Raw genomic sequence first — 230686 nt, forward strand, 5'->3', positions numbered from 1 at the left:
AATCCGCTGAGCAAAACCGATTTCATTGTGGAACTGCAGGCTCCGCTGCCAGTAGGAATTGCTGCCGGTGCAGCCCTCGAAAATCTGACATGTACCCCCGATGTGGAGATTCGTAACAGCTTCTTCGGCAGCTGCCGAGCTCGTGGATTGCTGGTTTCAACTCCGGGTAAGGTGGTGATTGAAAACAATACCTTCGAATCGAGCGGTTCGGCCATCCTGATTGCGGGCGATGCCAACCAGTGGTACGAATCGGGTGCGGTGAAAGATGTGCTGATTCGTAACAACATCTTCCGCTATCCCTGCATGTCGTCCATGTACCAGTTCTGCGAAGCGGTTATCAGCATCTATCCTGAAATACCTAAACCAGATCCTAAATATCCGTTCCACCGGAATATCCGGATTGAGAATAACACCTTCAACCTGTTCGATTACCCTATTCTCTATGCAAAGTCGGTAGATGGACTCAGCTTTACAGATAACAAGCTGGTTCGCAATACTACCTACCAGCCTTTCCATTACCGCAAAGACGGCATCACGCTGGATGCTTGCAAGAATGTGCTGATTTCCGGGAATAAGGCCGAAGGCGATGTGTTGGGAAAAACCATTCGTCTGGAGAATATGAAGCCGGGAGAGGTGAAACTGCGTAAGGATTCCTTCTTCAAGTTGAAGAAATAGTTCCGCGAAAAAGAGTGAGTGAAAGGTGGTCATCCGACCACCGTCACTAACGAGTTTGTAAAGGGCTCTACTTTCAGCGAAAAGGAATGAAAAGTTGTTGTCCGACCCTCGAAGTGCTTCTTTCCATGTTTATTACGAAAAGTAATATTTCTGCGAACCTCCGTAGTGGTGCTTCTGTGTTTTGCACAGAAAGGTTGGATAACAACTTTGCTCTTGTTTGACGAGCACTTAAAATCGTTTTGTTTTTTATAAGTGTTGTCTCAAATGTAGAATCGGGACTTTTCGCCTCATTTCTAAGATTATTCTTAAATTAATTGTCTGATTCAACATTTTAAATAAATCATCTACTTTTGCACAATGCATCTGGATAAATGGATACAGATAATTAGTTAACACATTTATTTTCGAAAACTACAATGAAAACTCAAGGAAAACACTTTCTAGTTTTATTATTACTAACAGCAAGTTCCTTATTGCATGCACAGTACAAGTGGGAAAATCCATTAAAGCAAAATTTCCCCGTTGTTCGTGGACAAGCCTGGCAAGATGAGTTGAAAGATTCGTATGCAAGACTTCCGCAGCGGGCACAGGATAAGGTTCGGAAACCAGTCTGGGACTTATCCAGAAATAGTGCCGGACTATCTGTTGCATTTTATTCTAATTCGCCGGAAATTAAAGTGCGGTATGTTGTGAAAGGGGCATTTTCAATACCTCATATGCCTACTACCGGAGTTTCGGGTGTTGATCTATATGCTACAGATCAAAATGGGAGAACCCGTTGGTGCGCTGCTAAATATGCTTTTAGAGATACAGTTACCTATACTTATGGGGGTTTATCTTACGAAACAGATCCGGTAAAAGGATACGAATATAAATTGTATTTGCCTTTGTATAACACAGTTTCTTGGATGGAAATAGGAGTACCATCAAATGCCTCATTAAGTTTTATACCAGTTTCGGAAGAAAAACCACTTGTGATTTATGGAACTTCTATTGCTCAGGGTGCTTGTGCCTCCCGGCCCGGAATGGCGTGGGGAAATATCATAGAACGTAATTTGGCGCATCCGGTTATTAACCTGGGTTTCTCCGGAAACGGGAAATTAGAAAGTGAGCTGTTTGATCTGCTTGCTGAAATCGATGCAAAATTATACATCATTGATTGTATGCCAAACCTGGCTGGAAAAGAGGCTTCGGTGGTTGTTTACGACCGCACTTTGCAGGGCGTAAAAAAACTGAGAGAAAAAAACAGTGCTCCAATTCTATTGGTTGAGCATAGTGGATATACAAATGAGTATTCATCCAAAACAACTGAAGCATCATACAGATACCCAAATGCAGAATTGCGCAGGGCTTATGAGGCTTTAGTAAAAGAAGGCATCCCTGAGATTTATTATTTATCCAAGGAAGAAATCGGACTGTCCATGGATGCAATGGTTGAAGGTGTTCATCCCAATGACCTGGGTATGCAACAATATGCCGATAGCTATATAAAGAAGATAAAAGAGATTCTGCACGAAGAGACCGGAGAAATTCAAACCTGCATCCCCTGTAAGCAACAAAGAGATAGTTACGATTGGAATGATCGTCACAACCAGGTACTGAAACTAAATAGCCAAACAGCTCCTGATGTTGTGATGATAGGAAATTCCATCACTCATTATTGGGCAGGTGAACCTGTTTCAAATAATCAATTCGGCAAGAAATCGTGGGATGACTTATTCAAAGGAAAGAAGGTTCGCAATTTAGGCTTTGGCTGGGATAAAATAGAGAATGTACTTTGGCGGGTTTATCATGGTGAGCTGGACGGCTTTCAAGCCAAAAGAGTGTTCTTGTTAATTGGCACAAATAACCTGAAGTTTAATACAGATGAGGAGATTGTTGCTGGACTGAAATTCCTGACTAAAGCGATCAAACAGAAACAACCGATGGCAAAACTATGTGTCATGGGTATTTTGCCGAGAAAAGATCAGGAGATGCGGATTCGTAAAATAAACGAGATGCTACAAGAACAACTATCTAAGGACATTACCTATATTGATTTGGCTCCTCAACTTACTCAGAGTGATGGAACGATTAATTCATCATTATTCAGAGATGGACTTCATCCCAACGAGAAAGGTTATGAATGCATTGCAAAGAGATTGAAAGAGTATTTAAAATTTTAGTGAATAGATTGCAGGTAAAGAGATAATAATTCTTCCTCTTTTGGTATTCGACGCATTTTGAGAGGATACTTACAAATACAATAAAGCCAACTAATCGATAGAAAATTAGTTGGCTTTATTGTTTTCTTATGTGGATATATCTTCGATACGCCTATCACATAATCTCATTGCGCATTGAAGGCTACAATATCTGCTTTGATTACCGATTCTTCCAGAAACGCGGAGTGAAAATAAGGAACAAGGCAAAGAGTTCCATACGGCCTGCCAGCATCAGGAAAGAGAGCAGCCACTTACCACCATCGGGGAGGGTGCTCCATGAAAACGAAGGGCCATACGAGCCTAGTCCCGGACCAACGCTTCCCAAACAGGAAGCCACTGTTCCGAAAGATTCTACAAGCCCTGTACCCATTGCCATCATAATAAGCGAGCCTACAACAAACGTAGTGATGTAGAGTGAGGCAAAGAGCAGAATGCATGATTGGGTTGACGGAGTTACAGCCACCTTGTTTACTTTCAGGGGCAACACGGCGCTGGGATGAATCATCCGTTTAAACTCATTGCGTCTCATCTTGCTCAGAATCATCAGGCGGATGCTGCGCATACCTCCCGAGGCAGACCCGCTACTGGCTCCCAGAAACATCATAACTCCCAGGGTTGCCCACAGGAAGGGTGTCCAGGTGGCGTAATCGGCCGAGGTGAATCCGGTGGTAGTGTGAATGGAAACTACCTGGAACAGAGCTTTACGGAAAGACTCTCCGGCTCCCATAGGACTAGTGTAGTAGAGTGCCACACTAAATATGGTAGTAAAAACAGCCAGAGAGGATAGATACCATCTCAGTTCATCATCAAACAGTATTTTTTTGGTCTTTCCCTTAACCAGATAGAAAAGGAGGGTGAAATTGATACCTGCAAAAATCATGAAGAAGGTGGTTACATATTCTAGATAAGGAGAGTTGTAGTAAGCCAGGTTAGCCTGTTTGGTTGAGAACCCTCCGGTAGATACTGTAGAGAAAGAGTGACAGATAGAGTCAAAGAATCCCATTCCTCCCATCAGCAGAAAGAGTATCTGAGCCACTGTCAGGGAGAGATAGACAAACCAAATCCATCGGGCTGTTACGCTGATGCGCGGTGCCAGTTTCTGATGAGATGGAGCGATGGCTTCGGCAGAAAAAAGCTGCATGTTTCCCATTCCGAAAATAGGAAGCGCGGCGATAATCAGAACAATGAATCCCAGACCGCCGGTCCATTGAGTCAGGCTGCGCCAAAATAGCAATCCGTGCGGAAGCGATTCGATATTGCTCAGAATCGTAGCACCAGTGGTGGTAAAGCCCGACATGGTTTCAAAGAAAGCATCCACCACCCGGGGAATATATCCGCTGATGAGGAAAGGCAACATGCCGATAATCGTAAAAATCAACCATGTGGATGCCACAATAAGGTATCCATCCCGGCGTGTAAGTTGTCGCTGAGCATTTCTTCCCAACAACACAAGCACACCTCCCAATAGTGCCGAACCGGCAACTACCTGCAGAAAGGCGTCAATGTCGTTCTCCTGATAAATCAGGGAAACCCCGGCACATGCCAGCAGCAAAACTGTTTCAATGAGCACCAGAATGCCCATTATCTTAAAAAACATTTTCAGATTAATCATATCTATTTTCTACCTGATAGTCTTTAACTGTTAATTGAAGTATTTTTCAATCTTCTTAATCATCATACTCATGCAGAACACAACCACGTGGTCGCCCGGTTCAATCTGAGTATCACCTGTTACCACGATACCTTCGCTGTTGCGTAGCAAACCACCGATAGTCATCCCCTTAGGCAGTCCCAGGTCTTTTACTTTGCGGCGGGTAATGGCAGTTCCCTCTTTCACGGTAAATTCCGCTACGTCGGCGCTGGCAAAGGTCAGACACTTCACATTGGTAACATCCGCGTTCAGCATCATCTGATAAATGTGGCTGGCGGCAATCAGCTTCTTGTTGATTACAGTACCGATGTCCAGACTTTCGGCCATGCCTATGTAATCTATATTTTCCACTTCGGCCACAGTTTTGCGTACTCCGTTCCTTTTGGCTGCCAAACAGGCCAGAATATTTGTTTCCGAGTTGTCGGTCAGTGCCACAAATGCCTCTGTGTTCTTCAATCCCTCTTCTACCAACAGGTCTACGTCGCGTCCGTCACCATTAATAATCATGGTCTTGTCGTTCACCAGTTCGGTAAGTCTTGTGCAGCGGGTCGGATCTTTTTCGATAATCTTCATTCGCATATAGTCGGGTGCAAACTGTGTAGTTCTTACGGCTATTCGGCTTCCTCCCATCACCATTACGTTCTTCACGTCAGAGTATTCTTCTTTTCCTGCCACCTTGCGTATGATTGGAATATTCTTTGGAGTTGTGGTAAAGTAAACTATGTCTAATAGCTTAATCATGTCGTCGCCCCGGGGGATGATTGTTTCGTTGCCCCGCTTAATGGCCACGATGTGGTAAGGTGCCTCCTGTTTGCCCAGTTCGCTGAGCGGAATATCAAGTATTCGGGCTCCCTCGCGCATTTTTACTCCTATAAGTACCAGAGCTCCTCCACAGAACTCCCACCATTGGCGTATCCAGCTCATCTTGATGGACGATACAATTTCCTTGGCAGCAAGCATTTCTGGATAGATAAGCGAATCGACTCCCAGTTTCTTGAAGAACTCCTGATGATGTGGCTCCAGGTATTCGTAGTTATCAATGCGCGCTACTGTTTTCTTGGCTCCCAGGCTTGATGCCAGCATGCAGGCGGTCATGTTCCTGCTTTCGTCTGGAGTAACAGCAATGAACAGGTCGGCTTTTGCAACACCGGCATCCTTCAGTCCGTTGATAGAAGTGGCCGACCGGCACACTGTCATCAGGTCGAAGTTACTGTCCATGGTCAGCAATTTATCTTCGTCATCATCCATCAGGACAATGTCTTGTTTTTCTTGTGAAAGCAGCTTGGCCAGGTGCGTACCTACCGCTCCGGCTCCGGCGATAATAATTTTCATAACTGCGATTTTAAAGTTTGATATATACTTTCCTCATCCATGTGACAAAGCTTAAAGAGCTCTTTTACGCTTCCGTGTTCCACGAATATATTTGGAATTCCTATTCGTGTAATTTGTGGAGAATAGTGGTGATCCATCATAAATTCCAGGATGGCGCTTCCCATTCCTCCTTCAGTTACCCCGTCTTCTATGGTTACTATTTTGGAGAATCGTTTTCCTACCTCGTGAAGCAACTCTTCGTCCAGCGGCTTCAGGAACCGTAGGTCGTAGTGTGCAATGGTAACTCCTTCTTCCTCTGCGCGGGCAATGGCTTTCTTTGCCAGAGTCCCGATGGGTCCGAGGGTAATTACTGCCAGGTCGTTTCCATCTTTCAGCTTTCGTCCCTTACCAATCTGAATTTCTTCGAACTCGCATTTCCAATCCACCAGTGTTCCGCGTCCTCTGGGGTAGCGAATTACGAACGGTCCCATATCGGGCAGCTGTGCGGTGTACATCAGTTTGCGCAGTTCGTGTTCGTTGTAGGGCGATGCAATGGTGAGGTTGGGTATGCAGCGCATGTAAGCCAAATCGAACGCTCCGTGATGCGTTGGCCCGTCTTCGCCCACCAGTCCGGCGCGATCCAGACAGAACACTACGTTCAGTTTTTGAATCGCCACATCGTGAATCACATTGTCGTAAGCCCGTTGCATGAAAGAGGAGTAGATGTTGCAGAACGGCAATAGTCCGTCTTGCGCCATACCTCCCGAAAAGGTTACGGCATGTCCTTCGGCAATACCTACATCGAAGGCCCGGTCGGGCATCTCCTTCATCATGATGTTCAGTGAGCATCCTGATGGCATGGCAGGTGTAACCCCGATAATTTTCTTATTGTTTTTTGCCAGTTCCAGAACCGTATGTCCGAATACCTCTTGAAAGAGGGGAGGCATTCCCTTTGTGCTGGTCACAATCCGTTCGCCCGTCTCCTTGTCAAACAGTCCCGGAGCGTGCCATTCGGTAGCTGCTTTTTCTGCCGGCTCAAAACCTTTTCCTTTCACAGTATGCAGATGCAGCAGTTTGGGACCTTCCATGTCCTTGATGTCATTCAGCACCCGTGCCACGTTCTTCACATCGTTCCCATCAAAAGGACCGAAGTAGCGTATGTTCATTCCCTCGAAAATATTCTGTTGCTGTGAGAGCAGTGATTTCAGGCTGTTGTTGAACCGTATAAGGCTTTTGCGGCGCGTGTCGTTAAGTATGCCCCAATGGAAGAGCTGACGGGCAATCCGTTGCCGGATGCGGTTATACCGGTTGGTAGTGGTAAGGTTCAGCAGATACTCCTTCATTCCCCCCACAGTGCGGTCAATAGCCATGTTGTTGTCGTTCAGTACAATCAGCACATTGTTCGGGATGGCTGCCACATTGTTCAGCCCTTCGAACGCCAGTCCGCCGGTCATCGATCCGTCGCCTATTACCGCTACAACATGCCGATCTTTCTCGCCTTTATGTCTTGCAGCCACGCACATTCCCAGTGCTGCCGATATGGAGTTTGAGGCATGTCCGCAGGTAAAGGTATCGTATTCGCTCTCCTCAGGCGAGGGAAACGGCTTTATTCCTTTCAGTTTGCGATTTGTTGAGAAGGCTTTTCTTCTACCGGTAAGTATCTTATGCGCATAGGCCTGATGCCCTACGTCCCACACAATTCTGTCGTAAGGGGTATTGAAAACGTAATGCAGGGCTACGGTTAAATCTACCGCTCCCAGACTTGCAGCAAAGTGCCCCGGGTTGCAGGAAAGCTCATCAATGATGTCCTGTCTCAATTCCCTGCATACTTCAGGAAGCGCATCCACGTTTAGTTTGCGAAGATCTCCCGGACAATTGATGCCATTCAGCAAACGATATGTTTGGTTATTCTTCATTCTCAGATAATATTTAAGGCAAAATTAGTACAAAATAGTAATAAGATGCTTACTTTTGCAAAGATATTTTTGTCCGGACTCAATAATTGCATATATACGATATGGAATTCAGAACATTAGTGGAGCTTCCTCAAAAAGAGCTGACCATTACCCATGCTGATCAAATCCTTCTGCTTGGCTCTTGTTTCGCTGAGAACATCGGCAATCTGCTGATAAATAATAAATTCAGGTGCGAAGTCAACCCCTTCGGAGTCCTTTACAACCCGCTCTCTATAGCTCGCGGATTGCGCTGTCTGGCCGATAAGAGAACGTTTTCCCCGACCGATTTGTTTGCTTCCCGCGGACTATGGCATAGTTTTATGCATCATGGCTCGTTCTCGGCTTCCACCCCCGAACAGACGCTTCAGAACATAAACCAGCGTCTGCAACCGGCAGCCGATCAGTTTGCCTCGCTCAACTATCTGCTTATCACCTTCGGAACCGCGTGGGTGTTCGAGGAGAAGGAGAGTGGCACAGTAGTGGCCAACTGCCACAAGCTACCCGATAGAGCTTTTAATCGTCGAATGCTCAGCGTGAGTGAAATTACCGATGCTTACATTCCTTTGATTGAGGAACTTATTACAAGCAACCCGAAGTTGAAACTTATTTTTTCAGTCAGCCCCATTCGTCATGTCAAAGATGGCATGCACGGCAACCAACTCAGTAAGGCGGTATTGCTGCTTGCCATCGAGGAGCTTCGCTGCCATTTCCCGGAAAATGTATACTACTTCCCTTCGTACGAATTACTGCTCGATGAGCTGCGCGATTACCGGTTTTACGCCGACGATATGCTTCATCCGTCGGATGTTGCCATCAGCTATTTGTGGGAGTCGTTTATCAAATCTTACTTCCCGAAAGAGACACAGAAAATCCTTAAGGAATGGGCCGAAATTGTTAAAGCGCTTCAGCATAAACCGTTCCATCCGGATTCGGCTCAATATAAGCATTTTTTAAGTCAAATTCTGTTAAAGATTATCCAACTTAAGGAAAAATGCCCTTTCTTAGATGTCGCTAAAGAAATAGAGTTATGTCATATTCAATAGAAACTATTACGCAACTAATAGGCGCACAGCGCATTGGCCTCCGTGAGGCACGAATCGACTGGTTGCTAACCGACAGCCGTTCTCTCTGTTTCCCCGAGGAAACACTATTTTTTGCCCTTCAAAGCAAACGTAACGACGGGCACAAATATATTCCGGATTTATATGCCCGTGGTGTAAGAAACTTTGTGGTCAACGAACTTCCGGCCGGAGATTCATATTCCGATGCCAACTTCCTGAAAGTGGCACACCCCTTGAAAGCTCTTCAGAAACTAGCCGAACTACACCGTGCCAAGTTCCAGATTCCGGTTATCGGTGTTACCGGTAGTAATGGCAAAACTGTGGTTAAGGAGTGGCTTCACCAGTTGCTCAGTCCCGACAGAATCGTGACCCGTTCGCCGCGTAGCTACAACTCACAGATTGGTGTTCCGCTTTCAGTATGGCAGCTTAACGAGCAGACTGAACTGGCGGTTATCGAAGCCGGCATTTCCGAGATGAACGAGATGCGGGCATTGCAGACCATTATTCGTCCTACCATCGGCATCCTGACCAATATTGGCGGAGCACACCAAGAGAATTTTTTCTCCCTGCAAGAAAAATGTATGGAGAAACTAACCCTGTTCAAGGATTGCGATGTGGTGATCTACAACGGTGATAACGACCTTATATCCGACTGTGTATCCAAATCGTTGATGAGCTCCAGAGAGATTGCCTGGTCGCGTACTGACAAGGAGAAACCGCTCTACATCAACTCTATCACCAAGGGAACCGACAGCACAAAGATATGCTACCGATACTTGGGAATGGACAATTGCTACACCATTCCGTTCATTGACGACGCCTCCATCGAGAACTCGCTCAACTGCTTGGCAGCATGCCTTTACCTCATGGTGCCCAACGAAGAGATCAACACTCGTATGTCAAAGCTCGAACCTGTGGCCATGCGGCTCGAGGTGAAAGAGGGGAAAAACGGATGTGTGCTGATTAATGATACATACAACTCGGACATCGCATCGCTCGATATCGCGCTCGACTTCCTTTACCGTCGTTCCGAGGCAAAGGGAATGAAGCGCACGCTGATACTTTCGGATATGCTCGAAACAGGACAAACCACTTCCGTGCTCTATCGTAAGGTGGCACAATTGGTTCACAGCCGGGGTATTCAGAAGATTATCGGAGTAGGAGCCGAGATATCTTCCTGTGCCAAGAAGTTCGAGATAGAAAAATATTTCTTCCCCAATACGGAAACCTTCCTCAAATCGGATGTTTTTACATCGCTACGCAATGAAGTGATTCTGGTTAAAGGATCACGCGATTTCGCTTTCGAACGCATATCCGAAGCACTTGAACTGAAGGTGCACGAAACCATACTCGAGATTAACCTCAACGCATTGGTGAGCAACCTCAACTATTTCCGTTCAAAATTAAAACCGGAAACCAAGATGGTGTGCATGGTAAAGGCATTTGCCTACGGCGCCGGGTCGTACGAGGTGGCCAAAACATTGCAGGATCATCGTGTGGATTACTTAGCTGTGGCTGTGGCCGATGAAGGTTCCGACCTTCGCAAGGCGGGCATCACCGGCTCCATCATCATCATGAACCCCGAAATGTCTGCGTTCAAAACCATGTTCGACTATAAGCTCGAACCCGAAGTATACAGTTTCCATCTGCTCGAAGCCTTGATACGTGAGGCGGAGAAGGAGGGAATCACCCATTTCCCCATTCATATCAAGCTTGATACTGGAATGCATCGTCTGGGATTTGCCCCCGAAGATGTGCCTGCTCTCATCAAACGACTCAAGTCGCAGAGTGCCGTACTGCCCCGCTCGGTATTTTCACATCTGGTGGGCAGCGACAATAGCAAGTTCGACGAATTTACCCGTCATCAGATAGCGGTGTTCGATAAGGCATCGCAGGAGATTACTTCCGCTTTCCAGCATAAAATACTGCGTCACATCTGTAATTCGGCAGGCATTGAACGCTTCTCCGATGCGCAATATGATATGGTTCGCCTTGGCATTGGGCTCTACGGAGTGAGCGCGGTGGACAATTCCATCATCAACAACGTAAGCACCCTGAAGACAACCATTCTTCAGATACGTGATGTGCCGGCCGAAGATACGGTGGGTTACAGCCGCCGTGGAGCGCTTACCCGTAACTCGCGCATTGCTGCTATTCCTATTGGCTATGCCGACGGACTGAACCGGCACTTGGGCAATGGCAAGGCGTACTGCCTGGTGAATGGCAAGAAGGCACCCTATGTAGGAAACATCTGCATGGATGTCTGTATGATCGATGTTACCGATATAGAGTGCAAAGAGGGCGATAAAGCCATCATCTTTGGTGACGACCTGCCTATGACAGTGCTATCGGACATTCTGGGAACCATCCCTTATGAGGTGCTTACCAGTGTCTCCTCACGAGTGAAGCGGGTCTATTTTCAGGATTAACAACCAAACCTTAACCAGATCAGGAGGCCGACAGGAGTCAGGTACCCTCACAGGATGCCACTAAGCAGCCTTTTGATTATAAATTCAGAGTCGTTTTCAACCTAAAATGTGGATTGGAAACGGCTCTTTTTATTTAACCCCTGGTTACTGGCTTACTTCCTGAGCCTTTTCCTCATGCTTTGTTCAGAGTTACTCCACACCGTTTTGTTACCCCACGCCGCTTTGTTCCTCCGCATCGCTTTTGTGATGCAACATTACCCCGTATCGCTTTTTATAGTTCAGAGTTATTTAGTATCACTTCATGTGATTCAACAAAGCCCTCGCATAGTTTTCTTTTTTTCAACGTTCCTCCGCATCGCTTTCTGTAGTTCATAATTCTTCCCCACATCGCTTTTTCAGATTGAAGTCCATCAGTCCGCCTTTCATTCTCGTTCAATTTGGCCTGGAATCCTGTAACAAAGCGTGTGTCTATCAGAAATTAACAGCCGAAAAATTTGTCGGTTAATATCTTTTGTTTAGCTTTGCCGCCGTAATTAAAACGAAGTTAATCGTTAAAAACAATACATATGTTCAATTCCTTGTTATTTTTAAACCTTGGTGCCGGCGAAATTATTATTATCGCTCTGGTTGTGCTTCTTTTATTTGGTGGAAAGAAAATCCCTGAACTGATGAAAGGGCTTGGCAAAGGCGTGAAGAGCTTCAAAGATGGTATGAAAGAGGCCGAAAACGAGATCAAAGACGTAAAGGACGATATCACCAAGACTTCCGACGACGAAAAAAAATAAGCGCGCATGGCCGAAATGACGTTCTGGGATCACTTGGACGAACTCCGTCGTGTGCTGCTGCGCATCTGCGCGGTGTGGATGGTGCTGTTGGGTGGCTTCTTTATAGCTATGCCCTATCTGTTTGACCACGTCATTCTTGCACCTTGCCATGACAATTTTGCGTTCTATGCGCTGTTGAAGGAAATCGGTCAGCTACTGAACCTTACCGACGATTTCTTTACCCAGCATTTTGAGGTGAAGCTCATTAACATCAACCTTGCGGCTCCGTTTTTTATCCATATATCCACAGCTTTCTGGATGTCGGTAGTGGTATCCGTACCCTATCTGCTTTTCGAGGTGTGGGGCTTTGTAAAGCCCGCTCTGTACAAGAACGAGAGAGACAATGTGCGTATCGCCCTCGGGTTTGGTACGGTCATGTTTTTTCTTGGTGTACTCCTGGGCTATTTCATGGTCTTTCCGCTTACACTGCGGTTCCTCTCTACCTACGACCTCAGCGCCCAGATAGAGAACCGCATCTCGCTCAATTCATACATTGATAACTTTATGATGCTGGTCCTGATGATGGGGCTGGTATTTGAACTTCCGCTTCTTACCTGGATGCTTTCGAAGATTGGACTGGTGAGCCGCAGCTTCCTGCGTAAATACCGTAAACATGCGGTGGTTGCCATCTTTATAATCGCGGCCGTAATCACACCTACAGGCGACCCATTCACATTATCCGTGGTGGCAATTCCTTTGTGGATGCTCTACGAACTCAGTATTCTGATGATCAACAGAGAAAAGAAGGCTGCAGTAGAAGTTGAAGAGGAGGACATATAGTACTATTATTTCTAAATAATATCCCGTATTTCTCCTGGTTTCATCATATATTCCTTTATTTCATCAGATCCTGGAAGTTGTATTTTTAGATTGCCTCCTTTTTCTGAAATGACTGAAACTTTATTTAATTTTCCATTTTTAATTTCTGCTGAAATAAGGAATGCTCCTATTGTACGAAGCTTGTTAAAAGATACATTCTTCCAATCAGAAGGGATAGCAGGGAATATTCTCACTACGCCATCAAAACTTTGAAGTAACATTTCCTGAATGCCTGCTGCAAATGCAAAGTTACCTTCGAGTGTAAAGGGACGATATTGAAAATTGGATTTTCCGCTTTTAGTCTGATCACCGTTTACATGAAATGTATTAGGCAAGCAAAAGCATTCAGCAAACAAGCGAAGATACTTTGCAGCGCCGTTGCCATCTTTCATGCGTGCTTTCATGTTTCCAAACCAACTATATGAATAGCCGCACCACCATTCGGGACCAATTTTTTCCATCCTATCGAGCGTGGATTTTATAATTTTTTGCGACTTTTCTCCATTGTTCCAGTTGATAAGTCCAAGAGGATGAATAGCCATTGCATGAGAGAAATGTCGGTGAGATTCATTATACGGGAAACCATTCGCAAAAGTGAGTGAACCATCTGTATCTAGATCCAACTCAGGCATCTGGTTTTGAAGTTCTTTCCAATGTGCCGACTCTTCAGGCAAATTCATCTCAGAAGCTAGTTCAGAAGCAGCTTTGAAAGCAAAGGTTATTAGTGACAAATCATAGTTGGTGATTGTTTTAAACCATGCTTGTAAAGAGTTGTCGAATATTTCCGGACTTGAACTAATCTCGAGTGTACGTTTTCCATTCTTCATTATGGTGATTTGTTCCAGGAAAGTTGCTACGTTCTTCACAAAAGGATAAGCTTTTTCCTGAAGAAATTGAGAATCCATAGAATATTTGTAGTGCAAATAGAAATGTTGTGCTAGCCAAGCACTAACAGTAGGAGACAGAGAGTATTGAATCCATCCAGCCATCGGTTCGCCGGTCAATGTACAAACTCCTGGTATTGCCAAGCCTCCTTTTTCAAAATATTGCTCAGTATAAGCTCTATAAATATTCTGCTGATTCCAGAGTGTATTAATATAGCCCAAACCTTCCGCCAAATGATTTCCGGTATAAGTGGGCCAATAGCTTAATTGTGTGTTTAGATCATGATGATAATCACCTTTCCATGGAGGCAACTTGCCGTTATCTGCGGTCCATACGGCCTGAAGAGAAATTGGCGAAGAGGTTTCACGTGTTGCAGATCCGAATTTATACATTTCATTGTCGTATTGACGCTGTAAAACGGAATCTGGAATAGAGATGGATGATTGTGCCCAATAATTTTTCCAAAAGCGCATATGGTCATTGTAATCTTTCTCAAATCCACGTGAAAGGGCCTCTTTTGCTTCATCTATGGCATTGTTGTTTTCCATGCTCGACGTCACGCTCCATGTACCAGAAAGCCTGTTCCCTTCCTTTTTCCAGGTTACGGCAACATTATAATAAAAATCTCCATCTCCTTTCTGGTGATAAACGATACTATGTTCGTCTGCATTGACAGTTCCTTGTTCATAACCAAGTCGGCGCAAGTCTTGTCCGGTAACAGGGTCAGTGGATGAAACGTTTTCTCCTTTATAACGAGGAATAACCATCATTGGATGAATCCCTGTAGGAAGGTTCTCGAAAACGAACCATCCTACAGGCTTGGTAGCATGAACAAAAGTCTTAAGAATAGTTCCGTTTGGCCACGAAACCTTGCAAAGTGCATTGTTCAGATAAAGTCTCACAGCAGCCGAATCGCCTAGTGAGGCTACTGGAAATTCCAAAGCTGCTCCCGGAATCTTAGAGGGGGCAGGCAACTGGTCGTAAGGCCAATCAAACTTCTTTTGAACTGGAAGATAGTCCTTTTTTGCTACCTGACTTTGAACCCAGGTGTATTTATAATTAGGGCCACTTAAACTGTCTATAGAACGTAAATCCCATAAATCTGTACGGTCCAAGGAAAGTCGTAACATACTGTCTCGTTGCCAAACCAGAGCTCCAACGGTTCCATTCCCAAGTGGTATTCCTTCATCCCAGCTTAAAGCCAAACGACTGAACTTTAAATCACTTTTAGATTCAGTTGTCAGCAAATTTGTTTTAGTCTGACATCCTGTTAATAACATGATGCCTATAAATAATGAAATGCTTTTCTTCATACTGGAAAAATTGAACAATTGTGAATTTATATATAATCCTACCAGGACAATTTGATAAACTTGTTTTCCCATGGGTGAAATTCAAGGGAAGAGTTCTTTTGTGTCGGTGTACCTGTTACATCGCAAACAATAGGTCTCTTAAATCTGATCTTCTCTGAGCTAACCGCAAATGCTGCATTTTTTCCACCAATTTCACGTAGTTGAAGCATAACTGCATTTTCTCCCGGAACAGGTTTCATGTTTACCAGAAGAAGATTCTCGGGCAATATTCTGAAAACAGATGCTGCCGATTCTCCTTTTATTGTCTTGTTTGCTGCAGGAAGCACACGGGTACGAAGAGGTATTCTGTTTTCCCATGAAAACTTTGTTGCGTGTTCAATGCTGTTGTCTGCCGAAGAATTGATAAAATAGCTCCATTTCATTTCTCCCATTTGGTCGGCATTGAAATTAGTTGTCCAATAGTTATTCATTGGCCAGGAAAACATATTCGTTGATTGTGGTAAAGCACCGGCTTTATATCTTCCTGTATTGATTGCTCCGAACTGCATCAAAGGAATTTCCTGACTACCCATTACTACCTGGTACTCATTATTTCTTGCCGTTGCAAAGTTTTGAACAGTGTACCAATCGTTCGAAGATCCTGGAATCTGGTCAACACCTGCTTCAATAACTCCTCCCGGAACGTCCAGATTAATTTTCCCATTTGCTACATCGTATGGAAAAGAAACATATATAGCTTCTGGATCGGTTATTGCCTTTTTACGTAGTTTATAGACTATCTCAATCTTCTTTTCCAAATTGAATACCCTATACTCCACCATCAGGTTGTTTGGCTCACGTCCGGCAACAGTCTCTCCCCGAAAACGATAAGTATTCCAAATTGGTCCCTCTTCAAACTGTTCGAACCAGATCTTTTCAGGACGGCGACGAATGAACTGAGGAGCCTTATATTGTTCCATAGGACGACGGCTGTCAATAATTTCATAGATAAATTCTCCCATCTCCCATTCAGGTTTTTCGGCAAGTAGCTGCTTCTTCAGATCTTTGTCGTATAGACGGTTGATGGTTCCTTTCCAAGGATTAAAATCGATTGTATACCACGAGTTTTCAACACGAGTCTCTTTCAAAGAAGAGGACCTTTTTATATCTTCACGAGGAGAGTCTTTAACCTTGATGAAGTATTGGGCATAGCCAAGTGCCGGGATATCTTTTACATAGAGATTCCAATATGTTCCATCTGAACGACTCTCTGCAGCTTGCGCAGGCACAACATTTCCTTTTGAATCTATAATCTCAAAAGCTTTTTCGCGAGGGAGAATCTGATGATCGATGTATGCTTTTGCTATTCCACTATAACTCCAGTTGAGAGTGTTGTAAACCATGATAGACGGGATCTCGGATTTAGAAGCAAACTGCTGAAGCAAGCCCATGGTAACCTCACCCAAAAGTCCGGCGTGGCGGTAAGCTTCCCAAGCGTACGACTGCTTCAAGGAACGCTGTTCCCACGTTTCAAGTCCATAAGGATCACGTACACTTTCGCTATATCCAAATGTGTGTTCATCATAGAAAAGAAGCGAATTATTAATGTCGTCAATTTTAGTATTAACTGTTTTAGGTAAACTTGCACCAAGCATCTTCGCAAACGAAAGAGTTCCCTGATTTGCTATCACGTCAGAGTGGGTAATACGCGAAACAGCAGCTTCACGTGCTCCGGAAGCAAAACCATCTGTCCACCAATCCGGCCAGGCACCACGAATAGTTTCAATCTTGTCGGGATATTTAGTTTCAACAGTCTTGAAAAATTCACTTGCAACTGCCGTACGAAGCTTTGGCCATTCGTATTTCTCATTCCATTTCTTCAGCATTTCGCAGCTTTTTGTTGATGGAGGTGAGTTATCAGTAAAGTAGCCCGAATGTTGTGCTACAAGAATATCATATGGATAGTTCTTTGCTTGCATTTCGTCGAGATAATTCAATACACGTTCTTCAAATTGCTCGAAATTGTCGGTGTGGATGCCAAAGAAGTTGCCATAGTTATAATGCTCTGCACGGTAAGTAAGGATTTTCTTTCCCGATGGAGATTGCCACCAGAAAACGGTTGGTTTGTCAAAACAGATAAGTGCACGGTGTCCGTGAGTTCCCATATTTACATACTTTACTCCTGCATCGGGGAAAAATTCGCTGAAACACCAGCCTATGCCATTCACGTCATTCTGCATCGCAACTTCGGCACGAAGTCCATTCTCACGAAATTGTCTGATTGGAGCTAAAGATGCGGCCAGTGTTTGCTCATCCGGCAGTTCATCGAAGTTAAGATACATTGTTGCTATCTCGATTCTGCCCTCTTTGACCCTCTTTTTCAAGCGGTCAATTTGTTCTTTGGGGCGACACTTTAAATATTCACTCACGGCCCATGAGATTTCGCAAGTCCATTTAAACTTTGCAAAGTCCGGATAGTTGTCTGTAGCATCGCAATAATCGAGTGCATAGTCTATATAACGCAGATGTTCGGCAAGGATCTCCATCTGCGAACGGGTGTAGCCAATATCAGTGTGGGTATGCTGAACCATATTCATCTCCCAATGTCGTACTGGTGAGATATTAACAGTTGTTTGTTTCGTCTCACCATTAGTCGAAACAACCAGGGCAACTTGTTCCGCAGTGGAGGCCTGAGGGATTTCGAAGTAGAATTTGTTTGTTCCTTTTTGAAGCTTCACCTCTTGTTTGGCTTTTCCAAATTGAATTGTAGCCACTGATGGATTGTCTTCCTGCTGAATTGTGACTTCAACTTTCTGCATCAATCCCTGATTGGTTTTATAAAGTGCCGGAAGCTGTTTCCCAGTTACTTCAGTGAGCTTTGCTGATGCTGTGCCAATGCTGAGACTGACTAAAGCCATTACTGCTAATACTATTTTTTTTCTCATCTTTATTTAGAATTTAATGCTACAAAACCAATATAAAACATGCATACCAATAATAGCAGCAATGATGCCATTAACCCAAAACTATCGTTAAGAACTCCCATTAGAGGAGGAATGAGAGCACCTCCTGAAACGCCCATAATCATTAAAGCAGAGATTTCATTTGATTGTGACGGTTTATACTCCAATGCCAATGAAAAGATAATGGAGAATATATTCGAGAGAGAAAGACCAACTAATACAATCATCGAACACATCAACCACATTCCGTTAAACAACATTAGTCCCGTAAAACTAATAATGGCCAAAACCATACTTATTTTAAAGAACGAACGTGATGCAATCTTTGCAAGAAGAATTGCCCCGACGAATGTTCCAATGGTACGAGCCGCAAAATAAAGGCTTGTGCCAAGTCCGGCTTCTTGAAGAGGAAGTTCAAGACGTTCCATTAATAACTTTGGAATGGTAGTGTTCAACCCCACATCTATGCCAACAAGGCAAAGTATTCCTAGAAACAACATGAAAATCTTTTTGTTTTTCATCAGTTTTAGAGTCGATACAAACGAGGCCTCTTCTCCCATTCCTTGTTTGCTTCCTTTAACAGCCAGCAAAAGCCAAATGATTGAGATTATCGAAATGATTGAATAGGCTATGAAAATCAGTTTCCAATCGCCAAACCATGAAGCTGCAATTCCAGCGATTATCGGACCCAGGAAAGATGATATTGCCTTGATAAATTGTCCCAAGGTGAGCACGCTCGTTACTTTGCTTTGAACAACAGTCTGAGCAACCATCGGGTTGAGCGATACCTGTAAAATGGTGTTTCCTATGCCAAGAAGTGCAAATGCAATGAGAATCATCACAAAGTCATAGAAAAACATCGGTATAAGCATTGCAATAGCCGTAATTAAAATCGAAACAACGACAACGTTTTTCCGGCCATGGCGCCCCATACAAATACCTGTAGGTATGGAGAAAAGAGCGAACCAAAGAAAAACCATCATGGGTAAAAGATTAGCCAATGAGTCTGATAGGGCAAAGTCCTTCTTTACATAATTGGTGGCAATTCCAACTACATCGACAAAGCCCATTACAAAGAATCCAAAAAGAATGGGCAATATTGTCCTTTTCGTACTTGTGATATTATTTGTGTTCTCCATTATTTAGAATATTTATCTTTAGGCTGATCGTTGAGATTAATCTCTAGTTTTCCACCCCTGACTATATCGGCAAAGGGGATATGTGTATCTGACAGTTCTTTGCCATTGAGCTTCATCGACCTGATATACTGATTTGTCTTACTATTGTTGATTGTTTTAATCACAAATTCTTTGCCCGGGTAATATCTATCGTTAAGCTGAATCGTAATTTTGTCGAATAGGGGAGAAGCTATCTCAAAAGAGGGATTCTGGTCAGTCAATCCTTTAACGTCGAAAAGTCCCATTGAAGAGATAACATACCATGCCCCAAGTTGCCCCTGGTCTTCGTCCTGTCCGTAGCCATAGCCATGAATGCCATCTGTTCCATAGAACTTATTCAAGATGGAACGTACCCACTTCTGGGTGAGAGACGGTTTGCCAGCCTCGTTGAATAGCCATGAAATATGCAGGCAAGGTTGGTTGCCATGGTTATATAGAGTTTGCAATCCTGCAAACGCATCAATTTGGGTTCCTCCACCAAAGATCATGCCTTCAGAAACAGTAAAGATACTATCGAGACGTTGGTTGAAAGCTTCTGCTCCAACTTTAGAAATCAAGCCCTTCACATCGTGAGGAACATAGAATGTGTATTGCCAGGCATTTCCTTCCTGAAAACCTCTCCACACTTGCATCGGGTTGAAGTTTTGAATAAAGGTTCCGTCTTTCTTTTTCGGACGAACAAAGTTTGTAGAAGGATCATAAAGTCTTTCCCACCCTTTGGAAAGATACATCAAAGAGTCATAATCCTTCATCTTTCCCTCTTTCTTAGACCATTGAGCTAATGCCCATGCACTATAAGAGTATTCAAGCGTATGTGAAGCTGAAAACATAAAGGATTCAAGTGGACCGTCGGAACTCTCTTCGAAAGGTACATATCCATATTCAGTAAAATACTTCGTATCTATTTTACCTGCGCCAAGAGGACGATCTTTTCCATCCAATTCGTTCTTAAGACATGCCTCATAAGCGAGTTTTAAATCAAAATCACGGATACCGCATTGGTATGCACCTGCAATTATTGTGGATAAAAGATTGGTTCCTACACCCGACACAAACCGGCTATTGGCCGTGCCATCCGAAAGCCATCCGGCATCTTTATACACCAAAAGATGACTACTGATATAATCGGAATAATATTCCGGATATGCTAATGCCCAAAGCTGCGACAAATTCCATTGCGCACCCCATGCGGCATCGGTATTGTAAAGGTTATGAATGGGTTTACCATTCTTTAAAGGGATTTGACCTGTGCTTCCGTCGTGGCGCGGATAAAATCCATTCGCATCGCTTGCAAGGCCTCTTCCTAGCAGAGCATGATAAAGACCTGTGTAGAACTTAACCTTATCGGCTTTGTCGGCGGTTTCCACTTTGATTCTTCCAAGATACTTTTCCCATGTCTGGTGCGAAATTCTCCTTGCCTCGTCAAAGTTGAGTTTGGATGCCTCGGTATCAAGATTAAACTTGGCGTTGGCAACCGATGTATAAGACAATCCGATTTTAGCTGTTATACTCTCATCCCGGGTTGTTTTGTAGTTTAGATAAAGTCCTGCTCCGATACCCGATGCTTCCTTCACATCTTTTTTGATGTTAGCACCATTAAAGGCTCCAACAGAAACAGGCGTTTTGTCTACTTTTGCATAGAAATAAAGGCGGACTGTTGCTCCGGGTTGATACTTCTTCACATATTCCGGCTCCGTTATTACCCAGCCTTCAATATCGCCTTGGGCGTTCATTTTCACGAATGCATCTTTCACTGCTCCACTTTCTCCCTGGCGATTGCCTATATCGAACAATATCCGGCTTGAATTGCTTGCAGGAAATGTAAACCTCTCGAAAGCAACGCGCGGTGTTGCGGTGAGCTCTGCTTTTATTCCATAATCTTTTAGTAAAACCGAGTAATAACCAGCTGTGGCTATTTCATCTTTTCTGTCGAATGTTGAGCGATAACCAATTCTTGTGGAATCGTTAACCGGTCCGGGAACCGTTCTCAACGCTCCGTTTGCCGGCATAAGCACAATGCCGCCCACCTGAAATTCATGAAGAACCGGGAATCCCTCAATAGAGTTGTCTCTATAATCGTATCCGGTAGCTTCCCATCCCCACTTATTTCCTAAATGAGCATTGGTGGCTGGTGCCGGTTTTGCCATTCCGAAAGGCATGGCTCCCGGGGTAAAATGAAACCATCGGCAATGCGCCGTACCTATTCGGGGCTCAACATACTGAGTCAATGATTGTGCCTTAAGAGTCTCTTTCCCGGGAATACAACCTATTATAAACAGTGATAGAACGAAAACGGGTAAAGATGTTATGTGTTTTAATTTCATAGTATTATGAGTTGTATATTTATTAAACATTGAGATGGTTTAATGCATAAACATATGCCCCCATCGAAATTGAATGACTTGTTCCGTATGGGCTAATCATAACGCCCACACGCTTCATTGGATCATAATCTATTTCTTTGTTTGTATCCGGAATTTTAATTTTTACACCTTCTCCTTTTGCAAAGAGTGCAAACTCCGAGTCATCGTCAAGATTAAAGGCTTTCATCTGCATTCGCGGAAGAACCGTTCCGTCCATCATCTCTATGTCTCCATTCAGTACCTTTATCACCGACGGAATAATATATTTGGCCGCGCCTGTAAGACCTCCGCCAATCACTACCAATCCGTCAATTACGGTCAGTGCGGTTGCTATCGCATCGCCGGCTGCTTCCCCCAGCTTGCTGAAAGATTTCACAGCTGCTTCACGATCACCTTGTCGTTCTCCCTCGGCAATTTCGAATATCTCTTTTGGCGTTTTTTCTGATTCATCTCCCGAAAGTTCGCGATATACTCTTTTCACAGCGCGGATGCTTACACTCTCTTCAATAATGTATTTCGGATATTCCGGATTGCGGAAACACCATACATCTCCACCGGCGCCATTGTCACCCAGAAGTAGCTTTCCGTCAATCACTACACCGGCACCAAATCCTGTGCCCAGGGTGATGCCCAGAATATTTTCATATCTCTTCTTACTTCCCGAAATTTCCAGTTTTGAATTGATCAAAGGTAATGCTCCGGTCAGGGCTTCTCCGTAAGCAAACAGATTTCCGTCATTATTGATAAATACCGGAATGCCGAATTTATCTTCCAGAAAAGGACCTAATGCGATTCCACCCCTGAATGAAGGGAGATTTGGAAGATCGCCAATGATGCCTTCTTTATAATTGGCAGGGCCAGGGAAAGCGAAACTTATCGCGATAGGTGCGTGGCTCAATTGTGATTTAACTTCAGTGAATCCTGTCACCAAACTTTGCAGGCATTTATCCAGATTATCCGCATTAGAGGGAAGAATGATTGGATTGATTATTTCCATTCCTCCACAAATAGCCGAGAAAACAAAATTTGTTCCACCGGCGTCCAGTGTCATAACCACGCGTTTGTCATCTTTATACATTCTTCAATTCTCCTATTCTTTAAATCGTATATAGGCCTTCAAAGTGCCACAATAATTCCCTTTTGATTGTCCGTGAGGACGAATGCTGTATTTGCCCACACAGGCCGGAACAATAAATGTTTCTGCATAATGAACAATGAAAGGTTCAAACTGGTTGTCAGGGCTTTCAACAATCAGTTCGTCTCCTTTTATAACATTTATCACATTAACCCCGTTATGCGTATCGTGCTCTACTTTTTCAGTAAACCAATGGCGCCTTGTTTCTATGAATTCATTCTCATGAAGTCCGGTTCTCTCTTCACTCCATCCTTCGCCGGTTGCAATTTGAGTCACAATATTTATAAGGTTTTCTTTCACAAACTCTGTCTGTCTTTCCCATTGAATGACTTGCGAACCATGTGTAATGTTTATGGGACGAGGAATTCCGTCGAGTCCTAAGCGTCCCCAATCCCACAGTTTAAAGGTAAAGATACTTGGTGTTGCGCTTATTTCCAACACCATTGCCCCAGCTCCCGAACAATGAATTGTTCCGGCAGGAATCAAATAATGATCATGGGCTTTAGCCTCCCATTTGTTTACGTATCTTTCAACATCAAAATCTTTTCCGGTCTCTTGTGCTTCATTGAGCGCTGTTATCATCTCTTCAGGATCGACCCCGGTTTTTAGTCCTAGATAAACAGTTGCCCCTTCATCGGCATCTAATAGATAGTAGCTTTCATCCTGGGTATATTCCATTCCAAAAGTGTCACGAATATATTGAGTGGTAGGATGCACCTGAAGGCTTAAATTCCCTCCTCCCATTGTATCTAGAAAGTCGAAACGTATAGGAAAATCCTGTCCGAATCTGGCTTCCACGGGGGCACCAAGTAAATTCCGTGTTTGATAAAAGACCAGGTTGTTGGAAGGCGTCTCGAATAGTTCACCATTCACCTTCAGATATAAACTGTTTTCTTCGGGTACGCAATCAAAGCACCATCCATAGTTTGCCTGATTCTTATCAAGACCGCAAACCTCTTTCATCCACTGCCCACCCCAAGGAGCGGGGTCGAAGAAGGGAACCACTCTAAATGGTTTATGAGCTGTCTTTTGCAAACCATTCTTCATGGTTTCGGCATCAATCATTTTTGGTTCGTCAGCCTTGTTGGTGTCAAGCCAGTAATCAATACGCCCGAATAGTTGCTTTTTTAGTTTATCGCAAATGTTCCAATCAATAAAATATCCACGTTTGTAGTGAGAGGATGGTTCTTCTTCCCTGTTATTAACACCCAATCCATCAATCTCTTTCCTTCGTGAGCGCATTTGTATTTCCCAGCGTGCCATATCGGCATAAATCAATATGTCCGCATCTTTTGCCACTTCAATGGCTCCATGACCATATACTATGATTATACCTTTTTGATCTTTCAGGTATGTTTGGATCACTTCTACTTTATTACTGTCTAAATAATCGTCATACGACAGGAAGTCTGTCTTATAGCCAAACAAACGGTCGTCTGTCAGAAAACGATGTGTCAATTGTTTGATTTGATCCTCCGATTTAAATAAGTCTCTGGTATCAACAAAAAGAGCCGCCCCCAAAGTCAGCAGAGCACTGGTGAGTTCGTGATGTAAAACACCTTGATAGCATTCCACCACGATAAGAGATCTCTCATCGGTAATCTTTGCATTTGCTTTATTCTTAATTTCCTTAAGAATTTCATCCCATCCTTTCCATATATTACCATGAATGGAAGTGGATGGAAATTTATCATAATTTGCTTTTCTCACTATAATTGTTTTATCTATTATTTAGTTTTATTACCCCTTGTTTCCACCTATATCTTCCCACAATCTGGATAAGCCATGTTTCTTTTATGAAGAAGATTGCATCAGGAAACCAAACACAGGAAACGAATTCTTTTTGTACTATTTGTATTTTCAGACAAAAATATTTCATTTCAGTTGTATATACCATTACTTTTGCAGTGATTTACTTATACTATCTTACGATTTACTGATATGACAAAAATGAAAGAAGGTTTTAAAGGAGAAAGATTGGTTTCGTTGCCAGAAGAGATACTTAATAACTACAAGAAGATTCCATTGATAAGCAATCTCTATATTCGTAAAATAGGATTCTTTCCTCATGTGAAATATCATCATATTCAAAAAGATAGAGGGTGCGATTATGCAATGCTTATATATTGCACAAAAGGCAAAGGATGGTATAAAATTCTAGGAAAAGAGTATATAGTAAATCAGAATCAATACATAATAATTCCTCCCGGAATACCTTATTCCTTTGGAGCCGACGAGATGGATCCATGGACTATTTATTGGTTGCATTTTCAAGGCAAACTGCAAGATCAGTTTTTTCCATCTTCGCCACATCCGGTTACAATAGTTGCCAACGAGCATTCCAGATTGCAAGAAAGACTGAGCTTGTTTGAAGAATTATACAGCAGCTTCTCGATGGGATATATTAAGGAATATATGATTTATTCTTCGATGTGCCTTTATCAGTTTCTGGCATCGTTTGTTTATATCGAACAATACAGACATATTGCTACCCCATCACAGAAAACAGATTCTTTCTCTGCCCAGGTTATCCATTATATGAATGAATATATTCATCAAAAACTGACTCTTAAACAACTTGCCGGTTATTTTAAATATTCTACCTCTCACTTTTCAATGCTTTTCCAGAAAGAAACAGGGGTTTCTCCTATGGAGTATTTTATTCACCTGAAAATACAAAAAGCATGTGAGTGTATAGAGTTGACCCCTTTAAAGCTTAATGAGATTTCTGTTAAGTTGGGTTTTGAAGAACCTGCCTATTTCTCGCGTATATTCACTAAAATAATGGGAATGTCTCCAACGGAATATAGGAAAAGGAACCGATGATATAAGGTTGTCCTGTTCTGAATAGAGTATATTAAGGATGGTTTGTTATTAAAAATGATATTATTTATGCAATAATATTAAGATTTCAGACTCAACAATGCATCCGCTTTAGCTTATAAAATCCGATTTTTTTGTGATCTATTATTGATACATAATTTTTAATGTATAAACCCTGAACATCTGGATGTTAATTTTTCATTTACTATAAATAAACCTGATGTATCTTTTGGAAGTATAAGAAAAACAATTACCTTTGCATGCAGAGTTGTTGAAAAAATATGTAAATATTATAGAATATGTACATTCTATAATATAACTTAATGATAATATATTGCTACAAACGATTGTACTTGATAGTTTGTTGTCAATAACTTAATTTTATTTGTACCTTCTTGCTACAAATCTAAAACTATAGACAAGTAAAGATTAATAAGCCACTTGAATTAACTTGGCTTAACCGATAAGATAAGACCAAAACGAGTAATACATTTGAATAAATTGCTAGCCAGGAATGAACATTCTGGTGTTACTTCGTATATAGCCGCTCAAAATAAATCGACTGAATTATTTTATATATATATCTATATCTCATGAACAAGCACAATAATATAGAATCCTTTATCTCCGGAAATATGGGCGCCTTTGAATCGCTTTATAATACGTATGTAGGAAAGATATTCAATTATATAAATTCTTTTATTTATGATCCGGACATAGCGAAAGATATCACCCAAAATACTTTTCTTCAATTATGGGATTCGAGATCAAATCTAGATCCAAACGGTAATATTGAAGGTTATATATACTCTATTTCTCGAAATTTATTGTTTCGAGAAATTCGTCGTTTAAATATTCACATGAATTACGCTATCCATGTTCAAGAAGAAATGAAAGAAGAAGAAGAGTCGGGAATTGAAGAAAAAATTTCGCGCGACATGATTGAAGAACAGATTCTTTCATTGCTAGCTGAACTTCCGGAGTCACGGCGCAGAATATTTATGATGAGATGGAGTAATGGGCTTTCAAACAAGGAAATAGCTGAAAAATTATCCATTTCCGAGAAAACTGTTTCTACCCAAATTCATCGTACCGTTATCTTCTTAAAATCCAAAATCGGTTCAGCACTTATGACCGTTATTTCAATATCTTCTATAAATCTCTAAAATATTTCATTTTATTGTAATCCTTTTCTGGGGGTTGTGGATATATACTATAAACAATTCCTAAAAATATGGCAATAAAACGTATAAAACATTTAATTGTAAATTTGCTTAGAGGTTCATCTTCTGTTGCAGAACGTGCCGAAATGGCAAAATGGATGAGTTCCGAAGAAGCCGAACGCGATAGTAAGGAGGCATGGGAAAGTGCCTCTGAGGAAATTGACAGTTCTCTTAAAAATAAGATATGGGATGATATACGATTGAAGATAAATGATGCACATTCCAGACCAACTTCAACTAGGCATATAGGCAGACACAGAATTTATTCTATTACAAAAGTTGCTGCTTTTATTGCAGTTATCCTATGTTCAACCTTTGCTGCTCGCTACTTGTATGACAATATATTAGGATATGATGCCAACGCAGCTGACAATCGCTATACCTTTGAGGTTGAGTCGGGACAAAAAGGAAGTATTCAATTGGCCGATGGTACTGTGGTTTATCTCAATGCTGCATCCAAAATATCATATGCGGGCAACTATAATTCTAAAAATCGAGTTGTAAAACTCGATGGGGAAGCTTATTTTAAGGTTGCAAAAAATCCAGATAAAAAATTCATTGTTACATGTAACGGAGTAGATATTGAAGCTTTAGGTACCGAATTCAACGTAAAGGCATATTCTACTGACAGTCTTATTACAACCACTCTTGCCAAAGGAAAAGTTAAAGTTTCAAACAAAGAACACAGTGTGACACTTCTCCCTCTAGGTGTTGCTACCTATAATATGAAACAGCAAACGATCATAAAATCTACTATTGATAATATTGCAATTGCCGATTTTTGGAGATCAGGACAACTCGTATTCGAATCTGTTCCCTTGTCTTCTATCGCTCAAACCATCGAAAGGATGTACAACGTAAAGGTTTATATTAAAGATGTAAAATTGAAAAATATGAAATTTACCGGTACCATTCGGAATAACTCACTGAATAATGTTCTGGAAGTTATAAGCCAGAGTTATCCGATTATGTATACTACAAATGATTCTGTAATAACTATTTCAGCTCAAAAGAACAACATAAATATTAATAAAACAAAAATGTAAACTGCAAATAATTAAGCCTATGAAAAAGAATAGTTTAAAAGTACTTAAGCTATTATGCCTATCAGTACTATTACTTATAACCTACCCGGTCAACGCCCAACATTCAGTAAGTATTCAGGATAAAACGATTGTCCAGGCAATTAAAATAATTGAAAGGAATACTGGTTATAAGTTCTTTTACGCAGATAATTTACCCGATTTTACTAAGAAAGTTAACTTTAAAGTGGATGATAAGCCCATTGAAACAATACTTTATCATCTCTTCAAGAATACAGGGATTACCTATGTTATCAAAAGTCAAAAACAAATTATCTTATCGGAAAAAACCTCCCAGACTTCAATGGATAAACCATTATCCGGTCAATCAAACCAAAGTTTTACAATCAGGGGGAAAGTTAAGGGAAATGACGGAGAAGAATTGATAGGAGTTCCCATAATGTCCGATGACGGCACTGTAGGAACTACTACTGACATTAATGGTAATTATGAATTGCATTTAACAAGCCCAACCACATTAACCTGTAAATATATAGGTTATACCTCGGTGAAAATTAAAGTGAATAAATCAGAAGTAAGGAATATTACTTTGAAGAGTTCTGATGTTCTTCTTAATGACGTAGTAGTTGTAGGATACGGAACACAAAAAAAAATAAACCTTACTGGGTCAGTGCAGAGTATAAATAGTGAGGATATTCTCAGACGTAGTGTTGCCACCGGTTCAGCCGCATTACAAGGTGTTGTTCCCGGACTTACTGCTATTCAAGCATCCGGACAGCCTGGAGCAGACAACGCTTCTATCAAAATTAGAGGGTTGGGATCACTTAATTCAGCAACTTCTCCGCTGGTCTTAATAGATGGAGTAGAAGGTGATATGGATCGTATCGATTTGAATTCAGTTGAGTCGATCACTGTACTGAAAGATGCGGCTTCAGCCTCTATATATGGTTCACGGGCGTCAAACGGGGTGATACTAGTAACCACAAAAAGAGGTTTAGAAGGAAAAGTAAAAATGTCATTTAATAGCTATATGGGATATAACAAACCTACCACATTGCCTACGCCCACAAGTGCTATTGAATACATGCAGGCTGTGGATGTGGCACGTGCCAATGCGAATCAGGATCCATTATATACCCAGACAATCGAGACATATAAAAATGGGGGAGTCGATAATATCAACTATTACGATACGGACTGGCGAAAAGAAGTGATTAAGAAACAGGCATTAATAGAGAATTATTCGCTTAGTATTAGTGGCGGTAATGATATAACAAAGCTTTTTGCTTCAGCAGGATATTATGCACAAGATGGATTGATTGATAATAACAAGTTTACGAGAACTTCTATGCGTGTAAACACAGATACTAAGGTTAACAAATGGATGAAGCTTGGAGTGGATGTGGGAATACGACAATCCACAGCAAAATCTCCTGTAATGGATACGCCTGCCAATATTATAGGTAAGGCGTTGACTATGACGCCTATCATGTCGGGCATCAATGCCGATGGCACATGGGGGTATGGTATTAACGGAACAAATCCTATTGCTATGGTACAAAGTGGATGCGTAAGTAATAGTACAGCTCCCGAATATTCGGCAAGAACAACTTTGTCAATTGATCCTTTCGACGGCTTCAATATCTTTGGAGCATATACATGGAAACGTTCAGACAGTGAAACAAATGCATTTGTAAAACCTTATCAAGTTTTTGAAAATGGTGTATCAAAAGGAGAATTTCCAACAACAGGATCATCGAAATCAGAACAAAGGTCAAAGGCAGTCAATAAACAATATAACTTACAAGGTACTTATGAAAAGACTTTTCGTAAAAATTACTTAAAAGCTTTACTTGGTTTTCAAAGTGAAGAATTGGATTACAATTATCTGATTGCTGGACGTAAGAATTTTTACTATGATGGATACGAAGAGCTGGTAAACGGTGATATCAGTACTGCCACAAATTCAAGTTCAAAGTATGGATGGTCAATGTTATCCTATTTTTTTCGGGTAAACTACGCATTTGCCGACAAGTATCTATTTGAGGTTAACGGTCGTTACGATGGCACTTCAAGATTCAAGAAACCGCATCGTTGGGGCTTCTTTCCTTCGGTATCCGCCGGATGGAGAATTTCGGAAGAGAAATTTTTTGAAGAGGCAAAAAAGGTGGTGAGTAATCTAAAACTTAGGGCATCTTATGGAGAATTAGGTAATCAGGCCATTAACGGTTATTATCCTTATGCGTCGTCCATAGGAAGCTCTACGAGCTATGGATATTGGTTTGATAAAAGTTTGGCATCAGGTGTTGCACAGATTCAATTGGCAAACAAAGCGATTACATGGGAAAAATCAAAGCAAATTAATGTAGGTATTGATCTTGGCTTATTCGGAAATAATCTGAATGCGACTTTCGATTATTACAGAAAAGACATAACTAACATGCTTCAGCAATTCCCCGTTCCATTATTTGTCGGGATAACCGCTCCCTGGGAAAATGCGGGTTCAATGAGAAATAATGGTTGGGAACTTTCGCTATCATGGCAGGATCATATCGGAAATATGAACTACTATATCAAAGGAAATCTTTCTGATGTAAAGAATAAAGTGATTGATTTATATGGAAAAGAGTACGTAGGATCTACAACGGTAACAAGGGAAGGCGAACAATATAATTCATGGTACGGGTATATTGCTGACGGCTATTTTCAAACTCGGGAGGAAATAAATAGTTCTCCTGTATATGGGGGTAATCCCAACAATGTAAAACCGGGATACATTAAATATAAAGATATAAGTGGTCCGGATGGAGTACCCGATGGGAATATAAACAATTACGACCGCACAATACTAGGTAATTCTACTCCACGATATGAATTCGGACTAACATTAGGTGGTGATTGGAAAGGTTTGGACTTCTCACTGTTTTTTCAAGGAGTGGGTAAAAAAGATGTCTATTATTCCGGTGCTGGCGCCCGTGCCTTATCAGGTAATTACACGATTTATCGCTATCAGTTGGATTACTGGACAGAAGACAATCCTAATGGAAAATTTCCGATATTACTTGAAGATCCCAACGGAACAAACCCAAACAATATGATATCGAGCTTTTGGGTGAAAAATGGAGCTTACTGTCGCTTGAAAAATATTGTGATTGGATATACATTACCACAAAGCTGGACTCGGAAGGCTACATTATCCAAGGTTAGATTTTATACAAGTGCACAAAATCTGCTGACGATAAAGAACGATTTCTATAAAGGCTTCGATCCGGAAAACAGCATTGGCTCAGGTGCTAGTTGCTATCCCTTAAATAAGACATTTATATTTGGACTTAATGTAGAATTTTAACACATTAGAAAGATGAAGAAGACATTGATAATATATAATTTGACAGCAGTGCTTTTTACAATCCTGGGATTTACCTCATGTGAGGACTTCCTGGATCAGAAAAATCCGGCATATGATTCCGAAGGGTTTTATACCACAGAAGAAGGTTTAAAAGAAGGTGTTACAGGTGCTTATTCTCTTTTATACTTCGATATGAACTGGTCGGTTCCTGCATGTATTGTTCTCGACCATTATACGGCATACGGGCTTGAACAGGACGAGAATAATTCGATCGGTGCAGGAGGGGCTTTAAATCCCGATAATGGAAAAATACAGACATTCTGGAGTGCGGAGTATGAAATAGCTGCTCGTGCTAATACTGTGATTTATGGTGCAGAAAAAGCCATTTCCCAAATGAGTGAAGAAGCCAAACAGTATTATGCTGAGGCCCGTGTAATACGAGCTTATGCCTATTATAACCTTGTTTCAGCATTTGGTGATGTACCCTTCTTTACCGCTCCTGTAGAAATTGATCAATACAAGGTAGGACGTACTCCTAAAGGGGAAATAATAGATTTCCTCATAAAGGATCTTAACGATGCTGCCGTATATCTTCCGTGGACTTCAGCCCAACGAGGACGTGTGGATAAAGCTGTTGCATACGGTTTGATAGCTCGTATTGGCTTATTTGGCGGGAGTTTCAATGTAAACAATAAAGCCGGCGAATATTTCAGAATAGCTGCCGATGCAGCAAATAAGGTAATCGGCAAACGCAAATTAGCACAAAACTTTTCTGACTTATTTAATTTAACCGGCCAGGCGAAAAGTGATGTTCGGAACGAATTGCTATGGGAATTAATGTATTCTACAAGCGGAACAAAAAAATTACATGTCGTAGGTTATGGACATTCATCTCGCAACTATGCCTCATCGGTACGTTTCCCGAGTTCCTTGATAGTTGACACTTACGAATGTGCGGATGGAAAACGTATTGATGAATCTCCCCTTTACGATCCAAAGCACCCTACATTGCACAGAGATCCTCGTTTTAAATACACTTTGGCAGGACATGGTGACACTGTTAGTTACACTAACACCGACGGCAATAATCCGTTGAAACTTATTCTTAATATTTATGATGATAAGACTCGTTTTTATCCGCGTAAAAATGCATGGTACACAGCCCAAAATGTTGATGTTACCACAACTAGTCCGTCACTCGTAAACAATGGGGTTGGATACTTATGGCGTAAATATTCTGATGAGAATACCGAACAACTTATGAGCTCTTCAAGCAATATAATTCTGATGCGTTATGCTGAAATACTTCTGTCGTATGCCGAAGCTAAGATAGAACTTAATGAATTGGATGAATCAGTATATTCGGCTATTAACGAGGTTCGCAAGCGTGCCGGAATGCCATCGGTTTCAGCTGATAGAAAGGGTGATCAAAATAAAATGCGCCAGTTGGTGCGACGTGAGCGTAAGGTTGAATTAGTACTTGAGGGCTTACTGTTTGTCGATGTCCGTCGCTGGGGTATTGGAGATATGTTAAATGAGCACCCTTCTTACGGACAGCCTAAACCCGACATCAGATATGAGGGATTGGGACTTACTGATATACCTAACTTTAAGACTGACGAACGGCATGATCTCAACGATATCCCTTCATACGAATCTTATAAAGATAAACTCAGGGTTCGTGATAGAAACAGATATTGGAATCCGAAATTCACATGGTGGCCTATCCCACGTCTCGAGACCAACCGTGACCCTAATTTGACGAATCCCGATTATTAATTATTACCATATAATGCTCGTAACCATCATCCAATGAAAAAAAAGTATTTAATATTCATTCTTGTCTATCTCGTAAGCTTAAATGCTTTGTGGGGTCAAGCCAAAGGAACTCAAGTAACCGAAACCGACTCGACCGTAATACTTCAGAATAGCAAAGTGAGAATTGAATTTCCTAAGAGTAAAACTTTCGACATCTCGAAACTGACACTTAGTGGAAAGAAATTAATATCGAACAAAGGATATAACACCATTCCCTGGACGCTTACTTATAAGGGCCCTCAGGGAGAAAATCCTGTACTTTCCCCTTCTCACGGTGAATATGCAGGATGGTTGAAAGCAACCCAAAATGGTAATAAGGCAATTGCTTTCAAATGGAATATAAGACTTACTTACAAGGATGTGGTTCCGGTAATAATGACTGTTTGCATTCCTGATGATTCGGAGCTAGTTTATTGGGATATTCAGGCTGGCACTCCTGAGGGATGGTTGGTCAGTAACACTCAATTTCCGTGTGTAACGGTAACTCGTCCCGATGATGCAAAATTGATCACTTCAGCGGGATGGGGGGCCGAATACGAATTGGGGTATCCTCAGGAATATACTTCAAGTTATCCTTCGGTAACCGGTTCCATGCAACTTTTGCTTCTTCATAATTCTGATGGGGCAATCTATTATTCTACTCAGGATAGAGAAGCTTGTGGCAAGGATTTTAAAGCTGTCGTAGATGATAAGAATGTTACTCTCTTAACGGATATAGTAACCTCTGAGGGATGGTCAAACCATACCAATAAAACATTTGCTCTTCCGTGGGCAACTGTGCTTGGATTCTCCAATTCCGGATGGCAGGATGCTGCAACAAAATGGTATCGCCCTTTCACCTTTACGACAGAATGGGGAAGCAAAACGCTGGCATCCCGCAATATTCCACAATGGCTTCTGGATACCGATGTCTGGATCAGGGCAAAAGGAGTAAATGACACCGTGAGAGTTGCCGTAAACAAGGCCATTGACTTGTATGGCAAGAACACCTTTGTTCATTGGTATTTCTGGCATCATTATCCCTACGATACTCACTATCCCGATTACTTCCCTGCAAAAGCCGATTTTGCCAATATGATAGCTGAGGTTCGAAAAAGAGGATGCCATACCGTTCCTTATATTAATGGCCGTCTATGGGATCCTGCAAGCGACAGCTACGCAGCTTTGAAGGGATATTCGGCTTCCTGCAGGAAACCAGATGGAATGCTTTATACCGAGATTTATCCCACATCGAAAGTGTTGAATACTGTTACCTGTCCCTCATCGAAACTTTGGCAAGGTATCATTACCGATCTTGTGGTGAAAATTCAAAAGGAGCTAAAAACAAATGGAGTATATATTGACCAGATAGCCGCAGCTGCTCCCCAACCTTGTTGGGCTACTAACCATGGACATGCCTGTGGAGGTGGTGATTACTGGCATAAATCTTATCGGAATTTAATGGACTCACTACGTACCTATCATTTGGAACCGGGAAATATACTAATAAGCGAGGAAAATGCAGAATGCTACATCGACATGTTCGACCTGTTACTTACTGTCAATTCCCCACATGACGGATGCAGAATAGTACCTTTATTCCCGATGATATATTCAGATAGGCTTATCACATCAGCCTATACTTATTCTCCTACTGATAGGGTGAATCGTGGCGATTTCCTTTATCAAACCATGCAATGCTTCCTTTACGGATCTCAACTAGGATGGGTAGACCCTACTTTACTAATGAAAGATGAAGCCAAAAGAGAAGCACGTTTCTTAAAAACACTTTCCACATTACGTAAAGAGCAACATGATGTTTTCGTCGGAGGAAGATATATGAAAGAAATTATTCCGGAAGGGGACAATCCTACGATCGATGTTCCCGGATTTGGGAAAATGAATGTCGTAGCAGGTTCTGAATGGATTTCTTCAAAAGGTCAGAAGGTAAGATATTATGTGAACATGGATAGTGTAGATCACGAGATTGTGCTACCTAATTATAAAAAGATAGTCGTAAAAGCTCTGCAAGGCATAAAAATTAATTTATAGAAAAATGATAAACAGATGTTCTTTCATATTGCTTTTATTAAGTTGCATCTCATCCAACTCTTTTTCTTCTGTAATCTGGAAATTGCAAAATGTTGAATATAAGGTGGATACGCTGTCGCATGTAGTGATAGGCCCTGGTACCACCCAAACGACTTTGGCATTGGAAGGACCTGTGAAATTACGTGTATTCTATACGACTACCGATATGACTGTTCCGAATGTGAACCTGAAATTAATAATGGGAAAGGATAATCTGACAAGTAATGTTACAGTACCGAATATGCCGGCATCTCATATAGATAGCAAGAATATATATTTCGCTGGTGTGAATGCCGACTTTATAGGAGGTATGGGACCTGTAGGCACTACAATCGTAAATGGAGAATTTTATAAAAGTTATAAAGGAACAGGTTGGTATGCAGTAGGTATTAGTCAGGATAAAAAGCTCTGTTCGGGAGCTCCTTATACCACTTTTAAATTAGTCTCTCCAAATGCAGGACAGATGTCAATTAAAGCTATCAATGGAGTACGTAGCGACAATGAGTTAATACTGTATACTTCTCGGAAAGGGAGTTCTACCGGAACAAACGGAACGGGAGTAGAAGTAGGGGCGGTGTCTGTAGACGGCCCGTTGAAATCGGAGGGAACTACAAGAATGCGCGTTACTATTGCACCGGTGAAAAATATCGGCAATATGTCGATCCCTGCTCAAGGATTTGTTTTGTCCGGAACTGGGTTCACGGCCGATATGATAGGAAAAATGCAGCTAGGTGAGGAGTTTGAAGTTACTCCTACCATTTATTTCGATAATATAGTTAAAACTGACATAACGGAAATGTGTGGTGGATGTCCGATGTTGTTGCAGAGCGGTAAAATCCTTGAAACGCAAGGTTTACTGGATCATTTACCCAATCGTGAACCTCGCACGGCAATAGGTTATAATTCGGACGGGACAAAAGCTATACTATTGGTTGTTGATGGTCGTCAGGCTGGAATTTCGGTTGGTGTACCTTCGAAAGATCTGGCTGCAATAATGCTCAATTTAGGATGTACAGAAGCTTTAAATTTCGATGGAGGCGGTTCTTCTACTTTGTATGTCAAGGAATTGGGTGTGATTAATACTCCCAGTGAAGGGAGCTTAAGAGCTGTGAAAAATGGATTATTTATTACAACCCCATTCACTGAGGATAAAGAAATAGTAAAAATCCGATTTGCCGACTATGCAAAAAAAGTGGAATATAACACTCTCTATTCGCCGGTGATATACGGTTACAACGCACAAGGAGTTCTAATCAATACGAAAGTGGAGGGCATAAAACTTTCTTGTGATGCGGAACTAGGAGAGGTTCAGGAAGATAGTACAACGGTATTGTGCAACGGTGTGGGTCCCCACACTCTAACCGCCTCTTTAGGCGAATTAACATCGGTAATACAAGTCACCGTACAAAAAAATCCAGGATCGGGGATACTTTCAACAACCAACCGCAATAGTGTGAACGTATATCCTAACCCCATCAGGGCAGGAGAACTGGCATACGTTCATCTAAACGAAAGAGCAGAAATAAGCATTTATAACTCTGCCGGAAAGTTAATAAACAACTTTAAATGCGAAAATATCGGAAGTGCATCAATAACATTGCCCACAGAATCCTTGATACCAGGCTTTTATTTAATTTCAATATTGGATGATAGATCAAATAGGATTGCGAAGATGATAATAAAATGATTGATAATATAATCTAAATAGTTTGTATAGTTTAACTTAAATTTCAAAAATGATGAAAAAACAATTACTTACAGTAGCGCTTATGCTAATCGGCATTTTCGCTATGGCTCCTTCAGTAGATGCAAAGTCTACGATGGATTCAAATCTCACTTTGTTATGGATGAATACAGACGTTGCTCCATTAGAACTGAACGCGCGTCAAGGTTTTGGTAAAAATGGCAAATTTTATCTTCAGAACAAGGATACCAAAAAAATCGAAATCTGGGATGGAACCGGAAAAATAAGTGAGATCGCCTCTGGAGAAGGAACTAACATGACATTCGATGATGCAGGAAACATCATTGTGCGCATTGGTACATTTAATACTCCGTATGTTGCTACAAGAAATGAATTGAGAATTATTCCGGCTGATGGCTCAAATGTAATAGATATTCCATTGAGTGGTATAACACCGGGGCGTCTTGATTTTTGGGGACATGTCAGAGGCAATGTGCTCGACAAGGTAACCGGTGGTATCTTATATATGGGCACTGCGTGGTATCCTTCGCTTATTGAAATTCCAATTATAGATGGTAAACAAGATGTAGCTAATACATATACTTACAGTTATACAAGCCCATTCGGGGTTTCAGGAAATTTTGCCACCACTATGCTTGCATCAAGTTGGGAAGGGGGTGAAGATTTAGCAATCCTAAGTCCATTATTTAATAAGACGAACTGCAATTCCATCCAGAAGATGTCATTGGATGAAGATGGCAACTGGGTACATAACTCATATTATGTAACTCCTCGCCACAGTGGATGTGCAGGATTCTATATTTTCAAACTCGGAGAACAGAAGTATATCGTATATCCATCAGGAGCAAATAATGCAGACGGGTTTACTGTATCTAAATTGACAACTAAAGCGATATCCGATGTTGAAGCTAGCGACGAATCTGTAAGAGTAGCAACTAAATATTCTGAGCAAAAGGATGATGGTAATACTATGTACATTAATAATGCTTTCTACGGGAACCATTTGAGTGTAGAAGTAGTCAGTGATAATGAGGCATATATTTACCAATATTACCCTAAGGGATATATAGCAAAATACTCATTTAAACTTACCAGCACCGGTATTGCAGGTGTTGAAACCAGTAAAGCAACAGTTATAGGTGGTATCGGAGAAATAAAGATTTCCGGTGAAGCATCTTCAATTGAGGTTTATACTATCGGTGGTGCTCTGATAAGCAAGAACCAAACGGTCGTAAAATGTGCTCCTGGAACATATATAGTTAAAGCAGATAAAAATACAACTAAGGTAATGGTCAAATAAGTTAACCATTGATTAGAGTGTTGAAGTTTCGCAAGTTTATTGTCTGTATTGCTTTGGCTAGTCAACGTTATACAGAGGGCTTGCGAAACTTAAATTAGAGTATTATTTCACAAAAAGGCGGTACCATAGAGTTTTGGAAAATTTGCCTCATTTAAGTTCATTACAAGAAACCTTCCCATCATGAAAAAGACCCTGATTCCGATAGTATCTCTTATCTTATCTTTTAGCAACGTCCTTGCTAATAATAAACCCGAGTATAATGATAAAAATATAAACAATATTATAAACCATCTTACTTTAGAACAGAAAGCCAGACTTTTAGTAGGGTGTTTGGGAAGTGATAATGGATTAAGTCATACAGTTGCTGGGGCCGCAGGCTATACCTTTCCTATTGATTCTTTGGGCATTCCTTCTATCAATTTAGCAGATGGTCCGGTAGGCGTACGCATTACTCCTGTCTCATCGAAAAAATACACGTCATATAGTACTTGTTTTCCTTCAACTACGGCGTTAGCAGCTACCTGGAGTGAAGAGATGGCGCAGTTAGAAGGCAACGCCATAGGTGACGAGGCCAAAGCTTATGGTGTTGACATAATACTCACGCCGGGTATTAATATCATGCGAAACCCACTTTGCGGACGCAATTTTGAATATTTTTCCGAGGATCCATATCTGGCAGGTATAATGGGATCAGGCATGATCAACGGAATTCAAGATAAAGGCATTGGAGCAAGTTTGAAGCATTTTGTAGCCAATAATCAGCAAACCGGGAAACTTTATAATGATGCGCGTATTTCCTTACGGGCGTTGCGAGAAATTTATCTCAGAGGTTTTGAAATCTGTATTAAAAACTCCAACCCCTGGACTGTGATGGGGTCTTATAATAAAATAGGAGGAAAATATACCCAGGCTAATCCGGAATTGCTCAAAACCATTCTTCGCGATGAGTGGAAATATACCGGACTGGTAATGACCGACTGGTACAAGAAACGGGATACCCCCGATCAACTCAATGGAGGAACTGACCTGATGATGCCGGGAGAACAATCTCAAATAGACGAAATTGCGACTGGAGTCAAGAATGGCAGGATTAGCGAAGCTATTTTAAACGAAAGTGTTAAACATATGTTGAAGCTCATTTTCAAATCGATTTCTTATAAAGGCTGGCAATATAATGAAGCGCCCGATCTTGCCGGAAATGCAGAATTAGCACATAAGATAGCCACAGAAGGAATGGTCTTGTTAAAAAATGAAGGTTCCTTTCTTCCCATCCCTGAAAAGGCAAAGATAGCATTGTTCGGGGTTACCGCGTACAAATCTATAGCAGGAGGCACAGGATCATCGAACGTAAATAAACCTTATATTATTGACATATCTACCGGACTTGAGAAGTCTGGTTATAAACTAAATGAAAGATTAAAAGGAATCTATACAAAGTTTGTTGAATTCCAAAATGACCTTCTTAACAAACATCCAGAAAGCACTGATTGGGAAAAACTATCCTATAACAGAACGGTAATTCCCGAAATGGACTTGTCTAAGGCAGAAAGCATTATAGAATGTGAAGCTAAAAAAAACGATATGGCATTGATAGTTATCGGTAGAGGCTCTGGTGAAGAATCCGACAGGAGATTAGAAGGAGATTTTTACCTAACACCCGAAGAAAAGTTGATGATCGAAAAGGTATCTTCCCAATACCACTCTTTGGGAAAGAAAGTAGCTGTAATAATGAATGTATGCGGTGTAATGGAAATGAATTCCTGGAAAGATAAGCCGGATGCCATATTGATGGCTTGGTTTCCGGGGCAAGAATGCGGAGCTGCCATAGCGGATGTGATTAGCGGAAAAGTAAATCCATCAGGCAAGCTTCCTATGACTTTCCCGGCGGACTATTTTGATATCCCCTCGTCCCGAAATTTTCCGATGGTGGGTGAAACCAAGGAGGGTAAGAATTTTGATTATACAAATTACGAAGAAGATATATGGATTGGATATCGTTACTTTAATACGGTGAATCTGCCTATTGCCTATCCTTTCGGATATGGACTATCTTATACCAGTTTTTCTTTCGCTGAGCCGAGGCTTGAAAGGAAAAAAGGCAAATGGGTTGCATCCATTCGGATAAAGAATATAGGTGAAGTATCTGGCAAGGAAGTTGTGCAGCTATATGTTTCTGCTCCTCAAACTTCAATTCGAAAGCCTGATACCGAGTTAAAAGCTTTCGGAAAGACGCGGAATTTGAAACCCGGAGAAAGCGAAATAATAGAACTTCAATTTACAGATTATGACATAGCATCATTCGATGCAAATAACTCGCGGTGGCTTACACAAAAAGGGAAGTATAAGCTTTCCTTTGGTTCTTCAAGCAGAGATTTCAAAGCTACTGTTTCATTCAATATCAACAAAGATAAGAGCTGGAAAGTGAATGATGTGCTAAAGCCGGTTGAGAAAGTAAATGTTATGGAATTTCCGCATAAAATAGGTGAAGAAATTAAGGATAATAAATAAGCCGTAAACAAACTCTTCTCATTCTTCAAAAATAGTTATAATTAATGAAAGTAATGCTTACCACAATCATTGATAGAATATCTGTGACATTTGCTGTCATTGTAAGTTGTTTTGTCGGAGCTAATACTGCAGCTGCAGCTTATCAGACTGATGTCGTGTCAGATCTGGCTCTTATTTATCAGGGAGGGACTCACCGCCCTGATTGGACGGAAGATGAACTGCGCCCTTATGTAGTACACACTTTTGCAGATGGACATACAGACTGGTTTTTCGACTCCTTTCTTTTCTATGAATTTACCGATAATTGGCAAATTGCATTCGGTTATAAATATGGGGCGCGAAATGCTAGAAGGGGCGACTGGGAATGGTTACTCAGCAGGATATTTGAGAAAGGGAAATCTCTTGATGCATTAAATTCGTGCATTGAACATTATAAAACGATCATCGGAGAACCTCAATTTAAGCATAAAATAGTACTTGGCGTGGTATCGCCTATTACTGGCCAAACTGATTGGGGAAGTCTCAATGGAGAAGTATTAAACTTTTCATACAGGAACGATCAGATAAAGGCTGCCAGGTGGTATATTGATCAGCTCATGAAATTGTTTGCCGAAGGATCGTATGATAATCTTGAATTAGTCGGTTTTTATTGGATTGAAGAGAGTACTGCTAAATGTGGTGATTTGCCTAAATATATAAGTGAATATATCCATCAATTGAATAAACGGTTTTATTGGATTCCATATTGGTATGCACCTGGCTTCGACCAATGGAAAGAGCTGGGGTTCGATACCGCCTTTTTACAGCCGAATCATTTTTTTGACAAATCTGTAATAGACGCTCGTCTACGTGATGCGTGCAAACTGGCAAAAGCAAAAGGAATGGGCGTGGAAATGGAGTTCGATAGCAAAGTCTTGTATGAAAATGAAGATTCATATTACAGTAGATTGGAGACTTATATCAATGCCTTTGAAAATTACGGTGTCTTTGAGCAATCAACAATAGCTTATTATTCTGGCACAAAGGCTATACTTGATATGTATCGATCAAATTCGATAGAGAATACTATCATTCTTGACAGGATAGCAAATAATATATTGATGAGACGAAGCCGAAGTGTAGGTATTGAAACAACGAATGATACGAAGACTGATGTTATTGCCGTTGGCGGTATCGGAGAATTATATGTATTGGGAACAGGTAAATCGATAAAAATATATACAGCATATGGAATGCTTGTTAGCGAAAACGTCAAAAAGTTGCAATGTTTGCCAGGTATTTATATTGTAAAGGTTGATGGGAAAACAAAAAAAGTGGTTGTACGATAATAATTTGTGATTAATGAATATGAACTTAGTAACATTTAATATAGAAAAATTAAACATGAAAAAAATCCTATCTTTTTTAGTGATATTAATCATTATAGCTCCTATACAATCGGTAGAAGCTCAGAGAAACAAGGAAAATAAATATAAAACCAATGAGATTAAAGATCTTGCACTAATATATCAGGGAGGTAAACAGAGAATTGACTGGACCCCCGACCAGTTTGTTCCATACGTTACACATCAATTCGCCGATGGTACTAAAGATTGGTTATTCGATGGCTTTTTATTTCTCGAATTTACCGATGGGGAAGGATACAATTATGCTCATGGGTATGCCAAAAAGCAAGCTCGTAAAATAGAATGGGAATGGCTACTTGATAGAGTTTTTGAAAAAGGGAAAGCGTTGGATGCACTTGACCAATGTATTGAACGTGAGAAAAAAAACATCGGGAAAGCGCCATTCAAGCATAGAATCATCTTAGGAGTTGCGATTCCATTGCCCAAACAAAAAGATTGGGGAGTTATAGACGGAGATTCTCTTGATTTTAATATCCAATCCGATCAGGTTAAAGCGGCTGAATGGTATATAGATCAACTGATGGCTCGTTTTAAGAAAGCTAAATACAAAAACTTGGAACTCGACGGTTTCTATTGGGTGGATGAGGATATTGCAACTTGTAAGGACCTTCCAAAATATGTGAGTCAATACATCCATTCGAAGAAAAAGAAATTTGTTTGGATTCCATATTGGAAAGCCAAAGGATATGATCAATGGAAAGAGTTGGGATTTGATATCGCTTACCAACAACCGAACCATTTCTTTACACCCACTATCCCCGATTCCCGCCTCGATGAGGCCTGTCAACTTGCTTTGGATAACGGAATGGCCATGGAGTTTGAATGCGACAGTAAAGCACTTTATGGTAGCACTAATTCTTCGTATGACAGGATGCTTGCCTACATCAAAGCATTCGAAAAGCACAATGTATTCCAAACTTCGGCCATCGCATATTATACAGGTAGTAAGGGAATTTTAGATATGTATCATTCCACTTCTCCGGAGGATAAGAAAATAATGGATCGTCTTGCGCGGCATATCGTTTCCCGTAGAAGCATTAAAGCATTAACCAAATAGTTTGAAGCAATGAATCGGATTATAATATTTTTTTTTTGCTTCTTCCTTTATTAGCTCATTCTCAGAACAAATTAAACACGATAAAGAAGGTCGGGGAAAATGTATACATATCTTCCAGAATTGACAAAACTCTTAAAATTAATTTCTGGTTCAAGAAATGTATGGCTAATGATTTGTTTACATTCTACCGTGTTTCCATCGTCAGTGCTTCTGGCGATACCATGATAGTCAATGAGGCTCTTAGCGATAATATAGGACCATTTGACATCCAGAATGGTGGTTGGTGTGGTGGTAATCACCTATTCTCGGATGGAAAAACAAAAACAGCTGAAACCCTTTCCGTAAAGCTATATGCTGATGGACGGTGTATCTCTTCTGATACTACGCTCAAGGCTCATACTGTTAAAATAGAAGTAAAAAATAATATTTTTAATCCTTTAAGTGCAAGAAGAAAAGAAACTGAAGTTCATTTCACGGATACGCTATGTATTGAAAAGGTTCTTTACACAATAAATGATAATAGTATCCAAGTGGATTTGTTTCATGAGTATATAAACACAATTCCTGTTACAATACTAAAATATTACGGGATGCAATCTATGTTTAAAGATGAGAAGCAACTTCTTACGCCCTTGGGCGAATATGTACGCTGGACTGCCATAGATAAGACGGATAGGTTCAAAAAGAAAGATTTTCGCCGGTTTAACCGATATATTGAAAAAGGCGATTCTTGCTTTCAGTCTTCGTATCTCTTCAATCGCGGTTTAGGAACACATAGCGAACTTCTTGATGATGATGTGATATTCATAGGTAACTCATGGTCTAAATGCTATCATAAACTTATAGGAAATGCACCGCGGATTGCCGGTAATTCCGATTCGTGGAGCGGGGTTTACTCTTGGGTGGTTACACCACTTCTTGATACCGGGTCTGCATTTGCTTACAATGGATTCATGGATGGAAAGGAAGTCATTTTTTTTAGTAACAACACGAAAGGCAATTTCGTTATCCCTCTTCCTAAACAATTGGAAAGTAAGAAAATAAAGATCATGGAAAATTCTTCCGACATTAAAATCAAGAAAAACAACCGCAGTATCAGTTTTTCTTGTAATTGGGCGGGAAGTGCAATTCTCTTATTCGAATAATAATTTTAAAAATTAGAATACATGAAAAGAATATTAGTCTTAATTTGTTTAATGAAATTTCTAACAATTTCTATTGCAAATGCCCAGCCCAAAGTAGTAGCTCATCGAGGATATTGGGATATTGAAGGCTCGGCTCAAAATTCTATCCGGGCATTGATAAAAGCCGATTCTATTAAATGTGATGCGTGTGAATTTGACGTATGGATGACAGTTGATAAAAAACTAGTGGTAAATCATGATAATAAAATTAATGGTTATGAGATAGAAACCACTTCATCCGATACGATCCTTAATCAAAAATTAAAAAATGGGGAATTTTTGCCTTCGTTGAATCAATTCCTCGACGTTGCAAAGCATCTCAAGATAGATTTAGTATTGGAGGTAAAACCTCATAAGGATAAAATACACGAAACAGAAGCAGTGAAAATGATACTTGATATGGTGAAAGAAAAAGGTTTGAAGAAGAGAACCTCTTACATCACATTTTCCAGAAATGCTTTTGATGAACTTGTAAAACAGACAAAAAGACCGATTCTTTATCTAAACGGAGTGGCTCCGGATGTATTGAAAAGCATTGGAGGCACAGGAGCCGACTATCATATTGATGTTTTCAAGAAGAATCCCGAATGGATAAAACAGCTTCATGATTCAGGCCTTGAAGTTAATGTTTGGACGGTAAGTGATCCTGAGGGAATTCAATGGTGTATCGATAATGAAGCCGATTACATTACCACCAATAATCCTGAATTAGTACAGAAAATGATTAAATCAAGACCGCAAAACAATATAAAATAACATAGTAAATAATGATATCTCTCATTCCCTAAGTCCCTTTCGTAATACACTTTTAATTGATAATAAAAAATATCGATAAAAAGTGTATTACTTCTTTACCAGTTGGGGCTCTTCCATATTTAGTGCAGCGTAGTGCTGAAATGTGGCAGCTTTTTGCATGCAGAATCAAATCCGCATAGTAGGCGAGGGGCTTTTATTTCTTCTCGACGTTTTTTTATTTCTTCTCGATAGATTTTATTTTCTAGGCGTAAGATTTTTATTTCCAGGCGTAAGATTTTCATGCCCTATTTTTATTCCTGAAATGTGTTGTCAGTCTCAACTTTATCAGTCTGTTTTTTAGTATTGATTGTTCCTGCCATCATAACCAATGCCGTGATAATAATAACCTGGGTAATCAGTGACTGGTTTACCATAGATAAGGTGCTGCTGGCAGGTATTGACAGAAACAGCAAGATGGTAATCAGCCCTCGGGGTGCAATAAAGAGCAGCGGTTTCAGCGGAAGTTTCATCAGCCAAAGATATAGGATTCTTGTCACAAAGATTCCGGCTGAAATAGCAACTGCCCAGATGGCCGTCTCCTTGTTTAGGAGATTCTGCGTGTCAATCATAAAGCCAAACAGCAGGAAGAAAAGCACCCTGATTAGGAAGGTCATCTCCTTGGTAAGCTCCTTAAACCGGCTTACTTCGATTTTAAGGTTTTCCATATATCTCCACTCCCGAAGGCTCTTTATGTTAAGTTCATCGATGTTGCGGATAAAGAGGCCGAAGAGCAAGATGAAAAGCAATGCCGGAAGGTGGTAAAGCTTAGAAATGGAATATATTAAAAGAATCAGGATGATAATCGGTATGAATTTCACAGAGTGCTTTACCCGATAGAGCAGAAATGCCAGCAACAAGGTGGCGGCGAATGAGATGATCAGAATAAGGAGCAGCTGAAAAAATAGGTTTGTTACCGAGTGTATGCCGGGATTGTTCTCTGTCAGTACAAAATTGAAGATAAGAACCCCGAATATATCCGAAAGACTGCTCTCATAGATAATAAACTCCCTGCTCACTGAGGACAGCGATTCAGCGCTTGGTATGGCAATGGCACTGCTGATAATGGCCAGTGGAATGGCATTCATCAGGCAGGTTTGGTAATCTGTTCCGGTGATGTGCCTGAACGCACCTGCAAGGGCGAAGCTGATGACCAGGATGGAAATTAATGCAGTGCCCGTTGATTTGCCAATTAGAGGAAGTTTTTGTCTGTTAAACTCCAACTCAAGTGCACCGTCCAGCACAATCAGCACTAGTCCCATAGTACCCAGAACCGGAAGTATGGCAGACAGGTCGGGGATCATAACCCCCGACATATCCGAAACTTGCTTTGCCACCCATCCCAGAAACAGCAGCAGTATTATCGACGGAATCCTTGTTTTCTGAGATGTGATATCAAACAGATAAGCCAATAGCACCAGTACGGTAAGAGTAATGATTATAGTGTCTGTCATACGAATTTGAGTTTGTTGTATTTTGGATTAGTTATAGAAATAGGGCAGCAGCAGGCTTTCGAAGTTGTACAATCCCTTCTCCTTTCCAGCCAAATTCTGTGCAACAAAAATCACTCCGTTACCGAAAGCCTCCCTCGAGATTGATTCGTGAATGAGTCGCACTGTTTGGTAGGGAAATCCGAAGATCACCTCGTGGCGCCCTTCAATTCCGCCGGCTCGCACTGAGTTTATATCCGACTCCTCCAGATCGAGGACTTTGGCAATCTTGATTGCCGTTCCCGATACACCGGCTTTTTCGCGGAAGTGCTCTTCCACAATTTGAATATCAACCCAAGGTGCAATTTTCTTCAGGAATTTCGAAGCTATAAGCAGGTAGTTCACCCCCAGGGTGATGTTTGGACTCCAGAATACAACGGTCTGTTTTGCCAGTTCTTTCAGGAATTCCCGTTCCTGTTCCCCATAGTGTGAAACTGCCGAAATGATGGTAATGCCTCGCTTTGCTGCAATTTCGCCATAGGTGTATATGCCTTGGTCCGATGAAAAGTCGATAATCGCATCAACCGGATGTTTGTCAAGCAGCTCCTCCATGCTGGTTGTTAAGCTCGAATAGATCAGTCCCGGTTCATCCGATTGGATTCCCAGGAATTCGGGTACGCTTCTGTGCTCCAGTAAAGTACGTTTCCGCAATACCCATTCCAAGCATAGTTCGTTATTATCCAGGATGGCTGTAGCTACAGCTTTCCCCGTTTTTCCAAAACCAATTAATCCTACTTTCATATTTTGTTTTTTTTAATGAATATCAGTAAATATCTGTCTGAAAGACTTTTGAGGTTGTGTAATCGATTGACAATGATTGGCGTATAGCCCTTTTGGAGTAACCTCCGAATGTGTGTTCTCTACCAAAAATAGGATTTTTACGCATAAATTCCAAGAATGGGTTTTACTTTTTATGAATTTATATCAATTCCACGCTTCGGTTTTAAGAAAGAAAAGTCGTAATTTTATCCGCAGTAAAAATGAAAACAAGGAAAAGAGGATTGAGAAGATGAATCAGGAAGAGATGAAAGAACAGGATGATAGTGGGAAGAACGGTTTGAGTGATACGGATAAATATTCTGAAGCAACCGGCAACCAGGTTAAGGGTGATACGCCTACCGGTTGTACATTCGGTTTGCCCAACCAGACGGATTGTTCTGCAACGGATAAAACTTCTGTTGAGGGAAGGAACTCTCAGCAAGAGAAGATTGTTTTTTCTGAGGCTCTCATTAGTGGGAAAGAAATTAACCCCAATAACGGTTTCAAAACTTCCGCTGTTTCTGCAACGGGCAAGGCTTCTGTTGAGGATAGTGACCCTCAGCGTGATGCTACACCGGTGAATGGCAGCCCGGATAAGGAGGCTGAGCTTCCATCCATCGATGCTGCCGAACTGTATGATTACTTGCTGAGTCTGGCACAAGATGAGGCTACACCGCTGACGCGCCGCTACCTTCAGTTGCGCGACCTGCTCGAACGTCTTTGCAGGGCTTCGGTGCAGGATAAACAGTTGCAGCTTACCGACCTTGCTGCACGCATCAGCTACCTGGCTGCTACATACGGACTTTCGCGCGTGGCACAGAACCGTCTGCATACCTTCAGGCTTACCTCAAATGCAGTGATGAATCTGCGCGAAGAGCCTACACGTGAAAATCTTATGAGGGACATTCGCACTCTGACACTCACGATAAAAACCATTACGCACAGCGATATTCCGCAGCCGCTGTACGCTCTTCTTCCCCGAAGTGAAGAACCTTCGCATGCGCCTGCACCTCTTCTGCAGGGAGAGCGTATCCGCCGGATGCGGGTCTGCTTTCAGTATGCCGACCAGGAGTTTCTCTATGTCAATCCCGTGGAGCGTACAGTGGACGAACCTATCCGGGTGCGCTACAATGTTGAAGGGCTAAACAGCGAGTTTGCCGAAACCGTTGATAAACTCTGGCCGCATGCACAGCTCAATCTGCTCGATGTCATGGTCAGCGCCGAAGGAATTCATTCGCCCGCTTTGATTGTTCTCGAACCCGATTACCTTCTTGATATCAGCTCCCTGGCCGAGTGTTTCAAGGAGTATGGCGCCCATCCGGCCAACTACCTGCTGGGCAAGCTCCGTCCGCCGGTCAACAGTCGCCACATCCTGCTGGGAAACATCGCCAACCTCTTCCTCGACGAGTGGATACACGCCAAAGGGGAGGTGGATTATCTGGAGTGCATGGCCAAGGTGTTTCGCAACTATCCGCTGGAGCTGGCTACCTGCGACGACCTGCTTGACGCCAAGAAGGCGAAAGAGTTCTCGAGCGACTGCCGGAGGCATTTCGAAAACATTCGTCAGACCGTGCTGCAAACCTTCCACAACCCGGGTTACAAGCTCAACCGGGAAGATGCGGTGCTGGAACCCTCGTACATCTGCGAGGCGCTCGGTCTGCAAGGACGTCTAGACTATATGCAGCGAGATATGAGTAGCTTCATCGAGATGAAATCGGGTAAGGGAGACGAGTACTTCATCCCCGGAAAGGTGGTGCCAAAGGAGAATCACAAGGTGCAGATGCTGCTTTATCAGGCAGTGCTGCAGTTCAGCATGGGGAAGGATCATCGCCACACGCGCGCTTTCCTGCTCTATACACGCTATCCGCTGCTCTATCCCGCCAAGGAGGAGTGGGCGCAGGTGCGCCGTGCCATCAACCTGCGCAACCTGATTGTGGCGAATGAATATGCCGTGCAGCTGCACAACAATCCGGCTTTTACCGCCTCCATCATAAACGATATCACCCCTGAGGCACTGAACCTCAAGGGCCTTCGCGGACGTTACTGGGAGTGCTATCTGGCCCCCTCCATTGCCGCGCCGGGTGCTGCCCTCGCCCGGCTTACTCCGCTGGAACGGGAGTATTTCCTTACCCTCTACAACTTCATTGTGAAGGAGCATTATACCTCCAAATCGGGCGATATGGATTACGACGGACGAGCCGGTGCTGCTGCCCTCTGGCTGGCATCGCTCACCGAAAAGCGCGAGGCAGGAGAGATACTCTACGACCTCACCATCAGCGAGAACCGTGCTACCAATGCGCAGCGTGCCACGGTGGCGTTCGATATCCCCCTTTACGAGGAGGAGGAATTTCTGCCCAACTTCCGCGTGGGAGATGTGGTGCAGTTCTATGAGCGCAACCGAGCGGAAGACAATGCCACCAATAAGATGGTTTTCAAAGGCTCTATTGCCGAAATATCCGCCACGCGCATTGTTATCCGCATACGGGCTACCCAGCGCAACCCCTCTGTGTTGCCTGCCGGCAGCACTTATGCCGTGGAGCACGATACCATGGATACCGGCTACAAAAGCATGTACCAGGCGCTCACCCTCTTTGCTTCGGCCAATGAAGAGCGGCGCCGGCTGTTGCTGGGACAACGTTTGCCACGTTTCGATAAAACGTTCGATGCAGCCATTGCCGCTGCTCCCGATGACTTTGCCCGTGTGGCACTCAAGGCGCGTGCCGCCAGAGACTTTTTCCTGCTGGTGGGCCCTCCCGGTACCGGAAAAACATCGCGTGCTCTTCGCCGCATGGTGGAGAGTTTCCACGACGAGACTCCCGGTTCCATCCTGCTGTTGGCCTACACCAACCGTGCGGTGGACGAAATATGCAAGTCCATCTCCGAAAAGATTGATGCCGAGCATCCCGAGAACAACCGCAAAGGGTTCGATTACATCCGTGTGGGCAGTGAGCTATCCTGCGAGGAACGTTTCCGCAGTCACCTGCTCGAGAATGTTCTGGAGCAGTGTACACGCCGTTCCGATGTGGTGCAACGACTCACCGCCTGCCGCATCTTTGTGGGTACTGTGGCGTCGCTCTCCACCAAGACCGACCTCTTCCAGCTGAAGCATTTCGATGTGGCAATTATCGATGAGGCTACCCAGATACTCGAGCCGCAGCTGCTGGGCATCCTTTCCGCCCGCGACTGGGAAGGGAGAGATGCTGTGGACCGTTTCATCATGATTGGCGACCACAAGCAGCTTCCGGCCGTGGTGCTGCAAGGGGAGGAGCAGTCGCGTGTTGCCTCCGAAGCGCTTCGTTCGGTGGGCATCACCAACCTCAAGGATTCACTCTTCGAACGGCTTTATCGTTTTTATGTAGGGGATGCTCAATCTGGTTCGATAGAAGATTCCGTGAGAACCGTATCAGATGGAATTTTTTCGGAGAACAAAACCGAAATGGGTTCTGAAAGCGATGTGAAAAGTGCTGAGACTTTTAAATCGGGAAATAATATCCCGGAAGATGAGGGTGCTGAGGCTTGTTTGTCCGCAGGTGTTCTTTCCCTGAAAGACCGTGCAGTCGATATGCTTTGCCGGCAGGGGCGGATGAATCCTGCTGTGGCGGCATTCCCCAACCAGGCTTTCTATGGCGGACGACTTCAGTCGGTGGGATTACCTCATCAGCAGGACGAATCCTGTCCCTACGGTCCCCGTGTTCAGTTCATCCCATCCGAACCGCAGCTTACCGGACTTTCGGGCAAGAGTAATCAGTGCGAGGCACGCATCGCCGCACGCATCGCCACCGAAGTGTATTATCGTAACCCCGCAGCTTTCGATACACTCCACACGTTGGGCATCATCACCCCGTATCGCAGTCAGATAGCCCTTATCCGCAAGGAACTAGAAGAGACTGGCATTCCGGCCCTGCAAGAGATTATGGTCGACACCGTGGAGCGGTTCCAGGGAAGTGAGCGCGATGTCATCATCTACTCCTTCAGCGTGAACTACGCCTGGCAGATTCCGTTCCTTAGCAACATCATCCGCGAAGACGGGGCGCTGATAGACCGCAAGCTTAACGTGGCGCTTACCCGGGCCAGGCAGCAGATGTATATCATCGGTGTGCCCCAATTGCTTAAGAAAGATAAAATATATGAAGCTTTGATTAATTTAACATCTACTATGCTTCATTAGCATACCTGTCTCAAAAAAAACTATATCTTTGCACTACGTTTTTTTCATAGAGATTTAGATTTAAGGTTAGAAGAAATGTGGAAGTCGTGAGACTTCCCTTTTTTTTTAGTTTAAGTCGTGCGAATCCATCGTGAATGGAAGGGCATTAAGGGAGAGGCTGTCTTTTAAAGGCAGCCTCTCTTCTTTTAGTTCTTTTTTGAGGAGCTTATTGCTGATTCGAATTGCTTGTACTTTTGGATCAAGCCAAAAGTACCAAAAGCTCAAGGCTGCACGCTCTCCGCTACTCCGTGAGCCGGTTCCGCTAAAGGAGCTCAAACTCGCTTGCGCTCAGACAGTCGCTCCTTCTTTACGCTTCACCAACTCCCTCCGCTTAACGCTTCGATCATGAGGCCGGTCCTTTACTGGTTTTGCAGCTGTGTTTTGAAAAAACAGTTTATAATAAACTAAGGAGCTTTATCCTTTTGGGTTTGTTCCAAATGGCTTGAAAGATCATTTTCTGGTTTTCTTCTTTTGCTGATTCGAATTGCCTGTACTTTTGGCTTGACCCAAAAGTACCAAAAGCTCAAGGCTGCACGCTCTCCGCTACTCCGTGAGCTGGTTCCGCTAAAGGAGCTCAAACTCGCTTGCGCTCAGACAGTCGCTCCTTTTTTACGCTCCACCAACTCCCTCCGCTTAACGCTACGATCATGAGGCCGGTCCTTCTGCGTTTCCCTATTGACTGCAATTGCGAGAACGGTTTAACATTACTCGCTTTGCTCGCTCCTTTTGATGTGATTTAGACTTAGCTTCACTCAGTTTCTTTTTGCATAGCGCTACCGCTTTGTTCATTGCTTTTGTTGGTTCCGGCTTCGTATCTGTTTTTTTCTTTCGTTCTTTTTTCCAGATTCTTCTTCGTTTGGCGTACACAACGTCATCGTTGCTGGTATCTCTGTAGAATCCGATACATTTGACCTTGGCCGGAGCACCTAATATAACCGATTTGGGTTCGGTAAACAAGCCACTCAATACAGTCCCGCCCCCAATGGTGCAATATTCAGCCGTTTCGGTTCCTTTAAATGTGATGCATTTCAGTCCGAACCAGTTATTTCTGCCAATAATTATGGGAGCTGAAGCAACTTTTCGCTCGCCCGTCTCATCATTGATCAGAGAATGAAAGTTGGTATCGAGAAACATATTTTCCCATCCTATACGGGCATTGTCTTTAAATTCGATTTGGTTGTACGACACTATTTTCAACGCTGCTGATGCAGAAAACAAATCGCCGATAGTCAAATTGCCGTTTGGCCCTATTGATATTGCAGATGAATTACCAATAACGCAACGTCCTTTAAATACGCAGGTGCCACCGTGCTGTTCCCACATTATTCCGTCTTTACGATATAAGGATACAATGTTAAACCCCATCCTGATCATGCCAAAATGGATATTATCATTGTCTATTATGACCCTTCCTTTCATCTTGAGCAGTCTCGGCCTGTGCAGTAGAATTGGAAGCTTAATGGCTTGACCAAAAGGGAGATAATGGAAATTGAAATAAATACTATACAAGATAGATCTTAGTGCTTCCGCTATTAATTTACGCCTTTCCATGTCTGTCACTCTTTTGTTGATGATAAATATCTGCTAAAAATCATTATAAATATTAAAACAAAAATCAGAAAAAATAGTTTGCCACAAATAATCCGGGAAAATAATTTTCTTGAAAGCCTGCTTACTTAATTTATAAACCTCTCTGTGAGGCATTTCTCGCGTTTAATAACCATTTCAGCTTCTTCGTGTCGGGATGCATAACCGCATCTAAGTAGATGGAAACTTTCCCCCCGCTGAATTGTTTTATATAGACGTTATAAACTCTACCGTCATGACTCCGCCAGATTGTGCACGATGGCTACTGTGTCCAAAGGGATAGTGGCCGTTCTTTACGCGCAATGATTTGCAAACTTACATTCTCCCCTGAACCCCACTAAAAGGCTGTCGCCCGATGGTTTTCAGGGAAAAAGACTTATTATTCCCGGATTATAAACTAAACTAACTTGTACTTATGAAATTTATCCGCGGATTATTTACCGTGTTCTGCACGGTGCTCTTCTTTGCATGTCAGCAGGACGATCTGATTACAGAAAACATTCAGGAAGGAATGCCAGACACAAAATCGATGAGCATAAATGGCGGGGTGAAAATTGCCATCCTGTCGGACACACATGTAATGGACCCGTCTCTACTGGTAAGTGACGGACCGGCTTTCCAGGGCTATCTGGCGCAGGATCCCAAACTTATTCAGTACAGCTCGGCCATATTGGAGGCTACAGTAAATAGCCTTATAAACATGAAACCGAACCTTAGACCGGACCTGGTGCTGATTGCAGGCGACCTCACAAAGGACGGGGAGCTGGTGAGCCATCAGAATGTAATACGTCAGCTCAACAAGCTGAGGGCAAAGAACATCAAGGTACTGGTAACTATCGGCAACCACGATGTGAACAACCCCGAAGCGGTGCAGTTTGACGGAGCTGTAACCGCACCTGTGGCTACCGTGCAGGCATCGGATATACCAACTTTGTACGCACGCTTCGGATGGGGTGATGCCATAGCACGTGATCCTAACTCGCTGAGCTATGTTAGTGAACCGATGAACGGACTATGGGTGATTACCATTGATGCCAACCGCTACTACCTGAATAACACTAAGAGCATTGGGTCGGGCGAGATAAGACTGGCAACAATGAGCTGGGTGAAAGAGCAACTGGCAAAGGCTGCCATTCAGAAGAAAACGGTGATTGGAATGATGCACCACGGACTGGTGGAACACTTTAATATGGAGCAGATATTGGACTACGGATACGTGCTGGACAACTGGCAGACTGCAGCCGATGAATTGATGGATGCCGGGCTGAAGCTGATTCTGACGGGACACTACCATGCCAATGATATAACCAAGCGGACACACAATGGAAACTTTGTGTTCGATGTAGAAACGGGAGCAACTACAAACTACCCGTGCTACTACCGCATGCTGACGGCAAAAAAGGATATCTTCACCTTTGAACCGCGTACCATTACCAACCTCATGGGAAATGGATTTGAAGCGTTTGCCAAAGGGTTCCAGATCGATCGTCTGAAAGCCTATTTTTCTGTTCTGCTAACGATGCCGCCGTTCAATCTCGACTCCGGAACCAGTGCATATCTGGCTCCATTCTTTACTGATGCCGCCATGGCACACTTCGCCGGAGATGAATCGCCAACAGAGGAGGTGATGGGAGAGATTAGCTACATAAACTCTCTGGACCCTACCGGACAGCTGGGAGGTGCATTGGGCACGCTGTGGACCGATATCAACACACCGGATAAGTACGTTACCATTAACCTGAATACCGGTATGGCGAACTGACGGAAAGGCCGGATACCTAAAAAAGAAAGGGGTTGCCACACAGCCGCGTAGTAACCCCGCCTTTCTACTTAACAAGACACCCGGCCCGGATTACTTATGCAGACAGAAAGCCGGAAAAACTGATCCCAAGAAGAAGAACATCGACTTCTGCCGTGCGTAAATAGGTTGAAATGAACTTAATTTCTAAAAGATTTTGCACATGAAAGCATTACTGTTATTAATTATGTTTTTGATTTCGACGACTGTGTTTTCTCAGCAGACCGATGGCCGTGAAGATGGAACACCTGCAGTGAAAGGGAGTCCGGTCGTTGTATTAAGTGACAGCCTTATACCTCCTCAGTCAAGCGTCATTGACCATGAAGCCCTGGCCAAAAGCTACAAGGATAAATCGAGGAAGTATGGAATTGCAGCCCTTGTTTTGGGAGTGGCAGGCATTGGAATGGCCTGGTACGGGGCAGCTACCTATGAATTAGATTTCGATTTCAGTGGTATGACGTGGGAGAAGATGAATACAAATGGCAGACCATATACCCGAAGCACAGGGGTGATTTCGGATGACTCGCCGGACAATACTTTATCCGATGCAATGATGGTTGTTGGTACCGCTTGTGTTGTATCGGCTGTTGTTTGTTGTATTAAATCCATAACGTATCACAGAAAGGCCGGAGCCGAACTTAAACTCTCGGTGAAAGGTACAACGGCCAGCATTGCTCTTACCTTCTGACAGTTTGGCCTCTTGTAAGCCTGACTATCAAACCTCTCTTATTCAGGTTGTAAAAGAGGCTTTGTATCTTTTAAACTTTCCGTCACGCTGATTTGTTTTATCTTTAGTTAAAACGTTGCCGTTGCAACTTCGCTGGATTGTGCCGCAAACTAAAACAGACTTTTATGAAAACAGATCGTGATATGTTACGGATGATGCTTGCAATGCTATTCGCATTTGTCCTGCTGCCGGCGGGTGCACAGTACAAGAAAAGCGATGTTTCCATTGTGGGAAACAAAAACATAATAAGCATAGACCATGGTCTGGACATAGCCATGGCAGGTACCGAAAGACCATCGCTCAGGGTAATCAGCACACGAATGCAGTACACACGCATGCTGACCGACTACTGGGGTGTACGCACAGGTATAGGTGTAACCGAACGGGTGGAGGGCAGAAGAGTCTATTTCTTCCCGCTCAAGGCATGCTTGTGCTGGAATGCTGCTCCCGATAGAGGCTTTCTTAATTCTCTTCCGCTGAACTTTGAACTGAACGCCGGAATCAATATGGGGTGGGTAGGAAAGATAAGAGACAATGAAATACCCGTTCATCTCCCAACGGAGGAGTACTATTTTCTGAATCGTGATTTTTATACTTCACTGGAAGCTGGAACGCGGGTGAGCTATAACCTGATGGAGCATATCCTTGTTCTCCTCGATTTATCGATAGGCTATAATAATACCCGGAATTACAGCTGGCACAGCACCAATCCGTACAGTGTGAACTACAACTTCAGGCCCGCATGGTTCGGATATATGTCGGGAGGGGTTGCTGTATGTTTCTAAAAAAAAAGCCCTCCCCGATAATCCGGGGAGAGCCTTCCATGTACAACATTTTATCAAACTTTTCGTAGTATCCCGCTGTTTTTCTTTCTCAACGGAATATACTATTATAAATCAGTGATGATTTTATATTTCGGAACCAGAATCTTCATAATGCTCCATGCAATAAGGTAAGCCATTGCTGCCAGGGTAAACATAATACCATATGCAACAGTTGGGGTAGCTGCGTAGAGGTCGGTTACGAAACCGGCCAGCAACTGTACCAGTACACCACCAATACCACCTGCCAGACCACCGATACCGGTTACTGAAGCAATCGCTTTCTTGGGGAACATGTCAGACACAGTAGTGAAGATATTTGCACTCCATGCCTGGTGTGCCGCACCTGCCAAACAGATAATTCCGGTAGCCAGATACATGGCTGCGTTACCGAACACGGATACATTACCAAAGAATTGAGTCAGCAGCAATGCAAGCGGACAAAGGGCAATCATAAACATGGCTGTCATTCTTGCTTTGTAGGCATTCATACCTTTATTCATAAAGAACATCGGAATGCTTCCTCCAAATACACTACCGATGATGGCAATACCAAATACAATAAAGGTTGGCCACATCACTTCCTGAGTTGTCATACCGAACTGCTTTTTCAAATAATCGGGCAGCCAAAACAACAGGAACCACCAAATACCGTCGGTCATGAATTTACCGAAGAAGAAAGACCAGGTTTGTCTGTATCTCAACAACTTGCTCCATGAAATCTTTTCTTTCACACCGTTCTTCTCGTTTTCTATCTGTTCGGGTGTAAGCTCTGCATCGTCGCTGTGGATAAAGTCGTATTCGCTCTGGTTAATCTTTCCTTTTTCAAGCATTTTCTTCGGACTGTTGTACAGCCAGAACCAGAAGAACAACCACACAAAGCCGATACCACCGGTCAGGATGAATGCCATTTTCCAGCCTAGCTCGTTGCCGAAGTAAATCAAGCACCAAGGCACAAACAGTGCCGAAATCATAGCACCGATGTTCGAACCACTGTTAAAGATACCTGTGGCCAGTGAACGTTCACGCTTAGGGAACCACTCAGTCACCGTCTTAATTGATGCCGGAAAGTTACCAGCTTCACCCAGTCCAAACAAGCTACGAATAGCTACGTGCAGGCCCACGGTCTTGCCCACAAAAGCATTTCCCATTCCGCATAGAGACCATACAATTAGTGAAATGGCAAGTCCCATCTTCGAACCAATCTTATCGATGATGATTCCCGAAAATACGGTCAACCCGGCATAAGCAGCAGTGAAACAAGCTGTAACATACGAAAAGTCGGAGTTGCTCCAACCAAATCCTCCATCTGCTACCGGCGAGCAGAAGAACTCTTTTAAAAACGCAATTACGTTACGATCCATGTAGTTAATGGTCGTCCCGAAGAACAGTAACGAGCAGATTACCCATCTGTATTTGGTCATCCTTTCGTTCATCTCTTGAAATTTACTCATGATTGTTGATTTATAGATTAATGGTTTTTAAATTATTTATCTAGAAATTTAATTCCCAAAGGTACTTCTTTAATGGGCAATCCAACTGTCTTTTTTGTTCAGATAAACCGATACAATTGTACAATTTTCACCTATTCCCGGCAAAAGTAGCATTAATTTCTTATATTTGCGTATAAAACAAAGGCTAACTAACCCAATATTTTACTTATGGAGACTGATGTTAAACTGTGTCGCAATTGGTATGCGGTGTATACCGCTCCCCGGGCAGAAAAAAAGGTGCGCGAACGCTTCCAGCAGAATGCCATCGAACATTATCTGCCGGTACAGATGGTGACACGTAAATGGCACGATCGTCTTAAAAAGATTGAACAGCCTGTTATCAATGGATATATCTTTGTTTATATTACACCGGATGAGATGAAGAAGGTACTGATGACCTACGGAGCTATCGCCTTTGTGCGCGACCAGGGACACCCTGCCATCATTCCGGAAAAACAGATCAACGAGTTGCGGAGAATGGTAGATTGGGCTTCCGAAGAGGTGGAGTTCTCTGCTACGGAAATGGTGCCTGGCCAACCAGTGCGTATTGTACGTGGCGAACTGGCTGGTCTTACCGCCGAGCTGGTCGAGGTAAAAGGAAAGTTCAAAGTAATGGTGCGGCTCCAGGGGCTGGGGTGTGCCTTGACAACTGTTGCCACTAGTTGTTTGGAAAAGCTTTAAGGACTTTCTTTATTCTTTTGTCTGGATACAAAAGAACCAAAAAATCACGGCTGCATGCTCTCCGCTACTGCGTGAGCCGGTTCCGCTAAAGAAAAAGAACTCGCTTGCGCTCAAACAGCTTTTTCTTTTTAACGCTACACCAACTCACTCCGCTTTACGCTGCGATCATGAGGCCGGTCCTTCTGCGGGATGACGCTTGCTTTGTTCGCTTTCTTTAGAACCACATCCTGCTAAGCTTTTCGTTGAAGTCATCATGCCGATCCATTTTCGTTTTCGGGTATATTAAAAGAAAAGGCTGCCATGGGACAGCCTTTCTTTTTCCTTATACTATAGTTCTCATTAACATTCTGTTGTACCATTCTGTAGTGTATGTACGCTAACAATCACCATGATACATCTCGTTCTGTTTGTATAAGGTTTTCTGGTTAGGGAATATCTTTATTTACTTGTAAAAATACTCACGCGGTTCCATGCATTCTCGCTTGGGAACGGTTGTTCCTTGTCACCGTTGTTCACTACGGTAATGCGGCTCTTGTCAATTCCGTACTTATTTGTAAGCACCTTCACTACGGCTGCAGAACGTTTTTCACTCAGCTTCTGGTTGTATTCCGGAGTACCAGTCTTCTTATCGGCAGTGCTGGTAATGGTAATCTTTGCATCCGGATTTTCCTTCATGAACTGAGCCACTGTATAGATGGCAGCTTCCTGGTTCTTATCAATCACAGCCTTGTTTATGCGGAACAGTACCATTTCATAAACGGTTGGCTTAGCCGGAACTTCCTTAATAATGGTCTTAGGTTCTGTAATCACAGGTTGCTGTTTCTTTTCACAGCAGGCTTTGTATTCTTCCACTTGTCCTCTCAAACTGTTAATCTGATCGTTCAGGCTCTGAATGTAAGCCGGGTCGTGAATTTCTGCAGGAGGGAATCCTCTTTCTTTGAACCTATAGGTGAATCCAGCCAGCAGGTTTGTTGTTACATCGTGACTCTTTCCGTATACCTGTCCGTTGAACTTGTCAATCATAAAGTTGGCATTGGCTTCCAGATTGAAGCTCCATGCGTCGTTTATTCTAAAGTCTGTTTGCAAGCCCAGTCTGGGTGCCCATCCGTCGGTCTTAGACATGGCATAAAGTCCAGTTCCCGGTCCCAGAGGCACTCTTACGTCTTTGTCACCAAATGTATGTACATACCCCACTCCCACGATTCCGTAGAAGTTGAATGTTCTACCTTCCTTGTAAGAGCAGAAAATGTTGGTCAGGTTAAATAGTGCATCGAGGTTGATGTTGTAGTACTTCACATCATAGTCTGTCATGAAATAGTTACCCGATGTCCATCCGCCCAACTGTAATCTGGCTCCTGCTTCGGGCGATACAAACTTACCGATTCCAAGCGCGGCTGTCGGACTGATCTTGTCGCCAAACGAAGCATCTTTGTTGTATTCACTGAAGGTGTATTGTCCACCAATCTGCCCCTGGATAAACCAGTTATCCCAGAAACCATACTTCTTTGCTCCATCCTGAGCCTGTGCAAGACCTATTGATGCAAAGAAAACCGATACTATGAGAAAAAATTTTTTCATACTGATTCTTTTTAGGTTAATAATCGTATATCTGTTTTCAACACTAATTAAACAACATATAATAAGCATATTTGTTAAATGTAGCTATATATATTTAACCTTTTTTAATATAAATCCTCACTTTGTTCCACACGTTGGTTTCGTTAAATGGTTGTGAATCACACTCTACATTCTCCATCTCAAATCTGTTTGCCGGGATATTGTATCGTTCTGTCATCAGCTTCACTATCGATGATGTCCTGCTTTCGCCCAGCATCCTGTTTCTGTTTGCCGTACTGGTGCTTCTATCTGTATAGCTCACTACGTGCACTTGCCTGTCTCTGTACTTCATCATGTACTGAGCCACGTTGTACAGCACAATCTCCTGATCGGCTTCAATAATATCCTTATTAAGGCGGAATACCACTATGCCTATCAGTATCGTATCCGACGCCGCATTTATCTCCTTATTCTTTTCCGGCTTACCGGCTGTTGCCTTATTCGGGATATTTCCTGTTGCCACCGCAGGCACTTCTTCCGCATTCACAACATTCTTTCCTTTTTGTCCTGCTTCCGTAGATGTTATTCCTTTATTCAGACCTTTCATTGGGTTCATTTCCGTAGCAGCTCCAGTCGTTTTTTCAGTGCCATATACCATTTCACGCAACACCCTGTTCCGTTCGGCCATCTCTTTCACCTGTTCCCTCAGGGCATTGTTCTGTTCGTTCAGAGTTTCAATTTCACTTGCTCCCATCAGCTGTGCAGTTGCTGTTCCTTTGCCGCCAAAGCGGTAGCTTACACCCGCCAGCAAATTCATCATGATATCATTGTTGAAGTTATATTTCTCCTGTCCGTTAAAGTCGTCACGCAGCAAATTTGCATTCAGTTCCAGGTTAACGTACCAGTTCGGGGTTAATTTCCACTCCGTCTGCAGCCCCAGTCTCACGCTTCCGCTGTTCGATGCCCGCAGTGCATGCAGTCCCTTGTCATACTCACTCCCCACCATTACATTTGTGTCCCCAAATCCGTGCACATACCCGGCGCCCAGTATTGCATAAAGGTTCATTCCCCGTTCACGGCCGGCATTGCTTCCCAGTTGCATCAGGTTCAGCATTATGTCCACATTGAAGTTCAAATAAGACACGCTGTAATCAGTGTACCCCATCTTGTTTTTCGAGGTCCATCCTCCCAGTTGCAGGCGTGCACCCAGTTGCGGCGAGTAAAAGTGTCCTATGGTAAGTGCGGCATTCGGGCTCACTTTTCCCCAGATTGTAGAGTAGGCGTGGCTTTCCGCAAAAGTATATTGCGCACCTCCCTGCAGTTGCACAAAACTGTAAGTTTGCGTTCCCGGGGCCGACTCCTTTTCTGGCTGCTGTGCCCGAGCGGTTGCATTCATAAGCAGAAGCACTGCTATAATCCATTGTATCTTTACCATCTTTCCATATTATTAATGGTTAACGGGTTTCAATGAAGAGTTTCATTAAAGACAAAACATTTTGCAACACTAATTGTTAAGTTTTATAGCATCTTTAACATTTTTTATTACGATGTTTCTTTCTTTATTTTTCTGATATATATAAAGTTGAGATTTATTAAATATGGGATATTTTAGTCATGATTTTATTAATGATGGGTAAAATTATTTTTTAAATTAATATATTTGCACTTTATTAGCTATTTAGATTACAAAATTCACATGGAGACAAAACGGTTCTTTCCGCTTATTTAACTAACTAAACTATGCGCCTTACTTTGTTATTCTTAAAATTTGATCACGAATACATTCTCCAACATCCTTTTTTGGCTAATCTGACTGTCTTTGTGTTACTTGTTTACATTTTCTTCATCTTTGCCCGTCTCTTTTATCTCCGCCGGCAACGACAAAAAAGTGTTGAGGCTCGCGCACACCTCCATGCTGTGCTCGATAACCTGCCTCATGCGCTCTATGTGTTTCGGGCCGATGATCATGGTGAAAAACGTTTTGTATTCTGCAACCGTCAGTTTGAAGATTTTTTTGATCTTAGGCGCGATCAGCTCATTGGTAAAACCAAGGAGGAGATTCATAACGAAACAGGGTATCGATTGCCAGGATCTGATTTACTTGATCAGCTTTCCGAAGATAGTATGCCTTTTTACGAAGAAGAACTTTTTTCCCCTCATAAAGGTATAATGACCGTTCGTGTAGGCCATCGGATTGTCCGTCGGAATAACCGTCCTCCCGATCTTATCACTACTTTGGGCGATATCAGTGAGCTGAAACAGGTTCTCAGTGATCTCGAGGATAACAACCAGAAGCTTACCCTCGCGCTCGATGCGGGCTCCATGGTACCTTGGACCTGGAACATCTCTAAAGATATCATTCATATAGATTACGATACTTATAAACACTCCGTCAGTAGTCCCGACAAACAGGATCTCTCTTTCTCACTCTCGGATGCATTGTTGCGCATTCATCCTGACGACCGTTCAAACATAGAGCTTAGTGTCTCAGCTATGCTTTCGGGTAAAATAAAAAAAGCAGAGTTAGACCTTCGTATACGTCAGTTTGGGAGTGATAAGTACAACTGGTACCAGCTTCGTGGAGAGCTTACTCGCATCTCATCCACTGGCAGTCCCGAAGTATTTACGGGAGTATTTACCGATATCAACAGTCGCAAGCAGGACGAGTGCGAACTGTTCCTGGCTAAGGAACGGGCAGAAGAGGCCAACCGCCTTAAGAGTGCATTTATTGCCAATATCAATCATGAAATCCGTACTCCGCTCAATGCCATTGTGGGTTTTTCGGGATTGCTTCCCATTACTACCGACGAGCAGGAGCGAAACGAATACATCTCACTTATTCAGAAGAACAACGAATTGTTGCTGCAAGTAATCAACAACACCATCGATCTCTCTGCTATAGAATCGGGCGTCATTGAGTTTACTACCGACGAAGTCGACTTTAAGGATCTGATGGCCGAATCGCTAACTACACTCCGCAGTCAGGTACTTCCCGATGTGCAGATCGTATTGTCCGAGCAGCTTCCACACTGTCTGTTGTCTACTGATTTTCAACACCTGAAGCAAGTGGTAGATCACCTGTTGAGCAACGCTGCCAAATTCACATCTCAAGGCACTATCGAAATTGGATACACCATTTCAGATAACTTCCTCTTTTTCTATGTAACCGATACCGGATGCGGCATCCCCGAAGAGAAACTTAAAACCGTTTTCAACCATTTCGTCAAGCTTAATGATTTTACGCAGGGCACCGGGGTAGGACTTACCCTTTGTTCGCGCATTGTGAAAAGGCTCAAGGGAAGGATTGGCGTCACCTCTAAAATTGGTCGTGGCTCCACCTTCTGGTTCGAGATTCCCGTTAATTCAGAACTATTATAAGGTAACCAATCCGATCAAACTGAATGAGGGTATGCCAAAAGTTGAAATCCAGCAATCTGAATTTTAAATAGTAACGTTCAACAACGTCTTCAATCATAAAAAGAGCCATTTCTATCTGTTCTAGGGAAATGGCTCTCTTCTTTTATTGTATGTTGCAAACCGGTACTTACTCAGATTTCAAATTGATTCTCGTTGCATCTTCTTTTAATAAAATTTTTAATTAAATTTGTTGCAAACTAATAACACAACAAACCCATGAAATCGAGATTATTTATCACATCAGCGCTTTTGCTTGCAACATTCGCTATCAGCCTCCCCCAAGGGGCATCAGCCGCCAAACCTAAGAAACGAGTTATCTTCGAAGAGAATTTCAATCAACGCGGACCGCTGCCCGATACCACCCGTTGGTCGCTCTGTCCCAATCAATCAGCCGCATGGTCGCGCCATCTTTCCGAAAGCTTTGACCAGGCTTATGTAAAAGATGGCAAGCTTATCGTCAAGGCCGAAAAGGTGGATGGTGTATATAAAGTAGGAGGTATCCAGTCGAAAGGAAAGTTTGCCTTTACCTACGGAAAGATTGAGGTTAGCGCCCGTTTCCATACCGCGCAAGGAGGGTGGCCCGCCATCTGGCTAATGCCCGAGGATCGTTCCGGCAACTGGCCTGTATGCGGCGAGATAGATATCATGGAACAGCTCAATCACGATAGCATTGTGTACCAAACCGTGCACAACAACTACAAAAACATACTGAAGCACGAAATTCCGAAGCCCTTCATCACCTGTCCCTACAAAGTGGGTAAGTTCAACACCTACGGCATAGAGTGGACGCCCGATAAGATAACCTTTACCGTCAACGGCAAGGCCACCTTCAGCTATCCCAACCTACATCTGGCCGACGAAGCCACCGTGCAGCAGTTTCCTTATAACAAACCTTTCTACATCATCCTGAACTATGCACTTGGCGGACCCGATACCTGGCCCGGTGAGATTGACGACAGTCAGTTGCCCGGCTGGATGGAGGTGGACTGGGTACGGGTTACACAAACCAGGTAATAGTAAGGTATTTTCCTTCCTTGCAATAACTTATCCTGATGTTCTGCAGGCATCAGGTTTGTTATTTATACTTAGACAAAATAGGTATTGACCCTCTCCCGGTATTTTTTAATTCGTAAATTTTAGTGTTTCAATTTAAACATTTAGCTTTGCACCCATAAACTGTTATAAGTTGATGACTACTAAATAATAACGATGGAAAAAGAGAAGAAAAGAGTGGCACTGCTCTCTGTATTTGCAGCTATTTTTTTAACCGGATTCAAAATCATTGTCGGCCTGTTTACAGGTAGTCTCGGTATACTTTCCGAGGCATTGCATTCAGCCCTCGACCTTGTTGCGGCGGTAATTACCTATTTCTCCGTGAGTGTATCCGATAAGCCTGCCGACCGCGAGCACAACTTCGGGCACGGAAAGGTGGAAAACCTCTCTGCGCTCATCGAAACCCTGCTGCTTCTCATCACTTGCGTGTGGATTGTTTACGAAGCGCTCAACCGTCTCATCTCCGGAAACACCCAAATCGAAATCACTTACTGGAGTTACATCGTGGTTATCAGCTCAATCATAATCGATATCACCCGTTCGCGGGCGTTGTACAAAACGGCAAAGAAACACAATAGCCAGGCGTTAGAGGCCGATGCACTCCATTTCTCCACCGATATCTGGAGTTCGGCTGTGGTGTTGCTGGGACTTATTTGCGCCCATTTCGGATTCTTCTTTGCCGATTCAATTGCAGCGCTGGCAGTAGCGGTCATAGTTCTAACCGTTTCCCTCAAACTGGGCAAAAGAGCAGTCGATGTTTTGCTCGACAAAGCTCCTGCCGATGTTGTTAAGACAGTCGAAGATTTTCTGCTGTCAACCCCCGAAGTGAAAGATTTCCATAGCCTCAAGGTTCGTGCCTCAGGTGCCGATACCTTTATCAAGGTGAACATACACCTCGATTCCGATCTGGAACTCATCCGGGTACACGAAATATGCGACAACATTGAGAAGGACCTGAAAAGCCGCATCAGCCGTAGCGAAGTCTACATCCATGCCGAGCCGCAGGAAAGCAGCCACATCGATTCCGAAAAAGACCTTCATCGGTTTTAGAAGTGATGGCGAAGCCGAAGGTGATCCTACTCAAAATGAGCGAGCAATGTTAAGTGGAATTGCTTAGCAAGCGAGTGACCCGGAGTAGAATCAGACGCAATGCGAAAGCGAAGCCGAAGGCAAGCCAACCCCAAAGCGAGCGAGTAATGTTAAACCACCCCGTAACTGAAGCCCCTCTGGTCCCCCCGAAGACCGGCCTCACTTTTTTGAGTTAAAAATCGGCCGGAATGGAGCATTAAAAACGAGCGACTGTCAGGTTTTCTATGAGCGTATAGTATAAGTACGAGAATCTATTTCCATCAAAATATTAAGCCCATTAGTACACTATGTCGCTTTCATAAACGCGATAGTGTACTAATGGTGCTACCTATCTTACCGGAATAAAACGAAATTCTGCATTATTGGGGGCATTATAATCTGTATGCGTCCATAGAATAATATGGGTTCCGTCACTACTTTTTTCCCCGGAGGCATTGACTACCATTCTGGTGTCCGTCGATGGGCGCAAACTATAAATGTCCGCGTTATTTTCAGAATAAATAGTCCAAAGGTAAGGGCTGTTGATTGCTTTTACCCGTGCACCATCTTTTATCGAACTATCAATCCCCAGATATTTCCCGTTAGCCATCTTTAGTGTTACCTGTTTATCTCCCTTTCTTTCTACATAAAACTTCGTATTTACCGATTTTTTACGCAGCTCTCCATATCCTGTAGCATCAAAGTTTAGGTAATTATACATGGCTCTAAGGTTGTACCATCCGTTTGCCGGGGCCTTTGCTACGCTAGTTGTTGTTGAAGCCGACGAAGGCTGGGTGGTAGGTTGCTTGCCCTCAACCACGTTTATCGTATATTTGCCAATAGTTACAGATTTATAACGCACTTCAATCACTTTTCTTCCAGGTATCGAAAACTTATAACCACCGCCACACTGATATCCGGTACCTACTAACGTGTTCGATACTGATGTAAAGAAAGTGATGTCTTTAGATTCAACCGGCAATTTTCTTCCGTTGGCATCATGGCATTCCACCTTTATACCATCAATGTAAAATCTATCACCAACTTTATATTCGGTCTGTTTAGGGTATGCCACCACTGTTGCAACTGGCTTCTTTGCTTCAACGGCCGGAAGTATTTCAACATGGTATGCTGTTTTAAAACCATTGGATTCTATGGTCATTATAAATTTACCTGCCTTCGTAAATACTTCACCGGGTTTAATTTTCACTCCGTCCAGCGTCCATTTTCTATTTTTCTCGTGTATTTGTGCTGGTTTTCCAGGTCGCATTACTTCAACCTGCCCTATACCATCAAAAGGATCGCCCACATGAAAGCTTGTCGTTGTGCCAAAAGCCCAGTTTCCATTATACTTTTCAAGCGGACATTTTCTACGTTGCCCTAAAGCCGATGTTGTAATTACAAGGAGGCAGAAGGCAAGCATTAACACTTTCCTCAAATCAAATTTGTTTTTCATCATATAGTTTTAAAATTTGGTATTTACAATTCTTATTTGTCTCCGAATTCCGCTTACTACACCTTCCATTGGGGCAATGCATCAAGCATTTGGTATCTTCACCAATATTTCATGCATTGCATTTATTCAACACATACATATAGGCATTTATTTACAAAGATAATAGATTTTTTCATATCTCTTTTATTTGTGATATGATCCTTTCACGGTGTATTATCCCCCAATCTATTATAGCCCTCGCCATTTTCTCCAGCGAATCACTGTAACTTGTCAGTTTGTACACAATAACAACCTATTTAAATACGGTCTAGAATATATAACAACCATGCTTTTTTGTCATGCATTTTTGCGTCAAGTCAGAACATAAGAGAAGAACCCTTTAATTCCCTAAATCTTAAAAGATCTAATCAGCATACAAATTCCCCGGCTACAAGTTTGCATTTCTGCATTAAAAATGTATATTTGGAATATTATTCTTCCCATGCCCGACTTTTCTTAAGTAGAAACATAGCCAGTTCAAATTATTAACTTTAAAATAATATGAGTATGTTTTGCAATCAATGTCAGGAAACAGCTAAAAACACCGGCTGCACCATTAAAGGAGTTTGCGGAAAGACCGAAGAAACGTCCAACATCCAGGATTTATTAATGTTTGTTTGTCAAGGACTCTCGTATTTAACCATTGCAGCCCGTAAACAGGGCATCGATACAAATGCCGAGAGTAAGCACATCACCAACTGCTTGTTTACAACCATCACAAATGCAAATTTTGATGAGAAGTCAATCATTCAGGTGGTTAAGGATACAATCAGCTACCGCGATCAATTAAAATCAAAAATCAGCGTCTCAGATACCCATCCATCCATCAGCTGGAGTGCAAAATCCGATGCAGAGTATTATGAGAAAGCAAAAGAAGTTGGAACATTAACTTACGATGCCGATGAAGACATCCGCGGATTGAAGCAATACGTCCTGTTTGGTGTAAAAGGTATGGCGGCTTATGCAGAACATGCTTTTAATCTGGGCTTTGAAGACCCCGAAATTTACAATTTCATGGAAGAAAGTCTGGTGATGATTACCAAACCAATCTCTTTAAATGATGCGTTTAACTGGGTTGTTCGCACCGGAGAACATGGCGTAAAGGTCATGGCTTTACTAGACAAGGCAAACACCTCCACATTTGGAAATCCTGAAATCTCCAAAGTAAAAATCGGAGTGGGCACCAACCCCGGAATCCTAATCAGCGGTCACGACCTCAAGGATCTGGAGCAACTATTAATCCAGACCGAGGGCAAAGGAATTGATGTGTATACACATTCCGAAATGCTGCCCGCAAATGCATATCCCAATCTGAAAAAATACAAGCACCTGGTGGGCAACTATGGAAATGCCTGGCATCGCCAGTTAGATGAGTTCGAAACATTCAACGGACCAATCTTATTTACCACCAACTGCTTAGTTCCGCCACGTAAAACAACCACCTACAACGATCGGGTATTTACAACCGGAGCAACAGGTATGCCCGAGTGGAAACGGATTGAAAAGAGATTGCCCAATGGCCAGAAAGACTTCTCCGAAATCATCGAATTGGCCAAGACATGTCCTCCACCCACAGAAATTGAAACAGGCGAAATAACAATCGGATTTGCACACAATCAGGTACTTGCTTTGGCCGGCCAGATTCTCGATGCAGTTAACTCGGGCGCAATTAAGAAATTAGTGGTGATGTCGGGTTGTGATGCACGACAAAAAACAAGGGAATATTTCACCGAATTTGCAAAACAACTGCCCAAAGATACAGTCATCCTTACTTCGGGATGTGCCAAATACCGCTACAACAAATTACAATTAGGCGATATAAACGGCATTCCGCGGGTCTTAGACGCCGGACAGTGCAATGATAGTTATTCATGGGCTTTCGTGGCGCTCAAACTTAAAGAAGTATTGAATCTGGACGATATCAACAAGCTTCCTATAGTTTTCAACATTGCCTGGTACGAACAAAAAGCAATTATCGTTCACCTCGCACTGCTGTCACTTGGAATTAAGAATACCCATATTGGGCCTACCTTGCCGGGATTCCTAACCCCGAATCTGCTAAGCGCAGTGCAACAACAATTCGGTGTTCAAACCATTAAAACGGTCGAGGAAGATATGAAGATTTTTAAACTTGCTTAAACTATAAAACAATGGCAGAAGATATTTTAATATGCAATTGCAACGAGATTTATAAAAGTGAAATTGTAAAAGCCATAAAAGAAAAGGGCTTAAAAACAGTTGAAGAAGTTGGTGAAGTGACCACAGCCGGAACGGTATGCGGAGAGTGTCAGGAAGACATTCAGGAAATACTCGACGAGATAAACGGCAGGTAGTCATCGAGCCTTATAAGCGGTAGTACGTCGTGCGGGTTTCAGGGCAGATTGCAAGCTCTGTTCCCGCATGTGGTACACGTATTGGTGCCAACAACGCGGTTCCAGACCCTCTGTTGTGCATAACTGCATTTTAGTTCCAGAAAACTAAAAAGAATGACCTATGAAAATAATTAATGTAGCCAAAATCCAAACCAACCAAAATCCTCACGGTGTGGATGCCCGCAAAATATTTGAAACCGAACATGTTCAGGTGGTTCATATCTTATTAAAACCGGGTGAACATCTAAAGAAACATTCAACGGCCGTCGATGTGGTTTTTTACATACTCGAAGGAGAAGGCATTGTTGAAATCGGAGACGAAAAGCAAAAAGTCTCGAAAGATATGCTGATTGACAGTCCCAAAGATATTCCTCATTGCCTTTTCAATGAAAGTACAGATATCTTCAGGGTATTGGTGGTTAAAACACCCAAACCAACCGATATGCAAAACAAGAGAGCTATATCAAGCATGCTCAACACTGAATAAGGTTCCCCGGCAGAGGTTTTAGTGCTTAAATCAGGACCCCATTTAACTCTATTTCCAAGATGAACGAAATAAAGCTCAAAAGAATTTACGATGCGCCCGATAGTGACGATGGCGTTAGAATACTCGTAGATAGGCTTTGGCCAAGAGGATTGTCCAAAGAATCAGCAAACCTGGACCTCTGGCTAAAAGATCTTGCCCCGTCTAACGAACTACGGAAATGGTACAACCACGATCCGGAAAAATGGCCTCAGTTCAGGGATGACTATTTTAATGAATTAAACCAAAAGCAAGAGCTCATCCGTTCACTTCTGGCAAAAATAGAAGAAAGTAATGTCACGTTTCTGTTCTCAAACAAGCACAGAGAGAACAACAATGCAGTTGCGTTGAAGCTATATTTGGAACAGTATATTCAATAATGGTACTTTTGGTTTGATTCAAAAGTTAATTTGAAGTTTTTTCAATCTTTGTTGGTTTCAATTGCTTGTACTTTTGGCTTGACCCAAAAGTACCAAAAGCTCAAGGCTGCCTTTTTTTTGCTAAAATCAGTCTGCATTCCGCTAAAGGAGCTCAAACTCGCTTCGCTCAAACAGTCGCTCCTTTTTAACGCTCCATTCCGGCTGATTTCTTCACGCAAAAAAAAGGAGGCCGGTCCTTTGGGTTTATGTAGCCGCTGCAATTCCGGGGCGGTTCAACATTGTTCGCTCCGCTCACTCGTTTTGGGGTGGGCTTGGCTTTGCCTTCGCTTTTAGTTTTTTGTGCCCTCATTGCTTTTGTACTTTTCCTTTTGTTCCCGTTCCAGTTTTTTCTCTCGTTTGGTGTTTGCTCGGCTTCGCCTTCACTTTTCGTTTTCGTTCTCGGTTGGGGTGGAATAAATCAGCTTATATATAAGGTATAGAAAATGAGCAATGAAACTGTATTTACGCGTAAAGAGGAGTGTGGATTTGGACCAAGCGAGCAAAGCAAAGCGCAATCCCACGAAGGACCGGCCTCATGATCGCAGCGTAAAGCGGAGTGAGTTGGTGAAGCTTTAAAAAGAAAAAGCTGTTTGAGCGCAGCGAGTTCTTTTTCTTTAGCGTAACCTGCTCACGTAGTAGCGTAGAGCGTGCAGCCGTGATTTTTTGGTTCTTTTGTATCCAGACAAAAGAACAGGCATTCAAACCAGCAAAAGCTTAATAACCAAAACTGAGCTTTTGATTCCTTTTTATATAGACCAAAAATAAATCTCTTATTGTAAAACAGACTGATTTTGCAAAACATAGTTGCAAAACCCGCAAAAGGACCGGCCTCATGATCGCAGCGTAAAGCGGAGTGAGTTGGTGTAGCGTTAAAAAGAAAAAGCTGTTTGAGCGTAGCGAGTTCTTTTTCTTTAGCGTAACCAGCTTGCGTAGTAGCGGAGAGCGTGCAGCCTTGAACTTTTGGTTCTTTTGGTTCAAGCCAAAAGAACAGGCATTACAAACCAATCCGTTTCCCGTTACCCTCAATAATTGTCTTATAATTTTCCCTCATCTCTTGCGGTAGAAAAGAGTTATCAACAAGCTCCATCCAATGAGGTATAGCTTTTCCGAATTTTGAAAAGATATTTTCGATTACCTTTTCCTCGAGTCCTGAGCTTCCGAAAGCCGTTTCAAAATCGCTTCTTTTCAGCCTCCTTTTCTTCCCGTTCAGTGCCAGTGCCAGCTCTTCCGTATCTTCCGGCATTACTAGTGCAGTCGACAGCAGATCATAGGCAGGTGTTAAAATATATCTTCCCCGTGAGGTGCTATACAACGAAAAATTCTTCAGATGCATGTCCGCGTTGCCGGTGAGCCACGAAAACAGCACCTGTTCCCAGAAGTTAACCACATCCAGCATTGGCGAACTCGAGTAGGAGAGTATCAGTTTCGCAATTTGCTCGTACGACCCCTTGTATTTATATTCCGTAAGCCGTTCCGATAGCTGGCACATGTCTTCCATCGGAAACTTATTCCCTTTCTTGTCCCGGTCAATCCTGCGGGTGATGTAACATAGCTCACCATCGGCAAATCTGATCAGCGAATGAGGCACGACAGCCATTTTAGCTGTTTCGGCCAGGTGCATAGTCAGGTCCTCCAACTCCGGAAGGTGAGGGTAAAGTTCGGTCTGAGGCTTCAGGATAAACCGTCCCCATAGCCCCACGATGGTAAACCTTTGAGGAACTGTTTTGTCCTTTTCTTTTCTCATGTCTACCGACAGTTTAGGCTGAACCCCGGTCAGAACGGTCCTGCTGCGTATCACCTCTTCGCCCAGTTCCGGAAGAAGCTGACGGGTATACGGCAGCACAGGAGGAATGCTGGTTCCAAATATCTTCCTGGAGCAGGCCGGATGAAAGTCTATCTGACCATCTTTCAGCTCTTTATAGCAATACAAACATTTATTCATTTCCTTTTTCTGTTGAAGTTGGGACAATGCTCACTGCACCAATGCAATCCTTGCAGCAAGCCAATAGTAACGACATCCGGTCGCGACTGTCAATTTTCCAGTTGCGTTCGGCGATGTTCAGCAGCCATCCCTCGGGTATCAGGCCATCGAAGAATGGGAATAGCACCATGCTTTTGTATGGTTTTCCCGATATCGGCAGAGTAAGGCTCACCGCTTCGGACGCATCACTTTGCAGGTAATCCTCGTCATATTCGAAAGTGAATCCGCTTTCATCTTCCGTCAGCCTACCAGCCAACTTGTCGTGTAAAAATACATCCGCCTGTTTCATAATCCCCATTTAGATTTGTCCATCGGTACCGGTCCCAGCTCAGTGCCAAACAAGTTCAATACACTATTCACTTTATCTATCCGCATGGTCTGCTTCCCCTGTTCCAGTTCGCGGATAAACCGAAGTCCCACCCCCGCCTTTTCCGACAGGTCGGTTTGCGTAAGATGATGCAGCTTTCGCATCTGCTTCACATAGTCCGATAGTGATATATATTCCATATTATACCCTTTTGGGTGTAAATATATTAATTTATTTGGTATTTATACCCAATAAGGTATAAAATTATAGTTTTCAGTATAAATTATACCCGAACGGTTATAATTGTCTGTACTTTTGGCTTGACTCAAAAGTACCAAAAAGTTAATTTGCAGGTTTTTCATCTTTTTGATGATTTTAATTGCTTGTAATTTAGGCTGTTACAGTAGTGTCAAAAGTTGATTTGCAGGTTTTTCAATCTTTGTTGGTTTCAATTGCTTGTACTTTTGGCTTGACCCAAAAGTACCAAAAGCTCAAGGCTGCCTTTTTTTTGCTAAAATCAGTCTGCATTCCGCTAAAGGAGCTCAAACTCGCTTCGCTCAGACAGTCGCTCCTTTTTAACGCTCCATTCCGGCTGATTTCTTCACGCAAAAAAAAGGAGGCCAGTCCTTTGGGTTTCTGTAGCCGCTGCAATTTCTGGAGACTCAGCATTGCTCGGCTTTGCCTCGCTCGCTATGGGGTGGGCTCGGCTTTGCCTTCGCTTTTTGTTTTCGTCCGTTTTGGTGTGAAATAAATCAGCCTATATATAAGGTATAGCAAACCAGCGAAGCAACGCTGAAACCCGCAGAAGAATTGACCCTGTGATTTCAGCGTAAAGTGGAGTTGGTGGGATTTGGACCAAGCGAGCAAAGCAAAGCGCAATCCCACGAAGGATCGGCCTCATGATCGCAGCGTAAAGCGAAGTGAGTTGGTGAAGCGTTAAAAAGAAAAAGCTGTTTGAGCGCAGCGAGTTCTTTTTCTTTAGCGTAACCTGCTCACGTAGTAGCGTAGATCGTGCAGCCGTGATTTTTTGGTTCTTTTGTATCCAGACAAAAGAACAGGCATTCAAACCAGCAAAAGCTTAATAACCAAAACTGAGCTTTTGATTCCTTTTGAGATAGACCAAAAATAAATCTCTTATCGTAAAACAGACTGATTTTGCAAAACATAGCTGCAAAACCAGAATAAGGACCGGCCTCATGATCGCAGCGTAAAGCGGAGTGAGTTGGTGAAGCGTTAAAAAGAAAAAGCTGTTTGAGCGTAGCGAGTTCTTTTTCTTTAGCGTAACCAGCTCACGTAGTAGCGTAGAGCGTGCAGCCTTGAACTTTTGGTTCTTTTGGGTCAAGCCAAAAGAACAAGCATTCAAACCAGCTAAGGATTGAAAAACAAAAATTGAGCTTTTGATTCCTTTTGGGTCAAGCTAAAAGTGCCTGCATTTGTATCCAGACAAAAGAACAGGCATTCAAACCAGCTAAGGATTGAAAAACAAAAATTGAGCTTTTGAATCCTTTTAGGTCAATCCAAAAAAAACAAAATTGGATTTTGGATTCCTTCCCGGTTAATCAAAATAATGCTTTAAAAATAAAAGGTAGATTTTTCTAAGTAGAAAAACGTGGTAAAAAATACGTATAAAGCAAACATTGGGGAAATTGTACTTTTTATATTGAAAAATAAAATAAAGCAACATCGTATATTTCTCGAATTACTACATATTAACATATAAAAACACAACATTCTTTAAAAAATAGATCATTTTAAACCACTCAAAATAAAGGATATTAACAATAAGGTTCATTTTACCACCTCAAAAACATGAGAATTAATGTATATTATTACGTTATATTTATGCATTTTGGAGATTATTTCCTCGCGCTAACCCAAAACAAAGGCGGGAGCCGCCCTCCCCAGAGCCGCCCCCCGCCTTTCATTCTTCATCTTACTACGGGCATGCTCAGAGCCACCAGCTCCTTCCACTAACCACCGCAATAGGAGAGAATCCTTTCCCAATCCCGATTCCATCCCTCGCTCGCTGCAACCTTCTGAACGCCACTACAAACAAAAGGCGGAAACAGCCTTCCAAAAGCCATTCCCGCCTTCCGCATACCCTCTCAATAGGGGAGTGGTCATTCCCTAGGAGCATCCCCGCCTTCCCCAAACCCCAGCAAAACGAACAACCTTTTCCCGGCTTAGCTCCACAGTTCATCCCTTACCTCAAAGCAGGGGCATTCCTTGGTGCGTTCCCAGGGGTCTACAATTCCGTTGTAGTTCTTGTCCGGACTCAGGTCCCGATGCCCCAGTACTTCCGCCTCCGGGTGCTCCGTCAGCAGTCTGCTCACCAGGGCGTGCATGGCAATGCGTTGCGGCAGCGTGCGCGTATCGGCTGCCCGTCCGTTCACGTCAAGTCCACCTTCGTAGCAGATGCCAATGGAGCGCGCGTTGTACCCCCGGGCATGCGCACCCGCCTCGTCCAGCGGTCGCATGGGTTCCACCTTTCCGTTTTTGCGGATGTAGAAGTGGTATCCCCACGAACTGAATCCCCTCACTTTGTGCGCCGCGTTTATGTCCTGCGCCGTCACGTCCCTGTCCACCCGTGTGGCGGAGCAGTGAATCACTATCAAATCTATTTCTCTCATAATCAACTGTTTTACGCCGTTCCTTCTCTGGCTTTTAATTTTCCCTTCCAATTCTCAGGAGAAGATTCCCTCTTTCGCTCCCGAAACCGTTTCTTTTGCCCAGACCGATGACTTGTCTTCCGATTGAAGCTTCCCTTCGATTCCCGGAGATAACCCCTCTCTCGCTCCCAAAATCATCTTCCTGTACTAAGGCTGATAAACCTAATCTCCCAACCAGACTTCTTCTGATGGAAGATAAGTCCGATAGCCCCTGCTTCCCGATGATTCAACCACAGAAAGCCCCCCTTTCCATAAAGGGGAGCCTTCCATCACTAGCACTATTGCCTCTCTTTGCAGCCCGGCACCTGGCACTGGTTCTTCAGCGCCTCGTTCAGCTGCTCGTGAAGCTTGTTTATCTCCATATACATCCTTCGCACCTTCTCGGATAGCTCAAAGTAGTCGCACTCAAAGCGACCCAGCTGCTCCATCAGGTAGTCGTACTGGCTCTTCACCAGTTCGGTGAATTCCTGCAAATGCTGTGCATCGCGCTTCTTCAAGAACGGAAGCACTATCTGCAGAATTCTGATTATTCCATCGATTGGTTTCATAGACCTTCTTCCGGAATTTCAGGCTCTTTCGCTGCCTGCTTCGGCAACACAGGTACCTGGCTGTACGACAAGGTTTTCATCATATCCACCAGCATTTCGCCCGGGCGGAACACAATCTTACTGCCGCGAATCATCGAAGCGTTATACTCCTTCTCGGTTTCGGCCCCGTCGCCGGTCAGCGAAATCTGGAAGCTGCCGAAGTTGCCCAGACGCACAATCTTGCCGTCTTCCAGGGCATAAATCATCGACTCCACAATCGCTTCAATCACACCCGCCATATCCGCACGGGTCACGGTACACCGGCTCTTCACGTCCTTGCACAGCCTGTTGAAATTCAACTCGCCATTGGCTTGCGCCAGTGCGTAATACTTCCCCACGTCGTCAATCTTCCCCGGGTTCTTTCTCAATACTACAGAATAATTTACACTCATCTCTTTACTTTTTTAAAGGTTCATACTGCAGGAAAGCGCTTTCCTTTTCTTGTTAACACCCTAAAGATACCCATTCTTCCGCCCATCCATACAACAGAGTGCATTGCAGTGCATCGTGCTGCATTACAGGCTTCTTAATAGGTTTTTAGTGCACCAAAAGCTTGCGTATGTGCCAATTATTTAGTAAATTCATGCAACATAAACCACAAAATACAACTACTATGGAACAAGAATTCAGAATCCGGAGTTACTCCAAGTTAGAGCTCGCCATCCTGTACAACCCCTCCATGAGCATCCCCTCGGCACTGCGCACCCTTTCGCGCTGGATCGCGGCCAACCACCGGCTGTGCGAAGAGCTGGCCATGCTCAACTACAACCCGCGCAACCGCATCTTCACGCCCCGCCAGGTGCAGGCCATCGTTACTTACCTGGGCGAACCGTGATTTCTGATTTTCATTCCAATAGATTGATCCTCAGTATGATGCACGAAGAGGTAAGGGGATGGAGGTTAGATTTAGGCCCGATGCCGTTTAATGTAAGCCGAAGGGAGTAATAAAACTGCTTCAAAAGATTGATTCTCAGTATTATGAAAGATGGGGTGGGGAGGATGAGAGGTGAATTCAGGTTGATGCAGATTGCAGTAAACCCCGCAAAGCCGGTGCAGAAACCGGGGCATAGTGCGGAGAAAAGGCAGAAACCAAGATTAACTGTTAAATAGTTTCCAGTTATGATATTTTGTGTATATATTTGCCGAAAATAGAAAACGAGCGTTCTTTTTATATACCCGCTTATGAGCACTAAAAACATTCAATTACTATTACTGGTTGCCGTGGCAGTAATCTTTACCGCCTGCAAGTCCACAAAACATATCGCCTATCTGCAAGGCGCAGAGTCACTTTCGGTTGCACAGCTGGCTCAGGGAAAACAACAACCCGTTTCCACCATTAAGCCCAACGATGTGCTTCGCATAGTAGTAAGCGGATCCGAAGATGCCGATACCTACATCCCGTTCAACCTGATGGTGGCACTCCCCTCGGGCGAAAGCTCCACCTACTCAAGCCCCACGCTGCAGAGTTACCTGGTAAACAGCAAGGGCGAGATCGATTTCCCCGTGCTGGGCAAGCTTCAGGTGTTGAATCAAACCACCACCCAGGTGGCCGATATGATAACCGCGAAACTGCGCGACTACCTCAAGGGCGACGTCGTGGTGACCGTACGTTTCATCAACTATAAAATATCCGTGTTGGGCGAGGTGAACAGACCCGGAGCCTACACCATCCGGAACGAAAAAGTGAGCCTGCTCGAAGCCCTCTCCCTGGCGGGCGACCTCACCATTTATGGTCGCAGAGATGTGGTGAAAATCCTCCGCGAAGGACCCGGTGGTCAGAAAAAGATCATCACCCTCAACCTCAACGACAAGAACCTGCTCCTCTCACCCTACTTCTACCTTCAGCAAGGCGATGTAGTGTACGTAGAGCCCAATAAAGCCAAAGCCAAAGGTTCCGACGTAGGAGCCGCCACCAGCCTCTGGCTCTCAGTAACCTCCATCGTAATCGGAGTAGCCTCCCTAATGGTTACCCTGCTAAAGAAATAATGTAGATAGAGCGAGGTAGCGAAGCGAACAAAGCGTAAAGCGAAGCCGAAGGCAAGCCCACCCCATAGCGAGCGAGGCAAAGCCGAGCAAAGCTGAGAGCGAAGCGTAAGCGAGCCCACCTCAAAACGAGTGAGCGAAGCGAACAATGTTAAGCGTCCCGAAATTGCAGCCCCAACGGAAACCCAGAAGGACTGGCCTCATGATCGCAGCAAAGCATCAAAAACGGAAGAAGACCGGCCTCACTTTTTTTTGCGTGAAGAAATCAACCGTAATGGAGCGTTAAAAAGGAGCGACTGTCTGAGCGAAGCGAGTTTGAGCTCCTTTAGCGAAATGCAGGTTGATTTTAGCAAAAAAAATGCAGCCTTGACCTTTTGGTTCTTTTGGGTCAAGCCAAAAGAACAGAAGAACGAGCTTAAAATCAAAAATTAAACAAAACTGATTTTTACCCTCTTTTAGATAAAAAAAAAGAAGAACTCATTTACGAGTCCTTCTTTTCTTTCAACCGTTCAAACCATTCCCTAGGAGGAACATAGTCCTCTATGCAAGTCATAGTAGGATTATGCCCAAAATAAACCGTACCCGTCTCACCATTCCGGTGCTTCGCCACAATCGCCATACCCAGGCCCTCGGTAGGAAATCCGCTCTCCTTGTCGGTTGTGATGCCGTACATCGCCGGACGGTATAGCAATATCACCATGTCCGCATCCTGCTCAATGGCGCCACTCTCGCGCAGGTCCGATAGCTGCGGACGTTTCGTCACCCTCTGCTCCGCCTCCCGGTTTAGCTGACTCAGCATTATCACCGGGCAGTCCAGCTCCTTCGCCATCAGTTTCGCCTTCCGTGCCGCTATCGCCACCTCCTGTTCCCTGTTCCGTTGCCATTTCTCGTGGTCCCTCATGTCGCTCAGCTGGAGGTAGTCAATAAATACGATGTCCAATTTCCCCTTCGCCTTCAGCGTTCTCGCCTCCGCGCGTATGTAGTCAATGCTCATCGATGGGTTATCGTCAATCATCATCGGCAGTTGCTTCAGCCTGCTTGCCGTGCGCTGACCCTCCATCCATTCCGGCGTTGTCACCGTACCTTTTCTCCAGGCTTTCGGGTCAATATCGCTACGCAGCAATATGCTTCTGTCTCCCAGCTGCTCCCCCGGCATCTCTATGCTGCAAAACAGCACGTTGTATCCCGCTTCCGCCGCTGTTAGTGCGCTGTGCATCGCCACCATCGTCTTCCCCGATCCCGGCCTTCCCGCCCATACCGTCAGGTCGCCCTTCTGCCATCCGGCGGTAATGTGGTTCAGTTGCTTAATTCCCGTGGGAATTCCCGTTATCCCGTCTTTCGACAGCTCCCTTCTCTCGGCGGCAAGACGTATGGTGGCCTCCATTACGTGCTCCATGCCTCGCAGCGTGTTCGTCCAATCCGCATCCTTACCTATGCTGTCCAGCATCTCCTGCACGCAGCACACCACGTCCATCAGGTCCCTTGTCATGTCCGTGGCCATTGCCAGCAATTGGCTCAGCCCCTTTATCAGCTCCCGGCGCATGAAGTACTCCTTCATTATCAGCACGTGCTCCTCCAGGTGTGCCGAGCTTGCCATGTCGGCCGATAGCATTGCTATGTAGTACGGTCCGCCCACCTTCTCCAGTTTTCCGGTTCGGTTCAGCTCCTCCGTCACGGTGATAATATCTATCGCCCTTCCATCCGTAAACATCCCCCTTAAGGCGCCGAATATCAGTTGGTGACGCTCCTCGTGAAACATCTCCGTGCGCAGCAGGTTGCTTACCCTCGGCATCGCCTTCGTTTCCAGGAGCAGTGCCCCCAGCACCGCTTTTTCCAGCTCGGGGGCTATGGGTAAATTAAAATTCTGGCTCATAGTGGTTGGTTCCTTTAAAGTAAAAATTCATTTCCACACCCTCCTCGTTCAGGTACGATCCGTCCCTTAGGTAGGAGTGAGCCTTTCGGTAGTACCGCTTGTCTTCCGTGTTTGCATAGTTTTCTATCCCCACTATTGCCATCCTCCTTTCCTCCGCCGTCAGGATTTTCCATTCCTTCAGAGCCGCCTTTCTCTCCTGCTTTGGCTTCTCCGTCATTTCGTGGTATAGCTCCCAGAAAAGTTCGAACTCCTCTTCGGCCGACTTCAGCAGATTTTCCCGTTCGTTTTTGCCGCGGCACGTCAGTTCGTCGTAATCTATTACCCTGATTCGGTTCAGCCCCTTGCCGGTGGGAGTCACCTCTATCAGCTCCAACCGTTCCATTCTATCAAAGAACCGGCGAGTGCGACCAATGGTCCAGTTAAACATCTTCGCCCAGTTTTTCAGGCTGATCACCGATTCACCCCGTTTGCACAGAATTTCTTCGCCCTTGTAATCAAACACCCGGTTGGTGTGGTTCACTTTCATCAGCAAGATGACGAATGCCGACAGATCGTTGCACTCCTTGCTTTGCCGGTTTACCTTCATCTGCATCTCCACCACGTCTCGTGGCAGTAAGATATACCCGTTTTCGTGCATGCAAAAAAGCGAATTTTCTTTTGTGATTTTCATTTCGTAAAAATTTAAGGTTAATAACTGGTTATTCGTATCACACCGGCAAAGCTAGCCCCTGTTTTCGTTGCCGCCAAATAATTGTGGCAATCTGCAGATTTTGTCTAAAAAGGCATGTTTTGTGTAAATCCGTGCAAAACGAGCGTTTTCGTATGTTATGCCGATAAACCCATTTCCATGGATGACAGTTTGTTACGCCCTATTTTGATAAAATATATATACAACGAGTGCGCACCCCAGTGCGCACTCTCTTAACTTTTAAAAAACATTGATACATAAAGAGTTAGCGTGTTAAGTTGTTTCCAGTGCGCAGCGCACTGCGCACCAAACAATTAATTAGTTTAAGAATAATGTTTATAAATAAACATAAAATGGTCAAAAACGCCTTAAAAACCACCTCAAAACGCAAAACTCAATTTCTAAATCACAACAAGAGATCCCTACCTTTGTTCAGCATCCGCTTCGTACGTTCCAGTTCCTTCAGGGCTTTTTTCGGTTTCCCCAAGTGCATCATCACCAGTTGCTGCTGCCTGGCTGTGAACCTTCGGCTTCGGTCGGTGTACCCCAGTTTCAGCAGTTCGTCATAGATGAGCGAATCCTTCAGCAACTTCCTGAACTTCCGTAAGTTCACTTCCTTGAGTTCACTCTCAATGATGTAGATATTTGCAATTGTGCTTACTGATTCGCAGTCTGATACGTTGAATAGAATCATCCATTCTGTGATTTCTTCTTTAGTGGCCTCACTCATAATAATTTAGTTTTTTAAGGTTATAAAAAAAATATATCGCTGCAAACATAGCCCTTAAAGTTGATATAAAAAATCTTTGTATGACAAATAAATTATAATAACAAATATTAAGTAATATTACCAAATATTATATACATACTTTGATTACTACGTAGTAGTAATCAACTCCAAAAACCCAATATATAAGGTGTAAAATTAAAACATCAAAACAACAAACAGCCCCCCAATCAGTCAAAATCTTACGCCTAAGAAAAAAAATCATAGGCGTAGAAATAAAAATCCCAGGCGTAAGAAAAAAAATCCCAGGCGTAAGAATGTAAGCGAGCGTAGCAAAGCGCAAAACCCAAAAGAAGGATCGGCCTCATGATCGTAGCGTTAAGCGGAGTGAGTTGGTGTAGCGTTAAAAAGAAAAAGCTGTTTGAACGAAGTGAGTTCTTTTTCTTTAGCGGAAACAGCTCACGTAGTAGCGTAGAGCGTGCAGCCTTGATTTTTTGGTTCTTTTGGATCAAGCCAAAAGAACAAGCATTTGTATCAAGACAAAAGAACAGATAATATAAACAATTAATAAATCAGCATAGGTTATTTTAACTTAAAACAATCATTTAATAATCAACTTGTTAAAAGATTGAATATTCCCCGCATAGTTATAAAATTGTAAAATTCATATAAATTTAATATCTTTAAATAGTTAAATAGTTTCCATTTGCAAAATATTGTCTCTATCTTTGCCGAATAGACAAAAAACGTTCGTTACCGGCATTAAAATGTTAGTGACGAACCTTGTCATATCCGGAGATCACCTCCACAACACAAATATCAGCTTCTTTTTATTGAAGCAAATTGACACGACTTATTTGATAATGACATTTTGATTACATACTAATCCCTGATATCTGTAGTAAAATTATTACAGGTGTTGGGGCTTTTTTTATTCCTATGACAGCCAACAAAACCATAAATAACTCAACAAATAATTCCGAAAATAACAAGAGAATTGCCAAAAATACCGCGATGCTGTATATTCGTATGCTGTTTACCATGGCAGTATCCTTGTATACGTCAAGAGTTGTTCTAAATACCTTAGGTGTATCAGATTTTGGTGTCTATAATGTTGTAGGAGGCGTTGTTTTAATGTTCTCTTTTTTGAATAGTGCTATGACTTCCGGTACCCAAAGATTTCTTTCTTTTGAGTTAGGCAGGCAAGATTTTGAGCAACAGCGTAGAGTCTTTAGCATGAGTATAAATATCCATGCAATAATTGCATTGGTTGTACTTTTTTTGGCAGAAACTATCGGGCTTTGGTTTCTGAATACCCAATTAATCATTCCTGTGGAGAGGGTGAATGCAGCCAACTGGGTTTATCAGTTTTCCATTCTGTCATTTATGGTTACCATTTTAAATGTACCCTATAATGCTTCCATCATTGCTCACGAAAAAATGAATATATACGCATATGTGAGTATTGTTGAAGTTACTCTTAAACTTTTAATTGTTTTCATGCTTCAATGGCTAGGCTTTGATAAGTTAAAATTATATGCAGCACTGGTTTTTGGAGTGTCATTGTTGATACCAACAATTAATATTGTTTACTGCATCCGTAAATTTAAGGAATGTATTTACTATTACTTCTGGGATAAATCACTTTTTAAAACTCTAATGAGTTATGCAGGTTGGAACCTTTGGGGAAATATTGCATCTGTAACCATGAATCAAGGAATAAATATTCTACTGAATATATTTTTCGGTCCTGTAATTAATGCTGCTCGTGGAGTTGCATATTCGGTTAATGCAGCTGTAAATGGCTTTGTTGGTAATTTTCAGATGGCTATGAATCCTCAAATTGTAAAATCATATGCTTCGGGTGATCGGAAATATATGTTTCAATTGATATTTCAAGGATCAAAATATTCATTCTTTCTGCTTTTTACATTGAGTCTACCTATTCTTATCGAAACCGATACAATTCTTTTATGGTGGCTTAAAACAGTTCCTAATTACACTGCATTATTTTGTAGATTGGTCTTAATAAATACGCTGATTGATTGTATATCAGGTCCTTTAATGACTGCTGCGCAAGCATCTGGAAAGATAAAAGTTTATCAGACTGTAGTTGGAGGATTATTATTATTTATTCTCCCACTATCTTATCTGTTTTTGAAATTGGGTTTTCCGCCTCAAACAACACTATATGTTAGTATCTCAATTTCGATAATAGCTCTTTTTTCACGTCTTCTGATAATAAATAAACTAATAAATATTTCTTTGATCGCTTTTCTTAAACAGGTATTGTCTCCCATATTAATGGTTTCTGTTGTGGCAGTTGTTAGTCCACTGATGGTGAAGATTTACATAAATCATGAAATAATACGTTTTTTTACTGTATGTTTTATTTCTTTATTATCAGTAGTTTTAGCTGTTTATTATATAGGCTTAAAGAACGAAGAACGTCTGTTTGTAAATAGTAAACTTCGTATGATAGCTATTAAAGTTAAAAAATAGTCTCTATGATCGAATTAGTTGATAAAAAAGATTGTTGCGGTTGTAATGCCTGTGTTTCCAAATGTCCCAAACAATGCATCAAAATGGAAGAAGATTATGAAGGATTTCTTTATCCGGTTATTGATAAAGGTGTTTGCATTGATTGTGGATTGTGTGAGAAGGTGTGTCCTGTAATAAATCAAAATAATCCAGGCAAACCATTAAAAGTATATGCTGCCAAAAATCAAGATGAAAAAATTCGTATGGAGAGTTCTTCAGGCGGTATTTTTACTTTGCTTGCAGAGTATGTTTTATCTGAAGGTGGCGTAGTGTTTGGTGCAAAATTTAATAAAGATTGGGAAGTTATTCACGATTATACTGAAACTTCTGAAGGTTTAGCTGTCTTTAGAGGTTCCAAATATGTTCAAAGCCAAATCGGGGAGACCTATAGACAAGCAGAAGAGTTTCTTAAGCAAGGCAGAAAAGTACTGTTTAGTGGGACACCTTGTCAAATTGCAGGTTTGAAATTGTTTCTGCGGAGAGAATACGTAAATCTTCTGGCTGTCGATTTTGTTTGTCATGGTGTACCATCACCAAAGGTGTTTAGAATGTATCTCAACGAAACAATAGCACGTCAGGGCGTTGATGGGGAAAAAACAGTTTTGTCTTACCCTATAGATAAAAGAAGCTTAATAAACGATATTAAATTTCGTGATAAAAGACTTGGCTGGAAAAAATATAGTTTTGCTCTTACCTTGTCTGTTCCTTTGGAAAAAGAAGAGAAATCAATTTTATTCTCAGAACCATTAACTGAAAATGTTTTTATGAAAGGCTTTCTGAAAGACCTCTATTTACGTCCGTCTTGCTATCAATGTCCCAGTAAATCGTTTAAAAGTGGCAGCGATTTGTCTATTGCTGATTATTGGGGAATACAAAATGTATTGCAAGATTTTGATGATGATATGGGGGTCAGTTTAGTATTGGTAAATACGGAAAAAGGAGAGACTATTTATAAAAACATAAATGTTATTTCTGTAGAAACTTCTTATCAAAAAGCTTTCCAGTATAATCCATGTCTTGAAATAAATGTAAAATTACCTAAGTCTCGAAAAATATTTTATAACAGTTTTGAGTGCATATCATTGTACGAGCTTGTATACAAATCGACTTATATCCCTTTATATATTAGATTGAAATTTAAAATTATACAATCGATATATTTGTTATTTTCAATGATTTCAAAAAGAATGAAATTATAAACTAGTCAAAAAAATGAAAATAGGTATACTTACTCAACCATTACAAACAAATTATGGAGGATTATTACAAGCTTATGCTTTGCAGACTGTTTTAAAACGGATGGGATATAAAGCTTGGACTATAAATAGACCATACAAGAAGGTTTCTTTATTGAGAAGAATCTTTTCATATTTAAAACGAATGATTTTTTCTGCTTTCAAGACTAAATCATATATTATCAGAGTCTGGCCAACAGATAAAGAGTCAAAATTAATAGCTCAAAACACAAATCGTTTTATAAAAGAAAATATACAAGTTACAGAGCCAATCTATTCATTAAATAATTTTTCATCTCTGAAAAAATATGAATTTGATGCTTATATTGTGGGTAGTGATCAAGTCTGGCGCCCATCTTACTCACCCAACATATCTAATTATTTCTTAGATTTTCTTACTGAAAAAGATAAAGTAAAACGTATTGCCTATGCTGCATCCTTTGGTGTAGATAATTGGGAATTCAATGATATTCAGACGTCCCTATGTGCTGCCTTAGCTAAAAAATTTGATGCTATTTCTGTTCGTGAAGACTCTGCAAAGGATCTTTGTAAAGATTATTTTGGGGTTAAGGCTGAACTAGTATTGGATCCTACAATGTTATGTACTAAAGATGATTATATAGAATTAATTAAGAAAGATAGTACGCCTGCAAGTAAGGGTACTTTAATGACTTATATATTAGATAGATCTCATGAGAAAGAAGAGATAATTTCTAAAGTAGCAAAAGAATTTGACCTTTTACCGTTTTCAACATTACCTCAAAGTAAATATGCAGAAGTAGGTGCGAAAAACATAAAACATTGTATATTTCCACCAGTTACAGAATGGCTTAGAGGTTTTTTAGATGCAAGTTATGTAGTAACAGATTCTTTTCATGGTACTGTGTTTTCTATAATTTTCAATAAACCATTTATTACTATAGGTAACAGTGAGCGCGGAATAACTCGTTTTACATCTTTATTGAATATGTTTGGTTTAGAAGATCGTTTGATCTCATTTCCTTCAGAATTGACTAAAGAATTAATGCATAAAAATATCGATTATATTAGAATTGAAGAATTGTTAAAAAACAAAAGAACAAGTTCTCTTAATTTTCTCTCTAAAGTCTTAAAAAACAATTATGAATGATTCGAATCCTATAATAAGCGTTATAGTTCCTGTTTATAATGTTGAAAATTACTTAGCAAAATGCATCGATAGTATTTTAAATCAAAGTTTTAAAAATTTTGAGTTGTTACTAATAGATGATGGTTCACTTGATAATTCTGGGATGATTTGTGATGAATATTCACTTATTGATAAAAGAATTAAAGTATTTCATATTCAAAATGGTGGTGTTAGCAAGGCTCGTAATCTGGGTATATATAAATCAATTGGATTTTATATTTCTTTTGTAGATTCAGATGACATTTTATTATCTGATTATTTCGAAAGGATGTATGAAGTTTCTAGGTTAGCTAACAACTGTAATGCCGATGTAGTATCATCGGGATTTACTTTATTAAGCACATATACAGGTAAAAAAACAGTGTATATAGCTCCTCCATGCAAATTATATACTAAAAAAGACTTTAGATCTCATATATCCGATTTAGAAGGATCAAAAATATTTAATGGACCATGTAATAAACTGTTTCGTAAAGATATACTTATCCTTCATGATATTAAATTTCCTGAGTCATTATCATTTGGTGAAGATCTAATCTTTAGTTATGATTATCTCTCGAAATGCAAGACTCTTGTTAATATAGACTACTCTGGATATGTGTATTTACAGACAGGCAAAGGATTATCTGGTAAACATTACTCTTTTGATGTGTATGATAAATTGATAGAAAAACAATACGAAGCTAAATGTAAGTTTATAGAAAATAATATTGAAGGTGAAGCAATTTGGACATATGTTGATGATACTATCATCTGGAGATATACTTCTTTTTGGCAGTCATTGATATTGTCGACTGGTATTGGAGAATCTTTAAAGAATCTGCGTAAATATTTAGATAAATATTTAAGTGAAAAAAATTATTTAACATATAAGTTGTCTATCGTAAAGGAAATTAAACCTTCAATTGTTTCCAAGATTATATTGATTGATGACTCAAAATTAATTTTGTTTTTTATTTATTGCTATTCAAAAAGTTATTTTGTATATAAAAAAATTAAGTTTTTTTTAAAAAGTAAATGTGAATTCAAAGTCTAATATGAACTTGAGTGTAATTATTATATGTTTAAACATAATCAATGATAAAATTTAATTATATCATTTTATATAAAAAGTGGTCCGCAAAAAAATGAAAAAACTACTATTCCTATTACTATATTTATTAATACTTCTAACTGCTTTTGTAGATTTAAGATTGGTAGGATGGTCTTTTATATATTTACGTGGTGATTTGGCTAAAGGATATCCACGATTAATTGAAATTGTGTCATTCTTAGTTATATTTATCGGTCTTCTTGTATCAATTTTTGATAAGAGAAAAGTTTTAAAAAATAAGCTATATATTGATTTTCTAACTATATCTTTAAGTTTCGTTTTATATATGTTTGTGTTCACTTTGTTTAAAGATTATTATTCTGCTTATTTTAGATCTGTGATTTTTGTTCCTATTTTATTAATTACGGTGTTTTCTCAATTAAAATTGTCTGAGCAAGAAGTTTCAAAGTGTTTATTTTTTCTTTACATTGTTATTACGCTAAGTTCTTTACTTGTTAATTTGAATCCCTTTGTAGATTTTAATCTACCAGTTTATAATATTGATGAGTATAATTCTTCAATACAACGATATGGAGGTTTTGGACAAAGCTTACCTTATCAAGCATTTTATACTCTCATTGGGTGCTGCTTTTTCTTTTTGTGTACCCAAAAGTCATCTCCGATTAAAATTAAACCAATTTTAAATTTAGCATTCTTTTTTTGCAATATTGTCGCTTTACTTTTACTTGGGTCTAGAACAGCTTATATCATATTTTTATTTTTAATAATTGCAAATTATAAATGTATTTTAAAAACATTTTTTAATCTTAAAACGTTGCTTTTTATTATTGTGTTAATTTTTATATTTCGGCATTCTTTAATAAATGTACTAGAAACTACTTTTTTTGCACGGGCTGATTTTAATACCCTTGCTGATAGAGATGTTGTATGGTATATATCTTTGCTTTTAATAATTAAATCCCCAATATTGGGGATTCAAAATTATTTCGAGGAAGGAAAGTTACTCGGATATAATGTTTTGGCTCACAGTCAGAATGCTTATTTTGAAATTATTTTCTGGGGTGGTGTAGGTGCATTGTTTATCTATGTATTTATGTTCAAAAAGATCTATAGAATAGTAAAATTATCCGCACCTGAATATTTAAGATTTTTTGGTCAAGTGCTTATAGTCTTTGCTATTTTTGGTGTCACTGAAATAATATTTTATTCAGTTCAAGTCTCTATCACTTTATCAATTATTTCCGGGCTGTTAATTTCAAAGAAGTTTGTTAAATGAAGAAAATGAAACTGATTTTTTCAGGTGGCCTTGGTAATCAAATGTTTCAATATGCCTTTTATCTTTCATTAAAAGAAAAAGGACTAAACGTTGATATTGATTTGTCATTGTACTCTTTTATAGATATGCATAATGGATATGAACTACCCTCAATTTTTTGTATTCCAAATGGTACTAATGACAAATCTCTAAATATCAAATTACGTATTATTTATTTACGTATCCTGTTAAAGTTTAAACCAAAAAAAATTATCTATATTGATCCATTCTATTTTACAAATATTCCTTTCAATAAAAATAATTATAAGTTTCTATTTGGTTATTGGCAAAGTGAAAAATACTTTGAAAATATAAGAGAGATTATATTAAGAAAGTTTATTTTTAGATCTATTGATTCTCAGAATATAAAATTATCTGATCAAATTAAATCAGAAAACTCTGTTTCTCTACATATACGTAGAGGTGATTATTTAAATAATTCTCTTTACAGTGATATATGTACAGATGAGTACTATTGTTCTGCGATTAATTTTATGTTAAATAAATTGGACAATCCAGTTTTTTATGTATTCTCTAATGATATCAAATGGACAAAAAATTATCTTAAACGTTTCTCAATAAAACATAAAATAGTAACTTTAAATCATGGTAAAAAAAGCTATCAAGATATGTTCTTAATGACAAACTGTAAACATAATATTATTGCTAATAGCTCATTCAGTTGGTGGGGGGCATGGCTTAATGATAATAAGGATAAGATTGTTGTAGCTCCAAAAAAATGGATGAATACTGAATTTGAAAAATATAAAAATATAGTTCCAGATTCCTGGATTAAATTGTGAAAATTATGCCAGTTTATATATCAGTAGTTCTTTGTACTTATAATGATGAAAAGTACATTGCTGAGTCTATCCAAAGTATTTTAGATCAAACATATCCTTATTTCGAATTTATTATTATTGATGATGGTTCAACAGATGAAACAAATAAGATAATTAAGAGTTTTGTTGATTCACGTATTATTTTAATAGAAAAAGCAAATACCGGATTGATTGATTCTCTTAATATAGGATTTGCTCGTGCAAAATATGATTGGGTTGCAAGAATGGATGGCGATGATATTTCACTACCAGAAAGGCTTGAGACGCAAGTAAAATATATAAAAAATAGTGTTGCTGTTATAGGATCGCAATGTGCATTAATCAATGAAAACGGTGATACAATAGGGCATACATGGTTTAAATCTAAACATAGAGATATAATTCATTTTATGAAGATAGGCTTGCCTGTTTTAGCTCATCCATCAGTTCTTATAAATAAAAAAATGTTTGATTTGAGTAATGGCTATGATAAACTAATGTATGTTGCTGAAGATTTTGATTTATGGTGTAAATTATCTCACTATGGAGAGCTGATGAATATAAATAAAGAGCTACTATGCTTACGCAAACATTCTAGTAATATTTCTTCTCTTAAACAGGATAGTCAATTCCTAAATACTAAAATTGCACTTTTTAAACTTAAACATCGTTTGATAGGAATATCTCAAAGTGAATATAACTGCATAAAAAATAATGTTGAATCCTCTTTTATATATAAAAGAGTTTATAATTATCGAAATATTAATGATGTAAGGAATATTCCTTTAAGAAAAATGTTACGGATTGTTAGTTTTGTATATAATATTATATATTATTTTTTTTTATAAACGCCTTTTACTTAATTAAGCACAAATCATGCTCTTAATTTATTCTCTCTATAATAAATTCTCCAACCTTGAATTTTTAAGATATTTGGTTGGTGTTTTGGAAGATAGGACGTGCGATGTATTCTGCTTATATGATGATAGGTGTTTGTAAATATAATGTAAATTGTAATGATTTTAATTATTAATTCAAGTAATTTAGTTGAAGGTGGTTCGATACAAGTTTCATTATCGCTCTTAAATGAATTGATTGCTTTCACAGATAATACTTATCACATTTTTTTATGTAAGGCTTTGTCAGCCCAGCTTGAAAGAGATAAATTCCCAAGCAATTTTATTTTTTATGAAACATTTGTTACACCTGCTCGTCTTATAACACATAAAAAAACGGTTAAATATCTTTCTTATTTAGAAAATCAAATCAAACCAGATTGTGTATTAACTGTTTTTGGACCTGCTTATTGGAAGCCTAAGTGTGCTCATGTCGTTGGTTTTGCTTTAGGCCAATTTATTTATTTTGAATCTCCTTATTTTAAACAAATATCTTTTTGGGATCGGTGTAAGTTTAAAATTGAAGGATTGATAAAATTTCAGTGTTTTAATAAAGAAGCCGATGCAATTATTGTTGAAACTGATGATGTTAATAGGAGGTTGTCACGTTTTTTTAAAAAAGATATTTATACTGTATCGAATACATGTAATTCTGTCTATTCTTCTTTTTCGACATATCCGAGTAAGTTACCTATAAAAGACAATCATGAGATTCGTTTACTAACAATCGCTGCATTTTATCCTCATAAAAATATATCAATAATAAAGAATGTTTTAGATATTTTAGAATTAAAGAAAATCACAAATATTAAGTTTGTAATTACAATTCCAGATGAAGTGTATAAATCTATTTTTCCGTTAAAATATAGAACCAAAGTTTTGAATGTTGGTAGAACTCCTGTTGTAGAATGCCCATCATTATATCAGGAATGTGATATAGCTTTCATTCCAACAATGTTAGAATGCTTTACTGCAGCATATCCTGAAGCTATGGCAATGAAGAAACCTATTTTGACATCTGATTTAGGTTTTGCTCATTCTATATGTCTAAATGCTGCTGTATATTTTGATCCTTTAAATGCTGAAGATATTGCAAATAAAATAAGTTTATTAGTAAACAATGATAAACTTCAGAATGAGCTTATCATAAATGGAGAGAATAGACTACCGCAATTTCTTACAGGAAAAGAAAGAGCTATTGAGTATTTAAATATCTGTCAGAAATTAATAAATAATAAAAATGTCAATCTTTAAAGATAAAGTATTGTTAATTACCGGAGGAACAGGTTCTTTTGGTAATGCTGTTTTAAAAAGATTTCTGAATTCTGATATCAAAGAAATCAGAATTTTTAGTAGAGATGAAAAGAAGCAAGATGATATGCGTCATCAACTTCAAAATCCCAAAGTGAAGTTTTATATTGGTGATGTTCGTGATAAGCGCTCTGTTGATGGAGCAATGGGAGGTGTTGATTATGTTTTTGCAGCTGCTGCACTGAAGCAAGTTCCATCTTGTGAATTCTTTCCCATGCAAGCTGTGCGTACTAATGTTATAGGAACAGAGAATGTTCTTGATTCTGCTATTCAGCATGGAGTTAAGAATGTAGTTGTTCTTTCTACAGATAAGGCCTGTTATCCCATTAACGCTATGGGTATCAGTAAGGCTATGATGGAAAAGGTAGCGATTGCAAAAGGTCGCCAATTAGGTGAGAATGGTGCTACTACCATTTGCTGCACTCGTTACGGAAATGTAATGGCAAGCCGTGGATCGGTTATTCCTTTGTGGGTTGATCAGATGAAAGCTGGAAAGGATATTACACTCACAGATCCTAATATGACACGGTTTATGATGACGCTGGATGATGCTGTGGATTTGGTTATCTATGCATTTCAACATGGGCAAAACGGCGATTTGTTTGTTCAAAAAGCGCCGGCTGCTACTTTGGATACTTTAGCAACAGCATTAAAAGAGTTGTATAAAATGGATGCCACTGTGCGTGTAATTGGAACACGTCATGGAGAAAAATTATATGAATCATTGGTAACTCGTGAAGAGATGGCTAAAGCTGTAGATATGGGACAATATTATTGCATTCCATGTGATGATCGTGATTTGAATTATGATAAATACTTTGTAGAAGGTCAGGAGAAAGTTTCCAGATCAGAAGATTATCATTCTCACAATACACATCGTTTAACTGTAGACGAGATGAAACAATTGCTTTTAAAACTTGATATGGTGAAGGAGGATTTGAATGCTTAAAGTAATGACAATTGTTGGAACCCGCCCGGAAATTATTAAACTGAGCAGGGTTATGGCTGAACTTGATAAATACACAGAACATATTATTGTACACACTGGTCAGAATTACGATTATGAGTTGAATGAAATCTTCTTCCAGGAGCTTCACATTCGCAAACCGGACTATTTTTTGGATGCTGCAGGTAGCAATGCAGCCGCTACCATTGCAAATGTTATTCTGAAATCAGATGAATTGATGGATCAGGTAAAACCAGATGCTATTCTTTTATACGGGGATACAAACAGTTGTATCTCGGTAATTTCAGCCAAGCGCAAGAAAATTCCTATTTTCCACATGGAAGCCGGTAACAGATGTTTTGATCAGCGAGTGCCGGAAGAAATCAATCGTAAGATTGTAGATCATCTAAGTGATATAAATATGCCATTGTCTGAACATGCTCGTACCTATTTGCTTAATGAAGGATTGAAACCTGAAACTGTTATTAAAACTGGTTCTCCAATGAAAGAGGTTTTGATGTTTCACAAAGAGGAAATAGAGAAAAACAATGTGCTCGAAAAAGAGAACCTGAAGAAAGGTGAATATTTCATTGTCAGCACACATAGGGAAGAGAATGTTGATTCAGAGAAAAACTTCGCTGATCTGCTTGATTCTTTGAATGCTATTGTTGATAAATACCACAAAAAGGTTATTGTATCTACTCATCCTCGCACAAGAAAGAAACTTGAAGCTATAGGATTCGTTAATTCTAATCTAATGATAGAGTTTATGAAACCGTTTGGATTTCTGGAATATATCAAACTTCAACAAAATGCTTTCTGTGTAATATCTGATAGTGGTACAATTACAGAAGAATCTTCTATTTTACATTTCCCTGCAATCACTATTCGCCAGGCGCACGAACGTCCTGAAGGAATGGATGAAGGCACATTGATTATGACTGGATTAAGCAGCGAACGTATTCTTGATTCAATTGATATTGTAACTTCTCAATTTGCAGAAAGAAGCAATGTTATTAGAACTATTCCTGATTATGAAACGGATAATGTTTCAAAGAAAGTGGTTCGCATTATCCTGTCTTATACTGATTATATTAATCGTACTGTTTGGCATAAAGAGATCTAAATAATGAAGAAGAAAGTTCTATTGTTTGGTGCTACAGGCATGGCAGGTCATATAGCTTATTATTATTTGAATAGTACCGGTAAATATGATATTACAAATGTTGTTTATCGCAATAAGTTAACTGAAAATAGCATAATAGTAGACGTTACTGATAAAGATGCTGTTGCTGAAGTAGTGCGGAATACAAAACCTGAACTCATTCTTAACTGTATTGGGGTCTTAATCAGAGGCTCGAAAGAGCATCCGGATAACGCAATTTATATTAATGCATATTTTCCTCATTTATTAAAGAAATTGTCAGATGAGGTAAATGCCAAACTGATTCATATAAGTACAGATTGTGTTTTCTCCGGAAAGAAAGGTAATTATACAGAAGAGGATTTCAGAGATGCTGATGATGTCTATGGACGGAGTAAGGCTTTAGGTGAAATAATTAATGATAAGGATCTTACTATCCGGACATCTATTATTGGCCCAGAGTTGAAGAAGAATGGGGAAGGGCTTTTCCATTGGTTTATGAACCAATCAGGTGTAATAAACGGGTATAAAACTGCTATCTGGGGTGGGGTTACTACACTAGAATTAGCGAAAGCAATTGATACCGCAATTGATGAAGATAAAAGAGGGTTAGTACAATTAAGTAACGGTATTGGTATAAGTAAATATGACCTTTTGAATCTCTTCAAAGAAATCTGGAATAAGGATAACATAACAATTCTGCCATATGATGGTAATGGTGTCGATAAATCGATTGCAGAATCAAAGCGGTTTGACTATAAAGTTCCTGGATATAAGGAAATGCTTCTTGAACAATATGAATGGATGATTAAATATAAAAGTCTTTATAAGGATTTATATTAAATGAAAAAAGAAGGTAAAACACTTATTTTATGTGAGGTCTTCTATCCTGAAGATTTCATCATCAATGATTTAGCACGACAATGGCAAAAAGAAAAAAAGGATTTTGAGGTTTTAACAAGAACCCCTTCATATCCTTTTGGTAAAGTATTTGATGGTTATAAGAATAGGGTATATCATACCACGGAGCTAGGTTCTGTAAAAGTTCATAGAGTTCCGGTACTGCAAGGCTATCAAAAAAGTATGACTATCAAGATTCTGAACTATTTTATGTTTGTTTTTTGGAGTACTCTTGTGGCTTTGTTCATTGGGCGCAAGTTCAATAAAGTTTTTATCTATCAGACTGGTCCTTTGACCTTGGCAACTGCAGGTATAATTTTGAAGAAGATATATAAAGCAGATGTTACTATCTGGACACAAGATTTATGGCCTGAAACAGTCTTTGCATGTGGGGTGAAGAAAACCAAACTGATTAGTGTACCTCTTGATAATTTTGTAAAGTGGGTATATAAGAACTGTGATAATATCCTTATTTCTTGTGAGGGTTTTGCCGAGCGTATTCATAAATTTGTTCCAGAAAAGAATTTAACGTTTGTACCTAACTGGTCTTTGATGAAGTACGAACCTAAAAAAGAAGTTGAATTACCAGGAGAACATAATTTTACTTTCGCCGGTAATATTGGTAAAGTTCAGAATCTTGATAATATTGTAAGAGGATTTAATTATTTTGTGAAGGAAAATCCATCATCTTATTTGAATATAATTGGTGATGGGTCATATCTGAATGAACTTAAAGAAATTGTTGAGCAGGAAAAAATACCTAATGTGAATTTTACTGGTAGAATTCCTCTTAAAGATATGTCTGATTATTATAAAGCAAGTGATGTGCTTATAATTTCTTTAGTCGATGTTCCTTTATATGAGAGAATGATACCTTCGAAATTTCAGGCATATTTAACCACTGCAAAGCCAATCTATTCCATTTTTAAAGGTGAAGTTAGTCATATTGTTGATAAATATGAGATAGGTTATACTGCACATCCATCAGATGTTGAAGATATTGCACAAGGTTTTAGCAAATTTAAGGAACTATCTGAAGAAGAGTTGAGTATTATTTCAGAACGTTCTCAATATTTATCAGATTCTGTGTTTAATAGAGAAAGAATTATTTCAAACATAAATAACAATGTTTGGACGAATTAATAAAAGATGAATAAAGTCGTTAATACAATAGAAGGCGGTATCTATAAGGATGTCCGCGGCCAGATTCGTTATGTGAACGATTTTGACTTTAAAGGAGTGAAACGCTTCTATGTGATTGAACACCCTGATACCTCGGTAGTGAGGGCATGGCAAGGACATCAGTTTGAGCGTAAATGGTTTTACGTAACCAAAGGTTCGTTCTGTGTGGCCTGGGTAAAAATTGATGATTGGGAAAACCCATCAAAAGATTTGAAACCGGAATATGTGGTACTGAAAGACACGGAAAGCAAGATAGTATGCGTGCCAACCGGATACGCCAACGGACTGAAAGCCCTGGAACCCGGTTCCAAAATAATTGTTTACTCGGATATGGACGTAGAAGAATCGATCAAAGAAAAGATTCGCTACGATAAAGATATGTGGATGGATTGGGAAAGAGTTATACCATAATGAATTTCGGAATTTAGTAGAAATTCGTACTATATGTACTTAGCAAGGTGTTGCATAACCTTGTGCAACGGCTGCCCGTTTTCCCTATAATTAAACCTTATCTCAAGGTTTAGGGAGTGTGGTGGTCGTTTTTTTGTTATACTTTAAACTTTTGTGTAAAGAGATAAAAGTTTTATGTATACTTAAAACTTTTATCTATATTTGCTGTTGTTTTAAGTATACTTTAAACTTTTGAAGATGAAAACTCCTAAGACTATTAAAAAGAGAGACGGCTATATAGCACGTATTGTTCCGTTTATGAGAAAACCGCTGATTAAAGTATTGACGGGTCAACGGCGTGTGGGGAAAAGCTATCTGTTGTTTCAGTTGATGGAGCTAGTGCAGAACGAGGAACCTGATGCTCATATTATTTATATCAACCGGGAAGATATGGAGTTTGACTTTATGCGAACGGCTGTGGATTTGAATGAGTATGTTCTTGCTAACCGGAAAGAAGGGGTGCGAAACTATATCTTTATTGATGAGATTCAAGATGTAGTGGAGTTTGAAAAGGCTCTGCGCTCTTTGTTGCTGGACGAAAACAATGATATTTATATAACGGGAAGCAACGCCAGGTTGCTCTCGGGCGAACTGGCTACCTACTTAAGTGGCAGGTATGTGGAGTTTAAAGTGTACAGTTTGGCATACACGGAGTTTCTGCAGTTTCATGAGTTGGAAAATAATGCCGCCAGCTACGATTTATATACCCGATATGGAGGATTACCTTATCTGATTAATCTCGAACTGAATGATGATGTGGTCAATGAATATCTGAAGAGTATCTATTCAACCATCGTGTTCCGGGATGTGGTGAGTCGTTACAATCTTCGGAATACTGCTTTCCTGGAAAAACTGATTCAATTCCTTTCGGAAAATATTGGTTCGCTGTTTTCGGCAAAGAATATCAGTGATTATCTTAAATCACAACATACCCAGATTTCTGTCAATCAAATTCAGAACTATGTGGAATACCTGGCGAATGCATTCCTGATTCACCGGGTTGGACGATATGACTTGGTTGGTAAACGTTTCTTTGAGATTGGTGAAAAGTATTATTTCGAGAATATGGGTATCCGGAATGTGATTATTGGTTACCGCTTGCAAGACAGAGCGAAGATTCTGGAAAACATTGTTTATAATCATCTTTTGTATCGGGGGTATAACTTGAAAGTGGGAATGTCTGCTTCCTCGAAAATTGATTTTGTTTGTGAGAAGGGGGCTGAGAAGCTTTATGTGCAAGTGACTTTGAAACTGGAAAGCGAAGCGACGATTGAACGGGAATTTGGCAATCTGCTTAAAGTGCAGGATAACTATCCAAAAATTGTAGTTAGTGAAGATGATTTTCGCGGAAATAGCTATCAAGGAATTAAACATGTGTTTATCAGGGATTTTTTGGTAAACTATTGAGATTGAGTTTACTGCCGGGTAGATGCGCACCAGGGCACATAAGCTGAGCTGCGGCAGTTCTATCCTACCATCCTTTCATCTATGAACAGCCAGGCTTCCTGGTTTGAATATACCGACAGAAGCGGAGGGCTGAAGTACAACTTAACCGGCTACTTCCCCAGCTGGAAAGTAATGAACGACTGGTTCGGCATCTTCAAGGAGTGGTTTGGCTATGGTTGGTATAAATTAAAGGGGTGGAGGTTTAATATTAAATGGGGCTGGGAGAAATAATGCGGTATTTAAAAATTGATCGATTTTATTAGGTATTTATAAAAGACGGTAAATAATTCATTCATAATTTAATAAATTTAGTATTATATTTGCGCTCATTTTAATAACTGAAGATCGAAATGGATAAAAATACGACTAGTTTTTCTGAAAGAAATGGATATGTAACACCCCCCAAAATATATATTAGAGAAGAATTGACGCCTGAATTAATCATTGCAATCTGTAATTCTCTGGAATTTTTAAAAAGAAAAGATTGTTTGTTCTTTTACAAACTGGAAAGATACATGTGGTGCAAAGTTTTTAATAGAAGAATTAATGATTTTGGCACTCCGGCAAAAGGATACGTATCTGTTTCTTTTGATTATATTGAAAATCCTAAAAAGCTGTGGTACGAGAAGTTAGATTATCTTGAAGTAATTATTGCCTATGCAAAAAAGAATAGCGAAGAATGCTATTCATTCCTCGTTGAACATTTAAATTTCTACTTCCAAAGCTTAAATTTTGCTTACAGAATTGTGGACAGTCAAATTAAAGAAATATTGCCTGGCGAGGAAATAGATGTATTGACCACCAGCGAGCCGCAAATTGAGGAACGCAAAAGCCTGAAATCGCATTTAAAGTCTTTGTCGCTTCTTTCTGTTTTTAGCTGGTAATTAATGGATTTGATGCTTATCTATTTTCTACATTCTTTTTCTTCAGATTGGAGCTTGCATTTTCGTTACCCTGAACGAGTCTGCGGATATTGGGAATGTGCATGATGATGATAAGCAACGCTGCGGCTAGTAAATAGTAAAAACAGTAGGAGAGGGGAAAGAAGAGTGAGGTGAGCGGTAATGATATACCCAAACAGATGGAGCCTACGGAGACGTATTTTGTGAGTCTTTTTACAAGATAAAAGAGGGCTACCGAAACCAGAACCTGTATGGGGGCAAGCAATATGGAGGCTCCCAGGGTGGTATTGACTCCTTTTCCTCCTTTCAGTTTTAGAAAGAGTGAGAAATTATGCCCCAGTATTGCTGCGAATGCAATGAGATAGATAAAATAGGGCTGAATGGTTACGAGCCCTTCTCTTTGTAGCAGGATGGCAGAGCCAACGGGCAAGAGGCCTTTGAGCATGTCGCAGACTTGGGTGAGCAGGGCAATCTTTTTGCCTGCTACCCGCTCTACATTGGTGGATCCGATACTCATGCTTCCCAGTTGGAGGATATTCTGACCGGTGGCATATTTGGTGAAGAGATATCCAAATGGTACCGATCCCAGCAAATAGGCTGCCAGGATGAATAAAACTTCGAACACCATATTATTCCAGATCTTTAATGATTCTCAACGCCTCTTCTACATGCTGCCCGGCATTGATTTGGGAATTGAACATAAACACCACTTTTCCCTCTTTATTGACAACGTAGGTAACGCGACCGGGGAGTAGACCCATCAGATTGGATGGCACGCCAAACTGTTTGCGCACTTTATTGCCTTCGTCACTGAGCAGCGTGTAATTTAACCTGTGCTTTTGTGCAAATTGCAGATGGCTCTTTACGGATTGTGCACTGATGCCGATAATCATGGTGTCGTTATTGTTAAAGACTTCGTACTGATCGCGAAAGGAACATGCCTCGCGGGTGCAACCGGGACTATCGTCTTTGGGATAGAAATAAATAATAAGATTCTTCTTTCCAATAACAGAACTGAGCTGGAATGTATTGCCAAACTGATCTTTCAGTGAAAATAGGGGAACGGTGCTCCCGATGCTTATTTTTTCCATATATTTATTTTTAGTTCTTATTTCTTGGGAAACCAGGGTATAAACGGGCTTGTTTTACGGATATATTCATCGTACTCGGGTTTTCTGTTCTTGAGTGTTTTTTCGAGTAAGGCCACTCCCGAGACTTTGATAATAAGCAGGGTCATGAGTAACGACCCGATAACCAACAGATAGCTGCCGGTCGACAGGCAGAGCAGACCGTATCCCCACCAAACAGCCGAATCGCCAAAATAGTTGGGATGGCGGGTGTAACGCCATAAACCGGTGTTAAGTACTTTGCCCTTATTGTTTATATTACTTTTAAACCTGGCAAGCTGAAGATCTCCCCCTGCTTCGAAGAAGAGCCCGGTAAGCCATACGATTATGCCGATATAGTCGAGGAAGGTGGGCCCGTGAGCGCTGGCATAGATGTTTACTCCCAGCAGCGTGCTGGAGATAATCCACATAAGCACTCCCTGGAGTAAAAATGTTTGGAAGAAACTAATGAACCGGTAGTTTTTAGCGCCATACTTTCTCCGGAACTCCTGGTAACGGAAATCTTCTTCTTTACCGATATTTCGCCAGGCAAGATATCCCGAGAGCCTGACTCCCCAGATGAATACCATTACAAAAAGGATTGTGGGTACGGGGTAGAAGGTTCCGGCCGCAAAGTAATAGTATGCATTTGTAATCACAAACCCTAGCCCCCAGAAGATATCTACAATGCTTACGTTCTTGATCAATAGGCTGACGATCCATAAGACAGTCATCAGGCTGATGATTAGAATAAGTGAGTTTAAATAGATTTGAATCATTTTATTACGGATTAATGTTAATGAACTATTCGAGCAATAAGGAGACTGCGATGGAACCGACGCCGGCATTCATGCCGATGACCGGGGATATATCGACTACCGAAACCGGCTGCTTGCCTGTAAGCGCAATCATTTTATCGGTGTATACATCCGCCCCCATCTTATTATGGGCATGCAGAACGATATAATTCCATACTTGCTGCTGCCTGGTTAGTGTGCAGATATGATTCATCACTTTATTTATATTGGCTGCCTGTCCGAATGTTTTTCCAAATAGGATGGCCTTGCCTTCGTTGTCCATGGATACCACGGGATTTATACCCAACAAAGTGGCTAGAAAGCCTTTCTTCTTTGAAACTCTTCCTCCCCTGATCATGTACTTAAGGTCTTTTACGCTGACAAATATCCGGGCGTTTTTAATCCAATCTTCGGCTGCATTAACAATATCGAGTATCGGCATGCCTGATTCGATGGACTGTGCAACCCTGAGCACCAGCAACCCCAAGGCACCTGAGAGGTTTTTTGAATCGATAACATATACGGGCTTCTGAAACTCACCTGATATTCGCTCGGCAGCTTTCACACTATTCAGATAGGTTCCGCTGAAATGTTGTGTGAGATGCACCGCTATAATGGCATCATAATGCGAGGCGAGTTTAGAGTAAAGGTTGATGAATGTGCGTTCGTTAATCTGTGATGTTTTGGGAAGCTCATCGCTGTTGTCCAGTAAATCATACAGCTGATTGGGCTGCATGGTTACTTTGTCGAGGTAATAATTGCCTTTCCAGTTTATATTGAGCGGAACCACATTTATCTGGTAGTAATCAATAAGTTCTTCGGATAAATCGCAGGCAGAGTCTGTAACCAATGCTATATTCCACTTTCTATGCGTTGCATACTCATTCTGGCGAACCATATCATCCACTTTTTGATAGGAAATTGTTCCGAAATCTTTGAGTGTATGAAACAGGTCTGCCGGATGATTGGTATGCACATGTATGCGGCAAAGTGAATCGGACCCCGCGACAACCACGGAATCTCCATTTTCAATAAGCAGCTTCTGCAGATTGGGTTTACTGATGGATATATCTCTTAACAATGCCTCTGTACAATAACGGTAATTAATATCGCCATTCTCCGCATCGTCTGAATGGATAAGGGTAATGGTTTTATTTAATTGTGGAACAATTTTGCGGATATTATAGTTCTTAATGAAATCGATAATACCTTCCATAAAATAGACAAACCCTTTTGCTCCGGCATCGACTAATTTGTTTTTCTCCAGGATAAGAAGCCTGGAGGTGGTTTCAATAAGCGATTGATGAAGCACTTCTAACGAACTGACAAGAATCTTTTTGAAATCCTGAATAACAGATTGCTTGCTGAATATATAGTCCGACCACTCCTTGATAACGGTAAGCATGGTTCCTTCAACCGGATTTGCAATGGCATCATACATATACGGTATGGATCTCTTAATGCTGGCGGCAAATTCGGGAACGGTGATACTGTTTTTATGGTTGGTTTCTTTGCTTACTCCAAACAGAAACTGGGCAAAGATAACTCCTGAATTGCCGCGCGCACCGATCAGTGCGGCTTCGGCAATATTATCAAGCGTGTTTTTATATGATTTATCGGGTTTGATACTGTCTATAACAGACCGGACGGTAGATGCCAGGTTTGTTCCGGTATCATTGTCTTTAACCGGAAATACATTGATCCTGTTTATTTCGGCCTGATTTTCGAGTATCCTGTATCCTCCTGCAAGGAAGGCGTAATACAAAGAACGTCCATCTATTTCAAGAATAAGAGAGTTTTTCATTTCGTCAGGTATAAATGAATGTTACTTATTAATGGATTAATTCTTTATGAACTTCCGGGATGTTATGATTCCGTTTGATTTTATTACAGCGATGTAAACACCCGGTGCATAAGCTGAAACATCAAACGACCGTTCATAGGCATTGATTGCTGCGCTCTCGACAAGCTTTCCGCTTGAATTAAAGATCTGAATCATCTCTATATTATCCTGCGACTTTATGGTTAGATAGTAGGTGCATGGATTGGGAGAAAGGATTAATGAAGCGGATTCGGGCTTTGTCCATTCAATATCCGACAGGTTCTGGTCTACGGTGAGGTATATCGTGTTTGGATTGGACAATGTATATCCGTCGTAAACACAATATTTTAATGAATCGATTCCCGTAAAACCACGATTGGGGAGATAATCGAAAGAGCCGTCGTTCTTGAGATAAATTTGTCCGTTGACTGGATTTTCGGTAATGAGGCTAACCATTGCGTTGCCGTCAAGATCAAAATCGTTTTTGAGTACCCCATCAGAAACATTGACCGAAACAGGGAAGGAAGGGCCGGCAAAAACAAAACTGTCTCGTACGGCTATTGCAGAGGTGTTGAATTTTGTCAGATTCTCCTTCATTACGTAATAACTTGTTTTTAGTTTCTCGGACGATGAATAATCGGGGAAATTAACCCATGGCTGCCATTTATAACGGGTTGAGGGGGTGTACCATTTGTTTTTGTATCTCACTGATGGAACAAAACCGTCGGAAATGGTATCTTCTTTTGCTTCGGTGCTTCTATTGTCGTTAAAGACTTTCATTTGGTCCGGAGCCACAACATTTATATACGACCACGGAATTCGCACCGTAATCTTGTCATCCGAAATAGTGACTGCATCTTTTGACGATTCGGGCTGGAAATCATAATTAACCTGAAGATTGCCGATATATTGCACATCCGAATGCGAGGAGTTATTGCGTATTCTTACAATATTCCACGGAGCGCCATCGGTGGCAATGGAATGATAAAGCTGTGAAGGGGCGGATGACTTATGCCATATACCAAAAATATCGTAAGCCTGGGTTACAAATAACTTGGCAGAATAATTGGATATCTGAAGCGCAAACTCCGAACGGGAGGGGATGGTATCGCCTGTGGGAAGAACAGACTCGCCCAGCTTATTGGAATATGTGTCGAGAGAAACCCACATTTGATCGGGGATGTCAAGAGGGTTTTTTAAACCGATTTCCAGATCGAAAGAGGCATATCCGGGCTTGGCATTGAGGTAGGTAATAGCTTCGGCTGAATTGTATTTGATCAGGGTGTCTTGCTGAATCTCTTTATCAAAAGAGACTAATCCAAAATTTTGCTCGGCGGAAGCTAAGTTATGCCATAAGATTCTGCTATCGGCAATGTAGTCTACTGGATCGGTAATCCATGTTCTCTTGAACCATTCGTCAATCCACGAAAACTGTATACCGCCTCCACAAGCTGTGCTCTTTATTGTGTTGAGAAGCCGGATGTTTGTAAGGCCCTGATTGTACTCATCGAACCCGCCATGATTCATGCCGGACGATGTGTAATGGGCTATTGCCCAACTGGATGGAACGCCATACTCTGCAATGATAAGCGGGAACCGGGTATAGTGAGATTTTAATTCGGTTAAATATCCTTTGTAACTGTTGGGGCCGTAATCATCCGAGAATGTTTGATAGGAGGATTGGCGACCGATAAAATCGGGGTAATATGGATAGGCGTGATAACTGATAAATAAACCGGCTTTTGATGATTGAGTGAGCTGGATTTTTGAAAGATCAACATTTTCGCTGTCTTCTTCTCTGTTAGGATCTTCTTTGTGTGAAATAGGATCTAAAGTGGGCCAGCTGGAAGCGCTGACCGGCCGCTGGGTTTTATAACCCGATTGCTCGTAGCTTACTGTATAATCAAGCATGCTTGTTAACCAGGCTTCAGATGCCGAGCTGTTGTTTACCGTGAAATAGCTCCCTTCATATTTATCTATTGGCAAATTTAACGCGTTGGTTGTGTTTACCTCTATTGGGTGAATTTCTCTCCCTATAATATAACCTAAACACCACTTGGATACATCTGTAGTGTACGAACCGAATGCTTTGCCTGTACGAGACTGAATAGTTCTGTTGCCATGAACGCAGTCTATATTTTCCTCGATCTCTTGTTTGAAAGCGTCTGACAGATAGTATAAGTTGTTGGCATATCCCGGCAATTCCTCTTCGAGCCATACTCCTTGCAAAAATAAAAGAGGATTTTGAGGATTGGCTTTGTTATAGCTGTCCAGGGCTTCAAAAAAACGGGGGAAATGAAGGGTATATACACGGATGCAGTTAAAACCGGCTTCCTTTATTTCCTTAAACCATCTGGAATAATCACTTGATGTGGCTGCCATTTCGCCTGGAAATGTACCGGGAACCGCAACTCCCAGGTTTATTCCTTTAATGAAAAAGGGAACATATCCGGAACCATTCCAAATGGTGAGGCTTGTGTTGTTTGTAGAAAATGGATATTGAACCGGATGTTGGGAAAATAAAGGAATGCTGGTTCCTGAAATAAGAAAAACAAAAATGATTGCAAGCAGTGATAAATTCTTTTTCATAGTCCGATTTTTTTTAATAGCCAACTAATATATAACTGAAAATATCTCTATTAAAGATTTATATAAATCGAAAAAAAGAAATAGACATTTGGAAAAATGCCGAAGAAAAACGAATATAATATAAAGAATCTACAATTTTATATTTTTTTGAGAAAAAATAATGCTCTCTTCTGATGAAAAAAAGAATAGCGCTTTCATTCTCAAAAAAATAACGAACTACTTGCTTTTTAAAAATAGTTAATTATATTTGTGAAAATAATAGCCCGTGCTATTAAAAAAACCTTTGTTATCAGTAATAGAATTGATTTAATATGATGAAAAAAACAGTCGTAATTATTTCAAGTGATGCATTATTTCCTCAGTTGTTTGAGACATTACTTTTTAGAAAAGTAAAAGACCTGGAAATAATAATTTGCAGATCTGTGCAGGAAATCAACCTGAAGTTAGACCAGTCTGCAGTGGATTTAACCCTTATGGACTCAATATTAAACAATACTCCTAGCTTTGAAATAATGCGATACGTTAGGATGGAAAAACAAGTTGCATCTCCCATCTTCTTCTTCCCGGAGATAAATACTGAAAGATATACTTATAAATCGTATGCTATGGGGGCTAACAGAATAATAAATAAACCATTCGATCCCTATAAAATAACTGATGATATTGCAGAATTCTTAAATTGTAATAATGATTGAAAGTTATGACTATGAGAAAAATATTAATTCCTTTGCTTTATATGTTTATTCCTATATGCCTGTGTGATGTGCATTCGCAGACAAATAGACCTGCAACAGAAAAAAATGTTGAGAGATCTGAAAGATATAAACAATATCAACAAACAATTGAAGAGGCAAAAAAGAAGCTGAGCTCGGATCCTGAAAATGGAGATTTGATGATTCTTATTGCAAATAATTATGCCTGGCAGGAAAAAAACGATTCGGCATTGATCTATATTGATAAGGCTCAGCAAATTAAATATTATAATAATGATCTGTTTGATTCATGGCTCAATGTATTATTGTGGTCGCATCAGTATGAAAAGCTGATTGAAACAATTAAAATAGCCCGGCAATATAACTACACGAATAATGAAAATATTCTTCGAAAACAGTTAATTGCTTATACAGAGCTAAAGGAATATAACGAAGGGGTAAAGCTGGCTGAATCTCCCGAAAATAAAGAACTTATCAATATTGAGGATATATCTTATCTTTATAACAATCTCTTATTGAAAAGAAATACGAATGCAATAACAGCTTTGTATTCGTTGGATTTCTTCGACTCGTACGCACCACAGCATTTAGCCTCTATCGGATATTCATTGCCGGTTAGTAAACACACGCTTGCAGTTCGTTTGAATTACGCTAAACGATTTGGAAATGATGATGTGCAAATTGAGTCTGATTTCTATTATCAGTTGAAAAACAAGTCGTATATGTATTTTAATTACGGATATGCATTCAATGCTTCGCTTTTCCCGGAACATCGTTTGGGGTATGAATACTATCTTCCGTTAAAACATAAAATGGAAACGTCTCTGGGAGCAAGGTACCTATCGTATACAAACTCAAAAGTCTTTATTCTTACAGGACACATAGAAAAATATATGGGTAGAAGCTGGTTGGCTTTACGACCTTTTTATGCTATCCAGAAAAATTTCACGGCACTGACACTGATTGGAAACTATAGGCTCTATGGAAAAAATCCGTTCAATTATTGGGGTATTGAACTTGGATACGGAAACTCACCGGATGATAGCTATGCTAATATTCTGAATGCTACTTATAATGATTTGAAGGCTTACAGGGTGAAACTTGAAAAAAACATTGCAATCAACAGGATTTCAGATTTAAGGATTGGAATTGGATATTCGAGAGAAGAGTTCAAATCAGGTGATTATAGAAACAGATATTTAATTGAACTGGGATATAAATTTAGATTTAAATGAAAGTAATAAAATTTTATTTGCAATATTGGCTGGTCCGATTGCTATATTTAATATTTATAATGCTTGTTCTTTGCGGAAGTTACTGCTATACAGTGCAGAGTTTCTCGGTAGGAAACCATGTGTTTACAAATCCATTTTTCCACTTGCATGATAATCTGCCCTTCTGGGTAAATTACATTGAGTATTTTATATTGGTGTTTGTAATTTCTACAGTGCTGATAATATTGCTTACTCAATACTACTCTTTCAGAAAGAGAAGGAAAGAGAGGATGCGTGATAAATTTGTAAAACGCTACTATAAAAACATCGTTACGGAATTGTTCAGGGAGAATGAAGAGGATGCCTCGGAAGAGAAAGAGTGGAAATACAAAAATGAAATCATGGCAAAAAATGATTTCTACAAAGAACTTGTTATAAAAACGTTTGTTCAGGTGCATAATCAAACGATTGGAAGAATAAGGCAAAAAACTGAATCCATGATGAAGGAACTTGCTTTTGAGAAACTAATCGGAAGCTACTTGTACTCTCCTTTTTATAAGCATAAAAAAATAGCCCTGGATACAATTTCTGAGTTTAAAATAAAAGGGCATGAGAAGTATCTGCTGAAACTGATTAAACAGAAAAGGAATAAACTGCTACACACTGACGCATTGATGACGCTAATCAGACTGAACGTGCATGAGAACTTAAATGTGCTTGCTGAAACGGATGTGGATATTTCAATGTGGGATATAAATATGATTGTCAGAAATATTGAGAAAGACAATGAGGCAAGAATCCCTTACGATGAACTGATCAATTCTGCCAACGAAGGTATGCAGCTGTTAGGGATTATACTAATACGAATTCATGACAGGACAGAATTTAAACAGAATGTTAGAGGGAAAACAGAGAGCAAAAACCCTGAAATAAGGGACGAAGCTATTCTGACATTCTCCACTTTTGCTGAAAATAAAGATGATTTTGATTTATTATTAAATAAATATCCGGAGTGCTCGGATAGTACCAAGAAATACATTGTTGAAAGAATGAGTGATAACCCGTATGAAGAACAAGTTACAAATTTCTTTGAATGGGTGGTACTGAACGAACCGATTCCTAATAAATTAATTGCAATTATGAATCTACTGACACTGGATATATCAAAAGTAGCCGAACTTAAGAAGTCTGAAGACGAGGCAATAAGAATGGCATGTGAACAGGTTCTGGATTTTAATAATTAATTGGTGTAAAAAATGGAAGAATACTTGATTGACATAATAAACTTTTTTTTCCTGGCATTTTCTATAACGCTGTTTGGCATGTATCTGTTTACTGCCTTGCTTTCGATCATGGAAATTAATAGGTACAAAAATAAAAACTATAATTTTTATTACAGGTCAATGTTGGCGTTTCCAAAACTTCCTTCTGTTTCTATTATTGCACCGGCATATAATGAGGAAAAAACAATTGTGGAAAACATAAAATGCTTACTATCCGTGCAATATGTGGAATATGATATTATTATTGTAAATGATGGGAGTAAAGATAATACATTGGCAAGAATTATTGAGCACTTTGAATTGATAAAAGTAAATAAAGCCTACACAAAACATATAGAATGTGCCGAAATAAGAGGTATTTATCAATCTAAAAATAAGGCATACAGTAATTTGATTGTTGTTGATAAGGAAAACGGTGGAAAATCGGATGCTTTAAATGCCGGTATTAATATTTCTCAAAAAGACTTGTTCCTGGCAATAGATGTGGATTGCATTATTGAGCCGGATGCAATATTAAAGATGGTGAAACCCTTTGTAGACGATTCCAAACATATTGTAATTGCTTCGGGGGGAGTAATACGTATTGCTAACTCTTGTGAAGTAACCGACGGAAGGATAACAAAGGTGAACTATCCGGATAATTTCTGGGCTAAATTTCAGGTGTTGGAATATTGCCGCGCATTTACTTTAGGACGTATGGCGTGGAGCAAGCTAAATGGACTGCTAATTATTTCGGGAGCTTTTGGACTCTTTGATCGGAGAAGGGTTCTTAAAGTTGGTGGATACGACACCTCATCCGTAGGAGAAGATCTTGAACTTGTTGTCAGGTTAAGAAAATACATGCACGAGGTGGAGAAGAAAAAATACAAAGTAGCCTTTATTCCGGATCCACTATGTTGGACTGAGGTGCCAGAAACATACAAGGTACTTTCGAAGCAGAGAAATAGATGGACACGTGGGGCAATTGATACAATTAAGAAACATAGAAACATGTTTTTTAATAAAAAATATGGGATAATAGGAATAGCAAGCTACCCATACTGGGTATTCTATGAATGGCTTACTCCGATAATAGAGTTCTTTGGCATTATTTTCCTGTTATTCTTTATAATCTGGGGAGCAATTAGCTGGCAAATTGCAATGATTGTACTGCTTTTTGTGATGACATTCTCTACCTTATTTTCATCAATCGCACTATTCATTGAAGCATATACATATCAAAAATATAAAGGGTTCAGTTATTTATTGCAATCTTTCTTATTTATTTTTCTGGAAATGTTTATCTATCAACCGGTAAATATGCTATTCTCATTATCGGGTAATTTTGATTATTTTTTCCGAAAGAATAGTAAGGGATGGGGAAATATGACACGCAAAGGATTTTTGGTTAAAGAAGAAGAAACTATTAATTAATGAAGAAATAAACTATGGACTTTTCAGCTACAAAAAGAAATCGGATTGCTTATAAGTTATTTGATATTCCGGTTATTGACAATCAACATAAACACTTTTTTGAGATATTTGATAATCTGATTCTGATAAACCAGAAGGAAAATGAAGATGAGAGAGAATCTGACATCTTAGCCGAATTGAATGAGCTGCAAAGATATGCAATATACCACTTCAATACCGAAGAACAGTTGATGCAGGAAGCTAACTGGAAATATGTAGAACAGCATATTATGCAGCATATGGTATTTAAAAATAAGTGTCTGGAATTTCAGGTTGCATACAATTACAGGAATAAAGTGCTTTTGGAACAAATGGTTCTTTTCCTGAGAAAATGGTTTATCATGCATATCAGTGAAGTAGATGCGGCGTATGCAGATACTGTAAAGAAATACTTTTTAGAGAAAAAAGAATAGCATAGCTGGATATATCGCAATAAATGTAAGAGTGCCCGGCACTTGAAATATAACCAAATAAATAATGCAGCCACATCTGTGTAAGAGCAGATGTGGCTGCATTTTTTTTGTCCGGAGGTGGAAGGTTTAAAAATTCTAATTAATACAAAAAAGTGAAAACCATAATCGGTTTACAAGTGTTAAAAGACAAAAGCGTATAAGTGATATTGAATTCACATTTAACTGTTAATGGGTAAGGATATTTATATAACACTTGACTATGAGCTGTTTCTGGGACTGAAAACAGGATCGGTGGAGAACAGCCTGATAATGCCGATGGATGAACTGGCACGGACTTTTGACAGGCATGGGGTTAAGGCGACTTTGTTTGTGGATTCGTCATTTCTATACGCGCTGAATAAATACAGGGATAGATACAGCTCGCTTGATAAGGACTACAGCCGGGTGGCAGGGCAGATAAAGAGGCTTGCCCGGAATGGACACAGCATTCAGCTGCACATTCATCCGCAATGGTATTTCTCTGAATATAACGGAAATGAATGGAAGCTGAATATGGAATTCTATAAGCTGAGTGATGTGGAGCATGACCTGGCTGTGCATTATTTCAAGGAATCGAAAAATCTGCTTGAATCGGTCATTGAAAAGGATATTATAGGATTCAGGGCGGGAGGGTATTCTATCCAAACCTTTAAGGGTTACTATGATTTAATGGTTACGAACAATATCAGGGTGGACTCGTCGGTGCTGACGGGTGCGGTTAGTCATTCGAGGTTTCAATGGTATGACTACCGGACCGTTCCCATGGATAGCCCTTACTGCTTTGAACAGGATATTGCGAGGCCAAGTGATAAGGGGGAGGTGATGGAATTGCCGATAACGACTTGCAGGTTCAATCCGGTTCATTATGCCTTGCTGAGGAAGAAATCGGATGAGGGTTCGTTTAAAGCATTCTCCGATGGAAGCAGTGTTGCTTCTGCACTGAGCCGGCCAAGGCGCATGTATGATTTCTACAGGCAGATGTTCAGAACCAAGATTGTACCGGCGTCGATAGATAGTTTAAGCTCGTACCTGCTGCCGTTGGTCTATAAAAAAGCATGCGAGGAGAGCGGTGCAAGGTCGTTCGTTATTATTGGTCATCCTAAATCTGCTTCGCCGAAATCGATCAGGCTTACTGATGATTTTATAAGCAATACGGTATTGAATAATGAGTATAAAGTAATTGAGGATTTGCTGAAATGAAGAAGATCGTGTTCATAATGAATACATGTCAGAACCCACGGTGCCTGAAACGGATAAATGAATTCATGGACAACGGCTATGAGGTGGAAGTGTATGGGTTTAGCAGGAAAAATGCCGGTGCAGTGCTGAGAAGCGACAGGTTTACACTGAACGTGATAGGAGAATATTCCAATGAGTTGGGTTATTTGAAACGAATTCCAATCATAGTGGGGGCATTGAAGAGGGTTTTTGGCAGAATCAAGGAGCCGGTCATATTCTACTATTTTGGATACGACATCGCATTTTTGTCTTTAACCATCAACAGAAGGGCATATATCTACGAGGAGTCTGACTTGATGCACACGTACATCAGAAATGCAATAGTGAGGAATTTACTGGAGTATATAGACCGGAAGATTATAAATAACTCTTTTGAAACGATATTTACATCGGAAGGATTTTTAAAGTATCACTACGGGAATAAGGTGCCCCGGAATGTGTCGGTGATACCCAACCGGTTGAACAAGGCTATCTTATCCAAACAGCCTGTTGGGAAGAAGACGGAATATCCGGTGAAGCTTAAGGTGGGCTTTGTTGGGGTGATAAGGTTTAAAACCGTGTATGAGTTTGTGCAGACTTTCTTAAAGAATTTTCCGGAGCATGAATTTCACTTCTACGGTACGGACACATCGCTGGATGCGAAGTTTGAATCGCTGAAAAGTTTTGGGAATGTCTTTTTTCATGGTTCATTCAGAAATCCGGATGACTTACCTGAAATCTATTCGAACATAGACCTGGTGCTGGCAACTTACGACGTGAGTGTGCTGAATGTGAGATATGCGGAGCCAAACAAGATATACGAGGCGGTGTATTTCAATACTCCGATCATTGTTTCGAAAGGTACTTTCCTGGCAGAGGAGGTGGAACAGCTGGGGGTGGGCTATTGGGTAAACCCATCGGATGCCGGGGATGTGGTATCGCTCGTTGATTCAATTCTGGAGAAGGGATTTAATGATAAAACGGAGGCATGCAAGAGTCTGCCGCCTGAATTCTCCCTGAACAACAACGAGGGCTTCTTTGTGAAATTAAATAGTAAGATGAATAATAAAACGGGTTAGGATATGAAGGCTGTTTTCATGGGTTTGGGATATATAGGTTTGCCTACTGCGGCTGTTGCGGCAAGTAAAGGCATACGGGTGGTGGGAGTCGATGTGAATCCTGCTGTTGTGGAGACGATAAATCAAGGTAAAATACATATTATGGAGCCCGACCTGGATAAGGTGGTGAAGGAGGTGGTGGAGAAAGGCAATCTCAGGGCTTCGTCGAAACCGGAGGAAGCGGATGCTTTCTTCATCGTGGTTCCGACTCCTTTTAAACAGAATCACAGAGCGGATATATCGTATGTGGAATCGGCCACACGCATGGTGATACCTTATCTGAGGGAAGGCAATCTTTTTGTGATAGAATCGACCTCGCCGGTAATGACAACTGAAAAGATGGTTGATGTGATATTCAAAACCAGACCCGAACTGAAAGGAAAAATATATGTGGCCTACTGTCCGGAGAGAGTGCTGCCGGGAAATGTGTTGTATGAACTGGAGCACAACGACAGGGTGATAGGGGGCATTAATCCGGAATCGGCGGAGAGGGCTTCTGATTTCTACGCTAAATTCGTGAAGGGGCAACTGCATAAGACGAATGTACGGACAGCCGAAATGTGCAAACTGACGGAAAACTCATCAAGAGATGTGCAGATTGCTTTTGCCAATGAGCTTTCGATGATTTGCGACAGGGCGGACATCAATGTCTATAACTTGATAGAGCTGGCGAATAAGCATCCGCGTGTGAATATACTTCAGCCGGGATGCGGGGTAGGTGGGCACTGCATTGCGGTGGACCCCTGGTTTATTGTATCTGATTTCCCGGAACAGGCGCAGATTATTAAAAGGGCCAGGGAGACAAATGACTATAAGGCCGACTGGTGCGCAAACAGGGTGTTGAAAACTTGTCAGGAATTCACGGCCAGAACGGACCGGGAACCGGTAGTAGCTTGTATGGGACTCGCTTTTAAACCGGATATTGACGACCTGAGGGAGTCTCCGGCCATATACATCGTTTCGCGCATAATATCGGAAGCAAGGGCGGAGGTATTGGTGGTTGAACCGAATATATCAGACCACCGGACTTTTAACCTGATGGACTATAAAGAGGCATACGAAAAGGCTGATATTGTGGTATGGCTGGTAAGGCACAGGGAATTTGTGGAGATGCCGGTGGATACCGGTAAAATTGAACTTGATTTTTGCGGTGTAAGAAAATAAATATATGAAAAAGGTGATGTTGGTATTCGGGACTCGTCCTGAGGCTATAAAGATGGCTCCGTTGGTAAAAGAGTTGCAGAAACACAGCAATCGGGTGGAAACGATTGTATGTGTCACCGGGCAGCATCGTGAAATGCTGGATCAGGTGCTGAACCTTTTTGATATAAAACCCCACTTCGACCTGAATATTATGAAGCAAGGGCAGGACCTGTTCGATGTGACAACCAGGGTGCTGCTTGGAATGAGGGATGTATTGAGGGAGGTTTCTCCTGATGTGGTGCTGGTGCATGGCGATACCACTACATCGACATCTGCGGCTCTTGCTGCTTATTATCAGCAGATATCAGTGGGGCATGTGGAAGCCGGGCTGCGTACCCACAACATCTACAGTCCATGGCCGGAAGAGATGAACCGCCAGATAACAGGGAGGATAGCTGCATACAACTTCTCGCCAACAACGTTGAGCAAACAGAATTTGTTGAACGAGGGAATTCCCGAGGAAAGGATATGGGTGACCGGGAATACGGTAATCGATGCTCTGTATATGGTTGTTGATAAGATAAACAGCGACCGGGATATGAACAGGAAGCTGCAATGTGGATTGAAGGAGTCGGGGTATGACACGGAACGACTGAACGGCAACCGCAGACTGGTGCTGATTACCGGACACAGAAGGGAGAACTTTGGAGAGGGGTTTATTAATATCTGTGCAGCGATAAAGGAGCTGACGAGAAAATATCCGGAGGTGGATTTTGTATATCCGATGCACCTTAACCCGAATGTGAGAAAACCGATAAGAGATACTTTCGGAGTGGAAAATCGCATTAGTAACGTATTCTTTATTGAACCTTTGGAGTATCTGCAGTTTGTGTTCCTGATGGAGAAATGTGATGTTGTGCTGACCGATAGCGGAGGTATTCAGGAAGAGGCTCCCGGGCTTGGAAAGCCTGTATTGGTAATGCGCGATACAACCGAACGCCCGGAAGCGCTGGAGGCAGGAACGGTAAAACTGGTAGGAACCGACTACGACAAGATTGTAAACGAAGTGTCCATGCTGTTGGATGACAAGCAGTACTATGACATAATGAGCAAGGCACAGAATCCTTACGGAGACGGTATGGCTTGCGGAAGAATTGTTGAGTGTTTGTTATAATCGTACAGAAAACCAACTTTGCAGCAAAGAGGTTTAACGGCAGGAATGCCGGTCTTTAGATGGAAATGAAAAACATTTTATGTTCAGAATATTTGAAAAATTCAGTAATAATAGTTGTTATTCCTTAAATATTGGAAATATTTTTTGAGAAATATGGATAATGGGATAAATACCCTTATCTTCGGGAGTAACAAGCTTCGTCATCATGTGAGTGAGTATCGTGGCATCTAGTTTTTATTATTTAGTATTAAGCCCCGCCATCGTTTATGCGACAGCGGGGCTTTTATGTTTTCTATGGCCAATGTCAATGGAAGGTGAACAGATATGACCAAACTTTGAACGAATATAGACCTTAATTATAAATGTTTTCTTTAAATTTGGCCATTAATTCTTATTTGAATGTTAACTAAAGTTTGATAAGTTAAAATGAAAATCCCCCGTATATTGCTTTTGAATCTTTTTTTGTTTCTTCTCATTTCTTTCAATGCTCAATCCGAAGAGAATAATCCAATCAGCTTTTCTCAGATATCGCTGAACGAAGGACTCTCGCAAAGTACCATCTTCTCCATTGCGCAGGACAAAACCGGTAACATGTGGTTTGCCACGTACGATGGACTGAATAAGTTCGACGGATATTCGTTCACCGTATACCGTCACGACTATTCGGATGCAAACAGTATTGCAAGCGATATAGCGAAGGTGCTGAAGATTGACAGCAAGGGGGTGCTGTGGATTGGAACACGTGAAGGGCTGTCGTGCTACGACGAGAAGAGGGATAACTTCAAGAACTATTTCTATAAAAGCAATATGCAGGTAAACGCTATTGGCGAGGTGAAGGAGGATATGCTGATACTGGGAACATCGAAGGGAGTGCTCTTCTTTGACTGCAAACAGCAGAAGTTTATTAGGCCGGCAAACCAGAAGCTGGCGGCACTCACGGCTAACTACATAACAAAGTACAACGAAAAAATATACATCGGGACGGACAATGGCGTGATGGTCTGCTCGCCCGAAGGTAATAACCTGCAAATGCTTTCGCCGGCACTGGCTGGAAAAAAGGTGCAGTGCATGCTGAGGCAGTCGGACTACAAACTGTGGATTGCCACCGAAGGGGCGGGGCTCTATATGCTGAACCTGAGAACAAGGCAGATGAAGAACTACCGTAGGGAGGCGAGCAACGGCAAGAGCCTGAGCTCGGACTACATACGCTCGCTGGCACTGGATGCGCAGAACCGGCTATGGATTGGAACATTCAATGAACTGAATCTGTATAACGACCAGACCGACTCGTTCCAAGCCTTCAGGAGTAATCCGGTGGAGGAGGGAAGCTTGTCGCAGAACTCGGTGCGCTCCATCTTCCAGGATGCGCAGGGGGGAATGTGGTTCGGAACCTATTTCGGTGGATTGAATTACTATCATCCGCTGAAGAACAGGTTTGGGCACATCAAGCGTATTCCTTTCCAGAACTCGCTGAACGATAACGTGACAAGCTGTATCGTTGAAGATAGAAACGGGAATCTCTGGATTGGGGCAAACGACGGGGGACTGAACTTCTACAACGCGAAAACGAAACAGTATTCAAACTATTCGCTGAAAGGCGGAGAAGGACCCGGCTCGGGATCGAACAATGTGAAGGCGGTGTGGCTCGACGAAAAGAATGGGCTGGTTTACATCGGTACGCATGCCGGAGGGCTCAGCGTGCTGCACTACGGCTCGAAACAGATTGACCATTACAACATGCGCAACTCAGGCTTGCAGGATGAGAATGTGTATGCCATAATTCCTGCACAGAACGGTGAACTGTGGCTGGGCACGCTGAAAGGGCTTGCCCGATTCAATCCGGCAAAGAGAACCATTACGCCGGTGAATAGCGCCTACGGTGGAAAGAGCATTGCCAACGGAAGTGTGACGGTGCTGTGCAGGGATTCGAAAAACAGACTCTGGGTAGGTGGTGAACGGGGATTGAACGTGTACAAAACAGACAGGCTGATTGACTTCAGCTACATCATATCGGGCGACAAGCAGTTGCGCGAGGCTTTTGTGAACTCCATCATGCAAGACAAGGAGGGAAGGGTCTGGATTTCTACAAGAAACGGACTCTTTGTCTACAACGATAAGACAGGAAAGATAAAGCATTACACCACGAAGAACGGACTGCCCAATAATGTGATATACGGAGTGCTGGAAGATAGCTACGGAAGGATGTGGATAAGCTCCAATAAGGGGCTGAGCTGCCTTACTCCGGATAATGATACTTTTAGAAACTATACGCAATCGGACGGCATACAGAGCAACCAGTTCAACAACTACTCTTTCTGTCGCACCCGAAGCGGGGAGATGTATTTTGGGGGAATAAACGGAATCACAGTATTTAGACCGGAGTTGCTGATTGACAACCCCTATGCACCGAAAGTGTTGATTAACGACCTGAAGGTGTTTGGCAGAAGCGTGCATCCGGGAGATGATACGGGTATTCTGGATGAGAATATCTGCATGGCGGAAGGCATAAAGCTGAAAGCTTCGCAGTCGTCGTTCTCGCTCGACCTGGTGGTGTTTAACTACATTTCGGGCAAACACAACACCTTTGCCTACAAGCTGGAGGGGTATGATAAGGATTGGAATTACCTGACCGACGGACGGACAGTGTTTTACTCCAACTTGCCATCGGGAAACTATGTATTAAAGGTAAAGGCGGCAAATAGTGACGGAAAGTGGAACGAAGCGCCTACCGAGCTGAAAATAAGGATTATGCCGGTGTGGTATAAATCGTGGTGGGCGATAATTCTTTTCATGGCTATTGCCGCGGGAATTACAATGCTGGTGTTCCGCTACCTGCTGATGCGCAAGAATATGGAGGCTCAGCTGCACCTGGAACGTATGGAGAACGACAAGCAGCAGGAACTGAGCCAGATGAAGCTGAGGTTCTTCATCAACATGTCTCACGAACTGCGCACTCCGCTGACGCTGATTCAGGCACCGCTGCAGGAGTTGCTGAGCCGGATTAACGATAAATGGGCGCGCAAGCAGCTGGAGCATATTGAACGGAATGCAAACCGACTGCTACACATGGTGAACCAGCTGATGGACTACCGCAGGGCGGAACTGGGGGTGTTGCAGTTGAAGGCTGCCGAAAGGGATCTCAACGAAACGCTTCAGCCTATTATTCTGCTGTTTGACAAGATTGCCCGGAGAAAAAAGATAGAGTACATCTTCCAGTCGGAAATAGAGAAGAAAAAGATGCTGTTTGACCCCAACTATCTGGAGATCATTGTGAATAACCTGCTTTCGAATGCGTTTAAGTTTACACCCGAAGGAGGGACAATTTCCGTTAAGACCGAGATTGAGGACAACAACCTGCTGATATCGGTGAGTGATACGGGTATTGGTATTCCGGAGGAGAAGCAGAAACTGATTTTTGAACGATTCTATCAGGCGGATTGCGAGCAGTTTGGAACGGGTATCGGATTGTCGCTGGTGAAGTGTCTAGTGGAGTTGCACCATGGTACCATTACGCTGGTGAGCAAAAAGGATTGCGGCAGTACCTTTATTATATCTATTCCTCAGAACCGGGATCTATACCATCCGGCAGAACTGACCCGCAACGAGGGCGAAGAGGCTGGTTATCACTCCATTAATCAAACCGAATCGTTCTTCACCGATATTGAGGTGAGCAAGGCAGAGGTGGATGAAGCCGAAACGGAAGAAGGAAAAAAGAGAACCGTGATGGTGGTGGAAGATAACAGTGAAATTCAGGACTTCCTCAATGAAGGGCTTTCGCGCCATTTCAACGTACTGAGGGCTTCGAACGGCCAGGAAGCGCTGGAAGTGATGAAGAATGCGGATGTGGATCTGATTATTACCGATGTGATGATGCCGGTAATGGATGGTATAAAGCTGTGCAGACAGGTGAAACGCAACCTGCAGACCTGCCATATACCGGTGATTATCCTGTCGGCCAAGGGTAATGTGGAAGACCAGATGGAAGGACTGCAGGTAGGTGCCGACGACTACATACCGAAACCATTCTCGCTGAGCGTGATGATTGCTAAGATAAACAACATGCTGCATACGCGCTACATGGCCATTGAACACTATTCTAACTCAATGGAGATTGCTCCGGAAGAGGTTACATTCAATGTAATGGACGAGGAATTGCTGAAAAAGGCCATCACCGTGGTGCAGAACAACATGGATAATATAGAATTTACCACTGATGAGTTTGCACGGCAGATGAACATGAGCCGCACCAACCTGCACCTCAAGATGAAAGCCATTACCGGTGAGCCTACCAACGAGTTTATACGTAAAATGAGGTTCAACGAGGCTGCCCGGTTGCTGAAGGAGGGACGCTATAATGTGTCCGAAATAAGCATGATGGTGGGCTTTAACACGCCGTCTTATTTTGCAACCTCGTTCAAGAAGTATTTTGGCTGTTTGCCCTCTGAATACGTGAAAAAGGGGCGTTGATAACAAAACTAATAGTAAATTCAACAAAATTAAAAGTCGTTGCACCTGTATTTAATTCGTTTCAACACATCTGATTGCCTTGTTGTTATTGCCTGATTAAATTTGTAACGTTGAATAGTACAATTTAAAAAGGATATAATAATTTGATTCAGATGAAAAAAAGATCATTAGTTATTGCATCGCTATCGGCTGTTCTGTTAAGTTCGTGCATGAAGCCCGCTTCTGACAAGTACGACTGGATTAAAAACGGCATCGACGTTGCATCTTACCAGCTAAAGTTAACAAGTGAGGAAATTGCCGATTCGGCTAAGCTGCCTCGCTCGGTTTGGAACAGTACGAACGTGGACTTCCTCAGCAGTCAGCTTGGAAGAGGCAAGGAAACATTCCAGGATTCGTTGAGAAAGATAGCGCCCCAAAAGATAGGGAAGCGGAAACTGGTAAGTCCGTACGACTGGACCAGCGGTTTCTTTCCCGGAAGTCTGTGGTATGTGTATGAGCTGACAGGCGACAATTACTACAAGAATGAGGCTTCGCGCTTTACCAACCTGCTGAACCCGGTGAAGGAGTACAACGGTACGCACGACCTGGGATTCATGATGTATTGCAGTTATGGCAACGCGGAAAGACTCTCTCCAAACGACACAATTCCTCAGGTATTGCTTCAGACAGGAAACAACCTCATCTCACGCTTCAACCCCGAAATAGGATGTATCCGCTCGTGGGATTTTGGCAAGTGGAACTTCCCGGTCATTATCGATAACATGATGAACCTGGACCTGCTCTTCTACCTCAGCAAATATACCGGCAACAACAAGTACATGGATGTGGCTATCAAACATGCCAATACAACCATGAAAAATCACTTCCGCAAGGACTATACCTCATATCACGTAGTGAGCTACAATAATGACGGAAGCGTGCAATGCAAACAAACGCATCAGGGAAAAAATGATAGCAGTGCATGGTCGCGCGGACAGGCTTGGGCGGTTTACGGATACACTGCTTGCTACCGCGAAACAAAGAACAAGGTGTACCTCGATTTCGCACGCAAGATTGCCGATATGATTATGGCACGGGTGAAGACTGACGACCTGGTTCCGCTTTGGGACTACGATGCTCCGGAAACGGCAAAGACTCCGCGCGATGCTTCGGCTGCTTCGGTAACTGCTTCTGCCTTTGTTGAACTGAGCACAATGACCCCCGACGGAGGTAAATACCTGGACTATGCCGAGAAGGTTCTGAAATCTCTCTCAAGCGATAAGTACCTGGCTAAGAAAGGATCCAACGACGGATTTATACTGATGCACTCCACTGGCTCGCTGCCTCACGGATCGGAAGTGGATGTTCCGCTCAACTATGCCGATTACTACTACCTCGAGGCATTGAAAAGATACATGGACCTGAAAAATATTAAATACAAAGACCTCTTATAAACAATAATACTATGAAAAAGAGAATTAATTATATTTGCTTGATTGTATTGCTGCTATTGCCTAAACTAATGTGGGCACAACAACTAAGAACGGAAGTGTTTGATCTGCTCGACCTGAATCGCCCGGGACTGGAAGAGGTGAAGAAGCTGCACAACAAGGGACAGGACGAAAAGGCTGCGGAAGCGCTGCTGAAATACTACAAGAACAGAACATCGGTGAAACATCCGGATGTGAATCTTGCGAAGGTGAAGATAAGCAAGGAGGAACAGAAATGGGCAGACGATGCGCTGAACCATACCTTCTTTGTACATAAGGGATATCAACCTTCCTTGAACTATGGCAAGGACATCAACTGGCAATACTGGCCTGTAAAGGACAACGAACTGCGCTGGCAGCTACACCGCCACAAATGGTTCACACCAATGGGAAAGGCATACCGCCTCAGTGGAGACGAGAAGTATGCCAAGGAGTGGGCATTGCAGTACATGGACTGGATTAAGAAGAATCCGCTGATTCCTTTGAAGAAGAATGAGTACGAGATGCAAACCAAACCATTCAGCGACAGCATCAAGGAGAATGTACGCTTTGCATGGCGTCCGCTGGAGGTGAGCAACCGCCTGCAGGACCAAACGGCTCAGTTCCTTTACTTCATCTCATCGCCCAGCTTTACTCCCGATTTCCTAACGGAATTCCTGATGAACTATCACAAACATGCCGTACACATCATGGGCAACTATTCGGACCAGGGAAACCACCTGCTGTTCGAAGCGCAACGCATGATTTACGCCGGAACATTCTTCCCCGAATTTAAGGAAGCCGAAACCTGGAGAAGAAGCGGTATCGATATATTAAATAAGGAGATCAATGTGCAGGTATATAAAGACGGCGGACAGTTTGAGCTGGACCCTCACTACCATCTGGCTGCCATTAATATTTTCTACAAGGCAATTCAGATTGCGGATGTGAACAATTTCAGAAATGAATTTCCACAGAGCTACCTCGATACAGTAGAAAAGATGATTATGATTTACATTAACTACTGTTTCCCCGACTATACCAACCCATGCTTCAGCGATGCCAAGATTACCGATAAGAAAGAGATTATTGATAATCTGAAGACATGGAGCAAGGTGTTCCCTCAGAATAAACAGATTCAGTATTTTGCAACTGAAGGCAAGAAAGGTGAACTGCCCGATTATTTGTCGAACGCATTTAAAACATCCGGATTCTATGTTTTCCGCAGCTCATGGGGAGACGATGCCACCATGATGGTACTGAAGGCCGGACCAAAAGCTTTCTGGCATTGTCAGCCCGATAACGGAACATTCGAACTGTGGATGAATGGAAAGAACCTCTTCCCCGACTCCGGAAGTTATGTATACGAGGGTGAAGGAGAAGTTTCACAACTTAGAAAATGGTTCCGCCAGACAAAGGTGCACAACACACTAACGCTGAACAATGCCAACCTGGATTCTACAGAATCAGTATGCAAACTGTGGAACGGAAAAGGGAATATCCAGAAGCTGGTAGTGGAAAATCCATCGTACAAAGGATTGAAACACAGACGCTCGGTGTTCTTTGTGGATAACAAATTCTTTGTGATTGTAGACGAGGCTGTGGGCAACGCGAAAGGAAATGTGGCAATTCACTATGGACTGTGCGAAGGAAAGACAAACCTGGATAAGGAAAACATGACCGTGGCATCCGACTTTGACGGAAACAGCAACGTGGTGCTGAAATGCTTCGGACCAAAAGGAATGACTATGAATAAGGAAGAGGGATGGAGGTCGAAGACTTACCGCGAAAGAGCGGAACGTACCTCTGTGGCTTTCGAAACTCAGAAAAATACAGATGAGGCTGTACGCTATATCACAGTGATTTATCCTGTAACCGACAAGAACGAACAGCCAGCTATCTCGGCTCAGTTCAACAACAAATCGTACAGCGACAACTCACTCGACATAACTGTAAAAGTAGGCGTAGAAAAAAATAAACTAGGCGTTGAAAATAAAAAAGAAGGCGTAGAAAATAAAAAACTAGGCGTGAAAAACTACAAGCTTAGCTATAAGTATTAACCCCGACCTTGCCTACTATAATACAGGTTATGAAAAACAAATTTATATATCCACTGATACTAACCCTGCTCTTTGGAGCAAAGACTTCACTCTTCGGGGCAGTAATATCCTTTGAGGATAATACTGTGCCTGCAGGATGGAGTGCGGAGAAAGGAAGCCTAGCGGTAAGTACGGTGAAAGCTAAATTGGGAAACTACTCCCTGCGCTGGAACTGGCAGGCGGGCGATGCAATGAACGCGGTGAATGCCGACGGACTGGCTGCTGCGTCTACACTGAAAGGAGGGGGTATCTCTGTATGGGTTTACAACTCGGCTGCTACCAATCAGCCGGCTGTGTTCTCATTCTATAACAGCAGCAACCAGAAGAAGTGCGAAATCTCCTTCAACCTCAATTTCAGGGGATGGAGATGCCTTTGGGCCGATTTCGGAAGAGACATGGGGCACGACCTCACCGCGCTGACTACCATGAAGGTATCGGCGCCGGCTTCGGGAAGCGGAACGCTCTATTTCGATTTCCTGGAGTTCAGAGCCATCTCGTGGGAAAAGATGTCCGACTTTCAGTACAAGGTGAACCTGTACGACGGCATCAACGATTATCTGGCTATCAGGAACACACCGCCGGCAGCTCCCGTAACACCTACGGATGAAGAACGGAATGCCTTCGGCCTGATTAAGGAGCGCATGGACAAATGGTATCTGGGCGATGGTACGAACAGCAGCGACGCTTCGTACGCAAAACGACTGAACGCCGTGAAGAGTTATGTTAAGACGGGAGTAACCAACTTTGGCAGGAATATTACGCTGACACAGGCGGAGGATGGTACGGTAAACGGACCCGGACTCTTCCCGATGGACTATCACGGCACAACGGTGGACGGTGTGGCGCTGACCAGTTTCCGGGGAGTGAACGAAAACTACCTGCTTCAGCTGGCGTACGATTTCCGGATGAATGGCACAACAGCCAGTCGCGACAATCTATTGAAAGCATACGACTGGTATTACGACCAGGGATGGGCAGACGGTAGTGCGCTGGGTACGCTCCGGTTTGAGATGCTCCGCAGCGCGGGATTCTTCCATTCGGCCTTCCTGATGAGGGATCAGCTGACGGATGAGCAGTTTAAAAGAATATTCGATTCGTTCAACTGGTACACACTTTTTGGAACGGTTTACAAAGATACGCAGAATGACGGGGAGTTGGCCGACTATATTCGTACGCTGGCTTATCCAAAGTTGTGCTACGCACTTACGTTGAAGGACGAAGCGCAAAGAACAGCTGCCATGAAGGCTTTCCAGGGATATATGGACCATGCGTTGAAAACGGCTCCGGGATTTCTGGGAACGCTGAAACCGGATGGCTCGGGCTATCACCATCATGCACCTTATTATAGTGCTTACTATCCCGATGTGCTCTATGCCGGATGTCTGCTCTATTATATGCTGCACGATACTCCTTTTGCACTGAGCCAGGAGTCGTACCAAAACCTGAAGAAGGCATTGCTTACCTTCCGTTTTTTCAGCGGAGAGTACAATGTTCCGGTGGCTACCTGCGGACGTTTCCCCAATCAGACAGATGTGCTGCAACAGCTTTTGCCGGCATTTGCCTACCTGATTCTGTCGGAAGATACTCCCGATACCGAATTGTTGGGAGCTTACAAAAGGTTGTGGAACCCCGACCAAGCGTTGGTAAACGCCTATATCTCGAAGGCCAGAACGGATATCTGCTATTCTAACTCACTTGGTGAGATGGATGCGCTGATTGAGGCTTCTAATTTGAATGCCGCTGCTGCAGAGAGCAATCCGGTGGGTACAAAATTCCTGCCTTTCTCCGGACTGCTGGTGGTGCGTCAGAACGACTGGATGGTAACCGTGAAAGGGTTCAGCAAGTATATCTGGGATTTCGAGGCTTCTACCACAGAAAATATCTACGGCCGGTACCTGAGCTATGGACAGACTGAATACAGCGACCTGAAGAATCATTACCGAAGCTATGATGGAAGCAATGCCAACTGGGACTGGCGTCAGCTGCCCGGTACCACAGCCAAGGCGTTGTCTACCACCAGCCTTGATTTCAACAAGGTGGGCAAGCACCGTTGCTTCTCCGATTCCCCCTTCCTGGGCGGGATAGGTTTCGACGACCGTTGCGCGGTGTTCAGCAACAGGCTGCACGATATTACTTTCGATAAGAGCTTCTACGCCGACAAATCGGTCTTTGTATTCGGAAATGCGCTTTACTGCATGGGAAGCGGAATAAACAGCAGCAGTACCACTGTTCAGTTTAATACCACTCTTTTCCAGAACAGACTGGATGTAAACGCATCGCCCTTCTACCTGAACGGGAATGAAATAACCGGCGATGTATCCAGTGTATCGGGCAATCCGGTGATTAAGGATAACTTCGGCAATGCCTTCATTGTGAACGAGGGTCTGACGGATATCAAGAAGAACGCTACCTATTGCATGGCATACATCAACCACGGTAAGATACTCTCAGACGGAAAGTATGCTTATACCTGGCTGATAGGTGCGGATGATAATCTCATAAATAATTATAAAAACAGCTCGCCAATTATTCTGTTGAAGCAGGATAACACAGCTCATGCCGTTTATCATGCCGGCGAAAAGGTGCTGGCGGCTTCCTTGTTCAGGGGATACACCGTTGTGGATGCCCGGGAAATTCATCAGGCAAACAAACCTCTGATTGTGATGATGAAGGAGAAGGAGGGAGGCATGTACGAGGTGGCAATCACCAATCCGGACATGGACCGTGAAATTCCTTTTGCTGCTACTAACGATAATGTGACCGATGCCATGGCGGCCGTGCCGGGAACCGCTTCTACAATTACGCTGGAGCTGAACGGAACTTTCGAAAAGGCGGATGGCAACAGCGGAGTGAGCGTAACCTCTTCCAAAGGGATAACCACGCTGAGCTACGACTCGTCAAAAGATGGCGAAACCTACAGGGTTGTATTGAAATCGCTGACATCGGGTATCAACAATCTGCAGAACTCGCAGGCAATCGTAAGCACGGTTGGCAATAGGGTGGTGGTTAGCTTCCCCGATTCATGCGAGCATTCCGTGGAGCTGATTCAGTCGGACGGAACCCTGCTGGCAAGTAAGCAGGAGGCATCGGCTGTAAGCACGCTCGATATGGCGGATTGCGGCAAGGGTGTTTACATGGTGCGTGTGATGACAGGGGGCAAAACCCTGATGTTTAAAGTGCTGAGATAATGATATGAAGACTATGAATAGCTATAAAAACTATATTTTTCCGGTGATGGCGGTGGCATGTTCCCTGAACTGCACCGCCAAGGAAAAGGTAAAGCGGCCGAATATCATCTTTATGATGACCGACGACCATACAACACAGGCAATATCCTGTTACGGCAGTAAGCTGGCTTCGACCCCTAACCTGGACAGACTGGCCAATGAAGGGGTACGCTTTGACAATTGCTATGCTACGAATGCTCTTTCGGGACCTTCGAGGGCCTGCATCCTGACCGGGAAATTCAGTCACGTAAACGGATTTACCGATAATTCGAGCGTGTTCAACGGCAATCAGCCTACCTTCCCTTCTTTGTTGCGGAAGGCTGGCTACCAGACTGCCATCATTGGTAAATGGCACCTTATATCGGAACCGAAAGGGTTCGATTACTGGTGCATCTTAACCGGACAACATGAGCAAGGGGATTACTACAAGCCCGATTTCTGCGAGAACGGGAAGGATATTCAGGAGCAAGGGTACGTAACGGATGTGATTACCGATAAGACCATTGACTTCCTGGAGCACAGGGACAAGAGCAAACCCTTCTGTGTGATGTATCACCAAAAGGCGCCTCACCGCAACTGGATGCCGGCACAGAGATACTTGGGCATCTTCAACGACCGGGTGTTTCCGGAACCCGAAAACTTGTTTGATGATTACAGCGAACGGGGACGCGCGGCGAAGGAACAGGATATGTCGATTGCAAAAACCATGACCGATGCGTGGGACCTGAAGCTGCTGACACATGATGAGATTATGAAACTGCCTGATGATAACAAATTCAAGAAGGTATATACACGAATGACACCGGCGGAAATGGCAAAATGGGATTCGACCTATGCTGAACGTATAGCACAGTTTCGCAAGGGTGGCATGAACGATAAACAGCTGATAAGCTGGAAGTATCAGCAGTACATGCGCGATTATCTGGCTACTGCCCAGGCGGTGGACGAGAATGTGGGCAGGCTGCTTGAATACCTGGAAAAAACCGGGGAACTGGATAATACGATTATCGTTTATACCTCCGACCAGGGATTCTTCCTGGGCGAACACGGATGGTTCGACAAGCGGTTTATGTACGAGGAATGTCAAAGGATGCCTCTGATGGTGCGCTATCCGAAGGCGATAAAGCCGAAAAGCGTATCGAACGCCATTTGCATGAATGTGGATTTTGCACCTACCTTTCTTGATTTTGCAGGGATTCCTGTCCCGGCCGATATTCAGGGACATTCGCTGAAACCTGTTCTGCAGGGCGAAGGAAAGGCTCCTGCCAACTGGAGGAAGGCTGCCTATTACCACTATTATGAATATCCGGCGGAACACTCTGTGAAACGTCATTACGGCATACGCACAGCGGACTTCAAACTGATTCATTTCTACAACGATGTGAACGAGTGGGAGATGTACGACCTGAAGAAGGACCCGCGCGAAATGCACAATGTGTTTGGAAAACCGGCATACGCAAAGGAGCAGCGCAAGCTGATGAAATTGCTTCTGGAAACACAGAAGCAGTACAAGGACACCGACCCTGAAGAGAAGGTGCATGTACTATTTAATGGGAATAAAGTTAACCAGAATAAATAAACTGACTAATATTATGGATAGAAGAAAGTTTTTAAGAAATGCCGGATGGTCGCTTGTGGGACTGGCAGCATCGGGAAACCTGTTTGCAGCCGACAAGTGGAATGGTAAAGATGTAAAGAAGATACTACCTTCGGCAAGCAATCTGAAAATGTATTGGGGAGATTTACATAATCACTGTAACCTAACATACGGTCACGGAGATATGCGAACCGCTTTTGAAGCGGCGAAAGGACAGCTCGACTTCGTTTCGGTAACCCCTCATGCCATGTGGCCCGATATTCCGGGTGCCAACGACCCTCGCCTGAACTGGGTGATTGATTATCACACCGGCGCATTCAAAAAGCTGCGCGAAGGTGGCTGGCAGAAGTATGTGGCAATGACCAACGAATATAACAAGGAGGGAGAATTCCTCACCTTCCTTGGCTACGAATGCCACAGCATGGAGCATGGCGACCATGTGGCACTGAACTACGACCTGGATGCTCCGTTGGTGGAGTGTACTTCGGTTACAGATTTAAAGCAGAAGCTGAAGGGCAAGAAGGTATTTGTTACTCCTCACCACATGGGTTATCAGGAAGGTTACAGAGGATATAACTGGAAGCACTTCAGTGAAGGGGAACAGACTCCGTTTGTAGAGATGTTCTCGCGTCACGGACTGGCGGAAAGTGACATGGGCGATTATAACTACCTGCACGATATGGGACCCAGACAGTGGGAGGGAACCATTCAGTACGGTTTGAGCCAGGGAAAGAAATTTGGTATCATGGGCTCTACCGACCAACATGCCGGTTATCCGGGAAGCTATGGCGACGGAAGGATTGGTGTACTGGCATCGTCCCTGAAACGTGGAGAGATATGGGATGCACTGAAGAACAGACATGTGTGCTGTGCAACGGGCGACAAGATAAACATCGACTTCAGGCTGAATGATGCCTTTATGGGCGATGTGGTGAAGGGAAAAAGCCGCAGGATATACGTCAACGTGGAAGGAGCAAGCTGCATCGACTACGTGGATATTGTGAAGAACGGCAGATGCATTGCCCGCATGAGCGGTCCGCAGACTCCTGTAATGCCGAAAGAAGAGAACGTGCACTGCAAGGTGAAGGTGAACTTCGGATGGAATAGGGAGCAGGCGGTAGTATCCTGGAACGGAAAGCTGTCTCTGAACAAAGGCAAGCTGAATAGCGTAACGCCCTGTTTCCGGGGAGCTGCCTTTACCTCGCCTCAGGAAAGCGACCTGAAGAAAGGACATGTTTTCGAAACGAAGGTAAACAAGATACTATCTTCCAATGAGAAAGAAACGGAACTGGAAATCTATACATCGATGAACCCGAACACTACGACACCTGCCATGCAGGGGGTTATCCTGGATGTGACAATGCCGAAAGACGGGGTGATTGCCGCTGAGTTTAACGGTAAGATGTTTAAGCACTCGCTGGGTGAACTGTTGGAAGGTACCCGGGCTCATTTCATGAGAGGGTGGCTGAGCGAAGCTATTCAGTTTGAACGTGCCATGCCTGATAGTTGCTATCGCATTGAGCACTTCATGGAAGATACGGAACAAGAGAAAGATACGGATTATTATTATGTGCGTGTTCGTCAACGTGACCAGCAATGGGCATGGAGTTCGCCAATCTGGGTAGAAAGGGGATAGGCGTATGCTGCATGCAATAGGAATAGATTTAGGGGGTACTTTTATTAAGTACGCCCTGATAGATGAGAATGCGAACATTGTTACTTCGGGGAAACTGCCATCGGGCGCTGATATCTCTGCGGAGAGAGTGATTGAACAGATTGCCGCCGCAGTAAAGGAGATTCAGCACTATGCCGGCATGCACAACTGCGAAATAGCAGGTGTGGGCATTGGTACTCCGGGTATTGTGGATAGCTCGAACCGGATTGTGCTGGGAGGAGCCGAAAATATAAACGGATGGGAGAACATCCCTCTGGCCGAAAGGATTGAGGAGATGACATCTTTGTCTACAGTGGTGAATAATGATGCCAACCTGATGGGACTGGGTGAAGCCGGTTACGGTGCCGGACAAGGTTGTTCGAATGTGGTTTTCCTTACCGTAGGAACCGGGATTGGTGGTGCCGTGGTGATTGACGGAAAGCTTTTCAACGGGTTTGATAACCGGGGCACGGAGCTGGGACATGTTCCTTTGATTGCGAACGGCGAGCCTTGTGCGTGCGGTTCGGTAGGCTGTCTGGAGACTTACGCCTCTACAGCGGCTCTGGTCAAGATGTTCAAGAAGGGGTGTGAACAGCAGAATATTATCTATCCGGAGAAAGAGATAAATGGTGAACTGATTGTTCGTCTTTACAAAGAAGGTGACCCATTGGCAACGGAATGTTTCAACAACCATTGCTACTACCTGGGAAGAGGCATTGCCGGATTCATTAACATCTTCAGTCCGCAGCGGGTGATTATCGGTGGCGGTCTGTCGGAAGCCGGCGATTTCTACATCGACAAGGTGAGTGATTATGCTTTTGGGAATGTAATACCCGATTGTGCGGTGAACACAACCATTATGGCGGCTACGCTGGGTAATAATGCAGGAAGCATAGGAGCGGCAAAACTGGTATTTACTTCTATTAAATAACCGAAGAAATGAAAAAGAATATAACGCTCATCTCCTTCATCATGATGTTCTGGTTTGTAATATCATTCATTACAAACATCCTGGGACCTATAATCCCCGATATTATTAAGAATTTCAGTCTGAGCCATCTGGCTATGGCAGGGTTTATTCCCACCTCTTTCTTTCTGGCGTATGCAATCATGTCGGTACCGGCAGGTATGCTGATAGACAAGATTGGAGACAAGAAGGTACTGTTCATCGGCTTCCTGATGCCTTTCATCGGAACACTTCTGTTTGCCTGTGTACCTTGTTATGAGATGCTGCTGGCCTCCTGTTTCATCATCGGGCTGGGAATGGCAATGCTTCAGACGGTGCTGAATCCTTTGCAAAGGGTAGCCGGAGGTGAAGAGAACTATGCATTCATTGCCGAATTTGCCCAGTTTATGTTCGGAATAGCCTCGTTTATCAGTCCGCTGGTCTACATTTATCTTGTAAAAGAGCTGACTCCCGGAACCTATAAAAAAGGGAACAACCTCCTTATTGATATGCTGGCAAGGGTGACCCCACCCGAACTGCCGTGGGTATCTCTATACTGGGTGTTTGTGGCACTGCTATTGGTCATGCTGGTTGCTGTGCTGTTTATGCGCATACCAAAGGTGGAACTTTCCGAAGACGAGAAGGCAGGGTCGAAATCCTCCTATCTGGAACTGTTTGAGAAGAAAACCGTATGGCTCTTCTTCCTGGGAATATTCTGCTATGTAAGTACCGAGCAGGCTACTGCCAACTTTATGACTACCTTCCTGGAGAAGTATCACCACATTGATCCTCAGCTGGAGGGTGCACGGACGGTGAGCTATTTCTGGGGACTGATGACAGTGGGTTGTGTGGTAGGAATGATATTGCTGAAGCTTTACGACTGCAGGAAGGTGCTGCTGGGCTCGGGAGTTCTTTCTGCTGTATTCCTGTTGCTGGCGTTGTTTGGTTCTACCACAATTGCAGTTGTGGCCTTCCCCGCCATCGGGTTCTGCATATCGGTTATGTACTCAATCGTATTCTCGTTGGCTCTCAATTCTGTTTCGAAGAATCACGGTTCGTTTGCCGGAATTCTTTGCTCGGGAATTGTGGGAGGAGCCGGCGGTCCGCTTATCGTGAGCGCCATAGCCGATGCTGTGGGTTTGCGTGCAGGAATGCTCTTTATCATGGTTTTCATTCTTTATATCACAGGTATCGGTATCTGGGCAAAACCATTGATTGACAATAAGACAGTACGACTGAGAGAGCTTTTTCAGAGATCCGAATAAGTGAAATAGAAACCATTTATCATATAAATGATTTAGTTATGTTAAACAAAAGATATCTTTTTCTCCTTTTTTCTCTTTCCATCTTGCCCTTAACGCAGGCTGGCGCACAAACGGCGGAAAAAAGCATCACAAAGCAAGCTATTCATCCGCGCTATCGTGAGTGGGCTTCGCCATCCAACGGGAAAGAAGTTTCGGTTAATCCGGTTCCTTTCCTTTGGCCTTCGGCCGGGAAAGGTACAATCTATAAGGTGCGTTTTTCGAAGGATAAGAATTTTCCGGCGAAAGCCACATTTACCAGCGAGAATATTTCCTGGGCCATGTACGATAACCACAAGAAACTGCAGCCGGGAAACTGGTTCTGGCAATACGGCGTGGTGAAGGAAAAGAACGTAGAATGGTCGGCTGTGTTCAACTTTAAGGTAACGGGCGCCAGTCGTGCGTTCGAAACACCTACAGTCAAGGAATTCCTTTCAAAATGCTCCGGCTCACACCCCAGACTATATGTCACTGCGGGCGAACTGGCTGATTTCAGAAAGCGCAACCAGAATACGCAGGATGCCAATCAGGTAATAAAAAGAGCGGATAAACAACTGAAAGCGGCTCTTCCTAAAGAGGAACCAACGCGTCCGCGTGATACAACCAATCTCTCGGCATCGGAAAAAAATGTGATGATGACCTTCATGTATCACGGATTTGGCAACAAGGTGGCCGACCCCATTTCCGATTTGTCGATGGCTTATCTGCTTACCGGAGATAAGGCTTACGGCGAAAAGGCACTGAAGCAGGCGTTGCATCTGGCAAAGATGGACCCTAAGGGCAATGCTACGAATGATGACTTCAACTCGGCAGCTGTGATGGAAGGAATGGCCGCTGCTTTCGATGCCGCCTACGATTTGATGAAACCGGCCGAGAAGCAGCAGCTCCTGGATGCGATTAAGGTACGCGGAACGAAATTCTTCCGTCAGTACGCAAACGAATTTGAAACTCACTCCATGGATAATCACGTATGGCAACATACGCTGAGACAGTTTTGCAACACATCCATTGCAGTGATGAAGGACCTGCCCGAAGCTTCGCAATGGCTGGCATATTGCTACGAAGTGTGGTGTTCTCGCTTCCCGATTTTGGGAGCCGATGATGGCGGATGGCATGATGGAACAAGCTATTTTGCGGTTAATTTCGAGACATTTATATACATGCCGTTTACTTTTAGCCGGTTGACCGGTGTTGATTTCTTTAATATTCCTTATTTTCATAATCTGCCTAAGTTTGTAATCTACTCTTATCCGAAGAACTCTTATTCTACCGGATTCGGAGATAATGCAGAGAATAAGACCAGTCCGGATAAAGCCTATATGGGATTCATGGATGCGCTTGCCCGTGAACTTAAAAACCCATACGCCCGCTGGTATGCAGATAAACTAGCTGAAGATGAGTCCGAAGGATTGTCAAGAGCGAAAGAATTTACTTTCTACCGCCTGATGACAAAGAATCCGCAGAACGTTGTGAAAGCGCAGGTTCCGGATAATCTTCCTCAGGGACTGTTGTTCCGCGATGCAGGATTTGCCCTGATGCACAACAACGTGGCGGATGCGAAAAAGGATGTGATGATAAACTTTACAGCCCTTCCTTTCGGTGCAACCGGACATGCGCATGCTGCCCATAACGGATTCGGCATCAATGTAGGCGGGAAACAACTATATGGTGGTTCGGGCTATTACAGTAACTTTACCGATGCCCATACCCTGATGCATTACCGAACCCGCGGACACAACACCATTCTGGCCGACAGCATGGCACAGTGTATTGGCGAGAATGGCTATGGATGGATTGCCCGCTTCAAGAATACTCCGGCGCTGACCTATGTACTTGGTGATGCCACTCATGCTTACGACTTGATGACTACCGATTTCTGGATTGACAGAATGAAACAGTTTAATGTGGAATATACCAAGAAGAACGGCTTTGGTAATCCGGGAGTAACCCGATTCCGTCGCCACTTTGTATTCCTGCGTCCTGACATCGTGGTGATATATGATGAGCTGAGAGCGAAGAAACCTATCACATGGACTTGGTTGCTACACTCTTATAATCAGATGGAGAAAGGTGAAAAGGAGAATGTCATTTTTGGCGGAAACGAAGTTGCCAACAGTCGTGTAGATTTGTTCTGCCCCTACGCTTTGAACAATAACCTGACGAACGAATTCTTTTCACCGGCAATTAACTGGAAGCAACGCGGAGGGATGGATGCTTCGGAAGCTTACGACTACAAGAAGCATTGGCATTCGGAATTAACTACCCAAAGCAAGACTCCGGCAATGCGTTTCTTGGCTGTTATCCAGATTGACAGAGATAAGAAAACCACCCGTTTGATGGCTCCGAAAGAAATTTCAAAAGGGAAATGGGAAATTGGTGGCTGGAACATTGAAGCGGAGATGGATGGTGCAAAGGCTCCTTTCCTGATTGTAAGAGACAATAAGGGGAATGCAGTGGAGTACAATCTTCCCGGAAACGGCAAAATTAAAGGAAGCACAGTAATCAAAGAGAGAAATAAAATAGCGGAGGAGTTAATTGATATTATCCCTGATGCGGCAAAATAATAATTTATAAACGGATTTGTATAACGAACATTGTTTATCTGGTTGATATTGTAGGCTTTATGAATGGTTTGTTTTGATGCTGAAACAGTTTTGTAACCTGTTTGATGCACATATTTAATAGAATTTTCAACAAAATTAATATTGAAAAACCACGATTAAAGGAAGTAAAAACAATACTGAATTTCATGCTATGATAAATGATATACTTTAGCGATAAGTTTAAAACCTAATAATACATTTTTTTAATATGAAAAAATACACGGGATTTATTTTAATGATAATCTTTCTTATCTCAACAGTTTCGGTACATGCCCAAAGCTTGATTGTAAAGGGAAAGGTTACCGACAATGATGGAATAGAAGTTATTGGTGCAACTGTCACCCTCAAAGGGGTGAAAGGTGTTGGTACTGCAACCGACCTTAACGGGCAGTATTCTATAAAGGTGAACAATCCGGCTAAGGATGTGCTCGTATTCTCTTTTATAGGTATGGAACCAAAAGAAGTGAAGGTGAACGGCAAGAAACAAATCGATGTTAAGATGACTGTGAATGCCGTTACGTTGAACGAAGTAGTAGCCATTGGGTACGCTACCGTGAAGCGTAAGGACCTAACGGGAGCTGTTTCATCAATCTCGGGTAGCGAAGTTGGGAAAGTTCCTGTAACCAATGTGGCCCAGGCAATAGCCGGTAAAATTGCCGGTGTGAAAGTAACCCAATCTGAAGGTTCGCCCGATGCAAGCATTTCCATTCGTGTGCGTGGAGGTATGTCAATTACTCAAAGTAATGAGCCTCTCTACATTATTGATGGATTTGTTAGCGATAACGGAATGAATGGATTGGAACCAAGCGATATCGAGAGCATTGATGTACTGAAGGATGCTTCGGCTACAGCAATCTACGGTTCGGCAGGTGCCAATGGGGTTATCCTTATCACCACAAAGAAAGCAAAAGAGGGTAAGTCGAATATTACCTACGATATGTACATCGGATTCAAGAAGCTGACTAAACGTGTTGACCTGCTTAGCAACAAGGATTTTGTGAAAATGGAATACGAAAGAGCTATCCTTAACGGGGATGATGATATTAAGAAATTCCTTTCTATCTATGCCGATCCATATTCATCAAGCGCAGGAACTACTCAGGAAGCCATGATGGCCGCATACGGACAGATTGATGGTATCTATGGAAACAGACCGGGTATCAACTGGCAGGACCAAGTGTTTGAAGACAATAATCCTATCTCTCAGAATCACAAAGTATCAATAAGCGGAGGTACAAAGAAGTCCAACTACAATGCTTCTATTGCCCGTAACATGGACGATGGTATCATGAAAAACAGCGGACTGGTAAGAACAAACCTTCGCGCTAAGTTGAACCAGATAGTGAACGACCGACTGACTTTCGGACTGAACATCAACTATACAGATGAGACAACAAAAGGACTGGGTTCGTTAGGTGAATCGGGTCAGTTCAGCCGTATGCAGCATATCCTGCAATATCGCCCGGTAATTGGCAAATACGGAAATGACCTCGATCTGCTTACATTCCAGAAAGACCCTGCTATTGATGAAGACAGCGGAAACCAGATGCAAAATCCATTGATCTCGATCGACGCTGAAGATCGTACAAAGATTAACAAGTATCTTTCTTACAACGGTGAAGTGGTATTTAAACTGAGCAAAAACCTGACATATCGTGGTACTGCCGGTTTGAGAAACAGAACTACAAGCGAAGAACTGTTCTATAAAGCAGAAAGCCGTCAGGCTATCAATGCCGGTGCTCCCTGGGGAACCATCAACAAGTATGATTACAATACTTTTGAGTATAACAACACGCTGACTTATGCTCCGAAACTGAAAAAAGGACACTCTTTCGACGCGATGGTTGGACAGGAAGACTATATGCTTGAAACTAAGTATCTGAGTCTGACTAATACAACTTTCCCTGATAAGAACTTTGGACTGGATGATATCTCTCTGGGAACAACTCCGGGTATACCATCATCTAACCACATCAAGTACAGAAAGATATCTTTCTTCGGTCGTGTGAACTATAACTACAAACAAAGATATCTGGCAACAGCTACCTTACGTGCGGATGGTTCAAACCGTTTCGGTTCGAACAATAAATGGGGTTACTTCCCTGCTGCATCTTTTGCATGGAGAGCTTCTGAAGAAGAATTCATTAAAAAATTGGATGTATTCTCTAACCTGAAGGTTCGTCTGGGTTATGGTATGGCAGGTAATGACGGAATTGGTAACTACCGTTCACTCTCAAAAATGTCATCAGAGACTACTCCTTTCGGAACAGGTGTTTATACATCTTATGGTAGCTCACAGTTGCCTAACCCTAATGTGAAATGGGAAACCAATGTTACTTCCAACTTAGGTATCGACATGGGATTCTTCAATCAGCGCATTCAGGCAACAGTTGATGTATATAACAATGAAACAAGAGACTTGCTGCTCGAAACAAGATTGCCACTGTTGTCGGGTTACGCAACAACTATCAGAAACATTGGTAAAACTCAGAACCGTGGTATCGAGGTTTCAATCAATACCGTGAATATCAGAAACAAGAACTTTATGTGGGAAACCAGCTTTAACCTGGCTCGCAATGAAAATAAGGTGAAAGCTCTTTCGGATGCCGACTTCTTCACAACCCGTTCGGGATGGGTAGGTGCAGCTGAATTCAATGATGACGACTATATCATTCAAAAAGGTGAATCTTTGGGATCGATGTACGGATTTAAACTGGCTGGAATTTATACTACTGCCGATTTTGACCACTACGATGCTGCAACAAAGAAATATGTATTGAAAGAAGGTGTTCCTTATAATGCATCAGATTATCCGCAGCCGGGTAGCTGGAAGTTTGTTGATATTGACGGAAAGGATGGAATCACTGCAAACGATAAAACAATTATCGGTAACGCAAACCCCGACCTGATTGGTGGATTGATTAATAACTTTACTTATAAAGGTTTCGACTTGAGTTTCGCACTTAATTTTCAGGTTGGCGGCGATGTGTACAATGCCAATAAGATGTATTTCACTAAGATGAACAACAGACAAAGAAACTCTCTGGCTGTAAGTGCAGACCGCTTTACTTATATCGACCCGGTTGACGGAAAGAATGTATTTACAGATATAACCAGACTTGGTGAGATAAACGAAGGGAAAACAATGGCATCCATCAATGGATCGTCTGTTCTCAAGTTCCACTCCGGATATATTGAAGACGCATCATTCCTTCGTCTGAACAATATTACCATGGGATATACCATTCCTAAACAATTGTTGCAGAAAGCAAGCATCAACAGCCTCAGAGTATACGCTTCGGCATACAACCTGATGACATTGACAGGATATTCAGGATTCGACCCTGAAGTGAATACTAAACCAAATGGTGGATTAACTCCGGGAGTAGACTGGGGAGCATACCCAAGAAGTTTCTCTTTTGTGTTTGGACTTAATCTTTCATTCTAACTATAAAACTGATATTATATGAAGACATTAAATAAATGCAAGGCTTATAAGAAAATTGGCAAGCTGATGTTTGTTGCAGCCTTTATGGGATTGGCAACATCATGCAACGACCAGTTGAAAGAGGAGGTTTTCAACTTCTACGATGTGAACGAGTATTTTAAGGATACTGAAAATCTGGATATGGCTGTAAATGGAGTGTACGAAACCTTCAGCAACATATCAACCTACGGACAGTACTGGATGGTGTATGACACTGATACAGATATATCGCACATACAGGGAGCTAGTATCGGACACGTGGCCCGCGATTTGGGACACTATAATGCCTATGCAACCCACTCATGGCTGCAGGAGTCATGGCAGTTGTACTACCGGGGCATTGACCGTGCAAACACAATTCTTGAAAGATGCGGAGATGTAACGCTGAAAGGTGAAGCAGCCGACACGATAAAATACAAGAAACTGGTGGCTCAGACTAAATGCCTCAGAGCAATGTGTTATTTTGACCTGGTACGCCTTTTCGGCGATGTGCCGTTTAAACTGAATGCATCAAAGGATGGTGACGATTTTAAATTGCCAAAGACAGACAGAAATGTGATTTATGACCAGATATTCAAGGATTTCGAAGAAGCAATTCCTGATCTTCAATGGAGAGATGCTGAAGAGCGTATAAATAAGGGCGCTGCAATGGGATTACTTGCCCGCGCTTATATGTTCCGCGGAGGATACTCACTCTATGGATCCGGACTGGTTGGTGAAATGAAACGCTCTGACAATTATAAGGAGTACTATCAAAAAGCTCAGACAGTGTTGAACGAGTTGGTCGATTCAAATCAACATGGTTTGCTAAGCAGCTACGAAAGAGTATTCAGAAATATGTGTGAGCAGGTTTACGATCCATTTGAAAACATCTGCGAAATTGCATTCTTTACCCCAACCGGACAGCCCCTGGGTGCTAGCGTAATGGGAACATACAATGGACCAAGCATTGCACAGACATCCATCTACGGCCGTGCCAATTCATTCATAAAGACTCACCATTTCTTCTATGATACTTATGAAAGTGGCGATTTAAGAAGAAGTGTGGCTATTGCTACATTCCAGATTTCCAATACCGATGCGGCAACAAACACCACTAGCGAGATACCAAGAAGCAAGAGCTACACTTGGGCTCCCGGAAAATGGAGAAGAAACTGGCATACAGGTGCAGTGAAGGATAACAATAACACGGATGTTAATGTGGTACTGTTGCGCTATTCTGATGTATTGCTGATGCTTGCCGAGGTAGAGAATGAACTGAACAACGGACCTACTGCAAAAGCAATCGAGTGCGTTAACCAGGTTCGCAGAAGAGCATTCGGGCTTCCTTATAAAACAGCCGATGCTGTACGCGACCTCAAAGTAACCGACTTTGCAGATAAAAATGCATTCTTCGATTATCTGTTTAAAGAACGTGCCCGCGAACTCTGCTTCGAAGGTGGAAGACGTCTGGACTTGGTTCGCTGGAACCTGCTGGGGAAAGCAATCATGGATACAAAGACTAAGTTTGATGAAGCTATGGCAAGTAAATTATTTGGTAAATACTCATTCCTTGCTGGTGAACGCTATACAGCCGGTAAACATGAGCTATATCCTATCCCTGATTACGATATAAGAGAAACAAAAGGTCTTATCATACAAAATCCAGGATATTAATATTATATAGAGGTTGCCTGGGAACAATTTAACTCCCGGGCAACCTCTTTGATCTCTTCGATAATCAAAACAACAACTTAAAAACAATGCTTGTATGAAGAAAATTTTTACTACAATTACTTGTATTGCATTTGCAGCAATGACTGTTAATGCACAGCGAATAAACAATCTTACAATTGATGGAGTTACTCCACTGTCAAAGTATGCCTCTTTTACTCCGGGTGCCAATCCTGGTGAGATTCAGATGGTATTCCTTCCAAACCAGGACCTCACTAATCTGAAGGTTACACCAACTATGTCAGCCTACTACAGCCTTAAAACTCCGGCTACAATGCCTACTGATTTTTCATCTATGCAGAGTGTAACGATAAGTAATGATACTTTAAGTGCAACTTATAACATTGTCTTCAAGAGCATCAAACCAATTTCATTACCGGTTGCACAGTTTGATTTCGCTACAGCATGGACTTCTGCTACAGAAGGATGGGCTGGCTCATGTGCTGAGCCCGATGCCAGTGGTAATGTGAAGTTAGGAAGCGGAAGCCGCAGCTTGATTTTGGCCTTTAAAGATGCTCCTGGAGCTTTTTCTTATCAGATCAATGTGGCAAGTACCACTTGGGATCCCCTAAATGTCTTTGATGTTCAGGAATCTGCCGATGGCATTACATGGAATACGGTAGCACAGTACAACGGTTCGACCCCAATGCCGCTATCAACAGCTACACCTGCTGAGAAAACTCAGAACAAGACATTGGATGCAGCATCAAGATATGTACGTTTTATCTATTCAAACAGAAAGGCATCAAACGTAACGGTAGCAAAGGTTTCAGTTGCTAAAAATTTGGGAACAGGCATTGCTTCAGAGACTGCTGCAAGTGAGTCGGCATATTATGTTCCTGCTACAAAAAGCCTGATGATTAATGGCATTGAAAATGTGGCTAAGGTAAGAATATGTGATATTTCGGGCAAGCTTTTATTGGACGAAAAGGCTTCGGACAATGTAATCAGCCTGAACTCTTTGGCAAAAGGAACTTATATTGTAGTTCTGGTTACTAAAGATGGAAAAACGCTTCCTTCTAAAATAAACATTTGATTTTACTTATATAATTAAGTCCCTAAAACAATTCCCCCTGTTTTAACTCTCGCTATTAAAAAGAGAGAGTTGAAACAGGGGGATTGATTTTTTATTCTCTTTAGTGTATGTGTTGTAGCGGTACTGTATTTAGTAAATACCACCTAATAATAAAATGCCGCCGAATGCAACTAATAAAATTAAGCCATTAAGACTCTACAGTGTAAAATGAACAATATCCGGTGAAGCGGCATTATAAAGATCACATATTAATTGTATGTGAACTTTGTTCGTGTAACACCCATACAACAAGTGCTGCAAGGGTAATGAAAATCATCGCAAAAACTGCGATTATGATATATTTTTCCAGTTGTTCATGTTCGGGATTGATAAACCCGTGTTCGTTGTATTTACAAAGATACTTTTTAATTTTAGTCATAATAATCGTTTCAAAGAAAGTTAGGGTTTTGCAAATATATAGATTTATAAAGCCTGAATGCCCTATGGATGGACTGTTTTATACTATTTTAGTATTTAAAAATGTTAATTTAATAATATAAAAAAGATTAAAATATAGATGTAGCATGAATATAATCAAGATGAAATATGGGTATATTAGTTTTGTTGCAAAATGGATTAGGAGACGGAATTTGCTGTAAATTAAAGGTTTTTGGGATAATTCATATTTTATTTCCCCTGGTTTTGCATGTGCCTGGAGATTTTTTTTATCCTGATAAAATACCATTATGATGCAGATTGGATGACTGGCTGTTAATCATAACTGTTTCTGTAGGAGATTTGTTATTGTAATTATTATGAATATCTTTGCGTGATGCAATAAAAACTATAATGAAGATCCGATGAAGAGTACACATGTTGTGATAATGGCCGGTGGAATTGGAAGCAGATTCTGGCCGATGAGCACTCCCGAATGCCCCAAGCAGTTTATTGATGTGATGGGATGCGGAAGAACACTGATTCAACTTACTGCAGACAGGTTTACAGACGTATGCCCTCCCGAGAATATATGGGTGGTAACATCTGCAAAGTATACAGCTATAGTAAAGGAGCAGTTGCCGGATATACCTGAAAGCAACATACTGGCCGAACCTTGTATGCGCAACACCGCACCGTGCATCGCTTATGTTTCCTGGAAAATTAAGGTGAAATATCCCAATGCTAACATTGTTGTAACTCCTTCAGATCAGTTGGTGATCAACACAACCGAGTTTCAGCGGGTAATAAAACGTGCACTTGCATTCACCGAAAACAGTGACGCTATCGTTACACTGGGTATCAAACCTAACAGACCGGAAACAGGATATGGATACATCGCCGCTGGTGAAGAAATGGAAACCAGCAAGGAGATTTGTAGGGTAGATGCATTCCGTGAAAAACCTGACAAAGCAACAGCCGAGAAATACTTGGCAGCCGGGAATTATTTGTGGAATGCAGGCATCTTTGTGTGGAATGTAAAAACAATATCGGCCGCACTAAGAGTTTATGCACCCGAAATTGCAGAGATTTTCGATAAAATATATACCGATTTTTACACTGAACGCGAAACGGAATCGATTAACAGGTGTTTCCCCGACTGTGAGAACATTTCGATCGATTATGCGGTAATGGAAAATGCCGAAGAGATTTATGTAATGCCTGCCGAATTTGGATGGTCCGACTTGGGCACATGGGGAGCGCTCCGAGGTTTAATGCCTCAGGACGATTTCGGAAATGCATCGGTGGGAACCGTGAAAATGGTGGAAAGTACAAATTGTATGGTGCATGTACCCCAGGAAAAACGTGTTGTGATACAGGGACTGGATGGATACATCGTGGCCGAGAAGGATAATACCTTACTGATTTGTCGAATGGAAGAAGAACAGCGTATAAAGGAATTCAGCGCTGAGTAAGTTCTAAATAACAATAGAAATTACGGGCAATTGTTCTCTTGAAAGAAAAGAAAACAGTTTGCCCGTATTTTTTTTTAATTTTTAGTAAACATTCTCATCTCTTGTTTGTTCTTGTTAAGTAAATCAGTGCAATATTCGATATTGTAACTGGTTATAAAGCTATTTAACTATTGTGTTTAACTAATAAATCGTGAATTATGAAAAGATTAATTTTGTTTGTGGCATTTATGCTGACTGTATGTCTTACTGCAAATGTAGTAGCTCAAGGAACAGCCAAGAAAAAAGAAGTTAAGAAAGAACAAACTGCAACAGTGAAAAAGGAAGCCCAGAAAGAGGTGAAAACTGCAAAGGAAGCAACTAAAGCTGAAGCAAAAGGTATAAAAAAAGAAGGTAAAGAAGCCGTTAAGGGAGCTAAAGAAGGCGTTAAGACCACCCATAAAGAGATGAAGAAAGAGATGAAGAAGGGTGAAGGTAAAGCTATGGGAGCCCCTAAAGGAGAAATGCCTAAAGTTAAAAAAGAAATGAAGAAGGGTGAAACCAAAGTAAAGGAAGCTCCTAAGGGAGAAATGAACAAGGCTAAAAAAGAAATGAAAAAAGAAGTTGAGAAGAAGGTTAAATAACGAATCTTGTATAATATCTGCAAACCCTGCCATTAACTAGTAATGACAGGGTTTTTTGTTGATATCGAAGTAATGATTAGATAAATAAAAATTCATATTTTTATGATAATAATTTATTGACTATGAATTAAAAATCATACACGATAGATTTTTATTTTAAGGCGTAAGAATTAAAAAGATAGGAGTAAGATTTTAAATATTAGGCGGTATGTTTTTGTTATTAAATATTTTTGTATCTTAGCAAAAAAAATAAATTTATCTGAAGCGTTTTATACTCTTATAAATATAGATGGATAATTTTTTTGTTTGCTATCTCATCCAGAGAACATAATGTCTGCATGGAGATTTAATGTTGATAATTTATTGATTAAAATAATGTGATTAATTCAGAATTGTTATCAGTTCAATTCCCTTTCACAATCCCTAACCATGTTGCCCTGCTGTCTGTCAGACAGCAGGGCAAATTTGTAAATAGAGTGCGGTAAAGATGTTGAGTACAAATTTTGATAATTGCATCACATATCGGCAGTTCACTGCGTTTATTTACCTTGCTGCTTATTTCTAAATGGTATTAAAGAATTAGTCTTCAAGTATCTGTGAAAAAATAAATTTTTTAAATTTAACCAAACCGTAATGTTAAGAGAGTTAATTAGATAAAAAAAACATTCCTATACTATCATTCAACAAATTTATTATTAATTTCGCCATCAGAAGTTAAAATACAAGTGAACACGACGCATGTCCGGAAATTGTTTTAGGCCATTAGTAAAGCACTTCCGTTGCAATGCAGCGCAACCTAACCAATTATGAATGTTCAAAACATGACGAATCTGACTGACCTATGCCGGAGAAGTGCTCTGGTGTTAATGATTCTGTTTTTTATATATCTGCCCGTCACAGCACAAGTAATTAAGGTGCGGGGAACTGTTGTCAATGAATCAGGCGAACCCGTAGAACGCGTGAATGTTATTAATGAAAAAGATAACGTTTCTGTAAGCACCAATGAAGATGGAAAATATGCCATCACAGTTAGCAACACAGGTAAACTGAAATTCTCGCACATGAACTACACTACCGAAATTGTGGAGGTGAAAGGGCAACTGCAAATCAATGTGAAATTAATAAAAAAGGCACAGATGATTCAGGAGGTTGTAATTCAAGGGAAACTGGTCAAAAAGAAAAAAGATCCTATTATTGAACCTACCAATATTGAAATTCACGGAAACTGGGCTATAGTGAGAACTTCAATCAGTCCGAACGTGAAATTCAACTCATTCAACCGTCTGGTAATGCAACCTTATGTGTACAATGAGACAAAAAAACAGAAATATCTCCTTAAACCGATGTCGATAGACGGGAGGGAATACAACATCACCCAGACTCGTATGTACGATTTTGATATCAACAAAGACCCCTTGTCAAAGTACATCGTAAAAAAGCAGGGTGAACGGGTACCTTATGTTGATTCGCTATATATGGAGAACAGTAACGACCTGTGGAGATGCGATGCCGTGCAGGCGGTGGCCGATTATGAAAATATACTGTTCGCGGATACGGTGGTAATAGCAAACGGAATAGTGAACCCGCTCAGATTCCTGAAGTTCGATTTTGCGGGAGACATGATAACCGATCAGGCATATTACCCAATAGACGAGCCACAACTCAGAGACGACCGCGCACAGATGAACCTCAAATTCCCGATAGGAAAGGCAAGCCTGGATATGCACGACTCAACGACGGTTGCCGATCTTACTTTGCTCAAAATGAAACTGAAAGAACTTGAAAGTAATCAGGATGCTCAGCTGAGCAAATTCGAGATTAACGGATATGCCTCGCCGGAAGGTGGCTATGAGCGGAACCGCACATTGGCGGCACAGCGTATGGAGGTGGCTATGAAGGAGATTCTGAGCGTGCTGTCAGCTGGAACTAAGCAAAACCTAAAACCGAAAAGTAGTTCAAATGTGGCCGATTGGGAGATGGTGGCCGATCTGATGATGAAAGACTCTCTCAAGAGCGAAGCTGCCGAGATCTCAGAAATCATACGTAAATATCCGAAGAGTAAAGACACACAGTGGAAAAAGGTCCTGAAATTGCCATACTACCGACTCATTGCAGATAAGTATCTGCCCCGACTGAGAAAGGTGGAATATGAATATCAGTTTAAGATTTATCGACTGTTGACTATGCCAGAAATCAAAGACTTGTATAACAGAAATTACAAGGAACTGACTAAATACGAATTCTTTAAACTATATCGTGGGGAAAAGAATCCGGCACAGAGTGAAGTTATTGCACGCAGAGCCCTCGAGGTTTACCCTAATTTTATGGTTGCCGCATGTGATCTTTCTGCCATGCAGCTGAAAAAAGGGGTGGCCGACTCGAAACTACTGGAGAGGTTCGCTGGTGAGAAAGCCCCCGAGCAGCTTAATCTGAACCAGGTGGCATCGCTGCTGAAGGAACGGAGGTTCTCGAAAGCCGACTCGGTAGCCCATTTCCTGAGCGACAATGAAAAGACTGCAAAGATAAAGGCTTATACCGATGTGCTGAACCATCGCTTTAGCGAAGATAACTACAAGATTGTAGCTGCATCCGGAAAGCTGAACGAAGTGGTGATGTTGCTGGCCATGAAACGCAATAATACAGCATACAAACTCTCGAAAACTCTGTCTGACGATACTGCAGAGAATCTCTACATCAAGGCAATTTGCGCCAACCGGGCTTCGAAAGAGGCTGCCGATATCAATGCCAATGCAATGCTTTACATGGAAGCGATGGATCTGCTAAAGGCGGCTATCGAAAAGGATGGATCGTATAAACGGATGGCGGAGAATGATGCTGACATCATTGATCTGCTGAAGGATGTGATGGGGCAAAATAAAAATCAGGCTGCAGGAGAATAATTAATGCAACAAGAAGTTGAACGACGATGAAACAGACAACACATTACACACAGATAAAACAGTATTTCAGAAAATCCCTGACCACCTTATTAGCATTATTTCTGATAACAATCAGTCTAAATGCACAGAATCAGGGATCGTATTCAGACTATTTGAAATACGCATTGCAGAAGATTCCGGCGTTTAAAACCTTTCACGGCGAAGATTCCATTCCACACTACTTCCTGCAGTTATACACAGGGCCATCGTACTCATTAGTGCCTAATCCAAAGTACGGATTGAAGCATCCGGGGCTGGAAACGGGGCTGGCCTTAGGTAAATGGTTTACGCCAATTCACGGAGCGCGCGTAGGACTTTTTGGAAGATACTATAAATTTGCCAATGGCAAAAGAACCAGTGAAATTGGAACCAGTTTAGATTATTTGATGAACTTTTCGGCTCTGGCTGGTGATTTCAATGCGAAAAGAAAATTCGAATTGGTTGGAGTTGCCGGAGGTGAATACTTCTTCCCGCCATTTAAGGAAGGTTACAACGGAGCATGGGGAATTCGTACCGGGTTGCAGGCACGCCTGGCAGCCGGTTACGGTAATGTGTTCTTTATGGAGCCACGAATCGGTATTTATTCAGATAATATGGACTTTATGGATTCCTGGCGAGGCTATAACATTGCCGGTTCGCTGGTAGCAGGAGTTGAATTCAGATCGATTCCGCGGAATATCCGTTCAGTAAAACCATTCTCTTCGTCAACATTCAAAGAAAACTCGTTCCTCTTCTCGGGACTGGGATTGGGTGGACAACTGGTTCCCGGTGGCTCGGATATGAGCAACTTTGTTGGAGGAAGCTTCTTTGCCGGTGCAGGAAGATGGTTTTCCCCTTTATCGGGTGCTCGCCTCACAGGAATGGGAGCAGTCTTTAAATATCCTGTGACAAAATATAAAGTGAGTACCATAGGAGCGATGGCAGACTATCTGTTTAATGTGAGCAACGCTTTCTATGGCTACGAGCCCAATCGCACATTCAGTTTGATAGCAACCGGAGGAGCGGGATATCAGTATGTGAAGAGCAAGCACGATAAAAATCTTTTTGTGCTTGGAGCCGGCATGCAGGCTTCCCTCAGGCTGAACGATGAAATGCGTTTCTTTGTGGAACCAAGACTCAATTTCTCTCCTTTAGATTATTATACTTCGGGAACAAATGATTACCGCGGCACACGCTCAAACTTTATGGTGAATGCTGGTCTTGAACTCTATGCTAACCCAATGCATATAAAAGGAGAACGTAATAGACTGATCAGCGAGAGCTGGCTGGACAATACTTTCGTAGGATTAACCTTTGGTGCTAACTCGCCTTTGAAACAGGCTGCCTTCTTTAAGGTCGATGTAGACCCCAGAGTTGGTGGGTATCTGGGAAAATGGTTCACCGGAACCTCTGGAGTACGGTTGAGTGCAGATGTAGCCAGGTTGTGGAAAAGTAAAACAGCCCCCAATGGTAAGATTGCAACCATCAGTGCCGACTATCTGCTGAACATCTCTTCTTTGATGAACGGATACGATCCGCAGCGCAGTTTTGAGTTGATAGGTGTGGCTGGCGCCAATTTGGCTTTCCGGTCTACATCTCTGACAAGTAGGAGTTATCTGGGTGGAGAGCTCGCCTTACAAGGGCTGTGGAATCTGACTCCATCTTTCGGCATCTTCCTTGAACCGCAAATGCGTTTGTATGGAAACCGTTTCTCGGAAAGTAATATTCGCTTTGCAGAGATGGATTGTGTGGCTGCATTGATGACTGGTATTAATGTGAGACTGAACAATTGTACCAAGGAACAGAGAACACTCTTCAAAAAAGAGGATAAAAATCATAAATACTTTACTTTGTCAGCCGGTACAGCTTTTCTGGCTACGCACATCAGACGACCAAATGCTTTTGGAATATCCGGACAGATGGCTATGGGTAATTGGATTAACCCGGTAGCCGGATGGAGAATTGGAGTTAGCGGCGAGTATAAACAGGAAAAAGGCGTGAAATATGTCTATGCAGGTACCGAGGCAGATTATATGGTTAGTTTGTCGACTATGGCACTTGGATATGATCCTGAAAGAAGAATAAATCTGAATGCATTCGCTGGTGTGAATGTAGGACTCGATTATGAGCGCTCAACGATGGGATTTGCTCCCGGAATAAGTGCGGGTGGACAGCTATTGTTCAAAGCATCTTCAACTACTGATTTCTTTGTGGAACCGAAACTAACGGTTCGCTCTACACTGAGAAACAATCCGGACCAAGCGGCAAGAGGCATGATGAACGTACATGTAGGTATGAATTATAAGTTTTCTTCCGAAAATATTGGGCGCTCCGAAGAGTTTAAAACTGACGAGCATTACAAATATTTCGTTTCGGCTACACTGGGAGCCGGAGGATTCGGACGGTCGTACTACGGGAAATTCTATTCGAAAAACGTAACGGGTATGTTTGGTGCTGCAGTTGGAAAGAGAGTAACTCCGGTTTCTTACCTCCGCTTCGGGGTGAACGGCAAAAGCTTTAGAAATGCTGCGAATGGTGATAAGGTAAACGTTGCGGCATTGAATGCCGATTATCTGATGAACCTGAGCGTACTGGGTGCAGGATATGACAAGGATCGAAAACTTGAACTTCTTGGTGTGCTAGGAGGCACTCTGAACTTTGCATCAAGCGATATGTTGGGCTCATCTGTTCCACTAGGTGTAAAGGCCGGATTGCAAGGAAAATTGAACCTTTCGCCCAGAGTAGACCTGACAATGGAACCGACAATGAATTGGTACAACAAACCGCTTGATGGCAGTACAGCCAGAAGAGGGAAAGCTTCTGCGGAAGTTTATGTGGGTGTTAACTACAAATTTTAATAGAAATGATTGCAACAGCACTTTATAATAACTTAAAAAGAATTGTTCTTCTGATTGTCCTGGCTATTGGGGCAGCTTCCGCTATGGCACAGCGCATTGCGCTGAAAACAAATACACTTTACCTGGCAACGGCGTCTCCCAACATTGAGACAGAATTTCGTATGGGTAAGCATTTCACACTGGACCTTAGTGTGGCTGGCAACTTTTCGACCATTAACGGAAATCAGCTTCATTTTCAACAGGTGTCGCCTGAACTGAGATACTGGTTCAGCAGACCCATGGCCCGCCACTTTGTGGGAGTAACAACTTCTGGTACAAACTATAATTTCCGCTTCAAGGATCATGCGTACGATGGTGATGCACTCGCTGCCGGATTTACTTACGGTTTCGATTGGGTTATCAGTCGCCGGTGGAACCTGGAGACATCTATAGGTGCCGGAATGTTGAAATATCGTTGCTTTGATTATAAAGAAGGAGAGGTAAAGCCGCTTTCTCCGAATAAGGATAAAACTATTTTTGCTCCAATCAAGCTGGGATTAACAATATCATATATTTTGTACTAATTGTACTTTTGGCTTGATCCAGAAGTATCAAAAGTTTTTTTAGCCCGATTCAAAAGCATCAAAAGTTCTTTTTTGGTTTTTTTGCTGGTTTGAACTGCTTGTTCTTTTGTCTAGATACAAAAGAACCAAAAAATCACGGCTGCACGATCTCCGCTACTCCATGTGCTGGTTCCGCTAAAGAAAAAGAACTCGCTAAAGCTCAAACAGCTTTTTCTTTTTTACGCTACACCAGCTCACTCCGTTTTACGCTGCGACCATGAGGCCGGTCCTTCTGCGGGTTTGCAGCGTTGTTTTGCTCGCTTTTCTTTAAATCACCAACTTACCCGCTTTATGCTGCAATCGTGAGGCCGATGCTTTTGCGTTATCGGAGCTAATGCAATTGTGTAACGGTTTAACATTGATCGCTTCGCTCGCTCGTTTTGAGGTGGACTTTGACTCGCTATCGCTGGCAGTTTCGCTTCGCTCGCTTTCCTTAAAACCACCTCTCACTTCGCTTTGCGCTTCAATCTCGAGGTTGGTCATTGGAGTGATATTATATTTTTGCATTGCCTATCATCTCTATAAATGCAAAATTATCTTTTTACAGTATTCATTCTGTCCCTCTAGTGTTGTCTCTAAATGTTGTTTCGCCTTGTTATTCAAGCCACTTATTGAGTGGTTTAATAATTAATCCCTCTGCATTTTTTTGTTTTTATTAAAATCAACATTGTTTTAAACTCTTTTTCGTAAATTATTGTTTTCTAAATATATTGGGGATAATAATCAGCTAATAATCAATGCAAATATTTCAGGGTAACAGAGATACAAAATGTTGTAATTAATAAATCGGGATAAAAGACAGTAAGTGTACTGGTTTAAGCGGAAAGAAGACTGTTTTTTTAAATAGGTCACTGAGAATGAAAAAGCAGATGTGAATTTGTAATGTTTTCATTCCTCAGGAAAGTAAAGGAAGAATAGGGGATACTGAAAATAAACGGGCTAAAAGTAGTAAAACCGCAACGGTGGGTTCTAAGGTTGAAAATGATTCTTATGAATTAGGTTTTATTACAGCTGACAAATGCTTGCGGGATAGCGGATTAGTTTAGTTTTAACCTCATGGCTCTTTTAGTAAATCAATGAAAACAGAGTCAAGGCAGTTATAAGAGTGCGTTTCTGTAAACAGAAATAAATATTGAAAGGGTAAAAAGAACTAGATAAATAGGACTATCTAGTAATATTAGTGTAAATTTGCATCATGAACAAAATGTGGTTTGCAAATCTGTTTGCTTCTGTTCTTGTAATGAGTGCCGGAGCTCAGAACGTGCCAGAGTTATATCCATCGGAACAAAATGCTGACATGCTTCATCCATCTCTTACCTGGTTGGTGGAAACCGGGATGACTCTCTCAAAAGGAGAACACTCGCCCCTTTGGCTAAATGCTAACATGCAAGGACTCTCTTCCATCAATAGAAATAGTGGTTATCTGGCGGCAGGTGTTTTTTACGCATCCGACAAAAAAAATAAGTTCTCCTATGGTTTCGGATTGGAACTGGCAGGAGCCAGAAATTTTACTTCAGATTTTATAGTACAACAAGCTTACCTCGACATGAAGTATCGTTCGATTGGTCTGTCAATCGGTAGTAAGGAGAGGTACAGTGAACAGGTAAACAGAGAGCTCTCCAGCGGAGGCTTGGCTCTGTCGGGAAATGCAAGACCAATACCTCAGGTGCGGGTTGAAGTTCCTGATTATACTGCAATTCCATTTACTAATAGTTGGCTTTTATTTCGTGGGCATGTTGCTTATGGCCGTTTTACGGATGATAGCTGGCAGAAAGAGTTTGCCGGACCGAGCGGCAACCGCACATCAGGAACACTTTATCATTCAAAGGCTCTTTATTTGAAAGTGGGTAAAAAAGAACGTTTCCCGGTAACATTCGAAGCAGGAATACAGATGGAATGTCAATTTGGTGGTACACGTTATTATTCTGACGGAACTACTTTTAAGATGCCAGCCAGAATAAAGGATTTCTTGAGAACTTTTGTACCCAGTTCTGGAGATGGGAGCACGCCGGAATCAGATCAAGCGAATATAGAGGGCAACCATTTGGGAAGTTATCATTTCTCACTGAATTATCAACTGAAAAAATGGAATCTGCATGCCTATTATGAACACTATTTTGAGGATCACTCCATGCTAGGGATTAGTTATCCTTGGAAAGACGGACTATTTGGATTGGAACTTACTCCTCCGGCCAACAGAGTGATTAGTGGAATTTTATACGAGTATATCGGCAGTAAGGATCAGAGCGGAGCTGTTTTCTGGAATCACAATAATGTTATCAACGAACAGATCAGTGCTCGCGACGACTATTATAACAATGGCTTTTATAATGCATGGCAACATTGGGGTATGGCATTAGGGAATCCGTTGTTTATATCACCCATTTACAACTCTAATGGAGAGATTACTTTCCGTAGTAACCGGATAAAAGCGCATCATCTGGGAATTTCGGGAAAGCCTTTTGCCGGAATTAAATACAAGGTATTGCTTTCTCGTAGTGTTAGCTGGGGAAATTATAGCCGACCGTTCAAAGAAGTTGTAAAGAATACCTCAGGTATGCTCCAAGTGAGTTATGAACCTGGCAGACTTCCCGGGTGGAGCTTCACGGTTGCCGGAGCAATGGATAGGGGAGGCATGTTAGGAGATAATAGCGGAGGGATGGTTGTTGTCCGAAAGACTGGAAAACTGTGGTAATATCAAAAATAATTATTGCTATGAAAAAGATATTTACGATTATACTGCTAATGGCAACATGGCTTTTACCATCTTGTGATAAAACACCGATTAACGGTGATATGGATGGAATGTGGCAGTTAATGACGATTCAATATAAGGATCTTTCAGAGAAGCAGCCAGAGCAACTGTATTATTGCATTCAGTTGCATATGGTTCAGTTGCAGGGAGCAGCCTTTTGTAGTGGAACGTTTCAGCATACTGGAGATTCTATACAGATGGTAATTAGGCAGCAGAATATTGATGCAGTCTCTGCTTATGGAATGAATGATACTATCCAAAAGTTTTATATTGAACAACTTTCTTCACAAAAAATGGTACTGAAATCTTCTTTTGCAAGGCTGTCATTCAGAAAATTCTAATAGGATTCTTTGATTCTGATAGAAATCAAATCACGAATCAAAGTCTGTATGTTTTTTAGTAATTTCTAATGTAGGAGTTATTAACATTGTTCGCTCTGTTTCTCCTTCTCGGATTGGGAGTTTGCGTTATTACCAGCCCGGTACCACCATTACTACTTCTTTAGAAAAAAAGAGCAAAACGGGTCTTTTGTTTTTTCTTCAAAGCGTTGAGTAGTTGTATCAGTCCAAACCAAAGGGCAATATCAAAAAGAAAAACCAGATTGATGTTGACAATATGAACCATCATTATGTTGAAAATTACCAGAGACTGTGCCCAGAAGACAATGTTGATCATTACTTTTCGGTGTGACAGGCCCAAATCAAGCAGTTTATGATGCAAGTGTCGCCTGTCTGGCATGAACATTGATTTACCTTTAATAGCGCGTTCAATCATCACTCGCAAGGCATCAAACAGAGGAATGAAAAGTGCCGAAAGAGAAATGAGGGCAGGTGAATCAACTGTTCCGTAGCTACTTGGAATATTCATGGCAAAACGAATGCCAAGATATGCCAGCAGGAACCCCAGAGAAAGCGATCCTGTATCGCCCATAAAGACTTTCCGGTTTGTGTTGAACACGTTATAATAAAAGAAAGGAATAAGAATTCCTACTAAGATGACACAGATCAGCGAATAGAAGAACATGCTCCGGATAAAGAACATGGTGCCCAGAGAAATTAAAGCAACGCCGGCAATACCCGATGCAAGCCCGTCGGCTCCATCTATAAGGTTCATTGCATTGGTGATAAACACGGTAAGTAAGATGGTAAAAGGTACACCAAACCATGCAGGAACTTCGTTTATACCGAAAAGTCCGTTGAAATCGTTAATGTACAAACCGCCTGAAACAAGCAGACAAGCAGCAATAAACTGTGCAAGCATCTTATGCGAATAACGTGAACCGACCAAATCATCCTTGATCCCAATACCCGCCAATACAATGCTTCCGGCAACAAAACCAACCATTTTCCGCAAGGCAGTTCCAAAGATCGTCACAGTTTCTATAGGAGATTGCTTGATTATAATCAAAGAACAAATTGAAAATACAAGCATCAGGATAGGAAGAAAAGTAATGCCAGCAAGTCTGGGCACGGGGGTAATATGTGATTTTCTACCATTGGGAATATCATAAAGCCCTTTCTTCTTTGCAATATAAATGATGCGCGGAAGAGCCATCATTTCGAGTGCAATGGATGAGGTCAGAGAAAATAATAATAATCCAATCAGTAAGTAGTAGTCGTTAATCATGTTTGTTAAATTTATAGCTGTCGCAGTTGAACCCATTCTATTCAACTTTGCAAAGGTAAATAATTTTTTTTAAAAGCAAATATAATTAACATAAAAAGTATGACTTGTGTATAATTCAATATTTTTAAAAAATGGGAACAGATTACATCTCCCTTTTTTAGAAAATAAAGCCTCTGCTTCTTGTTTTTTATTATCTCAAGTGGTTTTCTAAATATTTAATTATCAGTTGTTATTATTTTAAATATAGTCAACGAAAGAACTATTTATATTTATAGAAAAACTATATTTAAGGCTATCATGGTTTATTTTATACATTGCTAATTGACACAAATTTTTATAACTCTTATAATAGCTGATATTTCTATATTGTTAACTATAAATGTTTATTTTAATTAATATTAAAGATTTGTGCACAAATACGTTTTTTATTTTGTTGCTTTTTGTCAGTTTGTCGTTTTATTCATTTAATAAATATAAATAAGAGCCCGATTTTATTTCTCACAGGCAGCATGTGCGGTTTCTTTTTGTTTTCCTTTTATCTTGTATTGTCTGTTTAACCTGATGGTGAGGCTCAGATCTCCTGATAAGACCTCGGGTATTCTAAAAATAGAATTGAACATATATACGGATAGATTTATACCCATCATGTAGAGTTCTTGATTTTCACATTCAGAAAGTTTATTGTGTGCTATCTTTTCGTATAAAAATATTGTTTCCATATTCATAAGAAAATTGAGATTTTAATACCTATGTCCAATTACTTGTATTCTAGCTTTTATCTCACTTCTTATATCCATTAAACAGCAACCGAATAGACTTTATGATTATGTTAAAATGTATAAATAAGTTAACATATGAGGTAATCGATTAAATATTATTATATTAGCTTAATCTATTCTTTATTGGAAAACATATTCATATGACGTGTGTTACTATTGTGTAATCGTACTGCTCCTGGTACTATCTGGAGATGCAGAATAAAGCGATTTATATTTGTAAAAACTCTCAGCTTGGAAGTGCTTGCTGAGATGCATAATTGACATTTTGAGATTGTTTCAGATTTGATTTTTCAGCTGAAATATGCAACATCTGATTTTAATGGTGTGAAGGACTTGCTGCTCTTTGTTTTTAGCGTCTTACCCCGTAAGCACTTTGTTGTGTTGACTGGTTTTTCGTTATTGTCAGGGGCTCAAAACCTCCAATCGGGAGATTGATGCAAGAAAAGGAGCAATAAGTCCGATCGCCATTAGATTTATGGCAAGTGTGCCATTCTTTAAAAATTATCTATTGTAAATTCCCGAATATGAAAGCTTTATACGCATTAAAAACAGCAGTGATAACAACATGCTTGTTATATGCTGCGGCATTTCAGATGCAGGGAAAAACCGCCACGGTAAATGTGGCTACTGCCGGAACACTCTCATCGCTTATACCCTCTGAAGATAAATATCTGATTGATACACTCACCGTAACGGGATACCTGAACGGTACGGATATAAAGTTCATTCGTGATATGGGAGGAAATGTTGATGGGTATCCCAGTGCCGGCATCTTGAAAGTGCTTAATATGACGGGGGCAGATATTGTTGCCGGTGGATCACCTTATTATACCTCTTACTCCACAGCTAAAGATGCTATTGGCTATTACTTTTTTGCCTATTGCGACAAGCTGAAAAGCATTGCTTTTCCCGATAAAGCGACTGTTATTTATAGTTATGCTTGCTACGGATGCTCGCTTCTGGCTTCGCTAACATTACCTACCAGTCTTACAACGATAGGTTCATACGGGTTGTATGGTTGCACTGCTCTTAAATCAATCACTTTACCCGATGCGCTGGTTAATATAGGCGAACGTGCATTTGAAAGTTGCGGAGCTTTAACCTCGGTGGTTATTCCTTCGAATGTGACCAATATCGGCGCTTTTGCCTTTAAAAGTTGTTCGAGCCTGGGAACAGTCACTATTCCCGATAACGTAACGAATATCGGAATGGCAGCTTTCCAGCTATGCACTGCTTTGGTTTCAATAAAGCTACCTGCCGGTATCACCACCCTAAGTGATGGGATGTTCTGGGGATGTTTGGCTTTAAAGTCGGTCACCCTTCCTGATGGGCTAACCTCTATAGGTGGGACTGCATTTTATAACTGTTCATGGCTCACATCCATTGTTATTCCCAATAGTGTGACCTCAATCGGTGCATCCGCTTTTGAGAACTGCTCAAAGATGACCTCGGCAACAATTGGTAAAAGCGTAGCCAACATCGGCTCGAAAGCATTTTATAATTGTACAGGGCTGAAGGAGTTTCATTCTTATCCTATGACTCCTCCGTCAGTGGCTACTGATGCATTTACAAACTCAACCTTTACCGATTGCAAACTATATGTGCCCACCGGAACTTATGCTGCATACCGGGCAGCATCTGTATGGGTAAACTTTGCCGATGTGGTTGAAGAGAGTGGCACAGGAATCAGTCAGACAGGAAAAGATGGCATCAGTGTGCTGGGTTATGAAGGAGGCATGAGTATTGATGTTCCCCGACCTTCAATGGTTGCGGTCTGCAACTCCGAAGGACAAACAGTGTATAACGGTGTGGTTGAAATGAGTACCCAACTTGTTCTTAAAAAGGGCGTTTACATGGTTGCCGTAGGCAAAGCTGTATTCAAAGTTCTAGTTTACTGATTTTAGATTTTAAAGAGCTTTGATTCGTTCCCAATATAAATTTTAAAGTTCAGAATGCATCGCTAATACCTTGCTATTAGCGATGCATTTTTTTCTTCTTATTCAAAAATAAGGAGCTGCTACTGGTGCTCTGTTTCTATTTATAGCATCTACAACCATTCTTATCCACGCTGGCTGAAGATGTTGATCAGATCAATATTGTTCTTAATATCTGGTTGAGCATTGTCCGTCGGATTATTAGCATTATATTTGTCGGACTTTTCAACTTATCGAAAAGAAATAAACCGGCTTTACTACTATGACTAATGATGAATTGCAATCAAAATGTATTGATTTTCTGAGATTCCCGCTGATAGTAGGTGTGGTGTTTATTCATGCTTATGGTCAGGTAATTACTCTTCAGGCAGACGGATTACACTATCCGGTGTTTCATTATGTAAGAGAGATGATATCATCGGTTATTGGGCAGACTGCAGTTCCGCTTTTCTTTTTCATATCTGGATTTCTTTTCTATTATAATTCCATTCTGACTACAGATGACTACAAACGGAAGCTGAAGAGCCGGATGAGGACCTTGCTCATACCCTACCTGTTCTGGAACTTATTGGTACTGGCTTTTAACTATACAGCCCAGCATATTCCGGCAACTGCAGCACTCTTTTCAGGAAATCATAAAGCCATCAGCGAGTATGCACCTGTCGATTTCCTTAATGCATTCTGGGATGAACCTATCAGTGGACAGTTCTGGTTTATCCGCGATTTAATGATGATGGTGATATTAACCCCTCTGCTGAAATGGCTTTTAGTAAAATTGAAGCATTACAGTCTTTTCCTGTTTGGAATACTATGGTTTTTCGATATCTCGATACATGTTCCCGGAGTAGGGCCAAAAGCTCTGTTTTTCTTTTCAGCAGGGGCTTATTTCAGTATAAACCGATTGAACTTAGTTGACTGTTTCAAGCAATTTTTTCGTCTCACGCTGATTCTTTATCCGTTGGTGGTGATTGGGGCAACGCTTACATCAGGACAACCGGTATCTTTCTATCTGGTACAACTGAATCGCCTCTTGGGAGTGGTATTCTTCTTCAATCTGACAGCCTACTTTCTCGAACAAAATAAAATTACCTGCAGTGGTTTTCTAGCCACTGCAAGCTTTTTTGTCTTTGCCGCACACGAACCGCTGCAGTCTCTCCTTCGGAAATCGTTGCATAAAGTGCTGCAACCTCAGTCGGACGTGATGTTGGTGTTGCTCTACATACTGGTACCTGTAACTGTAGTATGCATCACCCTTGGCACCTATTTCTTGCTTCGTAAGTATCTTCCCCGGTTTGCTGCACTGATTACCGGTGGTAGATGATTCGATTCTTATCTTTATCTTACGCCATCAACTAATATTTCTTCATTGTAAAACCTGTGCTACACCCGGGTGGAAGCCATCTGTACACCCGGGTGTACCGGCTGCCTACACCCGAATGTACTGGTCTTGTAGATCCGGATGTACGGAAGAAAATCCGGTGGAGAAAGAACGATTCATATGGGAGATTTGTCAGGAATTCCTTTATTGAAGAAGTAATGTGATGGTCAAAGTGAATCGGTGGTGGTACTCTGTTAATTCAGCATATATATAATCAGAGGCAGATAATTCTTTAATTCTTTATGCAGGAATTTTACCGACTGGCTGATGCGGTAGTTTACGGTTTGGGGCGACACGTTCAGTTTCTCGGCAATCTCCTTATGAGTCATTCCATCCATCCGGCTCATCTCGAATGCAATGCGCTGCTCTTCGGGTAGTTTATTGATAGCTTCGGAAAGGAGAGTCATCAACTCGTTTTCCAGGTAGAAATCCGGATCGGTGAACTGTTCCTCGAACTTCTGAGTCATATCCTTCATAATGCGGTCTTTCATCTGATTGTGGGAGATTCGGTTGAGGGCCTTGTTCTTTACAATAACGAAGAGAAGTGATTTAAGAGACATTTCCGGAATAAGTGTTCCTCTGTTTTCCCAGAGCCACATCATGGTGTCCTGCACAATTTCTTCCGACTCCTCAAAAGATACATACTGAGAGGCGAATGCACACAATCCCTTATAGTAATAACGGAATACATTGTCGAAAGTATCTTCGTTGCCTGATTTCAACAGGCTAATTGTTCGGGCGTTGTCTTCTGGTTTGTTCTTTAGTAAAGTCATATCGGTTTGTAAATATCCGACAAAGGAAAATAAAACTTTCCAGACTTCAAAACCATACGCTTTTTATTCAATTATTTATAATTATTAAATAAAAAAGTGGTTTTTCGTTTAGTATATTATAAATTCTAATTGTATTATATTGAATGATAAATAAAAATGGGGTATAAGTTGATTATTGAAGGATTAATTATACCGTTAAAGATAGTTATTTCTACTTTTTTTTTAAAAAAATGCAATTTGCTTTAGTGTAGAAGTCTACTTGATTGTATTATATAAAAAGGCCGAAAAATGGAATTTGAAATTAATGATAAATTATTAATTGATTACCTGAAAGGAAATCTGGATGAGGAACAGCGCAAGGCCGTTACGGAGTGGTATGAAGCATCGCCCCAAAACCAAAAAGAGCTGGAAAATCTATACTTCACCCTCTTTGTAAGCGATCGGTTGGCAGTGATGGAGCGTATCAATGTAGAGAAATCGTTGCAGGATCTTAAAGCTCGTATTCGTGCCAAAGAGAATGAACTGATTGAAGAATCCGAAAGATGGTGGAAGGGTGCTTACCTTAAAAAAGCAATCATTGCCGCAGCAATTCTGGCTGGAGTTATCTTTGCCGGAGGCAATACGCTGAAGCACATGATAAGCAGCATGAACCAGTCGTTCATGGTATGTACGGCTCAAGGGGAACGCACCAAGGTACTTTTACCTGATGGAACGATGGTATGGCTCAACGCTTGCAGCCAGGTGAAATATTCTTCGTCGCTTTTTTCATCAGAAAGAAAAGTGGATATGGAAGGTGAAGCCTATTTTGAAGTAAAGAAAGACAAGCACGCACCATTTGTGGTAAACAGTTGCGGAGTAAGTACCCGGGTACTGGGAACCAAATTTAATATACGGGCAAATAAAGAGGAAGAAGAGGTGGTGGCAACCTTGCTCGAAGGTTCTATTCTTATTAAGGCTTCCGAACCGAAGGGGCAAGAGGCCAAAATGATACCAAACCAACAGATGCGGGTGAACAAGAATACCGGTGATATGAAACTAGCCAACGTGGACGATTCTTCTGCAGCAATCTGGTGGATGGAAGGAAAGCTTCACTTTGAGAAGGAAACCTTTGCCAATATGGCAACTACGTTTGAAAAACAATTCAATGTCAATATTGTCTTTATGGACGAAAAGATAAAGCAGGAACGCTTTACCTGTGATTTGGAGACTAAAGACAACATTTATCAGATACTATCCATTTTACGACTGACTAACAAATTTAATTATGAAATAAAGGACAGGAAAATACTTATCTACAGCATAAAATAGAACTGACTACTTACTAAACTAAACATTTTATATATGAAAAACAACTATTCAGGGCATTCTGTGCCCCAGGCTAACTATGTCCCTGCGTGGACGATTAAACTAAGCTTTTTTATATTTCTTTTTTTTCAATTTCTGTGTGCGGATGCCCAGAGTGAAAAGTTTACGCTCGTATCGAATAATGTTAGTATTGACAAGCTTTTCAAGGAAGTAAAAAAACAGACTAAACTGGATATTATCTACAATGTTAGTGATATAAATCCTGACAAAATTGTGGCTGTTAATGCTAAAAACGAAAAAATTACCGCTGTTCTGGATAAGGTGTTTTCGGGTTCGAACGTAACCTATGTTATCAATGGGAAGTACATTGTTTTTTCCGTGAAGAGTAATGCCAAACCGACCAAAAGTGTTCAATCTTCCACTAAAAACAGGGTGATTAAGGGGAAGGTGACAGATGCGGCCGGAGAGTCTTTGATCGGAGTAAATGTACAGCTGAAAGGAACCTCCACCGGTGTAATGACCGATATGGAGGGTAACTTTCAGCTTACCGTGCCGGGCAGTGGCGACCTGCTTTTTACATACATCGGTTATAAACAAGTTCTTGAGCCTTTAACCGATAATAAAAGCGTGTTCAACGTTGTTATGAAGGAAGATTCCAAGTTGTTGGATGAAGTTGTAGTCACTGCCATGGGTATTGAAAGAGCAGCAAAATCGCTGACTTATGCCACACAGACTGTTGGAGGTGGTGAACTGACCCGCGCAAAAGATGCCAACTTCATCAACTCCCTTCAGGGTAAGAGTGCCGGACTGGTGATTACTCCTAATACAGGGGGAGCCGGTAGCGCTTCAAAAATCCTGCTTCGCGGAAACAGCTCTATTGTAGGAGAGAACTCCCCACTGATTGTGGTGGACGGTATACCGATGCAGAATAAAGTAGAGGGACAATATGACGGAACCAGCGGAGGCGGTTATAAAATGGCTTATGCATCTTCCAGCGAAGGGGGCGATGCACTCTCGAACATCAATCCTGACGATATCGAATCAGTCACCATTCTGAAAGGAGCCAACTCGGCTGCGTTGTATGGTAAAGCTGCAGCCAACGGGGTGATAATGATCACCACTAAAAAAGGTAAAGAGGGAAAAATCAGTATCGACGTATCCAGCTCATCCATGTTCGAATCACCGCTGGTATTGCCAAAAATACAAAATGTTTTCGGTGGTACGATAAATCAGAATCAACTTTCGGCCAGCTCATGGGGAAAACCATTGAGCCAGATGACTGCAGAGGAACTTAAGATTCCAGGAGTTACAAACCATGCGCAGGATATGGTAAGTGACTTTTTCCAGACAGGTACAAACTTCAATAACTCAATCTCTTTCAGTGGCGGTTCAGAGAAAATGCAGAGCTACTTCTCTTATGGTAATACCATGGCTAAAGGGATAATTCCAAATAATAAATTCAATCGCCATAGCATGGCATTGAGACAATCTTATAATTTTCTGAATAAAAAATTGCGGTTGGACCTTTCAATGAATTACATCCAGCAAAAAAGCAATAACCGGGTGAGTGGCGGTACGGTGTTTAATCCGCTATATAACCTTTATCTGGCTCCCAGAAATCTGGATATGGGCTATTACAAGAACTTTGAGAAACCAGGTGAATGGCTTTCCGAGAAAATAACTGTGCTCTATGCCGGACCCAAAAATGTGGAGACTACAACCACAAATGTATTGCTGAAAGGAAATATGCAGAACTGGTTCCTGGGACGTGGGTCGGCAGGAGAAAACAATCCTTATTGGCTGACCAACCGTGTGACCAGCGAGACTTCAACCAGACATTTTTATGGAACAGCTGGATTTACCTATTCCATTCTTGATGGACTCTCTGCTCAGGCACGTTTGAGTTATGACCGTACCGATACAGACGGATCGGCTAAGATATACGCAACAACTGTAGCTCGCGAAGGAACACTGATTGACCGCGGACAATACAGTAATTCCAATGAATTCTTCTACGACATATTTACTGATTACCTGTTGAGCTATAATAAAAAAGTGTCCGACTACAACCTGTCGGGTAGCATGGGGTTCAGCTTTGACAAGAAGAGAGGAGAGAACTTCTGGATGCGCAATGCTGGTGCAACAAGCTATGCATATTACACTCAAAATGACATTAAGAATATTCCAACCAGCATCAACGTATTTCAACCTGATGCATCTTATGCAACTACACGTACGTATGGTGTATCCAGCGACTGGTCTAAAGCATTGTTCGTTACCGGATCTGTAGGATATAAAGAGATGGTTTATCTGGATGCAAGCTACCGTATGGACTGGGCACGCGCATTTACACAATTTAAATACAAGGGTGTAAAAGATCATTTCGGTTACTACTCTGTTGGTGCCAATGCATTGCTTAATGATATATTCAAAATGGGCGAACAGGTAAATCGTTTTAAAGTGAGATTCTCATATAGTGAGGTAGGTAACTCAGTACCAAACATCCTTTATAGCGGCCAGAAAGTGAATAATGGAACCGGCGGCGTGGTTGCAGTGGACTTTACCGATTGGGATCCTAAACCGGAAACCATGCGTTCTACAGAATTCGGTGTGGATTTAGGACTCTTCCGCAATAAGCTGGACGTTAACCTTACATTGTATAACTCACTCAGCTTTAATCAGTATTTGCCTACTACAAGTGCTACCGGAGCCATCAAACCAATTAACTCTGGAAAAGTACGTAACAGAGGGTTAGAGTCAACAGTGGCATACACATTTACTCCATCGAAAGATTTCTTCTGGAAAACCGGAGTGAACTTCTCTTACAACGAGAATAAGATTATTCAGACCTTTAAACATAGAAAGGATATTTATATTGGTATAGGAACTTCTGATAACCTGAAAGTGAAATTCCTGGAAGGTGGTTCATATGGCGATTTATACAGCAAGGATTTTGACCGCTACAACAAGTTTGAAGCGGAAGAAGGACTGGGAAAAGAGGGAGCCATAAAGCTAGACCCTCAGGGTAACCCTTCACTCCGTGCTCGTGGCGGACACAGTCGCTACTTGGGCAACATGAATGCGAAAGTTAACCTGGGATGGAACAACACCTTCGACTACAAAGGAGTATCTCTTTACTTCCTGATTGACGGAAAGATTGGCGGAAAGGTTATTTCATTCACAGAAGCATACCTGGATAAGAACGGAGTATCCGAACGTTCGGCTCAGGCACGTATGTCCAACCTTACCTGGACTGACAGCGATGGAAAGAAGTATCCTGCCGTGGTGATGCCTGATGGCAACCTGGCTGCAGCAGAAAAGTACTATTCTACCATTGGTAGCCAGATATTTGCTTCGGAATATGTGTACGACGCTACAAACTTCCGTTTGCGTGAGCTCTCATTGGGATATACATTCAAAAATTTGTTGGGTGCATCTACCCGCCTAAGCGTTTCGGCTGTGGCACGTAACCTGTTCTTCCTTTACAAACAGGCACCGGTAGACCCCGATGTTTCACTCTCAACAGCTAATGCACTGGGTGGAGTAGATATTTTCGGATTACCTTCTACCAGAAGCTTTGGATTAAATCTTAAACTGTCATTCTAATAATCATCCGACTAACAAAGACTACAATTATGAAAAATATAGGAAAATATAGCATCGCTCTTCTCTTTTCAATGGCGATGGGAGGTACAATCACCTCATGCACCGACGAGGTGGGAGATGTGGAAATTAATGTGGTGAAAGGTTCGACTGACTCATGTGCTACGGTAGAAGTAGCCAAAGGAATGATGTTTCAGGCGCTGGCCCTGATTCACGATACCCGCGAACACAAATACCAGTATCAGTTTAATCTGCACATTGACAACTATTCGGGCTATCTCTGTGTAGCTAATAACCTGGAAGGTCGTCTTCCTTCAACCAACTTTATGAATCCTAGCTTTGAGTCGGGTCCACTTGCCAACTTCCTGTGGGTAACCCGTCAGGTGGTGCCGGTAATGAATTCTGCCGAAAAGCTCAAATTCCCTGAATTGGGAGCTATTGCCAACATTGCATTCTGCTATTCGGCTCAGGAACTTACTGATGTTTACGGACCAATGCCTTATGCCGATTACAGAAAACTGAAGCAGGACCCTCCAATGAATTACATGTCTGTGAAGGATATCTATACCGATATCTTTGAACAGCTGAAGAAGTCGGTTGCTGTGCTAAAAGCAGCACAGCTGACTCCTGAAAAAGAGGCCGTGATTGCTTCGTTTGATAAGATTGCAGGCGGTAGCATCAACAACTGGATTAAGTTTGCCAATACGTTGCGTCTCAGAATGGCAATGCATATTAGAAAAATAGATCCGGCAAAAGCTAAACTGGAGGCAGAGGCTGCTGTAAGTGCCGGAGTGCTGGAAAGCGGTGATCAGAATATTGAGTACAATATTTCAGGAGGAAGACATCCCCTGTTCGTTATTTCCGACTCCTGGAATGACACCCGCCTGAACGCTTCGTTCGAAAATATTCTGAAACGTCTGGATAGCCCTATGTTGGCACATTTCTTTGCCGACAACGAAAAAATGATTCTGGACAAGACGGGAGCCGTTGTGGTGCCCGAACCACATGCGGTGTTTGAAGGAATCCGTTCGGGGACATCTGTGTTCAATAAGAACGATAATACCGGGGCATACCTGCTGTTCTCCAAACTGAACGCCAACTTTGCCGGCACCAACATTGCCATTATGAAAGTGGTGGAATCTATCTTCCTGCGTGCAGAAGGTGCACTTTACGGATGGAACATGGGTGGCACACCACAGTTCTTCTATGAACAAGGCATCAGAGAGTCGTTTATAAAAGAATTCTCAGACCGTATCGGAAACATCAAACTGAGAAAATACATGGCGCTTGCTGAGCCTTTGGATGTGAAATATGTGGATTTGTACGATTCAAAGAACAATTACTCCGACGTGAAGAATATGGTTCAGGTAGGTAACATGTGGAATGACACCGACACCAACGAACGCAAACTGGAACGTATCATGACACAGAAATACATTGCCAACTTCCCTATGTCGTTGGAGTCCTGGACAGATATTCGCCGTACCGGCTATCCTCGTCTTATCCCTGTGGTATATGATGCAGGCGACCACTCTACCAAAGGAGGTATTATTCGCCGTCTCCCATTCCAGCTGGAAGGTTCTGTGTCTGAAGATGATGTTTACAGCACAGGTATCCCGGTGCTGGGAGGAGAAGACTATCAAGGTACCCGTTTGTGGTGGGATGTAAATGCTCCAAATTTTTAATCGATGAAGAATCTTAATCACCTAAGAAATAGTAACATTAAATTTATTACCATGAGAAAGAAAAACTTTTTTTTAGTTGCTTTGGCTCTCTCACTCTGTACACGGATTGGTGCACAGACTGCAGGCGAGTATTTTAATTGGTCGGGTCAGGAACCATATCAGCTGCTGGAAATGTTCCGCAATGGTGTGCCAACCAGTATGGGCGACCTGAAAGATCTGGAATTCAAAAGATCTCACGTACGTGTAAAATCTGTTATTACTGATAAAGCCGGACAGTTGGACAAGACAATTGACCCGCGCCGCTCTATCTTCTTTAACTGTCCTATTGGGGCATCAGGAAGTCCGCTTACAGCGATGCCTTCCGGTCGTTTTGACGACGATGTGTTCAGTATGTGGCAATATGTGAAAATCCACGGAAACTGGAGCAATAACTGGTTCTGCGCACCGGCGGCTTATACCGATGCGGCACATAAGCATGGCACTGCGGTGTTGAGCACCTGGGGAATTCCCTGGAACTGGCAATATTCATCCGGGCAGACACTCGAATCGGATAGCAAGGCTTATTTCATTGATATGCTGACCAAGAAAGATGCACAAGGTAACTTTGTGTATGCCGAACCGCTGATTAACCTATTAATGTACTTCGGTATGGATGGTATCAATTACAACTCAGAATTCTATCTTTTTCAGGAAAAAGCAACTTTGTTGCAGCAGTTCCACGAAAAGTTGTATCAGATTGCCGCACAAAAAGGGTTCAACTCGTTCCATGTAGGTTGGTATGATGGTATCAATAACGAAGGAAACATGCAGTACATTGATTATCTGGGCTATCACAATAACAAGTGGTATTGCAACGAGCTAAATAATAATAAGGTATCCGACGCATTTATGTTGAACTATAATTGGGGTGAAACAAAATTGACTGATACTGAAAAAACAGCTTCTGAACTGATGACTCCTAACGGTGCATACGATGTTTATGCAGGATGCTGGATTGTGAATTTGCAACAGGCATGGACAGCCATCGACAACCATAAAGGGGTAAGTATCGGTTTGTGGGGCGAGCATAAGCAGAACCGTGTATTCCAACACAGAGACGGTCTGGATGAAAAGAGCATGCAGAATAATTATCAGCAAAGACTTGAGTATGTGTTTACAGGTGGTAACCAGACTCCATTGTGGCACCTGCCTATCTTCAGCGGTGCTAATCTACAGGATAACTCCACATTGAAGAGTTTTCACGGTATGTCTAAGTTCGTAACCGAACGTTCAACCGTGCAAGGTACTTTGCCGTTTGCTACAAACTTCATCCTGGGTAACGGAATGTTCTACAAAGTAAATGGAGAAAAAACATATAGTTCATGGTATAACCTTTCGGCACAGGATATGTGTCCTACTTACCGTTGGCTTATTCAGGATGCTGCCGGTCAGGAAACCAAAGACATCAAGGCTCAATACAGCTTTGCAGATGCTTGGGTAGGAGGAACCTGTCTGTCACTCTCGGGTGTTGTGAAGACCACTCCGGCTAATGTTCATCTTTATCGTTCTGATTTAACAGTAGGAACAGGAGCTACAGCCCGGTTGGTTTATAAAATTACGAATGGAACTGTAGGACAATCGTCCAACCTGCGTCTTGTTGTGAAGAAGAACGCTGAAACAGACTGGACAGAATTCAGTTTGGGTAACATCGCAAAAACAGGATGGAACGAGGTAGAACTGCCTTTGACAGGATTCAATGCCGGCGATAAGATTACCGCAATTGGTCTTCGTGTACAGGGTGCAAGTGAAGTTGCAAGTTATGAAGCTCTTATCGGTGAACTGAAACTGTATGATGCAACTAGAACATCAGTCAATGCTCCTACAGATGTTACAATTGAATATTCTAATGAAACAAACAAACACCTGGATGCTAAGATGTTCTGGAAGATGACTCCGTCGGTTACCCCGTCTAATCCAAACGCTCTTGTTTATAATGACGAGGTAAATGTAGCTTATTTCGAAGTGTTTACAAAAGAAGGAACGGTTGAAAAACAGATTGCAAGAACTGCTTCATGGGCGCATTATGTACCTGCCATTCCATTGTCTGACAATCAAAAAGAGATTCAGATTGGTATTCGTGCTGTGTCAACCGACCTAGTTACCAAATCTGCTATCACTTGGAAAACAATTGTAAGAAATCCGAGTGCGCCAGTTGAGGCTGAAAAGGACCTATATTGCGAAGCTATCAATGACCCTAAAGCCGAAGGTGCGGCAACTGCCCTGACAAACCGTTTTGTGGAGACTGCTTCTACAACAGGAGCTGTTCGCAATCTCTCCTTTACCGGTGGAACAAACGCCACTAACGGATATTTTGCTTACCTGGGCGATGACAAAGCATTTGATGTGACACCGGGCTCTACCTTTACGTTTAAAGCGTTGGCAACCAACAGAAGTGACGGTATGAAATATTGTAAATATACCATCTATGCAGACTGGAACTGCGATGGTATATTCGATCCAACAGCTGGTGAAATTGCAGCAGCAGGTGGTACCGACCGCAAAGGAGACGATGCAGTTGCTAACCTCTCTACTCAAATTAAAGTTCCGGCAAATGCCACTCCTGGTGTAACTCGTTTCCGTGTTCGCTATTCAGATGCATGGTTCCCACAACCGGGCCCTTGCGGATTGGCTCAGAAAGGTTATACCGTAGACTTCCAAATGAATGTGCTTAGTGCTACCGGCATTGAAAGCGCATCATCTGATGCTCCTTCGTTCTATCCAAATCCCGTGGTTGATGTAGTGACCTTCAATAATGTAGACCAGGTGAAGATTTACAATACAGCTGGGGTACTGGTTAAGTCCTTGGAAGGAGAAATCAGTTCGGTGAATCTGTCTAATCTTGAAAAAGGTATTTATATCGTGAAAATGGGAAAGAACGGTGTTGTGAAGAACAGCCGTCTATTTAAAAAGTAACTCATTTAGATTAGGTTTCGTAGTTTTTTAATTTAGTTAGGTTGTGGGGGTAGTCCGTGTGGATTGCCCCCACATTTTTTTATTACTCTCACGTATCGGTCGATCGTTGTTTTAACATTAACAAACGTCTTGAATGATTTTTAGTTTCAAAGAGTTGATAACATGGGCTTTATGGATGTAAATTGCGACGATATTATGCTTTATTTTCTTTTTCTTTCTGCCTGTGCAAAAAAAAGTGTTTGCCCGACTAAGGGAGTTTGACTATTTTTGCGACCTTAATTTTTAAAGGCCCTAAATAAATCAACTTTTGGGAAATAATCTCTCCGAAAATATAAAATCAGTTATTGTTGAGCTTGCTGTAAAAGACTCACAAATGGCGTTGAGGTCACTTTACATGACCTACTATGGGAAACTTATGCGCTTTGCCACGCTTCAGGTTGGAGTTGCTACCGTTGCTGAGGAAATTGTATCGGACACCTTTATGGTGGTATGGGAAAACCGTAGTAACTTGACTGATATTGCAAACTTAGATGCATATCTTTATACTATTGTCCGCAACAAATGCATTTCTTATTTAAGAACACAACACATTTCCACAGTTGATATCGACGAAACGCAGGTAGATTTATTTACTCAGACAGAGACAACCCCTGAAATGGAGCTTATATCGAAAGAAAGCATCAGCCGGTTAAACAATGCCATTAATTCACTACCTCATAAATGCAAACTCTCCTTTAAACTGATAAGAGAGGATAAGATGAAATATAAAGAAGCTGCCGAATTGATGGGTATTTCGGTAAAAACACTGGAGGCACATATCACCACGGCTGTGAAAAAACTGCGAGAGACACTTTCGGGTGATATGAACGACTAAAAATAATCTTTAAAAAAATCCATTCTTGACTAAGGGAGTTTTTCTTATCCTGCGTCTTAACTAATATAAACGATGAAATTCATGATTCAAAATATTGATAGCATCATAGCACGTATTCTTTCCGGTGAATCTTCCAGCGATGATTACCTTGCATTCAGTGAGTGGTTGCAGGAGGATGAGAAGAACAGAAAAGAATTTTGCCAGCTGAAGGATTATTGGGATGCAGAAGTGGCATACTCCAATCATATAGGACGTGAGGTGGAACTGAAACGTTTGCAGAAGAGGATACGAAAAGAGGAATCCAAGAAAAGAAACCGACGCTTCTGGGTCAGAACAGCTCCGGTTGCTGCTGCAATAACATTGGTTCTGATGATAAGCTCCCTCTTATTTCTTAAGACAAACAGCACTGAACAGCCGATTGAGTACTTTACCTACATAGCCGGAGATCATAGTTCGAACTTTACTTTGGCCGATGGCTCTAAAGTTACGTTGAATAAAAACAGTAAACTAACCTATACAAACCAATTCGGCAAGAAACTCCGTGATGTGGCATTGACAGGTGAAGCTTTTTTTGAAGTGACCAAGAATCCGAGCAAGGTATTTGAAGTCAAAATGAACAATGCTTCAATCAAAGTTTTAGGTACTAAATTTAATGTAAAGGCTAGTTCTAAAAACGAGATTGTGGCTACGTTGGTCGAGGGGAGCATTCGTTTTGAAAGTGGCGAACAAAAAGTTCAGCTTAGTCCGTCACAACAACTCACATTCAATGGTGAAAACCGGAAGCTTCAAGTTCAGAATGTGGAAACGGAGTCCTATACAGCCTGGAAAGATGGACTGGTAAAATATAAATCGTGTTCGCTGCAAGAAGTGATAACTTCCTTAGCAAGCAGATATAATACAAAAATTATAATTGAAAGCTCCCGATTTAAGGATGTGGTTGTTTCGGGAGCGTTCAGTAGTGAACAGAGTGTTGAGGAAGCTCTTAATGTAATATCGCGTAGCTTGCCTGTTAAATGGTCGAAGGAGAAAAACATATACTACATCCGATAATACAAACCCAATTAATAAATTAATTTTTGCCTATGAAAAACACCTAATTTAGTTAACGACAAATGCTTATTTTTTATTTTGATTTAGTTATTTCATTATGAGCATCATATTTAATAATAATGTAAAATATTGGATGCTTCTTGTTAACCTTTATAATAAAAATGATATGAAAAGTGTCTCTTGTTACAAGTCCTTTCTACAAAAGGATGCCAGACGAACTTTGCTACTAGGTATCGCTTTCTTCACGGCATCATCAATGCCACCCGCCTATGCTACAGCAGCAGATTCGTATTCTAAAATCAGCACTGTGACGGTTGAGTCAAATAAAATTGCCCTGACACAGCTATTCTCTCAAATAGAAAAACAAAGCGAGTTTCTATTTTTCTATGTGGATACTGATGTACAAAATGTTTTTGTAAAAGTACAGGCCCGGAATAAAAACATAGATGATGTCTTGAATCAGGCTCTGAAAGGAACAGGACTTACCTATACCATCAACAATCGGAATGTGAACATCCAGAAGGTAAAAGGAAATACGAGTATTAACCAACAAAACAGAAAGATTGCAGGAAAAGTAACGGATGCAAATGGTGAAACCATTATGGGAGCCAATATTGTTGAGGTAGGTACTACCAATGGAACGGTGTCTGATGTGAACGGTCAATTCTCTTTGAACCTGAAAGGTACTCCGATAATAAGGGTAACGTTTACCGGATACACTTCGCAGGATATCAATACCAACGGAAAGAATGATATCGTAATTGTTATGCAAGAAAATTCGAAAGTTCTTGATGAGGTGGTTGTAGTAGGTTACGGAACACAGAAGAAAGTCAACCTAACTGGTTCGGTTGCTGTAGTCGATGGCAAAGAGCTGGCAAACCGTCCGGTTGCCAACATTACCCAGAGCTTACAGGGAGTTGTGCCAGGCTTGACAGCAAGCGTAACAAGTAAAGGTGGTACCCCGGGAGCAAGCTATAATATTCAGTTACGTGGACAAGGAAACTTAAGCAGTTCAGATAGCCCATATGTATTGATTGACGGACTAGAGGGTTCTCTTTCTGCGGTTAATGCAAACGATATTGAAAATATATCAGTGCTGAAAGATGCAGCTGCAGCTTCCATTTACGGAGCACGCGCTGCTTATGGGGTAATTCTGATTACAACTAAAAGAGGAAAAGAAGGAAAGCCATCCATTACATATAATGGAAATATTGGCGCTACAACTGCTGTAAATTTACCAGATATGGTAAACAGCTATGAGTTTGCAAAATACTTCAATGCAGGATGGGTCAACGCAGATCATACTCCTGAATATTCGGATGCGAAAATTGAGCTGTTACGTCAATTCTGTGAAAACCCAAAAGGAATGAATCAATGGCCGGAGCAATCTTCCAATAAGTTTATGGCAGATAACTCTGCTATTGGAGTAGGCAATACCAATAACTTCAAATTGTTTTATAAGGATGCCGCAATCAAACAGGATCATAATCTCTCGGTAACAGGTGGAGCAGGGAAGATTAAGTATTACTTGTCTGGTGGTTTATATAAGGAAAATGGTCTTATCAGATATGCTGATATAGATTTTAAACGTCTTAATTTTAGTGCAAATATTGATTCTGAAATTACTAATTGGTTGAAATTTAATGTAAAGTCTAAATATTCAAACGAATTTTCAACCTCTCCGTTTGGTGGTTATGCAGTTTCTGAAAGTGGATTCTTCCACAACCTGGCAAGAACCAGACCAACAAACTCAATGTACGACCTGAACGGTAATTTTACAGAACTATCTCAGGTGCCTTATCTGCAATCGGGTTCAAAGAATGATAACAATAATGGCAACTTTAGTTTGACTGCCGGATTTATTATTGAACCGGTAAAGAACTGGAAAATTAATTTCGATTACAGCTATCGGTTAGGAAACAACAAGAATGAACAGGCTGCCTTACCTGCATCTGTTTACATGCTTGATGGGTCGACTACTTATATGACCCGCTCTGAATTGGGTATTCCAATCAACGGAAGCTATTACAGGCTAATGGCACAGTCCGATTATAATTCATTGAATCTGTATTCTAATTATTCCTTTAAACTTGGCGAATCGAATAACTTTAATGTTATGGCTGGTGCTCAGGATGAAAGCTACAAATATTCAAACCTGTGGAGCTATGCAACTGATTTGTTGAGCTTTGGGAATCCTGGACTAAATATCGCAACTGGTGACAAGACTACCGGTGAGACTCGAAACGGATGGGCTACCAGAGGATTCTTCGGACGTATTAATTACGATTACGAAGGAAGATACTTGGTGGAAGTGAATGGGCGTTATGATGGATCTTCCCGTTTTGCTAAAAACAATCGCTGGGGATTCTTCCCATCAGCATCTTTGGGATGGAACATTGCCCAGGAGAGATTTATGGAACCAATCAATAAGACTGTAAGCAATCTTAAACTCAGAGCTTCTTACGGACAGTTGGGAAATCAAAGTGGAGCCGGTTTATATACTTTTGCTCAAACAATGGGCACTGCAACGCAAGGAAGTTGGTTCTTCAACGGAACTGATCGCCAGATGATTATTTATGCTCCCGGTTCTTATAATCCGGATGTTACCTGGGAAAAGATTGAAAGTATCAATTTTGGTCTTGATTATGGCTTCTTCAATAATAAACTATCTGGTAGTCTGGATGTTTTCCAGCGTACTACTCGTGATATGCTTGGCCCAACAGAAAGCTTGGCTGCTATGTACGGAACTTCTGCTCCCGATGTAAACAATGCTACTATGCGTAACAGAGGTTGGGAATTCTCAATCAACTACAAAGGAAGAATTAATAAAGATATTACTTACTCAGTGGGTGGTATGATTTACGATTACACAGCCAAGGTTTTGGATTATGTTAATCCAACTAAATATAATCCTGCCGGTCAATGGTACCCGGGACGTAAAGTGGGTGAAATCTGGGGATATCGCGCTGGCGGTCTGATTCAGTCGCAAGCAGAAGCTGATGAATACAATAAGCTGGACCACACCTATCTTACAAGCAGGCCTTGGATGCCAGGTGATGTTAAGTACCTTGATTTAAATGATGATAAGAAAATTAATATTGGTGGCAACAAAGTTGGAGATATGGGAGATAAAGTGATTATCGGTAACTCAGCTCCACGTTATCAGTATTCAATCAATGGGTCAATTAATTATAAAGGCTGGTCATTAAGTATGTTGTGGCAAGGTGTTATGAAACGTGATTATGATCCTTCAGGATCTGTATATTTCTGGGGCTGCAGTTCAAAAGCACAGGTTACTGTGTTCTCTCAACATCTTGATTATTGGTCAGAAAGCAATCCTGGCGCATACTACCCAAGACCATATATTTCAACAGTTGGTAATATAAACTCATATGTAAGTAAAACACAGCAAACCTGTGATCGATATATACAGAATGCAGCTTATATCCGTTTGAAAAACGTGACTTTAAGTTATGAACTTCCTTCACAGTGGATTAAGAAGATTGGATTGCAAAGAGTTAATGTATATGCCACAGGAGACAATTTGCTCACATTTACCAAACTGGCAAAAATGTTCGATCCTGAAACCGTATTTGCATTCAACGAAGGAGGTAAAGATTATGCTTTAACAAAAGTGTTCTCTTTCGGTTTAAGTGTTAACTTGTAAATCAGAAAAGAATTATGAAAACAAAAATAGGAAAACTCTTGGTGTTGTCTGCTGCAATGGCTTTTTCCGTTAGTTGCTCAGATATGGATCAGGAACCTCAGGGTGCTTTGACATCCTCAAATCCGATTAGTTCTGTAGCAGAACTTCAGAAATATGTGAACCAGTTTTACGAAGGAACTTTTAAAGTTCAGCCCGGAGGATTACAGGCTTCAGGTATAGCTTTTGATGATCAATTCAGTGATAACATGGCCTGTTCATCAGTACCTTCTTTGCTGGATGGAACTCGTTCGCTGAGTTCAGCATCAAGTCCATCTGAATACCAAAAGATTCGTAGTGTGAACTTCTTATTTGCCAATATAAACAATTGCAAGGGTAATCTGGCGGATATAAACCAATATGCCGGTGAAGCATACTTCTTCCGTGCATACTATTATTTCAGTATGGTTTGCAAATACGGAGATATTACATGGATTGATAAGGTGTTGCCTCCCAATAGTCAGGAGATGAAACTGAAACGCGATTCACGTGTGGAAATCATAGATCATGTGTTAAGTGATCTTGATAAGGCAATCAGTATGTTAAGTATCAAGACCAACAGCTCTGCAATGAGAATTCATAAAGATGTGGCGCTGGCCTTTAAATCGCGTGTGGCTTTGTATGAAGGAACATGGCAAAAATACCACAAGGCAAAGAACGACCCATTCTTTACTGCCGGTATTACAGATGCCAAAATCAAAAATTATCTTGAACAGGCACGCGATGCAGCTTACGAGGTGATGCAAAGCGGAAGATGGAGAATATATAGTACATCTAATCCTTTGACTGACTACAAAAATTTGTTTATTACAAAAGATTTATCTAATAATCCCGAAGTGCTTTTCTGGAAAAAGTATGATGCAACGATCAGTGGTCATGATGTTACCCGTTATTGCAACAAAGGTGGTGGTAATATTGGGCTGACTTTATCGCTGGTGGATGATTACCTGACAAGAGATGGCCGTATCTTTACAGGAACAGAACGTGAGGAAGCTCAGAAAACCTATGGCAAGGAACTTGATCCAACTATTCGTGACCCGAGATTGTGCCAAACTGTTGCCAGACCAGGCGAACGTTTACGCCCTCTTACATCAAATGCTGCCTATATTTATATGCCGCCATTTAGCCCGATTATTGCAGAGGTAAGTCCTACTGTAATGTGGCCTAACCCAACAGGCTATTCTCTTCTGAAATTTGTTGAAATGGATTGTACTGACGCAGCTGCAGACGATGAACACAAAGGAGAATGTCCGGCTATTCAATTCCGCTATGCAGAAGTTCTGTTGAATTATGCGGAAGCTTTGGCAGAACTGGAAGGTGCCGCAGCTCAGGATAAAATTGCTAAGGCACTGAAACCTTTGCGCGACCGAGTTGGTATGCCGGGAGTTGACTTTCAACGTGAATATAATAACAGTGCAGACTATCCATTCTCTAACCTGGAGGCTACAATTCAGGTAGTACGTCGCGAACGTCGCATTGAGCTGGCTTGCGAAGGAATGCGTATGAGCGATATATTCCGGTGGGCTGCTGCTGATGTACTGATTGCAGGAAAAAATCCGTTAGGAGCACTCTTTACTGGAACTAACATGGAAGCTGCAAACAAAGCTGGCGCATATTTTGGTGGTAATCTGAAATATGATTTGGCAGCAGGTAATAACTTGTATTTGTCTGGTAAGCCAGGTGATGCTAAACGTTATATTAGTCCTTACAAAGGTGTTTGTCCCAATGGTATGGGCTTCAAAGTCAATCGGGATTATTTGTATCCTATCAGTCAGGATGAAATAGCAATGACCGGAAATATGTGGACACAAAACCCTAATTGGTAATTATTAACGACTAGAAAGAAGTAATATGAAAAGTTTAAAATATTTTTTATTAATGCTTGTGGCCTGCTTTGCATTAAGCAGTTGTAGTGAAGAAGATGAGTCAGTAAACTACAAACCGGTGCCATCTCCTTTTAGTGTACAGGTTAATGGAACTACAACAGTAGGTGCAGCTGCAACAACCATTACGGCTACTATTGCAGCCGGTACAAATGGATGGTGGGTGGATGTTCCTACCGGAAGCTGGTGTGGATTTAATTCTGCTGTGACTTCATATGCTATTTATGGATCGGGCGATAAAATAGTTACAATCTATGTAGCTGCAAATAAAACCGGAGAGACACGTACTCAGACAGTTACTTTCCATCCTACATTCAAGTTAGACCCTGTAGCAATTACAATAACCCAAGGAGCGCAGTAATCTCAAACTAATAAAGAGAGACTCTTCGGTTAATCAAACGAAGAGTCTTTCTCTTTTCTTATTTCAGTAATTAGCTTTTAAAGCCTGAACTTAAATAGAATTTTAATTCAATAAATATCATATTTAAGTTATATAACTAAATATATTGTTTTATTTTTTATCAATGTAACCCCAATTGCCTTTTCAGCTAAATTCAGCTTTTATATCCTAAATTATTTTATATTAAGAACAATAGAAAGTAAGTATCTTGCTAAACTAATCTGTTATAGCTAAATTTGCATTACAATTAAACAAACCGATGAAAAAGAATCAGATTTTACTTATGGGGATGGCAGCTATGGCTGCTACTTCTTATGCTTCGGATAAGAAAGAAACGAAGCAGAAGCCTATGAACATCCTCTTTATCATGAGTGATGACCACTCTTTCCAGACCATCAGTGCTTATGATCAAAGGTATATTGAAACACCTAATATTGATCGTATCAGCAATGAAGGTGCACTCTTTACAAACAGTTTCGTAGCCAATTCAATCAGTGGACCCAGTCGTGCTTGTATGCTGACAGGTAAGCACAGTCACAAAAACGGGTTTATTGATAATGCACACAAGTTTGACGGTAGTCAGCAAACTTTTCCAAAATTGTTGCAGAAAGTGGGTTATCAGACTGCCATTGTAGGAAAATGGCACCTTACTTCGGAACCTACCGGATTCAATTACTGGAATATTCTGATTGGACAGGGTGATTATTACAATCCTTATTTCATTGACAATGGAGTAAAGAAACAAATTCACGGATATGCAACAAACATTGTAACCGACCTTGCCATCGATTGGTTGGGAGAAAAACGTGATAAGGACAAACCATTCTGTCTGCTGCTGCACCACAAGGCTCCGCACCGTACCTGGATGCCTGATACATGCGACTTGGGGGCGTTTGACAATGTGAAGTTCCCATTGCCCGAAAACTTCTATGATAAATACGAGGGTAGGGTGGCTGCATCACAACAGGAAATGAGCATCTTTAAAGATATGGACCTTGTTTATGACTTGAAGATGGCCGATAAGGAAAACGAAATACATACAAAAACCGGTCTTGAAGGTTGGGGACGCGAAATGTACAACCGCCTGGATTCTGCCCAAAAGGCTAAATGGGATGCTTACTATGATCCGATTATCAAGGATTTCAAAGAGAAAAAGCTATCAGGCAGAGAATTGGCTGAATGGAAGTATCAGCGCTATATGCACGATTACCTTAGCGTAATCCGTTCGGTAGACCGCAACATTGGTCGCGTGCTCGATTATCTGAAGAAGGAAGGATTACTGGAAAATACATTGGTTGTTTATACCTCCGACCAAGGATTCTATATGGGTGAGCACGGCTGGTTCGACAAACGCTTCATGTACGAAGAGTCTTTCCGTACTCCGCTGTTGATGCGTTACCCAAAAGCTATCAAGAAAGATGTGAAAATTCCTCAGATGGTTCAGAATATTGACTATGCTCCTACATTCCTTGATTTGGCAGGGGTAAAGGTTCCGTCTGATATTCAGGGTGTTTCCTTACTGCCATTGCTTAAAGGAGAAAAGAAGAAAGACTGGCGCAAGTCGCTTTATTACCATTTCTATGAGTATCCGGCAGAACATGCTGTGAAACGTCATTACGGAGTGCGTACCGAGCGTTACAAACTGATTCATTTCTATAACGATATCGATAAATGGGAACTTTACGACCTGAAGAAAGACCCAAGTGAAATGAACAACCTGTATGGCAAGAAGGGTTATGAGAAGATTACTGCCGAGTTGAGAAAGGAACTGGTAAAACTTCAGAAACAATACGACGACCCTATTGAGTCTCAATTGAAGAAATAATGAAGATACTTCGTTTAGTATTGATAACTGTTGGTATTTTCCTGGGTCTGCAAATGCAGGCCCAGGAAGTTGCCGACACTCTTTTTTTGGAGAGTGCGGGCACGCTGCCTGCACTAATTAAACCGGGTGATAAATACCTGATTAACACGCTTACCGTAAACGGAAAACTGAATGGCACGGATATCCGTTTTATCCGGGAAATGGCCGGAAGAAACAGCTCGGGTGAATTAACCGACGGGGTACTTTCGGTACTCGACTTGTCGGGAGCGCATTTAGTAGAGGGTGGGGAACCATACTTTATGGACGATGAGAAACCGTGTTGTACTGACAATGAAACAATAGGCCGAAACATGTTCTCTGGCTGCGAACGACTTGTTTATGTGACTCTTCCCAAAAGCACAACAGCTATTTTTGCATCGGCGTTTGCAGAATGTTCTTCTTTAAAATCAATCAATATTCCCGATGGTGTGAAGTTCATCGAGGAGAATGCCTTTGGCTTGTGTACTAGGCTTACCAAGATAACAATTCCTGCAAGTGTTGATTTTATCGGAAAATTTGCTTTTCTTTTTTGTTCCCGATTAACTACTGTGAATATTCAGCCAGGGCTCTCCTTTATTGGAGAAGGGGCTTTCCAAAACTGCAAAAACCTTACATCGGTATCCATCCCGTCCAGCGTTGCCTTTATTGGCGAAGGCGCTTTCTCAGGCTGCCCGGAGCTGAAATCTGTAACGTTCCCTTCAGGTGTTATCTTTTTAGGGAAAGGTGTTGCATTGCAACATTTTTAGATAAACCATCACTTTGCGTGTGAACTAAATTACGCTTGCGAGCGGAACTTATTGCTCCCTCTGAAAATCTTCCGCCTGGAAATAAAAATCTTACGCCAAAGAATAGCCGTTTGCTGGAATGATTTTTGAGAATTGAAGCCAAGCACTGATATGACCTTTTTTAGTCCATTTATACAATTCCAGTATTGCTAATGTATTGATAAATAGTGATTAGACCCTTTTTAACTCAACTTTTGCTAGTTGAACGAGAAAACAATACGACGTTTTCTGTCTTACTATTTTATTTTTAGAGTTAATCACATGGTAATGAGCCACGGGAGATTTTATTTCACCCCCTATATATACAAAAATAAGGCTATGTTCCCCGTGCATCTATTCCCGTCGCAATATCTGCGCTTCTCTCTCCACACATTTTCACCGGTGAGGAATTAATCAGGAACTCTTTATGCATGAATAAAAAAAATCGTTGGACGAATTCTGTATCCGTCCAACGATTAAATGAATCAGCTTGAATGAAGCTTTTATTTGTTTAAAGTCAGCTTGTCGAGAACAGGAACTTTAACTCCCGAAACGGTAGACTGATTTTTATCGTTCTGTTGTTCGAAAATCACAATCTTGTTTTTTCCTTTCTTCAGAAGGCAGCCCGGTACATACAAAGTATGTTGAGGTCCTACTTTCCAGTAACGGCCAATGTTGAATCCGTTTACAAAGACGATACCTTTTCCCCATTGTTCCATATCCAGAAATGTATCTCCTATATTCTTTACCTTGAACTCAGCCTCGTAAATAACCGGTTGTCCGGCAGTGTAACTCGAAGCGTACTGTTCCAAGTTAGGAACTTCGCTCATAGGCAGCTTGAACATTTCCCAGTTGCCCGTGATTTCAATGCCGTTAATCATTACCGGAGTGGTGATACCTTTCAGGTTTTCTGTTATTTTAGAACCGTAGTTGATGCGTCCCAGGTTTTCAACCAGGATATCGAGTGTGCTGTTGAAGGGAACATCGATATTCATGCTGTCCTTTTCGAATACACGATTCAATTCTCCTACCTTTTTCCCGTTTACATAAACAATGGCATAGTCGCGGATGCCTTTAATTTTCAGTTCACCCTTGATTGGTTGGTTGAAATGTCGGCGGTATAGTACATATCCATGTCCCTGATTCAGGTCTTCGAATGTCATCGGAGTATCATTCTCAACCGGTTCCATCTTGCTTGTCAGGTCGAAAAGGTTTACTGTCTTGCCGAATTTGATGTTAGGAATCTCGATAACAGGAATCTGTTGCGGAACAGCCGGCACCTGATAATCTACATGTTTCATCATCAGTTCGCGGATGGCATTGTATTTTGTTGTTGCCCATCCTGCTTCGCTGATAGGAGCATCGTAATCGTAGCTGGTTAGATCGGGCTGAATATTCTTTTCTGTGTTATAATTGGCACCCGAAGTAAATCCGAAGTTTGTACCACCATGTACCATGTAGTAGTTGAAGCTCACACCGTTCTTCAGGTACTTTTCAGTTTGTTTCACTACAGAAGAGGTTGAAACTTTCTGGAATGGCTCTGCCCAGTGGTCAAGCCAGCCTGGATAGAACTCTGCAACCATGTAAGGGCCTTTTCCGCCATGATACTCATTTACCACCTTCTTCAGGTTTTCTACGTTATCTTCACCGTTGGCAGTTGGCAATGCGCCTTCAATGGCGCCGCCTTTAAACAACCAGCTACCATCTGAGGTAAACATTGGGATGTTAAAGCCGGCATCAATTAGTTGCTGACGGATGGCAGCGCTATATTTCTTGTGAGTTTCCAGTGGGATGTCAGGACGTTGTGCTACATACGAACCGAATTCGTTTTCCGCCTGCACCATGATGATAGGGCCACCATTGGTAATTTGCAGGTCGCGCACCTGGTCGGCCAGTTGGTTTACGTATACTTTGCACGAATCCAGGAACTGTTTGTTGTCTGTACGAATTACCAGATCCTTGGTTTTCTGCAGCCACCAGGGGTAACCACCGAATTCCCATTCAGCACAGCAATATGGACCCGGGCGCAAAATTACCATCATACCCTCTTCACCTGCAATCTTAATAAATTCATGTAAGTTGCGGTTGCCGGTTTTCCAGTCCCATACACCAGGAGCAGTTTCATGATAATTCCAGAATACGTATGTTGCTACGGCATTTAGTCCCATTGCCTTCATCATTTGCAAACGATGACGCCAATAAGGTGCCGGAATGCGAGCAAAGTGCATTTCGCCCGAGTGGATCTGGGTAGCTTTCCCATCATACAGGAAGTTTCCATCCTGTATGGCAAAGGTATGCTTCGCTTTTTGTGCAAAAGCTAACCCGCTAGTCAGCATGAGAGCTACAAGCAGAGTGTAGAGTTGTTTTTTCATGTTAGTCATTGTTGAGTTATTAATAGTTTCACATTTATTTGTTGTGGAGATGTTGTTGTTCGGAAGGTATTGTGCATAATATGATCAACTTGCATGTATTAGTAAAAGACAAGGAACACAAAGCAGGTAATAACTTTCTCATCAGAATATTAATAATGATTTGTAAAGCAAGAGTTCATAATTGTTAGCAAAAGTAGTTCAATTATGATGAAATTGCAAGGAAATTTAAGGGAACTTAAGAACTGAAACTCTTAAATTAAATTAATAAAATAATGGACTCATAACCCGATTTGAAAACAGTACATTTTCTATTTTGGTGTTGTTTCTATTGTATGTGCAAGATATAACTGTTAACTTCTAATTAATGTTGTCTTTTGTTGATCTATTTGATGTTGAACTCCAGAAAAACAAATGTTTTATGTGCATATATTATTCCTCATGGTAATCATCTTGTTTAAAAATACGAAAGAATAATGGTCCTATGCTCTTAGATACTACAATGTAATATATTAAGAAATATTAATAGGGCTACCAACTTTTTTATTATTTCGTTTGTTATTCCAATTAAAGAGAGACTGTCTTCATAAATTAAGATTAATATTAACAAACGGATAGAATACAATGAAAAAAAATAGATTATTCTATTATAAACAGATGTTATACCTTGAGTGAATAAAGTTCAAAACTGTCTGAACTGAATTATACTGTTTAATTGGTAATATTGCAGAAAAGGGAATCAGGAATTATTTTATCATAAATTCAAAAATAAATTATGGCATATTTATCATTCCCAAATGTAAAGCTGGCAGGAGTAGCAGCTGCTGTTCCCAAGGAAATAAAAGAAGTTAAAGACTTGCCGGTTTTTGTTCCTGGTGAAGCGGAGAAAGTAATAGGGCTAACGCATATAGAAAGATCGCGAATTGCTCCTGTTGGGCTGTGTAGTTCTGATTTATGTTATGAAGCAGCCAACAGATTGATAGAAGAACTAAACTGGGAGCGTAATGATATTGATGCTCTTGTTTTTGTTTCGCTTCAAAGGGATTATCTTTTACCGGCATCTTCTTGTTTGTTGCAGCACAGATTGGGGCTAAGTACAGATTGTTATGCCATTGATATCCCTCTTGGATGTTCGGGATATACCTACGGGCTATCCGTTGTAAGCGGGTTGATTTCGAACGGTGGCATTAAAAAAGCACTATTGCTTGTTGGAGAAATAACCTCAACATTTCATTCCCCACTAGATAAAACAATATGGCCTTTGATTGGAGATGCAGGAACCGCCACAGCAGTTGAATTTGATGCAGGAAACGAAGGCATCAAGTTCCAAATGGGAACGGATGGTTCCAGAGGAGGGGCAATCATCAGCCCGGATGGTGGGGCAAGGAGTCCGATAACAACCGAATCTTTCGAAATGAAAGAGGTATCCCCCGGAATATCGAGAAATAAGACTCATGTTATAATGGATGGTCTCAATGTGTTTTCATTCTCCATTACTCAACCGCCAAAGTCAATGTCTGATTTGTGCGAAAAATTTAAACTCGATTTAGAAAGCATTGATTATTTTGTAATGCATCAGGCTAATCATTATATGGATGAAAAAATTGGGCGTAAATTGAAAGTAGACCCCAATAAGATTCCTTATTGCTTATCAGAGTTTGGTAATACTAGTTGTGCCACCATACCAATGACGATGGCTACGGTAATGAGGGACTCAATCCAAAAAGAAAATCTGTCACTAATGTTGTGCTCATTTGGAGCAGGCTTGTCGTGGGGAAGTGCTTATCTTAAGACAAACGGCATTTGTTGCCCTGCGTTGATAGAAATATAATATACATTTTTGTCTAAAAGAAAAGAAAAATGGAAGTCGAGAAGAAAGTGAAAGAAATTGTCGCACAAATTTGTGAAACAGATGCAGCTGAAATAAAACCAAGCACCTCAATAGGTGACTATCCGCAATGGGACTCAGTAGGACATATATCAATCCTGAGTGCATTAGAGGACTTTTATAACATCAATTTTGAGGGGAAAGAGATGGTGGAGATTGAGGATGTTGCAGATATGATAAATGCGGTTAAGAGGAATTTAAAAATAGATTGATTCGTGACTATAGAAGAAAAAATATATCATAATCAGGAACAATTTCCCGAAAAAGTTGCTGTAATGTCAGGAAACACTAGTGTTACCTACAGTGAATTATGGAAACGAATTGTTCAATCGGCAGTATACTTCAAATCTTACAAAAAATTGCCGCAGGGAAGCCGTGTGGTCGTTTCTGCCAGTAATGAAATAGAATTTGTTTATACCTATTTTGGATTGCATCTGGCCGGTTGCATCTGCGTTCCAATCGATCCTCAAACAAATCTGATCAGGTTGAGAAGAATTATTGAATCGGCTGATCCTTCTTTTTATATAGGACAGATTCTGAACGCAGACTTTGATGTTACTCCTTTCACTGCACTTGATTATACGTTTGATGATTGTAATGATATTAGCTTTGCAGATAAAAATTCAATAGCAGATTTGCTCTATACAACCGGTACAACCGGAATTCCGAAAGGTGTTGCCCTAACATATGCAAATGAAGAGGCTGCAGCAATTAATATTAATTCTTTTATTGGCAATACAGCTGCCGATGTCGAACTATTGGCTCTCCCGGTAAGCCATTCTTTTGGATTGGGACGGTTAAGGTGTGTACTGTATGTAGGAGGAACTTTAGATCTTCTGGGAAGTTTTGCGAATATGAAGAAATTTTATGGCGAAATTTTGAACAGACAGATTACTGGTTTTGGTATGGTTCCGGCTAACTGGGCATATATCAAGAAGTTAAGCGAACGAAAAATAGGAGAATTCGCCTCACAGATTAAGTATATAGAAATAGGAAGCGCATTTATGCCTTTAGAAGATAAAAAGATGTTGATGGAGCTGCTGCCTGACACAAGAATTTGTATGCATTATGGGTTGACAGAGGCTTCCCGAAGTTCTTTCATGGAATTTCATACAGATAGGATGTACCTAGATTCAATAGGGAAACCTTCTCCGAATGTGGATATAAAAATATTTGATGAACAGGGAGTGGAGGTTAAGGATGGAATGGAAGGAGAAATTTGTGTGAAAGGAACACATGTATGCTATAATTACTGGGGGGAGATAGAATCTGATTTCTCTGAAAACTTTAATGACGGATATTTCAAAACCGGCGATTGGGGAATTAAAGATAAAGATGGGTATATATTCCTGAAAAGCAGAAAGAAAGAACTTATTAATGTGGGAGGAAAGAAGGTAAGCCCAATTGAAGTGGAAGAGGTTCTTAACAAAATAGATGGCATAAAAGAGTCTGTTTGCATAGGAATACCAGATCCTAAGGGGATATTGGGTGAAGTTGTAAAAGCATATATTGTTTCAGAAGACGAGATGGTTTTTACTTCGATAATTAAATTTATGACTAATAAACTGGAAAGCTATAAAATACCCGTTGCTATAGAACGAATAGATGCTATTCCTAAAACATCATCGGGAAAGATACAGCGATTGATCTTGAGAGAGAATGCCATTACTTGAAATTAAAGAAAGAATAATAAACTGAATAAATGTCTAATTTTCTATTATAATCTACTTAATTAAAATATAGAATATGAAATTGGGAAATAATTTTACGCTTGATAAGTACGGACTTCATCTCAGATTTGTTAATGAAGACGATGCAGAATTTATTCTTAACCTAAGAACAGATGAAAGATTAGGGCGTTTTATTCACTATACTGAGAATGATCTTGAGAAAGAAAAAAGGTGGATCAGCGATTATAAAATTAGAGAGAAAAATGGGACAGAATATTATTTTATTTACTATTATAAGGGTGAGCCGATTGGTGTAAACAGAATTTATGATATTAAAGAAGATCACGCTACAGGAGGTAGTTGGGTATGTAAAACCGGACTTCCCATGGAATTACCGATCTTAATGTTAATAATTTTGAGAGAAATTATATTTGAAATGCTAAATTTATCTTATGAGAAATTTGATGTACGAAAGAAGAATCATAAGGTTTTACGTGTAAATGAACTGTTTGGTGCTGATAAAATCAAAGAAACGGATTTGGATTATTTTTATGAATTATCAAGCGAAACTTTTAAACAAAAGAAAAGCTATTTTTTAAATTTGCTTAATGTCAATAAATTAAATTAATATGAAAGAACTAGAACAATTTATTGAGAATTTCGCTAAACAGTTTAATGATATAAACCCAAGCGAAATTAATGCCAAAACTAAGTTTAAAGAACTTGAAGAATGGGGCTCAATAGGAGCACTTCTTACAATTGTAATGGTTGATGATGTGTATCAAAAAAATATCAATGGTGATGATATTCGAAACGCTGAAACGATTGAGGATCTATTCCAGGTAATCAATTCCAGATAATATGCAATCTCAGATTATACTTTCACGGCAGGAGGTGTTAATCTAATGCGCTTGCCGTGAATTGTGTTGTATTATAGCTGTTTTATTTTTTATCTTGTGACGAATTAACTTATCTTTAAAAACCTTTTTTTATCAAAGAAAGTTTCTACAAAAAAACGACTTTAAATGCCAATCTGTTCTTGTTGCTTCATGTAAGAAAATAAAGCCTTACCATCGGATACATAGTTATTGAGATGAAGACTCCTGATTAAACAAATTCTTCTGACCAGTTGTTTTTATTTATAATGAAACACTCTCTTTCTTGCGGATATAGGTAGAAATTTTTATGTTAAAATAATCCCGGAATTTTGAGATGAAACAACGAATTGAATACATTGATTTGGCAAAAGGCTTTTGTATTTTATTAGTTATATTGCATCATATAGAAGGGCCATTTGAACAAACCGACATCAACAGATTGCTGATGCCTTTCAGAATGCCGTTATATTACTTCTTATCAGGCTTCTTTTTTCACCGATATGCAGGATTTGTGAATTTTACTCTAAGAAAAATCAATAAACTATTGGTCCCTTGTTTCTTCTTCCTGTTTATTACATATTTATTTTATTCTGGGATCTGGTTGATAAATGGACAATATGATTCTATTTTCCAGATACCTAAGAACCTTCTGTTATCTTTATCCAAAGACAGCATCTATTTAAATACTCCATTATGGTTTTTTGTTTCCTTGTTTGAGGTTTCGGTGATATTCTATATAATAACAGTTATCAGCGAGAGATTATCAATAAAATTTGGAGGTAAAAAAGCGCTCATGGCAATTTTCTGTTTTTCATCAGGTATATTAGGGTATGAAATGGGCATTTACAAGATTGGTTTACCTTTTTGGCTTGATACAAGTATCACTTCTATCCCTTTCTACTATATTGGATATTTTCTTATAAAAGAGACAGATTTTTTATCATCTAATAAATTAGATAAATATATTCCAATAATTTTGGTCGCCTTGGGGTTGATTGTTTATATATTGGCCGACTTTTCTAATAATAGAACAAATGTATATCATGGTAATTTTATTCCATTTTATTTGTCAGCATTTAGTGGAACGTTTTTTGTCCTGTTACTTTCAAAGTTAATTAAGAAGTTACCGATAGTTTCAGTCCTTGGTCAGTATAGTGGTATTGTTTTAGGTACTCATTTTACTTTAATATTACTCTTGAAGAAATATCTGTTTTTTGTAAATAACGATTGGCTGTTAACTGGTATAATATTCTTGATTATATCTGTTGTTTCTGTTCCTGTGTGTAGGTTCTTTTTGCGATATTTCCCTAAATTTATTGGCCAAAAAGACTTGATAAATACTGAATCACAATTATCTGCTAAAGTGTTTCTTATATGTTCAATGTTGATATTTTTAATGTTCGTAACCTCATAAAGGTTATGGTATTGCTGATCAATAACTTCCTGATTATTGCTACTGCACAGGAGTATCAGCATTTAATTATTTATGGGCAAAGCTTATCGGTTGGTAGTCAGTCATGGCCCCCTCTTTCAACAACGCCTGTTTCAGGTAATTATATGATCGGTGATCAGGTTTGGATTAATTATGGAAATACAAGTTTTAATAAACTGACTCCGTTAGTCGCAAATGTGGCATCTGAAACAATGACTTTACCTAAAAATCGTGCAAACAAGATTTTTGCAGAGTGTCCTTTAGTAGCTGCGACAAATCACATCCAATTAAAAACAGAAGGAAAATATAAGTTTATTGCCACTTCTTGCGGAACGGTGGCAAAATCCATTGAAGAACTGTCTAAAGAACATTATGATCCAATATGTTACAGGGATTTTACAAGCACAATTAACTACGCTTCTTTAATTACATCAAAAATACATTGCCCGGCAATTATATGGATGCAAGGCGAGTATAATTACCTCACGCAATATGGAAATACGGGTTTGACCGAAGGAAGCACTCCTACATCAGACAAATTAACGTATAAGTCATTGTTGATACAGCTGAAAAATAACATGCAAGCCGATATCAGAAATAAATATAGACAAGCCGATTCACCTTTGTTCATCACATATCAGGTTGGGGCGCAATATACTCGAGGTGATTCTGTATCGATTGGCATGGCTCAGCTCGAAGCATCAAATGAATATCATGATGTTGTATGTGCCGGACCTGTGTATCCTATGACTGATCGTGGTGGACACCTTGATCCAAATGGATACCGCTGGTATGGTGAGATGTTGGGCAAGGCTTATTATCAAACAATAACTCTTGGAAAGAAATTCAGACCTCTTCAGCCGTTGGAAATATCACGAATGGATGACAAGAGAACCCTTAGGATTAAATTTCTTGTACCACAAAAACCTCTCGTTTTAGATGAAATGTTGGTAAGAAAGGCTCCGGATTATGGTTTTGAAGTTTTTAATAATGGTGTTGAAGTGAACATACTTAATGTTTCGGTAGATAATGAGTATGTTTACTTAACATGCGAAAATGATCTTGATGGTGACGTTGAATTGATTTATGCAGGAACAAATAATTCCGGACAAGGTAATTTGCGGGATAGTGATAGCTTCCCAGCATCTTATAGCTATCAGGATTTAGATAAAAAGAATCAGGACAACAGTTATGTGTACGGACGTGATATATCCGAAACTACCTTACGTCCCGATAATGAGCCAAAAGATTCAGAAGGGATAATATACAATAAACCTTATCCATTATATAATTTCTGTGTGGCATTTTACTATAAACTGATGACTGGGATGCTAACTTATCATGTGCCTAATCTGGATACGAGTAATGATTCTCTTCCTATAAATTTCGCGAAGGTCTATTTGAACGAGGGAATATTAAAGATTGAAACCAATATATCTGATATTGTGAAAATAGATTTACTTGATATTTCCGGTAAACAAATAATCATTTTTCCGTTGGAAGATAATGACGGTTTAAAATTATATAGTTTCGATTTACCTCATATGTCCAAAGGTGTTTATTTTGTTAGAATAGCTTCTTCTAAGGTTATGAAAATCTCGAAGCTGTTTCTTTAGGCTTTATAGTTAATCTTATTTTTTTTATCTTGACATGCATGCGGTATTGTTGCTTCAGATTTGATAAGTTTGAAACGCAATCATGGCGTTACATCTTTTTAGTTTTAGACTCCCTTCTATCTTTGAATAATTACCTTCCAGTGTTATCAGATGTTATTTTTTGAATGTTATTCCTATCGATAAACATATTATTGATAAGTAGTAAATTATGGTTACTTTATGTTTGCTTAATCCAAACATTCCATAATTTTATTTGTTATCTAATATAAGTTTATACTTAGTTAACCAAATCCTAAAGTTAGTAGGAATATTTGTTAAATGAGTATGCAGTATCGTTGCTGAGGTATGTTAGTGACGAACTTTTTCATGTAACAGCTGCAAATAGTCATGAGGATATAAACTATAGCTGATAAGGCTGGATTCATCATAAGGTTTCGAATGATAATTGCAATTTGATGCTTTAACAAAAATAGACCACGCTACACTTTACTAAATTAATAGTAAAACATGCTTGTTGAAAAGTAAAACGTCCGGATATGAAAAAAATAAATTGTGCAAAAATATTAGAGTTGCCCAAAATTCTTGATCGGAGAGGAAATCTTTCATTTATAGAAGAAACCAATCATATCCCATTTAAAATTGTGCGTTCATATTGGATATATGATGTGCCTGGAGGAGAAGTCAGAGGTGGTCATGCCTACAAAAAGAATCAGGAATTCATTGTGGCCCTTTCGGGTAGTTTCGATGTAATAATTGATGATGGAGAGAATCGTAAGGTGTTTTCTTTGAACCGCTCTTATTACGGATTGTATGTACCGAGCGGTATGTGGAGACAAATGAGGAATTTCTCCACAAACTCCTTAGCGCTAATCTTAGCATCCACTCTATATGATCCTGCTGATTATATATTCGATTATGAGCAATTTAAAGAATATAGAAATGAGAAAAACAACGGTTTATGACTGTAGTGTAATTGAGCTTGATAAACATCATCATGAGAAAGGCAATATTACAGTACTCGAAAATGGAAATACTATTCCTTTTCATGTAAAACGCTCTTATTATTTGTATGATGTTCCGGGAGGGGAATCACGCGGAGGACATGCACATAAGGGATTGTTCCAGCTGATTGTTGCTGCTAGCGGGAGTTTCGCCGTTACTTTAGATGATGGAAAGATTAAACGCACATTTACACTCAACCGCCCTTACCAGGGTTTATTAGTTGTTCCTGGAATATGGCGTGAGTTGGATGATTTCTCTTCAGGATCTGTTTGCCTGGTATTTGCATCAATGAAATATGACGCGGGTGACTATATACGTGACTATGATGAGTTTTTAAAATTTAAATCTGACAAGAATGAATAACATTCATCCTTTAGCGGATGTTCATACTAATGATGTTGGTGAGAATACATTAATATGGCAGTTTTGTGTGGTTTTGAAGAATGTGAAAATTGGTCGAAACTGTAATATTTGTGCACATGTTTTTATTGAAAATGAAGTTGTTATAGGAGATAATGTTACAGTAAAACCAGGTGCCATTCTTTTTCATGGGCTAACTGTAGAAGATAATGTTTTTATCGGTCCCAATGTCAGCTTTACAAATGATAAGGTACCTCGTTCGAAAAATTATAAGGAGAGATATGAAAATACTCTTTTGGAAATGGGATGTTCAATAGGTGCTGGTTCTACAATTGTTGCAGGAACTGTTATTGGAAGTTATGCTTTTATTGGGGCTGGAAGCGTGGTTACGAAGAATATCCCTCCGAATACTCTCTGGTATGGTAATCCTGCCACTCAAAGAGGATACATCACTAATAGTGGGATTATTCTTGATATGAATAAGAGAGACAAAAAAGGAATAAAGCATAATATTTAAAGATATGACACACTCAAAACTGTTTCAGTACATATTGGATAAAGTAGAGAAACAACATCCCATCGTCTCAAAGCCCAAAAGTGTTGATCGTTCTGGTATGTTTGAGATAAATAGATATACACATGAGTTTGCTGATGAATGGAATGGATTTGTGAAGAGGTCAAAAAATGGAACTTTCCTGATTGACAGGAGTTACATGGATTATCATTCAGAACGTTACCATGACTATTCGTTGATGGTATATCGTAAAGGTAGGTTATATGCAATTCTTCCGGCAAACAGATTTGATGGTGTGTTATATTCGCACCAAGGTCTTACATGTGGCGGACTGATCATGTCTTCTGATGTAACAACGGCAGATGTGATCGTAATATTTGATTTAATAAATGAATATTTAAAGAAGGATGGTGTATCTAGGGTTATATATAAACCAATGCCTCCTATTTATCATTTGATCCCCGCTCAGGAAGACTTATATGCCTTATTTAGAATTGATGCTAAAATTATTGAACGAAATATCTCTTCTACAATCTATCAGAATAGGAAGGTCCGGTTTTACAAAATGAGAAAAGTTGCAGTTCGAAAGGCAAATGAAAATCATCTGGTTATAAGAGAAAGTGATGATTATGATAGTTTTTGGAAGATACTTTGTGATAATTTGAAGACTAACCACAAGGTGTCTCCTATTCATTCACTTAGCGAGATTTCTCTTTTGCATTCGCGATTCCCCGATAATATAAAACTCTACTTGGCTTATAAAGGGGATGAAATTTTGGGAGGAGTGCTTATATACATAACCACACAAGTTGTTCATGCACAATATTGTTCGGCAACTCCCGAAGGAAAAGCTCTAGGCGCTTTAGATTTGCTTTTTGATTATCTGATAAATAATAAATATATAGGTTTTCCCATTTTTGATTTTGGGAAATCTACCACACAAATGGGTATGTGTCTCAATGAAGGGCTAATATTTCAGAAAGAAGGCTTTGGAGCAAGAGCTACCGTGTATGATGTGTATGAATACGAAATCAAATAAAACAACTTGCAGAGTGAAAAGCTATCGGGGTATATCTTGGATAACTTTCCCCGAATAGTGTATAATTATAATCGTAAATTATAGAATAATATGATAAAATTTCTGGATTTAGAGAAAATAACCGCTCAATATTCAGATGAAATACATGATGCGGTAAAGAGGGTCGTGGATTCTGGTTTGTATCTGCAGGGTAGAGAGAATGAAGCTTTTGAATCAAATTATTCCGCTTATATTGGGACAAAGTATACTATCGGTGTTGCAAATGGACTGGATGCATTGATCTGGATCTTTCGTGCTTATATAGAAATGGGGGTGATGAAGCCGGGAGACGAAATCATTGTTCCGGCTAATACGTTCATTGCTTCAATTCTGGCCATTTCCGAAAACGGATTGGTGCCGGTATTGGTAGAACCCAACATTATTACATATCAGATAGACGAAGACCTTATAGAAGCAGCCATAACGCCAAAAACAAGAGGTATATTGATTGTTCATCTTTATGGGCAATGTGCATATACCGACAAGATCGGTGTGATATGCAGGAAACATTCGTTGAAACTTGTAGAAGACAATGCACAATCGCATGGATGTAAGTTCAAGGGCCGAAAAACAGGATCCTTAGGTGATGCGGCAGGTCATAGTTTTTACCCTGGCAAGATTCTCGGAGCTCTAGGCGATGCAGGGGCTGTCACCACTGATGATAAAGAGCTGGCGGAGGTGATCAGAGCTCTTGCAAACTATGGATCTATTAAGAAATACGTATTCAGATATACAGGAAGAAATAGCCGATTGGATGAAATACAGGCTGCTGTTTTGAATGTGAAGTTGAAGTACTTGGACAAAGAGGTACAATTGCGAAAAGATGTGGCAGCATATTATATCGATAATATTAAGAACAAACAGGTAATTCTTCCACAAGTTGACAATTGGGAGGCTCATGTTTTCCATCTTTTTACGGTCCGTTGTGAAAAAAGAGATGAACTGCAAAACTACCTCACCGAAAAAGGCATTCAAACAGTAATTCATTATCCCATTCCTCCTCATAAACAGGAGTGCTACAAAAAATGGAATAATTTCTCATTTTCAGTAACAGAAAAGATTCATCAGGAAGAATTGAGTTTGCCTATTAGTCCGGTAATGACAAAAGAAGAAATACAAGAAGTTGTGACAATTATTAACCAGATGAAACCATTGTAAATCAGATTGATGTTGTGATTAAAATCAAAATATTTTTAAACACTAATAAGTTAATCACAGTATGGTAATATTGTGATATAATAATTATCTCTGATAGTTGGGGCATACTGTATTATCTTATATTTCTGGCAATAAGACAGACAACTGTTATAATAAGTGATTTATAGAGGTGTTGGTGAAGTTTGTTTGGTTGTAATATTTATATGAAAGAATATGTCTGATGAGCTGGATAAAAAATCGTACAAACAAAGTTTGAAAGCGACATCCCTGTTTGGTGGAGTACAAATATACAATATTGTGATAGGCATTGTACGTTCCAAGTTTGTTGCTATTTTTTTGGGACCTGCAGGGATGGGGATAACAGGACTGCTTTCATCAACCACGGGAATAATAAATGCTTTGACCAATATGGGACTATCAACAAGTGCGGTCAGAGACATTTCTGTTGCTAACAAGGGGGGAGATATAGAACGAATTTCAAAAGTTGTTCGTGTATTTCGAACTCTAGTATGGGCAACGGGTTTGATTGGCACTCTCATCTGTCTTGCTTTATCTCCTCTGTTGAGCCATATTACGTTTGGAAATTACGATTATACAGTAGCTTTTATTATTCTTTCTGTTACTTTGCTGTTTACTCAACTTACGTCCGGACAAAACACATTGCTTCAAGGAATGCAGCAATATGCTTTCATGGCAAAATCTAACGTGATAGGGAGTACGATCGGTTTGTTTATAACAGTTCCTTTGTATTATTTCTGGAGAGTTGATGCGATAGTTCCTGTATTAGTAATTACAAGTGTAGTTTCACTGTCCTTGTCTTATTACTTCTCCAGAAAAGTTAAAATAAGGAGAGTCCACATTGAGAAAAAAGATCTTTTTGTTGAAGGCCGTATAATGATACGGATGGGCTTTTTTATAGGAATACAGGGAATCTTGTCACTGATTGCCGCTTACGGGATAAGGATATTTATCAGACATTTTGGAGGTGTGGCAGATGTAGGTTTGTATTCTGCTGGATTTACAATCGTAAATACATATGTAGGACTGATCTTTTCTGCAATGGCAACTGATTATTACCCACGTCTCTCAGCGCTTAGTGCTGACGAAATTGGTTTTAGAAAAGCAATTAACCAGCAAATGGAAATCTCTCTCTTGTTGTCGGCTCCTGTTGTCGCTTCATTTATTATTTTCATTAAGCCAGTAATTACATTGTTGTATTCGTCCAAATTTATTCCAATTGAAGGTATGATCTACTGGGCTATTTTTGCTACATTTTTTAAAGCAACCAGTTGGTCATTAGGATTTTCTTTTCTTGCAAAAGGTGATACTAAAGCTTTCATGTGGAACGAACTTTGTTCTACAATTTACACCTTATTTCTAAATCTGACATGTTATTATTGGATGGGACTTACAGGGCTTGGACTTTCTCTGTTTGCATCATATCTAATCTATTTTATTCAGGTACTTGTCATATGTGGACGACGTTATGGTTTCAACGTTAATGGGAAAGTTTACAGGATTTTTATCCCTCAGTTTCTGATTTCTTGTGTGTGCATATTGTTGGTTTTAATTTCGCCTATGATAATCAGATATATTGTTGGAGGACTTCTGGTTCTTATTTCCTTTTTACACTCTTACCGCGAATTGGATAGAAGAATTGAAATCGGGAAATTAATAAAATACAAACTGTTTAAAAGATGACGATTATGAATCTTACCAGGAAAGATATAACCAGTGCATATAATAAAATAAAAAGAATAGCACGGAAAAGTTTCGATAAGAAAAAATACAATGACTCTTTAGCGAAAATATCAATTGCAGCAAAGTTGGCTTATTATATAAATTTTATTTATACAGATGTTGAATTGGAGAATATGTTGAACGATATTTCAAAAAATATTATTCCAAAACCAGCAGATTTTATTTCCGTGGAAAACCGTTATGTTTTTGTTGATTCATTCGGAAATTCAAAAGTGCTGGCACTGCAATATCTTAAGGCGTTAATTTCATGGGACGTTGAAATTCTTTATATTCTTGAATCTTACAGTAAAATTGAAGAATCCAAAGAAATCAGGGAGTTGCTTAACACCTATTCCCGTGGAACGATTTTGGTTGTCGATCCTGAATTGGAAACAGCGGAAAAAATTAAATTAATATTTAATAGGATCAGTGATTACAAACCGTTTAAAATTTTATTGCATATTACCCCCTGGGATGTAATAGCCACAACCGTTATGTATGCTTTTAATAACGTGACGAGATATCAGATAAACATGACAGATCATGCCTTTTGGCTTGGAAGTGGTTGCATTGATTATACAATTGAATTCAGGAGTTATGGTTGCACAGTATCCTTAGAAAAGAGAAATATTGATAAAAATCACATTCTGGTTCAGCCTTTTTATCCAATTATTAAAAATGATGTTTTTCAGGGGTTTCCAGTAGAATTAAATAAAGACAATGTAATTATTTTTTCTGGAGGAACTTATTATAAAATATTCGGAGAGAATGATCTGTTCTTTTTGATTTTAAAAAGAATTCTTGAAGAAAACCCGTCTGCAGTTATTTTGTTTGCCGGAATGGGAAACGGACGCAACCGATTGGAAAATTTCATCTCATCAAATAGACTGGAAAAGCGGATGATGTTATTGGGTGAACGGAAAGATATAAATGAAGTCTTTAGAAATTGCGATATATATTTAAATACTTATCCGTTTGGAGGAGGGTTGATGTCTCAATATGCTGCATATAATGCCAAACCAATTCTGGCACTAACTAAAGCCAATGCATTTAATAATGATCTGGAGGATATTGTTTTCTCTAACTCAGATAAAAAACAGCAGATTTGTTTTACAAATGTTGAGGATTTATTGCAAGAGACAAAGAGACTGGTCAATGATAGGGAATACAGAGTATATAAAGGACAGCAATTAAAAGAAGGTATTATTTCTCCGGAACAATTCTCAAGCAATTTATACCGATTAATGGATACAGGCGTAAATTTATTCCCTATAGAGAAAAAATCAATAAACTTTATGGCTTTTCAGGATTGGTATCTCGATATTCATAACAAATATTCAAATAAGATAGGATATGTTATCTATGTCAATTTCCGGATGTTGGCTTTCTTGTATTTTCCCAAAATAAGCTTCAAATATTTCCCCAGTCTGTTAAAATTGATAAGAAATAAGATAGGCATATGACATCTATTTGTTATATCAAGCATTGACGAATATGAAAAGAGTGGTAAATATATTAGCAAGACTGCTGCCTAGATATAACTTTATCAGTTATGTCTATGGATTTTCCATGTTTCTATTGTTGATGCCCTATTTTACCTGGGAGCATAGGAAATTACTGAAATTGTTCATCTTACCACTTCTCTTTGTTATTGGAATGTTGAATCGGAGAAAAGTAGAAAAATTGGATTTGTTTATAATCCCCATATTTTCTTTGTTCCTTATATATATAGAACTACCCATTCAACAATCTTTGAGCTTTCTTTTAACACAGTCACTCTTGGTGTTCTTCATCGTTGACAGAAATAAATTGGTTGAATATTTTGAATGTTTTAAACTGTTTTTTACTATATCTCTTTTTCTTTCTTTGATTACCTATTTCTTGGTCATTTTTTCCGTTCCACTAAATTATAACTTGATAGACCCCTTAAATCCTTTGAAAACAGTTCTTTATCAACAATATACATTTCTGGTTTTTCCTGACACTCTTTTAGATAATTTAATCCCTAGATTTTGTGGGTTATTTGATGAACCCGGAGTAGTAGGAACCGTTGCGGGTATTATCCTTTTTGCTGAACGGTGTAATTTAAAGAAACTGAAAAATATTATTTTATTTATTGCAGGGATCTTTTCTTTCTCTCTCTTTTTTTTCATATTGGTCTTTGTTTCATTGTTGATTTTTCATAAGAAAAAAGTTGTATTTATTTTTTTGTCGTTATTTACCTTGTTTTTTGTTTTGACAAAAGAAGATCCTGTGCTTGATAAATATATTTGGGAAAGGATGGAGATGGAGGATGGTAAACTGAAAGGAGATGACAGGAGTGAAAAAGGATTAGATGAATATTTTGAAAGGTTTATTCATTCCGATAATTTTTTGTGGGGAACTGGGAAAATATCTTATGCGGCTTCTGCCTCATATAAGCAATTTGTAATTCGATACGGGTTGATTTTTTCTATCTCTGTTTTGATATTTTTTGTAGTCCTGACTGCCCAGATCAATAAAAATATAAAAGGGATTTTCGTGTCTCTCTTGCTGTTTCTGTTTTTAATGTATCAGCGCCCTTTTATTTTCGATCCGGCCTATCTCTATCTGATGATCTGTGCTTTTAATATAATAAAGCGATCGTTGAATGAAAGGCATGCTATTGCTAAAACAAGAAAAAGAAAGATATACACATTCGGTTATTTGAGATTAACATAGCCGTGCAAATATCAAAACCCTTTTTACATGAGAGTTATAAATGGAATGTAATGCAGGTATGGACTGTTGGTTCTACAGTCCATTGACAAGCCAGATCTGGTTAAATGAGCGTCTTTTGTCTGATTAGTATCCGAAAAATTACTTATTGTCCTTTAAACCTTAAATAATTGCAGATGAATGCCCCACTTTTTGATGTGTCTGTCATTATTGTGAATTATAAAACTGCAGAGCTTACCGTGCAGTGTATAAATTCTATATATGAAAACACTGAAGATATTTCATTTGAAATAATTGTCGTGGACAATGCCTCTGATGACGGTTCGGTAAGTATTGTCAAGTCAAAATTCTCGGAGGTCGTTGTAATTGAAAATAAGGTGAATCTTGGTTTTGGAAAAGCGAACAATGTAGGAATAGATATCGCAAAAGGAAGAAACATCTTTTTCTTGAATTCAGATACATACCTCATAAATAATGCGCTTAAAATTTTATCAGATTTCTTGGATTCTCATCCGGAAGTGGGGGCATGTGGAGGTAACTTGTATAATGCAAATATGCAACCGGTTTATTCTTATTCAAGGGTTTTTCCGAATTGCTTCAGCATGCTGAATGATCTATTTCTGGGAATTCCATTCAAGCTATTATACGGGAAAAATGAACATTTTAATTACACCGGAAAATTAATGGAGGTAAAATCAATTTCGGGTGCTGATTTGATGATACCTGCAAGGATTATAAATAAGACAGGCTGTTTTGATCCAAACTATTTTATGTACTGTGAAGAGACTGATCTTCAATGCCGGATATCACAAGCCAGCTACAAAATTATAAGTATGCCAGAAGCAGAAATTGTTCATTTAGAAAGTGCGTCTTATCGTCATAATCTCACAAAAATGGCTCATATATTATCGTCTAGAAGATATTTTATTCTTAAAAATTATTCAAGGCTCAATTACTATATCTCAAATTTCCTGTTTTTTATAATTGCAATATTGGCTTCGTTGAAGAATGTCCTGAAGGTTGATTTTGCAGCAGCAAAAGAGAATTATCGAGTTGTGAAATTGTTCTCCGGCTTGATTTTTCCTTCATTGATGAATCATAAAAAACAGAACACAGATTAATGTTTTAATTTATTTTGGCCTGTTTATTCCTTAGATGAATTGCATACATTGTTTTCCATATTGAAAATATCCTTTTTCTCAAATATTCATAATGCAATAAGTAAAAAATAAATTCAATTATTATGGTAGATTTTTTTGATTACATATATACTTCCATACAAAACCGCAATAAGACTCTTACTAGAATCAGAGTATATTCATTTTTGCGTTTTGTTGTAAGAGTAAGTGCAAATGTAATTATTCCCATTTATTTTTCACTTACTAAAAATAATAAGAACTATTCCATTCGGATACCGGATAAAAACAGTGGACGTGTTATTGTATCCTTGACTTCTTTCCCCCAGAGAATTAATAGAATATGGCTGGTGATTGAGTCTATTTTGAGACAATCGAGGAAACCTGATAAGATAATTCTCTGGCTTTCTAAAGAGCAATTTCCGTCATTCAATTCGTTACCTGCGAAGTTATTGAAACAAATTAATCGTGGGCTTGAAATAAGATTAGTTGAGGGAGATCTACGCTCGCATAAAAAGTATTTTTATGCCATTCAGGAATTTCCTGATGATTATATAATTACCGTTGACGACGATGCTTTTTATCATTCCAGATTATTATCTTTTCTCTTTGATCTAAATAATGAATATCCAACAACGATTTGTTGCAATAGTGCCAGAAATATCGCATCAGAAACTGGTGAATTGTTGCCTTATACACATTGGCAGATAGTTAAAACACAGCAAGAGCCTGGAACTGGTATTATCCCAATTGGACAGGGAGGCATTTTGTATCCTCCACATTCTCTGCATAATAATGTAATTGATGAAGCTGTTTTTAGGAAATATTGTTTTTTAGCTGATGATATCTGGCTGAATGTAATGGCCAGATTGAAAGGAACCAATGTTGCAAAAACATCGTATTATTCCGAGTATCTTCCTGTGTTAAACTCTAATGATATAACTCTAACATCTGTAAATGTGAATGAAGGGCTCAATGATATTCAATTGAAATCTGTGCGAGATTATTGTATTAAAGTTTTAGAAATTGATCCTTATAAAAGTAATATTTGAATAGAATTAATCAACTTTCTTTTTGCGCATCTTAAAACATGCAAACCAAAACAAGAGCTAATGTTTTCTGTAAATTGAAATAATAGAAAAGGCCTTTTTCGGTTTTGAAAGTTTCAGTTTTTTGAGATGTGTTATTTATGAACTAAAGAAGGAAAATCTTCATATGATAAAAGTTTCGATTATATGCCCTATTTATAATGAAGAAAAATACATTTCAAAATGTATTGATTCTATCTTACTTACAGACTATCCAAAAGAAGGTATGGAAGTTTTGTTTGTGGATGGCATGAGCAAAGACGGTACGCGTGGTATTATAAAAGAATACATTAAAAAATATCCTTTTATAAAGTTAATTGATAATCCTTTTAAGATTGTCCCTTATGCCATGAATAAAGGCATTAAGCATTCGATAGGTGAAGTGATTATCAGGATAGATGCACACTGTGTGTACCCTTCAAATTATGTTTCTTTACTGGTGAAATATCTTTATGAACTAAATGCAGATAATGTAGGAGGCGTTTGGCGGACTTTACCTTCAAGTAATAAAACTGTTTGTCGGGCAATTGCAGTAGCTTCCAGTCATAGGTTTGGTGTAGGTAATTCAAAACATAAAATCGGGACACAAAAAATAATCGAAACAGATACAGTGCCGTTCGGTTGTTACCGTCGTAATGTTTTTCATAAGATTGGGTTGTTTGATGAAGAACTTATCCGCAATCAGGATGATGAGTTCAACGGACGATTAATAAAAAACGGTGGAAAGATATTCTTGATTCCGCAAGTCAGAATTGATTATTTTGCTCGTGATACAATCAGAAAAATGTCAGAAATGTACTACCAGTATGGATTGTTTAAACCTTTGGTAGTAAAAAAAATAGGGTCTCCGACAACTCTCCGTCAATTATTCCCGGTTGTCTTTGTCTTGGGCTTAATTTTTGGCGCAATTCTCAGTTGTTTTTCAAAATTATTTTTAACCATTTATTCCTTTGTGATAGCTTTATATTTTGGAATAGCTATTATCTGTTCCATTATCAGTTCTATTAAATCGAAGGATTGGAGATTGACCCTGATCTTACCATTTGTTTTTTTTATTATACATTTGAGTTATGGCTACGGGTACTTGATTGGCATATTTAAAATCTTCTTCAAACAGAAATTTAGCGTTGAAATAAATAGATAGATTCATTTATAATAACTAATAAATTATGAAAATACCATTTTCCGTTCCTTTAATTGATGCCGACGTGATTGCTGAGATGCATGACACGCTTACTAATACACGTTGGCTTACAAGTGGCCCCAAAGTGAAAGCACTTGAAGATGAAATACAGAAGTTCATAGGTAATGATAACGCTCTTTGTGTAAACTCATGGACATCAGGAGCAATGCTTATACTCAGATGGTTTGGTGTTGGCCCAGGTGATGAAGTGATTGTTCCTGCATATACATATAGTGCCACGGCACTTTGTGCCATGAATATTGGTGCAAAGCCTGTTATGGTCGATGTGAATGAAGATTTTACTATAAATGCTGATAAGATCAAAGCGGCCATTACTCCTAAAACAAAAGCTGTTATACCAGTAGATTTAGGTGGCTATCCTTGTGATTATGACTCGATAAAGAAAGTGATAAATGCTCCCGAAATAAGGAGAATGTTTACTCCTGATAATGAGAGACAAAGAATGCTGGGACGTATTCTGATTCTTTCAGATGCCGCTCATTCTTTCGGAGCAACATATAATGGCATTCCAGCCGGAAAAGTATCTGATGCTACGGTGTTTTCATTTCATTCCGTAAAAAATATTACAACAGGAGAAGGTGGGGGTATTGTTCTCAACTTACCCGAACCATTTGACAATATTGAACAACTCAATTTCCTTAGAATATTTTCATTGAACGGGCAGAATAAGAGTGCTTTTGAGAAGAATCAAATCGGAAATTGGAGATACGATATCATCGATCAGGGGCTTAAGATTAATATGCCCGATTTATGTGCAACAATTGGTCTGGCACAAATAAGGAAATACAGAAATGAATTGTTGCCGGATAGAAAAAGGATTTATGATTTTTATGTAAAGGCATTATCTCAGTATGAATGGGCTATCATTCCTCCCTACAAAAATGGAGGAACAGAAAGTTCATATCATTTATTTCTGTTAAGGATTAAAGACTTTACAGAAGAACAACGAGATGAAATGATCAGGATTATAAGCAAAAATGAGGTTGGTGTAAATGTGCATTATATGCCAATGCCAATGCTATCATTGTTTAAATCAAAAGGGTATGTAATGTCTGATTATCCTGTTGCACATCATTTGTATAAGAATGAAATAACATTGCCTGTATATAACGGACTTACCGAAGAACAGCTGGATTTTGTTGTGAATGTGATAGTGGAAGCTTATATGACTGTTGCCGGTTCATAAACTGAACTTTTTTTTCTTACTCTTTGTTTTCTAATTAAAGTCCGATTATAAACTTTAATATCTTAGGTTATGTATTCTTGGGGAAAAAGGTTATTTGATATTTTGTTATCTACTGTTGCATTGCTTATTATATCACCACTTTTTATTATATGTATTCCGATACTAGCTTGCACAGGTGAGCATGAAATATGGTATTTGCAAAAAAGAGTAGGTTATAAAAACAAGATTTTTAAAATCTGGAAATTTGCGACAATGGTTAAAGGCTCTTCTAAGATGGGAACCGGAAGTCTTACCTTGCGCAATGATCCACGTGTTTTACCTTTTGGGCGTTTGCTAAGGAAAACTAAAATAAATGAGCTTCCTCAGATTTTTAATGTTTTAACTGGTTCAATGAGTATGGTTGGACCTCGTCCGCAAATGGAGGTCGATTTCTGCTGTTATCCCGAATCTGTTCAACAGATTATATATAATATGAAACCTGGCATCACAGGTATTGGTTCAATAATTTTCCGTGATGAGGAAAAATATCTTTCCGCGCAAGGAATAAACCCAAAGGAAGTTTATTCAGAACAAATTGCCCCATATAAAGGTGCTCTTGAAATCTGGTATCAGAATAATGCCTCCTTATGGTTAGATGCCAAACTTGTTTTTTTAACTGCTTGGGTAATTATTTTCCCTGATAGTAATTTGCCACATAAATGGTTTAGTAATTTACCTCCTAAACCTGATTGGATGTGTATTTCACATTCAAAGACATCTTACTCAAATCAGTTAGATGATTTATCTTTTAATTCTCAATTAGTTAAGAGTAATAAGACTGAAAAAATATAGATCGCAATGATTGATATTAATCGCTTTATTGAGAGGAACGTCATATTTCGCAATGAAAGCATGTTCCTGAAAGATATAGAAGCAAACAAAGAGAGACTTCGTGAGGAAATAGAAGGACGAAGCATACTGGTAATAGGAGGTGCCGGAACAATAGGCTCTTCATATATCAGAGCCGTGCTTGACTTTAAACCTGCCAAACTGACTGTAGTAGATATATCAGAAAACGGTCTGGCTGAATTGTCGAGAGATTTGCATAGCTCCTTTGGAACGTATATTCCAAAGCAGTTGATGATGTATCCCGTTAATTATGCCGATCCAGTATTCAAGAAGATGTTTCGTCGTGAACATGGATTCGATATTGTTGCAAATTTCTCGGCTCATAAGCATGTTCGTAGTGAAAAAGACGAGTATTCGGTTCAGGCGTTACTGGAGAATAATGTGCTTCATGCTTGCAAGCTGATGAAATTGCTCACGGAAATTCCTCCCCGTAAGTTCTTCTGTGTTTCAACCGACAAGGCTGCCAATCCGGTTAATCTGATGGGAGGGAGCAAGAAGATCATGGAAGATATGATTATGACCTTCTCGAATCAGTTCAATATTACAACAGCCCGTTTCGCAAACGTAGCATTTTCGAACGGTTCGCTTTTGGCTGGTTTCCTTGAACGGGTGATGAAGCGGCAACCCTTAAGCGCCCCGGCTGATGTGCGTCGTTATTTTGTCTCCCCGGAAGAGAGCGGGCAAATCTGTATGTTGGCTTGCATGTTGGGCAACTCGGGTGAGATTTATTTCCCGAAACTGGGAAGAGATCAGGTTTTGACTTTTTCTGAGATAGCCACCAGCTTTTTGAGGGATTTAGGTCTCAATGCGTACGAATGTGCTTCGGAAGAAGAGGCACGCAGAATGGCACATGAAATGAAAGAGGGCGATCTGGATTATCCGGTATATTATTCAAATTCGGACACAACGGGTGAAAAACCTTATGAGGAGTTTTATACAAAAGAAGATGTGATATCATTGGATGATTATGTTTCGTTAGGAGTAGTGAAGAATGGCCATCGTCGTAGATTGAAAGAAACAGAAGAGCTTTTTGCTACATTAAATGCCGCATTTGCTTCACCTAATACCAAGAAGAGCGAGATAATAAATATCGTGAAGAAGTTTCTTGTTAAATTTGATCATGTAGAAAAAGGAAAGAATCTGGACTCGAAGATGTAACTTGAAAAACTAGACAGATGATTAAGTTCGAAATGAATGAAACCAAGATGAATTTTATTCCGTTTTTTATTATGAATTATGACTGTTTTAATAAAAAACGGCTTATTAGTCGAATATCTAAAATTTATTCGTCAATAGAGTCATTAATAGCTCTTTGTATATGCACTGAAAAATCTCGCAATCAAATTGGATTAGAGCAAAATAAACTTTTTTTTAAATAAGTTGTTTCTTAAAAAGATATCTTTCTGTTGCGAGTGTAGTCGGGTTATTAGGTTAGTTAACTAAAAATAGAAAGTCGATGAAAAAGTATTTTGCAGAAATGGTAGGTACAATGGTACTGGTGCTGATGGGATGCGGTAGCGCGGTAATAGCTGGTGGGGCTGCTGGAGCTGTAGGAACTGGAGTTGGAACATTGGGTGTCGCTTTGGCCTTTGGCTTGTCTGTCATTGTTATGGTTTATACCATTGGAAGCATATCCGGCTGTCATATCAATCCGGCAATTACGCTGGGTATATATCTTACTGGCAGAATGAATGGGAAGGATGCTGCAATGTATATGATTTTTCAGGTGATTGGGGCGTTATTGGGTTCTACGGTACTTTATTTTATTGCTACTGGCATGGGTATACCTGGTAATATTGCAGGCGCAAACTCTTATGCTGAAAGTACTTCGGAAGTTTCCGCTTTCCTTGCCGAAGCGTTCTTTACATTTATTTTTGTGTTGGTAGTACTGGGTTCTACAAGCTCAAAGGCTCCTTCTGGATTTGCGGGACTGGCAATCGGTTTGGCTTTAGTATTGATTCATATCGTCTGTATTCCTATAACAGGGACATCTGTAAATCCTGCCAGAAGTATAGCACCTGCTCTTTTCTCACAAGGGGCGGCTTTATCTCAACTGTGGCTATTCATAGTAGCTCCATTTGTAGGAGCGGCATGCTCAGCACTTGTGTGGAAATATTTTGAAGATGAAGAATCTGTAAATTAAAGAATATTGTTCCTATGAGAAACCCAAAAAGCTGTTGATGAATCTTCAGCTTTTTTTGTATCTGAGGTTTGAGAAAATGAGTGTCAGATATTAGTTGAGAAATAGTTTTTTATTAACTTATCCTGGGACGTAATACGTAGATTATCATCGTTCTTATAGTTGCAAAATAGATGTTTTAAAAAAAGATTGAATATACTTGAATTTAGTGGATTAAAAACTTGTGTAGTATCTATTTATTTATATATTTGTGACTGTTATACTTTGTACTTAAATCGAATAGCTCAATTATTCACATAAGAATATGGCTAGTATGAAAAAGATATTATCTGTTTGTATGGTTCTAACCTTCCTTTTGGGTTGTGGAAACAAGAATATCAACCCGGACCATTACACCTCTTTCGACAATAACGGGGCTTTGAAAGAGATTCCTTCCCCCGAACAGAGCCTTAAAGTGAATCACATCAAATGTTTTATTGAGAGCTCCGGCAGCATGAGCGGTTTTTTCCAGACCAACAAGAGCACCGATTTCAAAGTTGATGTATGGGCGGCACTAAATGAATTTAATGATAAGATCGATTCCGTATTTCTTTTCAAGGATGCTTCGGAACCGGTTTCCAAAATGGCATTGGCCGACTTCAGACGGGATATGAATGCCGGAAACTTCAAATTTGCAGGTTCAACGCACATCCCGCAAATGTTGAAGCAGGTCATTCAATCCCTCGGAAAGAATGATGTCGGTGTTTTTATTTCAGACATGAAATACTCGCCCATGGGCAGTCAGGCCGATGTGTTGCTCACCCAGTATGCCACCGACATCAAGAATGTTCTTCAAGATACACCGTATGCATTCTCAATCATCGGACTTACTTCTGCCTATATCAGCGGGAAGGGGAAGGTTATAGATAATAGCCCTTACTACATCATACTGATAGGCAACGATTTGTCGGTTTGCAAAACAAAGCAGAAGATTCTGCAGAGCATCAATAAGAAGAATCTTATGGGTGAACTCTCTTTTTACAGGAGGGAGTTTACCGTTCCTACGTACACGTTGTTGCCCAACAAGGGAATGACAAACGGAGTTACTTACGAATCGGCCAATAATCTGTTTTACACAATTGGGGATATCGGCAAGAAGTCGCCGGTTACATTCTATCTGGCAGCCGACTTCAGTAAGTTGCCTTACCATCTTGTTTCAAATGGAAAGATTCTGATGCAGCAGCTGGTGGTCAAGGCCGAAAAAGGGAGAGCCGCCATTGAGGAGGTAACAGACAGTGCCTCGTTTGATTTTGGAAACGGGAACCGCGAGCCGGCCGAAAAGGTGCATGCTACTCATTTTATTAAAATCAGGGTTTCGGATGTTCTCGATGGAACAACACAGCTAACCCTGTATGTAAACAGGAACGAACCCTCGTGGTACACCTCCGTATGTGGAGCAAAGAGTGAGGCTGAATATGACAAAACCAGCAGCTTTGAACAGCTCCTTACGGGAATCAAGGGGGCCTATAATGCCGACAGGCAGAGTAAGTATTACTACGACAAGCCTTTTGTCGTTTTAATTTCGGAGGGTAAAAGATAAACTTTAAAATATAAGCTATGTACGATTTCTTCTTGGAACTATTAATAGGGAGGTGGTCTGATTTTATCAACAGCTTCTCACCCGATGAAGTAGATATGGAAGCGGCAAAGAGAGTGCAGGTCCTGTTTCAGAACCAGTATGTTTTTGCAGGAACGGTTATGCTGCTGTTGGCGGCTTTGACGTGGGCGCTCTATTACCTCTGGCTGAACAGCCTCCCGGGGAGATTTTATAAAAGTAAATATTGGGTGTTTTCCTGTGCATGTTGTTCCCTTTTGACCGGTATTGCAACCTTTTTCCTGATTAAGTTCAATGTAAATATCAACATCCCTTACAATCACTATTTAATTGGGATTGTCCTGGTCAATTGTTTGTACAGCATAGTTGCCTACTTTATCCTCTCGGTATTATTCAATGGCTTTACGAATGCAAAAACAACCCCGTTTAAATTATTCTGAATATGAGTACATTTCTGTTTTGTATCGGTGGAACCGGCCTCAGGGTTATGAAATCGCTGACAATGCTTCTGGCATCGGGGTATAAGGCTTGTAATGAAAACGGCGAGGATGAGGATATTATACCTGTATTGATCGATCCGCACAAATCGCTGGACGAGTTCACACACTGCAAAAAGATACTGGATAATTACTGCGAGATAAGAAGCATGATGACCAAGGGTGCCCTGCCGGGTGATAACTTTTTCCATACCCGTCTGGTTTCATTGGAAAATTTGGGATTGAACGATGAGGCTAATCCGAATTTCGATTACGATCTGCGGCTGGACTGTAGTTTTGGCGAATTTATCCAAAAAGGGAAATTACCAACCGATTCTGTTAATCAGGATCTTATCAATTTGCTCTATTCAGAATCAAATATTAACCGCTCGCTGGCTGTCGGGTTTAAGGGAAGTCCGAATGTAGGATGTGTGGTGCTGAATAACTTTAATGACCAAAACTGGTTTCAGCAATTCACAGCCAAGTTTGGTCAGAGGGACAGAGTATTTATTGTAGCTTCTGTTTTCGGTGGAACCGGTGCCAGTGGATTCCCTTTGCTGGTCAAGAAAATCCGTTCGTGCGGGAATACCTATCTGCAGAATGCCACTATCGGGGCAATAGCTGTGATGCCTTATTTTGAACTTACTCCTCCCAAAAAAGAGGACCCCAACAACGATATCAACTCCAGCTGCTTTATTACCAAAACAAAAGCTGCATTGAGTTACTACGACAAGGAGCTGAAGGTTGACAGTCTCTACTATATTGCGGACGACAAGCAACAGAAACCATACGCAAATGACGAGGAGCAACAGCAGAACGGCACTCATTTCATCGAGTTCATTTCGGCCACCTCTGTGCTTCATTTCATTAAAACTACACCCGCGGAACAGGCAAAGAGACCAGCCGACAGAAAGACAGAATATTACAGCATCTGCATAGACAAGAATGCCGAAGTTCTGAACTGGGACAATATCGGTCTGGCGCATCAGGAGTTGATTTATTCACTTTTAAACTATTACACGTTCATTTCGGTGAATAAATTGATTAGAAGCGAAAGAGATTTTCCGTTGAGGCTGACTTCCGGATTCAACGATACGTTTTATGACAGCGGATTCTTCCAACTGCTTGAAAAGTTTAATAAGGAGTATTATCTGTGGCTTAAAGAGCTAAGTGAGAACGACCGGGCATTTGCTCCCTTCCGGTTGGGAGAAAACAACCGACTGGACGACTTCCCTCTAGTAGGGCACGAATTTACCAATACGAAAAAGTGCTTGTGGAAGAAGATTCCGTACGGACTGTCGTACTACCTGCACGAGTTGATTCTTCTTGAGAAAAACTACGATAAGCTCAACATAGACAATGTGTACGAAAAATACACGAAGATGATGTACGAAGCAATTGATAACATGAACAGGTTTGTCAAATAGAACGGCTGTATGAAAGAACTGAATATATGCGCAACCGGTGCCTCCAAGAATGAATGGAGCCCGTGCGGACCGATTAATCAGGGAATGATTGCCGGTAAGGTGAAAGATAAAAGTACAAAAGACGGAAAGGCGCTCAATGCTGTGCCTTCTCCGTTGGCACGTCTTTATGTGGTGAATGATGCATTTTCTATGCTGACCTATGATTTGCTGAACAAGACAGACAACTGTGGCGAATGCTACAAATTCATAGTGTCTGATTGCCTGGATGCATTGGAGATTCTCTTCAATCTGCGCTATCATGAAGAGAAAAAGGAGGAGGTAAGAGTGCGCATCTGGAACAAGCAAAAGGGAATTCAGGAGTTCAGAAAGGTTGATTCGAACCATTTTGCCGATTCACTGGAGAATTACATGAACGACCGCTCATTTGCAGAAACAAACGACGTTGTCCTGATAAAGTATAAGAACCAGATTCTGGCCGGTTCGTCTCCCTTTACCTTCATGTTTACCACTCCCAATCTCGATAAGTATGAGGACCATAGTTTTATGAACCCTTCTTATCAGGAGCATTTTGACTTGATAAATCCCAATACCAAGAAGAGATATTTTACAACCATCCGTTTGTTTGAGGAGAGGGAGTTGTTGTTTCAGAAATATGTGCTCGACATTGTTGAAAGGTGCACGTCCCCTCACATAGAGAATTTCAGGAATTACATAAAGTTCTGGGCACAACGCATAAACCTGGGTGCCATTGATTCCGTTCAGACAAGGCCAATCCTGAGTGAGGAGAACAGTACGGTCTGCATCAACGGAGTGGAAATAGGCAAGAGCGTAGGCATCAATTCAATGAACTTCTTTACAGATCATCTTATTAAGGTACGGTATAAAATAGATGCGGATTGTTTTGTTTGCGGAGCCTATATCAATGATAAAGAGGAACGCAATTACGACTACCTGCTGCCGTTGCGTGTGGAAGCCCTCAATAGCGTTGACTATCAATTGCTGAAGGTGGAATATCAGGAGTCGGCCAAGGAGGTGAAGGTTGTTGTGACATTGCCGGGCGATAATAAACCGAAATCTCAGATATATAGAAAGCAGATAAGCGCCAGCGACAAGGAAGAGAAATATACCATCATTGCTCTGGAAGAGTATGTGGCCAATGTCAATCTCGGCATCTTCCCGTTTTTGCAGGTAGTTGATGCAAATGAAAATTCCACCACCGACAACGACTATTACAAGGTGATGCTGGCCATTGCCGACGCCAATAAAAAAATCCCGGTATCGGCCTACAACCTGACTTTCTTCAGGAAGGTGAACGAAAACTATCAGCCAATTCAGGAGGTGGAGAAGAACGATTCCATGCACATCTACTGCACACGATATGAAAGAAGGGCGATTGATGAAAATAGCGATTTGGGTTCTGTTTTCTATCAGGTAAACAATACCACCTTCTCCATAATCAAGTTGGCATTCCCCATCGATTTCGTCCACAAAGCGGAAGGACTGATTATCCCGAAGTGGAACAAAAAAAAGGTCGGGCCAAAAGAGTTTCATGTGGCAGTCGATTTCGGAACCACCAATACCTTTATTGCTTTTACCGGCGATAACGGCATCAAACCAAAACCCTTCCAGATTACCCCCGACGATAGGCAGGTGGTGATGCTCCATTCACCGGCTGACAATGAGGGGAACGAAAAGAAAATAACCTCCTTGTACGAGGAGTTCTTCGGGTTTGACGAATCTGCCTTGGATATTCAGGCTTCTGAGTTTATTCCATCGGTCATTATGAGCAAAGCGGGCGAGAAATACAGTTTCCCTATCCGTACGGCTCTGTGTGAGAAGAACAATGAGAGCGGCGAACTGAAGTTGCTTGACAACTGCAACCTATCGTTTACTTACGAGAAAAGGGAAATTCGCAAAGAGCAGGCCATTGTGACCAACATCAAATGGAGTGAAGAGGAGAAGGATAAGGAGAGGACAGCGCTCTTTATCAATGAACTGCTGCGGATGATAAAATATAAGATAGTGCTGAACGGAGGAAATCCGGAGCTGACGAAGATGACTTGGTTTAACCCTTTGAGCTTCTCGCAAACCACAAAAGAGAACTACAAACAGATGTGGAAGAGGAACTACACGGCTCTTTTCGGCGAGAAGGCGCAGCTTATTAACGTAACCGAATCCGAGGCGCCTTATTACTATTATAAGAACTACGGAAAACTGGAGAATAACGATTGTGTACTGACGGTGGATATTGGCGGCGGCTCTACCGATTTCATGATATTTAAAAATGAAATGCCGGTAAGGGGAACCTCCGTGAATTTTGCCTGTAACGATTTGTGGCGAAACGGATACAACAGTTTCTCCAATGTGAAAGATAATGGCATTTACAAAAGCATTGAAAAGAAGATAACGGATAACTTCAAGCCGACCAACCTGAACGGACTGAACAGGCAGTATCTGGCAAGCGATAAGTACAGCTCGGCCGAGATTATCAATTTCTGGTTTGCCAACGATCATGCCTCCAAAATCAGCGACCAGCTCTCCAACGGGGTTTACAAAAAGATATTCCTGTTCCATCTTTCGGCTCTGATGTATCATGCCGCGCAGTTTATGAAAGATGCTGGCGAGGATTACCCCTCCTGCATCATCTTCAGCGGAAACGGAAGTAAGTACATCGACCTGCTGAGCCGCAACCAGAAGATTATCGGAGAATATTGCAGTTATATCTTCCATGCCGTATTTGGTGAAAAAGAACGGAAAATACAGATTATTCTTCCCGAAACCGACAGGAAGGAATCCACCTGTTACGGAGGACTTTACAAAGATAACCAGGTAAGGCTGTCCAATTCTCTTTTCCTGGGGTGTCGGCTCGATTACACCGACAAGTATAATTTCCATACCTACAAGGAGGTGCGTGGTGAGAAGCGCGACGAGCTGAAGAACAGCGTGATTGAGAATGTGAAATCGTTTATTCAGCTCTATTGCAAGATGTTTGTTGAGTTGCATTTGGGAAGAGAGTTTAATGAAAACATTAACCTCAAGGCATTCGAAGGAATACTGATGAGCAAGGTGGAAGGATTCTACAATAATGGGTTCTCCAAATATACTAAAGTGCAGGCCGATGATGCAGAGCTTTCTGAAACCCTGTTCTTCTATCCGGTTGTGGGACTGATTGATTTTATCACCCGGTTTACCAAGGAAGACCTTGATATTTTTATCAATAAAGAGGTGTACTATGCCAAGAATATGGATGGAGACGGGTTCTTCTATCACAAGAACTTGTCGAAAGAGCAGCGTCTCGATTCTATTTACAGAATTATGGTGGAGGCCGAAAAGCCTACTGTGGCCTCTCTTTCACTGATTACCAATGAGAGCAACTCCTCTAAAATGATTCCTAATGTGGAAAACTGGATTAAGCCCTTCTTGGAATTTGATGAGTATCCTACATCGGATTGTACTGTCGTTAAGGAGGTTGAACCGGCACGTCTGCATCTGAAGGATAACAAGTGGGAAGTGCAGGCAAAAGGAAGAGTCATATTTAAGTAAGGCTATGAATATAAGTCTGATCATAATAATAATTGTTGTTGTAATCTGGGTTCAGCTCGCTTTCTTTCTAAAGACCCTAGTTGGAATTAAAGCGTTGAAGCTTCTCTACCCGAGTGTGAGTATTCTGGGTATAAAAGTCGAACACGGAACCCAGGTAATCAGTGTGCATGGAAAGGTTTCGCGAGAATTCGCTTCGATTGTCGATTCTACCAACTCTTACCTGAAAGAGAACCTGGGCGCGGTAGACTTTCACATCATACAGAACCTGTCGGAGCAGGTGGCTTCATCCAAGGAGAGTGAAGCCGCTTCAGGAATCTCCACGCCGCTGTACATTGGTTTGATGGGAACCTTCATGGGGGTAGGAGTGGGACTGTTCACCCTCAATGTGATGGGGATTTTCAGCGAAGAGGGAATCAACAGTTTTCTTTGGGGAGTTGTTATAGCCATGGTCGCCAGTTTCCTGGGGATGCTTTTGTCAACGGTTGCCCATTACAGGCTATCCACGGCAATCAAGCACAAGGATATGCGGAAGAGCCGCTACTACTCGTTTGTGCAGACAAAGCTGCTGCCTGGTATGGGGAGCAACATCATTGACGCCTTGGGAAGGTTGAAGGGTACACTCGACAATTTCAATACCGTATTCTCCGGTAATATCGGCAATATAAACAGCACCGTGGTCAACCTGGCGCAAAACCTGCAGACCATTGCCGACGGAATCGGCACTCAGAAGGAGATTCTCAATGAACTGTACAGCAGCAAATATCAGAGTCTCATCAAAATGAATATGAATGCCTTTGAACGGGTTGAGAAGTTGCTGCCTGCAATGGACGATTTTATACACAAGCAGAAGATGCTGAACGAGATGATGACAAACAGTGCAGAGTTTGTTGCAACAATGCATCGGCTGCTCGACAGGGTGTTGACCTTTGAAAAGAGCATCAACGAGCTGGGAGAATCAATAGGCGAAAGCCAGCTTTTGGGTAACCGCCAACTAACTTTGGTGCAAAAACACCTAGAAGACCTGGATCAGAAACAGGCTTTGGTAGAGAAATACACGAATCAAAGCAATGAAGTGGTGGAAGAATACCTGAAAGCAAACGTGAAGAATGTACGTTCGCTGGTGGCGGAATTTGAGATAGCTCTGAGAAATGCTTTTGAAATTACCAGTGTTGATAGTCCGTTTCAGAAACTCGCTGATTTGGAAACGATATCCCGGGAAGTGAAGCAGCTAAGCGAGATACAGGCTGCCGGCAAACAGCGGGAGGAGGAACTGATGAATCTGCTTGTGTCGATTCGGAATGAGATAAGATCGATTAGGCAGGGCAATCTGTACACCGGTGATCTGCCTGAAGGGGATGCCGAAAACTAAGATTACGCAGCTATGAAAACGAAAGATCTCTTCTGGCCTGGATTTGTTGGACTACTTACCTGCATGTTTGTAGTCATGCTAGTGATGTTTTGCCTGAGCTTCAAGGTTTACAGCGGTAAGACAGCGACCATCGTGAATCAGAACTCCCGATTGATGGCGGTTGAAAAAGAGTATCTCCGGGGAAAGAGGATAAACGGTGCCGTTGAGGCTTTAAGGAAAGACACCATTTTTGATTATTTGCCATCCGGAAATAGGTTTATTATCAGGCCGCTGAAGTCAAAAGAGCTTTTCGAAAGAAACGAAGCAACCCTGAAAACCGAATATCTAAAAGAACTGGTGAATGCCGGTCATGCCCTTCAGAACTTTCTTCAGCGGCAGCATTCAAAATACGTAGAGATTCCATTTTTGCTGATTATTGAGGGGAATGTGGATGAGAACTATGATAATTCTCTTACGAAAGAGAAAAATGCATGGAGTCAGCTCTCTTACCAACGCGGATTGGCGGTATATCAACTGTGGAATAATGCTGGAATCGACTTTCAGAAATATGGCGTCGAACTTCTTATTGCTGGAAAAGCTACCGGTTCCGTAATGTCTAGTGAAGAGAAGGGGCATGTATTCTTTTCAATCCGTCTGCTTCCTAAAATAACGATAGAATAAGCGTCCTGTTTTAAAGTATCTCAATAAACCATAATCGCGTCCTGCGAGCGGAACAAACCGCAGCCCTCAAAAATCTTCCGCCTAGAAATAAAAATCTCCCGCCTAAGAATTTAAATCTTCCGCCTGGAAATAAAAATCATACGCCTAAGAATAAATATCTGTCGGCATGTTTTGCAAGCACTTCTCGATTGTACGATTATTTATGTGGAACCCACACACTAAAAACAAATTTTCAGCATGCCTACCATCTGTCAAATTTATTCGCAGTTGTTACAAGAAAATACAGCCTGTTCATTGTTTTTATGGATGTAATCGTCACACAATCAACGGTTAAACAGATTTTAACTCGATTTTGACCGACGAAATGAAAATTCTTCGCTATGTTTTCTGTCTTACTATTTTATTTTTAGAGTTAATTCAATGATAATTAGCTGTGTAACTTTTAGTTTCACCCCCCTATATATACAAAAATAAGAGATGATTTTCCGCGCATTCCTATTGGAGTGTAAATGCTCATTGCAGGCAGGCTGGAATGTGAACCTTACTTCACAGCAGTTTGTTATAAAATAGCAATTGTGTATTCTTAAAAAAATGATGGAGGTTATTATATATGGAAGGAAAAAATAAGCTTACTACAGAATCGGGTGCACCGGTTGGTGACAATCAGAATATTCAGACGGCCGGTCCGCACGGACCAGCATTGATGCAAAATGCCTGGTACATGGAGAAACTTGCCCACTTCAATCGTGAGCGAATTCCTGAAAGAGTGGTTCATGCCAAAGGCTCCGGCGCTTTTGGTTCTTTGACTATTACGGGCGATATTACCAAATACACGAAAGCTTCCATCTTTTCCAGAATAGGAAAAAGAACCGAACTCTTTATTCGTTTTTCTACTGTGGCGGGCGAACGCGGAGCTGCCGATACGGAAAGAGACGTTCGTGGTTTTGCCATCAAATTCTATACCGAAGAAGGGAACTGGGACCTGGTTGGAAATAATACTCCTGTGTTTTTTCTTCGTGATCCGTTAAAGTTCCCTGATTTTATCCATACCCAGAAAAGAGACCCGAAAACCAATCTGCGCAGCAGTACCGCCGCTTGGGATTTCTGGAGTCTTTCTCCCGAATCGCTTCATCAGGTGATGATTCTGATGAGCGACCGTGGCATTCCGCTCAATCTTCGTCAGATGCATGGATTCGGTAGTCATACCTTCAGCTTTTATAATAAACATAATGAACGGTTCTGGGTGAAATTCCACTTTAAATCCATGCAGGGAATTGTTAATCTAACCAATGAGGAAGCTGCCAAGATTGTAGCTCAGGACAGAGAATATTCGCAGCGGGATTTATACAACCATATTGCTGCAGGAGATTTTCCGCGCTGGAAGATGTGCGTACAGATTATGACCGAAGCCGAAGCTAAGACATATCGCTTTAATCCGTTCGACTTGACCAAGGTGTGGAGCCAGAAGGATTATCCGCTGATTGAGGTAGGCATTGTTGAACTGAATAAAAATCCCGAAAATTATTTTGCAACAGTGGAACAGGCAGCTTTCAATCCCGCCAATGTGGTTCCCGGAATAGGATATTCTCCCGATAAAATGTTGCAGGGACGACTCTTTGCCTATGCCGATGCACAGCGATACCGGTTGGGAGTAAATGCAGGTAGTCTGCCCGTTAATGCTCCGCGGTGTCCGTTCCACAATTATCATCATGACGGAGCTATGCGGTTTGACGATAACCACGGTGGTGATGTAAACTATGAACCCAGTAGTTTTGAGGGTCCGAAGGAACATAAAGAGTATATCGAACCCGGATTGCCGATCGAAGGCGAAGCGTACAATTACAATCACCGCGAAGACAAAGATTACTATACTCAACCTGGCGATTTGTATCGTTTGGTTCCAACCGAAGAGAAAATGCGCATACATAAAAATGTGGCGGCATCTATGGACGGGGTTCCCGAATTCATAAAGATTCGTGCTATTGCTCGTTTTTACCAAGCCGATGAGAATTGCGGGAAAGGCATAGCAGATGAGTTGGGTATTGATTTGGATTTGATTCTTCGTGAAGTTGAAAAACAGAAAATGGAATAATATGGATAGGAGAATAAGAAAAGACTGCCGGTATAACCAGCAGTCTTTTCTTTTATACACCTTAGCGGGTGGATGTCTTCTATATTATAACATAATTATAGCGGCTCATTAATAACCCTTAGCAGTTTGTGCGGCTTTCAGATTTGGGTTTCCGTCAACTGCCTTCTGAGGATAAGGAAGTCTGTTGAATTTGTTATCCCAAATTCTTGCTTGTACCAGACCACCGTCTACAGCATAAGTGTTTTTCATTACACTACTTGAAATTCCCCAACGACGTGTGTCTCCCCAACGGAAACCTTCACCTGCAAGTTCTATACGGCGTTCGTTACGAATCACTTCTCTAAGAAGCTCTTTTGTGTTAACTGTATTTCTGTTAATAACAGGCATTCCAACTCTTGAACGGATCAAGTCTAACGCGTCATATACTGCTGGGCTAGGACCGGCTGCTTCGTTTTGCGCTTCAGCATACATTAGCAGGATTTCAGCATAACGGATAACCGGGAAGTTTTGAGGAGCGTTCCATTCTTGAAGTGGAACAGTTGGGTCTGTCATTTTACGGAAATTATAGCCTGTTTTAGAGATGTTGCTACCTCCCTTATTCCATACAAATGTACCGTTGTCCATTAATCTGTTCCAGATTGATCCCGGGAACATGATAGAAGCGTATAGACGAGTATCTCTGTTTTTGAACTCGTTCAGGAAACTATCACTGTATTGTCCGTTAGCATATGCTGCCTGACGTTCTTCGGTAGTTGGAGCAGTGAAGCTCTTTCCGTCGCGGGTCCAGTAAGCGTTAACCAATTCTTGGGTTGGAGTGATAGAACTCCATCCTCCTCCTACGTTATCTGAGAAGAAAATTGTGTTAATACCACTCGAAAAATCTGTATCACTCTTATATTCCACCTCTAGAATTACTTCGTCATTTCCCTGATTGTCATTCCAGAAAAGTTTTTCATAACTGCTTAATCCTTTGTAGAAAGCTGCTTTATCATCATCATTTGCAAAAGTTACGAATTTTGAATATTCATCTTTTAAGTCATCGCTTGTAGCGTCAGCTGTAAAGAGTGAATAATTCTTCAGATTCATAATTTCCTGAGATGTTGCTGCTGCTCCTGCCCAGTTCTGATAATAAAGTTGAACTCTTGCCTTAATTGCTAATGCTGCTGCTTTCGAAATACGGCTTTTTATTGTAGCAGGCTGTGGAAGATTCGGGATTGCTTCATCCAGCTCCTTGATCACGTATTTAATCACGTCTGCTTCGGGTGTTGGCACTACTTTTGCGTCATCAGCAGTTTGAATAGATTTTGTAAATACAGGTACTGCCCCAAATTTATTAGCCAAATGGAAGTAAGTGAAAGCCTTTAATACTTTTACCTCTGCCTTGTATTGATTAGCTTCCTCTTTAGAAATAGGAGCTTTGTCCACATTGTCGAGGAAGTAGTTGAAACGTCGGATACCCTCATAATTATATCCGTCATTCATATCTGTATTGATATTTCCTGCAGAAACATTTACGGCATTGCTTTCCCATGAATATTGGCAATACGCGTTATCTGCGTATCCATCATAATAGGCATCATACACACTTGCATCCAGATATGCATAGCATCCGTTAAGAGCCAGATTTACATCATTTTCAGTTTTCCAGAAATTTTCACTTGAAATCAGGTCTTGAGGAAACTTATCTAATTCGCAGCTTCCTAAACCAGTTGCAAGAGCAAAAGCGAATATTATATGTTTTAATTTCATTTTATTTCTTATTTATATGTGAAAAATAGTAGGATGAAAGGTTATTAAAAAGTAACGTTTACACCTAGTGAGAATACTTTTAGGTTAGGATACGATCCTCTTGAAGAAGCTACTTCGGGATCGAAATCTTTCATTCGCTTATCAGCTCTTAAAGTAAACAGGTTGCTTCCGGACATATAGATTCGGGCTTTATTGATTCCAACCTTTTGAGTAAGAATGTTAGGGAGTGTGTACCCGAATATCAAACTCTTAATTCTGAAATAATCAGCATCATACAACCAGAAAGAAGAGATTCTTACGTTTTGATTGTTGTTGGCTGTAGGCAATATGCGAGGGTAAATAGCATTAGGATCAGGGTTTTCGGCTGTCCATCTTCCTAAATGATACTTTTTAGCTCCCGCTCCGTTAAAGAATGCCTGAGAAGATTCTCCGCTTAAGTATACCTGTACATCATTTACCCCTTGTCCCTGAATGCTTAAATCAAATCCTTTGTAAGCAGCATTCAAACTTAAACCGTAAGTGAAGTAAGGTACGTCATTCCCTAAAATAGTACGGTCATCAGCATTGAATACATTATCACCGTTAACATCTTTATATTTGATATCTCCGGGTTTAGTTTGAGCATCTTGTTTTACGTGATTATCAATATCTTTTTGGTCAACAAACAAGCCTTCAGCCTTATAGCCATAAAATGAACCAATTGCATTACCTACACTTGTAATATAAACATCACTAGGTGGGAAAATCTGCTCATTAAGATTTATTACTTCGTTCCATATTTTAGTGACATTACCCGATATGGTGTATTGTAAATCTCCTATTTTTCCTCTGTAGTTTGCAGCGAATTCTATACCTTTGTTTGTAACTTTTCCTGCATTTGTAGACATTTCTTCTTTACTTGCGTATCCTCCCTCAAGTGGTTGCGGCATAACAAGAAGAATGTCACTAGTCACTTTATTGAATACATCTAGCTGGAAGTCGAATGTATTATTAAAGAAGCCAGCATCAACACCAATGTTTGTCATTGTAACAGTTTCCCATGTCAATTCTTTATTTGCTTGTTTTGAAGGCCATGCTCCGTTTACCTTGTTATCACCCATAATTCCGGCTGTTCCAGTTTTCAGCATATCAAAATAATCATAGTAACCTACATTATTTACATTACCTAGTTTACCCCATGAAGCTCTAAGTTTCAGGTTGGATAACCAATCGATGTTTTTCATGAATGCTTCTTCGGATAGCCTCCAAGCTCCAGAGAATGAAGGGAAAACACCTAAGCGGTGGCCTGGAGCAAATTGAGAAGACTGGTCGAAACGAACGTTAGCTTCGAAAAGATATTTTCCTGCATATGCATAATTGATACGTCCGAATTGAGAGGAGAATCCTCTTTCACTGATGCTTCCACTGTTGTCTAAGTCATCTGCTGAAGCAGAACCTCCATTAATAGCATTCAGTTCGTTTGAAGGGAAATTTTTTCTGGAAGCCATTAAGCTTTTATAGCTATAATTTTCGTATTGAGTACCTGCCATGATTGATGCATCGTGTGCTCCAAATGTTTTGGAATAAGAAGCATAAACCTGTGACATAAAGGTGCTGGATGTTTCCCAAGTGTTAGTCAGCTTATTGGTAATTACCGAAGTCCCTCCCAGTGGTGCTTTTTTTATAAAACCGATAATCGGGTCTACTGTATTTACAAAGCTTGATGCATTCTTGTCGTATTTGTTATAAGAGAATATACCGTTAATTTCCATTCCTTTGATCGGTCTCAGATTTGCATTCAATGAAGCATTGAAACGTGATGTCTGATAATTAGAACGGCCATATTCAGCTATCTTTCTTAATGGATTGTCCTTGGCAAGTACTGCACTTTCTGTTCCGGCAGTTACACTTCCCCAAGTGCCGTCAGAATGTTTTGCCACAGTTAGTGGAGTCATTCTGTCGAGGTCTGTAATTGAGAAGTCTCCTCCATCTTGATTATAATCATCTTTCACAAACGAGATATTTGTTCCCATGCGGAAGAAATCTGTAAAATCGCGTTCTGTATTTGCACGGAAACTGTATCTGTCAAGTGTACGTCCTCTTACAAGAGACTCTTGGTCGTAATATGTTCCACTTACAAAATAGCGGGTTTTTCCTCCTCCGGAAACTGTTACATTGTGCTCTTGCATAGGTGCGGTTTTGCGATAAACCAAACTGTACCAGTCGTTGTTTGGATAAAGGTCAGGTTGGCTGCCAGATTTAATGATGTCTAGTTGTTCTTGACTATAAACGGCTTTTTTGCCTGCATTAAGATTTGCTTCATTAATAAGATTTGCATAATCCAATGATCCCAATTTATCTGGAAGAACAGTTGCTGACTGCCATCCGTAATAACTTCCGTAGCTTACACTGGTTTTTCCTTCCTTACCTTTTTTGGTAGTCACAAGGAATACACCATAAGCAGCACGTGATCCGTAGATAGAAGAGGCAGCTGCATCTTTCAAAATACTTATTGATTCAATGTCTCCTGGAGGGATACGTTGAAAGTCACCTTCACTTACAGGTACACCATCTAAGATGTAAAGTGGAGCAGAAGTTCCCAAGTTACCACGTCCGCGTACATTGATTGACCCCATGTCACTGCCAAGATTTCCCGGGCGGGAGATAACTGTCACACCAGGGGTTACTCCTTGGAGGGCATTAGCAAGAGAGGTTGCTGGTTTACCGATGATAGCTTCAGTCTTTACAGTGTTTACTGTACCCGTAAGATTCGCTTTCTTTTGAGTACCGTATCCTACAACTACAACTTCGTCCAGAACTTTTGAATCCTTTTCCAAGATAATCTCAATAAATGTGCGTCCGTTTACTGCAACAGTCTGAGGTTTCATTCCGATGTACGATATAACAAGTGAGCCATTTTCTGGAACCTTATTAAGTATAAAATCACCGTCAATGCCAGTGGAAGTACCAATAGATGTTCCTTTTACAGCAACACTCGCACCAATCACGGTTTCGCCGGAAGATTCTTTAACTACACCTTTTACTGTGATGTCTTTGGCCAACACGGGTAGCGTGGTCATTACAATCAGTACAAGCATTAATATTCTCCTTGAGTACGTAGAGAATAACTTCGTCTGTTTTTTGATTTTCATTTTTTGATAGTTTGGTATTAGAATTAATATAATCCGTTGCCAGATGTTTAAGTGTTGCAAAATTAAATTCATTTATTTTAATATGATGTATTTTGTTATGTATATTTTTTAATATTATATTTTTTTAATATTTTAATCAAAAATTAATGATTAATAGAATATTTTACTCTAAAGATGGGTCTATTTAAATAATATTTTAAAAACAAAGCTTTATAGATCTAAAAAATAGGTGTGATTGAATTTGAATAGTTGTTTTGTGTATTAATAAAAAGATACAATAAAAATCAAAAGTTAAATGATCTCTTTGGAAGCATATAACTATTATTAAATAGTGTTTTGAGATTTATAAGTCGTACTAATACTTCTCTTGTAGCGTTTATTTTTATGAATTACTTATCAACTATTTTACTTATTCATATTATACATCTTAAACATGAAAGATATTTTTATATATTTGCAACAAATGAGATACCTATCACAATTGATGTGAATAATTGTATATATCATGAAAATGATAATCCGTTTGATATAGAGTAGACTAAAACTATTTAATGTAATCTATGGAAACAAAAAAGACAGGCTACAAAGTACAAGAGTATAATCAACCCGTGAAACGCTATTGCCAGACTCTGGATTTGAGAGATGATCAGGAGCTGATTGCCGAATACATAAAGAGACATCGTGAACCATGGCCCGAGATTCGGGAAGGTATCCGTGAGGTGGGTATTCTGGAAATGGAAATTTTTCTATTGGGAACAAGACTTTTTATGATTGTTGAGACTCCTTTGGATTTTGAATGGGATGTCGCAATGGCCAAACTGGCTACTCTTCCTCGTCAGGCTGAATGGGAAGAGTATATGTCTGTTTTTCAATTGGTATCACCAGGAGCTTCTTCTTCAGAGAAATGGCAATTAATGGAACGGATTTTTACTAATAAATCTCAAAAATAACCTATTAAGTATAGTATAATTTAAGTTTTTCCACCTATATTCCTTATATTTGTTACCTATTAGCAAGTAAACAAACCTAAGGTATATAGTATGAAACAAAAAGCTTTATTTAAAAGTCCTTTTAAGAGACTGTTTGTCTGTCTAGCACTAGTAGCGTGCATGCTTCCTGGTTCAGCTCAACAAACTAAACAGAGTGTTCGCAAGGCAAGTCTTACACAATATGTAGACCCTTTTATTGGGACAGGTTTACATGGACACGTATTTATGGGAGCAAATGTTCCTTTCGGAGCAGTGCAGGTTGGTCCAGTAAACCTCTCAACTGGTTGGGACTGGTGTTCGGGTTATAATTATGCCGATTCAACCATTGTCGGATTCTCTCAGACTCACCTGAGCGGTACCGGAATTGGTGATTTGGGAGATATCTCACTGATGCCTGTTATAGGAAAAGTGAAATTAGCCAAAGGTACCCCTTCAAAACCGGAAAGCGGATATGTTTCTCTGTTTTCACACAAACAAGAAGTTGCCCGTCCCGGATATTACTCGGTTCACCTGAAAAGATACAATATCGGTGTTGAACTGACTGCCACAAAACGTGTCAGCTTCCATAAATACACTTATCCAAAAGCCACAGAGGCCGGAATCATCATAAACCTCGAACAGGGAATCGGTTGGGATAATCCTATGGAAACATATATTACCGCCGAGACTGACAGCACTATCTCCGGATACAGATTCTCCAAAGGATGGGCTAATGATCAACGTATATTTTTCTACGCGACTTTTTCCAAACCATTTAAAAACTTTACAGTATCCGACACAACTGCAGTGAAACCAGGCAGGACATTGAAAGCCCGCAGAGCTTACGGTGTTGCAACATTTAATACAGCTGCCAACGAGGTTATCATGGTTAAGGTAGCCATTTCGCCTGTAAGCATAGAAAATGCAAAGTTAAACATGAAAGCAGAATTGGCCGGATGGAATTTCAAGCGGACAGTAGCCAATGCAGATGCTGCCTGGAATAAGGAACTTGGCAAGGTGGTTGTTAAAGCAGACTCTCCTGCTCGTATGCGCACATTCTATACTGCTTTGTATCATACCATGATAGCACCGTCGGTATTTGGAGACGTAGACAAAGATTATAGAGGAGCAGATAAAAAAGTTCACAAAAATGCCTCTTTCACAAATTATACCACATTCTCATTGTGGGATACTTACCGTGCAGCACATCCTCTTTTTACACTTCTTCAGCCGGAAAGAACTGCTGATTTTGTGAATACCATGCTTGCTATCTATCAGCAACAGGGAGAGCTTCCGGTATGGCATCTGATGGGTAATGAAACCTACTGTATGGTGGGATGCCCCGCTGTTCCGGTTATTGCAGATGCATATCTGAAAGGAATCAAAGGTTTTGATAGAAAACTCGCTTATGAAGCAATGAAGAATACTATGATGCTTGATGGTAGAGGACTGAAATACGTGAAAAAATATGGATATATACCTGCTGATAGTACTGTTGAATCTGTTGCTATGGGTATGGAATATGCCATTGCAGACTGGAGCGTGGGTCAGGTAGCCAAAAAAGAAGGAAATAAAGAAGATTACAATTATTTCGACAACCGGGGTAAAGCCTACAAGAAGTACTTCGATGCAAGTACTGGTTTCGTTCGTGGACGTATGGCTGATGGCTCTTGGAGAACTCCTTTCAATCCGTTCTCTTCCATTCACCGCCAGAATGATTATACAGAAGGAAACGCATGGCAGTATACCTGGCTTGTTCCGCAGGATGTCGAAGGATTGATTCACCTTTTCGGAGGAGACAAACCCTTTACTACCAAGCTTGATTCGTTGTTCCTTGCTAAGGGAGATCTAGGTGCAGATGCATCGCCTGATATTAGTGGTCTGATTGGACAATATGCTCATGGTAACGAGCCCAGCCACCATATTACTTATATGTATGCTTATGTGGGGCAGCCATGGAAAACTGCAGATAAGGTACGTGAAATCATGAATACATTATATACCGATCGCTTTGATGGTCTTTGTGGTAACGAAGATGTGGGACAGATGTCTGCATGGTACGTTCTTTCTGCAATGGGATTCTATCCTGTTAATCCGTCAAACGGATGCTATGTTTTTGGTAGTCCGGTTATTAACAGCGCTGTCATAAATGTGGGTAATAACAAGACTTTCACTATGGATGTCCGAAATAATAGCAATGTAAATAAATATATTCAACGTATAACCTTGAACGGAAAAGAGTACACAAAATCTTATATCCGTTACCAGGATATCATGAACGGAGGAAAACTGGTGATGGAGATGGGTGCTAAACCTTCTTCCTGGGGTACTGCACCGGCCGATCGCCCTCAATCTGAAATGTAAATAATCACTTTAAACCAACAAACATAAATCAACTAAAAATTATAATGAAAAGAAACAGTTTTATTGTTTGGCTATTCTTGTTATGTTTTACCGGTGTAACTGCTCAAAACCGCTATGAGCTAAATAGCGGATGGAAATGCAGATCGATAGAAGATGAGAAAGCTACGGGAGAAGCTATTTCAACTCCCTCTTATTCGTTGTCGGCATGGAAGAATGCCGTTGTTCCAGGTACTGTCCTGACCACTTTGCTGGCAAATAAAGAGATTCCGGATCCATTTTACGGAATGAATAATGAGCTTATTCCTGATATTTATAAGACAGGAAGAGACCATTATACCTATTGGTTTGTTAAGAGTTTCAAGGAAGAAACTCCCGTAAATGGGAACCAAGTATGGCTTACATTCAGAGGAATAAACTATAGTTGTAAGATTTATTTAAACGGACAGCTGGTTAATAAAGAACCTTATGAAGGAATGTTTCTGCGCAAAACATTCAATATTACAAGCATGTTGTCAAAAAGTGGTGATAACCGTTTGGCAGTGATTGTCTATCCTCCTAATCCTGTAGGTAACCCGAATGGAGGGCAAGGAGGCGACGGGGCGATTGCACGTAATGTTTCTCACCAATATGTAGCTGGATGGGACTGGATTCAACCAATCAGAGACCGTAATACCGGAATATGGGATAAGGTCTATATCGAGAAAACAGGTAGCGTGAATCTTGTTAATCCGCATATCGTAACACTTGTTCCAGGGAAACGTGTTCCAGATGGAGTGCAGAAAGATGCAGTGATAAAGGTTTCGGCCGAACTTGAGAATGCTTCCGCAGAAAAAATATCGGGAGTTCTGAAGTTCTCTGTTGAAGGGGATGTTGTCTCTCAAAAGGTGAGCATTGAACCTCATAAAACAGTTAAAGTCTCTTTGCCTAACTATATACTGAAAAACCCGAAGTTGTGGTGGCCTGCAGGTTATGGCGAACAAAACCTTTACAAATCTGAACTGACGTTTGAAAAAGAAGATAAAACTGTTTCCGATAGTGAAACTGTTCAGTTTGGTGTGAGAGAGATTCAAACGCCATGGAACCCGATTACACAAAGCCGTGAGACTCATGTGAACGGGCAGAAAATATTTATAAAAGGTGGAAACTGGATTATCTCGGATGCAATGCTTCGTTTTTCTCCTGAACGGTATGACGCGGAAATTCGCTTCCATCGTGATATGAACCTCAATTTAATCCGCATCTGGGGTGGTGCTTTGGTTGAACGTCCTGAGTTCTATGAAGCTTGCGACCGTTACGGTATGTTGGTTTTCCAAGATTTCTGGATGTCTGGCGACTGCAACGGAAGATGGCTCGATCCTTTTAAAATAGACGACCAATGGACAAGACGCAAATATCCGGATAATCATAACCTCTTCCTTGAATCTGCTGCTGACATGATTAAAATGGTACGCAACCATCCTTCATTGGCAATCTGGTGCGGAGGAAATGAAATAGCGCCTCCCGATGATATTCTTCATACATTGCGCGATTCAATATTGCCGGCTCTGGATGGAACCCGCATCTTCTTTGATTACTCAAACACTGAGAAGATGTCTTTGAATACAATCGGTGGTAATGGTGATGGTCCTTACACAATTCAGCCTCTGAGTGTGTTCTGGAACCACAAGACCTGGCCTTTCAACTCGGAAGTAGGTTCTGTAGGTGTTGGTGATTATGAATCTCTGAAACGGTTTATCCCGGAAAAGAACATGAATCTACCTGTTCATCACCCTAACCAGAAACCGAGTGAAACTGCTGATTCTGTATGGACATATCATACCTATACCGGTGTTGGCTACGAAGGTTCTCTTGAGCCTTACGGTACTCCAAAGGATATTCATGATTTTTGCCGCAAAGCTCAGTTGGTGAATTATGATCAGTACCGTGGACTGATGGAAGGATTCAGCTCACATATGTGGAGCTGGTATACAGGGGTCATCATCTGGAAGACTCAAAACCCATGGACGGCTATGCGTGGTCAGATGTACGATTATTATCTTGATGTAAACGCCTGTCTATATGGATTGAGAAACGGAAGTGAAAAACTGCATGCTATGTGCAACCCGGTTGACGGTACTTTGATGCTTGTTAATAATGGCTTCGATCCGGTTTCAAATCTTACTTTAGTGGCTAATTGGATTGATATGGATGGAAAGAACAGCCTGATTAAACAGGAAACATCTTCTATCGATGCTTCCTGCAGCAAAAAGCTTAACAATATTAAAAAAGAACTTGATGTTCTTGCCAAGGAAAAGGGTGGATTCCTACAATTGCAGCTGATGGGCGCAAATAAGAATGTTGTAAGTGAGAATATATACTGGCAACCTGATGGAAATGGCAAATATTCGGGCTTGGCACAGATGAAGGAAGCCAAACTGAAAGTTGCTGTTAAGCCATTGAAAGCTGGTAAACTGGAGGTTACACTCTCAAATCCGACAGGTAACCCGGTTGCATTCTTTAACCGTATATCTGTTGTTGATAAAAAGAGTGGCGAAAGAATTCTTCCAACATTCTTCAGTGACAATTACTGTTCTGTAGTTCCTGGAGGAGAGAAGAAGATTGAAGTAGAATACAACGCTTCATCCAAATCACGTTTGGTAGTAACAGTTTCCGGATGGAATGTTGCAGAGAAAGAGATTTCCATTCCAAAAATTAAATAATTTGATATTATGACTTCACGCAGAGATTTTTTGAAAAAAGGAGGCCTGGGACTTGCAGCTCTTGCCGTTGGCAGTACTCTGGATACTTATGGAAAATCAGTTTCCTCTGTTTTCCAGAAAGAGGCATTTGCAAGTAAACGTCCTGAATTGGCTAAGCGCCATTTTACCTCAAAAGCAGTTGAAGAAACAATTGTAAGAATAAAGAAGAAAATCAAGGACCCCAAACTGGCCTGGATGTTTGAAAATTGTTATCCTAATACACTGGATACCACAGTCAACTTTAGAATGATTGATAACAAACCGGATACATTTGTGTATACCGGTGATATCCATGCCATGTGGTTGCGCGACTCTTCAGCTCAGGTTTGGCCGTACATGTCACTGGTTGAGAAAGACCCGCAGTTGAAGCTGTTGTTCCAAGGGGTAATTCGTCGCCAGACAAAATGTATTCTGATAGATCCATATGCTAATGCCTTTAATGATGGTCCGACAGGAAGTGAATGGGCAACTGACCTCACAACCATGAAACCCGAACTTCATGAACGTAAATGGGAAATAGATTCGTTGTGCTTCCCAATTCGTCTGGCTTACGGCTACTGGAAACAGACTTCAGACACATCGGTGTTTGATTCTACTTGGCAAGATGCCATGCGTCTGGTTGTTAAGACATTCAAAGAACAACAGAGGAAAAATGGACTCGGACCGTATAAATTCCAACGTGTCACCGAGAAGCAATTAGATACACAATCCAATGATGGATATGGCTCTCCGGTAAATCCAGTCGGGCTGATTGTATCAACTTTCCGTCCATCTGACGATGCTTCAACATTTGGTTTCCTGATTCCGTCCAATCTTTTTGCGGTAACATCTTTGAGACAGGTGGCTGAAATTTCACGCAAAGTTACACGTGATGCTACTTTTGCCCGTGAATGTGAAGCTTTGTCCGACGAAGTTATGGCTGCTATACAGAAATACGGGATTGTTGATCATCCGAAATATGGAAAAATCTACGCATACGAAGTGGATGGTTACGGAAGTGTGTTGCTGATGGACGACGCTAATGTTCCAGGTTTATTGTCGTTGCCATACATTGATTGCGCTTCGGTGAATGATGAGATTTATCAGAATACCCGCAAATATGTATGGAGCAGTGATAATCCTTACTTCTTCAAAGGTACAGCAGGAGAAGGTATTGGCGGCCCCCACGTTTCTCACGTGAGTTTGGATATGATCTGGCCGTTAAGCATCCTCATGAAAGCAATGACCAGTACGGATGATATCGAGATAAGAAAATGCCTGAAGATGTTGCGTGATACGGATGCTGATACTGGATTTATGCATGAATCATTCTACAAGGATAATCCGAAAAAGTATACCCGCGATTGGTTTGCCTGGGTTAATTCAACCTTTGGTGAATTAATCCTGAAACTGGAAAGTCAGAACAAGCTTCATTTGCTTTCCTAATCGGATTATGAAGTCTAAATAAAAAGAGGCTGCTTCATTTGAGGTAGCCTCTTTTTGTTGTTCGACTAGCACGAACATATTCTAGTAATCAGAGAGGAAATCATTGATTAATTTTATCTATTACTGATATATACTTTGTATTACCCAACTTCATTATAAGTTTTGATTAATTACACTCTATTGGTATTTAATGTGTGAGATCACTATGGATTTACATCAATGTTTCGCAACTGTTCTGCGATCCCTTTTGGGGGAACCGAGCAAGTGAAATTTCTCTTTCTCTTTTCTTGTTTCTTGCTGTAGCAATGACTTTGTTATAAGTGTATATTACTAGTAAATCAATGAAGAAAACAATGTTGATATCAATATAATTTAGTGCAATAAAATTAGTTAAGGTTATTAATAAAGATGCTGCAATAATCATTAACATTGTTGCCCTGTTTGAAAAACCAATGTCAATAAGCCGGTGATGAATATGCCTTCTATCTGGACAAAACATGTTCCGATGTACACGGATTCTCGCGTACATCACTTTGATGGTGTCAAACATAGGAACGAAAAGTGCAGAACCAATAGTCAGGATGCCTCCTTCAGGAGTGAATGATGTTATTTCGGGTAGATTCATGGCAAGTCTAATACCTAGGAAAGAAAGTAAAAATCCCAGCATCAGAGATCCCGTATCACCCATGAATATTTTGTTTCTACGACTAAGTACATTAAAATAGAAGAAAGAGGTTAATGTGCCTAACATGGAAAAGCAAATAATAGCATATGTCCATTGTTCGCTAACAAAAAACAAACAACCATAAAAGGTTAATGCTATTCCGCAAATGCCAGAAGCCAGACCATCTATCCCGTCAATAAGATTTATTGAGTTAGTAATAAAAATGCATAATAAGATGGTTAAAGGTGCGCCAATCCACATTGGAATATAGTAAATACCAAATAAGCCATATAGATTATTGATGTAAGTACCGCTCAGTATCAGAAATATAGATGCGATAAATTGTGCCACAAACTTTTTCCGATAATTTACCTCGGTTAAATCATCTTTAATTCCTATAATATAGAGTATCATTACTCCCGATACAACCATCATAAAATCTGTCAGAATATCATAAAATTGACTATAATCGGTAGTCTCATTAACTTTTATACTGATAAAGAGTGTAATTGTGGTTGCTAAGAGTAATGTTGGCAAAAAAGAGATACCTCCTAAACGGGAGATAAGGGCTCCATGTTGTTTCCTTTCGTCTGGAATGTCAAATAAACATTTTTTTCTTGAAATTGCTATTATTTTGGGTAGAAGAAAACTTTCTATGACTAGAGCCAGAATGAAACTCAGAGCTATAAACGATATATAAATTAAATATTCTTTCATATAGCCTTCTAAATTAGTGTTAACTAGAACTTCTTTTATAATCACGTTCTTCAAATAGAAAACATCTAAAATAGCTCAAAAGTTCTAAGGGGTGAATTCCCGTTTTATAAAAAAAACACATGAAAATCCTGAAACGCTTATAGGATAGAAGATGTTTGAAAATAAATATTAGTATTTTCAATATTATTTAACTAAATACTTGCTAGTTAACGCTTTAAAACATTGTTTAAGCAAATTATTGATGATGTGTTAATTCTGTAAATAGATAATGATAAGAAGTGGTTTCTTTATTAATTACATTGAATTTGCTTTGAAAAATGAATTTTAGCTGCCAATACAATTCTAACATAAATATTTCCTTTCTTCATGCGAATACGATAAGCAAATGGAAAGGAAATATTTTACCAAAGTGAGATCAGTTATGGAGTTATAATTAATCAAATTTAGACCTCGGTTGAAAATTACTCTTTAGCATATTAAAAACAAGAGATCTACTAGCTTAAGAAATAAGTTCCAGAATTTCTTCAGCCTGGTTTACAATATATGCAGGACTATATTGTTCAAGCTCGGCTCGCTGACGGAATCCCCATGTTACACCTGCAGCTGTGATTCCCGCATTCAAGGCGGTTTGCATATCAATACCTGTGTCGCCAACGTAGAGCACATCCTTTTTATCTACTGGAAAAATCGCAAGGATATCTTCCACGATAGTAGGATCGGGTTTAGCCTTGACTCCTTCCCGTTGTCCGAATACTGCCACAAAGGGAATTTCACTGAAGTAATGTTTAATAAGCCTTTCTGTAGCTGCCTGATATTTATTGGACGCAACAGCAAGTTTTAATCCTTTTTTGTGAAGATTTTCAAGTAAATTCATAATACCAGGGTAGGGACAGCTATGGTCCATGTTATGTACTCCGTAGTGAATCAGGAAATGTTTGCGGACATTTGCAATGTTTTCCTCACTTTTTTCACTTTCGGGCAAAGCACGCTCAAATAGTTTGTAAATGCCGTTACCCACAAAATATTTATATTCCTCTTCTTCATGTTCCGGGAAACCGCACTCTTTCAATGCATAATTGGTGCTTTGAGCCAAGTCGGCAATGGTGTTCAATAGGGTTCCGTCTAAATCGAATATTACTAATTTCTTCATCGTTTCTATTTTTATTGCAAAATTAAGGAAAATATAGCAGGTTGAAGAGTTTAGAATCTATCTTTAGTCTTTTTTGTGGTAGATT

General features: G+C 40.9%; 165 protein-coding genes (1 of these 165 only partly in view). 125 read left to right on the forward strand and 40 right to left on the reverse strand.

The genetic code is table 11. The features are described 5' to 3' along the window. Positions 1-675, forward strand: the final stretch of a protein-coding gene (locus ABWU87_RS00430; protein ID WP_353332215.1) for a right-handed parallel beta-helix repeat-containing protein. 1161 nt of this gene lie to the left of the window's left edge; the window shows 675 of its 1836 coding nt (coding positions 1162-1836); its start codon lies off the left edge, out of view; it ends in the stop codon at positions 673-675. Positions 676-1091: 416 nt separating this feature from the next. Then, positions 1092-2840, forward strand: a complete 1749-nt coding sequence (locus ABWU87_RS00435; protein WP_353332217.1) for an SGNH/GDSL hydrolase family protein — start codon at positions 1092-1094, stop codon at positions 2838-2840. A gap of 199 nt (positions 2841-3039) precedes the next feature. Here the strand turns inward: ABWU87_RS00435 and ABWU87_RS00440 are convergent, their stop codons facing one another. Genes ABWU87_RS00440 through dxs form a run of 3 tightly spaced genes read right to left on the reverse strand, consistent with a single transcriptional unit; the run spans position 3040 to position 7757 of the window. Continuing rightward, positions 3040-4491 (reverse strand): TrkH family potassium uptake protein, encoded by a 1452-nt coding sequence (locus ABWU87_RS00440; protein ID WP_353332219.1) that lies wholly within the window; start codon positions 4489-4491, stop codon positions 3040-3042. A 30-nt stretch (positions 4492-4521) separates the two neighbouring features. Then, a complete protein-coding gene (trkA, locus tag ABWU87_RS00445; protein WP_353332221.1) occupies positions 4522-5862 on the reverse strand; it encodes a Trk system potassium transporter TrkA in 1341 nt (446 codons plus the stop codon). Next, the gene (gene dxs, locus ABWU87_RS00450) at positions 5859-7757 is read right to left on the reverse strand and encodes a 1-deoxy-D-xylulose-5-phosphate synthase (RefSeq protein ID WP_353332223.1); all 1899 of its coding nucleotides are present in this window, start codon (positions 7755-7757) and stop codon (positions 5859-5861) included. Before dxs ends, trkA begins: the two co-directional genes overlap by 4 nt. A 101-nt stretch (positions 7758-7858) precedes the next feature. Between dxs and ABWU87_RS00455 the strand changes: the two genes are divergently transcribed. From ABWU87_RS00455 to tatC, 4 genes are all read left to right on the forward strand, one after another. Beyond that, positions 7859-8839, forward strand: coding sequence for a GSCFA domain-containing protein (locus ABWU87_RS00455; RefSeq protein WP_353332225.1), 981 nt, complete (start codon positions 7859-7861; stop codon positions 8837-8839). Next, positions 8824-11286 carry a bifunctional UDP-N-acetylmuramoyl-tripeptide:D-alanyl-D-alanine ligase/alanine racemase gene (locus ABWU87_RS00460; protein ID WP_353332228.1) on the forward strand — a complete coding sequence of 821 codons (2463 nt, stop codon included), beginning with the start codon at positions 8824-8826 and terminating at the stop codon, positions 11284-11286. Before ABWU87_RS00455 ends, ABWU87_RS00460 begins: the two co-directional genes overlap by 16 nt. Positions 11287-11852: 566 nt before the next feature. Beyond that, positions 11853-12071 (forward strand): Sec-independent protein translocase subunit TatA/TatB, encoded by a 219-nt coding sequence (locus ABWU87_RS00465; protein ID WP_353332230.1) that lies wholly within the window; start codon positions 11853-11855, stop codon positions 12069-12071. A 6-nt stretch (positions 12072-12077) separates the two neighbouring features. Next, positions 12078-12890 carry a twin-arginine translocase subunit TatC gene (tatC, locus tag ABWU87_RS00470; RefSeq protein ID WP_353332232.1) on the forward strand — a complete coding sequence of 271 codons (813 nt, stop codon included), beginning with the start codon at positions 12078-12080 and terminating at the stop codon, positions 12888-12890. Between the two features lie 11 nt (positions 12891-12901). Here tatC and ABWU87_RS00475 read toward each other — a convergent pair whose 3' ends face one another. From ABWU87_RS00475 to ABWU87_RS00500, 6 genes are read right to left on the reverse strand one after another with little or no spacing between them, the layout of a single operon-like run. Next, a complete protein-coding gene (locus tag ABWU87_RS00475; RefSeq protein WP_434533896.1) occupies positions 12902-15127 on the reverse strand; it encodes a glycosyl hydrolase family 95 catalytic domain-containing protein in 2226 nt (741 codons plus the stop codon). Positions 15128-15165: 38 nt separating this feature from the next. After that, complete coding sequence (locus ABWU87_RS00480) at positions 15166-18051, reverse strand: glycoside hydrolase family 38 C-terminal domain-containing protein (protein ID WP_353332234.1); 2886 nt, start codon at positions 18049-18051, stop codon at positions 15166-15168. A gap of 2 nt (positions 18052-18053) precedes the next feature. Further along, positions 18054-19208, reverse strand: coding sequence for an MFS transporter (locus ABWU87_RS00485; protein WP_353332236.1), 1155 nt, complete (start codon positions 19206-19208; stop codon positions 18054-18056). Next, entirely contained in the window at positions 19208-21571 is a 2364-nt protein-coding gene (locus ABWU87_RS00490; protein ID WP_353332238.1) for a GH92 family glycosyl hydrolase, read from the reverse strand. The genes ABWU87_RS00485 and ABWU87_RS00490 overlap by 1 nt, the downstream gene beginning before the upstream one ends. Before the next feature lie 22 nt (positions 21572-21593). After that, a complete protein-coding gene (locus ABWU87_RS00495) occupies positions 21594-22688 on the reverse strand; it encodes an ROK family protein (RefSeq protein WP_353332240.1) in 1095 nt (364 codons plus the stop codon). 12 nt (positions 22689-22700) lie between these two features. Further along, positions 22701-24455 carry a class I mannose-6-phosphate isomerase gene (locus ABWU87_RS00500; protein WP_353332242.1) on the reverse strand — a complete coding sequence of 585 codons (1755 nt, stop codon included), beginning with the start codon at positions 24453-24455 and terminating at the stop codon, positions 22701-22703. Positions 24456-24686: 231 nt separating this feature from the next. On the opposite strand from ABWU87_RS00500, the gene ABWU87_RS00505 reads away from it, so the two are divergent. The 13 genes from ABWU87_RS00505 (at position 24687) to ABWU87_RS00565 (ending at position 44987) form a co-directional block, all read left to right on the forward strand. Then, a complete protein-coding gene (locus ABWU87_RS00505; protein ID WP_353332244.1) occupies positions 24687-25571 on the forward strand; it encodes an AraC family transcriptional regulator in 885 nt (294 codons plus the stop codon). Positions 25572-26161: 590 nt separating this feature from the next. After that, positions 26162-26734, forward strand: coding sequence for an RNA polymerase sigma-70 factor (locus ABWU87_RS00510; RefSeq protein ID WP_353332246.1), 573 nt, complete (start codon positions 26162-26164; stop codon positions 26732-26734). 68 nt (positions 26735-26802) lie between these two features. Next, entirely contained in the window at positions 26803-27837 is a 1035-nt protein-coding gene (locus tag ABWU87_RS00515; RefSeq protein WP_353332248.1) for a FecR family protein, read from the forward strand. A gap of 19 nt (positions 27838-27856) precedes the next feature. After that, positions 27857-31183, forward strand: coding sequence for a SusC/RagA family TonB-linked outer membrane protein (locus tag ABWU87_RS00520; protein ID WP_353332250.1), 3327 nt, complete (start codon positions 27857-27859; stop codon positions 31181-31183). 12 nt (positions 31184-31195) lie between these two features. After that, positions 31196-32962, forward strand: a complete 1767-nt coding sequence (locus ABWU87_RS00525; RefSeq protein WP_353332252.1) for a RagB/SusD family nutrient uptake outer membrane protein — start codon at positions 31196-31198, stop codon at positions 32960-32962. A 33-nt stretch (positions 32963-32995) separates the two neighbouring features. Next, the gene (locus tag ABWU87_RS00530; protein ID WP_353332254.1) at positions 32996-35032 is read left to right on the forward strand and encodes a DUF6259 domain-containing protein; all 2037 of its coding nucleotides are present in this window, start codon (positions 32996-32998) and stop codon (positions 35030-35032) included. A 4-nt stretch (positions 35033-35036) separates the two neighbouring features. Next, positions 35037-36758 carry a phosphodiester glycosidase family protein gene (locus ABWU87_RS00535; protein ID WP_353332256.1) on the forward strand — a complete coding sequence of 574 codons (1722 nt, stop codon included), beginning with the start codon at positions 35037-35039 and terminating at the stop codon, positions 36756-36758. Positions 36759-36810: 52 nt separating this feature from the next. Beyond that, positions 36811-38076 carry a hypothetical protein gene (locus ABWU87_RS00540; RefSeq protein WP_353332257.1) on the forward strand — a complete coding sequence of 422 codons (1266 nt, stop codon included), beginning with the start codon at positions 36811-36813 and terminating at the stop codon, positions 38074-38076. 180 nt (positions 38077-38256) lie between these two features. Next, entirely contained in the window at positions 38257-40584 is a 2328-nt protein-coding gene (locus tag ABWU87_RS00545; protein ID WP_353332258.1) for a beta-glucosidase, read from the forward strand. A gap of 44 nt (positions 40585-40628) precedes the next feature. Next, positions 40629-41912, forward strand: coding sequence for a DUF4855 domain-containing protein (locus ABWU87_RS00550; RefSeq protein WP_353332260.1), 1284 nt, complete (start codon positions 40629-40631; stop codon positions 41910-41912). Between the two features lie 55 nt (positions 41913-41967). After that, positions 41968-43047, forward strand: a complete 1080-nt coding sequence (locus tag ABWU87_RS00555; RefSeq protein WP_353332262.1) for a DUF4855 domain-containing protein — start codon at positions 41968-41970, stop codon at positions 43045-43047. A 161-nt stretch (positions 43048-43208) separates the two neighbouring features. Continuing rightward, a complete protein-coding gene (locus ABWU87_RS00560) occupies positions 43209-44192 on the forward strand; it encodes a hypothetical protein (RefSeq protein WP_353332264.1) in 984 nt (327 codons plus the stop codon). A gap of 21 nt (positions 44193-44213) precedes the next feature. Continuing rightward, positions 44214-44987 (forward strand): glycerophosphodiester phosphodiesterase family protein, encoded by a 774-nt coding sequence (locus tag ABWU87_RS00565; RefSeq protein ID WP_353332266.1) that lies wholly within the window; start codon positions 44214-44216, stop codon positions 44985-44987. A 290-nt stretch (positions 44988-45277) separates the two neighbouring features. Here the strand turns inward: ABWU87_RS00565 and ABWU87_RS00570 are convergent, their stop codons facing one another. Together ABWU87_RS00570 and ABWU87_RS00575 are read right to left on the reverse strand one after the other, a co-directional pair. After that, a complete protein-coding gene (locus ABWU87_RS00570) occupies positions 45278-46477 on the reverse strand; it encodes a cation:proton antiporter (RefSeq protein ID WP_353332267.1) in 1200 nt (399 codons plus the stop codon). 27 nt (positions 46478-46504) lie between these two features. Continuing rightward, a complete protein-coding gene (locus tag ABWU87_RS00575) occupies positions 46505-47254 on the reverse strand; it encodes a 4-hydroxy-tetrahydrodipicolinate reductase (protein ID WP_353332269.1) in 750 nt (249 codons plus the stop codon). A 172-nt stretch (positions 47255-47426) separates the two neighbouring features. Between ABWU87_RS00575 and ABWU87_RS00580 the strand changes: the two genes are divergently transcribed. Next, positions 47427-51440, forward strand: coding sequence for a DEAD/DEAH box helicase (locus tag ABWU87_RS00580; protein ID WP_353332271.1), 4014 nt, complete (start codon positions 47427-47429; stop codon positions 51438-51440). 711 nt (positions 51441-52151) lie between these two features. Here the strand turns inward: ABWU87_RS00580 and ABWU87_RS00585 are convergent. Further along, complete coding sequence (locus ABWU87_RS00585; RefSeq protein ID WP_353332273.1) at positions 52152-52898, reverse strand: hypothetical protein; 747 nt, start codon at positions 52896-52898, stop codon at positions 52152-52154. 583 nt (positions 52899-53481) lie between these two features. On the opposite strand from ABWU87_RS00585, the gene ABWU87_RS00590 reads away from it, so the two are divergent. The 3 genes from ABWU87_RS00590 (at position 53482) to ABWU87_RS00600 (ending at position 56376) form a co-directional block, all read left to right on the forward strand. Then, a complete protein-coding gene (locus ABWU87_RS00590) occupies positions 53482-54828 on the forward strand; it encodes a metallophosphoesterase family protein (protein WP_353332275.1) in 1347 nt (448 codons plus the stop codon). Between the two features lie 199 nt (positions 54829-55027). After that, positions 55028-55552: a hypothetical protein gene (locus ABWU87_RS00595; RefSeq protein WP_353332277.1), complete on the forward strand. Its 525-nt coding sequence runs from the start codon at positions 55028-55030 to the stop codon at positions 55550-55552. A gap of 164 nt (positions 55553-55716) precedes the next feature. Then, positions 55717-56376, forward strand: a complete 660-nt coding sequence (locus ABWU87_RS00600) for a hypothetical protein (RefSeq protein ID WP_353332278.1) — start codon at positions 55717-55719, stop codon at positions 56374-56376. Positions 56377-56480: 104 nt separating this feature from the next. On the opposite strand, the gene ABWU87_RS00605 is transcribed toward ABWU87_RS00600, so the two are convergent. Further along, on the reverse strand, positions 56481-57866 hold the full coding sequence (locus ABWU87_RS00605; RefSeq protein WP_353332280.1) for an MFS transporter: 1386 nt from the start codon (positions 57864-57866) through the stop codon (positions 56481-56483). Positions 57867-58073: 207 nt separating this feature from the next. Here ABWU87_RS00605 and ABWU87_RS00610 point away from each other — a divergent pair, with 207 nt between their 5' ends. Continuing rightward, positions 58074-58586, forward strand: a complete 513-nt coding sequence (locus ABWU87_RS00610; RefSeq protein WP_353332282.1) for a UpxY family transcription antiterminator — start codon at positions 58074-58076, stop codon at positions 58584-58586. Positions 58587-59024: 438 nt separating this feature from the next. Here the strand turns inward: ABWU87_RS00610 and ABWU87_RS00615 are convergent, their stop codons facing one another. Then, positions 59025-60164, reverse strand: coding sequence for an OmpA family protein (locus ABWU87_RS00615; protein ID WP_353332284.1), 1140 nt, complete (start codon positions 60162-60164; stop codon positions 59025-59027). A 94-nt stretch (positions 60165-60258) separates the two neighbouring features. After that, positions 60259-61578, reverse strand: coding sequence for an outer membrane beta-barrel protein (locus ABWU87_RS00620; protein WP_353332286.1), 1320 nt, complete (start codon positions 61576-61578; stop codon positions 60259-60261). A 305-nt stretch (positions 61579-61883) separates the two neighbouring features. On the opposite strand from ABWU87_RS00620, the gene ABWU87_RS00625 reads away from it, so the two are divergent. From ABWU87_RS00625 to ABWU87_RS00635, 3 genes are all read left to right on the forward strand, one after another. Beyond that, positions 61884-63521, forward strand: coding sequence for a sensor histidine kinase (locus tag ABWU87_RS00625; RefSeq protein WP_353332288.1), 1638 nt, complete (start codon positions 61884-61886; stop codon positions 63519-63521). A 255-nt stretch (positions 63522-63776) separates the two neighbouring features. Then, positions 63777-64574: a glycoside hydrolase family 16 protein gene (locus ABWU87_RS00630; protein WP_353332290.1), complete on the forward strand. Its 798-nt coding sequence runs from the start codon at positions 63777-63779 to the stop codon at positions 64572-64574. Between the two features lie 195 nt (positions 64575-64769). Next, on the forward strand, positions 64770-65663 hold the full coding sequence (locus tag ABWU87_RS00635) for a cation diffusion facilitator family transporter (protein WP_353332292.1): 894 nt from the start codon (positions 64770-64772) through the stop codon (positions 65661-65663). Positions 65664-66030: 367 nt separating this feature from the next. Here ABWU87_RS00635 and ABWU87_RS00640 read toward each other — a convergent pair whose 3' ends face one another. Then, entirely contained in the window at positions 66031-67140 is a 1110-nt protein-coding gene (locus ABWU87_RS00640; RefSeq protein WP_353332294.1) for a hypothetical protein, read from the reverse strand. A gap of 543 nt (positions 67141-67683) precedes the next feature. Between ABWU87_RS00640 and hcp the strand changes: the two genes are divergently transcribed. The 4 genes from hcp (at position 67684) to ABWU87_RS00660 (ending at position 70451) form a co-directional block, all read left to right on the forward strand. Then, positions 67684-69315, forward strand: coding sequence for a hydroxylamine reductase (hcp, locus tag ABWU87_RS00645; RefSeq protein WP_353332296.1), 1632 nt, complete (start codon positions 67684-67686; stop codon positions 69313-69315). Between the two features lie 11 nt (positions 69316-69326). Further along, a complete protein-coding gene (locus ABWU87_RS00650; protein ID WP_353332298.1) occupies positions 69327-69509 on the forward strand; it encodes a (2Fe-2S)-binding protein in 183 nt (60 codons plus the stop codon). A 160-nt stretch (positions 69510-69669) separates the two neighbouring features. Continuing rightward, positions 69670-70035, forward strand: a complete 366-nt coding sequence (locus ABWU87_RS00655) for a cupin domain-containing protein (RefSeq protein ID WP_353332300.1) — start codon at positions 69670-69672, stop codon at positions 70033-70035. A 59-nt stretch (positions 70036-70094) separates the two neighbouring features. Continuing rightward, positions 70095-70451, forward strand: a complete 357-nt coding sequence (locus ABWU87_RS00660) for a DUF488 domain-containing protein (protein ID WP_353332302.1) — start codon at positions 70095-70097, stop codon at positions 70449-70451. A 1033-nt stretch (positions 70452-71484) separates the two neighbouring features. On the opposite strand, the gene ABWU87_RS00665 is transcribed toward ABWU87_RS00660, so the two are convergent. From ABWU87_RS00665 to ABWU87_RS00695, 7 genes are all read right to left on the reverse strand, one after another. Continuing rightward, the gene (locus ABWU87_RS00665; protein ID WP_353332304.1) at positions 71485-72432 is read right to left on the reverse strand and encodes a HipA domain-containing protein; all 948 of its coding nucleotides are present in this window, start codon (positions 72430-72432) and stop codon (positions 71485-71487) included. Further along, entirely contained in the window at positions 72425-72760 is a 336-nt protein-coding gene (locus ABWU87_RS00670) for a HipA N-terminal domain-containing protein (RefSeq protein WP_353332306.1), read from the reverse strand. Before ABWU87_RS00670 ends, ABWU87_RS00665 begins: the two co-directional genes overlap by 8 nt. After that, positions 72757-72978 carry a helix-turn-helix transcriptional regulator gene (locus tag ABWU87_RS00675; protein ID WP_353332308.1) on the reverse strand — a complete coding sequence of 74 codons (222 nt, stop codon included), beginning with the start codon at positions 72976-72978 and terminating at the stop codon, positions 72757-72759. The genes ABWU87_RS00670 and ABWU87_RS00675 overlap by 4 nt, the downstream gene beginning before the upstream one ends. A gap of 1983 nt (positions 72979-74961) precedes the next feature. After that, positions 74962-75408, reverse strand: a complete 447-nt coding sequence (locus ABWU87_RS00680; protein WP_353332309.1) for an N-acetylmuramoyl-L-alanine amidase — start codon at positions 75406-75408, stop codon at positions 74962-74964. Positions 75409-75462: 54 nt separating this feature from the next. Beyond that, positions 75463-75585, reverse strand: a complete 123-nt coding sequence (locus ABWU87_RS00685) for a hypothetical protein (RefSeq protein ID WP_353332311.1) — start codon at positions 75583-75585, stop codon at positions 75463-75465. Positions 75586-75725: 140 nt separating this feature from the next. Further along, a complete protein-coding gene (locus tag ABWU87_RS00690; protein ID WP_353332312.1) occupies positions 75726-75995 on the reverse strand; it encodes a hypothetical protein in 270 nt (89 codons plus the stop codon). Then, positions 75992-76426 carry an HU family DNA-binding protein gene (locus ABWU87_RS00695; protein ID WP_353332314.1) on the reverse strand — a complete coding sequence of 145 codons (435 nt, stop codon included), beginning with the start codon at positions 76424-76426 and terminating at the stop codon, positions 75992-75994. Before ABWU87_RS00695 ends, ABWU87_RS00690 begins: the two co-directional genes overlap by 4 nt. Positions 76427-76647: 221 nt before the next feature. Here ABWU87_RS00695 and ABWU87_RS00700 point away from each other — a divergent pair, with 221 nt between their 5' ends. The 3 genes from ABWU87_RS00700 (at position 76648) to ABWU87_RS00710 (ending at position 78449) form a co-directional block, all read left to right on the forward strand. Continuing rightward, positions 76648-76869: a DUF4248 domain-containing protein gene (locus ABWU87_RS00700; RefSeq protein WP_353332316.1), complete on the forward strand. Its 222-nt coding sequence runs from the start codon at positions 76648-76650 to the stop codon at positions 76867-76869. Positions 76870-77216: 347 nt separating this feature from the next. Continuing rightward, complete coding sequence (locus tag ABWU87_RS00705; RefSeq protein ID WP_353332318.1) at positions 77217-78020, forward strand: polysaccharide biosynthesis/export family protein; 804 nt, start codon at positions 77217-77219, stop codon at positions 78018-78020. Between the two features lie 129 nt (positions 78021-78149). Then, positions 78150-78449 carry a hypothetical protein gene (locus ABWU87_RS00710; protein WP_353332319.1) on the forward strand — a complete coding sequence of 100 codons (300 nt, stop codon included), beginning with the start codon at positions 78150-78152 and terminating at the stop codon, positions 78447-78449. Between the two features lie 49 nt (positions 78450-78498). On the opposite strand, the gene ABWU87_RS00715 is transcribed toward ABWU87_RS00710, so the two are convergent. The 3 genes from ABWU87_RS00715 to ABWU87_RS00725 all read right to left on the reverse strand — a co-directional run bounded on the left by ABWU87_RS00715 (position 78499) and on the right by ABWU87_RS00725 (position 81308). Then, a complete protein-coding gene (locus ABWU87_RS00715) occupies positions 78499-79890 on the reverse strand; it encodes a replicative DNA helicase (RefSeq protein WP_353332321.1) in 1392 nt (463 codons plus the stop codon). Beyond that, positions 79874-80560: a hypothetical protein gene (locus ABWU87_RS00720; RefSeq protein WP_353332323.1), complete on the reverse strand. Its 687-nt coding sequence runs from the start codon at positions 80558-80560 to the stop codon at positions 79874-79876. Before ABWU87_RS00720 ends, ABWU87_RS00715 begins: the two co-directional genes overlap by 17 nt. Positions 80561-80984: 424 nt before the next feature. After that, positions 80985-81308, reverse strand: a complete 324-nt coding sequence (locus ABWU87_RS00725) for a DUF4248 domain-containing protein (protein WP_353332325.1) — start codon at positions 81306-81308, stop codon at positions 80985-80987. A gap of 363 nt (positions 81309-81671) precedes the next feature. Between ABWU87_RS00725 and ABWU87_RS00730 the strand changes: the two genes are divergently transcribed. The 17 genes from ABWU87_RS00730 to ABWU87_RS00810 all read left to right on the forward strand — a co-directional run bounded on the left by ABWU87_RS00730 (position 81672) and on the right by ABWU87_RS00810 (position 98598). Beyond that, positions 81672-81860 carry a hypothetical protein gene (locus tag ABWU87_RS00730; RefSeq protein WP_353332327.1) on the forward strand — a complete coding sequence of 63 codons (189 nt, stop codon included), beginning with the start codon at positions 81672-81674 and terminating at the stop codon, positions 81858-81860. A gap of 384 nt (positions 81861-82244) precedes the next feature. Next, on the forward strand, positions 82245-83807 hold the full coding sequence (locus ABWU87_RS00735; protein ID WP_353332329.1) for a lipopolysaccharide biosynthesis protein: 1563 nt from the start codon (positions 82245-82247) through the stop codon (positions 83805-83807). A 5-nt stretch (positions 83808-83812) separates the two neighbouring features. Then, on the forward strand, positions 83813-85045 hold the full coding sequence (locus ABWU87_RS00740; protein WP_353332331.1) for a Coenzyme F420 hydrogenase/dehydrogenase, beta subunit C-terminal domain: 1233 nt from the start codon (positions 83813-83815) through the stop codon (positions 85043-85045). 13 nt (positions 85046-85058) lie between these two features. Further along, on the forward strand, positions 85059-86210 hold the full coding sequence (locus ABWU87_RS00745) for a polysaccharide pyruvyl transferase family protein (RefSeq protein ID WP_353332333.1): 1152 nt from the start codon (positions 85059-85061) through the stop codon (positions 86208-86210). Beyond that, on the forward strand, positions 86203-87285 hold the full coding sequence (locus ABWU87_RS00750; RefSeq protein ID WP_353332334.1) for a glycosyltransferase family 2 protein: 1083 nt from the start codon (positions 86203-86205) through the stop codon (positions 87283-87285). The genes ABWU87_RS00745 and ABWU87_RS00750 overlap by 8 nt, the downstream gene beginning before the upstream one ends. Positions 87286-87376: 91 nt before the next feature. Then, positions 87377-88579: an O-antigen ligase family protein gene (locus ABWU87_RS00755; RefSeq protein ID WP_353332336.1), complete on the forward strand. Its 1203-nt coding sequence runs from the start codon at positions 87377-87379 to the stop codon at positions 88577-88579. Next, complete coding sequence (locus tag ABWU87_RS00760) at positions 88576-89421, forward strand: alpha-1,2-fucosyltransferase (RefSeq protein ID WP_353332338.1); 846 nt, start codon at positions 88576-88578, stop codon at positions 89419-89421. Before ABWU87_RS00755 ends, ABWU87_RS00760 begins: the two co-directional genes overlap by 4 nt. Positions 89422-89426: 5 nt before the next feature. Next, positions 89427-90287, forward strand: a complete 861-nt coding sequence (locus tag ABWU87_RS00765) for a glycosyltransferase family 2 protein (protein ID WP_353332339.1) — start codon at positions 89427-89429, stop codon at positions 90285-90287. Between the two features lie 168 nt (positions 90288-90455). Then, positions 90456-91589, forward strand: a complete 1134-nt coding sequence (locus ABWU87_RS00770; protein WP_353332341.1) for a glycosyltransferase — start codon at positions 90456-90458, stop codon at positions 91587-91589. Beyond that, positions 91576-92595, forward strand: coding sequence for a polysaccharide biosynthesis protein (locus ABWU87_RS00775; protein WP_353332342.1), 1020 nt, complete (start codon positions 91576-91578; stop codon positions 92593-92595). Before ABWU87_RS00770 ends, ABWU87_RS00775 begins: the two co-directional genes overlap by 14 nt. After that, positions 92588-93718 (forward strand): non-hydrolyzing UDP-N-acetylglucosamine 2-epimerase, encoded by a 1131-nt coding sequence (gene wecB, locus ABWU87_RS00780; RefSeq protein ID WP_353332344.1) that lies wholly within the window; start codon positions 92588-92590, stop codon positions 93716-93718. The genes ABWU87_RS00775 and wecB (ABWU87_RS00780) overlap by 8 nt, the downstream gene beginning before the upstream one ends. Beyond that, positions 93719-94579, forward strand: coding sequence for a dTDP-4-dehydrorhamnose reductase family protein (locus tag ABWU87_RS00785; protein WP_353334493.1), 861 nt, complete (start codon positions 93719-93721; stop codon positions 94577-94579). Beyond that, positions 94580-95779 (forward strand): glycosyltransferase family 4 protein, encoded by a 1200-nt coding sequence (locus ABWU87_RS00790; protein WP_353332346.1) that lies wholly within the window; start codon positions 94580-94582, stop codon positions 95777-95779. Between the two features lie 6 nt (positions 95780-95785). Then, positions 95786-96229 (forward strand): dTDP-6-deoxy-3,4-keto-hexulose isomerase, encoded by a 444-nt coding sequence (locus ABWU87_RS00795; RefSeq protein ID WP_353332347.1) that lies wholly within the window; start codon positions 95786-95788, stop codon positions 96227-96229. Between the two features lie 237 nt (positions 96230-96466). Next, positions 96467-97675, forward strand: coding sequence for an ATP-binding protein (locus ABWU87_RS00800; RefSeq protein WP_353332349.1), 1209 nt, complete (start codon positions 96467-96469; stop codon positions 97673-97675). 81 nt (positions 97676-97756) lie between these two features. Next, the gene (locus ABWU87_RS00805; protein ID WP_353332351.1) at positions 97757-97945 is read left to right on the forward strand and encodes a hypothetical protein; all 189 of its coding nucleotides are present in this window, start codon (positions 97757-97759) and stop codon (positions 97943-97945) included. A gap of 119 nt (positions 97946-98064) precedes the next feature. Then, on the forward strand, positions 98065-98598 hold the full coding sequence (locus ABWU87_RS00810) for an AbiJ-NTD4 domain-containing protein (RefSeq protein WP_353332352.1): 534 nt from the start codon (positions 98065-98067) through the stop codon (positions 98596-98598). Positions 98599-98614: 16 nt separating this feature from the next. Here ABWU87_RS00810 and plsY read toward each other — a convergent pair whose 3' ends face one another. Genes plsY through ABWU87_RS00835 form a run of 5 tightly spaced genes read right to left on the reverse strand, consistent with a single transcriptional unit; the run spans position 98615 to position 104930 of the window. Beyond that, positions 98615-99244 carry a glycerol-3-phosphate 1-O-acyltransferase PlsY gene (plsY, locus tag ABWU87_RS00815; RefSeq protein WP_353332355.1) on the reverse strand — a complete coding sequence of 210 codons (630 nt, stop codon included), beginning with the start codon at positions 99242-99244 and terminating at the stop codon, positions 98615-98617. 1 nt (position 99245) lies between these two features. After that, entirely contained in the window at positions 99246-99707 is a 462-nt protein-coding gene (locus ABWU87_RS00820; protein WP_353332357.1) for a peroxiredoxin, read from the reverse strand. A gap of 17 nt (positions 99708-99724) precedes the next feature. Beyond that, positions 99725-100501 carry a DUF1295 domain-containing protein gene (locus ABWU87_RS00825; RefSeq protein WP_353332359.1) on the reverse strand — a complete coding sequence of 259 codons (777 nt, stop codon included), beginning with the start codon at positions 100499-100501 and terminating at the stop codon, positions 99725-99727. Between the two features lie 25 nt (positions 100502-100526). After that, a complete protein-coding gene (locus ABWU87_RS00830; RefSeq protein WP_353332361.1) occupies positions 100527-102323 on the reverse strand; it encodes a DegV family protein in 1797 nt (598 codons plus the stop codon). Positions 102324-102359: 36 nt separating this feature from the next. Further along, positions 102360-104930: a T9SS type A sorting domain-containing protein gene (locus ABWU87_RS00835; protein ID WP_353332363.1), complete on the reverse strand. Its 2571-nt coding sequence runs from the start codon at positions 104928-104930 to the stop codon at positions 102360-102362. 311 nt (positions 104931-105241) lie between these two features. On the opposite strand from ABWU87_RS00835, the gene ABWU87_RS00840 reads away from it, so the two are divergent. The 26 genes from ABWU87_RS00840 to ABWU87_RS00965 all read left to right on the forward strand — a co-directional run bounded on the left by ABWU87_RS00840 (position 105242) and on the right by ABWU87_RS00965 (position 149123). Then, a complete protein-coding gene (locus ABWU87_RS00840) occupies positions 105242-105625 on the forward strand; it encodes a response regulator (RefSeq protein WP_353332364.1) in 384 nt (127 codons plus the stop codon). An 11-nt stretch (positions 105626-105636) separates the two neighbouring features. Then, the gene (locus ABWU87_RS00845) at positions 105637-106878 is read left to right on the forward strand and encodes a YaiO family outer membrane beta-barrel protein (RefSeq protein WP_353332365.1); all 1242 of its coding nucleotides are present in this window, start codon (positions 105637-105639) and stop codon (positions 106876-106878) included. Beyond that, on the forward strand, positions 106875-108101 hold the full coding sequence (locus tag ABWU87_RS00850) for a hypothetical protein (RefSeq protein WP_353332367.1): 1227 nt from the start codon (positions 106875-106877) through the stop codon (positions 108099-108101). Before ABWU87_RS00845 ends, ABWU87_RS00850 begins: the two co-directional genes overlap by 4 nt. A gap of 12 nt (positions 108102-108113) precedes the next feature. Then, positions 108114-109553, forward strand: a complete 1440-nt coding sequence (locus tag ABWU87_RS00855) for a glycosyltransferase family 2 protein (protein ID WP_353332369.1) — start codon at positions 108114-108116, stop codon at positions 109551-109553. A 14-nt stretch (positions 109554-109567) separates the two neighbouring features. After that, positions 109568-110005, forward strand: coding sequence for a bacteriohemerythrin (locus tag ABWU87_RS00860; protein ID WP_353332371.1), 438 nt, complete (start codon positions 109568-109570; stop codon positions 110003-110005). A 228-nt stretch (positions 110006-110233) separates the two neighbouring features. After that, positions 110234-111244, forward strand: a complete 1011-nt coding sequence (locus ABWU87_RS00865; RefSeq protein ID WP_353332373.1) for a hypothetical protein — start codon at positions 110234-110236, stop codon at positions 111242-111244. Beyond that, the gene (locus ABWU87_RS00870; protein WP_353332375.1) at positions 111241-112341 is read left to right on the forward strand and encodes a glycosyltransferase; all 1101 of its coding nucleotides are present in this window, start codon (positions 111241-111243) and stop codon (positions 112339-112341) included. The genes ABWU87_RS00865 and ABWU87_RS00870 overlap by 4 nt, the downstream gene beginning before the upstream one ends. 3 nt (positions 112342-112344) lie before the next feature. Continuing rightward, complete coding sequence (gene wecC / locus ABWU87_RS00875) at positions 112345-113544, forward strand: UDP-N-acetyl-D-mannosamine dehydrogenase (RefSeq protein ID WP_353332377.1); 1200 nt, start codon at positions 112345-112347, stop codon at positions 113542-113544. A 4-nt stretch (positions 113545-113548) separates the two neighbouring features. After that, positions 113549-114697, forward strand: a complete 1149-nt coding sequence (wecB, locus tag ABWU87_RS00880) for a non-hydrolyzing UDP-N-acetylglucosamine 2-epimerase (RefSeq protein WP_353332379.1) — start codon at positions 113549-113551, stop codon at positions 114695-114697. 426 nt (positions 114698-115123) lie between these two features. Then, positions 115124-119164, forward strand: coding sequence for a hybrid sensor histidine kinase/response regulator transcription factor (locus tag ABWU87_RS00885; RefSeq protein ID WP_353332381.1), 4041 nt, complete (start codon positions 115124-115126; stop codon positions 119162-119164). A 152-nt stretch (positions 119165-119316) separates the two neighbouring features. Continuing rightward, positions 119317-120597 carry a DUF4995 domain-containing protein gene (locus tag ABWU87_RS00890; protein ID WP_353332383.1) on the forward strand — a complete coding sequence of 427 codons (1281 nt, stop codon included), beginning with the start codon at positions 119317-119319 and terminating at the stop codon, positions 120595-120597. A gap of 11 nt (positions 120598-120608) precedes the next feature. Beyond that, complete coding sequence (gene hepC / locus ABWU87_RS00895) at positions 120609-122672, forward strand: heparin-sulfate lyase HepC (RefSeq protein ID WP_353332385.1); 2064 nt, start codon at positions 120609-120611, stop codon at positions 122670-122672. 29 nt (positions 122673-122701) lie between these two features. After that, positions 122702-125899 carry a chondroitinase family polysaccharide lyase gene (locus ABWU87_RS00900; protein ID WP_353332387.1) on the forward strand — a complete coding sequence of 1066 codons (3198 nt, stop codon included), beginning with the start codon at positions 122702-122704 and terminating at the stop codon, positions 125897-125899. A 46-nt stretch (positions 125900-125945) separates the two neighbouring features. Then, on the forward strand, positions 125946-127517 hold the full coding sequence (locus ABWU87_RS00905; RefSeq protein WP_353334494.1) for a sulfatase family protein: 1572 nt from the start codon (positions 125946-125948) through the stop codon (positions 127515-127517). A gap of 13 nt (positions 127518-127530) precedes the next feature. Next, entirely contained in the window at positions 127531-129171 is a 1641-nt protein-coding gene (locus ABWU87_RS00910) for a Tat pathway signal sequence (protein ID WP_353332389.1), read from the forward strand. Positions 129172-129175: 4 nt separating this feature from the next. After that, positions 129176-130120: an ROK family protein gene (locus ABWU87_RS00915; protein WP_353332391.1), complete on the forward strand. Its 945-nt coding sequence runs from the start codon at positions 129176-129178 to the stop codon at positions 130118-130120. An 8-nt stretch (positions 130121-130128) separates the two neighbouring features. Next, a complete protein-coding gene (locus ABWU87_RS00920; protein ID WP_353332393.1) occupies positions 130129-131400 on the forward strand; it encodes a sugar MFS transporter in 1272 nt (423 codons plus the stop codon). A gap of 38 nt (positions 131401-131438) precedes the next feature. Further along, positions 131439-134000 carry a DUF4962 domain-containing protein gene (locus tag ABWU87_RS00925; RefSeq protein WP_353332395.1) on the forward strand — a complete coding sequence of 854 codons (2562 nt, stop codon included), beginning with the start codon at positions 131439-131441 and terminating at the stop codon, positions 133998-134000. A 247-nt stretch (positions 134001-134247) separates the two neighbouring features. Then, complete coding sequence (locus tag ABWU87_RS00930) at positions 134248-137487, forward strand: SusC/RagA family TonB-linked outer membrane protein (protein ID WP_353332397.1); 3240 nt, start codon at positions 134248-134250, stop codon at positions 137485-137487. Between the two features lie 18 nt (positions 137488-137505). Beyond that, a complete protein-coding gene (locus tag ABWU87_RS00935; protein ID WP_353332399.1) occupies positions 137506-139182 on the forward strand; it encodes a RagB/SusD family nutrient uptake outer membrane protein in 1677 nt (558 codons plus the stop codon). A 94-nt stretch (positions 139183-139276) separates the two neighbouring features. Further along, positions 139277-140275 (forward strand): T9SS type A sorting domain-containing protein, encoded by a 999-nt coding sequence (locus ABWU87_RS00940; protein ID WP_353332401.1) that lies wholly within the window; start codon positions 139277-139279, stop codon positions 140273-140275. A gap of 839 nt (positions 140276-141114) precedes the next feature. Continuing rightward, a complete protein-coding gene (locus ABWU87_RS00945) occupies positions 141115-142164 on the forward strand; it encodes a mannose-1-phosphate guanylyltransferase (protein WP_353332402.1) in 1050 nt (349 codons plus the stop codon). A gap of 197 nt (positions 142165-142361) precedes the next feature. After that, positions 142362-142784 carry a hypothetical protein gene (locus ABWU87_RS00950; protein ID WP_353332404.1) on the forward strand — a complete coding sequence of 141 codons (423 nt, stop codon included), beginning with the start codon at positions 142362-142364 and terminating at the stop codon, positions 142782-142784. An 821-nt stretch (positions 142785-143605) separates the two neighbouring features. Continuing rightward, positions 143606-145684, forward strand: a complete 2079-nt coding sequence (locus ABWU87_RS00955) for a carboxypeptidase-like regulatory domain-containing protein (RefSeq protein ID WP_353332406.1) — start codon at positions 143606-143608, stop codon at positions 145682-145684. 26 nt (positions 145685-145710) lie between these two features. Beyond that, positions 145711-148560, forward strand: coding sequence for a hypothetical protein (locus ABWU87_RS00960; protein WP_353332408.1), 2850 nt, complete (start codon positions 145711-145713; stop codon positions 148558-148560). 5 nt (positions 148561-148565) lie between these two features. Beyond that, positions 148566-149123, forward strand: a complete 558-nt coding sequence (locus ABWU87_RS00965; protein ID WP_353332410.1) for a DUF3575 domain-containing protein — start codon at positions 148566-148568, stop codon at positions 149121-149123. A gap of 306 nt (positions 149124-149429) precedes the next feature. Here the strand turns inward: ABWU87_RS00965 and ABWU87_RS00970 are convergent, their stop codons facing one another. Then, entirely contained in the window at positions 149430-149669 is a 240-nt protein-coding gene (locus tag ABWU87_RS00970; protein WP_353332412.1) for a hypothetical protein, read from the reverse strand. Positions 149670-150357: 688 nt separating this feature from the next. On the opposite strand from ABWU87_RS00970, the gene ABWU87_RS00975 reads away from it, so the two are divergent. Together ABWU87_RS00975 and ABWU87_RS00980 are read left to right on the forward strand one after the other, a co-directional pair. Continuing rightward, a complete protein-coding gene (locus ABWU87_RS00975; RefSeq protein WP_353332414.1) occupies positions 150358-151857 on the forward strand; it encodes a capsule assembly Wzi family protein in 1500 nt (499 codons plus the stop codon). A gap of 20 nt (positions 151858-151877) precedes the next feature. Then, a complete protein-coding gene (locus ABWU87_RS00980) occupies positions 151878-152258 on the forward strand; it encodes a lipocalin-like domain-containing protein (protein WP_353332416.1) in 381 nt (126 codons plus the stop codon). A 160-nt stretch (positions 152259-152418) separates the two neighbouring features. Here the strand turns inward: ABWU87_RS00980 and ABWU87_RS00985 are convergent, their stop codons facing one another. Together ABWU87_RS00985 and ABWU87_RS00990 are read right to left on the reverse strand one after the other, a co-directional pair. After that, on the reverse strand, positions 152419-153543 hold the full coding sequence (locus ABWU87_RS00985; RefSeq protein ID WP_353332418.1) for an MraY family glycosyltransferase: 1125 nt from the start codon (positions 153541-153543) through the stop codon (positions 152419-152421). A 491-nt stretch (positions 153544-154034) separates the two neighbouring features. Further along, on the reverse strand, positions 154035-154262 hold the full coding sequence (locus ABWU87_RS00990; protein WP_353332420.1) for a hypothetical protein: 228 nt from the start codon (positions 154260-154262) through the stop codon (positions 154035-154037). A gap of 584 nt (positions 154263-154846) precedes the next feature. On the opposite strand from ABWU87_RS00990, the gene ABWU87_RS00995 reads away from it, so the two are divergent. Both ABWU87_RS00995 and ABWU87_RS01000 read left to right on the forward strand, forming a co-directional pair. After that, positions 154847-156220 (forward strand): leucine-rich repeat domain-containing protein, encoded by a 1374-nt coding sequence (locus ABWU87_RS00995; RefSeq protein ID WP_353332422.1) that lies wholly within the window; start codon positions 154847-154849, stop codon positions 156218-156220. A gap of 298 nt (positions 156221-156518) precedes the next feature. Continuing rightward, positions 156519-157577 (forward strand): acyltransferase, encoded by a 1059-nt coding sequence (locus ABWU87_RS01000; RefSeq protein ID WP_353332424.1) that lies wholly within the window; start codon positions 156519-156521, stop codon positions 157575-157577. Positions 157578-157828: 251 nt separating this feature from the next. On the opposite strand, the gene ABWU87_RS01005 is transcribed toward ABWU87_RS01000, so the two are convergent. Continuing rightward, the gene (locus tag ABWU87_RS01005; RefSeq protein ID WP_353332426.1) at positions 157829-158407 is read right to left on the reverse strand and encodes an RNA polymerase sigma-70 factor; all 579 of its coding nucleotides are present in this window, start codon (positions 158405-158407) and stop codon (positions 157829-157831) included. A gap of 288 nt (positions 158408-158695) precedes the next feature. Between ABWU87_RS01005 and ABWU87_RS01010 the strand changes: the two genes are divergently transcribed. The 11 genes from ABWU87_RS01010 to ABWU87_RS01060 all read left to right on the forward strand — a co-directional run bounded on the left by ABWU87_RS01010 (position 158696) and on the right by ABWU87_RS01060 (position 178472). Further along, positions 158696-159715, forward strand: a complete 1020-nt coding sequence (locus ABWU87_RS01010) for a FecR domain-containing protein (RefSeq protein ID WP_353332428.1) — start codon at positions 158696-158698, stop codon at positions 159713-159715. A gap of 33 nt (positions 159716-159748) precedes the next feature. Continuing rightward, positions 159749-163318 (forward strand): SusC/RagA family TonB-linked outer membrane protein, encoded by a 3570-nt coding sequence (locus ABWU87_RS01015; protein WP_353332430.1) that lies wholly within the window; start codon positions 159749-159751, stop codon positions 163316-163318. 29 nt (positions 163319-163347) lie between these two features. Beyond that, positions 163348-165000 (forward strand): SusD/RagB family nutrient-binding outer membrane lipoprotein, encoded by a 1653-nt coding sequence (locus ABWU87_RS01020; protein ID WP_353332432.1) that lies wholly within the window; start codon positions 163348-163350, stop codon positions 164998-165000. Between the two features lie 51 nt (positions 165001-165051). After that, complete coding sequence (locus ABWU87_RS01025; protein ID WP_353332434.1) at positions 165052-167952, forward strand: endo-beta-N-acetylglucosaminidase; 2901 nt, start codon at positions 165052-165054, stop codon at positions 167950-167952. Between the two features lie 307 nt (positions 167953-168259). Next, complete coding sequence (locus ABWU87_RS01030) at positions 168260-168826, forward strand: RNA polymerase sigma-70 factor (RefSeq protein WP_353332436.1); 567 nt, start codon at positions 168260-168262, stop codon at positions 168824-168826. Between the two features lie 81 nt (positions 168827-168907). Beyond that, entirely contained in the window at positions 168908-169876 is a 969-nt protein-coding gene (locus ABWU87_RS01035) for a FecR family protein (RefSeq protein WP_353332438.1), read from the forward strand. A 166-nt stretch (positions 169877-170042) separates the two neighbouring features. Beyond that, entirely contained in the window at positions 170043-173543 is a 3501-nt protein-coding gene (locus tag ABWU87_RS01040) for a SusC/RagA family TonB-linked outer membrane protein (protein WP_353332440.1), read from the forward strand. Between the two features lie 14 nt (positions 173544-173557). Beyond that, complete coding sequence (locus ABWU87_RS01045) at positions 173558-175405, forward strand: RagB/SusD family nutrient uptake outer membrane protein (protein ID WP_353332442.1); 1848 nt, start codon at positions 173558-173560, stop codon at positions 175403-175405. A gap of 25 nt (positions 175406-175430) precedes the next feature. Continuing rightward, entirely contained in the window at positions 175431-175823 is a 393-nt protein-coding gene (locus ABWU87_RS01050; RefSeq protein ID WP_353332444.1) for a BACON domain-containing protein, read from the forward strand. 298 nt (positions 175824-176121) lie between these two features. After that, complete coding sequence (locus ABWU87_RS01055) at positions 176122-177687, forward strand: sulfatase family protein (RefSeq protein ID WP_353332446.1); 1566 nt, start codon at positions 176122-176124, stop codon at positions 177685-177687. After that, positions 177687-178472 carry a leucine-rich repeat domain-containing protein gene (locus tag ABWU87_RS01060; protein WP_353332448.1) on the forward strand — a complete coding sequence of 262 codons (786 nt, stop codon included), beginning with the start codon at positions 177687-177689 and terminating at the stop codon, positions 178470-178472. Before ABWU87_RS01055 ends, ABWU87_RS01060 begins: the two co-directional genes overlap by 1 nt. Positions 178473-178993: 521 nt before the next feature. Here the strand turns inward: ABWU87_RS01060 and ABWU87_RS01065 are convergent. Continuing rightward, complete coding sequence (locus tag ABWU87_RS01065; RefSeq protein ID WP_353332450.1) at positions 178994-180862, reverse strand: beta-galactosidase; 1869 nt, start codon at positions 180860-180862, stop codon at positions 178994-178996. A gap of 772 nt (positions 180863-181634) precedes the next feature. Between ABWU87_RS01065 and ABWU87_RS01070 the strand changes: the two genes are divergently transcribed. From ABWU87_RS01070 to ABWU87_RS01210, 29 genes are all read left to right on the forward strand, one after another. Then, positions 181635-182690, forward strand: coding sequence for a 3-oxoacyl-ACP synthase III family protein (locus ABWU87_RS01070; RefSeq protein WP_353332452.1), 1056 nt, complete (start codon positions 181635-181637; stop codon positions 182688-182690). Positions 182691-182719: 29 nt separating this feature from the next. Next, positions 182720-182959 (forward strand): acyl carrier protein, encoded by a 240-nt coding sequence (locus ABWU87_RS01075; RefSeq protein ID WP_353332454.1) that lies wholly within the window; start codon positions 182720-182722, stop codon positions 182957-182959. 3 nt (positions 182960-182962) lie between these two features. Further along, positions 182963-184420, forward strand: coding sequence for a class I adenylate-forming enzyme family protein (locus tag ABWU87_RS01080; RefSeq protein ID WP_353332455.1), 1458 nt, complete (start codon positions 182963-182965; stop codon positions 184418-184420). A gap of 73 nt (positions 184421-184493) precedes the next feature. Further along, positions 184494-185045 carry a GNAT family N-acetyltransferase gene (locus ABWU87_RS01085; protein ID WP_353332457.1) on the forward strand — a complete coding sequence of 184 codons (552 nt, stop codon included), beginning with the start codon at positions 184494-184496 and terminating at the stop codon, positions 185043-185045. Position 185046: 1 nt separating this feature from the next. Continuing rightward, on the forward strand, positions 185047-185277 hold the full coding sequence (locus ABWU87_RS01090) for an acyl carrier protein (protein ID WP_353332459.1): 231 nt from the start codon (positions 185047-185049) through the stop codon (positions 185275-185277). 352 nt (positions 185278-185629) lie between these two features. After that, positions 185630-186709: an acyltransferase family protein gene (locus ABWU87_RS01095; RefSeq protein ID WP_353332461.1), complete on the forward strand. Its 1080-nt coding sequence runs from the start codon at positions 185630-185632 to the stop codon at positions 186707-186709. Then, on the forward strand, positions 186670-188343 hold the full coding sequence (locus ABWU87_RS01100) for a T9SS type A sorting domain-containing protein (RefSeq protein WP_353332462.1): 1674 nt from the start codon (positions 186670-186672) through the stop codon (positions 188341-188343). Before ABWU87_RS01095 ends, ABWU87_RS01100 begins: the two co-directional genes overlap by 40 nt. A 536-nt stretch (positions 188344-188879) precedes the next feature. Then, entirely contained in the window at positions 188880-189305 is a 426-nt protein-coding gene (locus tag ABWU87_RS01105) for a sugar 3,4-ketoisomerase (RefSeq protein WP_353332464.1), read from the forward strand. Next, positions 189283-189708 (forward strand): sugar 3,4-ketoisomerase, encoded by a 426-nt coding sequence (locus ABWU87_RS01110; RefSeq protein WP_353332466.1) that lies wholly within the window; start codon positions 189283-189285, stop codon positions 189706-189708. The genes ABWU87_RS01105 and ABWU87_RS01110 overlap by 23 nt, the downstream gene beginning before the upstream one ends. Further along, entirely contained in the window at positions 189701-190222 is a 522-nt protein-coding gene (locus ABWU87_RS01115) for an acyltransferase (RefSeq protein WP_353332468.1), read from the forward strand. The genes ABWU87_RS01110 and ABWU87_RS01115 overlap by 8 nt, the downstream gene beginning before the upstream one ends. 4 nt (positions 190223-190226) lie before the next feature. Further along, a complete protein-coding gene (locus ABWU87_RS01120) occupies positions 190227-191258 on the forward strand; it encodes a GNAT family N-acetyltransferase (RefSeq protein WP_353332470.1) in 1032 nt (343 codons plus the stop codon). Positions 191259-191348: 90 nt separating this feature from the next. Continuing rightward, positions 191349-192455, forward strand: coding sequence for a DegT/DnrJ/EryC1/StrS family aminotransferase (locus tag ABWU87_RS01125; RefSeq protein ID WP_353332472.1), 1107 nt, complete (start codon positions 191349-191351; stop codon positions 192453-192455). A gap of 213 nt (positions 192456-192668) precedes the next feature. Next, positions 192669-194156, forward strand: coding sequence for an O-antigen translocase (locus ABWU87_RS01130; RefSeq protein WP_353332474.1), 1488 nt, complete (start codon positions 192669-192671; stop codon positions 194154-194156). A 5-nt stretch (positions 194157-194161) separates the two neighbouring features. Continuing rightward, positions 194162-195658 carry a hypothetical protein gene (locus ABWU87_RS01135; RefSeq protein ID WP_353332476.1) on the forward strand — a complete coding sequence of 499 codons (1497 nt, stop codon included), beginning with the start codon at positions 194162-194164 and terminating at the stop codon, positions 195656-195658. A gap of 472 nt (positions 195659-196130) precedes the next feature. Next, positions 196131-196895 carry a hypothetical protein gene (locus tag ABWU87_RS01140; RefSeq protein ID WP_353332478.1) on the forward strand — a complete coding sequence of 255 codons (765 nt, stop codon included), beginning with the start codon at positions 196131-196133 and terminating at the stop codon, positions 196893-196895. A gap of 173 nt (positions 196896-197068) precedes the next feature. Further along, a complete protein-coding gene (locus ABWU87_RS01145; protein WP_353332480.1) occupies positions 197069-198013 on the forward strand; it encodes a glycosyltransferase family 2 protein in 945 nt (314 codons plus the stop codon). Positions 198014-198135: 122 nt separating this feature from the next. Continuing rightward, positions 198136-199080, forward strand: coding sequence for a hypothetical protein (locus tag ABWU87_RS01150; RefSeq protein ID WP_353332482.1), 945 nt, complete (start codon positions 198136-198138; stop codon positions 199078-199080). A gap of 163 nt (positions 199081-199243) precedes the next feature. Then, a complete protein-coding gene (locus ABWU87_RS01155; protein ID WP_353332484.1) occupies positions 199244-200260 on the forward strand; it encodes a glycosyltransferase family 2 protein in 1017 nt (338 codons plus the stop codon). 25 nt (positions 200261-200285) lie between these two features. Then, positions 200286-201506, forward strand: coding sequence for a DegT/DnrJ/EryC1/StrS family aminotransferase (locus ABWU87_RS01160; RefSeq protein WP_353332486.1), 1221 nt, complete (start codon positions 200286-200288; stop codon positions 201504-201506). A 69-nt stretch (positions 201507-201575) separates the two neighbouring features. Beyond that, positions 201576-202337, forward strand: a complete 762-nt coding sequence (locus ABWU87_RS01165; RefSeq protein WP_353332488.1) for a sugar transferase — start codon at positions 201576-201578, stop codon at positions 202335-202337. A 6-nt stretch (positions 202338-202343) separates the two neighbouring features. Then, positions 202344-203552, forward strand: a complete 1209-nt coding sequence (locus ABWU87_RS01170) for a polysaccharide biosynthesis protein (protein WP_353332490.1) — start codon at positions 202344-202346, stop codon at positions 203550-203552. 298 nt (positions 203553-203850) lie between these two features. Then, complete coding sequence (locus ABWU87_RS01175) at positions 203851-204537, forward strand: MIP family channel protein (RefSeq protein ID WP_353332492.1); 687 nt, start codon at positions 203851-203853, stop codon at positions 204535-204537. A gap of 310 nt (positions 204538-204847) precedes the next feature. Next, positions 204848-206113, forward strand: a complete 1266-nt coding sequence (locus tag ABWU87_RS01180; protein WP_353332494.1) for a hypothetical protein — start codon at positions 204848-204850, stop codon at positions 206111-206113. Between the two features lie 17 nt (positions 206114-206130). Beyond that, on the forward strand, positions 206131-206568 hold the full coding sequence (locus tag ABWU87_RS01185; RefSeq protein WP_353332496.1) for a hypothetical protein: 438 nt from the start codon (positions 206131-206133) through the stop codon (positions 206566-206568). Between the two features lie 2 nt (positions 206569-206570). Beyond that, positions 206571-208031 carry a hypothetical protein gene (locus ABWU87_RS01190; protein ID WP_353332498.1) on the forward strand — a complete coding sequence of 487 codons (1461 nt, stop codon included), beginning with the start codon at positions 206571-206573 and terminating at the stop codon, positions 208029-208031. Positions 208032-208040: 9 nt separating this feature from the next. Continuing rightward, a complete protein-coding gene (locus tag ABWU87_RS01195) occupies positions 208041-211574 on the forward strand; it encodes a hypothetical protein (protein ID WP_353332500.1) in 3534 nt (1177 codons plus the stop codon). A 4-nt stretch (positions 211575-211578) separates the two neighbouring features. Then, positions 211579-212943, forward strand: coding sequence for a hypothetical protein (locus tag ABWU87_RS01200; RefSeq protein WP_353332502.1), 1365 nt, complete (start codon positions 211579-211581; stop codon positions 212941-212943). Positions 212944-212955: 12 nt separating this feature from the next. Beyond that, entirely contained in the window at positions 212956-213603 is a 648-nt protein-coding gene (locus ABWU87_RS01205) for a hypothetical protein (RefSeq protein WP_353332504.1), read from the forward strand. Between the two features lie 610 nt (positions 213604-214213). Beyond that, positions 214214-215695, forward strand: coding sequence for a catalase (locus tag ABWU87_RS01210; protein ID WP_353332506.1), 1482 nt, complete (start codon positions 214214-214216; stop codon positions 215693-215695). A 108-nt stretch (positions 215696-215803) separates the two neighbouring features. Here the strand turns inward: ABWU87_RS01210 and ABWU87_RS01215 are convergent, their stop codons facing one another. Together ABWU87_RS01215 and ABWU87_RS01220 are read right to left on the reverse strand one after the other, a co-directional pair. Next, positions 215804-217444, reverse strand: a complete 1641-nt coding sequence (locus ABWU87_RS01215; protein ID WP_353332508.1) for a RagB/SusD family nutrient uptake outer membrane protein — start codon at positions 217442-217444, stop codon at positions 215804-215806. Positions 217445-217488: 44 nt separating this feature from the next. Then, positions 217489-220575 (reverse strand): SusC/RagA family TonB-linked outer membrane protein, encoded by a 3087-nt coding sequence (locus ABWU87_RS01220; RefSeq protein ID WP_353332510.1) that lies wholly within the window; start codon positions 220573-220575, stop codon positions 217489-217491. A 560-nt stretch (positions 220576-221135) separates the two neighbouring features. Here ABWU87_RS01220 and ABWU87_RS01225 point away from each other — a divergent pair. The 4 genes from ABWU87_RS01225 to ABWU87_RS01240 all read left to right on the forward strand — a co-directional run bounded on the left by ABWU87_RS01225 (position 221136) and on the right by ABWU87_RS01240 (position 228070). After that, a complete protein-coding gene (locus tag ABWU87_RS01225; protein ID WP_353332512.1) occupies positions 221136-221525 on the forward strand; it encodes an L-rhamnose mutarotase in 390 nt (129 codons plus the stop codon). Between the two features lie 90 nt (positions 221526-221615). Further along, the gene (locus tag ABWU87_RS01230; RefSeq protein ID WP_353332514.1) at positions 221616-223907 is read left to right on the forward strand and encodes a GH92 family glycosyl hydrolase; all 2292 of its coding nucleotides are present in this window, start codon (positions 221616-221618) and stop codon (positions 223905-223907) included. Positions 223908-223951: 44 nt separating this feature from the next. Further along, on the forward strand, positions 223952-226606 hold the full coding sequence (locus ABWU87_RS01235; RefSeq protein WP_353332516.1) for a glycoside hydrolase family 2 protein: 2655 nt from the start codon (positions 223952-223954) through the stop codon (positions 226604-226606). 9 nt (positions 226607-226615) lie between these two features. Continuing rightward, a complete protein-coding gene (locus ABWU87_RS01240; RefSeq protein WP_353332518.1) occupies positions 226616-228070 on the forward strand; it encodes a glycoside hydrolase family 125 protein in 1455 nt (484 codons plus the stop codon). A gap of 211 nt (positions 228071-228281) precedes the next feature. On the opposite strand, the gene ABWU87_RS01245 is transcribed toward ABWU87_RS01240, so the two are convergent. Both ABWU87_RS01245 and ABWU87_RS01250 read right to left on the reverse strand, forming a co-directional pair. Beyond that, positions 228282-229451: an MraY family glycosyltransferase gene (locus ABWU87_RS01245; RefSeq protein WP_353332520.1), complete on the reverse strand. Its 1170-nt coding sequence runs from the start codon at positions 229449-229451 to the stop codon at positions 228282-228284. A 499-nt stretch (positions 229452-229950) separates the two neighbouring features. Beyond that, on the reverse strand, positions 229951-230601 hold the full coding sequence (locus ABWU87_RS01250) for an HAD family hydrolase (RefSeq protein WP_353332522.1): 651 nt from the start codon (positions 230599-230601) through the stop codon (positions 229951-229953). Positions 230602-230686: the final 85 nt, after the last annotated feature.

It is taken from the genome of Bacteroides sedimenti, from assembly GCF_040365225.1.
Taxonomy (GTDB): Bacteria; Bacteroidota; Bacteroidia; order Bacteroidales; family Bacteroidaceae; genus Bacteroides; species Bacteroides sedimenti.

Excerpts from the sequence above, each read along its gene's own strand:
- ABWU87_RS00435 (WP_353332217.1), top strand. The coding sequence starts at position 1,092 with ATGAAAACTCAAGGAAAACACTTTCTAGTTTTATTATTACTAACAGCA.
- ABWU87_RS00440 (WP_353332219.1), bottom strand. The coding sequence starts at position 4,491 with ATGATTAATCTGAAAATGTTTTTTAAGATAATGGGCATTCTGGTGCTC.
- trkA (WP_353332221.1), bottom strand. The coding sequence starts at position 5,862 with ATGAAAATTATTATCGCCGGAGCCGGAGCGGTAGGTACGCACCTGGCC.
- dxs (WP_353332223.1), bottom strand. The coding sequence starts at position 7,757 with ATGAAGAATAACCAAACATATCGTTTGCTGAATGGCATCAATTGTCCG.
- ABWU87_RS00455 (WP_353332225.1), top strand. The coding sequence starts at position 7,859 with ATGGAATTCAGAACATTAGTGGAGCTTCCTCAAAAAGAGCTGACCATT.
- ABWU87_RS00460 (WP_353332228.1), top strand. The coding sequence starts at position 8,824 with ATGTCATATTCAATAGAAACTATTACGCAACTAATAGGCGCACAGCGC.
- ABWU87_RS00465 (WP_353332230.1), top strand. The coding sequence starts at position 11,853 with ATGTTCAATTCCTTGTTATTTTTAAACCTTGGTGCCGGCGAAATTATT.
- tatC (WP_353332232.1), top strand. The coding sequence starts at position 12,078 with ATGGCCGAAATGACGTTCTGGGATCACTTGGACGAACTCCGTCGTGTG.
- ABWU87_RS00475 (WP_434533896.1), bottom strand. The coding sequence starts at position 15,127 with ATGAAGAAAAGCATTTCATTATTTATAGGCATCATGTTATTAACAGGA.
- ABWU87_RS00480 (WP_353332234.1), bottom strand. The coding sequence starts at position 18,051 with ATGAGAAAAAAAATAGTATTAGCAGTAATGGCTTTAGTCAGTCTCAGC.
- ABWU87_RS00485 (WP_353332236.1), bottom strand. The coding sequence starts at position 19,208 with ATGGAGAACACAAATAATATCACAAGTACGAAAAGGACAATATTGCCC.
- ABWU87_RS00490 (WP_353332238.1), bottom strand. The coding sequence starts at position 21,571 with ATGAAATTAAAACACATAACATCTTTACCCGTTTTCGTTCTATCACTG.
- ABWU87_RS00495 (WP_353332240.1), bottom strand. The coding sequence starts at position 22,688 with ATGTATAAAGATGACAAACGCGTGGTTATGACACTGGACGCCGGTGGA.
- ABWU87_RS00505 (WP_353332244.1), top strand. The coding sequence starts at position 24,687 with ATGACAAAAATGAAAGAAGGTTTTAAAGGAGAAAGATTGGTTTCGTTG.
- ABWU87_RS00510 (WP_353332246.1), top strand. The coding sequence starts at position 26,162 with ATGAACAAGCACAATAATATAGAATCCTTTATCTCCGGAAATATGGGC.
- ABWU87_RS00515 (WP_353332248.1), top strand. The coding sequence starts at position 26,803 with ATGGCAATAAAACGTATAAAACATTTAATTGTAAATTTGCTTAGAGGT.
- ABWU87_RS00520 (WP_353332250.1), top strand. The coding sequence starts at position 27,857 with ATGAAAAAGAATAGTTTAAAAGTACTTAAGCTATTATGCCTATCAGTA.
- ABWU87_RS00525 (WP_353332252.1), top strand. The coding sequence starts at position 31,196 with ATGAAGAAGACATTGATAATATATAATTTGACAGCAGTGCTTTTTACA.
- ABWU87_RS00530 (WP_353332254.1), top strand. The coding sequence starts at position 32,996 with ATGAAAAAAAAGTATTTAATATTCATTCTTGTCTATCTCGTAAGCTTA.
- ABWU87_RS00535 (WP_353332256.1), top strand. The coding sequence starts at position 35,037 with ATGATAAACAGATGTTCTTTCATATTGCTTTTATTAAGTTGCATCTCA.
- ABWU87_RS00540 (WP_353332257.1), top strand. The coding sequence starts at position 36,811 with ATGAAAAAACAATTACTTACAGTAGCGCTTATGCTAATCGGCATTTTC.
- ABWU87_RS00545 (WP_353332258.1), top strand. The coding sequence starts at position 38,257 with ATGAAAAAGACCCTGATTCCGATAGTATCTCTTATCTTATCTTTTAGC.
- ABWU87_RS00550 (WP_353332260.1), top strand. The coding sequence starts at position 40,629 with ATGAAAGTAATGCTTACCACAATCATTGATAGAATATCTGTGACATTT.
- ABWU87_RS00555 (WP_353332262.1), top strand. The coding sequence starts at position 41,968 with ATGAAAAAAATCCTATCTTTTTTAGTGATATTAATCATTATAGCTCCT.
- ABWU87_RS00560 (WP_353332264.1), top strand. The coding sequence starts at position 43,209 with ATGGCTAATGATTTGTTTACATTCTACCGTGTTTCCATCGTCAGTGCT.
- ABWU87_RS00565 (WP_353332266.1), top strand. The coding sequence starts at position 44,214 with ATGAAAAGAATATTAGTCTTAATTTGTTTAATGAAATTTCTAACAATT.
- ABWU87_RS00570 (WP_353332267.1), bottom strand. The coding sequence starts at position 46,477 with ATGACAGACACTATAATCATTACTCTTACCGTACTGGTGCTATTGGCT.
- ABWU87_RS00575 (WP_353332269.1), bottom strand. The coding sequence starts at position 47,254 with ATGAAAGTAGGATTAATTGGTTTTGGAAAAACGGGGAAAGCTGTAGCT.
- ABWU87_RS00580 (WP_353332271.1), top strand. The coding sequence starts at position 47,427 with ATGAATTTATATCAATTCCACGCTTCGGTTTTAAGAAAGAAAAGTCGT.
- ABWU87_RS00585 (WP_353332273.1), bottom strand. The coding sequence starts at position 52,898 with ATGAAAGGAAGGGTCATAATAGACAATGATAATATCCATTTTGGCATG.
- ABWU87_RS00590 (WP_353332275.1), top strand. The coding sequence starts at position 53,482 with ATGAAATTTATCCGCGGATTATTTACCGTGTTCTGCACGGTGCTCTTC.
- ABWU87_RS00595 (WP_353332277.1), top strand. The coding sequence starts at position 55,028 with ATGAAAGCATTACTGTTATTAATTATGTTTTTGATTTCGACGACTGTG.
- ABWU87_RS00600 (WP_353332278.1), top strand. The coding sequence starts at position 55,717 with ATGAAAACAGATCGTGATATGTTACGGATGATGCTTGCAATGCTATTC.
- ABWU87_RS00605 (WP_353332280.1), bottom strand. The coding sequence starts at position 57,866 with ATGAGTAAATTTCAAGAGATGAACGAAAGGATGACCAAATACAGATGG.
- ABWU87_RS00610 (WP_353332282.1), top strand. The coding sequence starts at position 58,074 with ATGGAGACTGATGTTAAACTGTGTCGCAATTGGTATGCGGTGTATACC.
- ABWU87_RS00615 (WP_353332284.1), bottom strand. The coding sequence starts at position 60,164 with ATGAAAAAATTTTTTCTCATAGTATCGGTTTTCTTTGCATCAATAGGT.
- ABWU87_RS00620 (WP_353332286.1), bottom strand. The coding sequence starts at position 61,578 with ATGGTAAAGATACAATGGATTATAGCAGTGCTTCTGCTTATGAATGCA.
- ABWU87_RS00625 (WP_353332288.1), top strand. The coding sequence starts at position 61,884 with ATGCGCCTTACTTTGTTATTCTTAAAATTTGATCACGAATACATTCTC.
- ABWU87_RS00630 (WP_353332290.1), top strand. The coding sequence starts at position 63,777 with ATGAAATCGAGATTATTTATCACATCAGCGCTTTTGCTTGCAACATTC.
- ABWU87_RS00635 (WP_353332292.1), top strand. The coding sequence starts at position 64,770 with ATGGAAAAAGAGAAGAAAAGAGTGGCACTGCTCTCTGTATTTGCAGCT.
- ABWU87_RS00640 (WP_353332294.1), bottom strand. The coding sequence starts at position 67,140 with ATGATGAAAAACAAATTTGATTTGAGGAAAGTGTTAATGCTTGCCTTC.
- hcp (WP_353332296.1), top strand. The coding sequence starts at position 67,684 with ATGTTTTGCAATCAATGTCAGGAAACAGCTAAAAACACCGGCTGCACC.
- ABWU87_RS00650 (WP_353332298.1), top strand. The coding sequence starts at position 69,327 with ATGGCAGAAGATATTTTAATATGCAATTGCAACGAGATTTATAAAAGT.
- ABWU87_RS00655 (WP_353332300.1), top strand. The coding sequence starts at position 69,670 with ATGAAAATAATTAATGTAGCCAAAATCCAAACCAACCAAAATCCTCAC.
- ABWU87_RS00660 (WP_353332302.1), top strand. The coding sequence starts at position 70,095 with ATGAACGAAATAAAGCTCAAAAGAATTTACGATGCGCCCGATAGTGAC.
- ABWU87_RS00665 (WP_353332304.1), bottom strand. The coding sequence starts at position 72,432 with ATGAATAAATGTTTGTATTGCTATAAAGAGCTGAAAGATGGTCAGATA.
- ABWU87_RS00670 (WP_353332306.1), bottom strand. The coding sequence starts at position 72,760 with ATGAAACAGGCGGATGTATTTTTACACGACAAGTTGGCTGGTAGGCTG.
- ABWU87_RS00675 (WP_353332308.1), bottom strand. The coding sequence starts at position 72,978 with ATGGAATATATATCACTATCGGACTATGTGAAGCAGATGCGAAAGCTG.
- ABWU87_RS00680 (WP_353332309.1), bottom strand. The coding sequence starts at position 75,408 with ATGAGAGAAATAGATTTGATAGTGATTCACTGCTCCGCCACACGGGTG.
- ABWU87_RS00685 (WP_353332311.1), bottom strand. The coding sequence starts at position 75,585 with ATGATTTTGGGAGCGAGAGAGGGGTTATCTCCGGGAATCGAAGGGAAG.
- ABWU87_RS00690 (WP_353332312.1), bottom strand. The coding sequence starts at position 75,995 with ATGAAACCAATCGATGGAATAATCAGAATTCTGCAGATAGTGCTTCCG.
- ABWU87_RS00695 (WP_353332314.1), bottom strand. The coding sequence starts at position 76,426 with ATGAGTGTAAATTATTCTGTAGTATTGAGAAAGAACCCGGGGAAGATT.
- ABWU87_RS00700 (WP_353332316.1), top strand. The coding sequence starts at position 76,648 with ATGGAACAAGAATTCAGAATCCGGAGTTACTCCAAGTTAGAGCTCGCC.
- ABWU87_RS00705 (WP_353332318.1), top strand. The coding sequence starts at position 77,217 with ATGAGCACTAAAAACATTCAATTACTATTACTGGTTGCCGTGGCAGTA.
- ABWU87_RS00715 (WP_353332321.1), bottom strand. The coding sequence starts at position 79,890 with ATGAGCCAGAATTTTAATTTACCCATAGCCCCCGAGCTGGAAAAAGCG.
- ABWU87_RS00720 (WP_353332323.1), bottom strand. The coding sequence starts at position 80,560 with ATGAAAATCACAAAAGAAAATTCGCTTTTTTGCATGCACGAAAACGGG.
- ABWU87_RS00725 (WP_353332325.1), bottom strand. The coding sequence starts at position 81,308 with ATGAGTGAGGCCACTAAAGAAGAAATCACAGAATGGATGATTCTATTC.
- ABWU87_RS00730 (WP_353332327.1), top strand. The coding sequence starts at position 81,672 with ATGATCGTAGCGTTAAGCGGAGTGAGTTGGTGTAGCGTTAAAAAGAAA.
- ABWU87_RS00735 (WP_353332329.1), top strand. The coding sequence starts at position 82,245 with ATGACAGCCAACAAAACCATAAATAACTCAACAAATAATTCCGAAAAT.
- ABWU87_RS00740 (WP_353332331.1), top strand. The coding sequence starts at position 83,813 with ATGATCGAATTAGTTGATAAAAAAGATTGTTGCGGTTGTAATGCCTGT.
- ABWU87_RS00745 (WP_353332333.1), top strand. The coding sequence starts at position 85,059 with ATGAAAATAGGTATACTTACTCAACCATTACAAACAAATTATGGAGGA.
- ABWU87_RS00750 (WP_353332334.1), top strand. The coding sequence starts at position 86,203 with ATGAATGATTCGAATCCTATAATAAGCGTTATAGTTCCTGTTTATAAT.
- ABWU87_RS00755 (WP_353332336.1), top strand. The coding sequence starts at position 87,377 with ATGAAAAAACTACTATTCCTATTACTATATTTATTAATACTTCTAACT.
- ABWU87_RS00760 (WP_353332338.1), top strand. The coding sequence starts at position 88,576 with ATGAAGAAAATGAAACTGATTTTTTCAGGTGGCCTTGGTAATCAAATG.
- ABWU87_RS00765 (WP_353332339.1), top strand. The coding sequence starts at position 89,427 with ATGCCAGTTTATATATCAGTAGTTCTTTGTACTTATAATGATGAAAAG.
- ABWU87_RS00770 (WP_353332341.1), top strand. The coding sequence starts at position 90,456 with ATGATTTTAATTATTAATTCAAGTAATTTAGTTGAAGGTGGTTCGATA.
- ABWU87_RS00775 (WP_353332342.1), top strand. The coding sequence starts at position 91,576 with ATGTCAATCTTTAAAGATAAAGTATTGTTAATTACCGGAGGAACAGGT.
- wecB (WP_353332344.1), top strand. The coding sequence starts at position 92,588 with ATGCTTAAAGTAATGACAATTGTTGGAACCCGCCCGGAAATTATTAAA.
- ABWU87_RS00790 (WP_353332346.1), top strand. The coding sequence starts at position 94,580 with ATGAAAAAAGAAGGTAAAACACTTATTTTATGTGAGGTCTTCTATCCT.
- ABWU87_RS00795 (WP_353332347.1), top strand. The coding sequence starts at position 95,786 with ATGAATAAAGTCGTTAATACAATAGAAGGCGGTATCTATAAGGATGTC.
- ABWU87_RS00800 (WP_353332349.1), top strand. The coding sequence starts at position 96,467 with ATGAAAACTCCTAAGACTATTAAAAAGAGAGACGGCTATATAGCACGT.
- ABWU87_RS00805 (WP_353332351.1), top strand. The coding sequence starts at position 97,757 with ATGAACAGCCAGGCTTCCTGGTTTGAATATACCGACAGAAGCGGAGGG.
- ABWU87_RS00810 (WP_353332352.1), top strand. The coding sequence starts at position 98,065 with ATGGATAAAAATACGACTAGTTTTTCTGAAAGAAATGGATATGTAACA.
- plsY (WP_353332355.1), bottom strand. The coding sequence starts at position 99,244 with ATGGTGTTCGAAGTTTTATTCATCCTGGCAGCCTATTTGCTGGGATCG.
- ABWU87_RS00820 (WP_353332357.1), bottom strand. The coding sequence starts at position 99,707 with ATGGAAAAAATAAGCATCGGGAGCACCGTTCCCCTATTTTCACTGAAA.
- ABWU87_RS00825 (WP_353332359.1), bottom strand. The coding sequence starts at position 100,501 with ATGATTCAAATCTATTTAAACTCACTTATTCTAATCATCAGCCTGATG.
- ABWU87_RS00830 (WP_353332361.1), bottom strand. The coding sequence starts at position 102,323 with ATGAAAAACTCTCTTATTCTTGAAATAGATGGACGTTCTTTGTATTAC.
- ABWU87_RS00835 (WP_353332363.1), bottom strand. The coding sequence starts at position 104,930 with ATGAAAAAGAATTTATCACTGCTTGCAATCATTTTTGTTTTTCTTATT.
- ABWU87_RS00840 (WP_353332364.1), top strand. The coding sequence starts at position 105,242 with ATGATGAAAAAAACAGTCGTAATTATTTCAAGTGATGCATTATTTCCT.
- ABWU87_RS00845 (WP_353332365.1), top strand. The coding sequence starts at position 105,637 with ATGAGAAAAATATTAATTCCTTTGCTTTATATGTTTATTCCTATATGC.
- ABWU87_RS00850 (WP_353332367.1), top strand. The coding sequence starts at position 106,875 with ATGAAAGTAATAAAATTTTATTTGCAATATTGGCTGGTCCGATTGCTA.
- ABWU87_RS00855 (WP_353332369.1), top strand. The coding sequence starts at position 108,114 with ATGGAAGAATACTTGATTGACATAATAAACTTTTTTTTCCTGGCATTT.
- ABWU87_RS00860 (WP_353332371.1), top strand. The coding sequence starts at position 109,568 with ATGGACTTTTCAGCTACAAAAAGAAATCGGATTGCTTATAAGTTATTT.
- ABWU87_RS00865 (WP_353332373.1), top strand. The coding sequence starts at position 110,234 with ATGGGTAAGGATATTTATATAACACTTGACTATGAGCTGTTTCTGGGA.
- ABWU87_RS00870 (WP_353332375.1), top strand. The coding sequence starts at position 111,241 with ATGAAGAAGATCGTGTTCATAATGAATACATGTCAGAACCCACGGTGC.
- wecC (WP_353332377.1), top strand. The coding sequence starts at position 112,345 with ATGAAGGCTGTTTTCATGGGTTTGGGATATATAGGTTTGCCTACTGCG.
- wecB (WP_353332379.1), top strand. The coding sequence starts at position 113,549 with ATGAAAAAGGTGATGTTGGTATTCGGGACTCGTCCTGAGGCTATAAAG.
- ABWU87_RS00885 (WP_353332381.1), top strand. The coding sequence starts at position 115,124 with ATGAAAATCCCCCGTATATTGCTTTTGAATCTTTTTTTGTTTCTTCTC.
- ABWU87_RS00890 (WP_353332383.1), top strand. The coding sequence starts at position 119,317 with ATGAAAAAAAGATCATTAGTTATTGCATCGCTATCGGCTGTTCTGTTA.
- hepC (WP_353332385.1), top strand. The coding sequence starts at position 120,609 with ATGAAAAAGAGAATTAATTATATTTGCTTGATTGTATTGCTGCTATTG.
- ABWU87_RS00900 (WP_353332387.1), top strand. The coding sequence starts at position 122,702 with ATGAAAAACAAATTTATATATCCACTGATACTAACCCTGCTCTTTGGA.
- ABWU87_RS00905 (WP_353334494.1), top strand. The coding sequence starts at position 125,946 with ATGGCGGTGGCATGTTCCCTGAACTGCACCGCCAAGGAAAAGGTAAAG.
- ABWU87_RS00910 (WP_353332389.1), top strand. The coding sequence starts at position 127,531 with ATGGATAGAAGAAAGTTTTTAAGAAATGCCGGATGGTCGCTTGTGGGA.
- ABWU87_RS00915 (WP_353332391.1), top strand. The coding sequence starts at position 129,176 with ATGCTGCATGCAATAGGAATAGATTTAGGGGGTACTTTTATTAAGTAC.
- ABWU87_RS00920 (WP_353332393.1), top strand. The coding sequence starts at position 130,129 with ATGAAAAAGAATATAACGCTCATCTCCTTCATCATGATGTTCTGGTTT.
- ABWU87_RS00925 (WP_353332395.1), top strand. The coding sequence starts at position 131,439 with ATGTTAAACAAAAGATATCTTTTTCTCCTTTTTTCTCTTTCCATCTTG.
- ABWU87_RS00930 (WP_353332397.1), top strand. The coding sequence starts at position 134,248 with ATGAAAAAATACACGGGATTTATTTTAATGATAATCTTTCTTATCTCA.
- ABWU87_RS00935 (WP_353332399.1), top strand. The coding sequence starts at position 137,506 with ATGAAGACATTAAATAAATGCAAGGCTTATAAGAAAATTGGCAAGCTG.
- ABWU87_RS00940 (WP_353332401.1), top strand. The coding sequence starts at position 139,277 with ATGAAGAAAATTTTTACTACAATTACTTGTATTGCATTTGCAGCAATG.
- ABWU87_RS00945 (WP_353332402.1), top strand. The coding sequence starts at position 141,115 with ATGAAGAGTACACATGTTGTGATAATGGCCGGTGGAATTGGAAGCAGA.
- ABWU87_RS00950 (WP_353332404.1), top strand. The coding sequence starts at position 142,362 with ATGAAAAGATTAATTTTGTTTGTGGCATTTATGCTGACTGTATGTCTT.
- ABWU87_RS00955 (WP_353332406.1), top strand. The coding sequence starts at position 143,606 with ATGACGAATCTGACTGACCTATGCCGGAGAAGTGCTCTGGTGTTAATG.
- ABWU87_RS00960 (WP_353332408.1), top strand. The coding sequence starts at position 145,711 with ATGAAACAGACAACACATTACACACAGATAAAACAGTATTTCAGAAAA.
- ABWU87_RS00965 (WP_353332410.1), top strand. The coding sequence starts at position 148,566 with ATGATTGCAACAGCACTTTATAATAACTTAAAAAGAATTGTTCTTCTG.
- ABWU87_RS00970 (WP_353332412.1), bottom strand. The coding sequence starts at position 149,669 with ATGCAAAAATATAATATCACTCCAATGACCAACCTCGAGATTGAAGCG.
- ABWU87_RS00975 (WP_353332414.1), top strand. The coding sequence starts at position 150,358 with ATGAACAAAATGTGGTTTGCAAATCTGTTTGCTTCTGTTCTTGTAATG.
- ABWU87_RS00980 (WP_353332416.1), top strand. The coding sequence starts at position 151,878 with ATGAAAAAGATATTTACGATTATACTGCTAATGGCAACATGGCTTTTA.
- ABWU87_RS00985 (WP_353332418.1), bottom strand. The coding sequence starts at position 153,543 with ATGATTAACGACTACTACTTACTGATTGGATTATTATTATTTTCTCTG.
- ABWU87_RS00990 (WP_353332420.1), bottom strand. The coding sequence starts at position 154,262 with ATGGAAACAATATTTTTATACGAAAAGATAGCACACAATAAACTTTCT.
- ABWU87_RS00995 (WP_353332422.1), top strand. The coding sequence starts at position 154,847 with ATGAAAGCTTTATACGCATTAAAAACAGCAGTGATAACAACATGCTTG.
- ABWU87_RS01000 (WP_353332424.1), top strand. The coding sequence starts at position 156,519 with ATGACTAATGATGAATTGCAATCAAAATGTATTGATTTTCTGAGATTC.
- ABWU87_RS01005 (WP_353332426.1), bottom strand. The coding sequence starts at position 158,407 with ATGACTTTACTAAAGAACAAACCAGAAGACAACGCCCGAACAATTAGC.
- ABWU87_RS01010 (WP_353332428.1), top strand. The coding sequence starts at position 158,696 with ATGGAATTTGAAATTAATGATAAATTATTAATTGATTACCTGAAAGGA.
- ABWU87_RS01015 (WP_353332430.1), top strand. The coding sequence starts at position 159,749 with ATGAAAAACAACTATTCAGGGCATTCTGTGCCCCAGGCTAACTATGTC.
- ABWU87_RS01020 (WP_353332432.1), top strand. The coding sequence starts at position 163,348 with ATGAAAAATATAGGAAAATATAGCATCGCTCTTCTCTTTTCAATGGCG.
- ABWU87_RS01025 (WP_353332434.1), top strand. The coding sequence starts at position 165,052 with ATGAGAAAGAAAAACTTTTTTTTAGTTGCTTTGGCTCTCTCACTCTGT.
- ABWU87_RS01035 (WP_353332438.1), top strand. The coding sequence starts at position 168,908 with ATGATTCAAAATATTGATAGCATCATAGCACGTATTCTTTCCGGTGAA.
- ABWU87_RS01040 (WP_353332440.1), top strand. The coding sequence starts at position 170,043 with ATGAAAAGTGTCTCTTGTTACAAGTCCTTTCTACAAAAGGATGCCAGA.
- ABWU87_RS01045 (WP_353332442.1), top strand. The coding sequence starts at position 173,558 with ATGAAAACAAAAATAGGAAAACTCTTGGTGTTGTCTGCTGCAATGGCT.
- ABWU87_RS01050 (WP_353332444.1), top strand. The coding sequence starts at position 175,431 with ATGAAAAGTTTAAAATATTTTTTATTAATGCTTGTGGCCTGCTTTGCA.
- ABWU87_RS01055 (WP_353332446.1), top strand. The coding sequence starts at position 176,122 with ATGAAAAAGAATCAGATTTTACTTATGGGGATGGCAGCTATGGCTGCT.
- ABWU87_RS01060 (WP_353332448.1), top strand. The coding sequence starts at position 177,687 with ATGAAGATACTTCGTTTAGTATTGATAACTGTTGGTATTTTCCTGGGT.
- ABWU87_RS01065 (WP_353332450.1), bottom strand. The coding sequence starts at position 180,862 with ATGAAAAAACAACTCTACACTCTGCTTGTAGCTCTCATGCTGACTAGC.
- ABWU87_RS01070 (WP_353332452.1), top strand. The coding sequence starts at position 181,635 with ATGGCATATTTATCATTCCCAAATGTAAAGCTGGCAGGAGTAGCAGCT.
- ABWU87_RS01075 (WP_353332454.1), top strand. The coding sequence starts at position 182,720 with ATGGAAGTCGAGAAGAAAGTGAAAGAAATTGTCGCACAAATTTGTGAA.
- ABWU87_RS01085 (WP_353332457.1), top strand. The coding sequence starts at position 184,494 with ATGAAATTGGGAAATAATTTTACGCTTGATAAGTACGGACTTCATCTC.
- ABWU87_RS01090 (WP_353332459.1), top strand. The coding sequence starts at position 185,047 with ATGAAAGAACTAGAACAATTTATTGAGAATTTCGCTAAACAGTTTAAT.
- ABWU87_RS01095 (WP_353332461.1), top strand. The coding sequence starts at position 185,630 with ATGAAACAACGAATTGAATACATTGATTTGGCAAAAGGCTTTTGTATT.
- ABWU87_RS01100 (WP_353332462.1), top strand. The coding sequence starts at position 186,670 with ATGTTCAATGTTGATATTTTTAATGTTCGTAACCTCATAAAGGTTATG.
- ABWU87_RS01105 (WP_353332464.1), top strand. The coding sequence starts at position 188,880 with ATGAAAAAAATAAATTGTGCAAAAATATTAGAGTTGCCCAAAATTCTT.
- ABWU87_RS01110 (WP_353332466.1), top strand. The coding sequence starts at position 189,283 with ATGAGAAAAACAACGGTTTATGACTGTAGTGTAATTGAGCTTGATAAA.
- ABWU87_RS01115 (WP_353332468.1), top strand. The coding sequence starts at position 189,701 with ATGAATAACATTCATCCTTTAGCGGATGTTCATACTAATGATGTTGGT.
- ABWU87_RS01120 (WP_353332470.1), top strand. The coding sequence starts at position 190,227 with ATGACACACTCAAAACTGTTTCAGTACATATTGGATAAAGTAGAGAAA.
- ABWU87_RS01125 (WP_353332472.1), top strand. The coding sequence starts at position 191,349 with ATGATAAAATTTCTGGATTTAGAGAAAATAACCGCTCAATATTCAGAT.
- ABWU87_RS01130 (WP_353332474.1), top strand. The coding sequence starts at position 192,669 with ATGTCTGATGAGCTGGATAAAAAATCGTACAAACAAAGTTTGAAAGCG.
- ABWU87_RS01135 (WP_353332476.1), top strand. The coding sequence starts at position 194,162 with ATGAATCTTACCAGGAAAGATATAACCAGTGCATATAATAAAATAAAA.
- ABWU87_RS01145 (WP_353332480.1), top strand. The coding sequence starts at position 197,069 with ATGAATGCCCCACTTTTTGATGTGTCTGTCATTATTGTGAATTATAAA.
- ABWU87_RS01150 (WP_353332482.1), top strand. The coding sequence starts at position 198,136 with ATGGTAGATTTTTTTGATTACATATATACTTCCATACAAAACCGCAAT.
- ABWU87_RS01155 (WP_353332484.1), top strand. The coding sequence starts at position 199,244 with ATGATAAAAGTTTCGATTATATGCCCTATTTATAATGAAGAAAAATAC.
- ABWU87_RS01160 (WP_353332486.1), top strand. The coding sequence starts at position 200,286 with ATGAAAATACCATTTTCCGTTCCTTTAATTGATGCCGACGTGATTGCT.
- ABWU87_RS01165 (WP_353332488.1), top strand. The coding sequence starts at position 201,576 with ATGTATTCTTGGGGAAAAAGGTTATTTGATATTTTGTTATCTACTGTT.
- ABWU87_RS01170 (WP_353332490.1), top strand. The coding sequence starts at position 202,344 with ATGATTGATATTAATCGCTTTATTGAGAGGAACGTCATATTTCGCAAT.
- ABWU87_RS01175 (WP_353332492.1), top strand. The coding sequence starts at position 203,851 with ATGAAAAAGTATTTTGCAGAAATGGTAGGTACAATGGTACTGGTGCTG.
- ABWU87_RS01180 (WP_353332494.1), top strand. The coding sequence starts at position 204,848 with ATGAAAAAGATATTATCTGTTTGTATGGTTCTAACCTTCCTTTTGGGT.
- ABWU87_RS01185 (WP_353332496.1), top strand. The coding sequence starts at position 206,131 with ATGTACGATTTCTTCTTGGAACTATTAATAGGGAGGTGGTCTGATTTT.
- ABWU87_RS01190 (WP_353332498.1), top strand. The coding sequence starts at position 206,571 with ATGAGTACATTTCTGTTTTGTATCGGTGGAACCGGCCTCAGGGTTATG.
- ABWU87_RS01195 (WP_353332500.1), top strand. The coding sequence starts at position 208,041 with ATGAAAGAACTGAATATATGCGCAACCGGTGCCTCCAAGAATGAATGG.
- ABWU87_RS01200 (WP_353332502.1), top strand. The coding sequence starts at position 211,579 with ATGAATATAAGTCTGATCATAATAATAATTGTTGTTGTAATCTGGGTT.
- ABWU87_RS01205 (WP_353332504.1), top strand. The coding sequence starts at position 212,956 with ATGAAAACGAAAGATCTCTTCTGGCCTGGATTTGTTGGACTACTTACC.
- ABWU87_RS01210 (WP_353332506.1), top strand. The coding sequence starts at position 214,214 with ATGGAAGGAAAAAATAAGCTTACTACAGAATCGGGTGCACCGGTTGGT.
- ABWU87_RS01215 (WP_353332508.1), bottom strand. The coding sequence starts at position 217,444 with ATGAAATTAAAACATATAATATTCGCTTTTGCTCTTGCAACTGGTTTA.
- ABWU87_RS01220 (WP_353332510.1), bottom strand. The coding sequence starts at position 220,575 with ATGAAAATCAAAAAACAGACGAAGTTATTCTCTACGTACTCAAGGAGA.
- ABWU87_RS01225 (WP_353332512.1), top strand. The coding sequence starts at position 221,136 with ATGGAAACAAAAAAGACAGGCTACAAAGTACAAGAGTATAATCAACCC.
- ABWU87_RS01230 (WP_353332514.1), top strand. The coding sequence starts at position 221,616 with ATGAAACAAAAAGCTTTATTTAAAAGTCCTTTTAAGAGACTGTTTGTC.
- ABWU87_RS01235 (WP_353332516.1), top strand. The coding sequence starts at position 223,952 with ATGAAAAGAAACAGTTTTATTGTTTGGCTATTCTTGTTATGTTTTACC.
- ABWU87_RS01240 (WP_353332518.1), top strand. The coding sequence starts at position 226,616 with ATGACTTCACGCAGAGATTTTTTGAAAAAAGGAGGCCTGGGACTTGCA.
- ABWU87_RS01245 (WP_353332520.1), bottom strand. The coding sequence starts at position 229,451 with ATGAAAGAATATTTAATTTATATATCGTTTATAGCTCTGAGTTTCATT.
- ABWU87_RS01250 (WP_353332522.1), bottom strand. The coding sequence starts at position 230,601 with ATGAAGAAATTAGTAATATTCGATTTAGACGGAACCCTATTGAACACC.